Raw genomic sequence first — 226806 nt, forward strand, 5'->3', positions numbered from 1 at the left:
CAACGACGCGATGGCCGACTGGCACCTGGACGCGCTCTCGCGGCTGGGCGAACGAGTCCGAACGGCCGACCGCCCCGTGATCGTGGAGTCGTACGCCGACGTGGCCGACCCGTTGCGGGCGCCGACGTACGACGCCGTCGCCGTCGTAGAGCCCGGTCGGTGTCGGGTGTACGACGGCCGTCGGTGGGAGATCGCCCGCGAGGCCGCCGGTGATCGCGCCGACGGTCGGTTGGAACAACGCGTCGCAGGCGTCACCGACGGGCTCGAACCCCTGTCGACACACGACCTCCGGCCGTTGTCGTCCGAGGCCCGCACGAACCCCGCAGCCGTCGCGGACGCCAACCACGACGCCTACGACGGACTGTTGGCGGCCGTCTGAGTCGCTGCCCGACTACCGCCGGAACGACAACTCGCTGCTCGGCTACCGTCGGAACGACAACTCGCTGCTCGGCTACCGTCGGAACGACAACTCGCTGCTCGGCTACCGTCGGAACGACAACTCGCTGCTCGGCTACCGCCGGAACGACAGCCTGCCGCCCGTCACAGCTTCGCCGCACGCACCGACAGCTCCAGACTCGCGCCGGGCTCCGTCTCGATGGGTGGGCCGTGCCCCGTGTACACCGCCGTCAGATCGTCGCCGACCCACTCCCGCAGTCGTTGGATACTGTCGATCAGCGTCTCCCGGTCACCCTCCGGGAGGTCCGTCCGGCCGAAGGCGCCGTCCGCGAACACCAGGTCGCCGGCGAACAACACGCCGCTGTCGCGGTCGAACAGACACAGGTGGTCGTCCTTGTGGCCGGGCGTGTGCAGCGTCTCGAACGTCGCGGTCCCGGCTTCGACGGTGTCGCCGTCCGGCAGTTCCGCGTCCACCGCGTCGTGGCTCGGGTCGAACCCGACCGTCTCGACGCCGAACGCCTCCCGTAGTTCCGGCAGCGTGCCGACGTGGTCCGGGTGAGTGTGGGTGAGCACGACCCCGTCCAGGTCGTCGACGTGCTCGCGGACGGCCGCGACGGCGTCGTAGTTGGCTCCACAGTCGACGAGGACCCGACGGCCCGTCTCCCCGTCTGCCGTCTCTCGCGCGCGTCCACCCGGCTCGCCAGTCACCAGGAAGGCGTTGCTCGTCATCCCCGCTGCGTCCGTCGCCAAGTTCGTGATCACGGCCTCGCTTCACGGGCGAAGAACTTCCCCGTTCCGTCGTCGGTCTCTCCTCGTCGTCGGACGGCAGATTAACCCTCCTGGGCTCCAACGTTCGGCCATGTCACTGGACGTTCCGCTTCCGGAGCCGCCGTCGCTCGACACCGTCGACCCCAGCGAGTACGAGGACGCCGACGTGGGCGGCGACGAGTACCACCGCGAAGACCTGGAGGAGTCTCTCCGAGAGGGCGCCTGGGAGACGGCGTTCGAGGACTGGGCCGCCGAGACCTCCCTGTCTGCCGACGAGTGGGCGGTCGTGACGGACCTGGAGCTCGTGTCCCACTTCGACTTCTTCTGGGACGACTTCGCCGACCGGGTGGGCTACCACGCCCCCGGGCTGCCGGAAGACTGGCAGGAGCGCGATCTCCACCCGGAGCTGGAGTCGTGGGCCACCGTCTCCGGGATCAACGCCGGGCTGACGGAACTGGGCCAGCGGGTCTGTGAGGTGTTGAAAGAGGAGTACGTCGACTGGGAGTCGGAGTTCGAGGCGCCGGACGACCTGCCGGACCTGTAGCCCGCGGCGCAGACGCGGGGCTGGTGCGTGGTCGTCGCGCTTCGACGGAGCGAAGTGGCTCCCGCCGTTCCCGTCTGTCGTGCTCGACACTGGAACCCAGGCGCCGACGTTCGAGTTGGAGGATCAGGACGGCGAGACGGTCTCGCTGTCGGAGTTCGACGGCCAGCGAGTCGTCGTCTACTTCTATCCCCGTGCCGACACGCCGGGGTGTACGCGGGAGGCACAGGCGTTCGACGAACGGCTCGCCGAGTTCGCCGACCACGACGTGGCCGTCCTCGGCGTCAGCGACGACTCGGTCCCCGACTTGGCCGACTTCGAGCAGAAACACGCACTCGGGGTGACGCTGTTGTCCGACCCGGAGGGGGCCGTCGCCTCCGCGTACGACTCCTACGGCGAACGGAAAATCGGCGACCGACGGATGGAGATCACGAGCCGCAACACGTACCTGATCGGTCCGGACGGGGAGATCGAACGGGCCTACGAGGGTGTCTCGCCGGAGGAACACCCCGAGGAGGTGCTCGCCGACGCCGCCGAACTCGCGGGCGAGGACTGACGCGGCGACCGTCACGGCGCTCGCTCGGCCGGATCGTGCGACTGCCGTCCCACTGGCCCACCTGGACCGACACCGTTTATCCGGCCGGGTGGCAACTGGCTGGCGATGACAATCGGCTTCATCGGTGGGAGCGGTATCTACGACGCGCTCCCGCTGCACGACACGCGGACCGTCTCCGTCGACACGCCGTACGGCGAGCCGTCGACGGACCTGGAGATCGGCGCGTTCGGCGACACCGGCGAGGAGGTGGTGTTCCTCCCTCGCCACGGCCCGGACCACCAGCTGTCGCCCACGCACCTCCCGTACCGGGCGAACATCTACGCGCTGGCCCAGCAGGGGGTCGACTACGTGATCGCCAGCAACGCCGTCGGCTCGCTCCAGGAGGAGCTGGCGCCGGAGACGCTCGTGATCCCGGACCAGATCTACGACGAGACGAAACACCGGGAGCTGTCCTTCTACGGCGACGGCGTCGTCGTCCACCAGTCGTTCGCGGAGCCGTACTCCCCAGAGCTGGCGGCCCACCTCGCGGAGTCGGCCCGCGAGGCGACGGACACCGAGGTGGTGGAGGACGGCACCTACGTCTGTATCGAGGGGCCACAGTACGCCACGCAGGCGGAGTCGGAGTTCTACCACGACCAGGGCTGGGAGCTGATCGGGATGACGACGATCCCGGAGGCGAAGCTGGCCCGCGAGGCCGAGATGGCGTACGCGACGATCGCCGGCGTGACGGACTACGACGTCTGGCGCGGCAAGATGGACGACCGGCTGGGCGAGGTGCTGGAGCACGCGAAACACAACGAACGCGCGATCAAAGCGACCGTCGAGCACGCGATTCGACACTTCCCCGAGGACGTGGAGCCGGACGCACACACGGCGCTGGAGGGGACGATCAACACCCCCGCGGAGGCGATTCCGGCGGAGACCCGCGACCGGGTCGATCCGTTGCTCGGGGAGTACCTCGACGACTGACCCGGACTACCGCTCTCGGCTGTACAGCACCGCCACGACGGCCACGAACAGGATCTGTGCGGTCTTGTCGACGAGCCCGAACGTCGAGAAGTTCGGCGCGTTGACGAGGTACCACAGCACGATCTGACCGAGCGTGAACGGAATCCCGAGGAGGTACAGCTGTGTCCGGCGGTAGTTCGCCAGCACCGCGGCCCCGCCGACGAGGAAGCCGACCCCGGCGACGACGAATCCGATCCCGAGTCCGCCGGGCAACAGCCCGGGGGCGAACGCGAGGTGGAGTAGTCCCGAGATCGCCGCCAGGAGGACGCCGGCCCAGTGGAGTGGTGTCACCGTGTCGAGCGCGAGAAAGCCGCTGTCGTCGACTGTCGCCATACGTCTACAAGGGGCCACACCGACTTATGTGGTGTGGCGGCGGCGAGCCGCGTCCGGCAGCGTCTCCCGGACGACCGCCCGGAACCGGTCGTGGAACCGTTCGTGCCGGAAGCGGTCGCGCGCCCGTCGCGGTCGGTCACCCCGCTCGACAGCCGCTGCCAACAGAGTCGCCCCCTCCGCCGGCGAGCCGTACAGTCGGTCCGGGTCGCCGTCCAACACGTCACGCTGACCGCCGGAGTCGGGCGCGAACGCCACCATCCCTGCGGCGACGTACTCCGCGACGGCCATCCCGAAGTGTTCGCCCGGCTTGGCAGACAGGCCGTACTTGTTCGACGTGAGTAGTCGTTCCAACTCCGCCCGAGAGGCGTCGCGGTGGAGCCGGGCGTGCGGCCGCTCGGCGACCGCCGCCGCCACTCGCTCGGCGTACTCTCGGTACGCCGGCGCCGCCGTCCCGACGACGTGGACGGACAGGTCCGCGCCGCGCTCGCGGGCTCTGTCGACGAGCTCCAACGCCGCGAGCGTCCGTTTGTCCGGCGCGAGCCGACCGAGGATCACGACGCCGTCCTCGCGGTCCGGCCACTCCGCGGCGCCCTCGATAGGGTCGACCGGGGGGTGGAGCACGGACGGCGTCCGACCGTAGCGACGCTCGACGGCCGCAGCCGTGTACGAGGAGTTGGCGAGCAGCCGTGCGTCGTCCGGCAGCCCGTCGGAGACGGCCAGCCGGCTCCAGAGTCGGTTCCCGAGCCCCCCCTCGTCGTCTGCGGCCGCCCGAAACTGCGGGTAGTGGACGTACTGGACGGACGGCCCCGGGACGTCGAACTCGTTTGCGGTGCTGACGACCAGGTCGAACTCCCCGCGCCGACGGGCGAGGAGTCGGTCCAACAGGGCACTCCGGGCGGGCAGTTGCGGGCCGACACGTGGCGCGGCGGCGGCGAGCACCCGCCCGAGCGCCCGGCCCGCGGGCGGTGTCACGACGTCGACGCCGGCCGCGTCCGTGTCGAACAACGCGTCCAGCTCCGACAACGGCGGGTGTGACAGCGTGACGAGCGTCACGTCGTGGTTGCGAGCCAGCGCCTCACAGGCGTGGAGACAGACGGCGTCGGCGCCGCCACGGAGGTCGAGTGTGTTGTGAACGACAGCGACACGAGCCACTGAGGTGTGGATGGGTCCCGGCCGGTTTCAATCCGACGACCGCGTAGTCCGGCGGTTCCCGTCTCTCCGACTTCAATCCGACGACCGCGCAGTCCAGCGGTTCCTCTCCCCCCGGCTTCTTGTTCGTCCGGCCCGTAACTCGTTCGTGAACTGTCTGTTCGTCGGCGCGGGCGCGGCCGCCGAGGCGTACGCCACCGGGCTCTCGGCCACTCGCCTGTCTCTCTCGGCCGTCTGTGATCTCGACGCCGACCGCGCCGAGCGGCTGGCAGCCGAGACGGACGCCGCCGCGTACACCGACGTGGACACGATGCTGGCCGCGGAGTCGGCGCCGTTGGTCGTCGTGTTGACGAGCCACGCCGCCCACGCGGCCGTCACCCGGACTGCCCTCGCCGCGGACCGTCACGTCTTCTGTCAGAAGCCGTTGGCGCTGTCGCCCGACGACGCCTGGAGCCTCGTCGAGCTGGCCCGCGACCGTGGGCTGGCGCTGGGCTGTGCCCCCGTCTCCCCCCGCCACCCGGCACAGCGCCGTGTCGGCGAACTGCTGGCCGACGGCCGACTCGGCCCCGTCCGGCTGGGGTACGTCCACGCCCACGTCGGCCGGGTGACGGAGTGGCACGACAGCCCGGACTCGTTTCTCGACGTCGGCCCGTTGTACGACGGCGCCGTCTACCCGCTCACGTTGTTGACGGCGTGGTTCGGCCGCGTCGACCGGGTCCGGACGGCCGACGCGAGCGACCCCTGGCCGGACGACCGCCGGACGCCGTCGGCGCCCACTCACGTCGAGGCGACGCTGTCGTTCGCCGACGGCCCGCTCGTCCGGCTGACGACCAGTCTGTACGCCCCGCACCGCTCGCGGGAGTTCTCCAGTCTCGAACTCCACGGCGACGGCGGCTCGCTGTACCTCGGCGACTGTGGCGCCGGCACGGACGACCCGGAGACGGTCCAGTTCGGCCGCGAGGGGCGCGCGTACACCGCCGTCCCGCCGACGGCGCCGAGCCGCGAGGGTGGGTTCGCCGACGGCCCGGCGCGACTCGCCGCTCGGGTCGGCGACGGCGCCCGCCCGGTGTCGACGGCCGTCCGGGCCGCACACGTCGTCACCGTGGCCGACGCCGTCGACCGGGCCGCCACGACCGGCGACGCCGTCCCCGTGCCGGACCCGCCGACGGACGCGCCGTTCGCCCTCGACCGCCCGCCCGCCCCGTGCTACGGCGCCACCCCGCCCGCGACCCCGCCCGACGCCGGGGTCCGCCTCCCTCGTGTGGGTGTCGCGCCGCAGCCGGACGCGGGCGCCGACACGGTCGAGACCGCCGTCGACGCCGGCTGTCGGCTGTTCGTCGTCGACGGCGACACGGCCGAGACGGTCGGGGCGGCACTGTCGGGGCGCGGCGCTCCCGACCCGGCGACGGTCCACGTCGCCGCCGTCGTGGACGACCCGGACGCCGACGTGGACCGCGTCCGGTCGGCGCTCGGGCGGGCGGCCGACAGCCTCCTGTTGCGGGTCGACGCCGTCGACCCGCCCGCGCGGCCGGCGGTCTGGCGGGGGCTGACCGACCGCGCGCCGGTCGTCGGAGTCGCCGGGAGCGCCCCGGAGCTCGCGGAGACGGCCGTGGGGGTCGACAACCCGGCGCTCGTCGTCGCCGACGACACGCCGGTGACCCACTCGTCGGTGACACGGGCCCTGACCCACGTCGACGACGCGACGGCGGTGAGCGACGAGATCGACGCCGGCCGAGTGCCGGTGTCGACCGCGAGCGACCCCGAACGCGTCGTCACACACCTCGCCGCCGCCGGGGGTGTGTCGTGACTGCGACCGCGCGGCTCCCCCGGCGGCTCCGGGCGGAGGCGGCCGTCGCCGTCTCCGGCTCCGGGGTGGCGCTGGCCCTCGGCTACCTCCTGTTGACCGGGATCGGCGGGCTCGCCGAGACCTGGCTGGCGGTCGCGGCGCCGGCCGGGTTCGGCGTCGCCGTCTACCTCCGGCGGAACCTCCCGGACAACCACCCGGCCGACGGGACGGTCGCGGGGCTGCGCCGGACGCTGGGCGTCGCCAACGCCGTCACGCTCGCCCGTGGACTGGCGTACGCCGGCGCCGCCGGCTTCCTGTTCGTCCCGCGGACGACCGCCGTCGCCGCGCTGCCGGCGGTGCTGTACGGCGGCGGTGTCCTGCTGGACGCCGTCGACGGTGTCGTCGCCCGCCGTGTCGGCCAGACGACGCGTCTCGGCGAGCGGCTGGACATGGCGTACGACACGCTGGGGTTCGTCGTCGCGCCCGCAGTGGCGGTCGCCTGGGGGCGGCTGCCGGCCGTCTACCTCGCGTTGGCGGCCGCTCGCTACCTCTACCGCGCCGGACTGACGGTCGAGCGGCGGCGTGGTCGCCGGATCCGGCCGTTGCCGCCGGGGCGATTCCGCCGCCCGCTGGCGGGCTGGCAGATGCTGTTTCTGACCGTCGCGCTCTCGCCGGTCGTGCCGGCGACGACGCTGCACGCCGTCGCGCCGGTCGCGTTGGCGCCGTCGTTGCTCGTGTTCGCACGCGACTACCTGGCCGTCACCGGACGCCTCCCACGCCACGGGACCGACCCGTCGGGACGGCCGGCCGACGACTGACACCGAGGCGACAGAGGAAAGTCGGTGTGGCTCCAGGCGTGTACGAGGCGACAGACAGTGAGTGGCACACGACGCGCGCTGGTGTTCACCGGGCCGCGGTCCGTCGCGGTCCACGAGCGACCGGCACCGACGCTCGCGACCGACGAACTCCGGGTCCAGACCACCTGTTCCGGCGTCTCCGCCGGGACGGAGCTGTTGGTGTACCGCGACCAGGTTCCGGGAGAGATGTCCGTCGACGCCACGCTGCCGGCGTTCGACGGCGACCAGTTCGAGTACCCGCTGACGTACGGCTACGCCGCCGTCGGCCGAGTGACGGACACCGGAGCCGACGTGGACGACGACTGGCTCGGTCGGCGCGTGTTCGGCTTCCACCCCCACGCCGAGACGTTCTGTGCGCGCCCGGAGTCGGTCGTCCGACTGCCCGACGGGCTCTCGACGGCCGCCGCGGCGACGTTGCCGACCGTCGAGACCGCGGTGACGCTCGTGTTGGACACTGCACCGCGGCTGGGCGAACGGGTCGCCGTGTTCGGCGCCGGCGTCGTCGGACTGGCGACCGTCGCGCTGCTGTCGGCGTTCCCGTTGTCGGAGTTGGCCGTCGTGGAGCCACAGCCCGAGCGGCGCGACCGAGCGGCCGCGCTCGGCGCCGACACCACGCTCACCCCCTCCGAGGCGGGGACGCTGGCCGAGCGCCGCCGGGCCGACGAGGCGTCCGGGCTGGACGCCGCCGTCGAGATCTCCGGCAACCCCGCCGCGCTGGACGACGCCGTCGCCGCCGTCGGCTACGACGGCCGCGTGACCGTCGGCTCCTGGTACGGCGAGAAACGCGCCGACCTGAACCTGGGCGGCGACTACCACCGCAGCCGGATCGCCATCGAGTCCAGCCAGGTGTCCACCGTCGACCCCGCGCTGCGTGGTCGGTGGAGCACGGATCGCCGGCTCCAGACTGCCGTCGACCGGGCACGGGACCTCCCGTTGTCGGAGTTCGTCACCCACCGCGTCCCGTTCGCCGAGGCGCCCCGAGCGTACGAACTGTTAGACGAGCCCGACGGCGAACGACCGCTCCAGGTCCTCCTGGAGTACGAGGACTGACGAGGCCAGGTGTCGCCCGCGGGACACCGCTCGCGGCCCGTCACCCGTGGTCCGCCGCCAGCGTCCCGAGACGCCCTCGACACCGCCGCTCGCGCGGCCACGCCAGCCCGTAAGTTTCCTGTTCCCGCCGGCCGTGGTGTGAGCGTGTACCGACTCGCCGTCTCGCGGACGTTCGTCGCACAGCACTTCCTCACGGTGCCCAGCCCGCCGCCGGGCGAGGGTGAGCCACACAGCCACACTTACGAGGTGGAGGCGGAGCTTCGCGCCGCCGAACTCGGCGAGTACGGCTACGTCGTCGACATCGACGCCGTCGAGGCGACGTTGGACGACCTGGTCGCCGACTACCGAGACACGTTGCTCAACGACCGCCCGGCGTTCGACGGTAACCCCAGCGTCGAGCGGTTCGCCCGGCTGTTCGGCGACCGGCTCGTCGAGACCGTCGACGACGACACGCTGGCGGGGGTCGACGGGCTGACCGTCCGGATGTGGGAAGACGACGTGGCCCGCGTGGCCCACGACCGCGACCTGTGACGGGGACCGAGGGCCACGACCACGCCGACACGCGCTACCTCGACGCCAAGGCGACCGTCGACGACCGCGCCCTGGACCGTCGGGTCGCCGACCGGCTCCGGGAGGAACTCCCGCCGTCGCCGACGGTGTTCGACGCCGGCTGTGGCACGGGCGTCACGCTCCCCCGGCTCCGCGAGTGGGGTGTCGAGCCCGCGGGCTACCGAGGCGTCGACACCGACGCCGGCCTCGTCGCGGCCGCCCGCGAGCGTCACGCCGCCGACACCGTCTCGTTCGCCGTCGGCGACGCCGTCGCGGCCGCCCGCGAGGCCGCGGACGGCTCGTTCGACCCGGACCTCGCCGTCGCCGGCTCCTTCCTCGATCTCGTCCCGGTCGGCGAGGCCGTCGACACACTCGCGGCCGCCGTCGGTCCCGGTGGGCTCGTGTACGCCCCGTTCACGTTCGACGGGAGGACTACGTTCGCGCCGGCACACCCGGCCGACGACCTCGTCGAACGGATCTACCACGAGACCATCGACGCCCAACCCGGTCGGAACGTCCGCGCTGGCCGCGCGGCCGTCGATCACTGTCGCCGGGCGGACGGCCAACTGCTCGCCGTCGGCGCTTCCGACTGGGTCGTCCGGGCGAACGACGACGGCTACCCGAACGACGAACGTTACTTCCTCTCGTGTATCCTGGGGTTCGTCGCCGACGCGTTGTTCGTAGACGGCGGCGACGGCGAGGGCCCGACGGACAGCGCCGAGGCAGAGAGTGTCGACGCGGACCCGACCGACCGCGCCGGCGGAGCAGTTGCCGACGCGGACCCGACCGACCGCGCCGGCGGAACAGTTGCCGACGCGGACCCGACCGACCGCGCCGGCGGAACAGTTGCCGACGCGGACCCGACCGACCGCGCCGGCGGAACAGTTGCCGACGCGGACCCGACCGACCGCGCCGCCACGGCCCTGACCGACACGGACCACACGGCCGCAGACCTGCGCGACTGGCTCCAGTGTCGTCGACGGCAGGCGGAGGCGGGCGAACTGGTCTACACCGCGAGCCAGTTCGACGTGCTGTACCGGGCGTGAGCTAGTCGGCGACCGCCTCGTCGCCGACCGTCGGCGCCGTCGGGTCCTGCACCCAGAGGTCGCCGAACAGGTCGTCCTGGCGGAGCCGCACCTCGCCGCGGTGCGCCAGGAACAGCAGGGCGAGGTACGTCTGGACGGGCGAGCCGCCGGCGGTCCGCACCTCGCGGAACAACACCTCCCGGCGACCGTTGTCGTACTGCCGGGTCAGCGCCGTCCGCACTTCGCCGATCACCGTCTCGATGTCCTCCTCGTGTGTCGTCTCCGTCACGTCGCCCTCGCCCGGCTCCGGCTCCGGTCGAGAGTCCGAGCCGCCACGGTACTGGAGGGTCTGTGTCCCCGACGGCTCCGTCTCTCCCGAGGTGTCGTACTCGCGTGACTCCTTCCACCGAGAGCCTCGCTCCGCCTCCCGCAGTTCCCGCACGAGCTCGTCCAGCGTCTCCGGGGACCCACGGGTGGAACGGCGCTCCAGCCGACGGTCCATCTCCGCCTCCAGGGCGTCCACCGGGTCGAAGTCGTCGTCGTCGTCCACCGCCTCCGGCCCGGCGCCGTCCCTGAACGCCGTCTCCCACGGCTCCGGCTCCTCGGACTCCGGCTCGTCGGGCTCCAACATCGCGTCCGACTTCATCCGCAACAGGACGCTCGCGTAGAACAACGCCCGTCCGGAGGTCCGGAGGTCGCGTTCCTCCAGCTCTGCCAGGAACGCGTCCGTCACGGCCACGATGTCGGTGTCCCAGGGGTCGATCTCGCCCCGTTTCGCCAACTGGACCAACACCTCCACCGGCTCCGTCTCCTCGTCGTCTGTGGCCGACCCACTGTTCGTACCGTCGTCGCCTGTGCCACCGTCGCCCGGGTCGCTGGCTCCACTGTCGTCGCCCGAGTCGGCGCTCCTGCCGTCGCCCGGGTCGCTGGCTCCACTGTCGTCGCCCGAGTCGGCGCTCCCGTCGTCACCGTCGCCGAACAGCCCCTCGGTGTCACGGTCGCGGTCGCTGCCGTGCCCCAACGGGATGTCCGGCACGTCGTCGTCAGTCATCCGCGGACACCTCCGTGCGGTCGCTCTCGCCGTCCAGTTGGATCCCGGTGACGGCCGAGACGTTGTCCTCCTGCATCGTCACGCCGACCGCCCGCTCGGAGCGGTCCAACAACGCCGACCGGTGGGAGACGACGACGAACTGCGCCTCCTCGGCGAGCTCGTCCACGAGTTCGCCCACTCGCTCGGCGTTGGCGGCGTCCAAGAACGCGTCTACCTCGTCCAGGGCGTAGAACGGCGCCGGGTTGTGCCGTTGGATGGCGAAGATGAACGCGAGCGCCGTCAGCGACTTCTCCCCGCCGCTCATCGCGTCCAGCCGTTGGACCGGCTTGTCCGCCGGCTGCGCTTTCATCGTCAGGCCACCGTCGAACGGCTCCTCGGGGTTCTCTAGGTGGAGCTCACCCGACCCCGAGGAGAGCCGTTGGAAGATCTCCCGGAAGTGGCCGTCGATGGAGTCGAACGCCGCCCGGAACGTCTCCCGCTTCTGGTCCTCGTAGGAGGCGATCCGGTCTTCGATCCCGTCGCGCTCCTCCGCGAGCACGTCTCGGCGTTCCTCGAGCTCTGCCAGCTCCGCCTCCACCTCGTCGTACTCCTCGATCGCCAGCATGTTGACCGGCTCCATCGCCGACATCTCCTGGCTCAACCGCTCGATCTCCGACTCCACCGTGTCGTGGTCCGGGATCTCCTCTGGGTCGTAGTCGCCGACCGACGACGACAGCCGGTCGATCTCCCGTCGGAGCTCGTCTGCCGTCGCCTCTAGGTCGTCCAGCCGACTGCTCGTCTCCTCGACGGCCGACTCCGCCTCGTCGCGTTCCGACTCCGCCGTCTGGAGCCGTTCGCGCAGCGTCGACCGTTCCTCCTTCAACCCGGCCAGCTCCTCTTCCAGTTCCGCGATCTCGTCGCGTTTCGCCGTCAGCTCCGACTCTAACTCCGCGACGCGGTCTTCGAACTCCTCGATCTTCGCCTCGGCGTCGGCCTTCCGTTCCTGGGCCGCCTCCACCGTGTCGTTGAGGTCCTCGACGGCGTCTTCGGCGTACTCCCGTTCCAGTTCCAGTTCGTTGAGTTCGGCGTCCACCTCGGACATCCGACTCTCCACGTCGTCGATCTCCGCCCGGATCTCGTCGGCCCGGTCGGACAGCTGTGGGATCTCCGAGTCGGCCAACTCCGCTTCGATCTCCTCGACGCGAGCCTCCCGCTCGTCGATCTCCGTCGACAGCTCCGCGAGCTCCTCGTCTAGCTCCGTCATCTCCGCGTCGACGGACTCCCGCTCGGACTCCAGTTCCGCCTTCCGCTCGCGGAGCTCCTCGATCCGGGCGTCCGTCTCCTCGATCTCCGTCTCCGCCCGGTCGCGGTCCGCCGTCACCTCGCGGACGGTCTCTTTCGCCGCCGACACCCGTTCGCGGGCGTCCTCGATGTCCCCCTCGACCGCCTGGATCTCCTCGCGCAGCGCCTGTCGGTCGTCCTCCAGGTCGTGGATCTCCTCGGCGATCCGTTCGAGCTTCCCCTCGCCGCTCTTCGAGAAGGCGTACCGAGAGCCGCCGCCCGAGCCCCCGGTCATCGCGCCGCTCGTCTCCACGAGGTCCCCGTCCAGCGTCACCATCCGGTACTGTCCCATCAGGTCCCGGGCCGTCTCCATGTCCTCGACGACCAACGTCTTCCCCAGGACGTACGAGAACACCCCCTCGTACGTCGCGTCGTAGTCGACGAGGCTGCGGGCGAAGTCGACGACCCCCGGGTGCGACGGGAGCGACGGCAGCCTCCGTTCGTCCATCTCCGTCAGCGGGAGGAACGTAGCCTGGCCGGCGTTGCGTTGCTTCAGGTAGTCGATACAGTCACTCCCGACGCCGTCGTCGTCGACGACGACGTTCGCCAGCCGGCCGCCCGCGGCCGTCTCACACGCCGTGGCGTACTCGGAGTCGACCGCGCCCAGCTCGCCGACCGGGCCGTGGACCCCCCCGAACTCCGCGTTCGTCACCGTCGTCACCGCTCGCGGCCAGGAGCTGTCGCCCGTCTGTTCTGCCCGCGCCTCCAACTCGGCGTACTCGTTCTGTCGTTCGCGGATCTCCGACTCCAGCCCGTCTAGCTCCGACTCCAGGTCCGCCTTCTCCTCGCGGAGGTCCTCGACGAGCCCCGCGGCCGTCTCGCGGTTCTTCCGGGCGCTGTCGAGCTCCGACTCCAACTCCGACAGCCGGCGGCGGAGCTCCGGCAGCTCCGTCTCCGCGTCCGCGATCTCCGACTCCACCTCCTCGATCTCCGAGGAACGCCGCCGGGCGTCGTCGAGGAGTCGGTCCCGCTCGCGTTGTCGCTCGTGGCGCTCCTCGCGCAGTTCCTCCAGCCGTCGTTTCTCGTCTTCCAACTCCGCTTTCAGCTCGTCGTAGGCGGTGTCTGCGTTCTCGATCTCCGACTCCACCTCCGCGAGATCCGACTGCTTGGCCGCGAGGGTGGACTTCAGATCCGCCTTCCGGATCTTCGCGTCGCGGATCTCGTCGTCCAGTTCGTCGATCTCCTCGTTCTTGCGGTCGATCTGGACGAACGCCTCCCGCCGGTCCGTCTCCGCGTCGTCGCGCCGTTCCGACTGCGTCTCGATCTTCCCCTCCAAGGTGGCGATCTCGCCTTTGATCTCCTCGATCTCCGATTTGATCTCCAACTGCTCTTCTTCGCCCGTGCGCTCGATCTCGGCGTTCAGGTCGTCCAGCTCCGACTGTCGCTCCTGGACCGTCGCCGTCGCCTCGTCCAGCCGTTCGCGCCGCTCGGCCAACTCCGATCGAGCGGACTCGATCTCCGACTCCACGTCCCCGAGCTCGTCGCGGCGTTCCTCCAGCTCCGCGGCGGTGAGGTACCCCTCGTACTCCTCCTTCTCGTCGCGCAGGTCTTGGTACGCCAGCGCCTGGTCGCGCTCGTCGGAGAGCCGTTCCAGTCGCTCCGTCTTCTCGTCGATCCGGAGCTGTGCCTCCTCGATCCGGTCTTCCACGGTCTCCAACTCCTCGAAGGCGTCCTCCTTCTTGGCGTCGAACTCCGCGACGCCGGCGATCTCGTCGATCACCTCCCGGCGCTCGTGGGGAGTCATGTTGATGATCCCCGTCACGTCACCCTGCATCACGACGTTGTACCCCTCCGGCGTGACGCCCGCCTGCGCGAGCAAATCTCGTACGTCCGAGAGGTTCACCGACCGGCCGTTGAGGTAGTAGTAGGAGTAGTAGTTGTCGTCCGTCTCCTTCACCCGGCGCTTGACGGTGACTCGGTCGACGTCACCCACCTTGTCCGTCCCGGCGGCGTTGACCACCTGTGACCGGTCCAGGGTGCCGTCCTCGTTGTTCAGGATCACCTCGACGGACGCCTCACGGGGCCCGTCCGCCCGCGTTCCGTCCGCGTGACCGGGGTTGTAGATGAGGTCCGTCAGCTTCTCGGCCCTGATCCCGCGGGTGCGGGCCAGTCCCAGGGCGAACAATACGCCGTCGATGATATTCGACTTCCCGGAGCCGTTCGGGCCGGTGACGACGGTGAAGTCCTCGTAGAAGGGGATCTCCGTCTCGCGCCCGAAGCTCTTGAAGTCGTCTAAGACGAGTTTCTCGATGTGCATCTGTCACTCGTGTGTGGCTGTCGTCCGTCGCGGCGACCCCCAGTGTCGTCGACTGTTCGAACGCCCAGCCGTGTGAACGTACCGGACCGCCCGCGAGCCCGGCTCAAGCGACGATGATGTCGTCGCCGTCCTCGTCGTCCGTCGACTCCTCGCTGCCGTCCGTCGTCGACTGGTCGCGCGTGCTGCCGCGGGCCTCCGCCTGTGCGGCGTCCTGTCTCCGCTGTCCGGACTGTTGGGCCGACTGCCCGGACTGGTCCGACTGACCCGACTGTGTCTGCCGGTCGTCGCTCGCGTCCGCGTCTCGCGCTCCGACGTACTCCGTGTGCTCTTCCGGCGACTGGTTGGGGACGAACTCGACGTGTGCCTGCTCCCGCCGGTCGTCGTCGGTCGTCTCCGTCTCCGCGTCGGCGGACGCTTCGAGCTGATTGAGTCGTTCCTTCGTCTCGACGAGCTCCTCGGTCAGTCCGTCGACCGCCGCCCGCAGCTCTGTGACCTGCCGCTCCAGATTCTCCACCCTGTTTCCCATGACAGGTGTGGGACACTCTACAGGGTTAAATGTCCGTCAGACAGAGAGCCGACGGAAGCCAGCGGTGGCGGCGCTTCCCAATGGTAATGAACCTCGACAACTCTGCACGAAGTATGGAAGATCTAGTACGAGTCGCGATCGAACACGTCCGCGAGAACGAGGCGAAGTACGTTGCGATGGGCGAAGTCGGACGGCTCGAAGAGCCCGAAGAGTAGTCTCGTCGCCGGTGTCGGTTCCGGGCGTACGCTAGAACGTCGTCGAGGAACCCCGTTTCGAGTTCGCTTCGCGGTCGCTCGTCGGTCTGGAGCAGATTGTCGCGGAACTACCGCAGCCAGTGGTGGTACAGTTCGTCTCGCTCCCACAGTGTGTCGAACCGTGCGTCACAGTGGTAGCCACGGAGGAGCTTCGACCGCACCACGGCCACGTCGATCCAGTCGAACGGCCGGTCGTCCGTGGGTGTGTGGCCGTTCGCGTCGAGCACGACGTACAGTGACGCCACCGCCGTCCGGTGGTTGGCGTCCGGAGAGAAGTGGAGCCCGACGAGCCCCCGAACCCAGTGAGCACACTGTCGATACAGTGTCTCTGTACGCGGGAACTCTCGGACGAACCGGTCGAGGCGGTAGTCGGGAACGTTCCGGATTCGGCGTGCCGTGAGTTCCCGATCGCCTCTGACGTGGCCGTAGGCGTACGCGCCGTCCTCGAAGAACTCCCGGTTCAGACTCTCGAACAACTCCCGGTTCAGACTCTCGAACAACTCCGGCTCGACGGTCGAGAGATCGTCGATCCGGTGGTGTTCGTCCCGTACCACGGGTGAGATCTCGACGCACTTCGACGAGCCCGACTCCAGGCAGTCCTCGAAGGTCCCCCAAGCGTCGGTTGTCGTTCGCCAGGCGTCGGGCGCGACCGGCGCCAACACGCCGAGCCGTTCGAGATACCGACACTGCAGCCGGATCACGTTCTCTCGGTAGCGACTCTGGGCGATATCACGAAGTCGCGCCGGCCCGTCGTCGGCAAGAGACGCAACTACGTCTCGGTCGGTCAGTGTGTTCGACCGATCGTGCGAGCGCCAGGGACGCAGCTGCGACACTGGTAGCTATCGAGACTATCCTGACTAGATCCTCACGGTCACACGCGACGATCCGAAACCGACGGGGACGGCCGCGCACCACAACGGCCAAACCCCTCCCCGCGCAACCCTCGGTCGATCAACTGTGTCACAGACGGAACGGTCGGACCCGGAGCCGAGCGTGGCGCTGGGCGTCGGGCTGACGGCGGCGGTGTTCCTCGTGGTCCAGGTCGGTGCGCTGGCGCTCGTCCCGGACTTCTCTGCGGCCGGGCTCCAGGCGACGCCGGACCCCTCGGACCCGACGAACGCGCTCGTGTACGTCGGCGCCATCCTCGTCATGACGGCGCTGATGCTGGCGGCGTTCCGCTTCGGCGTGGACGCGCTGGTGAAGGCGGTGATCCTGCTCACCTCCGGGATGCTGTCGTGGTACGTGTTCGCGGTGGTGCTACCGTCGACGGCGGCGTTGGTCGCGGCTGGGCTCGTCCCGTTGCTCCTCTGGCGCTACCCGGAGTGGTACGTCTTGGACGCCACGGGGGCGGTGATCGGCGCCGCCGCGGCCGGCGTGTTCGGCATCAGCTTCGGTCTCCTGCCGGCGATTCTCCTCCTGGTGGCCCTGGCCGTCTACGACGCCATCTCCGTCTACCAGACGGAACACATGCTGGATCTCGCCTCCGGCGTCATGGACCTCAACATCCCGGTCGTGCTCGTGTTCCCGCTCACGCTGGACTACTCCGTGTTCGACGACGGAGGAGCGGCCGACGGCGGCGACGGCGAGCCCGCGGCCGACGGCGACGACCCGAAGGGAGACGCGGCGGTCGCCGACGGCTCCGGGGAGTCGGAGCCGACCGCGGAGACGACCGGCGACGACGGCGCACGGGAGGTGTTCTTCGTCGGGCTGGGTGACGCCGTCATGCCGACGGTGCTCGTCGCCTCGGCGGCGTTCTTCTCGCCGGCGTCGTCGCTGGGCGTCCCCTTCCTGCCCGGGCTCAACCTCCCGGCACTGCTGGGCATGGTCGGCACCTTCGCCGGGCTGGCCGTGCTCCTGCGGTGGGTGTTGGCCGGCCGCGCCCACGCCGGGCTACCGTTGCTCAACGGCGGCACCCTCGCGGGCTACCTGGTCGGGTCGCTGCTGTCCGGCGTCTCGCTCGTGACCGCACTCGGCCTGGGGCCGTACCTGTGAGCACGGCGACGTGGCCGCTGTCGGACCCCCGGGTCCGGGGTGCCGTCGGTACGGGGGCGTTGTTCCTGGCGGTCCAGGCGCTGGCGTTGCTCGTCACGCCCCGACTCGCCGGTCGCGGGGTCCAGTACGGCGACGGCGGCGGGACGGCGCTGATCCCGTTGGTGGCCGGGCTGGCGCTCGGGACCGTCCTCGCGCTCGGGGTGGCTCGCTGGGGCGTCTCCCCCTCGTTGCTGCGCGGGCTGACGACGCTGTCGCTGTCCGTCTCCGTCTGGTTCGTCGGGACGGCGTTCCTCGGCCCGGTCGGGGGGGTCGTCCCGGCGGCGGTCGCGGCTGTCGCCGTCGCCCGGTCGGCCAGTCTCCCCGTCCGCAACCTCGTCGCGGTCGTCGCCGTCGCGGGCGCCGCCGGCGTGTTCGGCGCCAGTCTCGGCCCGCGGTACGCCGCCGTCGCGCTCGTCGTCGTCGCCGGCTACGACGCCTACAGCGTCTACTACTCCGGCCACATGGTGGAGTTGGCCGACACGAGCGCCAGACTGGAGCTACCGACCGCGTTCGTCGTCCCGAGCGACGACGGGTTCGACGCGACGAGCGCGAGTGTCGACTCCTCGACGTCGTCGGCGGCGCCGTCCGCGACACTGCTCGGCGCCGGTGACGCGCTGTTCCCGGCGCTCCTGGCCGCGAGCACCCAGGCACACACGGCGACGATCCAGGTCGTCGGCGGCGGGCCGCCGCTCGGGCTCGCGCCGGCGACCGTCGGCGCCGTCGCCGGCGGCTTCGCGGGCTTCCTCGTGCTCCAGGTGTTCGTCCAGCGCCGTGGCGGCGTCCACGCCGGGCTGCCGCCGATTGTCGCCGGCGCGCTGCTGGGCTGGCTGCTCGCCGGTGGTGCCAGCTTCGTGTAGTTGGCTCAGTCGTCCGCCGGCACGCCCGCCCGCACCCGCACCGCGACGCCGCTGTCGAAGTCCTCCATCCCGGTCGCGGGCAGTTCCGCCCGGCCGACCGCCAACAGTTCGCCACGCTCGTGGACGACGAGCACCTCGTCGCGCTCCCGAATCCCCGGGTCACAGTCCAGGACGAACTTGGCGAAGACGTTCTTCGCCTCGCGGACGAACGGCTCGCTCTCGTCGCCGACGACGACCCGGTTGGCCGGCGGCGACAGCGTCTGGAGCCGGCGGCCGCCGGCGACCCCCAGCGTGAAGCGGCCGTCCGTGCCGTAGCTGACGAGCCGGTCGTCGCCGGTCAACACCTGTCGGGGCCGCCCGCCGGTCGAACGCCGGACGGTGATGTCCTCGGCGTCGGGCGGGAACAACGCCACGCCGGCGCCGGCACCGAACTGGTAGTCCGCGACCGTCCGAAGCTGTGGGAGGGCCGTGTCCCCGGTCGCGGTCGTCGCGTTCTGGCTCACAGTAGGAACGTCTCCTCGCGGTCGCTCATGTCGACGAACGTCGTCGCGGCGTCGACCAGTTCGTCTGCGGTCGACCCGCCGAAGCCGACCACCTCCGTCCGGACCCCCTCGTGGCGGAGGTGACGACACAGTCGCGAGAAGTCTCCGTCGCCGGTCGCCAACACCAACACGTCGACGTGGTCGGCGAGCGTCACCGCGTCCAGGCTCATCCCCACGTCCCAGTCGGCCTTCTGTGAGCCGTCCGGGAACGTCTTGATGTCCTTGATCCGGGTCTCGAAACCGATGTCCCGCAGCGCCTCGAAGAACGACTCCTCCTCGGGGGAGTCCGCCCGGATCACGTAGGCGATGGCTCTGACGAGCGCCCGGTCCTGGACGGCCTTCTGGAGCAGGGCGCTGTAGTCGACGTTCTGGGAGTAGAGACTCTGTGCGGAGTGGTAGAGGTTCTGCGCGTCGGCGATCACGCCGACCCGCTGTGCGTCGTGTACGCTCGTCACGTCCGCAAGGGGTCTCGGACGAGATATATTCCTGTCGGGAGCGTGCGCCCCGTCAGTCGTCGTGCGGGACGGACAACACGGTCGCCTCCCCGGTGAGAACGACCTCCCCGTCGGTGTCGTCTGCGTCTGTCGCCGCCTGGTCGGCGACGCTCTCGGCGACAGTCTCCACACGGAGCCGGTCGCCGCCCAGTTCCTCCAGCACCTCCACCTCGGCGGCCACGGTGTCGCCCGGCCGGACGGGCGCCTCGAAGGAGAACTCCTGGGAGACGTAGACGATGTCACCGTCTAAGGCCGCGAGGGCGGCGCTGACGACGCCTGCGGTGAACATCCCGTGGGCGACGCGGCCGCCGAACAGCCCCTCGGCGGCGTACTCGTCGTCCGTGTGCAACGGGTTGTCGTCGCCGGTGACGGCGGCGTAGTCGTCGACAGTCTCCTCGGTGACGGTCACGGCGTGGCGACGGGTGTCGCCGGCAGATGCGACTGGCACACACCGAGGTGACGCCCGCCAGGCGAAAAGAACGGGGTTAACATGTGAAGCGGGTGGTTGAAGTCGGACGCGGCGGTGGGGAGGCGTGTGCAGACAGTCACGAGAGACGGCGTCGAGATCGCCTACGAGCAACGGGGTCGGTCCGCGAACGACGCGCCGTCGGTCGTTCTGGTCGAGGGGCTCGGCTACGGTCGGTGGATGTGGCGCTGGCAGGCGGACGCTCTGGCTGACGACTACCACGTCGTCTTACCGGACAACCGCGGCACGGGCGAGTCCGACGCCCCCGAGGGACCGTACACGGTCGAACAGATGGCGGCGGACCTGGAGGCCGTGTTGGCCGACACCGGCGTAGAGACCGTCCACGTCGTCGGCGCGAGCATGGGCGGGATGATCGCACAACGGTACGCGCTGTCGTCCGACCGGGCGGCGTCGCTGTCGTTGTTCTGTACCTCGCCGGGCGGCGACGACGCCGTGGCGACGCCCGACGAGACGCTCGCGCGGATGTTCTCCGTTCCCGAGGACGCCGACGAACGGGAGGCGATCCGGTACAAGATGGCGCCGGCGCTGTCGGAGGGGTTCCCGGAGGCGAACCCGGAGCTGATCGAACGGATCGTCGACTGGCGGCTGGCCTCGGACGCCCCACCGGCCGCGCGGGAGGCGCAGGCGGCCGCCGTGGAGGCGTTCGACGCGAGCGACGAACTCGGCGACTTGGACGTGCCGACGCTCGTCCTCCACGGCACCGGCGACCGTGTCCTCCCGGTCGAGAACGGGGAGCTCCTGACCGAACTGCTGACGGACCCGGAGACGACGTTCTACGAGGACGGGTCTCACCTGTTCTTCCTAGAGGAGTCCGAGCGGGTGAACGAGCGACTCCGGGGGTTCCTCGATGCAGCCTGAGCCGGCGGTGCCGGCGGGCGTCCACGCCAACGACTGGGTGGGCGACTGGAGTGCCCGCCGGGCGAGTCTCTCGCCGGACCGTGTCGGCCTCGTCGACGCCGACACGGGCACGGAGTACACCTACGCCGAGTTGGACCGCCGGGCCAACAGGACGGCGCGGCTCTGTCGTGCTCACGGCGTCGAACAGGGCGACCGGGTGGCCGTCCTCTCGCGCAACCGGCCGGCGCTGATCGACCTGTTCTTCGCCACCGGAAAGATCGGTGCGGTGTTGGCACCCGTCTCACACCGCCTCGCACCGCCGGAACTGGCGGCGATGTTCGACGACGTCGACCCGACGCTCGTGGTCGCCGAGGCGCCGTTCGCCGACCTCGCGGCCGACGTACTCGCCGAGCCGGCGTTCGACGGCGACCCGACGGTCGTGGTCGTCGGTGACGACGCAGGCGACGCCGGCGACACGGGCGACGCAGGCGACGCCGGCGACACGGGCGACGACGAGCGAGCCGGCGGTGACGACCCAGCGGGCGACCCACTCCCGGCAGTCGTGGACGCCGCCTGGACCGCGGCGCTCCCGGCAGACGACAGCCCGGTCGACCGGCCGGACGTGTCGCTGACAGATCCGCACCTGTTCCTCCACACCGGCGGGTCGACGGGGATCCCCAAGGAGACCGTGATCCCTCACCGACAGGTGTTGTGGAACTCCTTCAACACGATCACCGCGTGGGGACTGCGCCCGGAAGACACCACGCCGATGACGTTCCCGATGTTCCACACCGGGGGGTGGAACGTCGTCACGGCGCCGTTGTTCCACCTCGGCGGGACGGTCGTGATCGCCAGAGAGTTCGACCCCGGTCAGGTGTTGTCGTTGGTCGAAGAGCGCTCGGCGACCGTACTGATCGCCGTGCCGGCGGTGCTGCGGGCGATGAGCGAACACGACCGGTGGACGGAGACGGACCTCTCGACGCTCCGATTCGCCAAGTCCGGCGGCGGGCCGTGTCGCAACGCCGTCTTGGAGGCGTGGTGGGACCGTGACGTCGACCTCTCGCAGGGGTACGGGCTGACGGAGTGTGGCCCGAACAACTTCGCCATGCCGGACGGCTGGCCCCGGGAGAAGGCCGACTCCGTCGGCGTCCCGGCGCCACACGTCGACGCCCGGATCGTCGACGAGACGGGTGACACGCTCCCGGACGGCGAGGTGGGTGAACTGGAGCTGTCCGGGCCACAGGCCGCCGACCGTTACTGGCAGAATCCCAGAGAGAGCCGGGGGACGTTCGGGGACGGCGACGGCGACCGCTGGGTCGCTACCGGCGACCTCGCTCGTGTCGACGACGACGGCTACTACCACATCGAGGGACGCGTCAAGAACATGTTCGTCTCCGGGGGGGAGAACGTCTACCCGCCCGCAGTGGAAGACGCCGTCGCCGACCACCCGAAGGTGTCGGACGCCGTCGTGATCGCCGTTCCGGACGAGCAGTGGGGAACCGTCGGGCGCGCGGTCGTCGCCGGCGACGACTCACTGACGCTGTCCGAACTGCGGGAGTTCCTGGACGACCGGCTCGCCCGGTTCAAACACCCGCGGTCGCTCCGGTTCGTCGAGGAACTGCCCACCTCCGGGCCGTCGAAGATCGACCGCAGTGCCGTCCGCGAACGGTTCGGCGAGGAGTAGCTGGTCCCCCGGATCCACGTCAGATTTCCGTGCTGTCCGGGTCGTCGTCTGCGTGGGCGTCGTCTGCGTGGTCGCCGTGAGCGTCGTCTGCGTGGTCGTCGTGAGCGTCGTCTGTGTGGTCGTCGTGAGCGTCGTCCGCGTGGGCGTCGTGAGCGTCGTCCGCGTGGGCGTCGTGAGCGTCGTCTGCGTGGTCGTCGTGAGCGTCGTCTGCGTGATTGTCGTGTTCTTCACCGCCGTGTTCGTCGTGGGTGTCGTGTTCCTCGCCGTCGTGGCTGCCCTCGTGGTCCCCCGGCTCGTCTGCGTGTTCGTCCTGCTCGTCGTGGTCGGTCGGTTCGTCGGCGTCGTGCTCGTCCAGTTCGATCGACTCCGGACCGTCGTCGGCTTCGTCCTCGTCGTCTACGTCGACGGTGCTGTCGGACTCCGTCTTCGGGACGTGGACCTGGAGCGTGCCGTTCTCGGCGAGCGTGGCGTCTGCGGCGGTCGGGTCGACGCCGGCGCCCTCCGGCAGTTCGGCGGTGCCGTCCAACGACAGCCCGCGGCCGGGGAACCGCATCTCGAACTCCTCGTGGAACTCCCGGAAGCGGTCTACCTTCACCTCGACGGCCTCGTCGCGGAACTGCACCTGCACGTCGCTGTTCGTCGCGCCCGGGGCGTCGAACACGACGAGGTAGGCGTCGTCGGACTCCAACACGTCGTACGCCAACGGCCGACGCTCCTGGACCTTACTCACGCCGCGACCGACACGGTCCAAGAGCCCCTCGACTGCCGACTCGCCGATCTCGCGGAGCCCCTTGCCCTGAGACTCACCCTCACCGTTCATAGCTGAATCTCGCGGAGGCTGTCCGTCTCCCCACAGTACGGACACGAGAGGTCCCCGACCTCGTGGTCGTCGGGGACGTCGTAGGTGTAGTGGTTCTCGAACATGTCGAGCTCGCAGTCGTCGTTGACACACTCGATTTCCTTTGTCGCGGGCATACCCGAACGTTGGACGGGCGGCGGTATAAACGGCGGGGGGTTCGCGTCGTCGCTGTCGGCCGGTCGGGCCGTTCCCGACCGAGAAGACTTAGCCGACCACCGCCGTACGCTCGGGCGTGACAGACACGAGCGAGACGGACGCGCCGACGGCCGCGGAGCTGGCCGACCGGGTCCGTACCGGCGACCTCCGGCTGTACGAACTCGAAGACCACGCGGACGCGGACACGGCCGCCGCCGCCCGTCGGCGGCTGGTCGGCGCCCACGACGGCTCTGCGTTCGACGACGCGACGACGGCGCTGTCGACCACCGGCGAGTACGGCTTCCCGGCCGCGGCGGCGGACTCCAACGTCGAGAACATGACCGGCGCGGTCCAGATCCCCGCGGGCGTCGTCGGCCCCGTCTCCGTCGACGGCGGCGCGTTGTCGGGCGAGCGGTACGTCCCGATGGCGACGACCGAGGGAGCGTTGCTCGCGTCCGTCAACCGCGGGTGTTCCGTGTTGGACCGCGCCGGCGGCGCGACCGCCCGCGTGCTCGACAACGGGATGGTCCGCGCACCCGTCTTCCGGGTCGACGACGTCGCCGAGGCGGAGGCGCTCGTCGCGTGGGTCCACGACGAAGAAGAACAACTGCGCGAGGCCGCCGAGGCGACGACGAGCCACGGTGAACTCCAGTCGATCACCCCACACGTCGTCGGCAACAACGTGTTCCTCCGATTCACGTACGACACGAAAGACGCGATGGGGATGAACATGGCCACCATCGCCACGGAGGCGGCGTGTGACGTGGTGGAGGCGGAGACTGACGCGACGCTGATCGCGGTGTCGGGCAACCTCTGTACGGACAAGAAGCCGGCCGCGATCAACGCGATCCAGGGGCGAGGCCGGACGGTTGCCGCCGACGCGACGATCCCCCGCGAGGTGGTGACGGACGTGCTCGACACGACGCCGGAGGCGGTCGCGGAGATCAACACCCGGAAGAACCTCGTCGGCAGTGCCAAGGCCGGCAGTCTGGGATTCAACGCCCACGTCGCCAACACGGTCGCGGCCGTCTTCCTCGCTACGGGTCAGGACGCCGCTCAGGTGGTGGAGGGAGCGAACGCGATCACGACCGCTGAGGTCGTCGACGGGGACCTCTACGTCTCGCTGACCATCGCCTCGTTGGAGGTCGGCACCGTCGGCGGCGGGACGAGTCTCCCGACGCAGGCAGAGGGACTGGACGTGTTGGGTGTCCGCGGCGGCGGCGACCCCGCCGGCAGCAACGCCGACGCGCTCGCGGAGGCGACGACCGTCGCCGCCCTCGCCGGCGAACTGTCGTTGCTGTCCGCGCTCGCCTCCCGCAACCTCGCCGGCGCCCACGCGGAGCTCGGGCGGTAACGAGTCCACCGTGTTCGGCTCGGGCCACGCCGGAGACGGTCCGAGCGGTCAGTCCACCTCGGAGACAGAGAGACTCACGTCGCCGGTGGTGCCGACCCGGACGGTCACGGTGTCGGCGCCGAGCCCACCCCCGACCGTCTCGTACAGTCTGATCCGGCCGGTCGCCGTCTCCCGGCGGACCCGCGCCTCCACGACGTAGCTGCCGGGCTGCGGGAAGAAGTTCCGGTTCGTCCGGGTCGTCTCCGCCGGCACCGGGAACGCCCCCTCCACCGTCACCGTGTCCGACAGCGGCGTCGGCTGTCGCTCGCTCGGGGTCTCCCCTTCTAAGAGCGCCCTGACGACCACCCTGACCGGCTCCGGACGCTCGTTGACGAACCGCAGCCCGCCGGGGACGCGGTTGGCGCGGACGCCGCGCCCGCAGCCCGCCAGCGCCGCCGTCGCCGTCACGCCGGCGGCCCGCAGCAGTCGTCGCCGGCCGAGTCCGTCCCCGTTCGACCCGCCCCCGTCTCCGTTTGACACGTCACCGCCTGCGCGGGGCGACGGCAAGAACCCTTCGCGTCCCCGAAAGCTTCTCGCCGGTCGCCGCCCACGTTCCGACGTGACAGACACGGCTGGAACTGGCGTCAGCCTCCGCGACGGCGTCCGGATCGACCTCTCGGACGGCACCCGCGTGGTCGCGGACGCGACCGACCCCGAAGGCGACGCCGTCGTCGTGACCCACGCCCACGGCGACCACCTGCCGGACGACCCGCCCGCGACGGCGGTCTGTTCGGCGGCGACGGCGGATCTCGCGGCCGTCCGCCGGGACGGTCGGCCGACGTCGACGGCGACGATTCCGGGCGACGGCTCGGTCGAACTGCTGGACGCCGGCCACGTCGCCGGCTCGCGCGCCCTGCTCGTGACGGACCCGGACGGCACCCGGTACTGCTACACGGGCGACGTCTCCGTCCGAGACCGGCTGTACCTCGACGGGTTCGAGCCGCCCGAGGCGGACGTGCTCGTCGTGGAGGCCACCTACGGGGAGCCGGGGTTCGTCTTCCCGCCGCAGTCGGAGCTGGAAGGCGAGATCGTCGACTTCTTCGAGGATACGACGGACCGGCCGGTGTTGGCGTTCGGCTACGCGCTCGGCCGCGCCCAGGAGCTCCAACTGCTGGCCGAGCGGGCGGGGCGGTCGGTGACCGTCTCGGACGCGATCGCGGATCTCGACGCGGTCGTCGCCGACCACGTCGACGCGACGTTCTCGGCCGACCGCTACGACGATCTCGACGAGATCGGTCCGGGTGACGTGGTCGTGTTGCCGAGTGGACTCGCCGGGAGCGACTGGGTCGACCGGCTGTGTGACCGGACTGACGCGCTCGCGGCCGGCTTCTCCGGGTGGGCCATCGACGACTCCTTCCAGTACCGCGGCGGCTACGACGAGACGTTCGTGCTCACGGACCACTGCGACTTCCGCGAGTTGGTCGAACTGGTGGAGGCGGTCGACCCCGAGCGGGTGTACACCACACACGGCTCGACGGACACGTTGGCGACGGAGCTGACGACCCGCGGGTTCGACGCTCGGGCGCTCGTCGCCGACCAACACACGCTCGGAGAGTTCGGTTGAGGACAGACGTCTGCGATTCCGGGCGCTACCGAGGACAGATGTCTGCGACTCGGGCGCTACCGACGACAGATCGCAACGAGTTCGTGGAGGTCGGCGACGTCGTACGTCGGGGTGACCGAGAGGTCGAACTCCTCGCGGTGTGGCCGCCTGATGAACGCAGAGTCGACGCCGGCGTTGTCGGCCGCCCGCAGGTCCGACTCGTTGTCGCCGACGAACAGTGCGGTGTCGGCGTCCAGCTCCGACACCACGCGGTCGAGGTAGTGGGAGTTGGGCTTCTTGCGACGGAGGCTCTCCGGGGTCGGGTTGCGCCCGACGGCCGACGCGAACATGTCGCGGACGCCGAAGTGGTCCAACACGTAGTCGACCGTCTGTTGTTGGTTCGAAGAGACGATCCCCAGCGGCGCGTCGACCTCTCGGAGGACGGACACGTCCGGGTAGAGGTCCTTGCGGCCGGCCTCGATCTCGCGGCGCTGACGGCGGTGGGCGTGGAGGTCGCGGGCGGCCCACAGATCCTCTGCGGAGACGCCGTAGCGGTCCGCGACGGACGACAGCTGCTCGGGCGAGACGCCGACGACCATCGACTCCACGTCGTCGGGATCCGGATCGTCGATCGACAGCGTCTCGAACGCGCTCCAGGTCGCCTCCCGCAGAACGTCGTAGCTGGTCCGACCCACGAGCACGCCGTCGTTGTCGAGCACCACCGCGTCGTACACAGTGGTACGACTGGTTCCCGCGGCGTGAAAAGTCTCACCCTCCCCCGGCCTCGACCGGGACCGCTCGGCTCTCCGAACCCGGTCGGCGGACGCACGCACACTCCGTCCGTCGCCGTGAGACCCGGGTGGCCGACCTCGCCGCTGCCGAAACGCACACCACCGTCCGGCCCGGTGTTCCTCCGTGACCGACGGCCACACGCCAGCGCGGGACGCCGTCACCGTGACGGCCGGCGGCCGGCTCCACTTCGGGTTCGGCAACCTGAGTCTCGCCCACGAGCGACTGTACGGCGCCTGCGGCGCGACGGTGGCGGAGCCCCGGGTCCGGCTCACCGCCCGCCCGGCCGAGGAGGCGACTGCCGACACGGAGACGGCCGCCCGCTACACGGAACGGGTGTGTGAGACACTGGCCGTCCCCGGAGCGCGCGTGTCCGTCGCGGAGTCGCTCCCACGACACGCCGGCCTGGGCAGCGGCACCCAGACCGCGTTGGCCGTGCTCACGGCCGTCGCCCGACTGTACGCCCTGGAGCCACGGGTGCGCGAGCGGGCGCCGACGCTGGGCCGTGGCGGGCGTTCCGGCGTCGGCGTCGCCGCCTTCGAACGGGGTGGGTTCGTCCTGGACGCCGGCCACCCGACGGAGCGGTTCACCGCCGCCCGCCCCGCAGACGGCGACTGGACCGTCCCCCCGGTGGCTGCCCGCCACACCCTCCCGGAGGACTGGCGGTTCCTGGTGGTCGTCCCGGACGCAGCGCCCGGTCGTTCCGGCGACGGCGAGGAGGCCTCCATGCGGTCGGTGGTCGAGTCTGCGGACCCGGCCGTCGCCGACAGGGTCGCGGGCGTGATCGCCAGACGACTCCTGCCGGCGGTCGCTGCCGGCGCCGTCGACCGGTTCGGCGCCGCCGTCCGCGAACTCGGCCGACTCAACGGCTCCTGGTTCGCCGACGAACAGGGCGGCGTCTACCGCCCACCCGTCGGCGACGTGGTGTCGGAGCTCGCGGACGCGACCGCCGTCTCCGGCGTCGGCCAGTCCTCTTGGGGGCCGACCGTCTACGCCGTCACGGACACCGCTCGCGCCGACGCCGCCCGAGAGGCCGGCCGCCGGGCGCTCGACGCGGCCGGCGTCGCCGGCGACGTGACTCTCGCCGCCCCCCGCAACGACGGGGCGACCGTGGTAGACGACGCCGTCTGAGCCGTGGGCGTTCGGACCGTCGCCGTCTGACCGGCGTCACTCCACCGGTCGCGCCTTCGCGCCGTAGCGCACGACACCCTCCTGCTCGTACACTCGCCGGATCGCTCGCTCGACCGTGTCGCCCGCCGTGGCGTCGCTCGGGTCCGCGTCACACACCTGGAGCGGCACGTCGACCGTCGCGCCGTCGACGGTGAACCGGACGATTCCGACCGGGAACCCCCCGTCGCGGGTCGCCTGCGGGACGAACTCCGGCGGTGCGCCGTCGGCCGTCACCCCGGTGACCGTGACGATCTCGCCGCGGTCCGGGAGCGTCACCCGTTCGTAGTCGACGAGCGCGCGACAGCCGGTGCAGGCCCCCTCCGGCGGGAACCGGAGCGCCCCACAGTCCGGACACCGACCGGCGACGAGCCGGTACCGAGCCGCCCGTGACTGCCGCCACGTCGGCACGGAGACGGCCGCCCCCCCGCCGGCCGGCGGCGACCCCGCCAGTTCCCCGCGGCGGCGCGTCGCCTCGGCGTACGACAGTTCGCGGTCGCCGTCCAACGCCGTCTCCGTCGGCGCCGTCCCGTCGACGACCGTCGCCGCGGCGCTGCCGGCGCTCCCGACGCCGACGAGCAGCGTCCGGGCGGCGTCGTCGTCGAACGCCCGGGCCAACCCGACGAGCGGGCCGGCGGCGCCGGTGTCGCCCAGGGTCCGGACGGGCGTCGTGATCGCGGACGGCGACGGGGCCGCGTCCGTCGCGGCGAGGGCCCGCGCCGGGAGACTCCCGTCCGGCGCGGTGACGGCGACCGCCTCGGTCCCCTCCGGAGCGGCGTCTCCCGGGAGGGCCGAGACGGCGGCGACGACCGGCTCCCGGAACGCCGCCCGGTCGTAGCTCGTCACCCCCAGCGACTCCGTCTCGGTCTCCCCACGCCGGCGGTAACGAGTCCCGGGGTAGTCTTCCGCGTGACGCCCCCACGCCGAGAGGGTCGCGCCGTCGCCGTCGGCCGTCACCACGACCGCACCGGCCGCGGCGCCGGCGGCGTCCCCCTCCGGACTGTCCGGCTCCCCCTGGGGGGCGTCGGCGGCGACGACGAGCGCCGGCCGGGCGGCTCTGGCGACCGTCGCCGACAGCGCCGCCGTCCCCGCGCGAGTGCCCCCGGCGTGTGTCTCCCGGCTCGCGCCGGCCGGCACACCCAGGAACTCACCGAGCCGGGGCGTCAGCTCCGGTTCCTCGACCGGCGGCGTCGTCGTGGCGAACGCGAGGTGTTCGACCGCGGCGGCGTCGACGCCCGCCGCCGAGAGCGCCCGTCGGCCGGCCGCGGCACCGAGCGTGAGACTGTCCTCGTCTGCCGCCGGCACGGCGACGCTGTCGACGCCACGGGCGCGATCGCCGTCCCAGAAGGCCGCAATCGCGTCTGTCGGGAGTCGAGCCGAGGGGGCGTACGCGCCGGCCCCGGCCACGACCGTCTCGCCGTTGTCCGTCACGCCCCCCGCACCCCCGCGCGCTCGAAGGCGTGGACGACGGCGGCACCGCCGGAGCCGCCGACGTTGTGTGTCAGCCCCCGTTCCGGGTCCGACAGCTGTCGGGCGCCGGCAGCGTCCGTCAGTTGGTGGAACGCCTCTACCGCCTGGCCCGCTCCGGTCGCGCCGATGGGGTGGCCCTTCGACTTGAGCCCGCCGGAGGTGTTCACCGGGAACGCGCCGTCGCGGGCCGTCACCCCCGCCGTCGCCAGCCGCGCCCCTTCGCCGTCGTCCGCCAGTCCGAGATCCTCGTACGCCAGCAGTTCCGCGACTGCGAAACAGTCGTGAACCTCCGCGAAGTCCAGGTCCGCTCGGGGGTCGGTGACGCCGGCGCGGTCGTAGGCGGTCGCGGCCGCCCGGCGCGTCGCCGGGACGGACGTGTACGTCTCGCGGTCGTACAGCCCGACGTGGTCGGAGGCGGCGCCGACGCCCGCCACCCGGACGCTGTCGGTGAAGCTGTCGGCGACCGCGTCGGACGCGACCAGGACGAACGCCGCGCCGTCGCTCGTCGGACAACAGTGGTACAGCGTCAACGGGTCCGCGACCACGTCCGCCGACTCCGCGTCGTCGACGGAACAGTCGAACCCGAGGTGTGCCTTCGGGTTGTCGGCGCCGTTGGCGTGGTTCTTGGCCGCGACCGCCGACAGCGCCCGGCGGTCAGCGTCGTGTTCTCGGAGGTAGGCGTCGGCCATCTGGGCGTACACGCCGGCGAAGGTGGTGCCGGCCATCCGTTCCCACTCCGTCTCGCCGGAGACGCCCAGCCAGTACTTCGTCGCGTCCGCGGAGGTGTCCGTCATCACCTCCACGCCGCCCGCGAGGACGAGGTCGGCGTACCCCGACTCCACCGCCACCACGGCCTGCCGGAGCGCGTAACCGGAGGCGGCACAGGCGTTCTCCACCCGGGTACAGGGGGTGCCGTGGAGGCCGAGGTGTTCCGTCACGGCCGGGCCCGACAGCCCGATCTGTCGCCCGCCGACGCCGAGCGTGCCGAGGTACGCCTCGTCGATCCGATCCGTGTCGAGATCGGCCGGGACGGCCCGTTCGTAGGCCGTCCGGCACAGCGACCGGTACGTCTCGCCGGGAAACGAGCCGAAGGCCGACTGACCCGCGCCGACGACGTGTGCGTCTGTCACGCCCGGAAGGAGGCGTGGCGACCGCCCTAAACCCCCGGGGAGCGATAGACGAGTTTACACCGACCGACCGGGTACGCCCGGTGTGACCGACTTCCGCGACCCCGACGCCCTGCGCCGCCGGGCCGGCGTCCGCGGCGACCCGGACCGCGACCAGCACTTCCTCGTCGACGACCGCGTGCTGGACCGACTCCCCGGACTCCTCCCCGACGGCGCCGACCGCAGCCACCTCCTGGAGATCGGCGGCGGCACCGGCGCGCTCACGGACCGCCTGCTAGCGGCCGGCGACCACGTCACCGTGATCGAGAAGGACGCCGACCTGGCCGGGTTCCTGCGCGAGGAGTTCGCCGACCCCGTCGCCGCAGACCGACTGACCGTGATCGAGGGCGACGCCACGGACACCGACCTGCCGGCGTTCACCGCCAGCGTCTCGAACCTCCCGTACGGCGCCTCCTCGCCGTTGGCGTTCCGGCTGCTCCCGACCGGGCGGCCGCTGGCGCTGATGTTCCAACGGGAGTTCGCCGACCGGATGGTCGCCGACCCCGGCACGGACGACTACGGTCGGCTGTCCGTCAGTACCGCCCACTACGCCGACGCCGAGATCGTCGAGACCGTCCCGCGGACCGCGTTCGACCCCCAGCCCCGGGTGGACAGCGCCGTCGTCCGGTGTCGGCCCCAGAAGCCGCCGTACGAGGTGCCCGACGAGGCGTTCTTCCTCCGGTTCGTGAAGGCGTTGTTCACCCAACGGCGCAAGACCGTCCGCAACGCCGTCCGCAACACCCCCCACATCTCCGGGGTCGCCGACCCGGACGCGGTCGTCGCCGCCGCAGACGAGTCGATCCTGTCACAGCGACCGGAGAACCTCCCGCCCGCGGAGTTCGCTTCGCTCGCCCGGCTGGCGACCGAACACAGCGAGATCGGACCGGGACAGTGAGCGGGGACGACACCCCCGACGGGGAGGGCCCGACCGAGCGCGGCGACGGCACCGACACCCTCGACGACGACGAGAGCAGCCGCGACCGGCTCGCCGACCGCCGCGGGCTCGGCGACCCGGTGTACGAGCCCGCCGAGGACTCCGGGCTGTTGGCCGAGGCTGGCCGCGACCACGCCCAGGGGCTCGCCGTCGAGGTCGGCACCGGCTCCGGCTGGGTCGCGGCGCAACTGCGCGACGTGCCGGCCGTCGACCGCGTCGTCGGCACGGACGTGAACCCCCACGCCTGCCGGACGGCCCGCGAGCGCGGCGTCGAGACCGCCCGGGTCGACCTGGTGGCCGCGCTCGCCGACGGGGCCGTCGACACGCTCCTGTTCAACCCCCCGTACCTCCCCACAGACCCGGACAACGAGTGGGACGACTGGCAGGAGGCCGCGTTGTCGGGCGGGGAGTCCGGCCGCGCCGTGATCGAGCCGTTCCTGGACGCCGCCGGGCGCGTGGTGGGGCCCGACGGGCGCGTCCTCCTGCTCGTCTCCTCGCTCACCGGCTTCGCCGACGTGGTGGAGTACGCCGTCGCCCGCGGGTTCGACGCCGAGACGGTCGCGGAGGAGTCGTACCCCTACGAGACGCTGTCCGTCCTCCGGCTCGACCCCCGGGAGTGACCCGTGGGTGGCCCGCCGTCCGAGTCGAGCCCGCACGGCCGCCGGACTCTTGACCCGACGCCTCGACCCGGGAGCGTGGACCTCCCGGCCGACACGACGGAGACGGACCGCGAACTGCTGTCGACTGCCCGCGACCGGATCCCGTCGCGGTGCCGCGAGCGCCGCGCCGCCGACCGCGGCGACGAACTGTTCGCGCTCGTCCGCGCCGACGACGAGACCGGCTCCGGCGACGCCTACCTCGGCGTCCCGTTCGAGCCGCCGGACGCCCCGAGCGCCGGCTTCTGTGCCGAGCGCCACGCGCTCAACCGGCTCCAGTTGGCCGAGCCGCCGGGGACCCGCCCGACTCACGTCGTCGTCGCCGGCCCCGTCCCCGACGACGACCGACGGCCGACGTTCCCCTGTGGCACCTGTCGTGACGCGATCGCCGCCGTCGGCGGCCCGGACGTGACTGTGCTTGCGACGTGTTTCGTCCGCCAGCCCGACGGCTGGGCGCTGTTCCCGACCGTCGAACGCCGGCGTGTGGAGGAGCTGGTGCCGGATCGGTGGACCGATCCGTGGGGGTAACGCCGAGTTCCGTGCCGACTCCACAGGACTTTTCTAGGTAGCTATATTGTCTAGATATGTGGGCGAGGAGTACCTGCGGCGAACCGCGATCACCCGACCGAAGCTCACGCCGGAGCAGGAGCGACTGCTCGACGAGACGCTGGCCGACTGGAAGAGAGCGTGCAACGTCGCCAGCCGCGTCGGGTGGGCCGCCGACGAGACGCGGCGACGCCGTCTGCAGGAACTCACCTACCACGGGCTGGGTGAGGAGACCCGTCTGGGTAGTGAACACAGAATCCTCGCTGCACACCAGGCTGCGGCGGCGTTGAGCGGGGTCAAACAGACGGAGGCACTGGACGAGCAGTACGAGACCTCCTGTCCGACCTTCACGGCGGACACCATGAAGCACGACGCCCGCACGATGACGCTGTTCGACGACGAGACCGTCTCGCTCGCCACCGTCGACCAGAGAGTTCGGTGTGAACTCGCGCTCCCGGACGACGAGGACGGCTATCAGCGCCAGTATCTCGACGACGACTCCTGGGAGCTGACAGAGTCGACGCTCACGAAACGCGACGGGGACTACTATCTCCACCTGGGTTTTCGAAAGCCGAAACCGACCGGTCTCGCGGAGCGCCGGGACGACACGGAGGACAGGACAGTTCTCGGTGTCGATCTCGGGATCGTGAATCTGGCCGTCACGAGCACAGCCAGATTCGAGTCCGGGAGGGAGCTACGGCACAGACACGAAGAGTTCGAACGGATTCGCGGCAGTCTCCAACAGACCGGTACGGAGTCGGCACACCGGGTGATTCAACGGATCAGTGGCCGGGAGGAACGGTACACTCGGGACGTGCTACATCGGGTTGCGAACGGGATCGTCGACGAGGCAGTCGAACACGACTGTGAGTACATCGCGTTCGAGGATCTGTCGCACATTCAGAACCGTGCCCCGCCGGCGAAACAGTTCCACGAGTGGGCACACCGCCGGCTCGTCGACTACGTCGAGTACCGCGCGGACGCGCTCGGAATCTCCGTCGTGTTCGTCTCGCCCGCCGGAACGAGCCGGCGCTGCCCGGAGTGTGGCCACACGGACGAACGCAACCGCTCGGATCGGTCCACATTCCGGTGTGTCGACTGCGGAACGACTGGGAACGCGGACTACATCGCGGCCAAGAACGTCGGACTGCGGTACGTCCGTCGCGGGCTACAGTCCTCGCGGCGGACGGGCGACGGTCGACTCGCCCTGAAGTCGGGAACTGTAAAGCCGAGTCGGGGATTCACCCCGTCCGACTGATCGTCGGTAGAGGTCGAGTTCACCGACAAGGCCCGCCGCGTGCGGGTCAGTCGACTTCCCTCTCGGCCCTCAAAAATCGTTAGGAGCACCTGTTTGTTTTTATTACAAGCGGGCCGAAAGGGAATTGAACCCCTGACCGACGGATTAAGAGTCCGTCGCTCTGCCTAGCTGAGCTATCGGCCCACGCATTCTGTCGTAACGCCGTCTTGCTAAAAGGCCTTCCGTTTCGGAGTCGACACGACAGTCGGGCGACAGTCTCGGTCGATACGAGAGGCTTGAAGTGAGCGCCAGTCAGACAGCCACCAGAATGAGCGCAGGGATCACGATGTCGTCGATGTCCTCGTACGCCATCTTGGGGTGTGGGAGCGTCGGCCACGCGGTCGCCGACGACCTCACGGACGCGGGCGAAGACGTGGTGATCCTCGACCGCGACGACAACAGGGTCGAGGCGCTACGGGATCAGGATCTGAACGCGCGTCAACAGGACATCACGGAGGCGGACGTAGCGGAGGTCGTGGCCGACCGGGAGGTGGTGTTGATTCTCTCCGGGAACGTCGACGCCAACAAGGCGGCAGTAGAGGCCATCAGAGCAGCCGGCGGGGAGCAGTACATCGTCGTGCGGGCGAACGACCCCGTGAGCAAAGACCAGCTCGTGGAGCTGGGCGCGGACGTGGTCATCAACCCCAGCGAGGTGATCGCCGACAGCGCCCTGCGGTCGTTGGAGGCGGGGGAGTTGGCGTACAAGACCCAGCAGATGGTGGAGATCTTCCGAGAGACGGACGGTCGGCTGGCGATTCTCTCGCACGACAACCCCGATCCGGACTCCATCGCGGCGGCGGTGGCGCTCCAGGCCATCGCCGCGGACCACGACCTGGAGGCGGACATCCTCTACGACGGGGAGATGGGCCACCAGGAGAACAGCGCGTTCGTCAACACGTTGGGGATCGATCTCTCCACCCGTGAGTCGGTCGGGGGGCTGTCGGAGTACGGCGCCGTGGCGCTCGTCAACCACGCCGACGCCGGCGCGGAGGGGGACGTCGAGGACGACGTGGACGTGTACGTCGACCACGACGAGCCGGCGGAGCCGGTGGGCGCGGAGTTCGTGGACGTGCGCCTGAACGTCTCGGCCACGTCGACGATCCTGACCAAGTACCTCCAGGAGCTGGACCTGTCGCCGACGGAGACGGTCGCGACGGCGTTGTTGTACGGCATCCGGGCGGAGACGGTGGACTTCAAACGGGAGACGACGCCGGCGGACCTGACGGCGGCCGCCTACCTCCACCCGTTCGCCAACCACGACACCCTAGAGGAGGTGGAGTCGCCGTCGATGTCGCCGGAGACGCTGGACGTGTTGGCGGAGGCGATCCAGAACCGAGAGGTGCAGGGGAGCCACCTCCTGTCGAACGCCGGGTTCATCACCGACCGGGAGGCGCTGTCGCAGGCGGCCCAACAGCTGCTCAACCTGGAGGGGATCTCGACGACCGCGGTGTTCGGGATCGCGGACGACCACATTCTGCTGGCGGCGCGGTCGAACGACATCCGGCTCAACATCGGGAGCGCCCTGGACGACGCCTTCGGCGACGTCGGGGAGGCTGCGGGCCACGCCAAACAGGGGAGCGCGGAGATCCCACTGGGACTGTTCACCGGGATCGAGATCTCCGACGACAACCGTGACACGCTGTTGCAGTTGTCCGAACAGGCCGTCCGCCGGAAACTGTTCGACGCGATGGGGGTCGAAGAGGGATCGAACGGCTCGTGACTCTCCCGTCCGAGTCTCGTCTCTGATAATCTGATCTCAACAGTGAAGTACCACTGTCGAACAGCCACGAGTGTCGGGGTGACCCGGCGTGTGGAGGGGGGTCACACGCCGCGGCCGTCGACCCGACAGACACACCGTCCGGTCCGCCGGAGCCCACGGCCCGCGGCGACACAGTTCACGTCTGAGTGGGCTGTGTCGTCGACTCCTCTTCGTCCTCGCGGAGCCGTTCGACGAGGTCGTTGACGAGAATCACGTCCCCGACCGCCCGGACCCAGCGGTACGGCACCATCACGCCCTCCGTCGCTCCGACCCGCCCGGCGAACAGTTCCTCGTTCAGTTCACCCAACGCGATGCCGGTGACGACCTCTTCGCCCAAGTCCAGCCGGACGTCCTCGACTTCACCGACGAAGACGCCGTTGTTCGAGTACACTTCACGGCCGACGAGCGACGTAATCTCCTGTGGTGCCCCGTCCGCGGTCATACTCCGACGGACGACACCCCGGCTCTTAAATCCAACCCAGCGCGGTCACGAGTGACGCCGCTCACTCCGCCGTGCGTCGTGGGGGGTGACTCCGGTCGCAGAGCGCAGTTTTCTACACGGCAGTCGGTGGCGTAGCCGACGGGTGTTGCCGAAAGTGGGACCCGTCAGTTGCTACTTCTACGGGGGCGTCCGAACGTCGGGACGTACAATGTTGTCGGTCTCCGGAATCGGGAAGCAGTACGACGGCAGTATCTGGGGGGTTCGGGACGTGACGCTCGATCTCGACGCGGGGATCCACGGGCTGCTCGGACCGAACGGCGCGGGGAAGTCGACGCTCCTCCGGATGCTCACGACCGTGACGGAGCCGACGGAAGGCGACATCACCTGGGACGGGACGGACGTGGTCGACAGTCCGATGCCACTGCGGCGTTCGCTCGGCTACCTCCCGCAGGACTTCGGCGTCTACCCCGACCTGACGCTCGAAGAGTTCCTGGAGTACGTCGGCGCGCTGCGGTCGATGGACGGGGAGAGCGTCGACGCGCGAATCGAGGAACTCCTGGAACTGACGAACCTCGCCGACGTGCGCGACCGGAGACTCGACGGGTTCTCCGGCGGAATGCGCCAGCGCGCCGGCATCGCGCAGGCGTTGCTCAACGACCCGGAGCTGCTCGTGTTAGACGAGCCGACCGTCGGCCTGGACCCGGAAGAACGGGTGCGGTTCCGGAACGTCGTGTCGGAGCTGGCCACGGACCGTGTCGTGATCCTCTCGACACACATCGTCCCGGACATCGAGGCGACCGCGAGCCGGATCGCGTTGCTGAACGGCGGTCGTCTGGTCGACCACACGGACCCGGAGCGCCTGATCGAGCGCGTCGAGGGGAACGTCTACGAGTACAACGTCCCCGCCGACGAGCTGACGCGCGTCCGGTCGGAGTACGCCGTCTCCGGGACGGTCCAACGCTCCGACGGCGTCGAGGTGCGGGTGATCGCGGAGTCACCCCCGGCGGAGGCCGCCACCCCGGCCCGACCGACCCTGGAGGACGCCTACCTCTGGCGGCTCGACGGAGGGGTGCGGTAGATGTCGACTCTCCGCTCGGTCTACCACATCGCTCGCGCAGACTACCTCCAGCGGACGCGGTCACGGCAGTTCCTGGCCGTCCTCGCGTTCGTCGTCTCCCTGGGGTACGTGGTGAGCGTCGGCGGACTGGAACTCGTGTACACGCGGGACCTGGGTGCGTTCGACTACGAGTTCTACTACGGTCGGTCGAACGCCGCCTGGGTCGGGACGGAGGCGGCGCTCGTCGGGACGTTCTTCGTCGCCTTCGGCGGCTTCTACGTGCTGAAGAACACGCTCGCCCGCGAGCGACGGACCGGGATGGACGAACTCCTCCCGTCGATGGCCGTGAGCGACCGGCTGTACCTCCTCGGGAAGTGGCTCAGTAACGTCGCCGTCGTGTGTACGATCCTCGTCGTGTTGGCCGCCGCGACGGTCGTGCTCCACGCGGTCAACGGCGTCGGGCAGACACAGATCGTCCCGCTGACGCTGCCGATCTTCCTGTTGGCCGTTCCGCTGGGCTGTCTCGTCGCCGGGGTGGCGTTGTTGTTCGAGACGATCGACCCGTTGTCCGGCAGCGCCGGCAACGCGGTGTACTTCCTCGGCACCGTCGTCGTCGCCAGTTGGGCGTACAGCGCGCCCGTCGCGGGCGGTGTCGTTCCGCCGGTCGTCGCGTACACGGAGCCGTTCGGCTACACCGCCGTCTACGCTGCGACACACGACACGCTCACCGGTGTCGTGCCGGCGTACGCCGGCGGCCCCCCAGTGTTCGGCCAGGTGTCCGGTGGGGAGGAGTTCACGTTCACCTGGACCGGCGGGGGGTGGCCGGGGTGGGTGTACCTCAAGTGGGCGTTGTTCGCCGTCGGTGGCGCCACGGTCGCCGCGGCCGGGACAGTCACCTTCGACCGGTTCACCGCCGGCGAACGGGGCTCGGTCCTCCGGTCGCTCCTCCCGGTCGGCGACTCGGCGGACACGGAGACGGACGAGTCGTCGGACGCGACCGTTCCTGGGGGTGGGGAGCCGGCCGGAGACACGGACGTGACGACGCTCGTCGAGTCGCTCACGCCCGTCCGGAGCCGGAACGGCGGCGGGCTCGGGCGGCTCCTAGTCGCCGAGGCGCGGATCGCGCTCCTCGGCCGTCGTCGGGTGTGGTACCTCGGCGCCGTGTCGTTGTTCCTGTTCGGTGTTCTGGCCGACGGTCTCCGCGGGCTCGTCGCTCCGGTTGCGATCCTGTGGCCGGTGTTCCTGCTGTCGGAGACGGGGGTCCGGACGCGCCGACACCAGACCCGCGAGTTGGTCGTCTCCTCGTCACACCCGGTCGGACAGCTCGCGGCCGAGTGGGCCGTCGGGGCCGGGGTGTTGGCGTCGTTGCTCGCCCCGGCCAGGCTGCCGGCCGCCGCCGGCGGCGACACGCTCGCGCTGCTCGGGTTCGTCGCCACGGTGGCGTTCGTCCCGTCGTTCGCGCTGGCGCTGGGGTCGTACACCGGCTCGACCCGGGCGTTCGAGGCGTCGTACCTCGCGCTGTGGTACGTGGGCCCGGTCAACGGCGCCACCGCCGTGGACTTCGCCGCGAGCACGGACGGGGTGACGCCGGCGACGCTGCTCGGGTTCACGGCCGTCGGGGTGGCGTTGCTCGGCGCCGCGCTGCTGGGCCGCTCGCGGTTCCTCCGGTGACGGCCGGCCGTAGACTCCACCCGACCCGGTCACTTATTCCGCCCCTCGGCGTTAGGCCTGCGCATGACGACGAACCCACAGTCGGGCCGCGGGGAGGTGCCGGGGGGTGACTCTGGCGCCGCTGGCGACTCTACCGCCGCTGGCGACTCTACCCCCACCGGCGACTCTACCCCCACCGGCGACTCTGGCGCCGCTGGCGACCCTACCGCCGGCGAGGTCGCCCGGCCGGGGCTGTTGAACGACCTCGAGAGTCGCGTCGAGGGGGCCGTCAGGTTCGACACCTACACCCGGTCGTTGTACGCGACGGACGCCTCCGCGTACCACGAGACGCCGGTCGGGGTGGTCCTGCCGGCGTCGACGGCGGACGTGGCCGCGGTCGTCTCCTACTGTGCCGACCGCGGGGTTCCGGTGTTGCCTCGAGGCGGCGGCACCTCGCTGGCGGGCCAGACGGTCAACGAGGCGGTCGTCTTGGACTTCACACGGCACCTCGACGACGTCGTCTCCGTCGACCCGGACGGGCGGACGGCGACGGTCGAGGCCGGCTGTCTCCTGGGGTCGCTGAACGAACGGCTGGAGCCGCACGGGCTGAAGTTCGCCCCCGATCCGGCGTGGGGTGACAAGTCCGCTATCGGCGGCGCCGTCGGCAACAACTCCACCGGCGCCCACTCGCTCGTGTACGGGAAGACGGACCACTACGTGGAGTCGGCGGAGGTCGTCCTCGCGGACGGCAGCGTCACCGAGCTCGGCGAGGTCTCGGTCGCCGAGCTACGCGAGCGGGCGGACCCGGACGGCGGCACGTTGGACCGGGTCGCGGCCGAGGTCGTCGGGGTTCTGGACGACGACCGTGACGCCGTCCGGGAGCGGTTCCCCGCGCTCAAACGGAACGTCTCCGGCTACAACCTGGACCGACTCGTCGCCGAGGCCGACGGGGAGTACGGCGAGCCCGGGACGGTCAACCTCGCCCGGCTGCTGGCCGGCAGCGAGGGGACGCTGGGAGTCGTGACGGCGGTGACGGTGTCGTTGGAGCCGATTCCGGAGACGAAGGCGGTCGGGCTGCTCACGTACGACTCTCTCTCCGAGGCGATGGCCGACGTGGCACCGATCCTCGACCACGACCCCGCGGCGGTGGAGGTGATGGACGACGTGTTGTTGGACCTGGCGCGCGACACCCCGGAGTTCGCGGACGTGGTCGGACTGCTCCCGGACGGGACCGACGCGGTGTTGCTCGTGGAGTTCTACGCCGAAAGCGACGAGGAGGGTCGCCGGAAGGTCGCCGGGCTGCTCTCCGACCGCGTGCCGTCCGTCTCCCCGTCCGCGACACCGCCCGCGGACACCCCCGACGGCGGGGACACGCGGGCGCTGGACGCGTTGGAGGCCCACGACGCCGACCGCCGGGCGACGTTCTGGAAGATGCGCAAGTCCGGGCTGCCGATCCTGCTCGGGCGCACGAGCGACGCCAAACACATCTCCTTCATCGAGGACTGTGCGGTGCCGCCGGAACACCTCCCCCGGTACGTCGAAGGGTTCGAGGAGATCCTAGACGACACCGGGACGTTCGCCTCCTTCTACGCCCACGCCGGTCCGGGCGTGCTCCACGTCCGACCGCTGATCGACACGAAGACGGTCGAGGGAGTCGAGCAACTGCGGGAGATCGCCGACCGAGTGACGGACCTGGTGGTGTCGCTGGGCGGGGCCGTCTCCGGCGAGCACGGCGACGGCCGCGCCCGGACGGCGTGGAACCGGAAGCTGTACGGCGACCGGTTGTTCGAGCGGTTCCGATCGCTCAAGTCGGCGTTCGACCCCGAGTGGCTGTTGAACCCCGGCACCGTCTGTGGCGACCACGACCCGACGGAGAACCTCCGGTTCGACCCCGACTACGAGTTCGACGCCGGGTTCGAGCCGGAGTTGGCCTGGGAGACCGACAACGGGTTCCAGGGGATGGCGGAGCTGTGTCACGGCTGTGGCGGCTGTCGCGGAGAGCAGTCCACCACCGGCGGCGTGATGTGTCCGACGTACCGCGCCGTCGACGAGGAGATCCAGTCCACCCGCGGCCGGGCGAACGCGCTCCGAGAGGCGATGAGCGGCGAACTCCCGGCGGACCCGTTCGGCGAGGAGTTCCGCAGCGAGGTGTTGGACCTCTGTGTCGGCTGCAAGGGCTGTAAGATGGACTGCCCCAGCGGCGTCGACATGGCGAAGATGAAGGCGGAGGTGTTGCACGAACACCACGAGCGCGACGCCGACGACCGCGGGCTCAGGCGGTTCCTGGACCCGAGTGTGCTCCGGGACCTGACGTTCGCCAACGTCAACGGAGTGTCGCGGCTGGGCAGTGCGCTCGCCCCGCTCTCGAATCTCGCCGGCGACCTCCCGGTGGTGTCGAATCTCGGCAAGCGACTGCTGGGCGTGGCGACGGAACGCGACCTCCCGACGTTCCGGCGGGAGACGCTCCGGGACTGGTTCGACGCCCGCGACGGGTCGATCCCCGCCGAAGACGCCGACCGCACCGCGGTGCTCGTCCCGGACACGTACACCAACTACACCCGCCCGGCGGCTGGACGAGCGGCGGTACGGCTGTTGGAGGCCGCCGACGTGCGAGTCGAACTCGCCGAGACGGAAGACACCGGTCGGGCGGCCCACTCGCTTGGGTTCCTCGACCGCGCCCGCGAACGGAGTCGGGCGGCGATCGACGAGCTGTCGCCCGCGATCGCCGACGGGGCGGACGTCGTGGTCGTCGAGCCCAGCGAGGCGGTGATGCTCCAGTCCGACCTGTTGGATCTCCACGGCTCCGGCGGGCAGGCGGGGACCGTCGCGGACAACAGCTACGGGTTGTTGGAGTACGTCGACACGTTCCGGTTGGACGACCGGCTCGCCTTCGACGCCCCCGACGAGTCGCTCGTCTACCACGGCCACTGTCACCAGAAGGCGACCGCGAAGGACCACCACGCCGTCGGCGTCCTCCGCCGAGCGGGCTACGGTGTCGACCCGCTCGACTCGACGTGTTGCGGTATGGCCGGCTCGTTCGGCTACGAGGCGGAACACTACGACCTGAGCCAGGGGGTCGCGGACATCCTGGTGGAACAGGCAGACGACAGCGACGGCGACGTGCTCACCGCGCCCGGCGGCTCCTGTCGGACACAGTTGGGCGACCGCGAGGAGACGGACGCCACCCCGCCCCACCCCGTCGAGAAGGTCGCCGACGCGCTCGCGGAGTAGGTCGTCGGCGCGTTCGTCTGAGTCGTCGCGTCACACCTCGTCGTGTGCCCGTTCGACGGCAGCGACGGCCCGCTCCGCGTCCGGGTAGCCCGCCAGGTGACTGTCACAGTCGCAGTCGGAGGCGCCGAAGCCGGCGACCGGCCCGTCGACGAGCGCGCGGGCGACCGCACACTCCGCGTCGCGGTCTGGGAGCCGTCGGACGGCGTGCAGCTCCGTTGCGGGGTGGCCGCCGAGGTGGTCGACGTGCCAGTGGCGCACGTCGTGCTCGCCGGCCGCGACCCGTTCGTGGCGATCCACCCGCGAGAAGCCGCCGCTCCCCAGCGCGCTGCCGGTGTAGGCGTACGCCCCCGCGGGGAGTCGGTGCTCGCCGAGCGCGCCGACCGCGACCGTCGCCGGCGCCGAGAGTCGGTACACGATGGTGTAGGTGCCGCCGGTCACGGACGCGCTTCGGGCGCTGGCGACACCTTCGTTGCGGTCCGTCGCCCCAGAGTCGACAGGGCTACCCCCGACACGCGCCGAGATGGGTCGTGAACCACGATCGAATCCACTCGCGGCCGCCACAACAGGACCCCGAACGGTGGCGCGAGGGTGTGATCCGCTCGCTCACCGAGCGCGACGGGCACGCGGTGTTCGTCGTCGCGCCGGTGGAGGGCGCTGAAGACGGGGCGGAGGCGGACGATGCGGAGTCGGTGGCGGACGGCGAGCGGGAGACCGTCGAACTGACCGTCACGACCGCGGTGCGGGACCTCGCTGTGGGTCGGCTGGAGATCGACGAGGGGGAGTCGCCGGTGGGTGAACATGTGTGGTTCCGGGAGCGTGGGGGGTGAGGCGGGGCTGCGGGCGTCTCGACACGGACTGACGACAAGGGGCGGATCTGTGCACACAGATTTAACTATATTGTCGAGAAACACCGCCGCATGGCCGGTGAACTCTCCGACCAGATTCGAGAAATCGCCGAAGCGCGCGACGTGCCCGAGTCCGAGGTGTTCGAGCGGGCGCTCGAACGCGGACTGCGGGACCTCTGGGAGGATCTCGTTCTCGGGCAGTACTTCGACGGTGAACTCGACCGCGAGGAGGCTGTCGAACGTGTCGGGTTGTCGAAAGTCGAGCGAGCCGAACGGGAGTGTGCTGCTGTCGAGGCAGATTTCGAGTGGGGGCTGGACGCATGACGCTCTCTCCGACCACTGTCAGGTCGCCCGGGTGGCGAAGCTTCTTGTGTGATACGGGTGTATCACGCAGTGTGAGCACAGACAGCGACACTGGCGGCGACGGGGAGATGGAGAAGATCAACGTACGGGTTCCGCAGGCGCTGCTGGCCGAGATCGACAGCGTGTGGGAGGAACGCGGGTACGCGAACAAATCCGAGTTCATCCGCGACGCGCTCCGTGACGCAGTCGACCCGCCGACGGAACTCTCTGCGGAGGCGCTCCAGCACCTCGCCGAGAGCCGCGAGCAACGCGAAGAGGGTGAGACGGTCTCGCAGGCAGACCTGAAAGGTCGACTGGACTCCGACGACTGAATCGGAAAACTCGGACGACCCACTGCACAGTCCAACCTCGTTACCTCTGCTTGACATTTCACGTCCCCACGACTCAACACTAGTCCACTCCACCGTAACATTTACTAGCCGTAGTCACCTTACCCGAATCACGACGCTGTGGTGCACGCCGTGGAAAACGGCAGGGCGTCCATAGCGCCCTACCACCGCAGTGTCGTGACCGCTCACGACATGTGTCCGAACGATACACCGTCAGTAAAGCCTGACGGAACGACAGACGCAGCGACGCTCGCGGCAGATTACGAGCAGTACCGACTGGATCTGGAGGAGCTTCCACTCCCGAGCTACCGCGCCGAGGAGCTCCGCTCGCGGATCGGCGTGGTGCGGGAGGCGCTCGCGGCGGAGGGGGTGGCTTCGGCGGGCCAGCTCCAACACCTCCTGCGGGTGGTGACGGAGGCGCTGGCGGACGTGCGCGCGGCGCAGGTCGTCGCCGCGCCGGCCGAGCACAGCGCAGCGAACGCTCTCCCCGGGTTCGAGGAGACCGGGAGGGCCTACGAGATCACGGCGACCGAGCGACGGACCGCGACGAACGTCCTGATCGAGCTCCTCTTTACCGTCGTCGAGACGCCCACCTACGCCGACAGACGCGCCGGTCACGCCGACGGCGACGACTCTGCCGCCACAGACGACGGCGTGCCGGCAGCCGAGGACACGTCGGCAGTCGAAGACACGCCGGCAGACGACGCCACCGGCTCCGGCTCCGACCACACCGACGCCGAGCGGGGTGCCAGCGTCGGGAGCCACGCCGGGCCGGAGTAGTCGGCTTCACTGTCTTTTTTCCAGCTTGTGGCTCACTCGACCGTTCGATCACTCGATCACCCGATCACGTCGCGCGCGACGCGCCGAGCGTCGGGTCGGAGGTGAGTTCGACGGTCGGTCGAGGGGTGGGCTCAGTAGTGGCCCATCACGCCGCGTCGTCTGGCGGCACGGACGGCGACGGCGAAGGCGACACCGCCGGCGAGGGGGAAGCCGACAGCCTTGACGACGAGCACACCGAGCGCGACCGGCGGGAGCCCGGCGAGTCCGACACCCTCGCTCATCGCGGTCGTGAGGAGACGGCTCCCGAGGTTCAGTGGGATGGCCCACGTCAACACCGATCCGCGGGCGGCGATTCCGACGAGCAACAGGAACTGGACGAGCAAGAACACCTGACTGATCCGTTTGTACACGAGCGCCAGCCCGCCGAAGGCGAGTCCCATCCCGGCGACCGGGAGCAGCGTGAGGACGACCAACGGAACGACGGTGAGCGGGTCGAAGGCGAGACTGATCCCGGCAGTGAGCGTCATCGCCGCCAACAGGAGGAGGCTCGTGAGAAATCCGAACAGGACGCTGCTGGCAACCTCGACGCCGACGACCCGCCGGAACGGGTGTGGGCTGGCGTACAGCTGTTCGAGCGTTCCCCAGGAGGCTTCGGTGCTGATGGTGTTCGCCGGTCCCTGAAACGCGCTGAACGACAGCGACCAGAGGAAGAAGCCGACGATCAGACCCGCGAGACTCTCGCCGAGCGTCGTCGGCGCGACCGCTCGGCCGCCGAACACGAGCAGGAGGAACATCACGTAGCTGGTCGCAACGTTCGAGACCGTGTTGATCCAGTAGCGTTTGAGCAACACGAGCTGTTTTCCGAAGATCACGCGGACCATCGCGTAGGTCGCGTCGGTCACGCCGGCTCACCCCCGAGGCGGTCGCCCGCGGTGATGTCGAGAAACACGTCCGCGAGATCCGGTTCGACGGTCTCGATCGACTCGACAGTCGCGTCGAGATCTCTCAGTCTCCCGGTGAGTGTGTGGAACGCGTCCGGGTCGTCCAGTTCCACTCGAACGACACTGTCGTGCCACGTCGTCGTCAGCGCCTCGGTTGCGAGCCGACCCCGGACGCGGCTCGGGTCTGCGACCGTGACGCGGTACACCTGTCGTCGGAACAGATCCAACAACGCCGTGACACTGTCGTCGGCGATGACTCGCCCGCCGTCGAGGACGATCACCCGATCACAGACCTCGCGGATCGTGTCCATGTCGTGACTCGACACCACGATAGCCCGGTCGTCCTCGTTCGCGAGCCGCGGGAGTTCGGCCCGGAGATCGCGTTTCGCCTCGACGTCCAGCCCCAGCGTGGGTTCGTCGAGAAAGACCAACGGCGTCTCACGGACGAGCGTGCAGGCGAGACTCAGTTTCTGTTTCATCCCTCTGGAGAGTTCTCTGGCGGGCGTGTCGGCCTTCGCCGTCAGATCCAGTCGCTCCAACAGTCGGTCGTGATGGTCACGTGCGGTGTTCGGGTGGACACCGCCCAAGCCAGTGAAGAATCGCAGATTCTCTCGAACCGTCAGCCGCCAGTACACGTTGCGTGCCCCTTCCAACGTGCCGGCGACCAGTTCGTACGTCGCGGACGACCCAGCCGTCGGGTCGACGTCGCCGACCCGTAACGTGCCGTCCGTCGGCTCGATCAGTCCCATCACACACTTGATCGTCGTCGTCTTCCCTGCGCCGTTCGGGCCGAGCAGTCCGACTATCTCTCCGGAATCGACGGTGAACGACACGTCGTCGACCGCCCGCACCGAGTCGTCGTACTCCTTGACGAGCCCGTCGACGGTCAGAATCGGTGTCTGATCTGACATCGAACTACCGATACACCCGGCGGCGGATAACGTCTCGTAGAACCGCGTTCCAGTAGATTATTTGACACTAGTCCGACGAGGCTTTCGGTCGACGGCACCTGGCGGCCGCATGGTCGACGAGACAGAACGGTTCGAACTGCTCGCAGACGAGACGCGGCTGTCGATCATGCGGGTGTTGGCGGACGAGCGGCGTGTGAACTGGGAGCGGCAGGGGATGGGGTTCACACAGCTCCGTCGGGCAGTGGGTGCCACGGACGGGGGGCGGTTCAACTACCACCTCGACCGGCTGGTGGGGACGTTCGTCGAGCACCGAGACGAGACGTACTACCTGACAGACGCAGGGTTGGAGGTTGTCGACGCGGTGCTCGCCGGCGCGTACGGCCAGGAGGGCGACCAGACGAGTGAGACGGTAGCGATGCAGTGTGACTGTGGACGGCAGCTCACCGTCGTACACGAGGAGATGACGTTCCGACTCCAGTGTCCCGACCACGGGGTCCTGTTCGGAACGACACTTCCGGCGGCGGCGAGCTCCGATCGAGCCGCGGAGACAGTAGCGGTAGTCGGGATAACCGACATGCGACAGGATATGGAGTGGGCACGGATGGGCGTGTGTTTCCGTTGTTGGGGGACGATGGTGGGAGAGCTTGCGGCGACGCTTCCGGAGACGCACCCTGCGACCGGCGACCCGCTGCCCGACTCGCACGAGACCGACGGTCCGGTTACCGTGTTCGGCTGTGATCGGTGTGAGACGGTGTTCTGGACGCCGCCGTCGGGGGCACTGTGGGGACATCCGGCGGTCACCGCGTTCAGTCACGACCACGGGCTGACCGACCCGTTGGACGTTCCTGCCCACGAGACGACGGTCACCTCGACCGATCCGTTCTCGGCCACGGTAACGTTCACGCCCCCCGACGACGCCACGACACTCCAAGTGCAGCTAGACGAGACAGCGAGTATCGTCGATGTCGAGAGAAGTAGTTCTCCACCTCTCGGGAGTGAGTGACCGACGACACGGCCCACAGACGTATTGGCCTCGCCGTCTAAGTTGTCGAGATGGCAACTGGTGACGCGACGGCGGCCGACACCGGCACCGACACCGTGACGGGGGCGCGTGGAACGCGGCTCAGACTCTGGAACGCCGTGATGGCCGTGCTCCACGCGGGCCAGGGCGTAGCGATGGTGGCGCTCGCGGGGAGCGTGCTCTGGCCCGTGACGCGCACGCGGTACGGGTTCGATCCGGCGACGGAGTCGATCGCCCCCGAGACGGTGTCGTTCGTCGACGCCAACCTCCCCCTGCTCGTCGCGGGGTTCCTGTTCGTCTCGGCGATCGCCCACACCGTCGTCTCGACGGTCAGGTACGACAGCTACGTCGACTACCTCGACAGGGGGTTGAACCCGTACCGGTGGTACGAGTACTCAGTCAGCGCGTCGCTGATGATCGTCGTCATCGGGATGTTGGCCGGCGTGTGGGACCTGGGGTCGCTCCTGGCCATGTTCGGACTGGTCGCCGTGATGAACCTCTCTGGGCTCCTGATGGAGCAACGCAACGAGTCGCGGACGGAGACGGACTGGACGCCGTTCTGGGTGGGCTGTCTCGCGGGCGTCGTCCCGTGGCTCGTGATCGGTGTCACGTTCGTCGGCAGCGTCACCGCCAGCGACGGGCAGTTCCCGACGTTCGTGATCTACATCTACGCCTCCATCTTCGCGTTCTTCAACCTCTTCACGTTCAACATGGCGCTGCAGTACCTGGAGGTCGGCCCGTGGCGCGAGTACCTCTTCGGCGAGAAGGTGTACGTCCTGTTGAGCCTCGTCGCCAAGTCCGTGCTCGCGTGGCAGGTGTACTTCGGGACGATCAACTCCCCGATCTGAGCGGGAGACCTTTCTTCTGTGATACGGACGTATCACGCGGCGTGAGTACCGACAGCGACATCGGAAGGGACAGAGAGATGGAGAAGATCGACATCCGGGTTCCGCAGGCGTTGCTGGCCGAGATCGACAGCGTGTGGGAGGAACGCGGGTACGCGAACAAATCCGAGTTCATCCGCGACGCGCTCCGCGACGCAGTCGACCCGCCGACGGAACTCTCTGCGGAGGCGCTCCAGCAGCTCGCCGAGAGCCGCGAGCAACGCGAAGACGGCGAGACGGTCTCGCAGGCAGACGTGAAGGATCGACTCGGTCTCGATGACTGAATCGAAGAGTTCGAGTCACCCACTGCACAGTCCAACCTCGTTACCTCTGTTTGACATTTCACGACTCGCGGCTCAACACTAGTCTGCCTCACCGTAACATTTACTAGCCGTAGTCACCTTACCTCAATCACGACGCTGTGGTGCACGCCGTGGAAAACGGCAGGGCGTCAGGAGCGCCCTACCACCGCAGCGTCGTGGTGGCCCACGACATGTGTTCGAACGATGCACCGTCAGTAAAGCCTGACGGAACGACAGACGCAGCGACGCTCGCGGCAGATTACGAGCAGTACCGACTGGATCTGGAGGAGCTTCCGCTCCCGAGCTACCGTGCCGAGGAGCTCCGCTCGCGGATCGGCGTGGTGCGGGAGGCGCTCGCGGCGGAGGGAGTGGCCTCCGCGGGCCAGCTCCAACACCTCCTGCGGGTGGTGACGGAGGCGCTGGCGGACGTGCGCGCCGCGCAGGTCGTCGCCGCGCCGGTCGACCGGGACGTGGCGAACGCCCTTCCCGGGTTCGAGGAGACCGGCAGAGCCTACGAGATCACGGCGACCGAGCAACGGACGGCGACGAACATCCTGATCGAGCTCCTGTTCACCGTCGTCGAGACGCCCACCTACGCCGACAGGCGCGCCGGTTGCGCCGACGCAGACGCCGACAGACACGCTGGAGTCGACACCGACACCGACACCGACGCAGACGCCAGAGCCGACATCGACGCCGGGAGACACACCGGAGTCGACGCTAACGCCGGACCGGAGTAACGGCCGAGGCTGCGCTCGCTCTTTTTAAATCCCTCGACGGCCCACCGCAGATGTACTTCTCTCGCCGTCTGCGCTGTCAAAATGGCGACTGGTGATGCGACGGCGACCGACACCGCGACGCGGGCATGCGGCACGGCTCAGACTCTGGAACGCCGTCTCCACGCCCGATCTGTCTCGGGAGAGCCGACCGACTCCCCACGCGGATCCATCCGGATCGTGCCCGATGGCACTCTCGCCCGGCTCGGTTCCGGCTCGGTCGCCACTCCTACCCGTGATGGTGCCGAAGTAATCGATCTTCTCTTCGTCTGCCCCACCCCGCGCTATCGTGTCTTCGACGAGCCATCCGACCGACGACTCACCGTGTGGGCGTACAGTTTACGACATTGCTACCATCTCGCCTTGGACGAACGTTCCCTCGGAGCAGTTCGGGCACTCGTCGCCCACTAGTTCGTCCTGTGTCTTCACTCGCTCACTGTTACACTCCGGACACTGGCGCTCGTCGCGCTTTGTATCCAGCTCGAACTGAGAGAGACAGTCGAGACAGACGGAGTAGGAGTTGAAGCCGGTCCGCTTGCTCTGTTTTTGGTCGGATGAATCCTCACCCAAGACCCGCCTGACGGTGTGATGTTCACTGGGATGCGGGCACGTAACTCGCTCGTATCCGTCGGCGTCGACTTCGTCCGTCGGCGTTCCACAACCGACACAGAAGTCTTCGATTTCGTTTACCCTTTCACCGCACTCTGAACAGATCTTCGCTTGTACGTACATGTACCCTCCCCACCCATCGGACATGGTGAAATCACACGTATTGCAGTGGTACTCGTGAATCGCGGGCATACCTACTCTGTACTATTCATGTCATTTAAACCATTGGGGTGTCTCTAAACTAACAGTATGTCTTCTGGGTCGGACTGGCCGACTTTTCAGGCGGACTCCGCGCGCACAGGTCACCACCCTCATCAGCAGGCACCCGAGGAGCCGATCGTGTGTCGGTGGACTCACGAAACTGTCGAAGAATCCGATATTAGTTCTGTGGGAACGGGCATCGGGTACGGCTCCGCATCCGTTGTCGACGGTAAGCTATACTTCTCCAACGGGTCCAGCGAGGTGTACGCACTCGACGCAGAAACTGGAGACGAGAGTTGGCGTTACCGTTCAGACGGTCGTGTGGTCTCGTCTTCGTCGCCGACGGTAACCGACGAAGCAGTTTTCGTCGGGATCGACGACGTTCTTCTGGCTTTGGACCCGGAGACAGGTGACGAGAAGTGGTCGGCAGCCACAGAAGGTGGGTCCATCGAGTGCTCACCGACTCTAATTGACGGAAACGTCGTCGTTCGGGCCGAGAAGGTGTACGCACGAGACACTGTGACGGGGGCTGTCGACTGGAGCGTGGAGATCGGTAACGACAGTCACACGCCACCAGTTGCCGGAGACGAGACCGTATACCTCGCAGGTGATGACTCTATCCACGCGATACGTACGGAAGACGGATCGAGAAGCTGGTCTGTCGATGTAGAGTGCGCTTGGAAGTCGACTCCAACCGTCAGTGAGGATCACGTCTTTGTCGTAGGGGAAGACGAGGAGTTACACGCACTTCGAGCAGATACCGGTTCGGAGACGTGGAGCGTGGAGATCGGAGAGGTGATGCGCACTTCTCCCGCAGTCGCCAACGGGACTATCTTTATTTCCCGGTCGGAGTGGACGAGTAACGAGCTGTACGCCATCGATACTGACAGTGGCGAGGTAGAGTGGAGGTTCAGCGACTCGTCGGAGCCGTTCTCGTCGGCCGCTGTGGTGGGCGAGACGGTTCTGGTCGGTCAGGGTGGACGACTGTACGCAGTCGATGCCGTAACGGGACGAGAAGAGTGGTCGGTCGAACTGCGCGGGTCGGTTTCGTTACCAGCAGTGGCAGATGAAACAGTGTTCGTCGAGAGCAACGACCGGTATCTGTATGCACTCGAGACGGGATCGAGAGCAGAGTCGTAGTCGTTCACGACAACACGTTTCGGGGAGAGCGAAGCGCGGTTCCAGATTGCGCGCCTGGCACTTACCGCGGGAGGATCGACTCCTCGCCCCGAGTGATCCGTGGCTTCCCTCCCGTCCATCTCACCGCGACTCGCGGCGACGCCCGCTCACAGATCGTCCAACGGGCCGAAGTCGTCGACCGGCAGGACGCTGTAGTCGACGGTGAGGGTGTCGCGGGTGGCTCGCACCTTGCCGACGAACGTGGAGATCTCCTCTAAGTCGCCTTCGAGCACGAACAGCTCCATGCAGTGGTGGCCGCCGACGTGGCTGTGGAAGTTCGACACGACGGTGCCCTCGTGATCGTGGCGGAGTCGCATCATCTTCTCCTCGACGGTCGTGGTCTCGTAGTCGAACACGACCGTGACGACGCCCATCAGCTCGCGGTCCTCCAGCCGGCGGTCCTCGAACTCGCCGAGGAGGTTGCGGCCGGCCTCCCGGATCACCTCGCTGCGACCGGTGTAGCCGTGTTCCTCCGAGAACTCGTCGATCCGTTCGAGCAACTCCTCCGGCATCGAGACGCTGACGACGGTCATGTAACAACTCAGACGCCGAGAGTTGTTAAGGATTTACCTCAGCTCGGCGAGACGGGAGCGGAGGTCGTCCCGGGACAGGACGCCTCGGTGGGTGTCGACCACGGCCCCCTCGCTGTCGGCGAACGCCAGGAACGGGAGACCGGTGGCGCCGAAGGTGGTCAAGACCTCGCTACCGGGGTCGAGTCCGAGCGTCCAGCCGCCGTCGTGTTCGGCCCACCAGTCGACGATGTCCGCCCGCGAGAGGCTCCCGCCCGGGCGTTCGTTCGTGACGGAGACGAACGCGGTCTCGGGGAAGTCGTCGCGGACGGCCGCCAGTTCGGCGACCTGTTCGTCACACGGCGCACACCAGGTGGCGAACAGGTCCACCACCGTCGGCTGGCCGGGAACGGGGACGAGCGTCTCGCCGGCCGACGAGCCGGAAGCGTCCAGCGTCTCCACCCGCAGCGGGAGGCCGTCGTCGGTCGCGCCGCCGCGGCGGGCGACCCAGACGGCGCCGCCGGCGAGCCCCAGCCCGCCGACCGCCGCCAGCGCCTGGCGGCGTGTCACCGCTCGGTCGTCGCTCACACCCCGATCACCGTCTCCAGGTCGGCTGCGAGCTCGTCTTCGGCCGGGGACTTCGTCCGGTAGGCTCGTTCGACGTAGCCGTCGGCGTTGACGAGCAGCGTCAGTGCGGCGTGTGCGAACATGTACTGATCCATGTTCTCGGGCTCCGTCCGCTCGAAGGTGACGCCGAACGCGTCGGTGACGACCGTCTCCGCGCGGTCGCGGGAGGCCGGCCGGAGGAACTCCCAGTTACCCGCCGACAGGTCGACGTTCATCTCCGCGGCGTACGCTCGGAGCCGTTCTGCGTCGTCGCGCGCCGGGTCGAACGTCGTCGGGAGGAACGTCACCCGGTCGCCGTAGCCCGACTGCGCGGCGCGCGCCTGGAGGTTCCGGAGCGCCGCCACCAACACCGGACACACTGTCCGACAGTGGCTGTAGAAGAAGGTGACGAACGAGGCCGTCTGTAGCTCGCGGACGGCCACCGGCCCGTCGGCCAGTGCCGCAGACACGCGCACGTCTGGGACGCGTTCCCCCCAGGCGGGGTACGGGAGGTCGGCGCTGTCGTACTCCCGGTCCGGCTCCGAGAGCGTCACGTCCGGGTTGCCGCCGCCGAGGCCGACGGCGCCGAGACAGCCGGACAGCCCGGTCGTCGCCGCCACGCCCGCGCCGCCGAGAAACGTCCGTCGTCGCATGCTCCCAGAGTCGGCCGCGTGACTACTTGACGAGTGTGGTTGGCTCCACGACACCCGGTCACCGGGAGTCGCCGGAAGGACTAACACGGACGTCCGTGACGCTCCGTCGAGATGGAACGACCACTCCTCGTGACCGACTTCCTGGACCGTGCGCGAGACTACTACGCCGACGAGACGGCGGTCGTAGCGACGACGGGCGAGCGGTACACGTACGCCGAGCTCGGCCGGCGCGCAGACCGGTTCGCCGCCGCGTTGTCCGAGCGCGGCGTCACCCCCGGCGACCGAGTGGCGGTGTTGGACCCGAACACCCACTACCACCTGGCGGCGTTGTACGGGACGGTTCAGGCCGGCGGGGTCCACACCCCGCTCAACTACCGACTCACGCCGGAGGACTTCGCGTACACCCTCTCGGACGCCGGCGTGACGGCGATCTACGCCGACCACGAGTACGCCGACCGGATCGAGGCCGTCCGCGACGAGGTGCCGACGGGGGTGTTCTTCACGGACGATCCGGACCGCGTCGACGGGGACTGGGAGTCGTTCGACGACGCGCTCGCCGACGCCGACCCGGCGGCCCACGAACGCCCGTCGATGGCGGAAGACGACGTGGTGACGATCAACTACACCTCCGGGACGACCGGCGACCCGAAGGGGGTGTGTCGTACACACCGCAACGAGACGCTCCACGCGTACCTCTCCGCGTACCACTTGGACGTGCGCGACACGGACACCTACCTCTGGACGCTGCCGATGTTCCACGTCAACGGCTGGGGCCACGTCTACTCCGTGACCGGTGCCGGTGCCACACACGTCTGTACGCGCGGCGTGGACGCGGCGACCGTCTTCGAGACGATCCAGTCGGAGGACGTGTCGTACCTCTGTGCCGCGCCGACGGTCCTGAACGTGCTCCAGGAGTACCACGCGAACCACGACGTGACGACGACCGGCGACGCGCCGGTGCGGGCCGCGACCGCCGGCAGCGCCCCGCCGGAGGCGACACTCCGGACCGTCGAAGAGGAGTTCGGCTGGGACCTCCTCCACGTGTACGGCGCGACGGAGACCGGGCCGTTGATCACCACCTCCGAGGCCGGCCGGTTGTTCGACGACGACAACCGCTACCGACTGAAGAAGCGCCAGGGGATCGGCTTCCTCGGCACGGAGGTGCGGGTGGTAGACGAGGACGGCGAGGACGTGCCCCGGGACGACGCCACGCTGGGGGAGATCGTCGTCAGCGGCAACCAGGTGATGGACGGCTACTGGGAGAAGCCGGAGGCGACCGAGACCGCCTTCCACGACCGCGTCGACGGCTACTACCACACCGGCGACCTCGCGGTCGTCGACGAGAACGGCTTCGTCTCCATCCAGGACCGCAAGAAGGACATCATCGTCTCCGGCGGGGAGAACATCTCCTCCATCGAACTGGAGGACACCCTGTTCGACCACCCCGACGTGACCGACGTCGCGGTGATCCCCTCGCCACACGACCAGTGGGGGGAGACGCCGAAGGCGTTCGTCGTCCCGGACGGCGACCCGGACGACCCGCCGGTGACGGCCGACGACCTCACCGAGTTCACCCGTGACCGACTGGCCTCGTACAAGACCGTCCGGCGCGTGGAGTTCGTCGACGAACTCCCGACCACCGCCACCGGGAAGGTCCAGAAGTACGAGATCCGCGAGACGGAGTGGGCCGACCGGGACTCGATGGTCGGACAGGGGTGAACGGCCGATAACGGCAAGTAAGACTGTATCCTGTGACGGCTCTCGATCGACCCGAATCCGGAGATGCCAGTCAACGGGCGGGAGACGGACTGAGAACGCCGTCTCGGTCACAGAGCGAGATCGACAGCCGTCGTCGGTGACGGCAACGACGGGAGCCGGTGACGGGTTCAAACCCGTCTCGTGCGTAGACTGTAGAGTGACAGAGCAGACGAACGCGGTGCGGCGGCGACAGTTCCTGCGAGCGGGCACAGCGGTGACTGGGGCGACGGCGCTTGGCGGCTGTGTCGGGGGCGGTGGCAGCGGCGGGGAGACCCTCACCCTGGGGACGCTGGACGTGTTCCCGATGATGCAACACTTCGTGATCCAGCGGCAGGGGTGGTACGACGAGTTGGACGCGGACATCAAGGTGGAGACGTTCGGCGGCGGGCCGCCGTTGGTCCAGGCGTACCAGAGCGGGTCACTCGACCTCGCGTACGTCGGGATCAGCCCCGGACTGGTCGGCATCGCCAACGGCGTCGACTCGAAGGTGGTGGCGGCGAACGTGTTGGAGCCGAACGTGATGGTCGCAGGCGAGCGGTTCCGGGGGTACTGGAACGAGCACGGGAGCGACGCCTTCCGTGTGTTCCGCGAGGAGGTCGGTCGGAAGCCGTCGTTCGCGACGCTGCCGGCGGGGTCGACTCCCGACGTGTTCCTCCGATTCTGGCTGGAGGAGGCGCTCGGCCTGTCGACGGACGTGGTCAGCATCAACGGCCAGAGCCCGAGCGCGCTCCAGTCGACGCTGCTGACGGGGAAGGTGGACGGCGGGAGCGTGATCGAGCCGATCGCCACGAAGCTGGCCCGCGACGACGGAGGTGTCGAGCCGTTCCGGTACGCGGCGCCGATCATGCCCGGCCAGCCGGGCGCCGTGCTCCAGCCGAGCCAGGCGTTGATCGACGACCAGCCGGCGCTCGTCCGGTCGCTCGTGGAGACGCACGTCCGGGCGACGGAGTTCGTCCGGGAGAACCGCGACGAGGCGGCGAAGATGGCCAGCGAGGTGATCGGAACGGAGATCCTCCCGGTCGAGACCGCCCGGACGGCGATCCGATCGCCGGCCTCGACGTTCGTCTCGGACCCCAGAGAGATCGTCGACAAGAGTCTGGTGTACAACGACTTCCACCAACAGCTGGGCAACGTCGACACGGACCTGACGGAGTCGGACGTGTTCGACCACAGCTTCCACGACGAGGTGACCAGCAGTGGCGGGTGAGCCGGACACGGCGGCGTACCTCACGGCCGACGACGGCGGGTTCCGGCTGGAGAGCCTGCGGTCGACGGCGCTCCAGATCGGCGCGCTGATGGTGTTCGTCGCCGTCTGGTGGGGCGGCGCGGCCGTCACTCCGGCGAACCTCCTGCCGGCGCCGCCGGCGGTCGCGGCCGTCGTCGCCAGCGACGCCGCCAGCGGGCTCGTCTTCGAGCTGATCTGGCAGAGCCTCCGGCACTACATCCCCGGACTGCTCGTCGGCAGCGCGTTCGGGATGGGCGTCGGCGTGCTCGTCGGCTGGAGCGACACGGCCGCCGAGACTGTCGGCACGGTCGCGCAGTTCCTGCGGCCGGTGCCGCCGTTGGCGTGGATCCCGTTCGCAATCGTCTGGTTCGGCCTCACGGACGCCGGCGCGGCGTTCATCGTCGCCGTCGTCGCCTTCTGGATCAACTACTACAACGCCGAGAGCGGCGTCGCGGGGGTCGACCAGGAGCTGTTGGAGGTGGCCCAGTCGCTCGGCACCGACTCGGACCTGCGGCTCGTCCGGAAGGTGGTGTTGCCGTCTGCGGTGCCGGAGCTGACGACCGGCTTCCGGACCGCCGCCGGCCAGGCGTGGATGGTGATGGTCGCGGCCGAACTCCTGGGGGTGGCCGGCATCGGGAAACACCTCTGGGACGCCGCCAACTTCCTCCAGATGGACGTGGTGGTGGCGTACATGTTCGTCATCGGGACGCTGTTCCTGACGACCGACCGACTGATCGTGTTCGTCCAAGGGAGGGTGTTGTCGTGGCGCTGACGGAGGCGAGCGACGCCGAGGTCCAGGTCCGTCTGGACGACGTCGCCAAGACGTACGACGGGGAGAACGGCCCGGTCAGAGCCGTCGAGAACGCCTCGTTCGACGCCACCCGCGGGGAGTTCGTCTCCGTCGTCGGCCCGTCCGGCTGCGGGAAGTCGACGGTGTTCCGGATCATCGCCGGGCTGGAGACGGCGACGGAGGGTCGAGTGACGGTCGGCGGTGCTCCCGTCGAGGGTCCCGGCCCGGACCGCGGGATGGTGTTCCAGGACGACGCCCTGTTCCCCTGGCGCACCGTCGCCGGCAACGTCCGCTACGGGCTGGAGGAGGTGGGAGCCCCGGAGGGGTTCACCGTCTCCGAGCGGGTCGACTACTGTCTCGATCTGGTCGGACTCGCCGACGCGCGCGACCAGTACCCGCGGGAACTGTCCGGCGGGATGCGCCAACGGGTCGGTATCGCCCGTGCGCTGGCCGTCGACCCGCCCATCCTCCTGATGGACGAGCCGTTCGCCAGCGTGGACGAACGGACGAAGGCGACGCTCCACCGCGAGCTGTTGGAGATCTGGGACGAGACCGGCAAGACGGTCCTGTTCGTCACCCACGACATCGACGAGGCGGTGTACCTCTCGGATCGCGTCGTCGTGTTCTCCGAGGGTCCCGGGACGGTCGCCGACGTGGTGGAGCCGCCGGCGGCGCGGCCCCGCGACCGGACGAGCACGGCGTTCACGGACGCGAAGGCGGCCGTGCTGTCACAGTTCGAGGAGTGAACGCGGAAGGAGGCTACTCCGACTCCGGGGCCCGCGACGGCTCCGGCGACTCTGCGTCTGTGACGGCGGTCGCCGTCGAGTCGGAGTCGTCGACGGCGGGGACGGCTCTCTGTTCGCCGGTGGCGACGGTCGTCGCGGTGCCAGCGGCGGCGTCGAGCCGGCACAGCGCCGTCCCCGGCGGGTCGAACCGCTCGGGGTGGATCGCGGCCGCGAGGTGTTCCAGACTCTCGACGAGCCGCGGCCCCGGACGGTTGAGGTAGTGGTTGCCGTCGACGACGTACGTCCGGTCGGGTGCCGCCGGGAGGTCGTCGTACCCATCGCGGTCGACGAGCGCGTCGGCGTCCGCGAGCGTCCGGGGGACGGCGAACCCGCACGGCCCGCAGACGACGACCGACGGTTCGGCCGCGACGAGTCGCTCGAAGCGGACGGGGCCGGACCGCTCGCCCACGTCGGCGAGCACCGGTTCTCCGCCGGCGATCTCGACCAGCTCCGGCACCCAGTGGCCGGCGACCATTACCGGGTCCAGCCAGTCCAACACGGCCACCGGCGGTCGGCCGGTCTCCTCGACGGCCGTTGTCGCCGTCTCTCGGACGGCCGCGACCCGCGACTCCAACTCCGCTCGGAGCTGGGTCGCTCGCTCCGACCGACCCAGCACCTCGCCCAGCCGTTCGACGTTGTCGAACACGTCCGTCAGCGTGTGCGGGTGGGTGGCGACGAACTCGGCGTCCAGCCCCAGGTCCGCGATCGTCTCGCGGGCGACCGTCTCGTCGACGGCACACACGTCACAGATCCCCTGGGTGACGACCACGTCCGGGTCTAGCTCCCGGAGTCGCTCCCGGTCGAGTTGGTACACGCCGTCGTCTGCCGCCTGGACCGCGTCGTCGACGGCCGCGCTGTCGCCGTCCGTGTCGATCCGGCTGTGGACGACCGTCGGCAGGTCCGTGACCTCCGGCGGGTAGTCGCACTCGTGGGTCACCCCGACCGGCTCCACGCCGAGCGCACACAGCGTCTCCGTCGCCGACGGCAACAACGAGACGACTCGCTGGTCTGTCATGTCGCGTCGTTGGTGCCCCGCCCACAAAACTCCCGTCGTCCGCTCGCCGTCGTCCGTGGGCGCCCACTGATCGCCTGCTCTCGTCCGCAGACGCCCGTTGTTCGCCCGCTCCCGTCCGGGGACGCACGCCGTCGACTCCTCGTCGTCCGCGGCCGTCTGCCGTCGCCCGCCGACGCCCGCTGTCCGCCGACTGTCGCCCACCGGATCGTCGCCGCTCAAAACTGGTCGAGCCCGGTCTGGCGGCGTCTGGTACCCGGAGGGTCGCGGACCCAGGGAGTCCGGGACGCGCGGAGCGCGTCGGCGTCGACGGCCGGCGGGTCCGCGGGCTCGCGGCGCGGACAGTCGTCGCCGCAGTCGCTGCCGGGGGCGACCACCCGGTCGTAGGCCGCACAGTACGGCAGGCCGTTCTCGTCCGGCTCACACCGGGCGCACGCGGGGTACGACGACGGTCGCCACCCTTTGCCGTAGGCACGTTCCGCGACCACGCGACGCCGCGCCGCCTTCTCGTCGGCGGAGACGACGGTCACCGCCGTCCGGCCGTCGTGGGCCTCGCCGGGCTCTACGCCCGGCTCGTCGACCGGGAGCCGGTCGGGCGGCCGAACGACCGTCCGCTCGCCCGTCTCCGGGTCGAACTCCCAGATTCCGACCGACTCGGGAACGCGGTTGCGGTGGGCGCCGGTGACGTGTGTCGCCGTCGCCAACACGACACGGTCGAACAGGCCGAGACTGGCGTCCAGTCGGAGCTGTGCCCGGAGGTCGCCCGGGCGGTCGAGATCCGGCTTGTTCTCGACGGCGACGAGCTCGTCGACCCACCCATCGGGGTAGCGTGTGGTCTGGCGGACCCGCCTCTCCGTGCCGTCGTGTTCGGACGCCAGGAACCCACAGTCGACGGCCGCCTCGACGGCCTCCTCGCGACGCTCCGGGTGACAGTCGAACGCCCGCTCCGGCCGGCGTGCGCGGCCGACGCCCACGTCCGCCGCGACCGCCGCCGGCGGGATCGTCCGGTCCGTGATCGCCGCTCGGTCGTCGAACGCCGGCCCGGGGACGACCCCGACCACGTCCACGATCCGTCCCCCGGGGTCGGCGACCGCGCCGCCGTGCTGGCGGGACACCACCCACTCCGTCTCCCGTTCCAGGGTCGCACACAACGCGAGTTCGAAGCCGTACTCCGTGGCGGCCACACCACGACGTAGGGCTCCACGAGTAAGTGTGACGCGACCGCGCCGCGACCCGGCGGCACGGGGGTGGGCCGGATTTAAGTTCGCTGGCCCCCGAGACAGTACGAACCGATGGCCGGCGACATCTCCGAGGCGCTCGGGTCGACGCTAGAGCGGGACGACGAGGAGCTGTCGGTGACGGAGCGGATTCGTCGCACCCTGGAGATGCTGCGCGGCACGGACCTGGACACACGGCCGTTCCGGCCCGAGGACGGCCCGCTGGCGGACTTCCAGCCGCCCGAGGGCCACGAGGTGGTAGAGCGTTACTGGGTGAACGCGCCGTACGCCTACGTCGTCGTCACCCACGACCCGGAGGCGGCAGAACACTACTACCACGCCGTCGAGCCGGAACTAGACGAGTTCGAACGGGAACTGCTCGCCCGGGTGGTGGAGGACATCCGCGACCCCCTCCTGTTCCGCGAGGGCGTGGGTCGTGCCGGCCAGGAGACGCTCCGCGAGGAGCTCGCGCGGCTGTTAGAACAGTACGGCGCGGACGTCGGGATGAACAGCTTCCACGCGCTGTTGTACTACCTGGCCCGCGACTTCCGGCGGTACGGGAAGGTGGATCCGTTGTTCCACGACCCACACATCGAGGACATCTCCTGTGACGGCTACGACCTCCCGATCTTCGTCTACCACGACCGCTACACGGACATCGAGACGAACGTCGTGTTCGGGAGCCAGGAGCTGGACAACTACGTCACGCGGCTGGCACAGCGGTCCGGCAACCACGTCTCCGTCGGCGAACCGATCGTCGGGACGACGCTGCCGAACGGGGCCCGGGTGGAGCTGACGCTGGGCGAGGAGGTCACGCCCCGCGGGTCGGCGTTCACCATCCGGAAGTACGCAGACGAGCCGTTCACGCCGGTGGACCTGATCGAGTACGGCACCTTCTCCGTCGAGCAGATGGCGTACTTCTGGCTGTGTATCGAGCACAACAAGAGCCTCATCTTCGCCGGCGGCACCGCCTCCGGCAAGACCACCTCGATGAACGCGGTGTCGATGTTCATCCCGCCGCGGGCGAAGGTGCTCACCATCGAGGACACCCGGGAGCTGTCGTTGTACCACGACAACTGGCTGTCGTCGGTCACCCGCGAACAGACGGGCGAGGGGTCGGACATCGACATGTACGACCTGCTGCGGTCGGCACTGCGCCACCGCCCGGAGTACATCATCGTCGGCGAGGTGCGTGGCGACGAGGCGGTGACGCTGTTCCAAGCGATGAACACGGGCCACACGACGTTCTCGACGATGCACGCAGACTCCATCGAGACCGTCATCAACCGCTTGGAGAACGAGCCGATCAACGTCCCGCGGGCGATGGTCCAGAGCCTGGACATGCTGTCGATCCAGACGCTCACCCGGTTCGACGGGGAGCGCGTCCGCCGTGCGAAGACCGTCGGCGAGATCGGCGGCATCGACCAACGGACCGAAGAGCTCAACTACTCGTCGGCGTTCAGCTGGCTGCCGGAGGCCGACGAGTTCCAGCGCAACGACTCCAGCCTGCTGGACGAGATCCAGGAGGAACGGGGCTGGAGCCGGTCGGAACTGCTGTCGGAGATGCGGGACCGCCAGCAGTTCCTCCAACACCTCATGGACCGCGGGGTGACGGACTACCGGACGTTCACGGCGTTGGTCAACGAGTACTACGCCGACGCCGAGGAGACGATGGCCCGGATCGAGGACGAACAGTTGGTCGACAGCGTGCTGGACGACGAGGCCGTCACGGCGGGCGCGGACGCGTCGGAGCCGGACTACGACAGCGGTGACGCCGGCGTCGGCGCCGAGACCGACGGCGGCTTCCAGTGAGATGGTGTTGTGGCTACTCCCGTTGGTGGGCGCCCTCGGGCTGCTCGTCCCGTTGGTGCTCGCGCAGTTCGACGACGACGTGGAGGTGTTCCTCACCCGCGTCGCGGTGACGTTCTTCGGGCAGTACGTCGCCCGGGAGAGCGACCGGAAACGGGACCAACAACGCCGGATGCGGGCGGCACACGTCGGCGACACCCACCGGTCGTTCGCCGCCCAGACGCTGTTGTTCGCGGCGGTGTTGGGGCTGGTCGGGAGCGTGCTCGGGGTGTACGTCATCGCCGGCGGGTTGTTCGCGCTCCAGGTCGGCGGCGAGGCCATCGCCGCCAGACTCCCCCCGGCGCTGTCGTTCGTCGGCGAGTTCGACACCGTCTCCGATCTGGGCGTCGTCCAACTGTTCCCGTTGCTGTTGGTGTCGTCGGCGACGTTCGGGACGTTGTTCGGCGCCGGCACCTACTACGGCCGGTGGCTCCTGGTGGACAACACGGCGTACGCTCGGGCGGGGAAGATCGAGGCCACCCTCCCGCGGACGGTGGCGTTCGTGTACGCCCTCTCGCGGTCCGGGATGGCGTTCCCGAAGGTGATGAACACGCTCGCCGACAACGAGGACGTGTACGGGGAGGCCGCCCGGGAGTTGGGGGTGGCCGTCAGGGAGATGGAGACGCTGGGGGCCGACCCCATCACGGCGATGGACCGGCTGTCCGAGCGCACTCCCTCGGACAACATGTCGGAGTTCGCGGGCAACCTCTCGTCCGTGTTGGGCAGTGGGCGCAACCTCTCGGAGTTTCTCCGCAACCAGTACCAGCGGTACCAGGACGAGGCGGAGTCACAACAGGAGCAGTACTTGGAGATCCTGTCGACGATGGCCGAGGCGTACGTGACGGTCCTGGTGGCCGGCCCGTTGTTCCTCATCACGATCCTGGTCGTGATCGGGCTCGTGCTCGGCCAGAACACGATGGTGGTGTTGCGGTTCGTGGTGTACCTCGGCGTCCCGTTGGCGACGCTGGGGTTCGCCGTCTACATCGACTCCGTCTCACAGCGGACCCGAGGCGCCGGCGCGGCGACGGAGTCGTACACGGACCCCCGGACGACCGCGCTGGGGGGTGGTGACGGGGACGGTGGCGGGCCCGAGCCGTTGGCGACGACGGGGTCGGTCGCCGTCGACGGCGCCGGTCGGCCGGTGGCCACGACCGACGGCGGGGAGGAGGCGGCGGCCGACGGCGGGACGGTGACGGAGGAGACGACGGCGGATCGGTGGGCGGAGAGTCGACAGCGGCTGGCGGCGTACGACGCCGTCGAGTCGTACCTGTCGTTGCTGCGCCGGCCGGGGCGACTCCTCCGCGAACGGCCGTCCGTGACGGCGTGGGTGACGGTTCCGGTGGCGCTCGTCTGGATCCTCGTCCGGGCGGGTGCGGTGCCGGCGGATCCGCTCGCGGCCGCCCGGACGCTCGACAGCCCAGTCGTGGAGGGGCTCGTCTCCGTGATCGGGGTGTACGCGGCCGTCTACGAGTACGAGAGCAGACGCACCAAACGGATCGAGTCGGCGGTGCCGGACTTCCTAGACCGGATGGCGTCCGTCAACGACGCCGGAATGTCCGTCGTGGAGAGCGTGGAGACGCTGTCGCGCGACGACGTGGGGGCGCTCACGCCGGAGCTACGCCGGACCTGGCGCGACGTGGAGTGGGGCGCCGACCTGGCGACGGCGCTCCACCGTCTCCGAGAACGAGTCAACTCCGTGATGATGACCCGGGCAGTCGCCCTGACGACGAACGCCGTGGCCGCCAGCGGCGACGTGGCGCCGGTGATGGAGATCGCGGCCGACGAGGCCCGCTCTACCCAGCAGCTCCGCCGGGAGCGCCGGCAGGTGATGGCGACGTACATGATCGTGATCTACGTCTCCTTCTTCGTGTTCCTGGCCATCGTCGGCGCGCTGACGGCGTCGTTCCTGCCGGCCATCGAGAGCGCGGAGCTGGGCGGCTCGCTGCCCGGCGGCGGCTCCGTCCCCGGGGTCGGCGGCGGCGCCGGGGCGCTGTCGGGGATCCAGAACGTGAACTCGGCGCAGTACGTCGTCCTGTTCTTCCACGCGGCCGTCGTCCAGGGGCTGTCCTCGGGCCTCATCGCCGGGCAACTGGGCGAGGGGAACGTCCGCGACGGAGCGAAACACGTCACACTGATGTTGGCCGTCGCCTACGTGGTGTTCACGTACGTGGTCTGAATGGCAGGGTTCGACGGAGACGAACAGACGGGACAGTCCGGCGGAGACGCGACAGGACGGCGACGCGCGGTCGCGGAGACGTACGACCGAATCGCAGACCACTTCGCCGAGACCCGCCACCACCCGTGGCCGGAGGTGCGGGAGTTCCTGGCGGACCGCGAGGGAACCGTCGGGCTGGATCTGGGCGCCGGCAACGGTCGCCACGCCGAGCTGTTGGCCGAGCGGACGGACCGCGTGGTGGCCCTCGACGCGAGTCGGGCGTTGCTGGCGGTCGCCCGCGAGCGGGCCACGGAGCGGGAGTACGACGACCGGCTCGCGGCCGTCGCGGGCGACGCCGTCCGACTCCCGGTCCGGACGGACAGCGTCGAGTTGGGGGTGTACGTCGCCACGCTCCACCACGTCCCGACGCGGACCGACCGCGTGGCGTCGCTGTCGGAGTTGGCCCGCGTGCTCGCGCCCGACGGCGTCGCGGTCGTCTCCGTCTGGAGCACGGCCCACGACCGATTCGACCGCGAGGAGGGGTTCGACACGACCGTCGACTGGACGCTCCCCGGCGGCGAGACGGTCCCGCGGTACTACCACGTGTACGACCCCGCGGAGTTCCGGGCGGACCTGGCCGACAGCCGGCTGACCGTCCGTTCGACGCGGGTTTCGAGCGGCAACTGCTACGCGGTCGTCACGACGAGCCGGGAGGAAGACACTTGTAGCCGGCCCGCGTAGGATCACGGTATGCGTCAACGCATCACACGGACGGTCGACAGGGCGAAGTACGCGGCGGTCGGCGGCGCCGTCGGCGGTGCGGTCGGGGGACTGTTCGGCCGGAACGCGGCCTCCAGCGGCGCGGCCGCGGGGGCACTCGTGGGCGCGACCGTCGGCGAGAAACGGGCGACCGTGGACGCCGTCGTGGAGCGCAGCGGCGTGGACGGCCTCGTTCGGCGGGCACGCGACACCGCGCGAGAACGGGCGAGCCGACGCGCCGAGTCGGAGTAGCCCCGGCGGGCGGTCGTCACGAACCGACACTCCGAGGGAGACTTTTTGTGTGTTCGACGGACACACAGCAGACGATGTCAGTGACGCCCGGCGGTGATCGACGGTGAACGAACACGTGAGACAGCTGGCCGAGACACTGCGGCGGTCGTTCGTCCCTCTCGACGGAGTCGCGCGGGTCGTGACGGCGCTCGGCGGCGCGTTCGTCGTCGTTCGGGCACTCGTCGCCAGCCTCCAGGTGTGTTCGGCGGGGACGAACTGTCCGCCGGTCGTCACCTCGGAGACGGCGGTGTCCGTGTTGTTCGGCGTGACGCTCCTGTACGTCGCCGCCCGGTTCGACCCGCAGTGAGCCGTCACGGGAGTCGCCGCCGCGAAGGGTGTGTTCGCCCGAACTGTCGGCCTGTCACTCGTTCTCGTCGCCCCCGACTCGGAAGCCACAATACCACCCGGTCGTGAAGGGGGGGTATGAGTGCAGAGCCGTTCGCCTGGGACGGGGGAGAGGTCCGTCCGGGCGAGACGGAACACGTCCGGTTCCCCGTCAGCGAGACGTACCTGGGCGACCCGGTGGAGACGCCCGTGACGGTCGTCTGCGGGGAACGACCCGGACCGACGGCGTTTCTGACCGCGGCCGTCCACGGGGACGAACTGAACGGGGTCGAAGTGGTGCGGGAGGTGGCCCACGACTGGAACCACGCCGACGTCCACGGCACACTCGTCTGTCTGCCGGTCGTCAACACGCAGGGGTTCGTCTCACAGGAGCGGTACCTCCCGGTGCAGGACCGGGATCTGAACCGTGCGTTCCCGGGGAGCCCCGACTCGACGGGTGCGAAACGCATCGCCCACCGGATTTACGAGCAGTTCCTCTCACAGTGTGACTTCGGGGTCGACTTCCACACCTCCACGCGCGGGCGGTCGAACATGTTCCACGTCCGAGCGGACATGAACGACGAGGACGTGGCACGGCTGGCGCGCGCCTTCGGGACGAACATGATCATGGACACGGACGGCTCCGAGGGGATGCTCCGCCGGGAGCTGTCGGAGGCAGGCGTGCCGACGATCACGGTGGAGATGGGTGAGGCCCACCGGTTCGAGCGCCACCTGATCGACCACGCGCTCGCGGGCGTCGAGAGCGTGTTCGGGGAGTACGGCGTGTTCCCGGACCGCGAGGTACGGTGGCCGGGGTGGCGCACCACCGTCTCCGGCTGGGAGGAGAAGACCTGGCTCCGGGCCGACGTCGGCGGCATCGTCGAGGTCCACGCCGACCGCGGCGGGCTCGTCCACGGTGGCGACCGGGTGTGTACGATCACGAACCCGTTCAAGACGGAGAAGACGGTCGTCGAGGCGCCGTTCACCGGCGTCGTCGTCGGCGTGCTGGAGAACCCGGTCGTCTCCCCCGGCAACCCCCTGTGTCACCTCGCCAGCGTCGAGGACGACACCCGACAGGCCATCGAACACGCCCGCAACGGCGACGGCGACCCCGCAGGCGACGTACCCGCCGCCTCCGAGTGACAACGGCGACGAATCCCGCGCCACCGGGCCCGTTCCGGCGGCGACGAATCCCGCGCCACCGGGCCCGTTCCGGCGGCGACGAATCCCGCGCCACCGGGCCCGTTCCGGCGGCGACGAATCCCGCGCCACCGAGACCGTTCCGGTGGCGACGAACCTCCCAACCACGTTTTCTTCTTCGCAAGGTACTTTTTCGCTCACCGTAAATGTCCCTTCATGAGTTCGTCGTCGACGGCCGAGCGCGTCCTCGACGCCCTCGAGGCCGACGCGCAGGCCTCTCACGCCGAGATTGCGGAGCGTGCGGGGGTGTCGAAGCCGACTGTCAGGAAGTACATCGACCAACTGGAGGACGACGGGGTGGTCGTCGGTTACTCCGCCGAGGTCGACCCCAAGAAGCTCTCCGGCCGCACGATCGCGTTCGTCGGGGTCGAAGCCGAGAGCGACCGCTACGTCGAGGCCACCCGGGGGCTCAAGTCCCTCGACGCGATCGAACGACTGTACACCTCCTCGGGCGATCACATGTTCATGGCCGAGGTGCGCGCCGCGGACGGCGAGGACCTCGGCGTGGTGATCGACGAGGAGGTGCTCGCCGTCGAGGGCGTCGAAGCCGCCCACCCGTCCGTTCTCCAGGAGCGTCTGAAGTGAGTGTCGTCGACAGCCTCCCGACGCGTCCGCTGTCGGACGCGACCGTCTCGAGGCTCAACCGTTCGGAGCCGGTGACGCTCGCGGTCGCCGTCGACACCGACGCGGGTGGCTCCGACGACGACCCGACCGACGAAACGAGTGACGACACGGACGACACCCGTGGCCTGCTCGTCGCCACCGACGAGTGGGTGCGCGGGCTGGCGTTCGACGACGGCTGGCGGGTCGTCCACGCCGTCGACTACCGGGCCGGCGACGACGGCGAGGGTCGCTACGAGGCGCTCCGCGAGTGTGAGACTGCCGTCCGGGAGACGCTGTAGCGACGGTCGGCTCCGCCTCTCGTGTTCGCCGGCCGCGTCGTCCGGTCGTGTCGTGCTCGCCGGGGTGACGCCTCCGACGACTCAGTCGTCGTCTTCGTAGGCTCCCTCGGCGCGGAGCCGGCCGGCACGCTCCAACACCGCCGGAGTGCGACAGACGCCCGCCTCGCCGGCGGCCTGCGGGACGACACAGTTGTTACAGTTCTCACAGACGACGGCGGCCCCGTCGTCGTTCAGCAGTCGAGCGGGGAGCCGCGGCTCGGCGTAGAACGGGCGGGCCATCCCGACGGCGTCACAGGCGTCACCCAGCAACGAGTCGATCCGAGGGCGCTCGCGCACACCGCCCTCTAGCAGCACGGGCACGTCCACACGGTCCCGGACCCGCCGACAGAGGTCGGCGTTCCAGGCCGGCTCGAAGTCGAACTGGAACGACTCGACCCAGTTCGCGGCCGCGACTGCGGCGGCCCGCAGCCGCGAGCCGAAGGCGTCCGTGTAGCCGTCGCGGTGACGCTCCGCCCGCCAGGCCGCGTCCGGGAACTCCCCACGGATGACCGACATGTCCCAGAACACGGAGCCGTTCACCGGGACGAGCGCGTCGTAGCCGGCCGCCGCGAGCCGCTGACAGAGTCTGACGGTCTCGGCGACGGAGCGGCGCCGCCGGACGAACGGCGGCGCCTCCGTCTCCGCGGGCACCTTCGTCATCACGGGCACGTCGCCGGCCCGGTCGCGGATCTCGGCGAGCACGACCTCGAAGAACCGCCCGAGGTCGCCGAACTCGTCGTCACGGCGGTTGTAGAACGGGGAGCAGAACTGGTGGACGATGCCCATGTTGGCGCCCGCGAGGTGGATCAGGTCGTAGCCGGCGTCGACGGCCCGGGCGGCTGCCCGGCCGAAGTCCGCCGCCAGCTCGTACACCTCTGCCGTCGACAGGACGTGTGCGTCGTAGGCGACGAACCCCGCCCGTTCGAGCGCCCGCAGCTGCCAGGGCGGTTCCGAGACGGCCAACTGCCGCAGATCCGGGTGTTCGCGGCGGTACTCTCGGTGCCAGGTCTCCATCGAGCGGAGTCCGCCGTGCTCCAACTGGATCGCAATCCGGGCGCCGTGGCGGTGGACGGCGTCCGTCAGCCGCTCCAGTTCGGCGACGAACTCGGGGTCGTGGACGCGGGTCATCCCCGGGGCCGCACAGCCGCCCCGCTCGCGGACGATGGTCGCCCCCTGACAGAGCAGGCCGGCGCCGCTCGCGGCCGCCGGCTCCAGGTCCGCGATCAGTGCGTCGACGGCCTCCGGGCCGTTGCCGGCACACTCCAGCAGTGGCGCACGGTACAGTCGGTTGGGGAGTCGCACGCCGCCGACGGACAACGGGGTCTCCAGCGTGGGGGAAGGCGAGCCGTCAGACATCCGATCTGCCGGGGGTCGGGAGCGCGTGGGCTTGAGGGTTCCGTCGCCTCGACATCCTCCCACGGCTGGAGCCGTGGGATTCCTCCGGTTGGGACGTTGGCTATGCCGCACCCACGGAGGCAAGTTTCCCGTCGCCGGTACTGCGGTTTGTGCGCTTCTCGTCGGGACTTCTCCTCTCGGGAGAGTGTGGTGCCTCCGACCAGTTGTGGTCGTCCCACTCGAGACGCACGGGCCGTGCCACCGACCCGACCTCGGGTCGGCCAGTCTGTCGTTTGAGGAGCGTGCGAGACGCGCACAGGTCCGCGTGGGCTTCGTGACCGCACGGACACCGGAACACGTCGCCGTCCCGACCTGTACTGTCCTGTTCGCCACACGCCGGGCAGGTCCGGGTCGTATCGGCTTCTGAGTGCACCTCGACGGTGGTACCGTATTCTTCAGCGGTATGCGATAGCCGCTCGACAGACGCCCCGAACGCCCAAAACTGGTGGGTCCTTTCGTTCACCTCGGCGCACCAGTGCGTCGAGAGAACGTCCGTGAGGTCGCCCACGTACACGGTAGCGACCCCTCTGCGTAGAGCCGTTCTATCAGGTCCCGAACCAGTGCATACTGTGCGTGGTCGCGCCGTCGCGTCGTTCGTAGCTCGCGGCCATCGTGCTTGTTGCCCCGGTAGCCTGGCGGGGTCGTATCCTCGCCGTTCTCGCGGGCAGCAAAAAGGACTGCCACGTCGATTTGTTCTTCTGAATCACCCGTTGTGCGGTGGCAGAGCCGAGAACGTCGACGTACTGCTTCCGGTAGTCGTCGGTGTCTCACACACTCTCGCCGTCGAAGAGTTGCTGGCGGCGCTCGTAATTCAACTCGTTCCACTGAATAGTCGGGCTGTCGCTCGGACCCACCCGTGAACGGGTGGGCTTCCGCTCGCTACGTGTCACTCCGCGTCGGCCGGGTCGGCGTACCACAGCAGTCGGTCACACTCCGGACACAGCAGCGCCGAGACGGACCGGCGTTCGTCGACGCCGAGCCGGCCGAGCAGCCCCTCCTGTCTGTCCCCCGTCTTCACGTGTGGGTTGTAGGCGTCGGACATTCCGAACTCTACGGGCTCCAGGCGGACGTTACAGTCTGGACAGCGTCGTTCGGTCACAGACGCGTCTGTGTACCCCCGGGAGTTGGCTCTGTCGGGCGGTGGCGCCACGAGAGACACCGTCGTGCGAGCGTGTCGAGGGACGCCGTCGGTGCCTCCCGTCGCGTGACGTATCGCCGAGTCGTCACGAGACACGCCAGCCCCGCCACAAGACACACAGTACACCCGGACGGATCAGCCGTCACAGCATGAAGAAAGTCATCGCCAGCGTCGGTATCGGCAACGCGTCCGTCGACACGGTCCTCCCGTCGGAGACGGTCGTCCCCGGAGAGACAGTCACTGCGGACGTACAGATCGCCGGCGGCGACGTCCAACAGGAGGTGGGTAGCGTCAGGATCGAGATCGAGACCCGGTATCTCACGGAGGAGGGCTACCGCGAGGTGGACTTGGATCGGTTCGTCGTCGCGGAAGACCTCGTGATCGAGCCGGACGAGGAGACCGTCCGAGAGACGACGTTCCAGGTACCGTACCACACCCCGGTGACGATGGGCGACGCCGAGGCGTGGGTGGAGACGGAGCTGGACATCGACCTCGCGGTCGACCCGGACGACACGGACTACCTGGACGTGCGCCCCACCCGACGGCTCCAGGCCGTGTTCGACGCGATGGAGGAGCTGGGCTTCTCGCTGCGGACGGCCGACTGCGAGGCGGACCCGTACGGCCGGTACACGGAGGGAGCCAGCTTCTTCCAGGAGTTCGAGTTCCGCGCGACCGGAGGTCAGTTCCGCGGCGCCGTCGACGAGGTGGAGCTCGTCGCCAGTCCCGGGCCGGACGCGCTGGACCTGTTCGTCGAGGTGGACCGCCGTGGCGGGATGTTGAGCGAGCTCGCAGAGACGGACGAACGACTCGCTCGGACGAGCGTGGCGTCGACGGAGACGGCCGCCGTCCGAGAGGAGCTGGCGACGCTGATCGAGCAGTACAGCTGAGCCACCGAAACCGACACGTTCCCGCAGCCCCTGGATGTCGTCGTGGCCACACAGTACACAGTCGCGTTCGCGGAGCCGAACGAACTGACCGACGACGGCGAGACGACCGTCGTCGTCGACGACTACGACGACTTCGGCAGCTCCTACAGCTTCCACGTCGACGGCACCACCCGTTCGTTCGGGAAACAGCTCGTCGAGTCCGTCGAACCGGTGGCGGGGACGGAGTCCGACGAGACGGCGGAGTAATTGCGTACGGAGGAAACGCCTTTAGCCTGGCGCTCGTATCGGGTTCGTGTCCAACATCCGTCGGTTCGTTGTCAAGAACGCCGGACGGGCCGCCGTTCTCGCGGTCGCGGTCGCGGCGCTGTCGGTGCCGGCGCTCGCACACGTCGACTACGTCACCCAGGGCTCTGGAGGGTACGTCAACCCTATCGCCTTCCTGTTGGAGGTGTTGTCACGGCCGGCCAACGCCACGTTGTTGTTCCTGGGCGGCGGGGGCGCGGCGGTCGCGGCCGGCGGCTACGCCCGGTTCCGGCCGTTCCAGACGGACCTGACGGTCGCGCGTCGGACGCTCCAGTCGTACCGGCCGTACCTCCCGTGGATGTTCCGGCTGAGCGTCGGACTGCCGCTCGTCGGCGCGGGGTTCGCGGGCTACCTGTTCACGCCGGCGGTGCCCACCTCGCTGCGGTTGTTCCAGGTCGCGCTCGGCTTCCTCCTGTTGTTCGGGCTGGCGACGCGGTGGGTCGCCGTCGTCGGCTTGGGGGCGTACTTGTGGGTGTTGGCGACCGGCTGGCCGGAGCCGTTGCTGGCGCTCGAGTACGTCGGGGGCTTCCTCGGCATCCTGTTTCTGGGTAGCGGTCAGCCGAGCGCCGACGGACTGCTCCGTCGGCTCCGGGTGACCGACGGGACGCTACTCCACCGGTTCGGCGTCGGCGGCGACCCGTTGGACCGGCTCGTCGGTCGACTGGACGCCCCGGCCGCGACCGGGCTCGTGCTCCGGGTCGCCGTCGGCGCCCAGTTCGTCTACCTCGGTGTCGTCCAGAAGCTGATGCAGCCCGGCGACGCGCTCCAGGTGGTGTCGAAGTACGATCTGACGGCGGTCGTGCCGGTGGCCCCGGAGCTGTGGGTCGCCGGCGCGGGGCTGACGGAGACCGCGGTGGGGCTGCTCCTGCTCACCGGGACGTTCACTCGCGCCTCGGGCGCCGTCGCGTTCCTCCTGTTCACGACGACGTTGTTCGGACTGCCGGACGATCCCGTGCTCGCGCACGTCTCCCTGTTCGGGCTCACGTCCGCGCTGCTCGTCACCGGCGGCGGCCCCTTCTCCGTCGACGGCTGGCTGTTCGGCGACGACTGAGCGTCGACGGCCGGTTGTTCGGCGACGACTGAGTGTCGACGGCCGGGGTCGTCGCGTCGGCTACCGGCGCGGCGGCGCAGGGTCGTCTGCGGGGCGGTCCAACAGCCGTTCTCGCAGCGTCTCGTTGCCGTACCTCGGGACCAGTCCACGGTCGCGCAGCTCCGGCACGAGCAGGTCGACGACCGCCTCGAGCCCGCCGGGGACGACCGGCGCGGTGACGACGAAGCCGTCGGCACCCGCCTCCCCCCACTGCTCCAGTTCGTCGGCGACGCTCGCGGGTGTGCCGACGAACTCGGCGGTGGGGTACCGGGCGTAGCGGACGGCGGCTTCGCCGACGGTCCACTCGCGGTCGTCGGCGAGGAACGCCCGGAGCGCCCCTCTGATCCCGTCGGCGTCGATCGCCTCGAGCGGTTCGTCCGTGTCGTACTGGGAGTAGTCGTGGTCGAGGTGGTTCGACAGCCGGACGAGCCCGGTCTCCGGCTCGATCACGTCCAAGACCCGGTCGCGCTCCCGCTCGGCGTCGGCGGCCGTCTCGGCGACGTACGGCGTGATCGCGGGGTACAGACGGAGGTCGTTCGGATCACGGCCGGCGTCGGCGGCCCGTTCGCGCACGTCGGCGGCGTAGTCGGCGAACCCCGTCCGCGACAACGAGAAGGAGAACAACGCCTCGGCGTTGCGGGCGGCGAACGCCCGGCCGCGGTCGGACTGGCCGGCCTGGAAGATCACGGGCGTCCGCTGTGGCGTCGGCTGTGTCATGTGCGGGCCGGGGACGTCGAAGTACTCCCCCTCGTGGTCGACGAACGACACCCCCTCCGGGTCGGCGTAGGTGCCGCCCGCGGCGTCGCGCACGACGGCGTCGTCGTCCCAAGAGTCCTCCCAGAGGCTCCGGACGACCGTCAGGAACTCCGCGGCGCGGTCGTACCGCTCGTCGTGGGGGATGCGTCCGTCCAAGACGTTCTCGAACTCCAGTCTGCCGGCGGAGGTGACGACGTTCCAGCCCACCCGGCCGTCCGTGAGGTCGTCCAGCGTGGAGAGCTTCTTCGCCAGGAGGTACGGGGGGTACAGCGACGCGGATGCGGTGGTGACGAGCCCCAGAGACTCCGTCGCGCCCGCCAACGCCGACAGCAACGGCAACGGGTCGTTCTCGGGGAACTGCTCACCGCGTCTGACCGTCGGCGCGACGCTGTCGCGGTAGCGGTCGGCGACGTTGTACGCGTCCGCGAAGAACAGCCCGGCGAAGGCGCCGTCCAGGGTCGTCGCCAGGTCGGTCCAAAAGGAGAGGTTCCGGTAGCCGTCGGCCATCTCGTGGTCCGGCAGCCGCCAGGCGTCCTCGACCGTCGGCGAGTGGCTACAGTTGACGTAGGCGAACAGATCGAACACGGTCGTCGTTGGACCGCGACCGTGGGTAAACTGTCGCTTTCGGCGACTCCTGGGCGGTGATCCCGCGACGGTAACACGACGGCCACCCGGTGACACGAACGTCACCTGGTGACTCTTGTTTCACTTTTACAACTTACTAAAGGAAACTGTATCCGGTATCGAGAGCAGCTTAGACGGTCGTCCCCTAACACTGGTGTGAACCTGAGAGAGGCAGTTCGAACGCGGCGGTCGGTCCACCAGTACAGCGACGAGTCGCTGTCACGAGAGACGATCCGAGAGATCGTCGACGACGCGCGGTTCGCTCCGTCCGGGTACAACCTCCAGCCGTGGGAGTTCCTGGTGCTGGACGAGCAGTCCGACCAGGAGACGCTGCGGGAGGTGGCGTACGAGCAGGAACACGTCACGGAGGCGGGCGCGGCGGTCGTCGTGTTCGGCAACACGGACCCGGCGGCCCACGCCGAGGCCGTCTTCGACGACTGGCTGGACAAGGGGTACCTCCCCGGGGAGGAGGTCAAGCAGGGACTGCTGGAGAACGTCGCCGGAATGGCGGATCTGCCGGAGGCGGAACGGCGGGTGTGGACCACCCGGTCGTCGTCTCTGGCGGCGATGACGCTGATGCTGGCCGCCTGGGACCGCGGGGTCGCCTCCTGTCCGATGGAGGGGTTCGACGCCGACGGGCTCGTCGACGCCTTCGACGTGCCGGACGGCTACGAGCCCGTCATGCTCGTCACGCTGGGCTACCCCGCCGAGGGGGCCGACGACGTGGACAACGACCGCAAGGCGCGCCGGTCCGTCGACGAGATCACTCACTTCGGTTCGTTCGATCCCGTCTCGGAGACGGACGTCGCCGAGACGGAGACGACGGAGGCGGTGGAGGCGGTGAAGGCGGACGATTGACACCACCAGCAGACTGATTACGCGTCGGTTGCGGTAGGCGAACAGTGAGTGACGAGACGGATGGAGCGGCGTCGCCGGACGACGACGGCGTCGACGGCGTCGAACTCGGCGGACGACGGGAGTACGGACGTGCGGCGGTGACGCTGCTGGCGGCGGCGACACTCGTGCTCGTGGCCGCGGCGGTGCCGGCGGTGGTCGGGAGCGGGGCGCCGCCGGCGCTGTCGCTGTCGCCGTTCGGCGGCGGGACGGCGGGGGAGGCGGCCGACGCGGCCGGCGACGCCGGACTCCCGAGCGGTTCGGGCGCCGGCGGAGCCGGTGGACTCGGCGGTGACCTCGCCGGCGGCAGCGGCGGCGGGTTCGGTGCGCTGTCGGCCGCGGAGTCGGCCAGCGTCGGCGGCGCGACCGCGCCGGGCGACGACCGACCGTTGGCGAATCAGAGCGCGGAGGTTCACTTCGTCGTCGAGAGCAGCGCACCGTCGTACTGGCGCACTGGAGCCTACGGCGACTACACCGGCCAGGGGTTCGAGCGCGCCGGCGAGTCCCGGTCGTTCGACGGGACGGTGCCGGCGGGGCCGCTGCGGGGCGACCGGGTGGCCTACGAGGTGACGCTCCGGCAGTCGGCGACGGCGCTGCCGACCGTCTGGCGTCCCGCACGGGTGGACGCGCCGGCGGGGACGCGGCTGGCGCCGGGGGCGTCGTTGGCGCGGTCGGAGCCGGTGCCGGCCGGCCGGAGCTACGAGGGAGTGTCGTACAACCCCGCTCGGGAGCCGGCGGTGTTGCGCGCGGCCGGCCGGGACTACCCGACGGCCGTCACGGAGCGTTACCTCGGGGTCGGGAACGCGCCGGAGACGGAACGGGTCGCGGCGTTCACGAGCGAACTGACGAGCGACGCCGGCACGCCGTACGCGACCGCCGTCCAGATCGAGCGGTGGCTGGAGGCCAACCGGAACTACTCGCTGTCGGCGACCCACGACCCCAGCGACGGGACGGTCGCCTCACAGTTCCTGTTCGAGATGGAGCGGGGCTACTGCGAGTACTTCGCCGCGACGATGACCGTCATGCTGCGCACCCAGGACGTGCCGGCGCGGTACGTCGTCGGCTACTCCACCGGCCAACGCACCGGCCCGGGGGAGTACACCGTCCGGGCGATGAACGCCCACGCCTGGGTAGAGGTGTACTTCCCGGACGTTGGGTGGGTGCGGTTCGACCCCACGCCCGGGAGCCAACGACTCTCGGCGGAGCGACGGGCGTACGCCAACCAGACCGGCGCCTCGGCGGCGTCGTACAGTCCGACGGAGTCCGGCAGTCCCGGCGAGACGTTCGATCCGAACGGAACCACGACGACGGACGACACCCCCGTCACGCCCCCCGCCGACGCCACCGGGACGGAGGCGACCGACGGGTCGCCCTCGACCGACACGACGCCCGGCGAAGGAACCGGGACCACGGGCGGCACCGACGGCGCTGACGGGACTTCCACGGGGGACACACCGGGCGAGCGCGGCACCCCTGGCGACGACGCGACACCGAGCGCGCCGACCGCGACACCCCCCGGCGACGGAACGCCGAGTGGTGACGCGACGGCGACTGGCGGCAGGACCCCAGGCGGTGACGCGACCGCGACCGAGGGCGGAACGCCGAGTGGCGACCCGACCGCGACTGACGGCAGGACCCCGGGTGGTGACGTGACGGCGACCGAGGGTGGAACGCCGGGCGGTGACGCGACCGCGACCCCCGGAGACGACACACCAACTGAGACGGATCCGGCTGGCACGGAGACGGCGGGAGCCACACAGACACCGACGGGCACAGAGACACCAGAAGCCGCAGAGCCACCCGGTAGTGTGGAGACACCGACCGGCACGGAGACACCCAGTAGTGTGGAGACACCGACCGGCACGGAGACACCCAGTAGTGCGGAGACACCGACCGGCACGGAGACACCCAGTAGTACCGAGACACCGACCGGTACGGAGACACCGACCGACACAGAGACGCCCAGTGACGACGAGACGGACAGCCCGCCGCCGCTCGCGGTCGATCTCAACCGGACGGCCGTGCCGGGCGCGACAGTCGCGGTGACGGTGACGCGTGCCGACGAACCGATCCAGGGAGCGGTCGTCCTGTTCAACGGTGCCCGGATCGGCACGACGAACGACACCGGAGTCGTCGTCGCCCGGGTGCCGTACGCACGGGAGCTGAACGTCACCGTCCGGGCGCCGGCGCGGCGGGCGTCGGGGGGGGCCGCGGGCGGGCTGCCGCCGACACGGAACGCGACCGCCGGCGACGGCAACTCCACGACCTACCCGCTCGACACGCGGGTGTCGGTGTCCGTCGTCGGCAACGTGCGGAGCGGGCGCACGGTGACGGTCGTCGCGGCCGTCAGTGACACCCCGGTTCGCGGGGCGGCGGTGCGGCTCGACGGTGAACGGGTCGCCCGCACCGGCCCCCGCGGACGGGCGAGCGTCCGGCTCCCGACGACGCCGGGCGAGTACACGCTGACGGTGCGGCGCGGGCCGGTCGCGGGCAACCGAACGGTGCAGATCCACCGCCTGAACGCGACCAGCGCCGTCGGGTGGCCGGTGGCGCTGCCGTTCGCACCCGTCACCCTCTCGACGACGCTGGACGGGCAGCCGGTGGACGGCGCGACGGTGAGCCGTGGAGGCGCCGGGCTCGCCGAGACCGGCGCGGACGGCACCGCGACGCTGTCGCTCCCGGTCGCGGCGGCGCCGACGTACGTCGTTCGGGCGAACGGCCAGCGCGCGACCACGACCGTCGCCGGCGTCGGCCGGACGACCGCCGGGGTCGGAGTCGTCGCCCTCGGCCTGCTCGTCGGGGCCGTCGCCCTCGTCCGGCGCACCGGCGTCGGTCCGCAGACGGTCGTCGCCCGACTCCGACGCGTCGCCGTCCTCGCCGGGCGGACGGTGTTGTCTGCGGTGCTGCGGGTCGCGGCCGCGGCCGACCGGGCCAGCGACGCGTTGCTGTCACTGTTGGGTGATCTGCTGGCCCGTCGGGTGACGCTCGCCCGACTCCCCGGCCGACTGGCCGCGCTCGCCCGTGGCGCCGGGCTCGCGCTGGTCGCCGGACTCGGAGACCTCCTCGCGGCCGTCCGACGGATCGGGCGCGCCGCCGCCGGCGACGGCACCACGACCGCGACGACGGCGGCCGACTCCGGCGGTGACGGCGAGTCGTCGGCGACCCCGTCCGCGAGACAGACGATCCGGACGACCTGGACGCAGTTCGTCCGACTGCTCACCGTCCGGAGCGTCCGGACGCTGACGCCGGGCGAGTTGGCTCGGTGGGCTATCGAACGCGACGGGCTCCCGGCGGGCCCGGTACGGACGCTGCGCGACGGCTACCGCGCCGTGGAGTACGGCGACGCCGACCCCCGGAACTACGTCGACCGGGTGACGGAGGCGCTCGCGGGGCTGCGGGGCGACGACACCGAAGACGACGGGGGTGAGTCGCCGTGACTCCGCGACGGATCCTGACGGCCGTCGTCGGCTGGCTCGGGGTCGCGGCGCTGGCCGTCGCGGTCGCCGTCGCCGTCGCACCGGCGACGACGGCCGAACTGCTGCCCGCCGTCGGGTCGCTGACGGAGCTGTTGGCCGAGTTCGACGGCCAACTGTTGCTGGTGGCCGCCGCGGCGTTCGCGGGCTCGTTGGCCGTCGTCTTCTCCCGAGTCGGCGTCTCGGCGACCGAGGCGACGGACGCCGCGATGGACGGCCGGGACGGCCAGCCCGCCGAGGCAGTCACGGTGCCGACGGAGACGATCACGGGCTCGGGACTGGACAGAGCGTTCGACCGGGTGCGGGGAGCGTCGCTCGACAGCACGGTCGACCGACTCCGCGGGATGGCCGTCGCCGTCGAGCGGACGACCGCCGGCGTCGATCCGGAGACGGCCCGCGACCGAGTCCGACACGGCGAGTGGACGGACGACGAGCTCGCGGCGGCCGTCCTCGGCGAGGCGGTTCCGGTACCGGTGGTCGCGCGGCTGCGCGCCTGGCTCGACGAGGAGCGCGAGGCGCGCCGCCGGCTCCGCCGGACGGTCGCGGCCGTGGAGACGCGGCTGGACGACGACGGGCCGAGCGGGGGTGGGTCCGCGTGACGGACGAGTCGACGAGCGCCGACGCGACCGAGACGCGGGCGGCGGACACACGCGCGACCGACGCCGAGACGGCCGGCGACTGGGACTGGGTCGACGAGGAGTGGGACGAGCCGACCGGCGGCGGAGGGGGCGGTGACACCGCGGGGAGCAGTGACGACGACATCGGAGCGACCGACGAGAGTGAGACGACCGACGAGAGCGAGACGGCCGACGAGACGGCGACGGTGCTCGGTCGGGAGCGGCTGTGGCGTCGGTGGCGGGTGTGGCTCGGTGGGGCCCTTGGCCTCGTCGGGCTGGGGCTGTTGTACGGCGCACCGTTGGTCGTTGCGAGCGCGGTGGTGCCGCTGACGTACGTCGGCTACGCGGCCGTGTCGGCGCTGCCGGCGACGGCGAGTGTCCGGCTGACCCGCGCGGTGCCCGACCGCCAGACGACACCCGGGGACGCCGTCCCGGTGGAACTCACCGTCGAGAACGACGGCGACGCGGTCCTGACGGATCTGCGGGTGGTCGACGGCGTCCCCGAGGAGCTGGGGGTCGTGGACGGCTCCCCGCGGGCGGCGCTGTCGCTCCGCCCCGGGGAGACGGCGAGCCTGCAGTACGAGGTGGTCGCCCGCAGGGGGAGCTACCAGTTCGACGCCGGTCGCGTCCGGGTCCGGTCGTTGGCCGGCAGCGACGCGGCGACGCTCTCCGTCCCGGTCGGCGGCGACGACGCCGTCGGCTGTACCGCGCCGGCGGCGACGGTCGGCGTCTCGCGTGCGGCGCCGCTGGGCGTCGGGAGCGCGACGGCCGACACCGGCGGCGAGGGGCTGGAGTTCCACAGCACCCGGACGTACCGCCGTGGCGACCCCCGGTCGCGGGTGAACTGGCGGCAGTACGCGAAGCGTCGCCAGCTCGTCACGACGGAGTTCCGAGAGGAGCGCGCCGGCCGGGCGGTGGTGCTGGTGGACGTGCGGCCGTCGACCCGACGGTCGGCGGCCGCGGCCCACCCGACGGGTGCGGAGTACGCCGCCTACGCGGCGGAGGCGGCCGTCGAACGGCTCCGCGCGGACGGGGACGAGGTGTCGCTCGCGGTGTTGGGGCTGTCACCCGAGGCGGTGTCCGTCCCGGTGTCGACCGCCGGAGAGACGGCGTGGGTGCGACGAGCGGACGGCGCCGACGGCCGACGGCGGGCCCGGGAGACGCTGGCGGCCGCGGCCGCGGTCGCGGGCGAGCGGAGCCGGGAGTCGCCCGGGGAGGGAGGGTACGACGGCGACGTGCCGCGCGGGACGGACGCCGCGGCCGCCTCGCTCGTGGCCCGGTGTCCGGACGGGGCGGAGGTGATCGTGGTCTCCCCGTTCCCCGACAGCGTGCCGACGGCGTACGCCCGGCGGTTCGCCGTCGCCGGCCACGCCGTCTCCGTGATCGCGCCGGACAACACCGGCGGCGACAGCCTCGGCGGTCGGACGGCCGCGGTGGCGCGTCGACTCCGGCTCCGGGACGCCCGACCGTTGTGTCGGACCGTCGTCGACTGGCCGAGCGACAGACCGCTAGGGCTGGCGGTCGCGCGGGCACTCGCCGGGGGTGGACGGCGGTGAGCCGGTCGGGAGACGCGGACGGCGCCCCGCCGACGGCCAACTGGCGGTCGCCGCCGGTCGTGACGCTGCTGTCGACGTTGTTGCTCGTGGGCGCCGGCTGGGCGCTGGCGACCGCGGTCGGCGTCGTCGACACGGCCGGCGCGACCGTCGCCGGTGCCGTCGCCGTCGGCGTCTTGACACGGCTCGCGGCCGCCGACAGCTACCGCCCGGCGGCCGTCGCGGCCGCGACCGTCGTGACGCTGCCGGCCGGCGGGCTGGCCGTCGCCGGTACGGCGCTCGTCTTCCTCGCGCAGTTCGCCGGCTCGGCGCCCGTCGGGGCGGTGTTCGTCGTCGCCGGCCTCGGCGTCGCGGCGCTGGGGGCGACCGGGCTCCCGGGCGAGCCCGTGGCGTCGCGTGGACTCTCGGCGGCCGCCGCGGTCGCGCTGACTGCGACCCTGCTCGTCGGGACGGCCGCGTCGCTGCCGGCGCTCCGGGCCGTCGCCGCCGCCGAGGCGGGGGTGACCGTGTCGCTCGCGCCGTTGTCGTCGTTCGTCGACCGACTCGTGACGGTCGTCGTCACCCCGGGAGCGTCGCCGCCGCCGGTCGGCAGCCTCCTCGCGGTCGCCGGGCTGGCGGCGGTGACGCTCGCGGCCGCGTCGCGCCGGCTGCCCGTCGTAGAACTGCTGGACGACGAGACCGAGGAGACTGCCGGTGCCGTCGCCGTCTACGACGCCACGCTCGCGGCCTTGGACCGCGGGTGGGCGGTCGTCTTCCTCGCCGGGCCGGTGTGGGCCGTGAACGCGCTCGCGCCGGAACTGCTGTGGTCGCGGGTGCCGCCGGGCCTGACGGAGTCGTTGGGTGCCGCGACGGCGGCGCCGGGGATCCGGGCGTTCGCGGTCGGGGTCGTCGGCGCCGGGCTGGGCGTCTGGGGAGCCGTCCGGCTCGTTCGAGTCGCCTACCGCACCCGACTGGGCACCCGGACGGTCGCGGTCGGCTACGCCGCCGGGACGGGCGTGCTCGTGTGGCTGGGGTGGAGCCAGGGTGGTCGGCTGGCGACCACGTTGGTCGCTGCCGCGGCCGCAGAGCTGCCGGCGTCGGCCGCGGCGACCCTCCGGACGGAGTTCGACGCCGTCGTCGCCTACTACGGCCTGGGGACGGTCGGGTTGGCGCTGGTCGCGGCGTGTGTCGCCGCGACGGCGACGGTGACGCTCGCGCTGGCCACGGGGGCCGTCGTCGGGCTGGCGCCCGGCTCCGGCGTCGGCCACGGGCTGGCGGCCGCCGGACTGTTCACCGCCGGCGGGGTCGGACTGGCGGTCGGCGCCGGGCCGGCGCCGGCGACGGGAGCGTTGGTCGCGGCCGTCGCCGTCTGGGACCTCGGGACGTACGGCGTCGAGCTCGGGCGAGAGGTGGGTCGTCGCGGCCACGCGCGGGGAGCCGTGTTCGTCCACCTGGGCGGGACGCTGCTCGTCAGCGCCGTCGCCGCGGTCGGCGCCGTGGCCGCCGTCCGGGCGTGGACGGCCGTGCCGTTCGCGCCCGCGGCACCGGCGTCGGTGGTGCTCGTCGTCGTCGTGCTCGCGCTCGTCGTGTTCGTCTCACTCCTCCGGTGAGTCGGGCTCCCGCTCCACCATGAACTTCATGTCACCCTCGAACACGACCTCGTCGTCCTGGTTCGTCATCGTCGAGTCGATCACGACCAGCCCGGCGTCCTCGCGCGAGGACAGCGCCTTCGTCTCGGTGACTTCCATGTCCAGCGAGACGGTGTCGCCCTCGTGGACCGGTGCCGGAATGTCCATGTAGTTCATCCCGAGGAAAGCCATCACGCGCCGTTCCAGGAACCCACACCGGTAGACGAAGCCGGTCGCCAGCGAGAACGTCATCGGTCCGTGAGCGACCCGTTCGCCGAACTGTGAGTCGGCGGCGTACTCCGCGTTGGTGTGTAGCTCCGTCCAGTCGCCCGTGAACGACGAGTGCATCACGAAGTCCGACTCCGTCACCGTCCGGCCGACGCTCTCGAACGTCTGTCCCTCCTCGAACGCCTCGAAGTACTGCGGCTCGTAGCTGTACGGCACGCCCGTGGCCTCTCCCGCTCGCGGTAAAAGTTGCGCGGGTCCGCGAGCGTGGTGTCAGCCGCCCGACACCGGCGGGAACAGGGCGAGTTCGTCGCCCTCGGAGACGGGGGTGTCGAGATCCGCCGGCTCCCCCTCGTGGAGGAGGTTGACGTGTGGGCGGAGCTCTCCGTCGTCGTCGGTGACGCGGGCCGCCAGGTCCGGGTGTGCCGACAGCAGCGCCGACAGCGCCTCGCCGACGGTGTCGCCGTCCGTCTCCACCGTCGGCTCTTCCGTGCCGGCGACCTCCGCGAGGTCGGCGAACAGTTTCCACTGCACGGTCGTCGTCCGGTCGCGGCGCGCTTGAGGGTTGTGTCGCGTGCCGGCTCCGGAAGGCTCACGTCGGCGGCGTCGCCAGACGCCGTATGGGAGATACGGACACGGAGGCGGATCGGCGGTCGGTGCCGCCGGAGACGGAGCGGCGACCGGTGACGGAGACGCTCCACGGTACGGAGATCGTCGACCCCTACCGGTGGCTGGAGGGTGACGACGAGGCGGTCCAGGCGTGGACGGACCGCCAGAACGGGCACGCCGACGCGGTGTTGGACACCCCACAGCGGGCCGCACTCGACAACCGGTACGAGGAGTTGGCCCAGGTGACGGAGTACGGCCGCGTCGACCCCGCCGGCGGGCGGTACTTCCAGACGGTGTGCCGCCCGGACGACGAACAGGACGTGTTGACGGTCGCAGACTCGCTGTCGGCGTTCCGACGGGACGACCGCCGGGTGTTGTACGACCCGAACGGCGGCGACGGGACGACGGCGATCGGCTGGGCCGTCCCCGGCCCCGACGGGGAGTTGGTCGCCTGTGGCGTCGACGAGGGGGGCCGCGAGCAGTACGACGTGGTCGTGTTGGACGCGACGACCGGGGAGACGGTCGAGACGCTGCCGGACGTGGGCCGGACGAACCGGGGGACGTTCGCGTGGGCCGGTGACGCCGTCGGCTTCTACTACTGTGCCACCGGCAGCGCCGAGGCGGGCAGCCAACTGGACAAGGAGGTGCGCTACCACGAACTCGGGGGCGACGCCGACGGCGACGTGGTCGTCGCAGACGAGTTCACCGACCACGAGTGGCCGAGCCTCCACACGGACGGCGACGCCCTGTTCGTCTCTGTCACCGAAGACTGGACCCGGACGGAGCTGTACGGCTACCGCGGGCCGCCGTCCGAGGCGACACTGGAGCCCATCCTGACGGGGTACGACGCGGTCTTCGAGGTCGAGACCGGCGGCGGGCGGTTGTTCGTGTCGACGGACCACGAGGCGCCGCGCTACCGGGTGGTGGCGACGGACGTGGACCGAGCGCTGTCGGACGACCCGCCGGCGCTGTCGGCGTTCGAGACGGTCGTGCCGGAGACGGAGGCGGTGATCCAGTCTGTGTCGGCGGCCGACGACCGACTGTACGTCCACCGTCACCGTGACGCCACCTCGGAGCTGACGGTCGAGCTGGACGGCGAACGCCGCACCGTCCCGCTGGGCGGACTCGTCACCGTCGACGCCGTCGAGGCGGACGAGGAGGGGGTGTTCTTCAGACGGCAGTCGTTCGGCGAGCCGCAGTCCGTCTGTCGGTGGACGACCGGCGGCGGCCGCGAGACGCTGACGACCCGAGACGTCGACGTGCCCTTCGAGGTAGAGACGAGCCAGGAGTGGTTCACCGCCCCCGACGGGACGGAGATCCCGGCGTTCGTTGTCCGGCGGGCCGGGGTGGAGCCGGACGGGACGAACCCGGCCGTGCTCACCGGCTACGGCGGGTTCCGGATCAGCCGGACGCCGTACTTCGACCGGTTCCGGCTGCCGTTCCTCCGCGCCGGCGGCGTGTTCGTCGTCGCCACGCTCCGCGGCGGCGGCGAGTACGGCGAGCCCTGGCACGACGCCGGCTCCGGCGACCAGAAACACCACACGTTCGAGGACGCCGAGGCGGTCGCAGACGGGCTCGTCGACCGCGGCTGGGCCCGACCGGACGGACTGGGCGTGATCGGCGGGTCGAACGGCGGGCTGCTCGTCGGTGCGCTCGTCACCCGCGACCCGGACCGCTTCCGGGCGGCCGTCTGTCTGGTGCCGTTGCTGGACATGTTACGCTTCCACGAGTTCCTGCTCGGGGAGTCGTGGACCGCCGAGTACGGCTCCCCCGAGAACCCGGACGCCTTCGAGACGCTGCGGTCGTACTCCCCGTACCACAACGTCGGGGAGGCGGCGTACCCGGCGACGCTGTTCGAGACGGCGCTGGGCGACACACGGGTCCACCCGGCCCACGCCCGCAAGACCGCCGCGCGGCTCCAGGCCAACAACACCGGCCCCCACCCGGTCGCGCTCCGGGTGGCCGAAGACACCGGCCACGGCGTCGGCAAACCCACCTCGATGGTCGTCCGCGAGCAGAGCGAACGCTGGGGGTTCCTCGCCGACCAGCTCGGGATCGACACGACGGCGCTGACGACGGACGGCTGACAGGAGGCCGTCACCGTGTGAGTATTTCACATGCCCGCACGACGGCGGGCGAACCACTCGGTAGTACTGTAGAGTAATTACGTCGCTCCGGGTCTCTTCGTATCGAGTGTCGGACAAGAGGTGAACTGATTTTCACCGAAGTTTTATCTATGCAGGTCACCGTTTGTCGAATGCGGTGGGAGCAGCGGACACCGTGTGCCTCTGACAAGACCCCCCCCGTCCGCCGGGCTCCCCGCCGGATTCTTTCAGCGCAGTCGTCGCAGCTGGAGTCCGACACCAGCGACTGCCGCCAGCAACAACGCGAGGTTGAACCCGCCGCGGACGACCGGCCGGAACTCGTCGCTCACGAACCGCCGGATCAGCGTGTCGACGGCCGTGTACGTCTGAACCGCCGTCACGAGCGCGACCAACGCCAGGCCGAACAGGAGGAGGTAGTCGACCAGTCGCCGGAGGCGCTCGTACGTCGAGGAGGCGTCGACGGGGTTCGTGGACTCTTCGCCGCTCGTCTCGACGCGTGTGTCGTCTGGCTCTGTCTCTGTCATCGTCGTCTCACCACGACTGTCGCGGCCGCGAGCAACGCGGCCAGTGCGACGACCGGGCCGAAGCCGGGGGCCGACGACGACGTCTGCGCCGGCCCGCGGGTCGCCTCCGGCTCCGGTCTGGCCGTCTGTTCGAAGTCCGCTACGTCGAACTCCACGTCTCGAACGGTCTCCTCGGCGGAGATGCGTTCCTGCGGGTCCAGGTTGGCGACCGACCGAGCGGTGTCGATCACCACGTCGTCGCGGTACAACACCACGTCGACGTAGTAGTTGTAGCCGGTCGGAACGGTCACCTCGGCGGCTGCCTCGCCGGTGCGGCCGGGCCGAATCTGCCCGACCGACTCCGCCGCGCGGGCGGTCTGGACGTTCGACTCCGCCTGCCGGAGTCGGAACGCCACCCGGAGGTCGCCGCTGGGTTCGTCGCCGCCGTTGGCCAGGCTGGCCGTCAGCCGCAGCCGGGTGCGGTTGCCGTCGGCCGACGTCACGGCCACGGAGACGGGCGGCAGCGCGGTCCGGTCTGTGAACGACACCGGCGACGCCGCGTACGGCGGCGTCAGCGCCGCCACGCCGGACACCCGCCGGGAGCGCCGATCCACCGCCCGGCCGTCGTGGAACAGCGTCGTCTCCAGGACGTACCCGCCCTCGCGTGGCACCCGGAGTGTCCCGTTGAGTTGGACGCTCCGGTCGCCGGTGAGCTCTCCGGCCTCGCGGCGTCGTTCCGTGATCAGGAGTCCGGACTCGGCGTCGTACGCCCGGAACCGGACCGTCACGTTCGGCGTCGGCTGCCCCCGGTGGTCGATCCGTGTGAGTAGCCGTAGCTCCGCCGTTCCCCCGCTGATCTCCCCGGGGGTGACGGACACCTCGGACACGTCCACCGGCCCGGGTCTGGTGACCCCCTCGTCGGGGTCGGCGAGAGCGCCGGGGACCGCGAACACTGCGACCGCCGTCACGAGGAGGAGGGCGACGGCCGCCGTCGTCAGACTTCGTTCGAATCGCACGCCGTCGACTTCCCCGGAGGCTGGCAAAGGCTTTGTGTCCCGGTGTCGACCGTGGGGAACACAACCGACTTGACGCACCGCCCCCTGGAGCGTCCATGTCCGGACGGGAGCTCCTGTGTGCGCACGCCGACGACTACGACTTCGACCCCGAGGCCGTTCGGCTGGAGGACACGGACGTGCTCGAACGGCTGGCCCCGTCCGTCCGAGAGTGGTGGGTCGATCAGTTCGGCGAGTTCGTCCCGGAGAACGGCGGCTTCTTCACCCCACCACAGCGGGAGGCGATTCCGCTGATCGACGAGGGGACGAACACGCTCGTCTGCTCGCCCACCGGTAGCGGCAAGACGCTGTCTGCGTTCACGGCCGTCATCGACGACCTCTACCGCCGAGAACGCGAGCAGCCGGACGGGCTCGACAACTCCGTCTACTGTCTGTACGTCTCGCCGCTGAAGTCGCTGGCCAACGACATCCACCGCAACCTGGAACGGCCCCTGTCGGGGATCGCCGAGCGAATGGCCGACCGCGGCCACGAGACGGAGATCAGACACGCGATCAGACACGGGGACACGAGCGACAGCGAACGCCAGCGGATGTTGGAGACCACGCCACACGTCCTCAACACGACGCCGGAGACGCTGGCGATCCTGCTCAACTCCCCGAAGTTCAAAGAGAAGCTTCGAACCGTGGAGTACGTCATCGTCGACGAGATCCACTCGCTGGCAGAGAACAAACGCGGCACCCACCTCTCCGTCTCCCTGGAACGGCTGGAGAACATGACGGAGGGCTCGCCGACCCGGATCGGTTGTTCGGCGACGGTGGAGCCGTTGCCGACGGTGGCGAAGTTCCTCGTCGGCCGGGAGTCCGGCGACCCGCCCGGCGGCGACCCCGGCTTCCGAGACTACGAGATCGTCGACACCAGGTTCCTCCGGGACTACGACCTCCAGCTGGAGTGTCCGACGGACGACCTGATCGACACCCCGCGAGACCGCGTGAACGAGGCGTTCTACGACCGACTCCACGAACTCGTCCGGAGCCACGACAACACGCTCGTGTTCACGAACACCCGATCGGGAGCCGAGCGGGTGTTGGAGAACCTCCGTACGGGGTTCGACGCCTACGACGAGTCCAACTCCGGGTGTCACCACGGCTCGATGTCGAAGGAGCAACGCGAAGGGGTGGAGTCGGACCTGAAGTCCGGCGACGTGGACGTGGTCACCTCCTCCACGTCGCTGGAGCTGGGGATCGACATGCCCCACCTGGATCTGGTGGTCCAGGTGGGCTCGCCGAAGTCCGTCGCCGCGTTGCTCCAACGGGTCGGTCGAGCCGGCCACCAGGTCGGCGAGACGGTCGCCGGGCGGGTGATCGCGTTGGACCGCGACGAACTCGTGGAGTGTGCGGTGATGCTCCAGAAGGCGACGGAGGGGTTCGTCGACCGGGTGTTCGTCCCGGAGGCACCCCAAGACGTGGCCGCACAGCAGGTGTACGGGATGGCGATCAACGAGGTCCGACCGGAGGCGGAGGCGCTGGCGACGCTCCGGCGGGCGTACCCGTACCGAGAGTACACCGACGACGACTGGGAGCAGCTGTGTCGCTACCTCACCGCCGACTACGACGGGCTAGAGGAGAAGAACGTGTACGCAAAGATCTGGCGGGACACGAACGACCCCCCCGACGGCGAACACCACTACGAGGAGTACGACGTCGGCCAGCGGCTGATCGGCAAGCGTGGCCGGATGGCGCGCGTGATCTACATGACCAACATCGGGACGATCCCGGACTCGTTCACCTGTGACGTGTACACCCGCGGGAACGACGAGTGGCTCGGCCAACTGGACGAGGAGTACCTCGACACCCTGGAGAAGGGTGACGTGTTCGTCCTCGGCGGGGGCAACTACGAGTTCCAGTACCGCCGGGGGTCGAAGGTGTACGTCGACCCGACGGGCGCCCGACCGACGGTGCCGTCGTGGTTCTCCGAACGGCTCCCCTTGAGCTACGATCTCGGCCGAGAGATCCTCTCGTTCCAGTCCACGGTCGAGGAGAAGCTGCGCGAGGGCGGACGGTCGGCGCTGCGGTCGTGGCTGCGGTCGCTGCCGGCCGACGAGAACACCGTCCGGTCGCTGGCGCGGACGTTCGACCAACAACGCCGCTACGCCGGGTTGTCGTCCATCTCTACCGCCGAACGGCTCGTCGTCGAAGAGGAACTGGACCGCGACGAGTACCGCCGTCGCTACTACGTCCACTCCAACTACGGCCGGCGGTTCAACGACGGTCTCTCCCGGCTCGTCGCCTACCGGTGTGCGAGACGGACGAACACGAACGTCCAGTTGGCGGTCGCCGACAACGGCTTCACCGTGTCGATGCCGCTCAATCGGAAGGTGGACGTGTCGGACGTGATCGAGAGCATCGCGCCCGAGGAGGCGCTCCCGGATCTGCGGGCGGCACTCGACGGGACGGACCTCCTGAAGCGGTACTTCCGGATCGACGCCACTCGGTCGCTGATGATCCTCAAGCGCTACAAGGGGTACGAGAAGTCCGCGGCCGAACAACAGGTGTCCTCGGAGATGCTGTTGTCGTTCGCCCAGGAGCTAGACGACTTCGCCGTGATCGAGGAGACGTACCGGGAGATCGTCGAGGACGTGCTCGACCTCCGCGGGATCAGAGAGGTGTTGGGGGCGATCCAGGACGGGGACGTGGCCGTCGAGGGGTTCGAGGTGGACTCCCCGTCGCCGCGGGCGTTCGGGCTGGCGACGCTGGCGGCCTCCGACGTGGTGTTGGCGGGCGACGAGTCGGCCGCGCTCCAGGAGTTCCACGCCCGCGTGGTCGAGCAGATCGAAGGGTAGACCGGCGGTGGCCGCGGCACTTAACCCGGGCGCCGTCCACCTGTTCGCGTGCGACTCGTCCAGGTGATGGTGCCGACGGGCCGGCGCGAGGCGGTCGTCGAGGCGTTGGAGGCGGAAGGCGTCGACTACGTGCTCACCGAGGAGGCGAGCGGCCGGGAGTACACCGCCGTCGTCTCGTTCCCGTTGCCGACGGCGGCCGTCGAACCCGTGTTGGAACGGCTGCGCGAGGCCGGACTCGAGCGCGACGCCGCCACGGTCGTCGTCGACGCCGAGACCGTCGTCTCCGACCGGTTCGACCGGCTCGCCGCCGAGTACGAGACGGACGAGGAGACGGACGACGACCGAATCGCCCGAGAGGAGTTGGCGACCCGGGCCGAGGGGATGGCGCCGAAGACCCGGACGTTCGCCGTGCTCGCGGTCGTCAGTGCGGTCGTCGCCACCGCCGGACTCCTGCTCGACTCGCCGGCGGTCGTCGTCGGCTCGATGGTGATCGCGCCGTTGCTCGGCCCGGCGATGGCCGCGGCCGTCGGGACGGTCGTCGACGACGAGGCGTTGTTTCGGCGCGGGGTGACCCTCCAGGTCGGCGGCGGGCTCCTGGCTGTGGTCGCGGCGACGTTGTTCGCCGTCGGCCTGCGGGTCACGGGCGTTGTGCCGACGACTGCCGCCGAGGTGTTCGCCACGTCGGAGGTGGCCGAACGGCTCCGGCCGGACCTGCTCGCGCTCCCGGTGGCGCTCGGCGCCGGCGTCGCCGGCGCGTTGTCGCTGTCGGCCGGCGTCTCCGCGGCGCTCGTGGGCGTGATGATCGCCGCCGCGCTCGTCCCCCCGACGGCCGTCGTCGGGATTGGCATCGCCTGGGGTCGCCCGGCGGCCGTCGCCGGTGCCGGTCTCTTGGTCGTCGTCAACTACCTCTCGATCAACGCGACCGCGCTCGGCACGCTCTGGTACCGTGGGTACCGTCCGGACGACACGTTCGGCTACGAGACCGCGACCGGCACCGGCCGTCGGCTGGCCGTCCTGTCGGTCGCGCTGGCGGCCACGACGGCGTTGCTCGTCGGCGCCACCGTCGCCGGGGGCGGGACGGCCGCCGTCGACACCGCCGCCCGGGAGGAGACTCGCGCGCTGCTGTCGGATCGCCCCGGCCGACTCCACGCCGTCGACACCCGGACGACCGGCGTGCTCGTGCGTCACCCTGCGACGGTGACGGTCACCGTCGCCGTCCCGCCCGAGGCCCCGCTCCCTCGGGTGGCCGCCCCGCTCGCCGATCGGCTGGCCCGGGCCACCGAGCGAGCGTTCGCCGACGTGCCCGCCGTCTCTCCGCCGGCGCCGACCGTTCGAGTGGAGTACGTCCGGACGGACCGAGCACGCCGGTCGTCGGCGATCACGACTCCGAGCCCACCGTCCCGGACGCGAGCAGGAACTGTTGGCCCGACTCGTCCGTCCACACCACCTCGACCCGTTCACCCGCTTGGATCACGTCGTACGACTGTGTAGCGTTGCGTTCCTGGATGACGAGCCTGTCACCGTGGTCGATTCCGTCGCCCCACTGGACGACGACGTTCGAGGAGTTGCCGTCGGGATCACCCGGCGGCCCGGGCCCGGGCTTGTTCAGGTCGTTGAACGCGCCCGGGTCCACCTGAACGACCAACCCCTGGAGTCGGGCACCGACGTCGCCGTCGCCGCCGATGTCCTCGACGACGGAGCTGTTGAACACCTCGTCCGGGCCGATGGTGACGGTGATACGGCCACGACCGAACGTCTCGCCGGCCTGGTGTTCCAACACCACCGCGTCGTTCTTCGCCACGCCGTCGCCGATCCGCTCGGACGTGATCGAGATCGAGGTCGCCGGCGGCCGCTCCGACGGCGAGTCGATCCCGAACACGAATCCGCCGATCACGGCCGCTAACACCACGACGACGGCAACCATCAGGATCGTTCCGACCACCGGCGACACGGCACGGTCGCTCCCTCGACACATCTCGTCGGTACGTCTGCAGACAGTGGCAAAAAACCACCTCTTCCGTCGACACACGAGCGTTTGCGAACAGTTAATTCGATCTCGTCACGAGTACGCCACGTGAGCGGGTCACTCGACCGCGGCGTCTCCCCGGTTGTCGCCACAGTCCTGATGGTCGCGGTCGTCGTCGTGCTCGCGGCGACGGTCGGCGTGCTCTTGATCGGCGTCGACAGTCCTTCGGAGCCCCCACGGGTCGTCGTCTCCGTCGACGAGCGACAGTTCACCGAGGGTGCCGAGCTCGACGACGAGCCCGGCGCCTGTGACGCCAGCTACGAGGTCGGCTTCCTCGTCCAGATCGACCTGTTGGACGCCGCCGACCGGATCTACGTCGTCGTCCGGGCGGAGACCGGGGAGACGCTGAAGACCGTCTGGGACGACCCCGAGGCCGCCGGCGTCGGCTCCGAACGGTTCCTCGCCAACGAACAGGAGGGCAACGCCGGCGTTGACGTCGACATCGGCGAGGACGGCAGCGACGACTGGGCCGTCTGTCCCGACGAGTCCGGGACACTCGCCTTCTACGCGGAGTACGAGGGAGACAACTGGCTGTTGACGGAGTACGAGTACTGAGGGGCGGGTCGCCGGGGGGCCGGAACCTCCGGACGCTCGTCGACCCTACGGGTTGTACGCTGTCGCCGAGGAGGCGACCACCCGATAGTCGTCGAACTGCCCGCCGGTCGTGTAGACGACCCAGTGTTCCCGGTCGAGTCGGTTCGGGTACGCGACGATCTGACCGTCGGCGAACCCGGTCTCCGTGCGTCGTTCCACGAACCGCCGGGCAGCTTCGATCACCTCCTCCCGAGGGCTGTACAGTTCGAAGCTCGGACTGTCGCGGGGGAAATCCAGCGTCTACCGAGCCGCGTTCTGCCCCCGTTCGTTCGAGAGGCGATCGAGTGTCTCCCGCCGAACACCGGTGAGCACGCGCGCGTTCGGGAACTCTACTCTGTGATCTCTCCGACGATGTCGTCCGCTCGCTCACGTCCCCTCCCGGTGACGTGCAGTCCGTTCCCCCCGTCGGACGGGCACAGGACGCTCGTGTCCACGAGAGCGTGTCTCCCGTCTGTTACCCTTCACCCCTCGTCGTCGTCCGTCGGGGACGTCGAGACAGTCACCGGCTCCTCCGGTTCGCGCCGCCAGTACGGCTTCACCTGTCCCGGTGTTCGACCGGCGAGCCGTCCTCCGTGGAGGGGTACTGACGAGAGACAGATCTGTCGTCAGACGTGGAAACCGCCTCCGTGGGCGTGTCTCTGTATGCAGACACGAGCAGTTCGGCGTGAAGACACACACCAGCGAAGTGGAGACGGGTGCAGTCAGTAGACATGGCACGACACACGCGCCGTGCGGTGCTCGGTGGTCTCGCGGCAGTTGGACTGGCAGGCTGTACCGGACGACTCGGCGGTGACGGCGAGCGAACCGCCGAGACGTCCGAACGAACGCTCTCGACGGTGCCGGAGACGCTCTCGGTCACGAACGAGGTCGGGGCAGTCTCCGTGACCGGCGAAGACCGGTCGGACGTGGGGATCGAACTCACCCGGCGGGGGCCACCCGGTCGGATCGAGAAACTGGCGTTCGGCGTCCAGCGTGACGGCTCGTCCGTATCGCTGGTCGGGGAGACGACCAACGAGGGGCTGATCCAGAACGACGCCGGCCTGTCGTTGGAGATCACCGTCCGGGTGCCGACGAGCGTCGCGGTGGAACGAGTCGAGACGACCGTCGGAGACGTGAGACTCACCGGGGTGGGCGGCGATCCGACCGTGGAGTCGACCGTCAGCGAAGTGACTGTCCGTTCTGTGAATGGGTTCGTGTCGGCGCAGACGACGGCCGGCGACGTGACGATCAGAGACGTCGGCGGACTCGACCGCGTGGAGGCGACGACCGGTGACCTCGCGCTGGACGTTCCGTCGCTCCGCTCCGACAGTTCGATCACCACGACGACCGGTGACGTCGACCTCGCGGTCGCCCCCGAACTGGACGCCGCCGTCTCCGTCAGTGCCGAGACGGGTAGCGTGACAGTCTCCGAACTACCGCTCACGGTCACGGAACAGACGACGGGAGCGGAGGTCAACGGGACACTGGGAGGTGGCGACGATCGACTCAGCGTGGAGACGACCGTCGGGACCGTCACACTCCGTCGGCTCCCCGCGTAACCGACACCGCGTCGGCTACCCACTCCCGAGCGGGTGAGCTCGACACTGAGGCGCTGGAGCCGGACGGAGAGAACGGGGAGAGAACTGTCCAGTCTCGACGACACGTCTCGATGCTGCTTGGATGTGTCTAGCGGATGAACGTATCCTCGAACGGCTCGACGAGTTCGGCACGGGGACGGCGTGGGAGATCGCGTTTGATCTTGATCGGCGGGTTGGGCACGTCCGACGGCGGTGTCGCGTGCTCGCCGACGCGGACTTCGTCGGCGTGGTGCGGTCGATCCTGCTGGACTACTCGTGTGGGGAGGAGCAGTGTCACGATCTCTGTGGTCCGATGTCGTCGACGTTGCCCACGACACCGGTCTCTGCTCGCGTGGGTCGCTCCAGCGCAGACTCTCGACGCTCGAAGACGAAGGAGTCGTCCGCACGATTCCGGTCGATCGTGACGGCCCCGGCGGACGACCGAACCGACTCGAGCCGCGTGAGGGTATCTCTGGAGAACTGCCTCCGGCCGTCCTCGACGCACTCTCGTAGTCGGGGGTCTCGATCAGTACCGGTACAGCGAGACAATCGCTGGGAGTTTGCTGTACATCCCGATCGCCAACGGGAGGCCGATGATCGTAACCGAGACGATCCACGCCACTGCCATCCAGAGGCCACTCACCCACCACCCGACGAACACGAAGTACACCGCGCGGATAGGGAGTGAAACCTGTTCCTTCGAGTTCGTGCCGTCGCCGCCGACCTCCATCGTCCGAGACTTCAGCGAGACGATCCACGGGACTTTATTGATCATCTTCAGTCCGAGTGGCGTTCCGATGATCGTCAAGTTCAGGAACCACGCCAGCGAGAGCCAGACCCCACTGAGCCAGCTCCCGATGAACACGAACCAGACCGCCCGTACGATTACCGACGGCGAACTCCCGTCTGACATAATATATTATATCTGACTATACGTTATGATTCTTTTTGTATCCCGCTGTCACAGGTAGATCGATGTCGGAGAACGGCCGGTTCTCCGTCACTCGACGGGGTCAGTTGTCGTTAAGTAGGATCCATCCACCTACGACCAATTCGATGCTCCCCGGGATTGCGGCGACAGCGATCAACCGTGCTACCGGCCCGAGGTTCGGCCCCCAGGGTACGATACTGAGCATCTGGAAGACTACGACTGCGGCGAGGAGGCGACCAACGAGCCAGACGGCGAGTTCTCTCAACATTGTTCCTACAACCCGTACAGTTCCAGCCGATCCAGAGACCGGTTGATCGTCGCGCGACCACAGTCGAGTCGGTCGGCGGCCTTCCGCTTCGAGAGGTTGTCGTTCCGCACCATGCCGAGCACGGCGACGACCTCGTGGTACTCGTCTCCCTCCACCAGACGACCGTCGTCCTTCTGGAACCCGAGCGGAGCTGGTCCGTGACTGTAGTCGTCCTCGCGCATCCGGGCCGCGAGGCCCTCCTTCGTCCGCTGTTGGATCATGTCCGCCTCGTACTCGGCGAAGATGCCGAGCATCCGGTGCATGGCCCGTTGGAACGGGTCGTCCTTCGAGTCTGGATCGAGGACGATCGACTCCGAGACGATATGGAACTCGACCCCGTGGTCCTCGAGTCGGCCTGCCGTCCGCTCAAGGTCCTGGATCGAGCGAGACACGCGGGTGATCGAGTGTGCGACGACCGCGTCGATCTCACCGGCCTCGGCGTCGCCCATCGTGGACTGGAACCCAGACCGGTCGGTGTCAGTCCCCGTGCTCTCGTCACGGTACACCTCGATCTCCGCGAGGTCGGCGTCGACTTCGCGTTCCGCGTGCTCGGTCGTGCTCTCCAACTGCCGGTCGAGGTTCTGGTCGGGCGTGCTCACCCGGACGTAGCAGGCTACCCGGGGCACACTCGTGGACACGGGGGGTGTCTATATAAAAATCAAGCAGTTGTGAACAGACTGTACGAGAACATACGTGCGTAGACAGGGTCAACCGACGAGAGGCTACGGTCGTGCCTCACCGCGGTCGATACGGTTGCACCGATCACACCGCCAGCACTCCGTCGAGGATCGCTGGAGGAACGCGACCGACTCCCTCCACTCGTGTCCGAGCACCAGACAGACCACCGACGAGAGGTTCAATCGACCACCTCGTAGGTCTGGTCGAAGATCTCCGAGTCGCAGGGGTAGAGTTCGTCGTCTACCCCACGGATCAGTACGTCACCGGAGTGACCGACGATCGTCCCCTCGCGGGTCTCGATCCCCCTCTGCTCGTCGAGTCGCCGGGCCTCGACGACTCTGGGGAGCTCGCGTACGGAGACGAACTCGTCCGTAGGGTCGCCCATCGGAGAACACCTCGGACGGCGAGACTCCCTCGGGGAGACAACGTCGCCCCGGTGAACGGGTCGACGAACGGCCGGAGTTCACCGTCGGTGTCGAACAGCGTCTCGACGGAGATCTCGCGAGAGACGGTGACGACTGCCTCGTTGGCCTCCGGACGAACGTCACACTCGACGGAGCGGTCGATACTACTGCTCACGCGGACCACCCCGACGCCGTCGGGTGTTACTTTCGCTGTGGTGTACTGCTTCGACTAAATTCCGAATGGGACCGCCGTGATTCGAACACGGGTCCGACGCACCCCATGCGCCGAGGATACCGCTACCCTACGGTCCCGCACCCCAACAGACAGCAGGAACCGACTTGAGGGTGTCGTTTCCGACACGCCCGCGGCTCACACCCCGTCGCCGGAGTCAGCTTCGCCGTTACCCTCCTCCTCACGTGGTGCGACCAACACCCCGTCGTCGCGGACCGCAGTGCTCGCTACCGCCTGTCCCTCGTAGACGGCGACTCCCTCGCTGTGGCCGATCACGTAGCCGTCGGCGTCGGCGGTCACGGTCTCGCGGACCTCGCCGTGGGGCGACACCACCTCGGCGACGGTGTCGCCCGTCTCGAACGCCTCGCCGGGCGCGAGTTTGTGGCGGACGAGCCCGGCGGTCTCCGTCCGCGGCCCGACGAACCGCCGGACCGGGAAGTCGACGGGTGCGTCCGGGACGGTCGCGCCCGGGGCCGCGACGCCGCCGGGCTGTTCGTCCAACAGGCCGAACTCGACGGCCGCGCCGACGACGGCGGCGACGCCGGCGCGTCTGGCCGCCTCCGAGACGACGCTGTGGCCGCCCAGCTCCAGCGTCACCGCCGGCACGCCCGCGGTGTTGGTCGCGGCGCCGGCCGTCGACCGTTGGAGCGACTGGCCCAGGTACTCCGCGGCGGGGTACTCCCGGAGCGGCGGCAGGCCGACGGCGTCGGTCAGCCGGTCTAACTCCGCCGCGATCGCCTCCGCTTCCGCCTCCGTTCGGACATCGCCGTACAGCACGCGGTCCCGGATGACGAACGGCACGGAGCCGACCTGTGCGGTGTGGCAGTCGACGAGGAGGTCCGCCGAGTCGGCGAACGCCTCGTACAGCGCCGTGTCGATCCGTTCCTGTGTCTCGGGTGGGCGTTCGTCCTCGCGGTCCGTGTCCGGGAAGTAGCGGTTGGGGTCGTCGTCGCCGTAGTAGGTCGTCCGTTCGTTCCGCCGGACGCCCGCGGGGCTGACTATCGGGACGACGACGACCGCGCCCGCGAGGTCGGCGGCGCGGTCGCGGACCAGTGCCGCGGCGTCCTGTGCGACCGCGACGCCCGTCGCTTCGTCCCCGTGGACCCCGCCGGTGACCCACAGCGTCGGCCCGTCGCCGGTGCCGTTGGCGACCGTCACCGGGAGCCGTTCGGTTCCGCCGGTCGGGAGCTCGGTGACCGGGAGCCACCCGTCGTCCGCCTCGCCCGGAGCCGCCGCCGCCGTGCCGACCGCGATGTCGTCTGTCACGTTCTACTGTCCACTCGCCGCGGTGAAAGAGCCACGGACCGCGGAAACGCGGGAGAACGACGGCGCGTCAGACTAGGACCCGCTCCAACGACACCACCTCGCCGCCGTCGGCCTCCGGATCACCCACGAGCGTGCCGAGAGCGACGACGCTCCCGTCGGGGGTCAGACAGGCGACGAGATCACCGTCCGCGGGCGGGCCGGTCGTCGCCTGGTCGCCGACAGTCACGGGCGCCGGCGGCGCGGCGACGGACAGCACACCCGGGGCGTAGACGGGCGCGCCTTCGGCGACCTCGCGGGCGGCGCTGTCGGCGATCACGACCCGCGGGAGGTGCCGGAGGGCGCGTTCCGCCGGGGCGACCGCCGCCGCCAACGGCTCGGGGTCGCCGTCGTCGTCGAACGCCAGCGCGTCCACGAAGTCGTGGAGCGTCACGAGGTCGGTGTCGCCGAACGGGTCCGTCCCGGTCCGCCGGAGGTTCCCCATGTGCGCGCCGGTGCCGAGCGCCAGCCCGAGGTCGTGACACAGCTTCCGGACGTACGTCCCGGACTCACACCGGATCCGGAGGAGGAGTTTGCGTTCCCGGCGGTCCAGCACCTCCAGTTCGTGGACGGTTCGTCTGCGGAGCTGCCGCCGGACGGCAGACTTCCGCGGGGGTTTCTGGTACAGTTCCGTCTCGAACTCCGCGAGGACCGCCTCCGTGTCGGCCGGGGCCGTGCGGTGGAGCTCGAGTACGGCGACGTACTCCTTCGCACCCTCCAAGAACACCTGGGCCAGCCGGGTGGCGTCCCCCAACAGGATCGGGAGACAGCCGGTCACTTTCGGGTCGAGCGTGCCGGCGTGGGCGGCGCGGTCGACACCGGCCGCGTCCCGCACCCACGCCGTCACCTCGTGGGCCGACGGTCCCGGCGGCTTGTCCAGGTTGACGACGCCGAACGACAGCCGGTCGCGGGGGGTCCGTTCGTCGGGAGCCGGGCGCAGTGACATTTCAGAACTCGTAACGGACCCCTTCGACCGGGGTCTGGCCCTCGTCGCTCGCGGGGTCGTGAGCGTCGACGGCGTCGATCAGGAGCTCCGTCACCGCCGACTCGCTCCAGCGACTCGTGTTGACGACCAGATCGTAGATCGACCGGTCGTCGATGTCGATGTCGTAGTACTCCCGGTAGCGCTTCGCCTCGCTGTCCTCGCGGCGACGCGTCTCCTCGCGGGCGACTGCCAGGTCCTTGGCCTCGCGGTCGACGATCCGACCGACACGCACGTCCAAGGGTGCGTCCAGCCAGATCCGCACGTCGGCGTGTTCGGCGGCGAGCCAGCCGGCCAGCCGCGACTCCAACACGAGGTCGTCGCGTTGGATCGCCGTCTCGCGGAGTCGACGGTCCAGGTCACGGTCGATCTGGTCGTCCTCCTCGGCGAGTTCGTTGAACTCCACGGGCGACAGCCCTCGCTCGTCTGCCATCTCGCGGAACGTGTCTCCCCCGGAGACGTGGTCGAGGTCGAACGCCTCCGCGAGCTGTGCCGCGGTCGTGGACTTCCCGCTCCCCGGCGGTCCGGAGATCGTAATCAACATATCACAACTCCACGCGGTCGGTACAAGTGACTGTCCTTTCGGGTGACGCCCGCACCCGTCGGCACCGTTCGTCGGGCCCCGGGGGCGACCGGCCGTGCCGGGCCTGGCGGCACCTATTCGTACCCCCCGTTCGTACGGAAGGTATGAGCCACGAGGCAGAGATTGCCGGAATCGGCGTCGGCGTCGGTCCCGACGGCGACGAGGTTCCGGCGGTCATCCTTCGAGCGCGCGAGCAGCTGCTGCCGATCTTCGTCACCCGCGACCAGGCCAACTCCGTCCGGATGGGTCTGTCCGACCGCGTGTTCGAACGACCGCTCACCCACGACCTCCTCGTCGAGATGGTGACGGAGTTCGGCGGCGCCGTCGACGGGGTCCGGATCGACGACCTCACCGACGGCACCTTCTACGCGAAGATCGACGCCGAGTCGTACGACGCCGGCCAGAGCCGCGAGTTCGTCTTCGACGCCCGGCCCTCGGACGCCATCGCGCTGGCGATCCGGTTCGAGTGCCCGATCACCGTTGCCGACGAGGTGTTGGACGCCGCCGGCCAGCCTCCGGACAGCATCGAGATCGAGTCCCGCAGCGACGGCGTGTTCCCTCACTCCCCGGGCGAGGAGGACCGCGACGAGAGCGACTTCCGGTACCGATAGCGACACCCACTTCTCCCGCGGGCGTCCACCCGAACCCGTGCAGACTGTCACCGACGAGGACGGCGAGCGACTACTCGTGGTGAAACGCGCCGCCGAGGCCACGCTCGTGCGCGACCCCGAGACCGGCGAGGAGTCGTACCGAGAACCCGAGACGCTCACGCCGACTGACGACGCCCCGTTGTCGACGGCTGCCGACGCCGTCGACCCCGCCGTCCGGCGGGCCGTGCTCGCCTGCCCGGACGACCGCGCACTCGGTCTCCTGGTCGAACTCGTCGACCGCGGGCCGACGGCCGCCGAGACGCTGACGACTGCCTACGACCTGTGTGAGTCCGACCTCTTGGGGCTACTCGGGGAGTTCCGCGCCGCCGGTCTGGTCCGCGAGGCGACCGTCGCCGGCCGACCGGGCTACGAGCCGACAGACGACGGAGAACACGCCGTCTCCAGGCTCCGGTGACGACCGAGAACACGCCGTCGCTAGACTGCGGTGACGACGGCGAGAGGAGCCGACGCCGCCGTCAGTCGTCTGCCGTCGGCCGCAGATCCGCCAGCGACGCCGCCTCCAGCCGCTCGACGGACGAGCGGTTCGTCGTCGGGTCCTTCTCCACCCGCACGAGGTCGTCGGCCGCGTCCACCAGTTCGTCGTCGTGTGAGACGATCAGGATCTGGGCGACGCCGAACCCTCGCATCTGTTCGACCAGATCGACCAACCGCGAGACGTGGCCGTCGTCCAAGAACACCGTCGGTTCGTCTAAGATCAGCGGCGGCGTCGGGGCCGCCCCCTCCACCCCCTCGGCCAACAGCCGGTAGATCCCACACCGCAGCGAGAGGTTGAACAACGCCCGTTCCCCGCCCGACAGCTGTTCGGGCGCCAGCGCCTGGCCGTCCTTCTGGTACACCGTCAGCTCGTACTGGTCGTCCAGTTCGATGTGAGAGTACGCGTCGTTGCCGTACACCAGATCGAACGTCTCGTTGAGCCGTTGCTCCAGAATGTCGACGTGACGGCGGCGCAGCTCCCCACGGAGGTCGGCGTACGTCTCCTCCAGTTCGGCCGTCTCCTCGCGCAGCGTCTCCAACGCCTCCACCTCCGCCGCCAGCGTCTCTCGTTCTTCCCGCAGTTCGTCCAGTTCGTCCAGTTCGTTGCGGACGGCGCCGATGCCGTTCGTCACCTCGTCGCGGCGCTCCCGGAGCTCCGTCAGCTTCCGATCCACCTGCTCGATGTACGACTCCGCGTTCGACAGCCGCTCGCGGGCAGTCTCGACGGCCTCGTCGTCGACGGCGGCCGCGAGTTCTTCGCGCCGTTGTCGTTTCTCCGTCAGCCGTTCGCGCCGTTCGTCGTTGCGGCCGGCCAGCCCGTCGCGGCGTTCCTCCAGCCGGTCCACCTCCGCGGCTGCCTCGCGTCTGGCCTCGCGCACGTCGTCGATCCGGTCCAGCCGCTCGGTGGCCGCCTCGAGGCTCTGGAGTCGACGGTTGCAGTCTGCCACCCGTTCGCGGGCCGTCTCGGCGTCGTCTGCGGCCGCCTCCGCGTCTGCCTCGGCGTCGGCCGCCTCCGACTCGAGCCGGTCGGCCGTCTCGCAGTGCTCGTCGATCCGTTCGCGCGTCTCCGTCACCCGTTCGTCCGTCTCGTCGATCTGTTCGTCCAACAACGACAGCGTGTCTTCGACCCCCTCCAGGTCGCGTTCCGTCTCCCGGAGCGCCTCCGCGCGGTCGCGCCGCTCCCGCAGTTCCTCGCGCTCGTCTTGGAGCGCCGACAGCTCCGACTCCAACTGCTCGACCCGGTCGCGTCGCTCGTCTAAGGCGTCGACGTGTGGCGACCCCTCGACCGGCTGACCACACTCCGGACAGTTGCCGGCCGCGAGCAGTTCCTCCCCACGGTCGACGGCACTCCGCGCCTCCTTCAGGTCCGTCCGGGTGTCCTCGATCGACTCGCCCAGCTGGGACAGCTCCGTCTGGATCGACTCCCGGAGCGACGCCGCCTCGCCGACTGCGACGGGGGCGTCGTCGAACTGCGCGCGCAGTTCGTCCCGCCGGTCGGCGGCCGTCTCTCGACGCTCACGCCGTTCCGACAGCGTCTCCTGCAGCTCCGACAGCCGGCCGCGGAGTTCCTCGGCCCGTTCGCGTCGCTCTGTCGCCTGCTCGCGCCGGTCGGCGGCCGTCTCCCGGCGTTCCTCGGCACGGTTCTTCGCCTCGGTGGCGTCGTCACGCGCGTCTAGCAGTTCCTCCCGTAGCTCCGACTCCCGGTCGGACAGCGTCTGGCGGCGGGCCGCGACCGTCTCCGGGTCGCCGTCTTCCACGTCCGCCGCGGCGACCGCCTCCGACAGCTCCGTCGCCCGTTCCTCCCGTCGCTCGCGGGCGTCTGCCAGCTCCGACTCTACCTCGCGGCGTTCCGCCTCCGTCTCGCGGATCGCCGTCTCCAGGTCGTCGATCTCCGTCTCCAACTCCGACAGCTCCGCCCGGCGGTCCTCGTACGCCGCGAGGGTGTCTTCCGCCTCCGACCGTGTCGTCTCGGCCTTCTCGCGCTCGGACTCGAACCGTTCGATCTCCTCGTCGAGCTCGGCCCGTTCCGACTCCAGCGCGTTGAGCCGTTCCGTCAGGTCACGCGACTCCTTACGCTCGATGCGTTCGTCGAGGTTCTCCAGCGCCCCCCGGCGCCCCTCCAACACGTCGCCGACGCCGAGTCTGGCCTCGCCGGCGCGGTCGCGGTACTCCTCCAACCGGCCGAGTTGGAGCAGGTCGTCGACGGTGTCCTGACGGTCGGCCGGGCTCGCCTCGATCAGTTCGTTCACCTCTCCCTGCTTGACGTACGCACAGCTGACGAACGCCTCGGCGTCCATCCGCAGGAGATCCGTCACGAACGCCCGCACGTCCGTCGCCCCCTCGCGGAGGAGTTCCCCGTCGTCCGTCTCCAGGGTACAGGTGGCCGTGCTCGCCCGGTCCCCGTACGTCCGCACTTCGCGGGTGACGTGGAACCTCTGGCCGTCGTGACGGAACCACAGCTCCACGTCCGTCTCCTCCGTGCCGTTCGTGATGACGTCGTCCAAGGTGCCGTCTAGGGCGTTCGACCCGTACAACGCGAAGAAACACGCCTCCAACAACGACGACTTCCCGCTGCCGTTGAGCCCGTGGACCACCGTCACCCCCTCCGACAACGACACGCTCGCGTCGCCGTACGGCTTGAAGTTCCGGAGCCGCAGGCGTTCGAAGATCACGTCAGGTCCTCCATCGTGAGCTGAGCGGTGTCGTCGGCGTCGTCGGTGTCGTCCGTGTCGTCTGTCGTCTCCACAGTGTCGTCAGTGTTGTCAGTGTCGTCCGTGTCGTCTGTCGTCTCCACAGTGTCGTCAGTGTTGTCAGTGTCGTCCGTGTCGTCTGTCGTCTCCACAGTGTCGTCAGTGTTGTCAGTGTCGTCCGTGTCGTCTGTCGTCTCCACAGTGTCGTCAGTGTTGTCAGTGTCGTCCGCGTCGTCTGTCGCCTCCACAGTGTCGTCAGTGTTGTCAGTGTCGTCCGCGTCGTCTGTCGTCTCCACGGCGTCATCGGCGTCTTCCGCGTCGTTCGCGTCGTGTGTCGTCTCTGCGGTGCCGTCGGGGTCGTCTGCCGTCTCCACAGTGTCGGTGTCGATGTCGTCGTCCGTCGTGTCACCGTCCGCCGCCACGTCGTCGTCTACCTCTGCGGGTCCGGTCGTCGCCACGTCGTCGACGAGACTGTCGGCGTCGAGTCGTTCGCGGACCCGGCGGGTGACCCGCTCGCGGACGTTGCTGTCCGTGACCTCGTCGTCGCGGACGAGCTCGTCCACCTCGCGGGCCGGCACGGAGAGGTCCGTCTCCGCCAGCCGTTCGCGGACGGCACGGTCCGGATCGGCGAACTCCACGGACGCCGTCGCCGTCTCCGGGTCGACCTCCCGGCGGTCGTTGACACGGGCGACGAGCGCCCCACGCTCCGTCGCAAACGACTCCACCTCGGCGGGGGTGACGGTCTCGCCGTCGCCCTCGACTTCCACGATCACGACCGCGTCCGTCAGGTCGCGTTCGCGGAGTCGGTCGCGGACGCGGTCGACCCCCTCGCCGGGCCCCAGTTCAACGTCGACGAACACGAACGGCCGGGTCTCGATCGTCCGGCGACGCACGTCGACGGTCGCGCCGTCGGCGTCCGTCTCGAACCGGACGACGTTGTACCCCCGCGGGTCGCGCTCGCTGGCGGAGGCGCGCTCCGTCGACCCGGGGTACGTCACCCAGGTGTCGTCCACCTGGGCCGTGTCGGGCGTGTGGTTGTCGCCCAGCAGGACGGCGTCGAAGTCGACGGTCGACTCCGACAACACCGTCTCCGTCTCCCAGTCGGCGTGCGGGAACGGGGTGAACAACCCGTGGGCGACGAGGGCGGCCGCCGCGGCGTCGTGGTCGGCGAACTCGTAGTCCAGTTCGTCCCGGCGAGCCTCGGGGACGTGATCCAGGCCGTAGAAGGCGGTGTCGCCCACGACCGTCGGCTCGTCGCCCAGCCGGGTCGCCAGCCCCAACGACTCGAACAGGTCGAGCCACTGGCCGCCGCGGGTGGACTCGTGGTTACCGACGACCGCGAGGAACGGCACCGCAGCCGACTCCAACTCCCGGAGCAGAGACAACACACCCAGCAGATCCGGCAACTCCGGCCGACGGTCGTGGAACAGGTCACCCGCGTGGACGACGGCGTCGGCGTCCGTCTCCACCGCGTCCGTGACCACTCGTTCGAAGGCGTCCACGAAGTCCTGCCGGCGCTCCGGCGAGTGGTACTGCCGGTAGCCGACGTGTGTGTCCCCCGTGTGGACGATACGTGTCACGATTCTCGGTAGTCGCGGCGGGAACCTAACCGTTGTGTCGTTCTGTCGTCGTCGTCCCACCCGGTCGCACGAGCCAGCCGCGCGAACGCCCGCAGGGTCGCCGTCGCGCGTGCTCGCACTCGCGGGTCGCCCCCGCCGTCGGCGAGCCGCCGGAGATCGCGGAGCCCGCCGTCGCACCGGAACGCCGCCGCCCGCCGAACGTCCGTCAGCGCCGCCTCGCCGCGGGCCACCGCCCGTTGGACGGAACGGCCGCGGGCCACCGGTCGCTGGGCGGCACGGTCGCAGGCGGTCGACCGCTGGGCGGCGCGGCCGCTCGTGGTCTGTCGTCGCCGGCCGTCCGTCTCGGCGCCCGCGTCACCCGTCTCGGCGTCCATCTCGCTCGTCTCCCGGACGTGTGTCACTCGCACGGGGTCGGTAGCCGCGTCACCCGTCTTCAAAGTTCAGTCGTCGCGTCGGCTCCGACGGCGTCCGCCTCCTCGGGGCGACCCTCCGGCCACGCGACGGCAGCCTGGAGTCCGAACCAGTTCTCGACGGTGCCGTCCGCCCCCGTGACCGGCACCAACGAGACGCGGTTGTCGAACGGGACGCCGTCGGCCCGTTCGTTGCGGATCTCGACGGTGACGGGCTCCCAGGTTCGCAGTGCCTCCACGAAGTCGGCGACCGACTCCCGGTCGGTCGCGTCGGTCTGGAGGAGTCTGGGGTTCTGACCCGCCAGCGCCGCGGCGTCGTACCCCGTCAGCGCCCGGAACCCGGCGTTCGCGTACAGCAGGGGGTTGTCGTGGTACGCCGCGCCGGTGAGGGTCACGCCGATTGGGAGTCGGTCCACCACCCACGCACGCCAGGCCAGCCGGCGCTCGCGGGGGGTGTCGACGGCCTCGGCGAACGCCCCCAGCGAGGCCCCGGCCGGCTCCGTCGACAGTCGGTCGCGGGCCGTCGCCGCTCCCGCGACCGACGCCCCGTCGAGTCGATCGGACAGCCGTTCCCGGAACGCCGCCTGCTCACCGCCGAGTGCCGTCCGGAGCCAGTCTCGCAGCCCCGGCCGCGGCGACGACGCCAGTGTCACAGTCGCGTCAGGTGCGCCCCGGTCGTAAGCGTCTCGGATCGACGCCGGGCGGTCACGACCCGTCGTCGGGCGGATTCCGTCCGTCGGCACGAGCACCCCGTCGTACACGAGCGAGTACAGGTCCGTTACCGCACTGACTCACCTGGCCGTCACAGCCTCGTCGTGACACACGCCGTCAGATGTGCCCTTCGAGGGATTCGGGACAATCGTTTTCAACCCACACACATAGGTAACTATATGGCGGACCCGATACGGGTGCTCCACGTCGACGACGACGCGGGGTTCGCCGACCTGGCGGCGACGCTGCTCGAACGGGTCGACGACGCTGTAACGGTAGAGACGGAGACAACGGCGGAAGACGGGCTCGCTCGCCTCGACGACGGGGAGTCGTTCGACTGTGTCGTCTCCGACTACGACATGCCTGGCCTCGACGGAATCGAGTTCCTCGAACGGGTTCGGGAGCGCGAACCGGACCTGCCGTTCCTCCTGTTCACTGGGAAAGGGTCGGAGTCGATCGCCGGAGAGGCGATCTCCGCGGGGGCGACGGACTACCTCCAGAAGGACAGCGGGACGGAACAGTACGAACTCCTGGCCAACCGAATCGTCAACGCCGTCGAACAGTACCGCGCCAGCCGGCGGGCCTCGGCGTCCCGCCGCCGTTACTCCGCGATGTTCGAGTACGCGACGGACGCCGTCGCCTGGACGGAGTTCGACGGTGACACTCCGGTGATCCAAGAGGCGAACCCGGCGTTCGAGGAGACGTTCGGCGACGGCTCCCCGTTGGTCGGCCGACCGTTAGACGAGATCGTCGCCGACCCACGGCGCCGCGGGGCGGCGCGGGAGGTCAGCCGCGAGGTGACGGACGGGAACGTGATCGAGCGCGAGGTGACACGCGACACCCCCGACGGGCCCCGGGAGTTCCTCCTCCGAGCGGTGCCGGTCGATGCCGCCGCCGCCGAGGTGACCGCCAGCTTCGCGCTGTACACGGACATCTCCGAGCAGAAGCGTCGCGAGCGACAGTTGGAGGCGCTCGGGCGCCAGACGACCGCACTGCTCGACACCACCTCCCCCGTCGAGACCGCTCGGGTCGCCGTCGAGACCAGCGAGACGGTCCTGGGGGCGTCGCTGTGTGGCGTCCACCTCCTGTCTGCCGACGGCCAGACGCTCCGTGGCGTCGCCGCGACCGACTCCGTCTACCGAGAGTTCGGCGAGACGCCCGACTACGACCGCGACGAGGACAGCGTCGCCAGCCGACTGATCTGGAGGGTGTTCGACACCGGAGAGCCGGTCGTGATCGACGACACGACCGCGGACCCGGCGCTGTCGGCGGCGACGGATGTCGGCAGCGCGATCGTCTACCCGTTGGGCGACCACGGCGTGCTCGTCGTTTCGGCGCCCGAGCCCGGCGCGTTCGACGCCACCGACGAGTTCCTGACGGACGTGCTCGCCGCGTCGCTCCGCACCGCCCTAGACCAGGTGTCCGACGAGGCGCGGCTCCGTGCCCGAGAGGCGGAGCTGGCCGCCAGCCGCGACCGGTTCCGCGCACTGTTCGACAACCTCACGCAGCCGACCGTGGAGATAGACTTCGAGACGGGCGAGCCGATCGTCGTCGGCGTCAACGAGGCGTTCGAGTCCGTGTTCGGCTACGACGGCGACCGGCTCGTCGACGAGTCGCTCAACGACCACCTCGTCCCCGACGAGGAGTCGGCCCGCACGGAGGCGACGGCGTTGGACGAGCGGACGATGGCCGGTGAACGGGTCGAGCGCGTGGAGGTGTCCCGCGAGACCGCGACCGGCACCCGGGAGTTCCTGCTCCAGACGGCCACCTACGACGACGGCGCCGGCGGCTTCGCGACGTACGTCGACGTGACGGACGACCGACGCTACGAGCGGAAGCTCACGGCGTTGAACGAGTTCGCGGCCGCGCTCGCCGACGCCGGCTCCGTCGACGAGATCTACGAGCGGACGGTCGCGGCCGCCGCCGACACGCTCGCGTTCGACTGGTGTGTCCTCACCACCGTCGCGGACGGCGCCTTCCGACTCCAGGCCGCCTCCGAGGGCGCACCCCAGAACGTCGACGAGTACCTCCTCGACCCCGATCAGGGGCTGGCGGGCCGGACCGTAGAGACCGGGGACAGCTACATCACGAGCGACACCCAGGGCGACGGTCGGGCCGACCCGGTCACGGAGGCGTTCCGCTCCGGACTGACCGTGCCGGTCGGCGACGACGGCGTGTTCCAGGCCATCTCCGCCGAGCCCGACGCCTTCGACGAGACGGATCTCGAACTGGCGGAGCTGCTGTGTGCCCACGCGGCCGCGGCCGTCAGCCGCCGTAGCCGGGAACGAGAGCTGGAGCGCCAGAACGAACGGCTCGACCGGTTCGCCGACGTAGTGACACACGACCTCCGGAGCCCCCTGAACGCCGCCGCCGGTCGGGTGGAACTCGCCCGAGAGACCGGCGACGACGAGCACCTCGCGGCCGCACAACGCGCGCTCGACCGGAGTGGCGCACTTGTCGACAACGTGCTCGCGCTCGCCCGCGAGGGCACCGCCGTCACGGAGCCCGAACCGGTCGACCTCGCCGACGCCGCCCGCGAAGCCTGGGAGACGACCACCGCGCCCGGCACCAGACTCCGGGTGCAGACTGATCGGGTCGTCCGTGCCGACCGGAGCCGACTGTGTCGGCTGCTGGAGAATCTCCTCCGCAACGCCGCCGAACACGGCGGCGAGACGGTGTGTGTGACGGACACGCCGACCGGCTTCGCGGTCGAAGACGACGGGCCAGGCGTCCCCGCGGCAGAGCGTGACCGCGTGTTCGAGTCCGGCTACTCCACCGACCGCGACGGCACCGGGTTCGGGCTCGCCATCGTCTCCGAGATCGCCGACGCCCACGGCTGGGAGATCAGACTCGCGGAAGGCGGTGGAGGGGGTGCGCGGTTCGAGATCGACGGCGTGGCGTTCGTGGGCTGAGTCTCACTCAGGGTGACGGTGGACGAGCGACGACACCCGTGAACGGAGGGAGCCGCCATCGGCGGCGACCGACGACGTCCAAATCTGACTGCTCGACGACTTTCGCCGGATCGTCGTACAGTCGACACCCGACACGTCGGTACTCCTCTTCGGCACTCCGTTCCTGCAACTCTCCGAGGGGTCCGAACTGCCACTTGTGGTGCTCGAGAAGTCGAACTTGTCCAGATGGCTTGCAGACACGCCCCATCTCGTTCAGAGCCTCGATCGGATCTGGGAACGTGCAGGTCGACAGCGCGGAGACGACGTAGTCGAACGAGCCGGCCTCCAACGAGAGGCGTTGGGCGTCCATCTGTTGGAGCCCCACACGCCCATCGAGTTCGGTCGCTCCGTCACGAGCGACCTCGAGCATGTCCCCGCTGATGTCGACACCGAAGACCTCGGCAGACTCGGGGAAGTGCCGAAAGTTCGTTCCAGTTCCGCAGGCAACGTCGAGAACACGGCCGTCGACGTCGCCGAACTGGTGTCGGCGGGTGCGAGCAGCGATGCGCCGTTTGATCCGAGAGGTCGTCTCGGCTTCGTCGTGGTCGTAGGCGTCTCTGATCTCCGTCGCAGACTTTCCCGACCGACGTCTGAGTTCCTCCGGCGTGTCCGACATCTTCGGCCGGGTAGTAGTACAGTCGTGTCAAAAAGATTATTGAATTAGTCAACGTCTGGTGCGAATATCTGGGTGAACCGAGTGGTCACTCACCGGGCGGCTGGGTCTCTTCCTGCATCGGAACGACCGTCTCGACTTCCTCGCCAGGCTAGCTCGGCGATCTCGTCTCGCGTGGGCGGCTCGACTGCCACACGCTCTCCCTCGGCGGTGGAGAGGGGACCCACCGTGACTCGACGCTCGTGGGACACCGCCCGGACGACGTGGTAGCAGACACGCGACTGCTTGCAGTACTCGGATTCGGCGTGGCGGCGTCGGTCGGTCTCGGAGTTCACGGTGACGGCACGGTCGTGGCAACGTGTTGCCGGACAGGGGTTCGGCGACCGTCTAGAGGGCCGCCTTTCGTCGTTCGAGGGTCCAGACTGCTCGTCCTCGGTGTACTGCCCGGCGAATCTGACCCGAGAGTGGGCGAATGCTGCAGGATTCGAACCTCGGTCGCTCACTCCGTTCGCTCCCTGATTCGAATCCTTCGGCCCAGTTTCGACTCCTCACTCCGTTCGTCGTCGGAAACGTGGGCGCTGCAGGATTCGAACCTCGACTGCACACTCCGTTCGCTCCCTGATTCGAATCCTTCGGCCCAGTTTCGACTCCTCACTCCGTTCGTCGTCGGAAACGTGGGCGCTGCAGGATTCGAACCTCGATCGCACACTCCGTTCGCTCCCTGATTCGAATCCTTCGCGCTACCGTCTGTTCGTCGCTTCGCTCCTCGCAGAACGATGGGCGCTGCAGGATTCGAACCCGCGGCAGCTTGGTCCGAAGCCAAGTACTCTGTCCAGACTGAGCTAAGCGCCCTCACTCCCTCGTAGCGAGTCACCCTTTTTCAATCCCGCGGTTCGAGCCCGCGGCTCGCCCGACACATTCAGGTTTCGCGCCCGCCGAGTGCACAACATCGGTAGACAGAGACCGACCCTCCCTCGGGGAGCCAGCCACCGACGACCCCGGGGTCGTCTATCGCCAAGCAAAAAGAATAATACTGGCTCACAGTATGAATGTGATAGTAGATGAGTTCCCCATCGGCGGTGTGGCGCTCGCACAGCCGGTCGGGAGCGGCGGAACCGTCGGAGGAGAACACGAATGTATGAGGTAGGGCCGCTGGAGACGCAGATCGAACCGGGGTCGAACGTCCTGATCTCTGGGCCGTCGATGACGGGCAAGCGCGACCTCGCCCTGGACATCCTGGGCGAGGGAACGGACGACGGCGAGGGAGCGATCTTCGTCACGACGAAGGACGGTGCAGACAGAGTGTTGGAGCTGTACGAACAACGGACGCCGTACGACGGCAAGCCGGTGGCGGTCGTCGACTGCGTCACCCGACAACAGGGCGGGAACGTGCGCGACGACGACCGTATCAAGTACGCCTCCTCCCCGGTCGACATGACGCGAATCGGGATCCAGCTGTCGGAGTTCCTGGAGGCGTTCTACCAGGAACGGAACATCCGACAGAATCGAGTGGCGCTCCACTCGCTTTCTACGTTGTTGATGTACTCCGACCTCCAGACTGTCTTCCGTTTCCTCCACGTGTTCACCGGTCGGATCCAGAGCGTCGACGGGCTCGGACTGTACGTCATCGACTCCACCGCCCACGACGACCAGACGATGAACACGCTCAAGCAGCTGTTCGACGGCGTCGTCCGCACACACGAGGACGACCCGGTGGAAGTCCGTCTCGCGGAGTGACCCGGGTCCAGCGCGTCCGACACACACCACCCGTTCGTTTACGCCCGTCGAGCGTCTGCGCTCGACTGTGCCAGTGACAGACGACGCCGGACTGCGAGAACTGCTCTCGGCCGACACGGTCGCCGTCGTCGGCTGTTCGACCACGCCCGGCAAGCCGGCACACGACGTGCCGCGGTACCTCCGGGAGCACGGCTACGAGGTGGTTCCGGTCAACCCGTACGCCGACGAGGTCTTCGGCGTTCCCGCGGCCGACGGGCTCGCGGACGTCGACCGCGAGGTCGCCCTCGTGAACGTGTTCCGTCCGAGCGAGGAGGTGCCGGGGATCGTCGACGACGTGCTCGCTCGTCGGGAGCGCGTCGGCGACGCGTGGGGGCTGTGGCTCCAGCTCGGGATCGAAGCCGGCGACGCGCTCGCACGCGCGGAGACCGCCGGGCTCCGGGCCACACAGGACCGGTGTCTGAAGGTGGAACACGGGCGGCTGATCGACTGAGACCGCGACGTACAAGCCGTCGCCGCCCGACGGTCTCGCCGTGCAACGCCAGACACTCGCGGACCGACTGGACGAGGAGCTCGACACGGGGGCGTACGCGGACGTAGACGCCAGCGCGAACGGGCTCCAGATCGCGGAGACGACGGCCACGCGCGAGATCGACCACGTCGCGTTCGCGGTCGACGCCGTGACGGCGACGGCGGAGGCGGCCGCCGACGCGGGCGCGGACCTGCTCGTGACCCACCACGGCGTCGTGTGGGGCGGGCTGGACCGCGTCACCGACCGCACGTACGACCGCGTGGCCGCGTTCACCGACCGGGATCTCGACTTGTACGTCTCACACCTCCCGTTGGACGGTCACCCAGAACACGGCAACGCCGCCGGCGTGGCGGACTGTCTGGGGCTGGAGGATCGCGAGCCGTTCGGGAGCCTCGGGCCGGAGACGATCGGACAGTTGGGTGTCGCGGGAGAGTCGTACACCACGGGGGAACTCACGGCGGTGTTGGAGTCGGAGCTGGACCACGACGGCGAAGGGGTCCAGGTGTTGGACTTCGGTCCCGAGGAGATCGAGACGGTCGCGGTCGTCACGGGCGCGGGCGGCGACTGGCTGGACGAGGCGGTCGTGGCCGGCGCGGACGCGCTCGTCACCGGCGAAGGAGAGGGACGACTGTACCACGAGGCCCGCGAGTCGGGAATCTCCGTGTTCCTCGCCGGCCACTACGCGACGGAGACGTTCGGAGTCGCGGCGCTGGCAGAACTCGTCGCCGACTGGGACCGGGACCTGGAGACGACCGTGCTGTCGCACCCGACCGGGCTGTAGCCGCCGGCCGCATCGTCGCGTTCAAGCCCGCCCCGGACGGACCCGGGAACGTGACAGACGACACGGACGAGGCGGGGTACGAGCCGCCCGAGCGGGAGCTGTTCGAGGACGACCCGGTGGGGCACGCGACGGTCGCCGGCGGGATGACGGTCGCGGAGCTGGTGGCACAGTACGGCGACGCCGGGATCGGCGCCGCAGCCGTCCACGAGGCCACAGACGTGACCGCCGAGATGCTGGGCGACGACGACTGCACCGTCTTCCTCTCGCTCGCGGGTGCGATGGTGCCGACTGGGATGCGCCGGATCGTCGCGGACCTGATCCGCGACGGCTACGTCGACGCGCTCGTCACCACGGGCGCGAATCTCACCCACGACGCCATCGAGGCGATCGGCGGGAAACACCACCACGGAGAGGAAGGGCCGGGCCACGCCGCACAGTACGATCACGAGGGGCACGGACACGCCGGTGGCGAGGGTGGACGCGACCACGGCGAGGGTGAGCACGGCCACGATCACGGCGACAGTGAGCACGATCACGACGAGAGCGGCGAGCACGGGGCGGCCGACGACACGGACGGCGACGGAGACGGGGAGCCGTCGACGCTGCGGGACCACGACGAACAGTTGCGCGCCGAGGAGGTCGACCGGATCTACAACGTCTACCTCCCGCAGGAACACTTCGCGCTGTTCGAAGACCACCTCCGCGAGGAGGTGTTCCCGCCGTTGGCGGAGGAGGGCACCGTCTCCATCGCTCGGCTGTGTGCGGAACTCGGCCGGGCGAACGCCGCGGTGAACGAGCAGGAGGGAATCGACGAGGGGCCGGGCGTCGCGGCTGCGGCCTACGAGGCGGACGTGCCGATCTACTGTCCGGCCGTGCAGGACTCCGTGCTGGGGCTCCAGGCGTGGATGTACACCCAGACGAGCGACATGCGGCTGGACGCGACGGCGGACATGACACCGCTGACGGACCAGGCGTTCGACGCCGACGCCGCGGGCTGTCTGCTCGTCGGCGGGGGCGTCCCGAAGAACTTCACCCTCCAGACGATGCTCGTCACGCCGCGGGCGTACGACTACGCCGTCCAGATCACGATGGATCCGGAGGCGACCGGCGGGCTGTCGGGCGCGACGCTGGACGAAGCTCGCTCCTGGGGGAAACTGGAGGAGAATGCTCGAAACGCCTCCGTCTACGGCGACGCGACCGTGTTCCTCCCGTTGTTGGTGGCGGCCGCGAGAGAACGGATCGAAGGGTGACGCCGGCGGACCGGACCGTGGGGTCGGTGGGTTCACCGCCGTGGACTCGGGTCCGAGGCGTCGTGTACGCACCACGGCCCAGTACACCTAACCGTCCGTGGACGCTACCGACCGACGATGTCGGAGAACGCCGACCGAGACGCCGGGAGACGAGGTGAGACTTCGCCCAGCGACGAGGCTGTCCTGTCGTACTTCGAGACCGGTCGGCCGTTCCGGACGGCACCTGAGGTCGCCGAGCGGTTCGACCTGGATCGGGCGACGGCTTCCGGACGGCTCGCTGAAATGGCGGCAGACGGTCACTTAGAGGAAGTCCGGCTCGGCGAGCAGACTGTCGTCTGGTGGCGACACACAGAGACGGGAGGCAGAGACGGGTTCGACGAGAACGACCCGTTGTTCACTGCCGAGCCGTTCACCGCCGGTGAGTCGGTATCGGAGTCGGAGATCGACGACGTGCTCTACGGAGCCTCGGAGCTGTGAGCGGGCCCGCCAACACACCCCTGTTCGTGGACACTGGCGCTTTCTTCGCACACTTCACCGCCGACGCGGCGAGACACGACTCTGCACGGACGACGATGGAGGCGATCCGAACTGGTGAGTTACGCTACAAGCCACTGTACACCACCGGGTACGTCCTCGGCGAACTGGCGACACTCATCGTCAGAAAGGTCGGCCACGACCAAGCACTCCGGGCGATCCGACGTGTCCGTGGTTCCGACGCCGTTCGCGTCCTCCATCCGGGCCGGGAGACCGTCGACGCCGTCGTGGACGAGTTCGAACGGTTCGACGACCAACAGATCTCTTTCGTAGACCACGTGACAGCCGTCACGGCCGACGAGTACCACGTCGATCACGTGTTCGCGTTCGACGACGACTTTCGGACGCTGGGGTTCACACTGGTCCCGGCCGATGTGCGGGTCCCGGAGTCGTGAACAGTCACTCTCAGAGACAGGTGGCAGCGTGGACGTGCAGGCCCACGTGCGCAGCGGGCTGTGAGCGACAGTGTGCCGACGACACGGATTGTCGACCGGCTCGCTGGCCTGCGTGCTCACAACACCAACAGGAACAACGGGTACGAGCCGACGACGGCCAACGAGGGGGTGACGACCCACAGCACGGCGATCCGCTTTGCGGCCGCGGGGTCGAACAGACTCTCGGCGGCCAGCGTGTCGTCGTCCGGCTCTCCGATGTCGGGCACGGACGGCTCCCCGCCGTCGGGGGTCACCGGCGTCTCTCTCTCTGCCAGTTCGCCGACGGTCGGACTCGTCGGCGCGGCGTCGGGCTCGGCGGCCTTCAGCGACCCCGTCGACCCGGCGACCTCCGGCTTCGGCTCGGGCGAGGGGGTCGCCAGGTCCGTCAGCGTCGCCGCACGACTCGCTCGGCCCCACCCGAGCCCGATGATACAACAGGTGGTCGAGACGGCGAGACTGGCGGGGATGCCCAGCGCCGACAGGACGGTGATGATCGTCCCGCCGACGACGGAGACGATCAGCGCGGCGAGGATCGGTAGTTCGGTGATGTCGTCCCCGACCGTGTCCAGCGTCCGGCGCGCGATGGTGAACCCGCCGACGCCGAAGGCGGCGACGGCCAGCAGGACGCCCACGTCGACGGTCAGGGGGCCGCGGGCACCCACGAGCGGGGCTACGGCGTTCGCGGCGTTGGACGCCCCCGCGGAGAAGCCCATGTAACAGGCGATGGCGACGACCGCGAGCGATCCGGCGAGATCGCGGAGGGAGGCGTTGTTGTTGATCCGCGGGCGCGGGACGGCCCCAGAGCGGTCGAGTTGGACGAGGTGCCTGTCGAGGCGGGTGAACGCCACCTTCCGGTCGAGGTGCGGGTAGACGTACCGACCGATCACGGCGCCGGAGGCGAATCCGATCAACGGCGCGACGATCCACGCCGAGAGGATGGTGAACATCAGCGCCTCGTTCAGTGTCCCCGTGGCGAGCCCCAGGCCGACGATGGCGCCGACGGCCGTCATCGACGTGGACGCCGGGACGCCGTAGAGGTTCGAGATCAACAACGCGAGGCCGGTGAAGAAGAGGACGCCGACGCTGGCGAGCGGCGAGAACTGCGTCGCCGGGACGATGCTACTACTCATCGTGTCGATCACGTTCCGGCCGACCGTCCACGCCCCGACGAGCGCGAACACGGTGAACAACGCCGCCGCGGTGGCCTTCCTGACCAGTCGCCCGCCGACTGCCGGGCCGAAGGCGACGCCCGTCGACGAGCCGCCGATGTTGAACCCCACGAACACCGCGACCGCGATTCCGATCGCCCCCAGTACTGTCAGCATGTGGATATCGTCCGAGAGCGCCTGACAGTCAAAAGTCTGTTTGTCGGGTTGCCGCGGGACGGACGGGGCGGGCGGTTCGACGCGTGCACGGTCGGTCGAGACGCCGACCGGCACCCGGGCACCGGTGCCGGGAGGACGCACTTCGAGGGCACGGTGTGCTCGACAGTTACGCGGGGGACACTCTGGCCGTCGTCTCGGGGGCACTCCTCGGGTCGTGCGGTGTCTCTCCCCAGCGCCAACGACAACACACTTCTCTCCGAAGCCGTACCACACGGACGGCCGATGACGAGGCGCCGGGCCGAACCGGCTGGCACCCGGTGACGACGAGCCCTATGAGTGCCGAGGCCGAACTACCACCGACGCTCCGTCACTGCCGCTCTGTAGAACCCGACGCAGTAGCCTCCCGGAGATCAACCCGAGGATCGCACCGTTCCGTTCCGTCGAGACGGCCCTCACAGCCGTTCGTAACACTGTCACAGCATTTGAGACAATTACACAGGGTTACTTTCGACGAGTGACACGGAGCAGACGTGACGCTCGCTGCCGTTCCGAAGTACGATCCGAGTCGAGCAGACAGGAGATCGCGCGGTCGTCGGCGGCGGGAGTGTGGCCGGGTTGTTGGCGGCCCGGGTTCTCGCGGACGCCTACGAGACGGTCGTAGTGTTGGAGCGTGACCCGTTGCCGGACGAGCGGGTCGCTCGCCGCGGAGTTCCGCAGTCGACACACGCACACGCGATGATGGAGGCTGGGCGTGCGACGCTGGAGGCGTTGTTCCCCGGCTACTGCGAGGAGGTGTCGGAGGCCGGTGCCGTCGTGATCGACATGGGAGTGAGTTCCGACAGTACGAACACGGCGGGAAGATCACCGACACGCCGTCGGAACTGCCGATGTACTGCGGGAGCAGGCTGTGTTCGAGCAGATCGTCCGCCGACGGATGCGAGACGACAACCGGGTGCGGCTCCAGGGTGACACCCACGTCACCGGCTACCTGACTGACGAGGCGGCCGAGACCGTCACCGGCGTGTCCTGCGTCGAGAACGGCGACAGTCGGGAGCTCGCGGCCGATCTCGTCGTGGACGCGACCGGCCGAACGTCTCGAACGCCCGACTGGCTCGACGACCACGGCTACGAGTCACCGTCCGCCGAGGAGGTGTCGGTCGACCTCGCGTACACGACCGCGGTCGTCGAGCGCCCGCCGGAGGCTCACCGCGTCGTCACGCTGGCGCCGGCGGCGCCGGACCCTCGGGGCGGGACGGCCGTCCCGATCGAGGACGATCGCTGGATCGTCACCCTGTTCGGACTCCACGGCGAGCACGCCCCGACGGACCCCGAGGGGTTTGAGGCGTACGCCGACAATCTCTCGGAGCCCGACATCGCGCAGATCCTGTTGAACCACTCTTACGCCACCGACGAGATCCAGAAGTACCCCTTCCCCGCGAGCCTCCGACGGCGGTACGAACAGCTCGATCGGTTCCCCGACGGGCTGGCCTTCACCGGCGACGCCGTCGCCAGTTTCAACCCGATCTACGGGCGGGGGATGTCCGTGGCCGCGCTGGACGCGATGCAGCTCCACAGCGTGCTGGCGGACGGCGAGCGGTCGGGGCTCGCACTCGACTTCTTCGACGGCGTCGCAGAGGTCGTCGACACCGCCTGGCGGATGGCCGTCGGCTCCGACTTCGACTTCGACCGGACGAGTGGCACCAAGCCGACCGGGACGGACCTGTTCAACCGCTACACCGCTGCCGTCATGGAGGCGACACACTCCGACCCCGTCGTCGCAGAGCAGTTCTACCGCGTGATGCGGATGGAACAGCCGCCGACGAAACTGCTCCGACCGCAGATCGCCGCGCGGGTGACCGCGCGGAGTGTGCTCGGGTTGTGAGTTCAGTCGTCCGGGGCGGTGGCGCACTTGCCTGCGGCGTTGCTTCCTACGGACGGCCGATGACGAGGCGTCGGGTTGAGCCGGCCGGTAGCCGGCCGCGACGAGTTCTATGAGTGCTGAGGTCAGTGAACCACCAATGGATTTATAAACTACGGGCCCGAACATTAGGTAAGACACGGTGCTCTGGGAGGAGGGCAAAAGACGGGAACATGGACTCGCAGGTTCGATTCCTGCTGGGGGCATGGTAACAGTGGACTGGAGAGTACCGTTTTACACACCCTCCAAACCATGATAGGAGAAGTTATCTTCGCCTCAGTTACGAGCATTGTGTTCGAAACAGTCGGTGTGGTTCCGACCGCGGTTGCGGCGCTGTTCGTCTTCATCAGCATCGGGCTGTTGAAGATTGCCCTCACACCTCCGTCCACTACCTCTCTAGACCCTTCTCCGCTCCACACCTCCTCCTGTATTATCGAAGCCGATACCCTCGCCGGCAGTCTCAAACCCCCCAGCCACCAAGCGGCGCCGAGAGAATGCAGCCGCACAGACTGCTCGTCGTCGACCCGGACGACGAGACGCGCGCAGAGACCGCCGCGGACCTCCGGGCGGAGCTGCCGGAGTGGGTGACAGTCGAGACGCTGGGGACGGCCGAGGCGGCGACGGCGACGCTGGGGGAGACACCGCCGGTCGCGGCCGTCGTCACGGAGTACGAACTCCCGGACGGGACGGGACTCGACGTGATCGGGGCCGCCGCGGAGGCGGTGCCGGACGCCGGCTGTATCCTGTACACGGACGCGGACCCAGACAGGATCGACACGGCGGCGCTCCAGTGATCGATCACGGAGTATGTCGGCAAAGAGTCACTGTTCGGTGAGGATCGCCTGGCGTGACTCGTCCGGACGACCGTGGAGTCGCGCAGCCAGGCGTCGTACCCGCTGCCGCAGAACGAAGCCGAGCGGGTGGCAGCGCTGCGGGCGTACGATCTGGATGACGAGAAGCTGATCGAGTCGCTAAGCCGGATCACGTCGCTCGCGGCGGCCCACTTCGAGGTGTCGCGCGCGCCCATCAACATCGTCAACGAGCACAGCCAAGCCAAGACTTCCTGGCGTGTCACGGTCCGGCGGGAGAGTGAGAGTCGATGGACCGGGAAGGCTCGATCTGTACGTTCACTATCCTCGAAGACGACGTGATGACGGTGTCGGACGTGACGGCAGACCCGCGCTTCCGGAGCCGGTCGGAGACGCTGATCGACATGGGGGTCAGGTCCTACATGGGCGCGAACATGGTGACGAGCAGCGGGCTCCGCATCGGCTCGGTGTGCGTGTACGACGACGTGCCCCGGGAGTTCGACGCCGACGAGGAAGTGTACCTCGCGGACCTGGCGGAGCTGGCGGTGACCTGATCGAACTCCACGCACGGGCCGACAGCGCCGAGGGTGAACGATGAGCGACGACGACGCGGGCTACGGGTTCCCCGACGAGATTCCGATCGACCCCATCGCGCCGCGGTCGACCGTGTTGGTCGCCAGGCGGGCGGTGAGCCGGGTGGAGGATCTGGTCCTGTCGCTCGTCGCGGCCGGCAGCGGCGCGGCGCCACCGGGGGGATGCTGTATATCTCCACGAGCATGACCTGCGAGAAGCTGTTGAACGCCTGCGAACTCCTCCACCCCGGGCTCGCAGCGGCCGCGCAGGCGTGATCAACCGTTCCAGCCAAGAGGCGGGAGTACCACTCGGACTCGCAAGTGAAGGCCGTCTCGACGCAGAGCGATCTCACGGGGATCGGGATGAAGTTCTCCGCGATGTACGGGTCGCTGTACGGCGCGTTGGAGGGCGGCAGGGTGCGGACGGGCCTCGTGACCCTGTCGTCGCTGTCGATGTACGTGGATATGCGGTCGTTGTTCCAGTTCGCACAGACGCTGTCGGCCCGGATCGACAGCGCCGACGGGCTGGTGTGTTCGCGGTCGATCCCCCCACTCACGACCGCCAGACGGTGAACACGTTCGGTCAGGCCACGGACGGCCGGATCGAGGTAGGAGAGTCAGACGTGGACGCGCCCGACGACGCCGACGGCGAACTCCGGGTGCGGGGGCTGTCGGCGCAGCCGAGCGACTGGCACCCGTTCGAACTGCCCCGAGTAGTCCGTGAGCCGTGGGGCGGTCAGACGCGGAACACGCGACCGGTCGTCCGGCCGTCGACGGTCGCGGCGGTCTCGACGAGATCGAGTCCCTGTGCTTCGAACACCCGCCCCCAGTCTCGGAAGAACAACGGGAGGTCGTCGTCGACGTGTGTCACCTCTCCGGGGCTGCCGTCGGAGTGGTCGCCGTCCCCCTCGTTTTCCGCGGTGACGACGAGTTCGCCGGCGACGCGGGCGATCTCCTCGAAGGCCTCCGTCGACGCCGGCGGGACGTGTTGCAGCGTCTCGACGGCGTACACCACGTCGACATCGTCCGTCGGCCGGTCGGCCAACGCCGACGCCATCCCGTCGACCCGAACGTCCGCGACCGTCGCCAGCTCCGGGAACGCCTCTCCCATCACCGAGACCGCCTCCGGGTTCAGTTCGACGCCGGCGAGGTCGTCGAACCCGGCCCGGCGGAACTGTTCGAGGTGTCGTCCGGAGCTACACCCCACCTCCAGCACGCTCCCCGTCTCTCCCAGGCGAGTCTCTACTGCGCGCGTCACCCACTCGCTCCTCGCGTCCGGGCCGTGGTAGGCGTAGTACGCCGGGGAGTAGGCCCCCGACCGGTCCGCCCAGCCGCGCCGGACCTCGTCAGAATTCACACGTACCCACTCACTGGCGGAGTGAAAGCCGTGTCGGTCGGCGCGACGATCACCCGTCGCTCGTCACGGTACGGCCGTCGCTCGTGACGACACGGCCGTCGCCGGTCCGTGTCGACTCGGGTGTCACTCGTCGGCGAAAAAACGAAGAAACCGAGCGACCGGTCGGCTGCCGCCGACCGCGTCCCGTCGTCTGCCGGCCGTCACGCCGCGTCGTCTTCCTCGCCGTCGCCGCCGTCGGTGAGGATCTCCACGTCGTCGGCCGGCTCGTGATCCGGGTCTGCGGTCGGTTCCGGCTCCTCAGCCTCGTCGTCTGCACGAGTTCGTTCCGTGCGGAAGTCTCGGTGGTGACACATAGTACAGACCTTCGTTAGAGACTCACACACAAGAGGGTTGTTAACGACAAGAGATTGACACTTCACCTCACGCCGTCCGACTGACGTGGAGCAGCCGGAGCCGGCCGGCCAGCAGGCCGACGAGGAACCCGGTGAAGTGGGCGACGAGGGCGGTGCCGGGGCCCGAGAGGGCGACGGCGACGGCGATGGCGACCCCGACGAGCAACGCGGTGGGGGCCCACTCCACGTCGGTGAACACGCCGACGACGTTCGACAGCCAGTCGGCGACGGCGTTGCCGGCCAGTGCGTACCCCATCAGCGCGAACACGGCGCCGGAGGCGCCCAACACTCCTCGTGGAGAGAAGGCGAGCACACTCCCGAGTGTCACCTCGGCGAGAGCGGCGACGGCACCCGTCAGGACGAAGAACAGGTGGTACCGGAAGCGTGTCGTCACCCGTTCGACGGCGAAGCCGAAGAGGAGCAGGGGGAGGAGATTCGACAGGAGGTGGCCGGGGCCGGCGTGGGCGTACGTCGCGGTCAGGAGCGCCCAGGGCTTCAGGAACACTGCCGGGTCCAACACGAGCAGTCCCGTCAGGCCGACGAGACCCAGCGGGATCTGGAGGGCGAACACGAGCAACACGACGGCGACAGTCTCCACGGTCGGGCTGCGACCGCCGCGGGCGTCGCCAGGGACCAGACGTGCGCCGTCTGACATACTGTTCCGTACACGCGCGACGGTCTTCACTCCTCGGGCCGACTACGCGGTCTGACACGCACCTGGATGTCGTCGGTCGACACGTCGACGAGCACCGGACCGACCGGCGGGCAGCCCGGCCAACTGTACGTCTCCGTGAGGTCGTCGCTCTCGACGACGGAGCGGTAGTCGGCCCCCGGCGGCACCGCCCCACGGCGGCGCACCCGGTCGCCGGCCGGCACGCGGAGTGTCCGCTCGACTCCGGCGGCGTTCCGGCCGCCGATCCGGACCCGCACGTCCCGCGGGTCGTCGTCTCGGTTGCGGACCCACAGGTCACGCCACACGCGGTCACAGAGGAACTGGGGTCGCGGGCGGACGACGGCCTCCAGTCGACGGTCGGCGACGACCTGCCAGCGGTGGGCCGCGGTGACGCCACCCACGACGAGTCCGGCGTCGACCGCCGGCCCGCCGGGGTCGACGGGGAGCACCACCCGCGACTGCGCCGGGAGCGACAGTCCGACTCGGCCCCGATCCTCGCCGTCGTCCGACAACGACAGCCGCGCCCGGACGGGGTCGCCGGGGTTGTCGAAGACGAGCCGCCCGCGGCCGTCCAGGTCCGCCGTGGTGTCGACGACGAGTTGGTCGGCGAGCCCGCCGGCGTAGCGGTCGCGGACGGACAGCCCGTCGTCGACGTCCACCACCAGGTCACCGGCGTCGGCCGCGACCCGCCACGCCGCCTCCCGGCGACGGCCGCCGTCGGCCTCGACGGTGACGGTGTACTCTCCCGGCGCGGCGACGGCACGACCGACGCTCCCGCCGTCCGTCGGCGGGAGCGTCACAGTCCGGCGGAACACGGTCGTGTCGCCGTCGCGGACGGTCACCGTCGCCTCGACCCGGCGGAGGAGTCGGTTCTGGAGCCGGAGCCGCCGCGGTCGGGCGAGCGCGTCCGTCGCCGTCGCCCGGTACGGACCCGGAGTGTCCGTCGGTGTCTCCCGGAGCGCCGGGTTGACGGTCGGCGTCTCCGCGTCCGTGCCGCCACAGCCCGCGAGGCCCGCGACGGCGCCGACGGCTGCCAGCCGGACCACCCGTCGCCGCGAGGGAGTCTGCATCTGTCGACGGTTGCACACGGACGGATTTCACTCCTGTGTCGTCGCCGCGTGACGGTCTCACGTGCGGTGGGAACGTTCAGATGGGTCCCGCCGCGAGTGGTGGGCGTGACAGATCCATTCGGACAGGCGTTGTTGGACCACGCCCGCGACGAGCGGACGGCGCCGTTGTGGCAGGTCGACGGGGAGTGGGAACGGGAACACCCGATCGAGAAGTTCTACTTCGAGCCACGGCCGCCGGACGGCGAGGTGACGGCGTTCCTGGAGACGCACCTCCAGGGGCCGTCGGTCGACCTGGGCGCGGGTGTCGGCCGGGACGTTGCGTACTTCGGCGAGCAGTTCGAGACGGTCGGGCTGGAACGGTCGCCGGCGCTCGTGACGGCGATGCACGAGCGGGGACTCGACGCCCGTCGAGGGGACATGTTCGCGCTCCGGGAGACGTTCGACCGCGACCGGTTCGCGTCGGCCCTGTCCGTCGGGACACAGTTGGGGCTCGCCAGGTCGCTCGGGGGTGTCCGGTCGTTCCTGTCGGAGTTGGCGTACGTCACCCAGCCGGGGGCGACGGCGGTCGTGGACGCCTACGACCCGACGACGGACGACGCCCACGAGCTGTTGGGCTACCGCGGGGAGCCGACCCGAGGGCTCGCGAGCCGCGTGATGCACTTCCGTTACGAGGGAGTCCGCGAGGAGACGCTCCTGTTCCGGCTGTTCTCGCCGGAACGGCTCCGGGAGGCGGTCGCGCCGACTCGGTGGCGGGTCGTCGACAGCCTGGCGTCCGACGGCGCACACTACCGCATCGCCCTCCAGAAGGAGTGACACGTTCCGGCCGGGCGAGAACCGATCCGAGGGTGTGACAACCGCCCACAAGGTCTTTGTACTCCCTCGGTGTACAGTGACGTGTATGGCGACGGCACCGAACACGGACGGAGACCCGTTCGACGAGTTCCTCTCGGCACGCGGGCACGAGACGGGACCGACGGACTGGGAGGAGTCGTACAACAAGAAGCAGTGTCCGGAGTGTGGAGGCGTACACGACGCCGACGCCTCCGAGTGTTCGGTGTGCGGCTGGCGACCGGCAGCACAGTGACCGACTCCGGGGGCAGGTCCCCGGTCCGTAGCTCCCCTCTGGGAGAGTCCGAGCTCTGGAGGCGACCGACCGGCTAGTCGAAGGCCGGACCACCAGGCGACCGCAGACGGTCGACAGCGCCTCTGGCGCGAGTCGCCCGCGGCCGACCGCTCTCCCGAGCGGTTACACGGCGCCCGGGTCGCCGGGGGTGTCCGCCGACGTCGCCCCGCCGGCGTCGGTGGGTCACCGTTCTCGCCGACGTTTGGGAAGGCTTATTCGGCGCGCGGCTGGAGCGACGCGCATGGCACGGTTCGAGGTACCGGAAATCGACTACGACCGGTACTCAAACAGACAGCTCGCGGCGGTTCCGCTCGTGGTGCTCGCGGTGGCGCTGGTGATCCTGGCCGTTGCGACGGCCACGACCGGTGCCCCCGTGGCGCTCGGGACGGAGTTCAGCGGCGGCACGGAGTTCCGTGTCGCCGTCAGCGGGGACGCTCCACAGGAGACCATCCGGACGGCGTTCCCGGTGGAGCCGGCGTCGATCCGAGAGATCCCGAGTCAGGGGTCGTTCGTGGTGACGTTCGGCGCCGAACTGGAGAGTCCGACCGCCGCCGAGGAGGCGATTCAGTGTAACGGTATCGAGTCCGTCGACTGTCTCTCCGACGAGCAGGCGGCGGCAGCACAGAAGGTGACGTACCGTTCCAGCGCGGTCATCTCGCCCGCGTTCGGGAGTTCACTCCAGACGACGGCGCTCGCGGGCGTCGTGGCGGCGTTCCTGGGGATGGCTCTGCTCGTGTTCGGGTTGTTCCGGACGTTCGTCCCCTCGCTCGCGGTCGTCGTGTCGGCGTTCTCCGACATCGTCGTGCCGGTGGCGCTGATGAACCTGCTCGGGATCGAGCTGTCGCTGGGGACGGTCGCGGCGCTGCTGATGCTGATCGGGTACTCCGTCGACTCCGACATCCTGCTGAACAACCACGTCCTGCGGCGGTCGGGTGACTTCTACGAGTCCACCTACCGCGCGATGCGGACCGGCGTGACGATGACGCTCACGTCGCTGGCCGCGATGGTCGTCCTGTCGGTCGTCGCCACGCTGTTCGGGATCGACCTGTTGGCCAGCATCGGGACCGTTCTCGTCTTCGGTCTGGTGACCGATCTGCTCAACACGTACATGCTCAACCTCAGTCTACTCCGTTGGTACAAGTTCGAGGGGGTGGCGCGGTGAGCCTCCTCGGCTCCGTCCGCGAGAACTGGCGTGTCGGCCTGCTCGTCGTGATCGTCGCCCTGTCGACGGCGTTCCTGTTCGCGCCGGGGTTCGACTCCGCAGCCTCCGCCGACAACCCCACCAACCTCCAGTACGGGCTGGAGCTCGACGGCGGGACGGAGGTGCGCGCCCCGCTCGTGGGTGTCACCGCCGAGGGCGTGAGCTTGCCCGAGCGCAACGAGTCGTTCGGGAGCGCCGAGGTGGAGGCGGCCGTCGCCGGCGAGATAAGGGACGTCGCGCCGCGTGAGGTGACCGTCCGGTACACCTCCCCCAGCCGCGACGGCGGGCCGGCGACCGGGGTCGTCGAGGTGACCGCAGCGAGCGCGACCCAGACGAACCTGGAGACGGCGCTGTCGACGCTCGACTACGAGTTCGAAACCGTCCGGGAGGGGGTCACCCAACAGACGCTCGACGAGACGGTGAGCGTCCTCAAACAGAAGATCAACGAGGGCGGGCTCTCCGGCGGCACCGTCCGGACCATCGACCTCCCGGGGGCGCGTCCGTTCGTCTCCGTCCAGGTGCCCGGCAGTGACCGCAGCGAGGTGCTGGACATCGTCAACTCCCGTGGTGCGGTGCGGGTCGTCGCATACCAGCCCGTCCGGGAGAACGGGACGACGACGTACGTCAACGAGACCATCTTCACCGACGGGGCCCTGCAGCGGATCGGCAGCCCGCGGGAGGGACAGGGGAACCGGCTCCCGTCCGTCCAGGTGCGGATCGCCGGCAGCGACGCCGCTCGGGTCCAACAGACGTTCGTCGAGACCGGAGTCGCACAGCGGGGTGGCACGCGGTGTAGCTACCCGGACACGGCCGATCCGTGTCTGCTGGTCGTGCGCGACGGTCGGGTGGTCAACTCCTTCGGGATGAGCCCCGGACTGGCACAGGGGATGGTCGACGGGGAGTGGCAGGACGACCCGTCGTTCGTCCTGCGGGTCAACAGCTTCGAGGAGGCCCAACAGGTGTCGATCGACCTCCGGGCCGGTGCGCTGCCGGCGGCGCTGAACGTCGACGAGGGCACCACCCGGACCACCGCGCCCGCACAGGGTGCAGACTTCAAGCGCGACTCGCTGATCGCCGGCATCCTCGCCGTGTTCGCCGTCAGCGGCGTCGTCTTCCTCCGGTACGGTGAAGCGGAGGTGGCGCTGCCGATGATCGTCACGGCGATGGCGGAGGTGTACGCTCTGCTCGGACTGGCGGCACTGATCCAGTACCCCGTGGACCTGTCCGTGATCGGTGGGTTCATCGCCGTCATCGGCACCGGGGTGGACGACCTCATCATCATCGCCAACGAGGTGATGGACGAGGGCGACGTGCAGTCCAGACGCGTGTTCCAGTCGCGGTTCCGGAAGGCGTTCTGGGTGATCGGCGCCGCGGCCGCGACGACCGTGATCGCCATGTCGCCGCTCGCGGTGCTGTCGCTGGGTGACCTCCAAGGGTTCGCCATCTTCACCATCCTCGGCGTGTTCGTCGGCGTGTTCGTCACGCGCCCGGCGTACGGGGACATCCTGCGGAGCCTGCTGACCGACAGGTAAGTCAGCGCAGACTGACACTCGGGCTCTCTGTTCGCCCGGGCGAAGACGCTTTAAGCCGATCGCTCACAGTTGTGCCTACCAGGACGATGACTGTGAGATCAGTCGTTCGTGAGCGTCAGACATCGCTCGTTGCGAGCAGTCTGGCCGTGACTGTCGTGGCGTGGTTCTCGACTGGGTCGGCGGCGGTGTCGACTCGCGTGACGACGGCGGTCCTCACGGCGGTCGTGGCGTTCGGCTTCACCGTCGCCGGGTTCCTCCTGTTCGACGACTGACGACCACCCGGGGTCGTTCCCAGCCGGTAGGAACCCGACCGGGACACAAGCCCGACGCGGCCGTAGCGTCGTGTATGGCTACGGCACGCGAACGAGTGGTCGGCACCGACACGGATCGGCTCTCACTGCGCGTCTCCGTGGGTTCGTTGCTCGCGCTCACGCTGGTGGTCGGCGGGCTCCGCGCGACGGGCCAGACGATCCCGCTGCGGACGCAGGCGACGGCCTACCTCGTCGGGATGGTGGCGCTCAACCTCCCGCACGGCGGCTACGAACACTTCGCCAACCTCCGGCGACGCACCGCGGAGTTCCGGTGGCGATACGTCGGCGGCTACCTCGGGATGGTGGCCGCCGGGATCGGGTTGTTCCTCGTCGCCCCGGTGCTCGGCTTGGTCGTCGCCGTCGGGGTCGTCGTCGCAAAGGGCGGCGGCGGCGACCTCCACGTGCTGGAGGCGACGACCGGGGCGGGACACCTGGAGACGCGGGCCCAACGACTCCTGGCCGCCGCCGCGCGCGGTGGCGCGGCGATGGCGGTTCCGATCGTCGCGTTCCCGGAGACGTTCCACACGTTCAGCGCGATCATCGTCGCGGTGTTCGAGCCGGGCGCACTCGCGCCCTTCTCGGCACACTTCGACGTGACCGGGCCGCTGATCGGCGCCGGCTACGCCGGGGTCGTCCTCGCGCACCTCGGGCTCGGCTTCGCCCGGCGTGACGGCAGCGGCTCGTTCCTCGTGGACGCCGGCGAGACGCTCCTCTTAGTCGCGTACTTCGCGGTCGTCCCGGTCGTCCTGGCTGTCGGTCTGTACTTCCCGCTGTGGTACTCCGCCCGCCAGGTGGCCCGGGAGCTGGCCGTCGACGACGAGCCCGGGCTCGGGCCGGACCTGCTGTCGGGTGGCGACTCCGCGTCGGCCGGCAGCGTCGCGCTGCGGGCGTGGGGGGTCCTGATCGGCGGCGCGATGGCGACCGGACTGGTCGTCGCCGCCGTCTGGCTCGCCGCCCCGAACCCACTGGGCGGCGCCGGCCTCCTCCTCGGCGGCGTCGCCTTCTGGAGTGTCGCCATCAGCATCGTCGCGTTCCCACACGTCGTCGTCGGGGCCGTGCTCGACCGTCGTCGCGGGATCTGGCACGTCCCCTGATCGCGTCAGAACTCCGCCAATCCGGACTGTTCTGCGGCCGCCAACACGTCCGTGGCCGTCTGCCACGTCTCTCGGGCGGCCGGCGGGAGCGTTCCCTCGCGGTCGACGTAGCCGGCCAGGAACGATCGTGTCGTCTGGTCGCTCGGGTAGCCGCTGCCGACCGAGCGGTCGTGGCGCTCGTCGATCGCGGCCATCCGGCGGTCGCGTTCCACCTTCGCGGCCACGCTCGCGGCGGCGACGATCGGGTGAGTCTGGTCGGCGCCGTGTGCCGCCCGGACGGTCACGTCCGACAGGCCGTCTGCGACCCGACGGCCGAACCGTTCCTCGGAGGTGTCGCCGGCGTCTACGACGGCCGTGTCCCCCGGCTGGGCCAACTTCGACAGCGCCCGGACCTGTGCCGCCACGGTGAGTTCGTTCATGTCCGTCGCGGGGTCGTCGATCTCGTCGACGCTCACGGCCGCGACGGCGACTGTGATTCGGTCGTCGTCGGCCATCGTCGCCGCCAGCGTCTCCCGACGGTCGGCCGACAGCCGCTTGGAGTCGTCCACGTCGGCCGGAATCGCCGCCGGCGGCGCTCGGACCGCCCCCGCGATCATCGGCCCCAGAACGGGTCCTTTGCCGGCCTCGTCCGCGCCGAGTCGTGTCTCCGTCACGGCCGTGGAGAGACGGGGGAGTGTAGTGTGGGTTGCGGTCGGGGGGCGGACACCGAACCCGTGGGATTATGTCCGCGCGTCCACTACACGACGGCGATGGGAGTCCTCGAAGACAAGGCGCGAGCGCGCCTGTTCTACAAGTACCTCTCGAAGGTGTACGACACGATCAACCCACTCGTGTGGAACACGGAGATGCGGGCGGAGGCGTTGGAGTGGTTCGACCCCCAGCCGGACGACCGGATTCTGGACGTGGGCGCCGGCACGGGGTTCGCCACGGAGGGGCTTCTGGAGCACGTCGACGAGATTCACGCGCTGGACCAGTCCGTCCACCAGATGGAGCGGGCGTTCGCCAAGTTCGGCCGGCGCGGCCCGGTGAAGTACGTCCGTGGCGACGCCGAGCGGCTCCCGTTCGCCGACGACGCCTTCGACAAGACCTGGTCGTCCGGCTCCATCGAGTACTGGCCCAACCCGGTCACGGCGCTGCGGGAGATCCGGCGGGTCACCAAGCCCGGCGGGACCGTCCTCGTCGTCGGGCCGGACTACCCCCACAACGACCTGTTCCAACGGCTCGCGGACGCAATCATGCTGTTCTACGACACCGAGGAGGCCGACGAGATGTTCGCGGCGGCGGGGTTCGTCGACGTGGAACACCACGTCCAACAGGCCAAGCCCGGCAGCCCACGGGCGATCACCACCGTCGCGCGGGTGCCGCCCGCCGACGACGGCGCCGCCACGACGGCCGCCGACTCGGAGCCGGTCGACACCGCCGCCGACTGACTGGTTCCCCCGAACCACAGTCGACGCGCGGGCCACGCGGTGGGACTCTCTGAACACTGTCACGCGGAGCCGGTCGCCCGGCGACGGCGTCGGACGGTTACTGGCGGCCACCCGCAGACTCGCCGTCTCGCCGACCCGCCACGTCGGGTCGGCGGCGGTGTTGAACGGCCCGGTCGGCCCGCCGCGGAAGCCGTCGGCGGCGAAGAAGGGGACGGGCGGCTGGTGGGCGAGTCGACGGCCGTCGACGGTGATGACGACGCGGAGCGTCCGTACGTCCAGTGGGTCGCCGCCGGCGTGTGTCAGTTCGACTGTCGTTCCCACTGCACGGAGCTCCAGCCGTGTCCGTGTCGGGTCCGACGGCAGTGTGGTCGTCGTCAACAGTCCGCCGACGGCGACCGCCAAGAGGACCGCGACGGCGACGAGCAGGACGACCCCGACCGGGGCGGCGGCGGCACGGTCACACACGAGGGGTGTGGTCCCGGCACCGGATTTGAGGCTTGGGTCGGTGAGGGTTTGGGCGTCCGCCGTCTACGGGCGGACGTGACGCACGGAGACGGTGCCGACGGCGCCGACGGCGCGAACGGCGCAGACGACGCGGACGACGTCGAGGCCGCGCTGCGGGCCGGGTTGGCGTTGTACGCCGACGGGGCGTTCCACGCCGCCCACGAGCCGTGGGAGGCGGTCTGGCTCGACAGCGACGGTGACACGGAGCGGCTGCTCCACGGGCTGATCCAACTGACGGCGGCACTGTACCACACGACGGAGGGCAACTGGGCGGGTGCCCGGGGGCTCGCCGAGAGCGCGCCGACGTACCTGGCCGGGCTGGAACACCCGTACGGTGTCGACCTCGGGGCGGCACGGTCGTTCTGTCGGCGGCTCGCGAGCGATCCGGTCGTGGTCGAACGGACCGGCCCGCCGCCGCTCCCACGGGACGGCGCGCCCGTGGCGTACGCCGACCTCTCGCCGGCGGCGTTGGACCGAGCCGTCGCCGCGGTCGCGGCCGACACGGAGTGGGACACGGAGACGCTCCGCGACGCCGCGACGTTCGCGGACGCCGACGGGACGACGCTCCGCCCGTTGCTCGTCGACTTCCTCGCCCGCCCGGACGACCGTGCGATCGTCTTCCAACGACTGTCGGAACACGTCGGCCGACGGCGAACGGAGGTCGCCGACGTGCGAGGGCTGTTCGACGAGGAGTGACCACGAGGTGCGGGGACGAGAGCGACCGACACCGGCCTCGTCGTCGACGGGCGAGACCCCCGCCGTCTGTCGAATCTCTCGGACGTGGACGGTGAACTCGTCGGGCGACTGTCGTTCGCTGGGTGCCAGAAGTGATGTCGGTTTCGGAGCGATTGTATGAATTACTCTTTTGTTCTTCAATTCTCGGCTCGTAAGTCGTCAACATTAAACCGCTTCCCCGGTTTTCCTCGGATCACATGTCAAGCCAGTACCACGTTGACGACCGGCAGTCGTTGGTCGCCGAGGTTCTCGGCGACTTCGACGGACCGGTTCTCCTCGTCGACCCGGACGTACAGCTGATCGAGGCAGTTGCAGAACACGGCGCGTCGGGGGCGATGCCGACGCTGCGAGTGCTCGCTCGCGAGAACGTGCTGAAGGCGGTTCGGGATGACTTCCTGACTGCGACGCTACTGGGCGACCTGGTGGAGGCGGAGACGGTCGAGCTCCGGGTGCTCCCCTCGGGCACGCCGAACACCTTGTTCCTCACGGAGACGACGCTGTCGGCGGTCGTCTCGACGGTCGGCGGCGCCAGCGCGCTCGGCTCCGACGACAGCGCCTTCGTGGCGGACGCTCACGAGACGTACTCCGAACAGTTCGAGTCGGCCGAGACGTTCGACCTCCGGACCCCCGGCCGGGAGCGGATCCTCGACACGCTGGCCGATCGACTCGGCGAGCCGACGGCAGACACCGTCGGCGAGGCGCTCGAGGTGCTGTCGACCCGCGAGGACGGCGGCGAGGTGGACGGTGTCGCGTTGTCGCTCCTGGTGGTCGCCTACCACGAAGGCCAGCTGTACGAGGTGAGCCGGTGGGGCGAGGACATCGGGATGGCCAGTAAGGCGACGTTCTCCCGGACGAAGACGGACCTCGAGGACCAGGGGTACGTCACCACGGAGAAGGTGCCCGTGGACGTGGGTCGCCCACGCCAACGGCTGTTGCTCACGGACGGCACTGTCGCAGACGACGCGGTGGCGACGCTCGCCGACCTGGCGGTCGAACTGGAGTAACGGCCGACGACTTATCTCCCCGCCGGTCGGAGTGGCGGCCGTGCCTTCCACTGTCGTCCACGTCGCACTGGCCGGTCTGATCGTCGCCGCACTACTGCCGGAGCGGTACTTCGACCGCCGTGCGGTCGCGGTCGCGCTGGCGATGGCGGTGGTACCCGACCTGGACGTGTTCTTGACCCCCGTGATCGTCGGTGCCCACCGCTCGGTGGGCCACACGCTGTTGTTCCCGGCGTCGTTGGCCGTCGCCGCCTGGCTGGATCGCCGCCGCGAGCGACCACTCGTCGGCAGGCTGTTGGGTCCCGGCGGCGGGGCCGTCGTCGGCGCCGGGCTCGTCGGGATGACCCTGGCGGCGATCGGACTGGACTACGCCGCCAACGGGGTGAACCTACTGTGGCCCGTCCACGACCAGTTCTACGCCGCCAACGGGAAGCTCGTCGTCTCGAACCGACGGGGGCTCGTCCAGACGTTCGTCGACCTCTCGCCGGAGCCACCCGGCGACGGGGGTGGGGGTGGCGGCGGCCAGAAGCGAACCACACAGAACACACACTACAGCACCGGGGTCGACCCGTCGAGAGGCGACGAGCCGGAGAACGTCGAACGGTTGTTCCCGGTGGTTCGCAGCGGCTGGCAGCTCCTGGTCGTCGCAACTGGGACGCTGGTCGTCGGTGCTCGGCTGCGGCTGTCCCGTAGCGTCTGACGGACCACGAGAATTTACACCGACGCCGGTGGACGCCTCGGGCGTGCGACGACGTGCCCTCCTCTGTGGCCTGGCGGCGCTGAGTGGCTGTGCGGGCGTCCTCAACGGCGACACCGACCGGGGACGGGAGACGGTCAACCCGGAGCTGGCCGGGACGCCGGAGCCGCCGCCGGGTGTCGCCTGGACCGCCGCCGTCGACGCCGACCGACTGTACCCCGCCGGCGACGCCGTCGTCGCCGTCCGGGAGCGCGACGACCGCGAGCGCCACGTCGCGCTGTCGACGGTCGACGGGACGCGACGGTGGCGGGTCGACTTCGAGGGCCCCCACTCCGTCCGTCCCGGTGACGCGCTCGTCGCGTGGTCGATCCGCGACGAGGGCGCCCCGATCGTCGGGCTCGACCCGGCGACCGGCGAGCGGCGGTGGTCGGTCGCCGTCTCCAGGGCTCCCAGCGAGGTCACCGACGACACGGTCGTCGTCCGGCGGGGTGACCCGACCCGGACGGTCGCGTACGACCGCGTGGACGGGAGCGTCCGGTGGGAGTCCCGGGTCGGCGAGGTGTACCTCGGGCGGACGACCGACCCCGTGCTCACGCTGGAGCGGACGGACCCGGGCGACACCGTCCGACTCCGCGGTCGGACGACGGCCGACGGCACGGTCGTGTGGGCGGTGTCGGCACCCGAACGAGTGCGGTCGACGGACCCCGTCGCCGAGGCCGGCGACCGGGTGTTGCTCGTCGGCGACCGGCGGTTCTACGTCGTCGACACCGCGGCCGAGACGCTCGCCGGCCGGGGGACGGTGTCGCCGCGAGTGGCGACCGACTTCGGGGTCCGGCTGGGCGACGCGGTCGTCTTCGGCGACGGTCTCCCGGGGGCGTCGTCCCAGCCGCCGGCGCTCCTCGCGCGGGTCGACCTCGGGTACCTCGGGGCGACGACCGTCGAGACGGCCGGCGAGTCACTCGTCCCACGGGCGAGGCTCGGGGACCGGGTCGCCGCGGCGGTCCAGACGGGCGACGGCACCCGGACCGTCGGCGTCGACCCGGCGGCGCCGTCGGTCGAGTGGGACGCTCCGGGGGTCCCGCTGGGGGGCGTCTCGGAGTCGGTCGCCGTCGCGACGCGAGAGACCGTACGGGCACACGCCCCGGACGGGTCCGTCCGGTGGCGGGCCGACCGACCCACGGGCGGCCGGGTCGGCGCACTCGGGGCGTTCGACGACGCGAACGCCGACGGGTTCGTCTACGGGCAGCGGGTGCTCGTCGTGGGCGAGAGTGGGGTAGTGTCGTGGGACGCGACGGACGGCGAGGTGCGGACGGCGACGACGGCCGTCGGCGCGAGCGAGACCTGGACGCTCGCGGACGACACCGTGGTCGTCGCGGCAGACGACCGGCTCTCGGCGGTCCGAGTGTGACGCGGGAGTCGGAGCCGGTGCCGGCTTCGGTGCCGGTGGAGTCAACTGTCCGGCGGTCGCAGGCGGGGGCGTGAACGTCAGGAGCTACCAGACGGCGGACGCCGAGGTGCTGTGGGAGATGAAGCAGGCGTTCGAGACGGGGCTCGGCGAGGCCGGCGGCGAGGCGAAGGCGGCCGCGTACGACGAGAAGCTGACCGACAGCTACCGAACGCGGTGGCTGGGCTGGGTGGACGAGTGTGTCGCGGAGAACCCGCGAACGGTGTTGTTGGGCGAGCTGGAGGCGGACGGAGAGCCCGTCGTGGGTGGGTACGTGTTCCTGTTGCCGGAGTCGTTGGCGTTCGTCTGGGACGCCGCGGTGTTGAACGAGATCTACGTGCGGCCGCGGTTCCGCGGCTGCGGGCTCGCGGACGAGCTCGTCGCGGCGGCAACGGCGGTCGCCCGCGAGCAGAGTCTCCCGATCGACCGGCTGGTGTTGGACGTCGACCGCGAGAACGACCGGGCGCGGGCGTTCTACGACAGACACGGGTTCGACCACTGGGGGGAGATGGTCGCGCGACCGTTGGGTGACGACGGAACAGACACGGACGGCGGGGCGAACGCAGACGGTGAGACGAACGTGGACGACGAGGCGAACGCAGACGGTGAGACGAACGTGGACGACGAGGCGAACACAGACGGTGAGACGAGCGTGGACGACGAGGTGAGTGGAGACGGCGCGGCGTGACTCGGGCGAGCCCACTGCCCGTCTGCGTCTCCCTGGGCGAGACAGTGGTGGGTAGTTTATACACGGCCGAGCGTATCCAGTGTGCATGTCAGGCAACGACCTGCCCGAGACCAGCCTTCCGGTTGGACGCGTGGTAGGTGTCGCGGTGTTGATGATCGTCGGCGTCGTCGTCGCCGGCGGAGCGGTGTACACGGTCGACCAGGGGGAACGCGGGGTCGTCACCCGCAACGGCGCGGTGATCGGGAGCGTGGACGAGGGACTCCACTTCAAGGCGCCGGTGATCGACGCGATCCACCGGTACGACGTGCGATCGAACGCGTACACGATGTCGAGTAAGTCCGGCGAGGGGTCGGGCGCCTCCGGCGAACGGGTGTCGCGCGACGACTCCATCGACGCGCTCTCCTCGGAGGGGATGGAGTTGAACATCGACGCGACGGTGCGGTACCACATCGGGTCGGACCAGGTGCGGAGTCTGTACACGAACGTCGCAGTCGACGAGGCGGGGGTCGTCGAGAAGATCGTGCGACCGACGTCGCGGGCGGCGATCCGGGACTGTGCGTCGAACTACAAGGGGCTGGCAGTGTACTCCAGCGAGCGGGAGTCGTTCCAGTCGTGTGTCGACGACAAGATCTCCTCGGAGTTCGCGGAGAACGGCGTGATCCTGGAGACGGTCCAGGTCAGGTCGATCAACCTCCCGCAGTCGGTGATCGACGCGATCAACGAGAAGCAGGCGGCCGAGAAGCGTGTCGAGAAGAAGGAGGCGGAGATCGAGATCGCCCGCAAGGAGAAACAGAAGGCAGAGATCGAGGCGGAGGCGGAAGCCGAGCGGATTCGGATCAAGGGTCGAGCCCTCCAACGCAACCCGCAGGTGTTGCAGCTGCGGTACATCGAGGCGCTCCAGACCGGCAACACCATCTACGTGCCGGCAGACAGCAGTAGCTTCACGCTGACGCGGGAGGTGGCACGCGGCAACACGACGACCGCGAACACGACGACGACGAACACGACCACGAACACGACGGGCTGACACCGAGCGGACGGCGCGACGGGAGCGACAGAGTCTCGTCGTGCGGTCGCGGTGCGGTTGCGGTCTGTACTACGGCAGAGGAGGCGAGCGAGGGCCGACAGTCCGAACGAGCGCTCGCTCGTCACCGGATCGCGGAGCGATCCGGTTAGTGCCTAGATCCCTCCGAGATCCGACGGGGCCGACGTCTCTCGTCGGCTGATCGACCGAGTGGGAGCCACCCGAGGAGTCGAGACAGTCGTTCGTCAGCTACTTTCGGGTCCGGACCCGAGTATCGGGTGATGGAGTTGCTGGTCGTCGGAGCCGGCGAGATGGGGCGTTGGCTCGCGGACACGCTCGCGCCGCGGTTGGACAGTGTGGCGTTCGCCGACCGGACGGCGGGGGCGGCGGAGGCGGCCGCCCGCGAGCAGACGGCCGTCGACAGCCGTGCAGTCGCGTTAGAGACGGGTGACGCGTTCGACGTGGTGGCGTTGGCGGTGCCGATCCCGGCCGTCGGCGGGGCGGTGCGGAGCCACGCGCCGAACGCGACGGGGGCACTCGTGGACGTGACGGGAGCGATGGCGCCGGCGCTGACGGCGATGGAGCGGCACGCCGTCTCCGAGTACGCCAGCTTCCACCCGTTGTTCGCGCCGCCGCGGGCACCGGGGCGGGTGGCGTACGTCCCGGGCGAGGCCGGCGAGACGGTGGGGCGCGTGCGGTCGGGGCTGGGGGCCGCCGGCAACGAGGTGTTCGAGACGACGGCCGCCGACCACGACGAGGCGATGGAGACGGTGCAGGCGAAGGCGCACGCGGCGGTGTTGGCGTACGCCCTCGCGGGGGAGTCGGTCGACGAACGGTTCCACACCCCGGTGTCGTCGTCGCTGTCGGAGTTGGTCGAGACGGTGACCGAGGGTGACGCGCGGGTGTACGAGGACGTACAGGAGACGTTCGGCGGGGCCGACGAGGTGGCGCAGGCGGCGGCGACCGTCGCCGAGACCGTCGGCGACGGGGAGTCGTTCGCGTCGGTGTTCGAGCGGGCGCGCGACCACGTCGGCGGGGTGACCCCGCGGGACGCGACGCTCGACGGTGGGACGGTCGACGGCGACGAGGGGGCGCCCGACGAGACGGTGCCCGACGAGACGGACGGGAACGGGGGTGAGGGGTCGTGAGCGTCGACCGAGAGTCGCTGCGCGACAACGCGCGGTACCTGCGGAACGTGCGGCCGGTGGACCCGGAGGAGGTGTACGAGTACCTCCCGGACCAGCCACACCCGGCGGTCGTCCGGCGGGCGCTGCGGGAGGAGGCGTTCGACCTCGGGCTGCGGGAACGAGACGACGGGACGTTCGTCCCGGTCACGGAGGAGCCGGTGCCGGCGCCAGGGTGGGAGCCGACGGCGTTCCCGGAACAGTACGACCGGGCGGTCGAGTCGGCGCTGATCGAGGCGTTCGGCCGGGAGTGGTACGACGGCGACAGCGGCCACCAGCTGCGGGAACGGATCCGAGAGCTGAAGGAGAACTACTACCGCGGGCAGGCGGTGTCGTACGACGAGGAGGCGGCGCTGGCGTACGCCGTCTACCACGGCGCGGACTTCTACGCGGCGACGGGCTACTGTCTGGACCCGTTGGCGCGGCGAGGGCTGTTGGACCGTCGCCTCCGGGTGTTGGACGTGGGCGCGGGAACCGGCGGGCCGGCGCTGGCGATCCACGACTACCTCCCGGACGACGCCGTCGTGGACTACCACGCCGTCGAGCCGTCGGCGAACGCGGACGTGTTCGAGACGGTCGTCGCCGAGACGGGTCGGAACTTCCGGACGACCGTCCACCGGACGACGGCGGAGGCGCTTGACCCCGCCGAGGTCGGCGGGGTAGACCTGCTCGTGTTCGGGAACGTGTTGTCGGAGTTGGACGCCCCGGCGGCGACGGTACAGCGGTACTGCGAGACACTGACCGACGACGGGACGTGTCTCCTGTTGGCGCCGGCAGACCTGGAGACGGCGACGAACCTCCGGTCGGTGGAGCGGTCGGTCGTCGACGGCAGCGAGTTCGACGTGTACGCGCCCACACTCCGGCTGTGGCCGGACGCGTCGCCGTCGGACGACGGCTGGTCGTTCGACGAACGGACCTCGGTGACGCCGCCGGCGACGCAGGAACAGCTCGCCGGGGCGGCACGGCCGGACGAGTTCCCCGACCGCGAGGACTTCGACGCCGAGCAGTTCCGCAACGGGAGCGTGCGGTTCGCGTACGCGTTGCTGCGTCGGGACGGGGAGCGACGGCTGCCGGTGCGGGCGAGTCCGGACCGCCACGCCCGGCTGGCGGAGGCGGAGACACACGTCACGAACCGGGTGAACTGTCTCGTGGTGAAGCTGTCGCGGAACCTCGCGGACGGCGGCAACCCGGTGTACCGCGTCGGCGACGGGTCACAGACGGTAGACCACTACGCCGTGTCGACGCGGGAGTCGGTGTTGAACGAGGAGCTACGGACGGCACCGTACGGCACGGTGTTGTCCGTCGAGAACGTGCTCGTCCTGTGGAACGACGACGAGGAGGCGTACAACCTGGTGTGTGACGCGGAGACGGTCGTCGACAGCCTGGGGTGATCGGAGTGGAGGAGACGCCGGACGGCACCCCGGTCGGAGTGGACGACCCGTACGATCACGCCGGACGGTGTGACCACCTGACGAACGACGGTCGGTGTCGGTACGCCCTCGACCACGCCGGCGAAGACCGGGCGTTCGCGGCCGAGCGCCGCCGCGAGGAGTACGCCTGTGTCGCCGCGGACGACGGGGCCGACTGGCAGGACTGTCCACACTACCGGTCGACCACGGACGGCCGGGAGTGTCGTCGCTGTGGGCTCTCGGAGGTACGGATGGCACACGACGACAGCCGGCCGTTGGTAGAGGAACACCATCTCTCGTACGGCGGCGGCGACGGGGAGACGGCCCACGAGATCACGGTGGCGCTGTGTCGGTGGTGTCACGCCAAGGTCCACGACGGCTGGGCGCGGGTGGACGACGACGTGGAGCCGGCGGCGGAGGCGGTCGCGGCCCGCGAAGCCCGTCGGAGCGAGGAGTTGGACGAGGCGGGGTTCTCGACGGCGGCAGAGCGGTTCGACACGGACGGAGGGTGACCGGCGGTCCGTGTGGGAGTGTTCTCGCGGCGTGACAAAGCGTGACGACCGTGGGGAATCGTTAAGTGATCGGCACCCTCGTCTCAGTGTACGACGAGAGTCGGACGATCACCCGTGATTCCCACTGATCCCCTCGGCCGGAAGGACGCCACCAGTGGCGTGTATCCGACGGGGGCTGGGTGGGGGATCCGGTTCGGTCGTCTCGACGAACCGTCCGCCTCCGACGCCGCGTGAAGACGGCACGACCGGGCCTCGGCCCGGACGGAGGCGGACACCTTCTCCGAATCCGTTCGGCCACCGGCCCGGTCGTCACACCACTCCCAGGGGTGACGGCCCACAGGTGCGTTCGACTCGCGCCGGGAGCGTATGTCGGTCCACAGACTGACCCTGGCCGACGCCAGCCTGACAGTCGCAGTGTCGCGTGACGGCAGCCAGAGTCTCGCGGACGGCGTGGAGTCACGGCTCCGCCGGATCGAGGCGGTGGAGTCGGTGGAGTCGCTGTCGCTGGACGGCGTCCAGCCGGGGCTGAACGACCTGACGGCAGAGGTGACCGCGACGCTGTGTGTCGACCCCGAGTGTGCGCCGAACGCGAAGGCGCTCGCGGGCCACCTGACGGAGCCGTTCGCCGTCTCGGCGGCGACGGTGACGGCGTTGCGCGACCCGGACTGCGACCCGCCCGACGGGGTGGTCGACGCGGCCTGACGAACGAAAGACCGTTCACCCCGCCCGGCGGAGTGGGTGGCGTGACGGACGACACCGACGCGGACGGCGAGGAGCCTCTGGCCCGGACACGGGCGTTGCTGTCCGGCGGGCCGATCTGTGACCACTGTCTCGGGCGGCCCTTCGCCGACCGCTCGTTCGGACTCGGCAACGACGAGCGTGGCCGCGGGCTCCGCACCGCGGTCGCGCTCGCGGACGACACGGACTACGACCCGCCGGACCCGGGCGACTGCTGGGTGTGTGAGGGGGTGTTCACTCGACTCCCGGAGTTCACCGAGCGCGCCGCGGCGGCGGTCGCGGACTTCGAGTTCGACACCTACCAGGTCGGCACGCGTGTGCCCGGTCTCCTCGCCGAGAACGACCGACTGCTCCGGGAAGACGCCGGGATGGACCCGGAGGCGGGCGAACCGCTCCGGAAGGAGCTGAATCGTGAACTCGGCAAACGGGTCGGCGCCGAGACGGAGACGGAGGTGGACTTCGAACGGCCGGACGTGCAGTTCCTGTTGGATCTAGAGGCCGACGACCTCGGGGCGACGGTCAACTCGGCGTTCGTCTACGGCCGCTACCGGAAGCTGGAACGGGACGTGCCACAGACGGAGTGGCCGTGTTCCGACTGTGCCGGCAGCGGCCGCGACGGCCGAGAGCCGTGTCCAGTCTGTGACGGGACGGGCTACCGCTACCCGGAGAGTGTCGAACAGCTCACGGCGCCGGTCGTCGAGGAGGTGATGGACGGGGTCGACGCGGCGTTCCACGGCGCCGGCCGCGAGGACGTGGACGCCCGGATGCTCGGCACCGGCCGGCCGTTCGTGATCGAGGTGGAAGAGCCCCGCCGCCGGACGGTCGACGCCGCGCGACTCGGCGAAGACATCGACGCCTTCGCCGACGGGACAGTCGAGGTGGACGGCCTGCGGCTGTGTCGCTACGAGATGGTCGAACGGGTCAAGGAGTTGGACGCCAGCAAGCGCTACCGTGCCGAGGTGACGTTCGGCGAACCCGTCACGGCGGCCGCGTTGTCCGAGGCCGCCGAGACGCTCTCGGAGACGACCGTCGAGCAGTACACCCCCAACCGGGTGGACCACCGCCGGGCGTCGCGCACCCGCGAACGGACGGCCTACGACGTGACGACGAGCCTGGACGACGCGGACCCGACGCGGGGCACCGTCGAAATCCACGGCGAGGGCGGGCTGTACGTGAAAGAGCTCGTCTCCGGCGACGACGGCCGGACGGAGCCGAGTCTGGCCGGCGAGCTCGGGGTCGACGCCGAGGTGACCGCCCTGGACGTGGTGGCAGTCGAAGGGGAGTCGGAGCCGTTCGAGCGCGAGGAGCTGTTCCGTGACGACCGCGACGTGACACCGCCGAGCGTCGAGGAGACGACCGGGGGCGACGAGGGCCTCCGAGCGGAAGACTCTTGACTGGAGAGCGATCACGTTAACACGGCACAAGAGCGTGCCGCCACACCCGAGAGTCGCACGACCCGAGGCGGGCACAGACGAGTGGTGCCGTCTGCGTCGGCCGTCGGAGGGCGTGCGCGGGCCGGGTTGTTGGGGTCCGTGGCGGATTCGCCACGGACTGGGTCCGAACCCTACAGCGGCAGGACGACACTCGTCTCGGCGACCTGACCGCCCAACAGGATCAGCGAGAACAGCATCGCGTTCCAGGTGCCGTGGATCAGCGTGGGGACGACGAGGTTGTCGGTGAGCTCGTAGGTGATCCCGAACACGAAGCTCGGGACGAGCAGAACGCCGATCGTCACCGCCCGAGCGCCGGCCCCGCCGGTGAGCGCGGTGACGTGGACCGCCGCGAACAGGACCGCCGTCAGCGTGATCGCCGTCGGCGCCGAGAACTCCTCCCGGAGGCGGTTCTGGACGGTGCCCCGGAACAGGGTCTCCTCGCAGGGGCCGATCACGACGAGCGAGGCGACGACCAACAACAACGCCAGCGAGTCCGACTGCTGGGCCACCTGGCTGGCGTTGTTCTCTGCCGGGGTGACTCCCACCAGTTGGACGACGATACTCATCCCGAGGACGAGCGCGAACACTGAGAACAGCCCCCCGACGACGAACCCGAGCTCCTTCAGACTCGGGACGCGGACGCCGAGGTACGACCGGACGTCCGACCAGGAGAACCCACGGTACACGGAGAGGTAGGCCAGCGGGAACCCCATGAACGGGACGTACTGCCCGAAGACGAGCAACACGACGATCCGGGCCTCCGTCGACACCTGCGCGCCGACCGCCCCGAGCGCGAACATGGCGAGCGCCGCGATCAGTCCGAGAACGAGCGCGAGAAGCGCTCCCCCGATCCCGAGCCCGTACCCGGAGAGAAACGCACGCGATCGAGCCGACAGCGTGACCATACTACGAGTCAGTGTCGCGCCGAACAAGACGCTTGCCCTCGGTCACTGCAGGTGACGACCGGCGGCGTGACGAGGTCGACCGGATTTATGAGCGGCGGGGTCGAACCGTCGAACGCATGGAACTCACTTGGCACGGCCACTCGACCTGGCACGTCACGCTCGACGACACGACGCTGCTGATCGACCCGTTCTTCGACAACCCGCACACGGATCTGGAGCCGGAGGACGTAGAGACGCCGGAGTTCGTCCTCCTGACACACGGCCACGCCGATCACATCGCACACGCCGGGGAGTTCGCCGACGCCACGCTGGTGGCCACGCCGGAGATCGCCGGCTACGCCGAGGCGGAACTCGGGTTCGAAGACACCGTCGGGATGAATCTCGGCGGCACGGTAGCGTGTGGCAACGCCTTCGTCACGATGCACCGCGCCGACCACACGAACGGGCTGAACACCGGGTACGAACACGAGGTCGGGATGCCCGCCGGCTTCGTGATCTCCGAACACCGGCCGACGCTGTCGTCGGACGACGACGCCGGGACGACGTTCTACCACGCCGGCGACACCGGGCTGATGACGGAGATGCGCGACGTGATCGGCGAGTACCTGGAGCCGGACGCCGCCGCCGTCCCGGCCGGCGACCACTTCACCATGGGGCCGACACAGGCCGCCATCGCGGTCGACTGGCTGGACGTCGACCACGCGTTCCCGATGCACTACGACACGTTCCCGCCGGTCGAGATCGACACCGACCGGTTCGTCGACGAGGTCGCCGCGACCGGCAGCGACGCGAACGTCGAGGTGCTGGACGGCGACGAGACGTTCACGCTGGAGTAGCGTCGGCTCGCCGCGACCGCCGACGTACTCTCGCTGGCTGGCCGTCGGGCCTCGAGTGTGCCCGCGGTCGACCCCGACGACCCGCACGAGCGACTACGACACACTGGAGTACAGTCTCGGGCTGAAGCGACTCTGAGGCGGTCACTACCACCCGGACGACGCGGCTGGAGCGTCTATCAGTCGTTGTCGGCGGTGTAGGCCCCACCGCGACGCTCGATCCGGGCGACCACCGTCCGCCGTTCGCCCTGTCGGAACGTCACGGACAGCCAGAACTCGCCGACGCGGACCTCCCTGTGTGGACTGTTCTGCAGTGGTTCACCGTAGTCCGGCGGGTCACGCCACGGCGAACTGACGGTCTCGTCCAGTCTGTCCAGTGTTCGCTCTCGCTCGTGAGCGTCGAGTGCAGCGAGGTCGTCTTCGGCGTTCGACGCCAACTCCCACGTCCAGTCGCCGTCACTCGTCGTCGTCCGCGCCGAACCGCTCGCGGGCCTCGACGGGGCTCGTGGTGCGCCCCCCGCGCATCTCTCCTTTCGGCTCGGAGCAACGCCACGAGTTCGTCGCGGTCGAACGCCGGAAACTCCGTCGCGTCCCGGGATGTGTGCCTGATGAACTCGCTGCGACTGTCGAACTCACGCCCCTGCCAGGCGTCGTCTATCTCGTCGGGAGACGACTGCGTGAGCTCGAAACTCACCGTGACGATCTCGTCGTCGTCGCCGGTCACTCCGGACAGACAGGCGTACTACTACGTCTCACTCGGTCTGTTTCGCCGAGTCGTGGCGACCGCTCGTGTGCGGAGAGGCCGTCGGCTCCGGCCCTCGATAAACCTCGATCCGTCGTCGCCGAACTACCGCTGCTCCCGTTGTTCCACCTTGTTCAGTTCGATCAGGAGTCTGAAGATCGCCTTCACCAGGTTCGAGTCCACCTCGAACTGCTGGGCGTTGTCGCCCGCGCGGTCCATCACGGCCTGTTCCTGTGCCTCGTCCGTCGTCGGGAGGTCGTGGGCGGCCTTCACGTCGGCGATGGTGTCGGCGACGTACGTCCGGCGCGCGATCAGCTCCACGAGTTCCCGGTCGATCGACCGAATCTCCTCTCGGAGTTCGTCGAGTGTCATCTCCTCGGGGTCCGACCCGCCGGCCCCGGCCTGTCCGCCCCAGTCGTCCGTCGTGTCGTCTGTCATCGGTGTCGGTCTCTTCCGCGTTCGCGTGTCTCCGTGTCCGTCTCCCCGTCCGTCGTCGTCACCGCACTCGTGTCCGTCCTTCCGTCCGTCTTCGCGTCGGTGTCCGTCGCGTCGAGTCCCCAGTCCGTCGGCGGGGCCCCGTCGCCGTGCGCGACGACCTCGGCGCCCGTCTCGCGGGTCGTCGTCTCCAGCACCTCGCCGTCGCGGTCGCGCCAGGCGTCCGCGACGGGGTCGAGCCCCTCGCCGACGGCGACGACGCTCGGTCCGGTTCCGGACAGCGACACGCCGGCGCAGTGTGGCATCGCCTCCACCGCCGGCGCCGTCGGGTACGACAGCGCCGCCGAGAACGCCAGCCCGTTGACCGTCATCGCCGTCTCGTACTCGCCCGCCAGCGCCAACTCGACGGCGTGGGACGCGACGGACGCCACCCGCTCGCAGGCGGCGGTGTCCGTCTCGGCGCTGTAGGCGCGTTCCGGCGGCGTCCAGACGACGACGTCGTGGTCGAACGCCGTCCGCGACAGGAGTTCGTCCGCCCGGTTGTCCGTGACGGTGACGCCGCCCAGCATACTCGCGGAGGCGTCGTCGAACGCGCCGGTGACGGTGACGCCCGCGTCGCGGGCCGCCGCGACACCCAGCCGACAGGCGTCCGCGAGCGAGACTGGGGTGTCGCCGTCTCTCTCGTCGCCGCTCTCCCCGTTCCGCTCGGCGACGATCGGCACGTCCAGCGCCGCGAGCGTCGCCAGCACGGTCGCGTTCGCGGCCGCAGACGACGACTTCAGCCCCGCCGCCGTCGGCACCTCGCTGGTCGTCCGAACCGTCCCCCCCTCGCCGTCGCCGTACCGTCCCGTCACGGCGGCGACACACCGCTCGATCAGCGTCGTGTCCCCGTCGGGTGCGCCGGCGATCTCGCCGGTCACCGTCTCTGTCTCCGGCGACAGCCGGACGGACGCAGTCGTCTCGGCGTCGATGGCGAACGCCGACCCGCGGCCCGTCGCCAGTGCGTTCACTACGGTGCCCGCGCCGGGCGCGACTGCACGACCGTACACGTCTCCGTAGGCGGCCCGTGAGCGAATCAAACTGGCGGTCCCGGCGGTCAGAGTTCCCGGTACTCCACGCCGCGGTACTGGAGCGCCAACTCGAACCGGTCGTCCGACTCCCGTCCACTGATCCGAGAGTCCGTCAGCTCGAACGTCTCCACCAGCCGCTCGCTGTCGCCAGGGCCGAACCCGTAGAACCGTCGTCTGACGTAGCCCACGCCCGCGAGGAACTGGTCGCCACCGATCGGGTCGTACCGAACCTCGACGCGGAGGTCGACAGTCCTGAACACCACGTCACCGCGGTTCTGGAGGTCGATGGTCACGTCACACAACGGTCCGCTGGGAGAGAACCGAACGTCGTACTCCCGCAGCTCGACGGCCAACGACCCCGGCGGCGGCGCCTGTGCCCCCTTCGGGGTCGGGCTCTCTGTCGCCGTCGGGGTTGGGCTCTCTGTCGCCGTCGGGGTTGGGCTCTCCGTCGCCGCCGGGGTTGGACTCTCCGTCGCCGCCGGGGTTGGACTCTCCGTCGCCATCGGGGTTGGACTCTCCGTCGGCGTCGGCATCGGGCTCTCCGTCGCCGTCGGGGTCTGCGGCGCAGTCGTGTCGACCGGCACCGGCGTCACCTCGTTGTCGCTGCCGAAGCCGAGACAGCCGCTCCCGACGCCCAACAGCGCGACGAGCAGTCCGCGTCGTGTCCGGTCCACACACGGCCGTTGCCGGGCAGACCGAATAAACCTGGCTCGACGCGCTCGGCTCACTCCCCCGCCAGCCAGGTTCGGTCGTGCGTCTCCCCCCAGCCGACGCGTTCCTCCCACGCGACCTCTGTCGCTCCCGTGACGAGCAGGTGTCGACCGGCCCGCGTGAAGTAGGCGTACGTCACGTCTCCGTCGAACGTGTAGTACACCCTGTTCCAGACGGTGTTGCCGACGAGCGTCGGACTCTCCCCGAACTCGTCGGTTCCGACGCGAGCGCCCGCCAGCGCCGCCCCCCGTCGTGCCGCGGCGACCGAGTCGTACGTCTGGACGTACGCTGTCCGGTCCGTGCCGACCGCCGGACTCTGGGTCCCGAACACCAGGGGCTCGCTCGCCACCTCTCCCGGGCCGCTCGTCTCCCCCTCGGTGAACGCGACGATCGTCTCGCGGCTCCGCCCTCGTCGCACCCGCAGCGGCGCGAACAACCGCAACAGCCCGCGCGTCTCCGCGTCCGACACGGCCGGTCGACCGAGATCGTACGGCGTCGGCGCCTCCGGCCGCGTCTCGTAGGCGTACGCGTCGAACCCCGTGTTCACGTCCCTGACCTGGAACAGCAACGGCGCCGTCGGGACGAACTCGCCACGCCTGGCGTACCGCACGGCCACGTTGTTGATCGGCTGTCTCGGCAGCGACTCCTCGTAGAACCGGTCGCTCGCCACTCCCTCCAGGTACTGAATCAGCCGATCGAGTTCCTCTCGAACCCGGTCGTCGTCACCCCGGCGTGCGAACCGCTCGATCGTCCCGCCGAACCCCTCCATCCGCCGGCGCAACAGGTTGTGGAGTCCGAAGTGGGGGGCGAACGCCGACTCCACTACCGCCACCTGTTCGCGGAGCGTCCGTCGGAGCCGGCGCGTCTCGGCCAGCGAGACCTCCGCTTCCGTTCGCAGCGCGACCCCCGCGTCCCTGGCCTCCCGCAGCGCCGCCTGCGCCCTGTCGACTGCCGCCGGGTACTCCGTGGCCAGCCACGTCACCTCGCCGACGAGCCGCCCGGTGCGGTCGGCGAGCTCCGGGTTCGGCGCCGGCGCCGGGGTCGCCGTCGGTGTCTCCGTCGGCGTCGTCGTCTCCTCTGGACCCACCTCCGTCCGTGCGCCGACGTCCCCGTCCGGCGCCGGCTCCGGCCGTCGGCCGGTGTCTCGGGCCACACAGCCGCCGGTCAGCGCCGTCGCCGCCACCCCCAGACGCAACGCCTCACGGCGATCCAGTCGCATACCGCTCCCTCTCGCGGGCGGGAGACGTAAACCCCGCGTTCGGGGGCTCTCCACGCGACCGGTTCTCTGGCCTCTCGGTCGCCGCTCGTCGCCCCCGACGGCTCCCGCGACGCGTCGGTGGGATTCAAACCCGTCGACCACTACGACCCGGACGATGCGTGCCGACCACGGCGTCACGGAGACGTTTGAGCAGAGGTTCGAGTCGTCGCCGACCGTGCTGTCGCGGGCCCCCGGGCGGGTGAACCTCGTCGGCGGCCACGTCGACTACAACGCCGGGATCGTCCTGCCGGCAGCCATCGACCGCGCCACCGTCGTCGCCGCCGCCCCGCGATCGGACGACACCGTCCGAGTGCACTCGGCACGAATGGACGACACCGTCACCGCGTCGCTGGGCGACGACCGCGACGACTGGGCCGCCTACGTCGTCGGCACCGCGACCGTCCTGGCGGACGACACCGATGTCTCGGCCGGGGTCGACCTGGTCGTCGGCGGCGACGTGATCGTCGGCGCCGGGGTCTCCTCGTCGGCGTCGCTAGAGGTCGCCGTCGCCGGCGCCGTCGACGCCGTCCACGACCTGGATCGGTCGCCCGAGGCGCTCGCGGACGCCTGCTGGCGCGCGGAAAACGAGGAGGTCGGGATGGCCTGCGGGATCATGGACCAGTTCGCCAGCGCGCTCGGCCAGGCGGACCACGCCCTCCGGATCGACTGCCGTTCGCGCGACGTGCGTCCCATCCCGCTCGACACCGACGCGGCCGAGCTGCTCGTCGTCGACACTACCGTCTCGCACGAACTCACCGACTCCGGGTTCAACGAGCGCGTCCGAGAGTGTCACGAGGCCACCGCCCGGCTGGACGAACTGCTGGGCAAGCGCGTCCGCTCGCTGCGCGACGTGACCCCGGACGAGGTGGCCGAACACGCCGAGACGCTCCCGGAGCCGCTCGCGGCTCGCGCCCGCCACGTCACCACGGAGATCCGACGGGTCCGCGCGGCCGCCGACGCCCTCGCAGACGGCGACTTGGCCCGCGTCGGCGACCTCCTCCGCGAGTCACACCGCAGCCTCCGGGACGACTACGAGGTGTCGTGTGCGGAACTCGACGCGGCCGTCGACGCCTTAGACACCGCCGCCGGCACCTTCGGCGCCCGCATGGTCGGCGGCGGCTGGGGTGGCAGCGCAATCGGTCTCGTCGAGCCCGACGCCCGAGAGAGCGTCGTCGACTCCGTGCGTGACGACTACCGCGACGCGACCGGGATCGACTGCGAGATCCACGCCGTGGACTTCGGTGACGGGCTGTCCGTTCGGCGGGTGTGAGTGTCCGTGAGAGGACATCTCTGGTCGCCTCGGCTGTCGGTCACTGCGTGACCGACCCCAGGTTCTATGGCGCGTCGAGTCTCCTCCAGAAGCGCCCCCTCACCCCCCCGCTAGCCTCTCGCCTCTCCTCTGACGGACGAACAGCCACCAATGTGAACGTGCGGAGAGACGACGGGTGCTGGACGATGACGCGATCGTGGTTCAGGCACTGATGGAGATGGAACCGCGTGCTACTGACCAGCGTCCGAGAGAGCTAAGATAGTTCACTCCACAGCTCATCTCTAGACGTGAGTCTAACAACCAAGCGGCGGGCGTTCCTCGCAACCGTGACCACGGGTTTCGCCAGTTCGTTGGCCGGGTGCGGTACACGGACAGCAAGTGATCCGATTGCGACCGCCCCGTCGGGTCACTGGCCCACTCGTGATCACGACTCACACAACACCGGCTACAGCCCGCGAGCAACGCCACCAGAAGAGAAGCCGACGGTCGTCTGGCGGACAACGGAACTTACGCGGTACAGCGACGCCGCCGTGACTGCCGGCCGGTTTTCACGCCCGACGCCGATCGTCATGGACGGCCGTCTGTTCGTCGGCGGTGAGGCGATCACCTGTTACGACGCCACGACGGGCGAGCGACAGTGGCGCTGTAATCGTGACAATCGGTTCGTCGTCGGCTGCGTCCACACGGATAGAGGCCTGTGTGTCGTCGAGCGAGCGAAGACGACACTGTCCGGAAGCTACTGGCCCCGAGGCTCGTTCGGTCTCGTCGACCCGGCGACGGGTACAGTCGAACACACCGTCAGCTGCGGTCTCGGCCCGTCTGCGCCCGTTACCGACGGCCGTCTCGTCGTCGTCCCAACGCAGCACGGACACGTCGGGTTCGCCGCGGACGGCACCCGCCGATGGCGTGTCGTCAACGAGAACGCCACAGAGCCGCCGGCACCGGCGGCAGTCACCGACGACTCCCTGTCGCTCCCGATGCCGACTACCGTCGGATACTACGACCGAACGGACGGCTGGCTGGCACACCTCCTCCCCGAGCCGACACGCCAGTGGAAACGCAGACCGGGACCGAGACGACGGTGGCGCTCACCCGTCGTGACCGGTGACGGAGTCGTCGTTCCGACGGTGCGTCTCGTCAATACGTTCGAACCGGAGAGTTCTGCCATCGCTCCCGGTCTCCACTGTTTCGGTGTCGACGGGGAGCGACGGTGGCACCGCCCGGTGCCGACAAAATGGATGACTGACGGTGGTCCACTGGGGTCGTTCGAGCAGTCGGTGTCGTCACCGGCGGTCGCGGACGGCGTCGGCTACGTCGTCTCTGCGCGTATTCCTCCACGCGACGACGGGTTCCCAGAGCGGACGAACACAACACTCCAAGCGTTCGAGACCGCGACTGGGGCGGAACGCTGGCGCAGGACATTCCCGGGTGAGGGGACTCGCGCGGTCGCGCCACTTGTCGCTGACGACCGAGTGTACGTTGCCCTCCCGCTGGACCGTGAGGGAGGCGGTACCGGACGCGTCGTCGCCTTCGACACACCCGGCGACCGACTGTGGTCGGTCGACGTTCCCGGTGTGCCCGTCCACCTCGCTGCCGTCGGCGATTTGTTGTACGTCACGCTCGCGCGCGGCAGGGTGATTGCGTACGGAGCCGCGTGACCGCCCCGCGGGTGGCATCTCCAACAGTCAGAGTCACACCACAGCCACTGTTCGCGCCTCCTGGCCCGCAACTGTCCCGTTCTCGCGGCTGCGTCCCCCGAACCGGCAGCGTTCTTGATTTCGGCTCGTTCGTCGTCCACTTCGCCCACAACAGAGCCTGGAGGCGACGAAGGGATTCGAACCACGGTCGCTCACTCCGTTCGCTCCCCGCTTCGAACCCCGCCTCTACGACTGTTCGCGGTCGCTCCGCTCGCGGTTCACTCCGTTCACCGCTCACGTCGCTCCCGCAGAACAGCCTGGGGCGGGATTCGAACCCGCGAAGTCTCGATTACAAGTCGAGTGCATGCACCGCCCATGCTCCCCAGGCGCACTCTGCCGTACCGCACCCGGATACGTGAGCGTGTCGCTTTCAGTCGATCAGTCTCGGATCTCCTTCTCCATCTCCACCCGGAACACCTCGTACCCGTTGCGCTCGTAGAACCGCCGTGCGTCCGTGTTTCCGGCCATCGCCTCCAACGAGACGTGCGTCACGTCGTCGGCTGCCAGCCGGTCTTCTGCGGCCGCGAGCAGGCGCCCGCCGACCCCGCGGCCACGGTACTGTTCGTCGACGAACAGGTCGTGGACGAGCCCCCGCCGGCTGTCCACGTCGTAGTCACCCTGTTCTTTGGAGAAGGTGACGAACCCGACCACCTCGTCGTCGTCGCGTGCGACGAGCAGTCCGCCGGTCACGGCGTGTTGGGCTGCGGCGTCCCGGGCGAGCTGCCGGTTCGGCTCCGCCAGGAGGTGTGAGCCGTACGCTCGTTGGTCGGTCGCGAGTCTGACCCACAGCTCCGCGACCGCGTCCACCGCCGAGATGTCGCCCGGCCGCACCCGCACGGGGTCACCGCCGTCCGTCGCCGAGCGCTCGTGTCCGGCCACGCCGCCGTAGACGGCTGCCGCCGGCTTGTGTCTTCCGGGCGGCTACAGCTCCGGCTCCGTCGTCTCCGTCTCCTCCAGGGACCGACTCTGGAGCGTCTCGCCGCTGTCGGCGTCGAACAGGTGGATCGCCGACTCCGGGATGCGCGCGACCGCCGGCTGCCCCTCGTCGACGCGACGCATCCCACCGACCGTGGCGACGAACGTCCGCTCGGAGTCCGCCGAGAACGCCAGGTAGACGTTGTTCTCGTCGCCCATCGGCTCCACCACGTCCACCGTCGTCTCGAAGTCGCGGTTGTGTTCCACCGCGCCGACGACCTCCACCGACTCCGGCCTGATCCCCAGCGTGACGTGGGTCGTGTCGCCCAGCGACTCCCGCGTGTCCGCCGAGACGGGGTAGGTGAACTCCCCCGCGGCCGTGTCGCCGCCGGGCGCGTGGACGAGTTCGTCGCCGCGGGCCTCCATCTCGAAGAAGTTCATCGACGGCTCGCCGATGAACCCCGCGACGAACCGGTTTGCGGGCTGGTGGTACGCCTCCAACGGCGTCGCCACCTGCTGGAGTTCGCCGTCGTTCAGGATGGCGATCCGGTCGCCCATCGTCATCGCCTCCGTCTGGTCGTGGGTGACGTACACCGTCGTCGTGTCCAGGTCCTCCTGGAGCCGTTGGAGCTCCGTCCGCATCTCCGACCGGAGCTTGGCGTCCAGGTTCGACAACGGCTCGTCCATCAGGAACACCTCCGGCTCCCGGACGATCGCCCGCCCGAGCGCCACCCGTTGACGCTGGCCGCCCGACAGCTCCGCCGGCTTCCGCTCCAACAGCTCCGCGATCTCGAGCAGTTCCGCCGTGTCGTCCACGAGCGTCCGGATCTCGTCGTCCGACATCTCCGTCGACTCCTCGAGTCCGAACGACATGTTTCCCCGGACCGTCATGTGGGGGTACAGCGCGTACGACTGGAACACCATGGCGATGTCCCGATCCTGCGGCTTCCGGTTGTCGATCACGCGGTCGCCCAGCCGGATGTGGCCGTCCGTCACCGTCTCCAAGCCGGCGATCATCCGGAGCGTCGTCGACTTCCCGCAGCCCGACGGGCCGACGAGCACCAGGAACTCCCCGTCCGGCACGTCGATCGATACGTCCTCGACGGCGACCACCTGGCCGCCGTCGTCGTCAGTGAACACCTTCGTCAGGTCGTCCAGTTGGAGTCGTGACATGGTTACGTGGCCACCCCCTTGGCGAACTCCTCGCCGAACAGCACGTACACCGCCAGCGTCGGTAGGGCCGCGACGAACGCCCCGGCCATCCGTAGTCCGAAGATCGTCCCGCTCTGTGACGCCCCCAGCCCGGCGAGGATCAGCGTAACCGGGGCCGCCGCCGACGACTCCGCCTGCACCAACACGAGCGCGAACAACAGGTCGTTCCAGATCTGGGTGAACTGGTAGATCAACACGACCGCGAACATCGGCGTCGACAACGGGAACACGATCCGCCGGTACGCCCGCCTGACGGTCGCCCCCTCGAGTCGTGCCGACTCCAGCATCTCCTCGCTCATCCCCTTGTAGTACGACCGGAACAGGATCGTACAGATCGGGATGCCGTACGCAGTGTGTGTGATGATGAGTTCTACGATCCCGGCGTAGGCGCTCTCGATCCCGAGCAGCCCCCAGATCCCCAGCTGTGACAGACCGAGGATCGAGAAGAACCGCGTCAGCGGCACCAGGACCGCCTGGTACGGGATGAAGATCCCGGCGACGAACAGGAGCAACACGCCGACCTGGCCCCGCCAGTCCGTCAGAGTGAGCCCGTAGGCGGCGAAGCTGCCGAACAACGCCGACAGGATCGTCGCCGGCACGGCGTACAGCAGACTGTTCACCATCCCCGGGAGCAGCTCGGACACCGCCGTCGCGTAGTTACCGAGGGTGAACCCCTCCAACGACGGCACGATCGGCGAGGTCGTGCTCACCGCGCTCGGCGTCTTCAGCGAGGTGACGATCCCCGTCTCGATCGGCGTCAGGAAGAACGTCAAGAGGACTCCCAGAGAGAGGTACAGCCCGATGCGGTACGGGTTCAGGTCGAACCCCTCCTCGTTCGCGTCGAGTGTGCTCACGCGACCACCTCCGAGCGGTGCGTCCGTCCGTGTTCGTGTGTGCGTGTCATCGTGTCGGTGTCAGAGGTTGTCGTTCGTGTACTCGTAGTAGAGGTACGGGCCGATCACGCCCAGCGCCATCAGGAACAACAGGATGGCGATGGCGGAGCCGTACGCCCAGTTCTGGTTCTGGAACGCCTCCCGCACCATCTTCGTCGCCAGGATGTCCGCCCCGTTGGGCGGGCGGTACCCCCCGACGAGCGCGAACAGGAAGTCGAACGCCTTCAGCGCGAACACCATCAGGACGACCGACGCCGAGACGGTCGCGCTCTTCAGCTGTGGGACGATCACGCGCCAGTACATCTTCAGGACGGAGGCACCGTCCACCCGAGCAGCCTCGAAGTGTTCCGTCGGAATCGCCCGCAGCGCGGCGAGGTACACCACCATCGTGTAGCCGGAGAACTGCCACACGAGCGCGAGCACCACCGCCGCCAACACGAGCGTCTGGTTGCCGATGAAGGCGAACGGCCCGACGCCGATCACGCCGAAGAGGTTGTTCAACACCCCGTCGTAGTCGTATATCCACAGCCAGAACTGTGCCGTGACTACGAACGACAGACTCATCGGCAGGAGGTAGATCGTCCGGAACGTGTTCTCGAACCTGATGTTACGATCGACGAGGATCGCAATCACGAGCCCGAACGCCAACGACACTACGGTGAACCCGACCAGCAACACGAGCGTGTTCACGCCCGCCGTCACCACCTGCGTGGACGAGAACGCCTGGGCGTACATGTCGAAGTCCAGGTCGGTGTAGTCCGGGTTGGCGAACCCCTCGTAGTCCGTCAGGCTGATGACGACGTTCCAGACGACGGCGCCGTAGACGAACAGCCCGACGAGCGCCGCCGGCGGCAGCCAGAACGGCGCCGACTCCAGGAAGTCCTCCCCCACCCGGTCGGCGAGACGTTCGCGGACGCCACTGTCTGCCGGGACCCCGCCGTCCGTGACCGTCTCCTCCTCGTCGTCGGTACCCACCACACGCTCCAGCACTTGTCGCACGTACGAAAAAGTGGTCATCGTTGGGCTACGTTACGACTGGAGCGTCGAGACGAACGACTCGGTCGCCGAATCGACGTTGTACGGCCCGGTGAAGTCGCTCGTCAGTGCGCTCTTCAGCGAGCTGACCTGCTCCGGCTGGGCCGCCAGCCCGTGTGCCAGCGTCGGCGGCTTCTCGTTCGCCTCGGCGAAGTCCTGGATCGTCTCCTGGAGGTACGGGCCGAACTCGCTCTCGTCGACGTCCGTCCGAGTCGGGATGGACCCCTTGAACTTGTTGAACGCCACCTGGGCGTCCTTGGAGCCGACGAACCGCATCCACGTCTCCGACGCCTCCGGAGACGGATTGTTCGACGGGTAGAGGAACGCGTCCGTGTGGAAGGTGTACATCCCCTCCGTCCCGGGGAACGTCTTGAAGCCCCAGTCTTCGTCGTACGCGAAGTCCTCTCTGTTCCGGAAGGCACCGGCCGCCCAGTTACCCTGGTGGATGAACGCGGCGTCGCCGTCCATGATCATCTGGTTGGCGCCCGTGAAGCCGGTGGAGGCGGCACCGTTCTCGATGTACTCGTCCAGCATGGTCTTCGTGACCGAGAAGGCCTCCCGGACGGCTCCCTTCGAGCCACCGTTGTTGACGAAGTCCATGTAGGAGTCGACGCCGCCGGTCGACAGCATCACCGCCGCCCACAGCTGGAGTGTCGTCCACGGCGCCTTCATGCCGTGTGCCAGCGGCACCGCGTCCGTCTCCGAGGCGACGGTGTCCATCGCGTCCATCAGCTTCGACGCCGAGTCCAGCGAGTCGGGATCGACGCCGGCGTCCTCCAGGACGCTCACGTTGTAGAACAGGCAGTTGAGCCGGTGAGAGCCGATGGGCACCGCGTGGTAGGTGCCGTCCTGTCGGCACAGCTCGGCCGCCTCTTCGACGTGTGCCTCCGCGAGGCCGTCGTCACCCTCCCAGACGCTGGAGATGTCCCCGAGGACACCCTCGTACCGTGCGAAGTTCTTGCCCGGCCAGTCCTGGAAGGCGCTCGGTGGGTCGTCGTTCGAGAACCGCGTGTTGAGCACGCTCTTGAGGTTCTGGTTGGCCCCTCCACCGATGGCCTTGAAGTTCGACGCCACGTCGGAGTGTTGCTCGTTCCAGACGGAGATCAGGTTCTCGACCGCCTTCTTCCCGTCACCCCCCGTCCAGGCGTGCAACACCTCTAGTTCGTTCGATGCACCGTCACCGCCGCCGCTCGCACAGCCGGCGGCTGCCAGTGTCGCTCCGACGCCTGCGGCACCTTTCAGGTACCGTCTCCGTGTGATTTCGTCTGTCATAGTGAGTCCTCGGTGGCACGGCGCTCCACGCGGACACAGTGCACACCACTGTGAGCCGTCCCCGTGAAACGTAGCCACACTGTCCACCTGGTGGGTAACACTTACTACATAAATTGTTTACGTTCGAAAATTCTCGGTCACCACAACAGCTGTTGTGGCAACTGCAGCACAGGCCGTGACGCCGTTCACGTCGCTCACGTCTCCCGGACACAGTCGTCGAGGTACCGGCGGATCGCCCGGCGCGTGCGGGCCACCGTCTCCGGGTCGTCGAGTGTCACCGCGCGTTCCAGTCCGCCGTAGGCGGTCGCGTAGAGGAACTCCGCCGTCTCCTCCGGGTCGACCGGCCGGAACACCCCCGTCTCCGTGCCCGCCCGGAGTGCGTCCGCCAGCAGTCCCAGGATCACCTCGTCGGATCGGCTGAACCGCTCGTGGAACGTCTCCGAGTGGGGCGCGTTCGCCCGAATCTCCAACAACGCCCGCCGGAAGCGCATCCCTTCTTCGTCCAACTCCGGCGGCAACAGCCTGTCGAGCACCGCCCACAGTCGTTCCTCGGGGTCGCCGTCCGCGGTCGCCGTCAGGTCCGACTCCAGTCTGTCCAGCATGAATCGGAGGAAGTCCTCCAGAAGCGCCTCCTTGTCGTCGTAGTGGTAGTACAGCAGCGACTTGCTCTTCTCGAACTCCGCCGCGATGGCGGAGATGGTCGTGTCGGCGTAGCCGTTCGCACACAGCGCCCGGTAGGCTGCCTCGACGATCGCCGCCTCCGTGTCGTCGGACACCTCCGACTCTGTCATTGTCGGACGTTACGAGAGCCCGGACATAACCCCGGCGCTCACCGTTCGAGCCCACCGTCGACCGACCACTCCGACGCCGGCCCCGCGAGCCACCCCAGCCGAGTCGCTCGCTCGCGCTCGCGGTTTTCCCGCGCGTTCGCAGTCGACGGGCAGCCGCGGCGTGCGCCGCCAGTCTGGCGTCCGGGGTGCCGACGCCCGTCACACTCCTGCGGGACGCCGCCGCAGTCTGTCGTACGAGCGACACAGACAGAGTCGTCGCAACGACGGTGCTACGGGAGGTACCGCACGGAGACGACCCCCTCCTCCGATCGCACCTCGACGTGCGACGCCCCGGCGCGGGCGGCCTGGAGCAGCCGCGTCTCCCGGTCGTTCACCACGTCGTCGACGGCGACCTCCGTCCGGTCGTCCGGCACCGTCAGGACGTGCAACTCCCCGTCGCCGGCGCGCTCCTGCCGTGTCACCTCGCCGACGGACTGCTCGGCGGCGATCTCGCGGGCCTGCGTCGTCGGCGTCTCCCCGCTCGCGCGCACGGCCACCTCGCGGCGCTCGGCCACCTCCCGGACGTCGTACGTCACCCCCATCGGCGGCTCCGGCGTCACCGTCGCCTCGATCACCGTCTCCGCGTCCAGACCCGGGTTCTCCGACAGCGTGTGGACCTGCCCGGTGTCGGCGTCCCGCAACACTGCCGACTCTTCGTCTGCGTGGGTCACGAGGAACGTCCCCGTGACGGCCTCGTCGTCCGTGTCCGCCTGCTCGTCTGACGCGTCCGACTCGTCGATCTCGGCGGCCAACTCCGCCGCGAGTTCGGCGGGGTCGACCGCCTCGCCCGGCGTGTCGTCTGTCACGGGTCGCAGTAGACGCTGCGTGGGTTTCGGGGTTTCGTCACGCGGGCGTCGATCAGCAGTTCGTGTACTCGTCGTCTCGTTCCGAGTAGTTGATCTGGGTGAATCCCATTTCGTCCTTGTGGCCCTGGTTGCAGTAAGAGAGGGTCATCTCTCCCTCGAAGCCCGTAGAGAAGCCGCAGACTTCCAGAGTCTCGTACGTGTGGACGTACTTACCGCCGAAAGTGGTCGACCCACTCCACCCGCTCTCCTTGGTGACAGAGCAGCCACCGTAGCCGGCAGCCGACCCACCCGATCCCAGGTTCGCGTAGTCGTCGAACTTGAAGCTCACTCCGTTCAGGGCGTTGTCGCGGCTGTAGAACGAGACGTTTCCGGACGTCTCTGCGGAGTCCTCGGCGTACTGGAAGGCGTCGGCCGGCCACGCGAACGAGAAGAGGTCCTCTTCCGGTTCGCCGGCCCCACTGCTCGCGTCCCAGTCGAAGTAGTACTCCACGTAGATGTCGTACGGATCTGGATTACAGTTGATGTGGTAAGCGATGATGTTCAGGCTGACACTCAGCTCACTGTCGCTCAACTGCTGTGTCGATGCTCCGTCGGTCGAGTTGGACTGGTGGTACAGTGTGTCCGTCGTCCCCTTCGACGTGGTGGCGTAGCCCCGTCGTTCGAGATACTGGAGGAACTTGTCGTTGTCTCCCGTGGCCTCACGAACCTCGCGCGCTTGCTCGATTACGTCGTCGAGTGTCTGATCTGCAGTGGCCGGACTGGACGCCAGCGAGAGCGAGACGCCAGCACCGAGTGTCTTGAGCACTGTTCTTCGACGTGGGCTCGTGGTATTCTCGTTCGCCACACCAAGAGACAATCTGAATCTAACTTAGTTGTTTCTAGCTCACTTTGCGACTTTCTCACTCTAGTGGTTTTTTATTCCTGGAAAGAACAGAATCCGGCGTGGACAGACGTACTTACGCTTCGACCCTGATTGCAGCTACTGCCGGGCTAGCCGGCTGTGCCACACTAGAGACGGAGTCTCGGTCCTCCACTGTCGCAGCCGACGACAGAGTAACACTCCGAGCTGTCAGGGTAAAAAACCATTCTGATCGTGAGTCGAAAGTCAACGTAACTGTCGTCCGAAACGGGTCGAACCAGTTCTGGTCGCAGTTGGACGTGCCAGCGGACGGCCAGAGGACACCTAACACGAACTGGCCGACATCGGGTGAGTCGTTCGTTGTCGTGTGCCAGTGTTCGACGTACACCAGCACGGAGATCGCGTCGATGGAGCACGAGAACAACGACAGGGGGGTCCCGTACGAGATGCTGTTCGTGATCGAGGAGGCGGGAGACATCGAACAGAGGTTGCTCACAGTCGAGGGGATCTGAACCTCACCGCCGGAGGTAGTGGACGACGGCGATCACGGCCGCGCCGGCGGCGGGAATCGCCAGCGCGTACACGGACGGCAGGTCGTAGAGGAACGACACGAGCGGCGCGAGCGGGCCGCTGGGGGTCTGTTGGAACTGTGCCGGCGCGCTGGCGACGACGAGTCCGTACAGCGAGACGACGAAGGTGTAGCCCGCCAGCGCCAGCCCGGCCTCGTAGCCGCGGCGGCGGTCGGCGCCACGCCGGCGGCTCCGCGCCACCAACAACACGGGCGTGACGGTCGGGGCGACCGCCGCCAGCCCGACCAGGATCACGAACGCCCGGGCGATAGAGAAGCGGGCCCCGGCGGTCGCGCCCAGCTGTTGGACCAGCGCCAGCGTGAACACGACGGCGAGGAACACCGCGACGAGCGCGCTGACGACGGCGTACGACCGGAACAGCCACGACTCCGACCGCCGGGCGGCGTACGGGAACGCGCCGAGGAGTCCACCGTACGCGCGTTCCCGGTCGTCGCCCGTCTCCGTCTCTGTCATCGACCGAGCTACGACGGCGGCCCGGAAAAGCGCCGCGTCTCGGACGGGCGGGCTCCCGGGCGCCCGCGACGAACGACCGAGTCCGACGAACGACCGAGTCCGACGAACCGATTACGACGACCGGTACGCGACGACGGGCTGCGGTAGCCACGGTTTTTGTCCCTCCCCGTCCCGGCTCCGGTATGGAAGTCGACATCGGGAACGCTCTCGACGGCGCGCTGGGGCTGACGGAGACCGACCTGGAGACGCTAGACGAGTCGGTGGCGACGGCACACGAACGGATCGAGCGGGGCCGCCGCGACCGAGACCACGGCTACGCCGCGCTCGCGCTGCCGGAGACGGTCGACACGACGGCGATCCGCGAGACGGCGCGGGCCGCCCGCGAGCGTGCAGTGGGCGACGGCGAACTGGACGCCGTCGTGACGGTCGGAATCGGGGGGAGCGCACTCGGCGCGGTGACGCTCACGGACGCGCTCGCGGCGGGGGACACGGCCGCGTTCGCGCTCGACAACGTAGATCCGGCGTGGGTCGACCGTCGGCTGGCCGAGGTCGACCTCTCGCGGACGGTCGTGAACGTCGTCTCCCGCTCGGGCACGACCGCGGAGACGCTGGCGAACTTCCTCGTCGTCCGGGAGGCGATGGCCGACGCCGGCGTCGACTGGACGGACCACACCGTCGTGACGACCGGCGACTCCGGCAACCTCGCCGCGGCGGCCGAGACGCACGACCTCCCGCGGCTGGCCGTCCCGGAGGGTGTCCCCGGGCGCTTCTCGGCGCTGTCGGCGGTCGGGCTGCTCGTCCCGGCGCTCGTCGGCGTGGACGTCGACGCCGTCGTCGCCGGCGGCGCTCGGGCTGCCGACTCGCTCGCGCCGTCGTTGTTCGACTGCCCGGCGTACGCCTACGGGGCGACGGCGTACGCGCTGGCCGAACGCGGCGCGGCGGTGAACGCCGTGCTGCCGTACGCGGAGTCGTTGGAGCGGTACGCGGAGTGGTTCGCACAGCTGTGGGCGGAGTCGCTCGGCAAGGACGGTCGCGGCCAGACCCCAGCCCGAGCGTTGGGTGTCACCGACCAGCACTCACAGCTCCAACTGTACCGCGCCGGCCCGGCCGACAAGCTCGTCACGCTCGTCCGGGTCGCAGACGGCCCGGACCGACCGATTCCGGCGACGGACCTGGACGGGCTGTCGTACCTCGCGGACGGTAGCCTCCGGGAGCTCCTGGACGCCGAACTGCGGGCGACGGAGGCCAGTCTGGCGGCCGCCGGTCGGGAGAACGTCCGGATCCAACTGGAGCGGGCCGACGCCGCGGCCGTCGGCGAACTGCTGTACGCCAGCGAGGCGGCGTGTGTCCTGTTCGGCGAACTCGCGGACGTGGCGACGTTCACGCAGCCGGCCGTCGAGTGGGGGAAAGCCGCCGCTCGCGGACTCCTCGGCGAGCCGACCGACGAGTCCGAGCAGGTGCGGGAGAAGCGCGAACTGATCGTCGACTGATCGGTCGCCCTCCCGCCGGCGGCTCCGACACGCTTTGGTGTGGCCCGCCCCACGCTCCGGACGTGACAGCAGACACGGACGAGAGCGTCGACGCCGACGTGACCGACCTCTGGGAGTCGCACGGGGACGAACGGCTGCCGCCCGGCCAGCGCCAGACGGACCGGTTCCCGGTGCTCTCGAAGTCCGGTACGCCGGACCAGAACCGCGAGGACTGGACGTTCGAGGTGTGGGGTGCGGTCTCCGAGCCGCTCGAACTCGACTGGGAGGCGTTCCAAGACCTACCGGCCGTCACCCAGCGCCAGGACTTCCACTGTGTGACCGGCTGGTCGAAGTTCGACTGTGCGTTCACGGGCGTGCCGTTCGGGGAGATCGCCGAGCGGGCGGGGGTCCACCACGACGCCGTCCACGTCATGTTCCACGCCGCCGACGGCTACACGACGGATCTCCCGTTGGCGGAGTGTGACCGCGAGGAGGTGTTGTTCGTCTACGGCTACGACGACGACAGCCTCCCGCGGGACCACGGCGGCCCGCTCCGGGTCGTCACGCCCCACAAGTACGCCTACAAGGGCGCGAAGTGGGTGACGGGCGTCGAGTTCCTCACGGAGCCCGAACGGGGGTACTGGGAGAAACGAGGCTACTCCGACACGGCCGACCCCTGGGCGGAGGACCGTTACAGCTGATCGAGCGTCGGAACCGGGTGACTTTACGTCGTGGGTCGACTCCACCCGGTCATGTTCGGTCTACGCCCGTCGGTCGTGCCGGCACAGCTCCTGCCCGAGGGGTTCGCGCTGCCGCCGACGCCGTACGTCGTCGGCTCGTTGCTCGCGGTCGCCGGGGTCGCCTGGGGGCTCTCCCGGCGTGACCTCGCCTTCGGTGAGGAACACGTTCTCGCAGCCGTGCCGTGGATGGTCGTCGGCGCCGCCGGCCACGTCCTGTTCGTCGTGGAGGCCGTCCCCGCGGTCGCGGCGCCGTTGTTCGGCACGCCGGCGGTGTACGTCACCGCCGCAGTCGTCGGCGGAGCCGTCTGGCTCGCCGCCGACGTCGTCGGTGTCTCGGTCGTACGGACGCTGGCGGTCGTCGGGAGCGTCACCGCCGTCGCTGCCGTGGGTGCCGTCCTCGTCACGGCCGAGACGGTCGCGGCGACGCTGCCGGCCGGCGGGCTCCTCTCCGGCGTCGGACTCGGCTGGCTCGCCGCGCGACTGCTCGCCCGGCTCCGGCCGGAGACTCGGGTCGCCGGCGCCGCCGGCACGCTCGCGGTCGTCGCCCACGGCGTCGACGGCGTCACGACCGCCGTCGGCGTCGACCTCCTGGGGTTCGGCGAGCGGACGCCGTTGTCGGCGTTGATCCTGGAGGCTTCGGCGGCGCTGCCGACTGCGGCGACGCTCGGCACCGGCTGGCTGTTCGTCCTCGTCAAGCTACTGGTCGCGGCCGTCGCGGTCGCGCTCGTCGCGCCGACCGTCGCCGAGACGGACCGCGAGGGGTACGCCCTGTTGGCCGTCGTCGCCGCCGTCGGTCTCGGGCCAGGCGTCCACAACGCGCTCCTGTTCACCGTCGCCGCCTGACCCGCCGGCGTGTGGAAAGCCTGATTGCCGTTCGGACCAAGGAGACATGTGACCGAACGACGACGCTTTCTCGGAGTCACCGGTGTGACAGTTGCGGCGCTCCTGACCGGCTGTGCCGGCCGTAGCACGGGCGGTGCAGAGGGGACAGAGACGGACACGGCGACCGTCACGGACAGCCCGACTGCGACCGCCTCGCCGACCGCGACCGACAGCCCGACCGCGACGGAGTCGGGTGACGGCTACGGCGACGGCTACGGCTCCGGCGGCGACGACTACGACACCGCGACCCCGACGGAGGAACCGACACCGACGGCGACGGCCGAGCCAACCGCGACTGCGACCGACGAGCCGACTGCGACCGCGACACCCCGCAGCGTGAACGTGGTCCTGAACAACGTCGGCGCGCGAGCCTGGCGGTTCGGCGACAGCGGCGTCGCCGGCGACGGGGAGAATCCGACACTCACCCTGGAGCCCGGGACGCGCTACGTCGTCGAGAATCGTGGCTACGGCGTCCACCCGTTCGCACTGTTGGACGGCAGCGGCAGCCCGTTGCTGTCACAGGACGCGACCGGCGGGTTCGAGGACGACCCCGCCGTCGCCTGGCGCGACGACGGCTCGGAGTTCGCGTTCACCGTCACCTCGGAGCTGGCCGCGGCCGCCGAGTCGTACGTCTGCACCGTCCACGGTGCGATGCGCGGGACAGTCGAGACGGCCTGACGCCGCGATCTGCTCGTCGCGCGCGGGAGTGGAGTCGCCGAGCGAGCGCGAGAGTGAAGTAGCCGGCGGGCGAGTCGGCGGACGTGAACACGGACCGTCTCCTGCCCGTGGCTACGCTGGCCGGCTACGCCGCCGCGACCGCACTCCTCTTGACCGGGCGTCGGACCCTGTCGCTCGTCGCGCTCGGCGCCGCGACTCTCCTCGGCGCGGCCGTCGCCTACCGCACGCTGGAGGAGCGTGACGGCCGACTCCCCTGAGGGTCGGTGGAGAAGTGGAATTACCACCCTGCCGCTACCCCGTCCACACGGCCGTCTCGGAGACGTTCACCCACAACGTCCCCTCGGCCATCTCCTCGTAGTCGAACGACACGCCGACGACGGCGTCGACTCCCGACTCCTCGGCGTCCGTCTGGGGGTCCTTCGGCGCCTCCTCGCGGGCGATTGCGACCATCTCCTCGTAGGGGCCGGAGCGTCCACGATCACGCCGCGGATGCCCGCCGCGGGGCCGCTCGGGACGTTCGCGTCGATCACGGCTTCGCCGGAGATCACACCGAGGTGCTCCGTCACCGTCTCGCCGTCGATACCGTCCGTCGTCGTTACGCAGAGACCCGAGATCCACTCGTCGATACGCCGCCTCGGAAGACGAGTGTACACGCCGACTCTCGGGGGCTGGCGACGGCGAGTGAGAACGCTCTTGTCGGTCCGTCGACAGTGAATCGGCGTGAGAGACAGTCGCCGTCGCGTCGCACTGGTCGCCGTCGCCGCCCTGGCGATCGGCGCCGCGGGCACCTACCAGTTCGTCTGGTCGTCGATCCGGCTCCCGCTCGGGAGCGCGCTCGGGACGGGGGAGACGCAGTTGGGCACCGTCTACACCGTCTTCCTGGTGTTCCAAGCCGGCTCGCAGTTCCCCGTCGGCTGGGTGCGGGACCGCTACGGTCCGCGGGTGCCCCTGCTCGTCGGCGCACCGTTGCTCGCGGCCGGCTACGCCGGCACCGCCGTCGCCGACGGGCTGTTCGCCGTCTACGCCGCCTACGCGCTCGGGGGCGTCGGCTGTGGCGCCGTCTACACGGTCGCCGTCAACACGCCCGTCAAGTGGTTCACGGAGCGACGAGGGCTGGCGACCGGGGTCGTCACGATGTCGTACAGTGGCGTGAGCTTCCTCCTGATCCCGGTGGTCCGCCGAGGGGTCGCCGCGGATCTGGCCGCCACGTTGCTCGCGCTGGGCGGCGGCGTCGGCGTCGTCGGACTCGCGGCCGCGGCCGTCCTCCGCGACCCGCCGGAGGGGGTCGCCGAGGGTGACGGGGACGGGCAGGGTGAGACTGACGGAGACGGCGAGCGAGCGGAGCCGGACGGCGGTCTCCCGGCCGGCACCTACGAGTGGCGCGACACCGTCCGGACGTGGCAGTTCTGGCTGCTGTACGCGGTGATGATCGTCGTCAACGGCGTCGGGCTGATGCTGATCGGGAAGGTGGTGACGTACGCCGACGCCGTCGGGCTGCCGGCGGCGGTCGCCACCGCCGGTGCCTCCGTCGTCGCGTTCGCGGACGCCGCCGGGATCGTCACCGTCGGCGGGCTCTCGGACCGGTTCGGCCGCGTCCGGACCGTCGCCGCGTCGCTCGTCTGTGCCGGACTCGCCTTACTGGGCGCGACCGTCGCGGGCGCCGCCGGCGCCGCCTGGCCGTTCGCCGCGCTCGTCGGGCTGGCGGCACTGTTCCGCTCGCCCGCCTTCTCCGTGTTCCCCAGTCTCGTCGGGGAGTACTACGGCGCCGCCAGGTCGTCGGAGAACTACGCGCTGCTGTACACCGGGAAGGTGTGGGGTTCGGTGTTCGGCGGCACCGTCGCCAGCCTGCTGGTCGTCTCCGTCGGCTGGACAACGTCTTTCCGCGCGGCTGCGGTCGTGTTGTGCGTCGCCGGGGCCGCGACGGCGCTGTTGCGACCGCCGGCGGAGAACGTGTCGTGAGACGCGACAGAGTACATAAGTCGGTCTGGCGAGACGAGCGAGCGTGAGCGAACGAGAACGGATCGAGTCGGTGGTCTTCCACCCGATCACGCTGATCCTCGTCGTCACGGCCGTCCTTCTGAAGCCAGCGGCCGTGTTCGTCACCCGGATGGGGTGGTCGATGCGCCCCGGGAACTTCGTCCTGCTCGTCTTACTCGTCGTCTCGTTGCCGTACATCCTCTGGGCGCACTCCAGAGCGGGGTGAGTCCGGTCGCCCGCCCGCGTTACGCCCGGGCGACGCAGTCGGTCAGTTCCCGACCTCGGCCGCTCGCTCGACCACGTCCTCGCCGTACGTGTCGGCCAACTCCGCGTGCTGGTCCTGCCGGTGCTCGTACACGTCCTGGAACAGCAGGATCGGCGTCTGGGCGGCCTGGTAGGTGGCCTCGTCCCACATCCGATCCGTGCTGATCTCGACGGTGACGCCGTCGATCTCCAGCGTCGCGGCGCGGGTCATGGCGATGGCACCCTTCCCGGCCTCCTTGGCGGCCTCGAACTCCTCCATCGAGTCGACCACGTCGTCGAGACTCGGGACGTACTCCGTCATGCCGACGAGCCGCTCGCGGAGTTCGTCGGCGTCCAGCGTCTCCGTCCGCCCGTCGACCGTCAGCTCGAAGCCGTCGGCCGTCTCTGTCAGGCCGACGGCGTCCCCGTGGTACACCTCGCGGCCGTCGACGCGGTCCAGTTCGACCGACTCGCCGCCGGCCTCCAACAGCCACGACCCCTCCTCCGGCGGGAGCGGGGCGGTGTTGGCGGTCGCCACCTGGCCGGGCGTGAGCGACCAGATCCCGGTCATCCCCATCGCACGATTCTCCCGCATCCGTTCGCGGTAGCCCGCCACGTCGCGGATGTCGTCGTACGGGCCGTCGACGGCGACCAGACCCGCAGCGCTGGCCCCGCGGGAGGTGTTGTGACGCAGCGTCTGCCACTCCGGCAGCCCGCCGGTGGGCGTCATCGCTCGCATGTCCTTCGTGTAGTCCACCTCGCCGTCCACGAGGAGGAACAGCCGTTCGAGGTTGTTGGAGGGCTTGCCCACCTCCTCTCGCAGGCGGTTGAGACCGATCTCGGCGGCCGCGCTCTCCACGATCACGGACATCGAGAGGCTCCCCTCCGGGAGGCCGTGTTCCGTCTCGACGATGGTGAGGAACTCGTCGGCCTTCTTCCAGTCGTCGAGGTCGCCCACCTCCGGGACGACGAACCCGTCGATCTGCTCGCCGGCGCCGTCTTCGGGGTCGGCGATGGCCATCATGTGCTCGAACCCGGTGTGTCGGGTCGTCGGGTCGTCGCGGTGCCAGACGATCCGCGGGTGTATCTCGCCGGGGAACTCGTCGCCGTGTTCGCCGACGACACTGATGATGTTCTCGACACCCTCCTCGCGCATCGAGGGGGCGGTTGCGTCCTCGTTGTCCGGCACCCACACGTCCGGTGCCTGCATCCCCCGCAGCCCCGCCGCACTCTCCAGCATCTTCGCGGAGTCGTCTTCACCCTCGACTGCCGTCGGCGACGTGAAGAACGTCCGCACGAACTCCCGGTCGTAGTTGCGCTCGACTGTCATCGTGTCGTGTCGATCCACCGCTCGTACCTTCATAAATATTTGTGATGGAACAGCAGTGTGGCGTGTGGTCACACCACACGACGGCGCGGGGGTCAGGCCGGCTCGATCTCGTCGAACAACGCGGCGACGCGGTCGGCGACCGTCTCGCGGATCGCCCGGACCGTCTCCGGGTCGGCGCCGTCCGGGTCCGGGAGGTCCCAATCCCGGATATCGACCGCGTCGTCGACGGTGCCCACGTCGAGCGTGGAACAACCCATCGTCGCCACCACGTCACAGTCGTTCAGTTCCGCGACGGTCACCTCGCGTGGTGTGCGGTCGGCGAGGTCGATTCCGGTCTCTCGCATCGTCTCGATCACGCTCTCGTGGACGGCGTCGGCCGGGTGGGTGCCGCCGGTGACGATCTCGACGCCGTCCAGTCCGCGGCGGTCTCGTTCTCGCTCGGCGAAGCCGGTCGCCATCTGCGAGCGGCCGGCGTTCTGCACGCAGACGAACCCGATTCTGTCGACCGTCGTCTCCTCGGTAGTGTCTCCTGGCATGGCTGTCGGCACCCGTGGCTCGTCCGTCCGTTCGGTGGACCGAGTGATAAGTGACGCCGTCGCGGCCGTCGTGTCACCGTCGGTGGAGTGTCGTGGAGCCGACTACTCCGTCACCGCCCCGCAGAGCGTCTCGGTGGCGGCGTCGCCGTCCTCGTTGTCGACGCGGACGACCGGCACCTCGGCGGTCGTCGCGTACTCGAAGGCGGCGGTGCGGTGGAGGTCCCGTTCGAAGTCGATCGCCCGCAGCGAGCCGTCGGGGTACGACCGGTCGGCGTCGGTGCGGCGCTCGCGGATCGTCTCCGGTGTCGCCTCGACGACGACGATCTGCTCGGGGTCGACGTCGGCCAACACCCCGTCCGGGAGCCCGGGGAGGAACCCGGCGTCCGTCTCCACGACGAGGTGTGTCGTGAGTAACACTTCGGCGGAGTCGCCGCGGTCGGCGACGAACTCTCCGGCACGACGCTGGAGTCGTCGGGTCTCTCGCTGTGAGAGGTCGCTCAGGTCCGACCGCGTCCGCGCGAGGTCGCGGACGGCCGCCCGTTCCAACATCACGTCGCCGAAGTTGATCACCTCGAACCCTTCGCCGAGTTCCGGCCGGACACGCTCTACGAGCGTCGACAGCCCGACGCCCGGGACGCCGGCGACGACGGTGACGCTCAAAACGACACCCCCTCCGTCTCCTCGCCGGGCTGTGCGCCCCGGTCGTCGTAGAACTTCCGCCCGATGTAGGCGTCGCCGACGAACGTGAGCAGGGCGTCGTACAGTTCGTCGGCGGACCGGAACTCCTCTTCCTGGCACCGACCCAACACGGTCCCGATCGTCTCCGACCCCCCGTTGGGGGCGTCTAACTCCTCGTCGCCGATCCGGTCGACGACCGTCTCACACGCCACCGGGAAGGTGAACTCCCGGGCGAACAGGTCGCGGGTCTCTGGCAGACGCATACGGCACGATAGACCGTGATGGACTGTATGTCTGCCGGTCCGCGCGACCCTCGCCGGCACGGGGGGACAGACGACGCCACCAGACTGAATACACTGCCGTCACACGGCCGAATCGATGTTGCTCGTCCGTCAGTGATCGGTGTCGGCCGGCCGGCGCGTCTCCCGCGCCCACCAGCCACGCGTCTCGCTCGGTCCACGCGCACCGTACGCTCACCACTCCGACGACAGACACAGACGATGACGGACACGGCAGACACCGACGGACTCGCACCGTACACGACCGACGCCGCGCCGACCCCGGACGCCGACGGCGGTCTCCCGGCGTTCGACGACGCGGCCGCCGACGCGGCGGTCGTCGGCCTCGGCGAGGCCAGCCACGGCGCCCGGACCTGTTTCCGGGCCAAACACCGACTGCTCCGGCGGCTCGTGACCGACCACGGCTGTCGCGTGTTCGCGCTCGAAGCGTCCGGCCCGGCGGTCCGGGCGCTGGACGCCGCCGCGAGCGGCGAGCGCGACCCCGCAGACGCCCTCGCCGAGCTCCAAATCTGGCCCTGGAAGACGGCGGCCGTCCGCGATCTCCTGGCGTGGCTCCGGTCGTACAACCGCGAACACCCCGAGGACCGCGTCCGCGTTCGCGGGGTCGACTGCCAGTACACGACCGGCGCGGTCGCGTCGATTCGACGATTTTGCGAGACACACCTCGGTGGCGTCCCGACGGGGTTGGCCGACGACCTCGCAGTCGGCGACGACGGCGGCAGTCCGCCGTCGCGCGACGACGACCCCGGAGCCACGGCGGCGGCCGCAGCCCGCGTCGCCGAGACCGTCCGCGGACTGCTGGCCGACACGGAGGCGCCGTCGACGGCCGTCGACCGCGTCCGCGCGGACTGTCGGACGCTCGAACGGGCCGCGGCGTTCCGCCGACCGTTCGCCCGAGCGGACGACGGCCTTCCGGACGGCGTCAGCGAGGTGCGCGACCGCGGGATGGCAGCCGAGGTGAGCCGGCTCGCCGGCGACGCCGACGGCCCGGTCGCGTTCTGGGCTCACGACAGCCACCTCGACCGACGACACAGACGCCCGACGACCGACGACACCGACCGGTCGCCGTCGGCCGGCTCCGTTCTCGTCGAGGAGTTCGGTGACGACTACGTCGTCGTCCGGTTCTCGCTGGGCGGGGGGGCCGTCACCGCCGTCACGGGCGACGGCGACGACCGCCGGCTGGACGCCGTCGACCTGGACGGACCCGTCCCCGGTACCGCGGAGGCGGCGCTGGCGCGTGCGGTCGACGGCCCTGCACTCGTGGACCTCCGGGCCGCGGCGGCCGCCGGTGTCGGCTGGGCGACGACGGAGCGCGACCACTTCGCCGTCGGCGCGACGTTCGACGGCGACCCGACGGAGCGGCTGACCCGTCTCGTCCCCGCTCGGGCGGCCGATCTGTGGTGGCACCTCCCGGAGACGGCCGCGACGGAGCGACTGGACGCGGAGTAGAGAGGGCGCGGCGCCACCCCGGTGTCTCACTTCCGGCGTCAGAGGCGTCGCGTTCGACGGCTCCACCGCCTCACTCTCGACGGCGAAGCCGCCGCACCCGTCTCCAGTACGCCACCCGCCGTCTGAAGTAACGTGCCGTCGCCGCGACCGCCGGCGTGGTCGTCACCAGGACGGCCGCGAGCCGCGGCACCGGCGTCACCCGGCCGACGAACGACCCGAGGTAGACTGCGACGACGACGAGCGCCGCCAGCCCGGCGACCACCAGGACGTCACCGGCCGCCTGGAGAACGCCACCGGGCCGCGGCTCGGGATCCGTCGTCACGCTCGTTCTCTCGACAGCGGCCGGCAAGAGGCTGTCGACGGTGGCTACCCGCTGTCGCGAGCGAACCGCTCTAACCCGACGGTAACTGCCGCCACCACGAGCAAGACGAGCACCGCGACGACCAACAACGTCGAGGTGACGCTCACGAGCGGGTCCAAGGAGTTCCGCAGCGAGTTCCACGCCTTCACGGGCACCGTCCGAGTGCCCTGGCCGGAGAGGAACAACGTCATCACGAACTCCTGGAGGCTGACGACGAACGCGACGATGCTGGCCGCCAACAGCCCGGCCCGCACGTTCGGGACGACCACCTCGAAGAACGCCCGCGGACGGCTCGCCCCCAGGTCCAGGGCGGCGTCCCGGACGGACCAGTCGTACCGCGAGAACGTCGCCCGCATGATCGAGAACGTCAGCGGCGTCGCCCACAGCGAGTGTGCCAGGACGATCGTCGACAGTCGCTGCTGGAGCCCGAACTGACTGAAGAAGACGAGCAGCGTCACCCCCAAGACGACCCCCGGGACGAGCAACGGCACCACCGCGAGCCCGGTGACGGCCGCCGCGACTCCGCCCTCCAGTCTGTCGACCCCCAGCGCCCCGAGGACGCCCAGCGTCGTCGCGAACAACGTCGTTCCGCCGGCGACGAGCAGACTGTTGCCGACGGCCTGGGTCCACTCCGGCGACGCGACCAACGCTCCGTACCACCGGAGCGACAGCCCCGGCGGCGGGAACGCGACCGCACTCGTCGACGACAGCGACGTGCCGACGACCACGACGACCGGCCCCAGGAGGAACAGGAAGACGGCGGCGTACGCCGCCCGGAACGCCCAGTCGCCGGCGGCGCCGACGAGCCGCGACCGGGCCGACCGGGAGCTGGATCGAGAGTCGGGAGTGGAGTTAGACACCGGCGTCCACCTCCAGTCTGGTGAGGACGACCCGCGTGACCACCAGCACCAGGAACACCGTCAGAGTGACGAGCACCGCCAGCGCCGCGGCCGCCGACCAGTCGAACCGGTTCAACAACAGGTCCGACACCGCCATCCCGGCCGTCCGCTCGGAGCTGGAGCCGACGAGCAACGGCGCGGCGTACGCCCCGACGCTCCAAGTGAAGCTGATGACGCCCGCAACGAGCATCCCCGGCACGGTGTGGGGCAACACGACCGCTCGGAACGTCCGGAGCCGACCGGCGCCCAGGTCCCGGGCCGCCTCCAGCAGCGACTCGTCTACCGTCGCCAGCACGGAGTACACCGCCAACACGGAGTACGGGACCACGACGTACAACTGCCCCAAGAGCGCGCCGATCACGTTGTTGACGAGCAACGGCGGCTTCGCGAACAGGCCCGTCGCCGTCAGGACACCCGCGAGCACGCCGTTCGGGGCGAACACGAGGATCGCCGCGAACAGCTTCACGACGATCGCGGTGAACATCGACACGAGCACGCCAGCCGTCAAGACGAGCCGGCGTACCCCCTCTGCCCGCCACATAGCGTAGGCGTACAACACGGCGATTCCGACGGAGACGACCGTGGCGACGGCCGCGAACCCCAGCGTGAACAGGTACGTCTCCCGGAGCGTCGCCGTCTCCAAGACGTACTGGAACCCATCCAGCGACCACGTCCCCTCCCCGTAGGCGGTCGCGGTGGTCCGTTCCGTCAGGCTGATCCGGAGGAGGTAGCCGAACGGCACCACGAACACCAACAGGTCGAACAACAGCAACGGCACGACCAACAGGGAACTGCTGCGGCCACCCAGCGCCCGGGCGAGCCCGGCCGGTCGCACCTGGTCTGCCAGACTCACCGCAGCCGCACCCCCTCGGCGTCGAAGTAGGTGATCGCGTCTGCCGCACAGCCGACGCCGACCGTGTCACCCTCGCTGACACCGACGCTGTCGTCCAGTCGGCGCTCCGTGACGAGCGTCGCCTCGCCGACGGTCAGCTCGTACCGGATGCGCGAGCCGCGGTGGAGCCGGCTCTCCACGACGCCGGTCGCCGACAGCCCGGTCTCGGCGGCCGACTGACCGGCGCCGTCCGCGACGGCCTCCTCCGTCGACAGCGACAGCCGCTCCGGACGAATCGACGCCGTGACCCGCTCGTCCGTCGACGGCCGACGACCCTCCGTCGGTGCGAACAACGGCTCGCCCAACGGCGTCGACAGCCGGGTGTAGCCCCCCGGCGCCGCCCCGTCGGCAACCGTACACTCCAGGAAGTTGGTCGTGCCGAGGAACGACTCCACGAACCGCTCGTTGGGGTCCGTGTACACCTCCGAGGGCGCCCCGACCTGGACGAGCTGCCCTCCGTCGACGATGCCGATTCGGTCGGCGAGCGTGAACGCCTCGTCCTGGTCGTGGGTGACGTACAGCATCGTCGTCCCCAGTTCGCGTTGGATCTCCTTGATCTCCAGCTGCATCGCCTCCCGCAGCTTCCGGTCCAGGTTCGACAACGGCTCGTCCAGCAACAACAGGTCCGGGTCCAGGGCCAACGACCGCGCCAGCGCTACGCGCTGTTGTTGGCCGCCGGACAGTTGATCCGGCCGGGCGTCCGCCTGACTCGTCATCTCGACCAGTTCCAGCATCTCGGTGGCCCGATCACGCCGAGTCTCGCGGTCGACGCCATCCACCTTCGGCCCGAATGCGACGTTCTCCAGGACGGTCTTGTTCGGGAACAACGCCCAGTCTTGGAACACCATCGAACAGTTCCGTTCGTTGGGCGGCACGTCTGTCACGTCCCGACCTCGGATCCGGATCGTCCCGGTGTCGGGCGTCTCGAACCCCGCGACCGTCCGTAGCGTCGTCGACTTCCCGCAGCCGGACGGACCGAGCAGACAGACGAGTTCCCCCTCCTCGACGCTCAGGGAGACGTCGTCGACGGCTGTCAGCCCGCCGAACGTCTTCTCGACACTGTCGAGCTCCAAGACGCTCACGGCGCCACCCCCGCCGCAGCCGGACGCACGCTCATACGTTGCTCTTCAGCTCGTTGAACCGCTCCGACAGCGTCTCGGAGTACTGTGCCACGTCGGCCCACTCCAGGAACGAGATGCTCTGGAGCGCTTCGTTGTCCAACGGGACGTTCTCCAGGGTGGCGTCCGGGTAGTCCGCCTCCGGGTTCGCCATCCCCATATTGAAGTTCTGGGCGTAGGTCGTCTGCATCTCCGGCGTCAGCATGAAGTCCAGGAAGTCGTGCGCCATGTCGCGCCGGTCGGTGCCGCGGACGAGGTGGTAGTCGTCGATGTACCCCGTCGTCTCGTCCGGGACGTGGAGTCCGATGTCCATCGACTCCGTGTTCTGTGACTTCTTCAGCGAGTAGGCGAAGAAGTACTGCCCGAGGTTGGCGATCCCCTGGTCGATCGACGTCCACATGTCCTGGGCACCGGTGTAGAACGTCGATGTGTCGATCTCCTTCAGCGTCTGGAAGATCGCGTCGTGCCCGTCCGGGCTGTACAGCTCCTGGTCGAACTCCATCTCCTGGGAGACGATCGAGGCCATCTGGAGCGAGTTCGTGAAGAACGAGCCCGGTAGCGCCGCGTCTTCGGCCTTCGAGGTGAGATCCGACCACGGCCCGGGGTCGAAGCCGATCGTCTCCTCGTCGTAGGCGTAACACATCACGCCGTACGCCAACGGAACGGACACCGGATCTTCCCGCAGGAGGTTGTCCTTGATCGCGCCGGCGTTGTCGAGTTGGTCGAAGTCGATCTGGGCCCAGAGATCCGACTGGAGCCCGACGTAGTGTTGTCGGTCACCCGTCACCGTGAGGTCGTACGGCGGACTGTCGGCCGGCGCCGACCGGATCTTCGCCAGGATCTCCGACCAGCCCGGGACGATCTCCAGAGTGCCGCCGGTCTTCTCCTCGTACTTCGGCTTGATCTCCTCGCGGAACACCGTCGCGTTGGTGCCGCTCCACGTGGAGAACCGCAGTGTCTTGTTCCTGAACGGCGCCGACGACTCCACGGTGCCGGTGGTGGTGCCCTCACTGCCGCTCGTCCCCCCACCGCCGAGACAGCCGCTCAGTCCCGCGACCGTGCCCGCGCCCGTCGCGAGCAGCGCCCGCCGTGTCGCCTGACGACCGTTGTCGGTGTCTGACATCAGAGTGATTCAAGGGCGGGAACGGTTAGTATCTGGCGGTGGCTCGATCGCCGATTTTTCCGGTCTCGAGCCGTTCTTCGCTTGGTTCCGTGTGAACGATGGACACCCCGAGAGCGACGGTGTCGTCGGGCTCGCTCGACGACTCGAATCCGGACCGCGGCGGCGTTCGTACTTTCGTTTTTCTCGTCAAAATGCTCTGCCTCCGAGGTCGATTTCGAAACTACGCACAGGGAGGAACTACGTGAGCGTGTACAGCTACTCACCGGCGGGGCGAGCGGTCGGCTCTCCAGGGGCGTGCGTGCGACTGTCGCCGGTCTGTCGGGAGTTGTCGTCGTTCGAGCCAGAGTAGTCGTCGCGTACACCCCTCCCGTGTGCCGCTCTTAGAGAACGTGACAGTCTACACGTCCTCCGGCGCCGGTTCGCGCTCGTAGCCGGAGTTCGTCCCAATCCACGCCTTCGTGTCCCGACGCGGGTCGTCCTCGTCGCCACCCATCTGGCGTCTACTTCGCCGACCGGCAGCGTCGATGGCTTCCCGCGCCTGTTCACTCACCCTGCGTCCGCAGGTAGTAGAACACGTACGTCTGTGCGTACCCCGCGAACTCGCCGCCGAACTGCTCGCGGATGGCCCGCGACGTGTCGGCGTAGTTCCCGCGGTCACAGTCCGGGAAGTAATCGCCGATGGCGGTCTGGATCCAGGTGTCCAACGGCACGGCTTCCAGGAACGACAACGAGAACAACAGGACACAGTCGGCCACCTTGTCGCCGACGCCGACGAACTGGGTGAGGTACTCGCGGGCGGCCTCGTACTCCAGGTCCGCGGCGGCGGCGGGGGTGGCCTCCCCGTCGGCGACGAGTTCGGCCGTGCGCTGGACGTACGGGGCCCGGTAGCCCAACGAGAGGTCCCGCAGTTCCGCCTCCGTCCGAGCGGCCAACTGCTCGGGCGTCGGGAAGGCGTGGTACGTCTCCCCGTCGAACTCGACGGGGTCGCCGAACGCCTCGGCCATCCGGATCTGCATCCCGTGGATCCGGGACACCCGCATCTGGGCAGAGCAGATGAACGAGATCAGACAGGCGAAGGGGGGGTCGCGGACCAGCCGCATCCCACGGAAGGCGTCGTAGGCGTCGGCCAGCAGGTCGACGTCCGGGGTCGCCCCCAAAATCTCGTCTAGATCGTCGTCCAGCCGGAGGAGGTGTGTCAGCAGTCGCTCGGCGTCGACGTTCGACTCCCACTCCAGTCTGGCGTCCGGGTCGTCGGCGTCGCCGACCTGGCGGACGCGGACGACCGCCGGCTCGGGGACGAGCGGGTCGGCGTCCGGGTCGCCGGGCGGTCGGAACGGTCGAACGACCGTCTCGTACCAGTGGTCGCCGCCGTGGGCGACCGGTGTCTCGTACATCCCGTCGTCGGCACGGTCCCACAGGTACGTCTGCCCGCTCTCGACGGTCGCCTGGAGGTCGAACGGCCCGTCGACCGTCGAGAGCGGGACGACTCCGGTCTCCATCGTCCGTCCTGTGGGCGGCGGTCGGTTGTCGGTTTCGGTCCGGTGTGGGCCACGGTGACGACCCGGAAACGGAAGCACGGGTGGGGAACTGAACGCTTTTCGGCCGGTCGGTCGTAGCGAGAGACGCATGACGGATGTCTCTGAGATCGAACTCGAGTCTGTCCCGCTGGGGGACACGGGGATTCGGACGAGCGAACTCCAGTTCGGCACCTGGCGGTTCGGCCGCGAGACCGCCGAGGGGAACCTGGAGATCGGCGAGGACCGCGCACACGAACTGCTGGACGCGTACGCCGAGGCCGGGGGCCGGTACATCGACACGGCGGACATCTACGGCGGCGGCGACAGCGAGCGGTGGATCGGCGACTGGCTGTCCGACCGCAACCGCGACCGGTTCACGATCGCCTCGAAGATCTTCTGGCAGATTCGGGAGGGCGACGCCAACAGCCGCGGGACGAACCGGAAGACCGTCCGCGAACGGATCGACGCCCTGTTGGAGCGGCTGGGGACCGACCACGTGGACGTGTTGTACATCCACCGCTGGGACGACGAGACCCCGACGTACGAGCTGATGAAGACTCTGAACGGGCTCGTCGACGACGGCAAGGTCCACTACCTCGGCACGTCCACGCTCCGGCCGAACGCCTGGAAGGTTGCGAAGGCGAACGAGCTCGCGCGCCGACACGGCTGGGAGCCGTTCACCGTCTCACAGCCGCGGTACAACCTCGTCGACCGGGAGATCGAGGGGGACTACCTGGAGATGTGCAACGAGTACGGGGTCGCCGTCTGCCCGTGGAGCCCGCTGGGACAGGGCTTCCTCACCGGAAAGTACGACCGCGAGGACGGCCTCACCGGGGAGTCGCTGGCCTCCGAGTCGCCACACTTCGCCGACAACTACCTCACCGAGTCGGCGTTCGACACCCACGACGTGCTGGACGCCGTCGCCGACGAGGTCGACGCGACGCCCGCACAGGTCGCGCTCGCCTGGCAGGTCCACCACGACGACGTCGCGGCGCCGATTGTCGGCGCTCGCACGGTAGAGCAGTTGGAGGAGAATCTCGGTGCCGCGACGGTCGATCTGACCGACGACCAGGTCGAACGGCTCACGGAGGCCCACGACGGGCCGTACGCCGAGCTGTAGCCCGGGTCCGGCGCGTCACCGGATCACCGTTCCGACGCGCTCGCCCGCGAGGAAGCCGGCGAGCGCGTCCGGGCCGAAGATCGACGCCGGCGCGTCGAGCGCCAGCAGTTCCCGCACCTTCGCCGCCATCCCGCCGCTCACGTCGGTCGCGTCGCTCTCGCCCAACACCGGCGCGACCGTCTCGAACGACGACACCTCCGGGATCACCTCGTCGTCGTCGTCCAGGACGCCCGGGACGGTCGAACAGAGCCCGACCCGATCCGTCTCGACCTGGCGGGCCAGCGTCGTGACGATCTCGTCGCCCGACAACACCGTCACCCCCTCGCCGGCGTGGGCGACCCCGTCGCCGTGGAGCACGGGGACGAACCCCTCCGCCAGCAGCGTGGTGACCTGCTCCGTCGGGAGGGTGAGTTCTCCGTCGGCGTCGCGGCTGGCCGCCGAGAGAGGGTGAACCGGCACCGCCGGCACGTCTCGCTCGTGGAGTCGCGCCCGGACGAACCGTTCGAGCGTCGCCATCGCGCCGTGAACGTCCGTGACGGCGGCGTGGTCGTGTGTCCCGTCGGTCGTCGACACGCCGTGTTCGGCGGCGTGGTGGTGGCCGAAGGAACCGCCGCCGTGGACGACGACCAGTTCCGTCACGTCGTCGGCCGCGAGCGCGTCTGCGACTGCGTCGGCCGCGGCGTCCAGCGTTGGGCCGTCCAGTGTCTCCGCCCGATCCTTCTCCGTGATTACCGAGCCGCCGAGTTTGAGTACAGTCGTCATCTGTGGTGTTCTCCTGTCTGCGTGTCCACACCGGTCGAACGCTGCCGTCGTCGGCACAGACGCGACCGTTCGGGTTGAGAGTGGCGCTTTCGCCGGCTCCGTCCAAGACCGTCTCACAGGTAACGTCGTCTCCATGCGCGTTCTGTTTGACACTATTCGAGATGCGGCCAGAAGATATAATCCACATCACCCAGATACTTATCGGCCGTGGCAAGAGAGACCGAGATCTACACGATTGGGTTCACAAAGAAAGGTGCAGCGGAGTTCTTTGGACTCCTCGAACGAGCGAGCGTCGAACGCCTGATCGACGTTCGAGTCAGGAACCGGTCACAGCTGTCGGGGTTTGCAAAACGAGACGACCTGAAATTCTTCCTCGAGGAGCTGCTGGGAGCAGCCTACGAGCACCGGACGGAGCTGGCACCCACAGAGGAACTGCTCGACGCCTGGCGGGACGACGAGATCTCGTGGGCCGAGTACGAGCGACGGTTCTACGAACTGCTGGCGGACCGAGCCGTTGAGGACGAACTGAACCGGTCGAGGTTCGAAGCCCCGACGGTCCTGTTGTGTAGCGAACACGAACCAGACCACTGCCACCGTCGTATCGTCGTCGAGTACCTGGACGACCACTGGGGGGCGACGCAGGCGAGACACCTCGTTGAGTGACATGACCCGGGAGATGGAACTCCTCGTCTTGGCGAGTTCACACAAGTACGAGGGCGTGTGTGTCGCCGGCGTCTGGCCAGACGAGTCACGGTGGGTACGACCCGTCTCCAACCAAGAGAAAGGGCAGATTCCCGAACACAAGTGTCTCACCAGTCGTGGGAAGGACCCAGAACCGCTCGACAGAGTGCGTGTCTTCCTAGAGTCGCGCTCTGCCGAACCGCACCAGCCGGAGAACTGGACTGTGGCCGACCGCACCTGGGAGATGGTCGAGAAAGGATGGACAGACACCGCTGTCGACTGTCTCGGCAACGTACTCCAGAACGGTCCCGAACTGTTCGGTAGCACTCATCGGAGCGTATCCAGTCAGCGAGCCCGAGAGGAGGTCGACAGTTCGCTCGCGCTCGTGATGCCGAGTGAGATTGTGTTCGTGGACGGTGAGAGGAACAGTCCCCGGGTGGGATTCACCCTTGATGGTGCCGACTACGAGCTCCCTGTCACGGATCGTCGGTGGAGCAGTCGTATCAACAACCACGAACTAGACCACCTCCCGCCGTCGGCAGTCGTCGGAGAAGAGACGGAACTGCTGTTCACGATCAGTTTGGCGATGGAGAAGAACGGGAGTCACCACAAGCTCGTCGCAGGAGTGATCGAACTGTCGCCAGGGCAGTTCCGGCGTGTTCGAGAGAGCCAATCGGACCGCTAATCACTCGTCGTCGACATCGAGTTCCCCACGCAGGTACGCGAGAATCACATCACCGTGACACGCCTTCGGCTTACACCAACACCCGAGCGTCTCGCCGCGAAGTTCCTCGACCGCCTCCCTGAACGCCGGGTCGTCATCCACCTGCCCCAGGAACCACTCTCGGTACGCCTCGACGCTGCCTTCGCGGGTGTAGTCGCCGCCGTCCTTCTCCAGTCTGAACGGGTTTCCGAACTGTGTGCTCCGGTCGATCATCCGAACCCCGTCACGGCCGTGGCGACTGACGTTGACCAGTTTCGTCTGCTCGTGGCCGGTGAGTGTCGACTGATACGCCACAACTCACTGTACGCCTACCACCACTTATCTGCGTCGGTCAAGGCGGCAATCGAACGCCCGAGCAGCTCGACCCGTCGACTTCTCTAGTCGGCCGGATTGCGGTTGTGCCGTCGTCAGCTACCACACACTCACTCGGACTCGATCCGCACGCCCTCCGTCGCCAACTCCGCCCGGAAGGCGTGTTCACACGCCGGTGCGAGCGACAGCGCGGTCTCCGTCGCGTCCGTCGGGTCCAAGGCGACGACACAGCCGCCGCCGCCGGCGCCGGTCAGCTTCGCCCCGGTCGCGCCCGCCTCCCGAGCGGTCCACACCATCTCGTCCAACGAGCGGGCGGAGACGCCGAGCGCCGACAGGAGTCCGTGGTCGACGTCCATCAGCTCCCCCAGCGCGTCCAGGTGGTCGTCGTCCAGTCCCTCCGCGTCCGCCTCCGCCAGCAGTGACTCCCCCGTCCGGGTGAGGTCGCCGATGGCGGCGACGGTGTCGGCGGCGAACCCGTGACGCTCCCGAAGGTCGCGGACGCCGGCGACGAGCTCACCGGTGTCGCCGGCGCCGCCGTCGTAGCCGATCACGAACGGGAGGCTCGGCGCCGACAGCCGTCGGGTGTCGTCACCTTCCACCCGGACGGCGCCGCCGACGGCCGAACAGAACGTGTCCGCTCGCGACGCCTGGCCGTCCTGGGCCTCGTACTCCGCCCGGAAGGCGCGGTCCGCGACCGCCTCCGGCGGTAAGTCGACGCCGACGGCGCTCGTGGCGGCCTTGATCGCCGCGACGACGACTGCGGCCGACGACCCCAGTCCGGCGCCCAACGGGATGTCCGACTCCACCGTGATGTCGAACCCTTGGTCGGGGTCGCCGACGGCGTCGCGGGTCTGTGCGACCGCCTCGTCGACGTACCGCATCGCCGCCTCGACGAGTCCCGGAGGGGCGTCCACGTCCGGCCGGTCGTCGACGGAGCCGCCCCAGGTGACGGTGAACCCGTCCAACGAGAGGTCACGCGCGTCCACCTGGACGCGGTCGTCCGACCGAGGCTCGGCGGTGACTCGTGCGCGACGCTCGACGGCACACGGCACCGCCGGCTCCCCGTAGACGACGGCGTGTTCGCCGAAGAGGTACACCTTCCCCGGGGCGCTACAGGTCGTCATACTCGGAGGAATCGGACGGAGGCTAACAGGCTTTCCGATGCGACGACGGACGGGCGGGGGACGGCGCCGTCACCGCCGCCGCGCGTCACCCCCCGGTTTCGTAGGCTTCTAAACCGCCGGCGCAAAAGTTGCGAGCGATGGAGACACTCCTGCTCGACAGCGACGACGTACACGAGAACGCCGACATGTCGGAGCTCGTGCCGGCGATCGAAGACGCCTTCGCCGCCTACGAGCATGGCGACGCACAGATGCCGGCCAAGTCCTACGTCGACCTCCCGCAGTACAACGGCGACTTCCGTTCGATGCCCGCCTACCTCGACGCCGGCGACTGGGACGCCGCCGGCGTGAAGTGGGTGAACGTCCACCCGGACAACGAGGACCGGTTCGACCTCCCGACGGTCATGGGGACGATGATCTACTCCGACCCGGAGACGGCGTTCCCGCTCGCGATCCTGGACGGGACGGAGCTGACGATGAAACGCACCGGCGCGGCCGCGGCCGTCGCCACCGACCACCTCGCGGTCCCGGACGCCCGGTCGCTGGGGATCGTCGGCGCGGGCGTCCAGTCGTACACGCAGTTGGAGGCCATCGCCGCGATCCGCCCGATCGAGGAGGTCGTCGTCAGCGACGTGGACGAGGAGGCCGTCGCGGCGTTCGTCGACGCCTACGACGACCAGTTCGACGTGCGGCCCGGCTCCGTCGCCGAGGCGGCCGGCTGTGACGTACTGTCGACGGTGACGCCCGTCCGGGATCCGATCGTCCCGCGGGACGCCGTCGCCGACCACACTCACGTCAACGCGATGGGTGCCGACGCCGAGGGGAAACACGAACTGGCAGACGGTGTCCTGACGGACGCCAAGCTCGTCATCGACGACTACGACCAGACCACCCACTCCGGGGAGATCAACGTCCCGTTCACCGAGGGGACGCTCACCGACGAAGACATCCACGCCAGCGTCGGCGAGATCGTCGTCGGCGACTCCGAGGGCCGCACGGAGGGAGACGGACTCACCGTGTTCGACTCCACCGGGCTGGCGATCCAGGACGTGGCGGCCGCACACGTCGTCTTCGAACACGCCGACGAACGCGACAACGGGACGAGATTCGACCTCCTGGGCGTTGCCTGACGCCTCGGAGCGCCTCGTCTCGGATCACTCCCCGCCGCGCGGGCCCGACGCCGAGAGGACTCGGCGCGTCGGCCACACCAGCGCCAGGAGCGGCAGGAACGGCACGGAGACGATCACCATCCCGAGCACGTACGTCGGCCCGACGGCGTCCGTCTCCGCGTTCGGCCGGCCGACGTACGGTGGCGTCACCGTGTCGAGCACCGTCTCCGCCGACGGCAGCGTGCCGTCTGTCCGACTCGTACCCGGGGCAGACACGGGCCGCAGTGGAGGTTCTTCTCCGGTGTCCCCCCTCGCCCCGGCGAGCGCCGTCGGCCCGGTCGTCGGTCGAGAGACACCACCACCGATACCAGAGTGAAATTCTATCCTGAGAGAGGTAATTCAGCTATTACTCCCAAAATATAAGTTGGTGTAGTAGAAACGGTCTGTCGATGTCACGAGATGGTGACAAGCCAGACGTCGACTTGGACGTAGAGATCGACCGTCGGAAGGTGCTGTCGGCGGCGACGACGGCGGCCGGCGGGGCGGCGGGCCTCTCCTCGGTCGTCGCGGCACAGGAGGACGGCGACGGAGAGATCACCGAGGCGGAAGTCGAGCGGGCGCTGGCGCAGTCGGAGATCCTGGCCGGCGACGTGTCGAAGGTGGACGCCGAAGAGAACGCCGACGAGGTCGACCTGACCGCCGACGACATCCCGGACGACTCGGACGTGTACGTCGGGAAGTACAGCAACGCAGAGGTCCCCGGTGAGCAGGCCTACAAGGTCCAGAGCTTCGACGAGTGGCGGCGCCAGGACGCTCCGACCGGGTTCGAGGTGCCGCAGACGCAGCTGCTCGACCAGCTCTACTTCCAGGAGAGTCTCGGCACGATCTCCGTGGCGGGTTACTCAATCACCGTCGGCGTCGGCGCGGGACTCAACATCAGCACGGCCAGCGACTCGTTCCTGAGCGCGACGCTCTCCCTGGAGCTGTTCGTCAACGGTGTGTCGTTCACCCTCATCGAGTACGGGGTCGGCTACGGTGACGACGGCCTCTGTGTCGACGTCCCGATCAAGTACGGCCCGATCCCCGGGCTGACGGTCGAGGGCTGCATCGCCTTCAGCCTCTACGAGCAGTTCGGCGACATCTGTCTCGACGCGAGCGTCGACCTCTCGCTGTGTGCGGACCCGTGCCCGCTCATCAGCTGTGAGGCCTGCGCCGGAGCGAGTTCACCGTCCGTCGGGGGTTGTGCGGACGTGCCGTTCTGACGCGCCCGCGTCAGATCGGCACGGACAGCTCCGGCACGCACCGACACCCGACCGCACTGATTCCTCCCGAGAGGGAGTCTCCTTCCGACGTAGCGTCCCGCTCGACTCACTCGATGTGGATCGCCGGCCGGAACGGCACCGCCTGCCCGGCCTCGTCCGCGGGGTCGACCGTCTCGGGGTCGTCTTCCACGTACACCTCGACGGTCGCGTCGAACTCTCGGGCCAGGAACTCGGCCGCGTCCTCGTAGGCGGCCTGCTCGTCTAACGCCGCCAGCCCGGCCAGCCGGTCGTCGTCGGCGCCGCGGACGAACTCGACGAGCTCCCCGACCAGGTCGTTGACCGCGTCGCCGCGCTCCCGCAGGTCCGGATCCGACATCGCCTCCGACATCGCCGCGCCCACGTCTGCGCCGGCCTCGCGGACGGCGTCGAACACGTCTCGCTTCCAGTCGGCGGCGACGTACACTCGGACGACCTCCGGGTCGATCTCCGTCACGTCGATCACGTCGTGGACGTCCTCCGTCAGCGCCTCGACGCGTTCCTCGCGTAGCTCTGCCCCCGGCGCGTCCAACTCGGCGACCGGCTCTGGCCACCCGGCCTCCTCGGCCGGGACACCCGTCAGCTCCTCGTGGAGTTCGTTCGTCAGGAACGGGACGAACGGCGCCAGGACCCGCAGGCGCGTCTCCAACACGGCCAACAGCGTACGGACGGCCCCCTCGCGGTCCGTGTCTGCCCGCCGGCGGTACCACCGCAGCTCCGTCTCGAAGTCGTAGAAGGCGGCCTGCGAGGCCGTCCGGGTCTCCGCTCGGTCCAGCGCGCTCGTCACCGTCTCGACGGTGTCGTTGAGCCGGGACAACAGCCACTCGTCGACCGGCTCGAGGTCGGCGTCCGTCAGCCGCGCCGTCGGGCTGTCCGGGAGCGGCCCACCGTCGGTGGCGTGGTCCGCGACCCCCGCCTCGCGGGCGGTCTGGATCGTCTCCCGGGCGCGGTCGTAGAACCGCGTCAGCTGGTCGTTGACCGAGGAGACGGCGTCGTCACGCCAGTCGTAGTCTTCCCACGGCTCCGCGGCGTTCAGCAGGAAAAATCGCACCGTATCGGCGCCGTACTCCGAGACGGCCTCGTCCGGTAGGACGACGTGGCCCTTCGAGGAGGACATCTTCTTCCCCTCCAACAGCCCCATGCCCATGATGACGACTCCCTGTGGCCACTCGGCCTCGTCGAACAGCTCGGCGTGGTGGTACTGGAAGAACGTGAGGTGGTTCTCGATCAGGTCGTTGCCGGAGAACCGGTAGTCGACGGGGTACCAGTACTGCCACTCCTGGCGCAGCGCCAGCGCCGTCTCCAGTTTCGCTGCGCGGTCGACCGTCTCGTCGCCGTCGGCCTCGTTGCTGGCCCGGCTCGCTGCGACCGCCGTGTCCGCGTCGGCGGCACCGTCCGTCGCCGCGCCCGCCAGGACCGCGCTCGGATCGTCCGTGTCGACCCCCTCCGGCAGTTCCGCGACCGCGTCCGTGCCGTAGAACAGGGCGTCGAAGAACTCACGATCCAGGCCGCCGACGGGAATCTCCCGAATCCGGTGGGCGACCGTGTAGTAGGCCATGTAGATCGTGGAGTCCGACAACGGCTCGATCACGAACTCCGGGTCCCAGGGCAGTCGCGTCCCCAGCCCGTAGTTGCGGATACACGGCCACTCGTTCAGCCAGTCGACCGTGTCCGTGTACTGCCCGCGGGTGTTCTCCGGGATGGCGTCGAGTCCTTCGATCACCCGCTTCGTCTCTGCCTTCCAGTCGTCGTCGTTGTACCGCAGGAACCAGGTGTCCTGTTTGGCCACCTCCACGTCGCCGCCACACCGGCAGACGACCTCCTCGGAGAACTCCTGCATCGTCCCGAACTGGCCGGCGGCGACCCCCTCGGCCTTGAAGTCGTCGCGGACGGCCTCGACCAGGCCGTTCGCGTACTGACCGTACGAGTCGTGGAGTCGCCCCTGGTGGAACTCCGCGTTGTACAGGTCTGCCGTCACCGACTCCAGTTCCGGGTCGTCGCTCGACTCGATGCCGGCCTCTTCGACGGCGCTGCGGGCCGGCACCTCGCCGTACCCCTCGATCGAGAGGATCGGCTCCGGTTCGACCGCCAGAACCGCCTCCGGGTCCAGCCCGTAGTCGGCGAACCGCTCTGGGTTCTCCCGCGCGTCCGCCTTCGCCTCCTGGAGCGCGACGTAGTCGTCCGGCGAGTGGGCGGGGACCGACATCACGACGCCGGTCGCGTTGTCGGCGTCGACGAATCCCGCGGGCAGGATCGGTACCTCGTCGCCCGTGACGGGGTTGGTGACGTTCGTCCCGACCAGCGTCTCGCCGGACAACGTCGACTCGACGGTCACGTCGCGTTCCTGCAGCCGGAACTTCTCTGCGGCCGCCTCCGAGACGACCCACTGCTCGCCGTCGACCGTCGCCGACACGTACGTCGCCTGCGGGTCGACGTAGGCGTTCGTCACCCCGCGGACCGTCTCCGGCCGCAGCGTCGCCATCGGCGCGATCACGTCCGTGCCGTCGACGGTCGCCTCAAACCGGACGAGCGTGTACTCCTGGAACTCCGCCTCCTCACCCTCCAACAGGTCGTGGGTGGTGACGGGCTGTTCCTCGTTCGTACAGTACTTCACGGGGTGGAGCCCGCGCTCCAACAGTCCGCGTTCCTTCAGCGTCTCGTACTGCCAGGTGACGAACTTGGAGTACCGGGCGTCCTCCGTGGTGAACTCCCGGCGCCAGTCGACGGACAGTCCCAGCTGCTGCATCCCGGACTTGTAGTGTTCCTCGATGAAGTGGCCCGCGAACCCCATCGGCGTCTCCATCTCCGGCAGCGTCTCCTCCGGAACCCCGTAGGTGTCACGCAGGACGGACAGTTGGTCCTCTTCCCTCTTCTCCAGGCGCTCTACGGCGCCGATGATCGGCGTCCCGGTGACGTGCCACGCCATCGGGTACAACACGTTGTCGCCCTGCTGGCGTCGGTACCGGGCGTACACGTCCGGCACGGTGTAGGTGCGACTGTGACCGATGTGCATCCCGCCGCTGGGGTACGGGTACGGAACGGTGACGAACGTGGCGTCCTGGTCGCCGTCCGCGTCCGGCTCCGGGTCGGGACGGTAGGCGCCCTCCTCGGCCCACCGCTCCCGCCAGCGCGACTCGATCGCCTGGGGATCGTACTCCGCTGTCATGGACGGACCGTCGGCCCCCGTCTAAAAAGGCGTGTTCATCCCCCCGCGGTCCCGCCGGCGTGTCAGTGCTCCAACGAGTCGGCGTACTCGTGGTCGACCGCGGTCGCGGTCTCGACGGCGCCGTCCAGCTCGATCTGCCACCCCTCCAGTACGGTCGGGTCCGACAGCGCCGCCTCCGTCGTCTGGCGCACGTCGGCCACGTCGACGCCGTAGAAGTCCCCAGGGAGCCCCGTCAGGTAGCCCAGCGCCGTGTCGAACAACGACCGCATCCCGGCGTCGTCCTCGAAGTCGAAGTGTTTGTACGCACCCGCGGCCACCTGGACCATCCCGTGGAGGAACGCGCTCTCCTGTGAGCCGCGCCCGTAGTTGTACCACTCGTCTTCGAAACAGTCGTGTGACTCGTGGAACTCCTCGCTGTTGTACAGCCGGACGCCGTGGACCGTCGCCCGCCGGAGCGTGCCGTGTTCCCAGCCGTTCGAGGTCGGTCGATTCGCCCGCCAGCCCGTCGGGTCCCCGCTGTGCGGCGGCGCGACGGCGCCCGTCCGGGTGTGTTCGTCCACGGGTGCGTATTCGTGTGGGGTGTGGTAACTCCGTCGCTATCGGGCACCACCGCGAGATGATGTTAGAATTTTATCAGAAACACATAACTAACTTGCAGAGTAGTCTGATCCCATGGGATCTAGTTGGGTGGCTTCCGACGCAACGAGTCACACGCTCGACGACAAACCGTTCAGTCCGACCAGTATCGTCTCGGTCGCGGTCGCGGTTGAAGACAGAGAGGAGTTCGGGTCTGAGTACAGGGAGATCGTCTCGTCGGTGTGTGACGAATACGACATACCCTACGAGAGGCCGGTAATAAAGAACGGTGAGATAAACACCCACATCGGAGAGTGGAGTCGACGAGCCGTTCGAAAAGAACTCGTTGAGGATCTACTGGGAATAGGGGTTCTCAAGAACGTTCATGTCACTGAAACAACACTCGGCCAGCCTGGCGATCAAGTAGTGCCGATATTCCAGACAGATGATAGCTCACGTCGTCTCGCGTCTCCGCAGGAAGTCAGAGACAAGATACAGCCGTACTACAACCTCGTCTCTATTTGGGACTACTTCGAGGAAATTGACAAAAGGTTCCAACACCGAAACGTACTCGTAGATGACTTCAGCGGGAACGACTCCCTGGTGTGGCGAAAGGTCGGTGAAGAATCAGATCAACTCAATGTCGTGCCGAAGGGGGACCGCGTTTACCCTCTCCTCTCGCTCGCCGACCTCACGATGGAGTACGTGAAACAGCAGGTCGACGACTGGTCTGACGATGAGATTCTGAATCTACTGGTAGAGGTCACTCCAGATGACTCAGCTTTCGTTCAGGCCAACTCACTCGACACTGTCGAGGATCTCAGGAAGATGGTTCCGCTGTCAGAGAAACCGGCAGACACGGAGGCGCACTATCCACATCCAATCGTGTTCATCCACGCTGGGGGGTGGCACAGACGCGAAGTGGAGTCACTCGACTTCTACGATCTCGCCTGTGAGTGGGCCTGCGAGCAAGATGGCTGCGTGAAGTTTCTGAACAAGGAGAACGACCGAGAGTACATGAAGGGAGGAGACTTGATCGTAGATGTCGACAAGACGGGAGACATCAACCACTACTCCGAATTCAATCACGAGCGGCAGGTGGAGATCCTCAAATTAGAGGAAGCTATGGAACGATTCACCGGGGACTGATTGGTGAATTGGAGTTACTGGTCCCGCTTAGGGACCAGAAAGTGGCGCGACTCCTCCTAGGGGCCACGCCTTCAGCTGATAGTTCGTCACGATCCTTATTATACTTTGTGTATCATAGGAGCTACACCTACCGCACATGCTGCCACGCCTCCAAGGCCACAATCCCACCGAGAACGCCGACCCCAGTAGCGAACCCGAAGACGACACCGGCGGCGACGGACGACTCCCGGAGGCCGCCGACGACCGCGCCCAGGGCCGCGGCGGCGAGCGCGTACGCCAGGGCCCGCAGGACAGTTCGTCTCACGAGAGCGGCCTCCAGGCCGTCGGCTCGGCCACGACCGCGCGGGTGTCCGGCGGCGGCGTCTCGAACCAGTCGGCCGCGAGCACGCGCTCGTCGTCGTCCAGCCGCTCCGGTGAGACCCCGGCTTGGCCGCCGACCCGGCGGCCCTCGAACACGACCGACAGGAGGTACCCACGGCGTTCGGGGGTCTCGCGGTCGACGTACCGCCGGCGCGCGGCCGCCCAGACGCCGGTGAGCTCCGTCTCGACACCGGCCTCCTCGAACGCCTCGCGGCGGGCCGTCTCCGCCAGCGTCTCGGCGGGCTCGTTGCCGCCGCCAGGGAGGCCCCAGCCGTCGCGGCCCCCCTCACGGATCAGGAGGACGCGCCCGTCGTCGTCTTCGACGCGGACCCGCGCAGCGCCGCGGAATCCGGCGCGGAACTGCTCTACCCCGCGGCGGAATCGCTCGGGGTCGTCGCGGAACGTGACCTGGATCGTCGGGAAGGCGCCGTACCGCGCCCGGAGCGTGTTCACTCGCTCGTCTGCGGCGCGGCGGCTCTCGACCGCGATTGGCTCCGTCACGCTCGGCACGGCGAGCGCGACGGAGGAGAATCCTGGGGTCGTGTCACGCGGGTGGAGACGGGGACGAGCGAGCGCCGTGGAATCACAGGATATTCAAGTGGCTCACGCGAACCGATAGACGCGTGCGAGGGTAGCCAAGCTAGGAAACGGCGGCGGACTCAAGATCCGCTCCTGTAGAGGTCCGTGGGTTCAAATCCCTCCCCTCGCACTGCACGCAGGGCCGCCACACCCTGCCCGTGGGGTCGCCACGCCCCACACAGTGCGGAAGACCGCCTCTCGGGGCGATCTTCCCTCGCAAAATCCTGTCGACGCGAGAGAGTGAGCGACGGCGCCGCCGAACGGCGGCGCTACGAGACACTACCGCGACTCCAGAAGGCGAGACACCGTCAGTCGTCGACACGACCGCCGTCGGCGGCGACGCCGACGACCCGGTCGGCGACGCGTTCTGCCGTGGCGGGGTTCGGCCGGGAGCCGGCGCGAATCTCCGCGCCCAGCTCCGTCGCCAACTCCGTCACGTCCGCCTCCGGGTGGTCGGCGACGCGGTCGAAGACGGGCCGGTAGCCGGCCGCACAGCGGCGACCGCCGTCGTCGGTCTCGGCGTCCACGACGTGTGCAATCTGTCGAACTGCCTCCTCCGGGTCCATACACGCACCCTACCGTCCCGACCACTTGAAACTACTCTGAGTCGAAACCGAGTTACATATCCTCGCGGTCGTCGTTCGAGCCGTCCCCGTCGGGGTCGTCCGCGTCCGCGTCGTCGCGAGACGCTTCGCCGTCGTCCCCGTCCCGCGCGGGGCTGTCGACGGTCGGGTCACCGTCCGTCGCGGCCGCGAGCCGCCGGTCGGCCGCGCGGACGTACTCGGCCGCGACGGCCGGCTCCTCCTCGACGGTCGCCAGTGCGCGGTCGTAGCCGTGGACGAGTCGGTCGCGCAGCGGCCCCGTCGGGAGCTTGTTGCGTGCGACCGTCTCGGCGGTCTCGATCGCCGCCGTGAACTCCGTCGCTGGGGTGGTGTCGCCGTCACTCGCCGGGGTGCCGGCCGCCTCGTCGCCGCCGGGCAGCTCGCCGGGTGACACTGTGTCGTCGGGCGACGCCGGGTCGTCGGCGTCGTCCCGCCGGTCGCTCTCCGGGGCGGGGTCGTGGCGCGCCGGCGCGTCCGACTGCGTCCCCACTGCGCCGACGGCGGCGGCGTGCAGTTGGGCGAGCACGTCCTGAACGTCCGCGGGAACCTCGCCGCTCACGGTCGAGTGACGGCCGGACGGTTGAAGTGTGTTCTCCACGAGCACGGCGACGAGTGGCCACGACGGCGGCCCCGTCGCGTCAGGTCTATGTCGCCGGAGTGTCACAGGCTGACAGTGACACTCGGAGATGTCGTGTCGGGGTGGCAGCGAGAGCGCACGGTCGTCGCCTGTGCGGCTGGCGTCGCGTCGTTGATCGCGGCCGGCACGGTCGTCGGGTTCGGTCGCCCGTGGGCCGTGTTCGCCGCGACGCGGGCCGCGTTCGCGGTCACGCCGGACGCGCTCGTCAGGGTCGGCATCACGGAGGTCGGCGGCGCCGCACAGCCGGTGTTCGCCGCTGCCGTCGCCGCCGGGCTCGTCGCCGGGCTCGCCGGGGCCGTCCCCCTCGGGCGCCGACTCGCCGACCGCGTCGGTGACCGACTGGCCCCCGCCGCCGTCGGACTGACACAGGCGACGCTCCTGTTGGCGGTCTCCGGCCGGCTCGTCTCGGCGGCCGTCGGCGGTGTCGCCGGCGGCGCGGTGGTGTTCGCGGCTGCGCCGACCGCCGACGCCGACGACGCCGGACGGCGTGGACTGCTCCGGAGCGTCGGCACCGCAGCGGCCGCGGTGGGGCTGGGCGTCCCCTTGGGACTCCGGGGGAGCGGCGGCGGGACGGACGGCCGAGCGAGCGAGGGGAGCACGGCAGACGGCAGCGACACCGACGGCCGGTCCGTCCGCGGCCAGCTGTTCCAGGCGGCAGAACGGCGCTCACTCGCGGTGCCGGGCGTGGACGGGCTCGTGTCGCGCGACTTCTACGAGGTGGACATCAACGCGGCGAACCCCCGCGAGCGGCGCTCGGAGTGGGAACTGAGGGTGACCGGCGCCGTCGAGACGGAACAGACGCTCGACTTCGAGGCGCTGTCGTCGCTACGGACGGAACACCGATTCGTCACGCTGCGGTGTGTCGGCGACCCTCTGAACGGGGAGAAGCTGGACACGGCGCTGTGGACTGGGGTGCCGGCCTCGGCAGTGTTGTCGGACGTGACGCTGGAGTCGGAGGCGACCCGAGTGATGGTCCGCGCGGACGACGGCTACTACATGGAGTTTCCAATCGAGGCGCTGGAGGACGCCTTCCTCGCGTTCGGGATGAACGGCGGGCCACTTCCGCGAGCCCACGGCGCTCCCGTCAGGCTGCTCGTCCCCGGCCACTGGGGGGAGATCAACGTGAAGTGGCTCGCCGAGTTCGAGTTCACGACGGAGGACAGACAGGGCTACTGGGAGAAACGCGGCTGGCACGGCACCGGGCCGGTCCACACCGTCGCCAAGCTCCACGGCGTGGAGACGACGGACGGGCGGGTCGTCGTCGGCGGCCACGCCTACGCCGGCACCCGAGGGCTGTCGGCCGTCGAGGTGTCGACGGACGGCGGCGAGACGTGGACGGAGGCGACGCTGTCGGAGCCGTTGCCCGGCCGGGTGCCCGCCGACGGCGACCCCCCAGAGGAGGTCGTCGCCGGGACGGCGACGGACGCCGCTCGACTCTGGCGTCACGAGTACGAGGCGACGGCAGACCACGAGGTAGTCGTCCGGGCGGTAGAGGCGGACGGCACCGTCCAGCCACGACGACAGGGTGACGGGGAACCGTTCCCCTCCGGCGCGACCGGCTGGGTGTCCGAGACCGTCGACCCGACCGGCTGAGCGTCCACGGCGGTGTCGTCGACTGCGTCACTGTCTGCGAGGGTACCACCGCCTGCGTCACCGTCCACGACGGTGTTACTAACGGCTGGGCCCGTCGTTCGGTAGCCTTATTAACGCCAGTCGTTCAGATAACAACGTGAGCACACAGACGGCGGAGACGGCGCGGGACGGAGACACGGCGGGTGCCGTCGGCGGCGTCGTCGCGACGGTGGCGTTGGTGGGCGTGTCGGCGGTCGCGGTGTACCTGGAGGCGGGCGACGGCCTGGCGCCGTTCGCGGGCGACACGCCGGTGAAGCTGCTGTGGATCGGGTGGATCGCGTTCGTCTCGATGGGGCTGTCCGCCTGGATCGGGGGTCGGGTGTCGCGGGAACGGGCCCGGACGCTCGTGTGGGGGTACGGGCTCGCCAGCGGTGCGATGGTGACGAGCGCGTCCGTGTTCCTGCTGCCACAGGCGATCGCACAGTCGAAGTCGTTCGGCGGCTTCGGCATCGCGCTGGGGCTGCTCGTTGGCTACTCCGCACACGCGCTGGGGCACCGGCTGAGCCACGCCGACCTCCCGGGCGACCGGGCGATCCTGGAGCTGAGCGCCCACGCGACCACCGCGGGGCTCATCGTCGGCGTGATCTACGGCAACGTCCCGGACCTGGGGCTGTTGCTCGGCGTCTCGATCGTCTCGCACAAGGGACCGGCGGGGTACGCCGCCGCCAACCGCTACGTCGCCCGCGGCGGCGACTGGCGCGCGGTGTTGATCCCCGCCGCCGGCGTCGGCGTCGCCAGCCTGGCGGCGTCGTACCTGGCGCTCCCGACGGACGCGGCCGTCCGCGGGATCGTCTTCGGGTTCGCGGCCGGCGTGTTCGTCCACGTCGCCACGGACTTCCTCCCACGGTGCGAGTTGGGTTCGGAGATCCACGAGGCGTTGTCCGTCGAGGGTGACGCCCACGAACTGCTCGACCGCCTCCGCGTCCACGCCGTCGCGTCGACGAGCCTCGGCGCCTTCGCCGTCTTCCTCGCCTGGCTCGTCGTCGCCTGAGCCGTCGCGTTCGTCGCCTTCGTTCGCGAGTTGTCCGTCGCGTTCGTCGCCTTCGTTCGCGAGTTGTCCGTCGCGTTCGTCGCCTTCGTTCGCGAGTTGTCCGTCGCGTTCGTCGCCTTCGTCGTCCAGCCCTCTCTGCTACGGTCCGGGGTACTCCCGTTCGAGGTCGAGGTCGTCCGTCGACAGTTCGTCGTCCGTCTCGCCGGACTGCTCGTCGCCCGGTTCGCCGTCCCCGTCGTCCTCGTCGGTCCGAGTGCCGACCTTCCTGACGCCGTCCCCTTCGAACTCCGGGCGGATGTCCGACAGCAGTTCCTCCTCGCGTTCGTACACCTCCTCCGGCTCCGGCGGCTCCGGCAGCGCTCCGGGCGCCTCGGCGACGTGTTCGATCCCCTCGTAGCCGTCGGGCGCCCGGCCGCCGTCGTCGAACCACTCGTGGAAGGCGTCTCGGAACGTCTCCTCGCCGGCGATCGACTCCCCGCCACGCTCCCGGAACCAGAACAGGAAGTCCGTCTCGTGGTCCGTACAGAGGACGACCTCCTCCATCGGCTCGCCGTACACCACCTCGGCGGCGTTGCACGCTTCCTTGTTCGTCTCCCCGTGGATCAGGTAACAGGCGTCACACGGCTTGCCGATCACCGTCTGGAGCCGGAGCAGTCGCTTGCGGGTGTCCGGCGTCATCGCGTCCAACGACCGCCAGTCGTCGTCTTCGTCGAACAGTTCCGACTCGTCGAACCGCCAGCCGTACAGCCCGATGCTGACCTTCCCCATCGGCCGGCCGTTGGCGGTCGAGACACATGAACGACCCGACACCACGACGTGACACTCTTGTCGGTGGGGTCGTCACGTTCGGACGTGGAGTCGGAACAGACAGAGACGGCCGACGGGGAGCCGGCGGGCGACGAAGGACGGCTGGCGGCGGACGCCGCAGAGTCGTCGTCTCCCCGACGAGGGGCCGTCGAGCCCGCTACGACGACGGACGTGGCCGAGCCACGGACGACGCGGGCAGAGACGGACGACGACGGCCGGCGGGCGAGTCGTCGCGCTGCGAACCTGTTGTCGTCGGTGGCCTGGACGGTGATGTCGTTGTTCTCGCTGGCGCTGGCTGCGGGGGCGGCGGTGCTGGCGCTCCAGCGTGGCGGGCTCGTCGCCGTCGGGCTCGCCGTCGCGGCGGTCGCGGTGGCGATGTCGGCGGCGTACTTCCTCTACCACCTCTGGGGTGGGGTGGACGTCGACGCACAAGAGTTTTGACTGCCAGCCGTCGTACGTTCTGTCGATGGCACTCACCGCGTCCGCAGCCGCCTCGCGGAGCCTCGTCGTTCGTCGCGTAGGGGCGTGACGCCCCACCTCACTCTCCCGACGGGACCCGCCCGTCACGGTCGACAGAACCGAGCAGTGACGACACCACCACGGACGACGATGCCAGAGACACGACAGCCACGACGGACGACCGGGGCGAACCGCCAGACAAAACACACCCACACGCGAACGGACGAACAGCGATGAGTACACCGGAACACCCGACAGAGGAGACTGACGGGGCGGACGCTCCCGACCCCGACCTCACCGGGGAGTACGACCCGGAGACGGCAGAGACGAAGTGGCGCGATCACTGGGTCGAGACGGGGACGTACCAGTTCGGCGACGGGGACGTCGACCCAGACACGGCGTACACGGTCGACACACCGCCGCCGACGGTGTCCGGGAGCCTCCACATGGGCCACCTGTACGGCCACACGCTCCAGGACTTCGCCGCCCGCTTCCACCGGATGTTCGACGGGGACGCCCTGTTCCCGTTCGGCTACGACGACAACGGGATCGCCTCCGAGCTGTTGACGGAACAGGAGCTGGACATCCACCACTCCGACTACACCCGCCGGGAGTTCCAGGAGAAGACCCGCGAGGTGTGTCGGGAGTACGAACAGAGCTTCACCGAGGAGCTCCAGTCGCTGGGGGTGTCCGTCGACTGGTCGCGGACGTACAAGACGATCGAGCCGCGGGTCCAACGCACCTCACAGCTGTCGTTCCTCGACCTCTACGAGAAGGGGCGAGAGTACCGCGAACGGGCGCCGACGATCTGGTGTCCGGACTGTGAGACGGCCATCTCCCAGGTGGAGATGGAAGAGGAGAAGCGCGACTCGGAGTTCGTCGACGTCGCGTTCAGCCTCGCGGAACTGGGGTCGGAGGCGCCCGAGAACCCGGAACGGGAGGAGAGCGACTACGCGGTGCCGACGGCGCCGGGCGACGAGATCGTCATCTCGACGACGCGACCGGAGCTCCTGCCGGCGTGTGTCGCCATGTTCGTCCACCCAGAAGACGACGCCAACGCACACCTCGTCGGCGGTACCGCCGAGGTCCCCCTGTTCGGCCACGAGGTGCCGATCTACGCCGACGACCGCGTCGAGGCCGACACCGGCACCGGGATCGTCATGTGCTGTACGTTCGGCGACCAGACGGACATCGAGTGGTACCAGGCCCACGACCTGGATCTGCGGGTCGCCATCGACGAGTCCGCGACGATGACGGACCTGGCGGGCGACTACGAGGGGTTGTCGACGGAGGCGGCTCGTGCGGAGATCAAGACCGACCTGGAGGACACTGGCGCACTGTTGGCCCACGACCCGATCGAGCACGTCGTCCAGGTCCACGAGCGGTCCTGTGACGCCCCCGTCGAGTACCTCGTCACGGAGCAGTGGTACGTCGAACTGCTCGATCACAAGGAGAAGTACCTGGAGGCCGGTCGGCAGATGGACTGGTACCCGGAGAAGATGTTCTCCCGGTACGAACACTGGATCGACGGGCTGGAGTGGGACTGGTGTATCTCCCGGCAGCGCGACTCCGGTATCCCGTTCCCGGTGTGGTACTGTGCGGACTGCGACGAGGAGATCCTCGCGGATCCGGACCGGCTCCCGGTCGACCCGTTGGTCGACGAGCCGGAGGTCGACGCCTGCCCGGCCTGTGGCGGAGAGACGTTCGAGCCCGAAGAGGACGTGTTCGACACCTGGGCCACCTCCTCGCTCACCCCGCTGATCAACGCCGGCTGGGACTACGACGACGACGCTGGCGAGATTCGGTTCGACGAGCCGGGGCTGTACCCGATGGACCTCCGGCCGCAGGGCCACGACATCGTCTCGTTCTGGCTGTTCCACACGGTCGTCAAGTGTGTCGAACACACCGGGGAGGTGCCGTTCGACGCGGTCCTGATCAACGGCTGGGTGTTGGACGAGAACCGCGAGAAGATGTCTTCCTCGCGGGGCAACGTCGTCCTCCCGTCGAACGTGATGGACCAGTACCCGACGGACGCCATCCGTTACTGGGCGTCCGGTTACTCCGTCGGCGACGACTTCCCGTACAAGACCAACGAACTCCGGCAGGGCGAGAAGCTGATCCAGAAGCTCTGGAACGCCTCGAAGCTCGTCTCGGAGTTGGCGGCCACAGAGCCGTCGGAGCCGGAGACGCTGGAGCCGGTCGACGAGTGGCTGTTGTCGAAGCTGGACGACGTGATCGAGACCTCCGCCGCCCACTTCCGCGAACACGAGTACGCCAAAGCCCGGACGGAGCTGCGGACGTTCTTCTGGGACACGTTCTGTGACAACTACCTCGAACTGGCGAAGCAACGCGACGGCGCGGCGGCGTCCACGAGCTTCACGCTCCGGACGGTCCACGAGACGGTGTTGCGGCTGTTCGCGCCGATCCTCCCGTTCGTCACGGAGGAGGTGTGGACCGCAGCCTACGGTGACGGCGGCGAGAGCGTCCACCGCCAGTCCTGGCCGGAACCGCGGGGGTACGACGCCCCGCTGGCCCCCGGCGAGCGGGCGATGGCCGTCGTGTCGGCGCTGCGGTCGTTCAAGAGCGACAACGGGCTGGCGCTGAACGCCGACTTGGCGGCCGTCGACGTGTACGGTGACGTGGCCGGGTTCGAGGACACCGTCGCCAGCGTCATGCACGTCGAGGAGTTGTCGGCGTACCCGGACGAGACCGCCCCACAGGCCACCGCGGAGATCACCGGGATCGACCTCGACTACGCGACCGTCGGCCCGAAGTACGGCGACACGGTCGGTGACATCGAGGGCGCCATCGGCACAGAGGAGTACGAGCTCGACGACGGCCGACTCCACGCCGCCGGCGAGACGCTGGCGCCCGAGGAGTTCGAGGTCGTCGAGACGCACAGCTACGACGGGGAGGGTGAACTGGTCGAGACGGACGAAGTCGTGATGGTCGTCCGGGTCGACGAGTAAGACGGCCTGCGGTCTCGTTCCGGCCGTCTCGTCGCCCGCCTACTCGATCACGTCCAGCAGCCGCTGGGGGGTGAGCGCGGCCCGCGCGCCGAGCGCCCGGGAGGCGACGGCGCCACAGGCGTTGGCGACCGCCAGCGCCGCTCGGACGCCGACGCCGTCGTCGCCGGCGGCCGTGTCTCCCGGGAGCCTCGGCCCCGGGTCGTCGACGTTCTCGCGGGCGGCCGCGAGAACGGCGTCCGGGAGGCTGCCGCCGCGAGCGGCGAGGTAGCCCGCGGCGAAGGCGTCGCCCGCGCCGGTCGTGTCCAACGGCGTCGCCTCGAACCCGGGGTGTTCGACGGTTCGGTCGCGGGTGTGGACCGCCGCCCCGTCGTCGCCGAGTGTGACGACCAGCGCCGCGTCCGGGCGGAGGCCGTCGCCCCACGGCTCCGTCCCGAGCGCCGCCGCCTCCCGTTCGTTGACGAAGACGAGAGCCGCCCGCGACAGTGCCGCCGAGAAGTCCCGGTCGGCGATCCGACGCCCCGGGGCCAGACTCACCGTCGCGCCGTGGTCCCGCGCCCGCTCGGTCAGCCCCGCCGCCACCGACGGCGCCTGGCTCGTCAGGTGACACACGTCGGTCTCCAACGCCGCCGGCGGGAGGTCGGCCGCCCGGAACGCCTCGTTCTCGCCGTCGCCGGACAACACCATCACCTCGCCGTTCCCGTCGACGATCAGGTACTTCACCGCCGTCTCCCCGTCGGCACGGACGAGGTGTGTCTCCACGCCGGAGGCGACGAGTTCGCGGCGCGCCCGCTCGCCCGTCTCGTCGTCGCCGGTCGAGCCGAAGACGGCCGCCGTCGCTCCCAGCCCCGCGAGGTTCACCGCGACGTTGGCGGCGCTGCCGCCGCCCGCCTCCGCCGTCCCGCGCAGCTGCACCTCGCCGTCCGGCGCCGGCAGCTCCGCCACTCTGAGGGTCACGTCCCAGTTGACGTGGCCCGCACACAGTACGTCGGTCACTCCGTTCGTGTTGGCGGCTGTGGGTGAAAGAGTTTGTCGTGGTGGTGCTGGGAGTGTCCCTCACCATCGGGCCCGCCACGCCGGGCGTGACTAAATTCCCACCATCGTTTAGTATGTCCGGTACATACGACGCGGTATGACTGCGAGTTCACGGAGTCCCGGAGCGGGAGACAGCACAGCCACGGAGCCAGACCGGATCGAGGTACCGCTGGAGCGGGTCTGTGACGCGGAGTTCATGCGTGTCAACACTGAGTTCGATAGCTTCGACGAGTTCCTCGACCAGAGCCCGTGGACAGTCGAGACGCACGTCGACTTCGAGGCCGTTCCGACCGCGCGTCTCGACGACTACGTCGCCGAGTACACGACGTTCGACAGTTGGGAGGAGATGCTGTTGACCGCCGGTCGTCGGTGGGCGACCGAGCGCTACGAGTCGTGAGACTCGTCTGACTCGCTCTCGTCTCCCTCGCGGGTCCGGGCCGACATGAAGATCACTGTCGACTCGTCGCCCGTCTCGACCTCCAGTTCGGAGAAACCCACGCGGTCTAGACGGAGGTCAGACCCTCTCCGTTCGTCCGTCTCGTCGTCCATCGTATACGAGTACACCGAGAGGCCGAACGACCCGAGCGATGCCGCCGCTAGCGTCCCCCGCCAGACTGCCGCTAACTGTGGTGTGACGTTTCCCCAGTCCGGCCGCAGAACGACGACTCGAAACTCGACGAGCGACAACGCACCGAACGACACTGCACAACACAGTCCGACAGCGAGACCAACGGCCGGAGAGAGGTCGGTGACGCCCGAGGGAGCCATCTTTGCGACTACTCAGACAATATAGCTACTAATAAATCCACGTAGTTCGGGTCGGCGAGAACCGACAGTGAGACCGTTACTCCTCGCGCTCCTCCCACGGCCGCGCGGCAGACTCCCCGAACAGCTCTCGCATCAGTGTGACGATGGTCTCGGGCGGGAACTGGCCGCTCTCGGTGACGATGGCGTCGACGTACCGCGGCGGGGTCACGTCGAAGGCGGGGTTGTCGACGGTGAGCTCGCCGATCTCCTCGCGGGTCTCCCGGTCGATCACCTCCGACTCCTCGCGCATCTCGATCTCGACGGTCTGGCCCGTCAGCGTCTCCGGGTGGAGCTTGATCGTCTGGGCCGCGACCACGATCGGGACCCCTCGTTCGCGGGCGTTGACCGCCAGTCCGGAGGTGCCGATCTTGTTGATGACCGAGCCGTCGGCGGCGATGGAGTCGGCGCCGACGAGGACGTGGTCGACGTCGTCCAGGTAGCGTCTGGCGGCGGAGTCGACGATCAACGTCACGTCGACGCCCAGCTCACGGAGTCGTTCGGCGGTGATGTGGCCCTGCCGACGCGGGCGAGTCTCCTTGACGACCGCAGACAGCTCCTTCCCCTGGTCGACGGCGGCTTCGACACACGCCAGCGCGTCGGTGGAGTGACAGTGCGTCATCACCGTGTCCCCGTCGCGGAGTCGGTTGGCACCGATCTCACCCAGGTCCGACTGGGCCCGGGAGAGTCGCTCGGTGAACTCGCCGGCCGCGGAGACGACCGACTCCCGCAGCGCCGCGACGCTGTCGCCGTCCATCCGATCCAACACGTACCGGAGCGCGTTCGGGAGCGACACCGCCGTCGGACGGGTGTCGTACAGGTGTCGCCCGGCGCGACGTTGTTGCCGCCGGAACGCAGTCGGGTCGTCGACCGCCGACTCGCGGGCCTGTGTGGCCAACGCCTCTACCGCGGCGCCGGCGATGGTCGCCGCGCCGCGGATCTCCATCTCGGCGATCCGGTCGGCCGTCTCCCGCAGCTCCGGGTGGAGTGCCGTCTCGTCGCTCATACGGGGCTTCAGCCGACCGGGGGATTTAGCTCCCGCGGCCCGCGGTTCCGAGGGTCGCCCGCGCCGCCGCTCACTCCGCCAGCGTCCGTTCGAGCGCGGTCGCCGTCTCCTCCGAGCGGCGGAGAGTCAGCGTCTCGGCGGTGACGAACACCCCCTCGTCGTCGCCCGTCACGCGGACGAGACTACCCTGGTCGAACACACGGACGCTGTAGGCGTACGCCCCCAGCTCCGAGTCACCGTACGCCGCCGTCGTCTGGAACCCCTGGCGTGCCATCTCCACGAACCCGCTGAGGTCGGCGTCCGGCTCCAGGTCAGACCGGAGGTACACCTGTTCGAACGCTCCCGGGGTGAAGTACGTCAGACTGCGGAGCCTGTCGCCGAGCCCGGTGCGGGCGGCGGCCGTCAGCGTCGTCGCGCGCTCGGGGTCGAGCAGTTCCCTGTCTCTCTGCATGCGTACTGGTGACACGTACCACAGACACACCAGGTTTCCGGTGGTGACGGCCGTATCCTGTCACGTCGCTGCCAATTTCACGCCACGAGGCTCGCCACAGAACGTATATCGCTGCGCGAACAGGATTGGAGTATGGACGACAGTGTCCCCACGACTGACCGCTCCACCCCGCTGGGTGTCACGGTGTTGGCACTGCTGGGGATCGGTGCCGGCGTCCTCCAACTGCTGGGCGGGCTGGGCTCGTTCGGGTTCGGCCCCGTCGGCCTGCTCGGCGGCACGCTCGGTGTCGCGTTCGCGCTCGGACAGATCGCCACGCTCGTCGCTCTCCTCCGGCTCCGGCGGTGGGCGCTCGTCGTCACGCTGGTCGTGGTCGGGCTGAGCGCCGTCGCCTCACTCCTCTCCGTCCAACTACTGGCGCTGTTGTTCGACGGGATCGTCGCCGCCTACCTCCTGTCCGTCGCCGACCGGTTCGACTGACGCCGTCGGCGTGGGTCAGTCGTCGGCGTGGGCCAGTCGTCGGCGTCGGGCCCGCTGGAACCCAGTTCGCACCGTCTCTGGAGTCGTGACACGCCGGAAAGTTGAACAGCGCCGCCGCACATCCCGTGAGAACATGGGACGAGCGCTCGACTCGTTCAGAGCCGGGGTCGACCGGCTGGACCACTGGACTGGTGGTAACGGCGACACTGTGGTGTTCGCCACGCTGGGGCTCCTCCTGTACGTGGCCGAGGTCGTGACCGGCTCGGACCCGGCGTGGTACTTCGCGGCGCCGTTCGTCGCCCTCCTCGTGGCCGCGTTCGAACGCCCGCTCCTGCGACGCTACCGGTCGTGGTCACAGCCGAGCGAACGTCGTCACGAAGGTGGTTGATGCGACGAGACCGGGAGAGACCGAGACCGCCCGACGGAGCCGCCGGCGTCAGTCGGCCGTCGGCGTCGGCGTCGCCACGTCGATCTCGCCCGCGTCGAGCCGTTCCTCGACGTTCCGGGCAGCCTCTACGAGGTTCTCCATCTTCCCGTAGGCGATCTCCCGCGGGAGCAGCTTCAGCCCGCAGTCCGGCGAGACGGTGAGCTTCTCCGGCGGGACGATCTCGAAGCCGTGTTCGATGTTGGCTTCGATCTCCGCGACGGACTCCACCTCGGCCGTGTGGGCGTCCACGACGCCGAGCGCGAGGTCCGGCGCGAAGTTCCCGTCGGCGAACACCTCGACCTGTTCGTAGTCCCCGTTACACAGCTCCACGTCGAACTCGTCGACCGGGAACTCGTTGATCTCCGGGTAGATCCGCGAGTAGTCCCCGTAACAGACGTGGAGGCCGATCCGAACCTCCTCGGGGATGCCGTCGACGATCCGTTCCAGCGCCTCGCCGACGATAGCGTGGTCGTCGACGTGTTGGGCCAGCGCCGGCTCGTCGATCTGGACGTAGCGAGCGCCCGCCTCGACGAGTCGTTCGACTTCGTGGTTGACGAGGTCGGCGAGCTCGTAGGTCAGCTCCGCAGTGCTGTCGTACTGTTCGTCGAAGGCCCACCGGGCGAGCGTGTACGGGCCCGTGATCGGCACCTTCACGGGGCGCTGGGCCACCTCGTCGACGAACTCGAACTCGTCGACGAGCCACGGCTCCGCGTACCCCACCTCGTCGACGACGGACGGCTTCCGGAAGGTGTTGTGTCCCCACACCTTCACGGGTCCGTTGAACTCGTAGCCGTCGATCCGTTCGGCGAAGTACTCCACCATCTCGTTGCGCCGCACCTCGCCGTCGACGACCACGTCCAAGCCGGCGCGTTCGTGTTCGTTCGTGACGATCCGCGCGGCGTCGTCTTTCGCCTCCGCCCAGTCGGACTCGCCGAACCGGGTCTCGTCGTCCTCGAACTGGTCGCGGGCGCGATTCAGCCACGTCGGCTTCTTGTACGACCCCACGACGGTGGTCATGAGGAAGTGGTCGTTCGGGTGGTTCGTCGGGCGGAACTGTTCGCGGTTCTCGGGGTTGCGGCTCATGCTGTCACCTCCGTCTCCAGGCGCTCGCGCGCCAGTTCGACGCCGTCTGCCAGCGCCGTCAGCTTCTCCCGGTGACGGTTCACCGGGAGGTAGAACGTCTCCGTGTTCTGTGAGACGTACGTCGTCTCGAAGTCGGCCTGTGGCGTCTGGTCGTGGACCCAGGCGACCCGGTCGGCGACGGTCTCCGAGTCCTCGACGAGCGTGTTCTGGCCGTCGACCAGCCCCAGCGCCACGTCGTCAGTCGCGCCGTACTCGTTGATACAGTACCGGTTCGCCTCGCGGTCGGCGGCGACGAAGTCGAAGCCGACGGCGTCGATGTCCGCGTCCAGGAGGTGGGCGTACGGTTTCTCCTCGAACGCCGCCCAGTAGCTGTCGACCACTACGTCGGCGTCCGTGGCCGACGCGACCGTGTCGATGGCCGCGCTGGCGCGCTCGTCGACCCCGTCGCCGGGCGGGTTCACGACGTAGCTCGGCTCCGCCAGGAACAACGTCCCGTGGGCCGGGAACGACGCGATCTCGTCGGCCAGAAGCTCCGCGACCGCCGCCAGCAACTCCGCGTCGTCGTCGTAGTACTCGTCCGTCGCCAGGTCGGCCAGCGTGTACGGCCCCGGGAGCACGGCCTGGAGGCTGGCTGCGGTGTCGCCGTCGAACGCCGGCACCTGGCCGTCGGGCGTGTCGAACGCCGTCTCCTCGTCCAACAGCTCCGTCGCGGCCGTCAACTCCGCGCCCACGTCGCCCGACGCCGACAGTTCGTCGACGATCCGTGGGTCGCGGTAGAAGTTGTTGTTGTCGTAGTACCGGACGATGCCACCCGTCTCCACCCCGTCGGCGAGGACGAGTGGGTGCGCGAGCATGTCGTCCCAGCGGAGCTGTCCCTCCACGATCCGATCCAACCCGGCTGCGACCTGGTCGGCGATCACCGTCTCGCGTGCCGTCTCGTAGGCGGCCGCGACCGCCTCCCCCTCGTCGCCGGAGATCAGGTCACCCTTCTGGTGGCCCTTCAGCTCCGACAGCTCTCGTTTCGCAGGATCCGGAAGCGGGTACAGTCCCGCCGTCGTCGCGACGATGTTCGTCATCGACAGTCGCTTCGGCATGCCCGTTCATAATACTGGCGAGTCTGTTTTATGCACTTGGGTTATCAATCTCCGTCGGCCCCCTGATCGGTCGGGGACGCCCACTCTCGCGTTCCCGAGAGCGACCATGGTCAAAAACGACTTTCTCTGTGTTAGTGTTTTGCACAGAAAGAGTTGTCTGAGTTTTATAAGATAAACTTTGAAAATACGCAACCACACGTCTGATCTGCGTCCAATCATGGAGCGAGACACAGAGCACAACACGGAGTAGAGCGCATCAAGACGGAAGGTACTGGCAGCTTCGTCGAGTGTCGGCGCGGCCATGTTCGGCTACGGCGGCGTCGTCGGGACGGCCGCCGCGGACGACGGCACGGCCCGCGGGAGCCACCCGACGCCGGAGGAGTTCGCACAGAGCCTCCGAGAGTTGGACCACATCGGTATCAGACGGCAGTACGACGGCCGTCTCAATCGGGACGCGATCTCGTCGGTCAGCGAGCTCGACACGTCCGTCACACCCGGTCGCGGCCACCCGGACGTCTACTTCGGCGAGTTCAAGAACGCACAGACGCCGTCGGGCGACTACTTCAGCGTGTCCGACAACGCCTTCGAGGCCGACTCGAACACGGTGCCCGTCAGCGTCAACGAGGACGATGTCAGCAGCGACTTCGTCAGCTTCGGGCAGAAGATCGGCTGTGCAACCCTGGACCTCGGATGGATCACCGAGCGACTGTGTGTGTCCATCCAGGTCGGTGTCAACCTGGAGTTCCTGGGTGACGACAAGATCGGCGGGAAGCTGTACGCCGACTTCGTCTTCAAGCACCCGAGCAGCGGTGCCCAGGTGACGGTCTCGCCCGCCGGGTTCGGTATCTACGCCGACCTCGACAATCCGCTGGGGATCTGTCTCAGTCCGACGTTCCGGGCACCCGGTCCGATCCCGGGCAAGATCGACTCGGAGATCTGCTTCGACTACACGTTCACCGTCCAAGGCGACGACCTCAAGATGGGGTTCGAGTTCAGCAAGCTCGAGGTGTGTGTCGAGGACGACACCTTCTGTGTCGACATCCTCACGTTCAGCTTCGGCTTCCAGTTCAAGGTCGCCGACGTGAGCGACGTGCCGTTCCTGACGCGCGGCGGCGTGTCACCCGAGACTCCGCCAGGGTTAGACACCTGACTGCCACACCGGTCGCGGCGTAACGACCCACAGGCACGCTTTTTTGCTCGCGGACACACCCGGAGCCGCTCGCTCACTCGACGTCGACGCGCGTCTGCGGGACACCCTGCCGCCACATCCACCTGAACACGACGAGCGACAACGGCGACCCGAACGCGACGAGAAACACCGCGGCCGACGGCGCTCGTGTGAGCGTCCAGCCCGCGGCGGTGACGACACCGACGGCGAGCCCGACCGTCGCCCCGACCGCGCGCCAGTCGAGCCGTCCGAGGCTCGCCGCTGCAACCGGAAGCTCGAACGCCTCGACGGCCCGTTCGTACTCTTCGACGTGCGTAATCTCGTGGTCGTACTCCGCGCCGAGCGGTCTGATCGTGAACGTCCGAGTGTCGAACAGTCGGTCGGCGAGGTGTCGACTGCGCAGTTCCACGCGCTGGAGTTCATCGACAGGCACCGACCACTGTGGCGTCTCCGTGAGTTCGTCGTACGCGATGATCGTGTCGCCGCGTCGCTGGTACGCCAGCGTCCCGTGGGTGAGCCAGTACTCGACGGCTCTCAGCCCGACCACGAGCGCCGGACCGAGACCGAAACAGGCCAGCGCGACGAGCGGGCCGGCCGCGGACGCACGGGTGAGCGCGCCCCAGACGAGAGCGAACCCCGGGAGGAACTTTATTGCCGGCTCCACCCCTCGCCAGAGCGCGGCAGCGACGACGGCACGGCCGTTCGGTCGGACCACGGCTGTCGGCACCGTCTTCGGCACCGACACCGGCGGAAGCTCGCCCGGCTCTCGGTCGTCGCCGGTGAGCGACTCGCCACGGTAGCTCAGCCACTCGCCGTACAGCTTCACCGCCGCGAACACGACCACCGCACCGGTCGGACCGACACCGCTTGCGACCAGGAACACCGCCGCAGCCACGCCCGCCTCACCCGTCGCCGCTTCGACCACATCCTGGGGCGTGACTGTCTCGTACTGGCGCTCGCGGAAGTACTGCCGTTCGATCACGGCGACGTGCGAGACGACCAGCGAGACGGTGCTCGCGGCGACGGTCGGCTCGGTCAGCGTCGCCAACACGTCGACGGACTGCCCGAGCACGGCGACGAACACGGCCGACAGTGTCACTACAGTCCCGAACCACCCCGTCACGAACGAGGCGTTCCGGGGGTACACCGGCGGGAGCCAGTCGACGACCCCCACGCTCCCGCGCCGACGATTCAGCTCGCTCGGCCCGACGGAGGTGCCCTCCCGGTCGTCCGACTTGAACCGGCCCGGCTCTTTGGGTCGGGTCAGCTCCTCGTAGTCCGGGGGCTGTGCGGCGAACAACGCCTTCAGGCCGGCGAACGGGACGGCGACGAGCAGTTCGACCACGTACACGACAGCGAGCATCTCCGCGTCCCACCCGAGCGCGAACACCGCGGCCACCGGGAAGACGTTCGTCACGACGGTGACGAGAAACGGGACGGACGAACTCTCCGAACTCCCAGCCATCAGTATACACGCACAGCACACGAATCAAAACAACGTCGATATTCGTCCGGCCGCCGTCACACGACCGGCTCGATCTGTCCCGCCACCGTCACACGACCGGCTCGATCCCGCTCCGGCGACCGTCCAGGACGGCGAACCGCTCGCCACGGCGCTCCTCCAGGTGTGCCAACAGCCGCTCGGCCCAGCGCAGTTTCCGGCGTTTCTCCGCGGTGACGCTCTCGTCGTCGAAGTCCCACCCGAGGAACTGGAGTCGTGTGGCCCCGAGTTCGTCCGCGAGGTACGCCGCCCGGTCGCCGTCCGTGAACCCCCCGGGGTTACAGACGGCGTCGGCGGGTGCGGCCTGTGTCGTCGCCAGGACGTGGTCGGCGTCGATCCGGGGGAGCCACTCCGCGAGCAGATCCCGGTTGTCGCCGTGGGCGTGGACGGCGACCGGCTCCCCCCGGCCCGTCCGGTCGGCGACCGTCTCCGGGTTCTTGTCCAGGTCCGTCACCATCAGGTCGACCGTCACGCCGGCGTCGGCGAGCCGGTCGGTCGCCGTCGAGGCCGCGAACACCCAGTCGGCCTCCCGGGCGACGGCGACTTCCGACTCCAACGAGGGCCCGGCACCGGCGACGGCGACCGTCTCCCCCTCGCAGGCGAGTCGGTCACGGTCGAACGGCTCCGCGACCGCCGCGAGCTCGTCGCGGGCGGTCTCGTCGCCGCCGCGACCGTAGCCGAAGTCGTCGAGGATCGACTCGTAGACGGGTTCCCAGTCGGCGTACTCCATCGTCCGTCACTCGGTCGGGCGAGACAAGAGCCTCCCGGTGTCGCCACTGGCGGTGTTCTGTACGGTACGGTGGCCGGAGTGGCACCCAAGTACCCCTACCCGTGGTGCCGTTCCGGCTTCACCGAGATAGTGTACCCGATTCGGTATAAGTTTTCCCTACTCTACCTCCCCGTCGAGACGCGAGGCGGCGACGGCGAGAGGGTCGTCACCCTCGACCCCCGCCGACAGTGCCGCGAGCCCGGCCGGCGAGCCGACGACGAGCGCCGCACCACCGTCGCCGGCGGGCGCGACCGTCGCGTCCGTCCCCGCGGCCGCCGCCCGGAGCCGGCCGACCGCCGTCGGCGACAGCCCGTCGAACTCGTACACTCGGGTCGCCGCCTCCTCGAGGGTCAGCGTGGCGTCGAGCCGGTCGGCGTGACGCCCCGCCTCCGCCGGCGCCGTCGCGTCCAGCTCCTCGACGGTGATCTCCCCGGTCGCTCGGGTGCGGTCGCGGGCGAACTCCGCGCCCACGAGCGCCGCGTCCCGGGTCTCTGCCACGTCGTGGGTCCGGATCACGTGTGCGCCCCGCTCTACTGCCATCGAGGTGGCCGCCAGCGACACCGGCAGTGCTCCCTCCGTGTCCCGGCCGGCGATGGTCTTCAGGAAGCTCTTGCGGTTGATCGACACGAGCATCGGCCGGGCGTACCCCCGGAACTCCCGGAGCCGGCGGAACGTCTCCCGGTCGTCGGCGTGGGTCTTGGCCTCGCTCCAGCCGCCGAACGCCGGGTCGACGATCGTCTTGTCGGTGAACCCGTTCTGTGCGAGGGCGTCGTAGATCTCGTCGACGTCCTCGATGGCGCCCGGGCGCTCCAGATTCGGCGGCGACGCCATCTTCGACACCGCGGCGTCGTGGTCCCGGCACACCCGGGGCATCTCCGGGTCCGCGAACCCACAGATGTCGTTGACCATGTCGAACCCTCGCGAGAGTGCCTCGTCTGCCACCTCGTGGTAACGAGTCTCGATAGAGAACACGGCGTCGCCGGAGACGGACTCGATGGTCTGGATGGCCGTGTCCAGCCGTTCGAGCTCCTCGTCGGGGCCGAGCACGTCCAAGTCCTTGTTGGCGGACTCTAGCCCGATGTCCACGATGTCTGCCCCCTCGTCGATCAGTTCCTCGTCGACGTACTGCGCCGCCTCCCCCGGGTCGTCGTAGACGCTCGGGTCGTACGGCGACTCCTCCGAGACGTTCAACACGCCCATGATCCGGGGCGGGTGGTCGTCGCCGATCGACAGTCCTGCCGCGTCGACTGTTCGCATACGGTGTGAGTCGACCCGAGCGGACATATGCACCCCGGTATCGACCGCGACCCTTAAGTTCTGTTTCGCCGATACAGTATCGAAACCGTGGACGAACGACAGAGTCGAGAGACCCGTGCCGTCTCCCCCGTGATCGGCGTGATCCTGCTGGTGGCGATCGTCGTGATCCTCGCGGCGGTCCTGGGCGCCGCCGTGTTCGGCCTCGCCGACACCACACAGCCGACGCCGACGGTGATCGCGGAGGCGTCGTTCGAGGCCCGGGAGAGCGTCGACCCACACTGGGTGTTCCGGCTGGAACACGTCGGCGGCGACGGCATCTCGGCCGGCGAACTCACCGTCCGGCTCGTCGGCGAGCCGGGGGGTGGAACGGCCGAGGCGACGTACCCGATGTCGTTCGGGGTCGGTGACACGCTCCAGGTGGGACTGTGGGGGAGCCCCTCGCGGGCGAGCAACGTCGACTGCACGGCGGAGCCGGGCGACGGCCCCCCGGGCGCCGGCAACAACCAACTCGACGGCTACAGGGACCCCGCCCACGACGAGACCGTCCGGATCGTCCTGATCCACGAGCCCTCGCGGGCGGTGGTGGAGCGACTCACTGTCGACTTGGGGGCGGAAGACCGGCGGTTCACCGGCGACGAGCGCCACTTCCTCGTCGACGGCGCCGTCCCCTCGTTCGGCTGTGACGACTACGACTGGGACGGGTAGTGTCTCGTGTCGCCGGCGGCCAAGAACCACGTCGCCAGCCGACGCTGTGCCCGGCGGAACGTCGTGCTCACCGAGGAGGGGTCCGCGTCCAACGCCCCCGCGAGCTCCGCGAGCGTACACTCCCGCGGAACGTCGAGGTAGCCGTGTCGCAGCGCCGCCGACAACACCTCCCGTTGGCGGGCCGTCAGGAGGCCGCTCCGATCCGACGCCGTCAGCTTCGACAGCAGTTCGTACTCCGTCCCGTGCTCCTGAAGTGTGGCGACGAACCGGTCGAACACGGCCTGTGAGACGGTCACGTCGAGTTCGTAGTCGCCGTCGCGGACGACCACCGGGAACTCCGGGGGCAGCTCCGACGACTCCAGGAAGCCGTACAGCGACACGTCCGTCGTCTCGTACCGCCCCAGCAGTCGGTTGTCTGTCTCCCCCAACGCCTCGTAGTTGGACACCGCCGGGTGGTCGCGGATCGTCGCCTCGACGGCGGCCGGCTGGGTCGTCTGCACCTCGCCCAGTTCTTGGGCGGTGTCACCGCTGCGGACGCCCGCCAACAGCCGGAACGTCGCGTCCGGGAACGCCTCCGAGGCCGCACACACCCACGTCTCCGGCGGCAGCGCGATGCGGAACCGGGCGTACACCACGTTCGTGTCGGCCACACCCCAAGCTATTGGGGGAACGAGCAAGACGGTGTCGGCCGTCGGTAACCCCGTGACGTCGAACACACACGGGGCGCGGACGCTCGCGTCGCCGACGACTGTCGTGACGGAACTGTGGAACCGCGACCGCACCCTGGCCGGTACTGCCGCCGTCCAAACCGTACTGCTGGGGCTGTTCGTGGTGGGACTGCTGGTCGACCCGCGGACGGTCGGCGGGGAGCCGGTCTGGCTCAAGCCCGCGAAGTTCGCGGCCTCCCTCGCGTTGTTGACGGGCACGCTCGCCTGGCTCGCTCCGTCGCTGCCGGTGGCCGCGAGGCGCCGGCGCCGGCTGGCGGGCGTGATCGCCGTCGGCGCGGTCGTCGAGATCGCGCTGATCGGCGGCCAGGCGTTCCGGGGTGTCGAGTCACACTTCAACACTACGACGGCCCTGGGCACAGCTATCTACGGCGCGATGGGGCTGTTCGTGGTCGCGGTGACCGGCGCCGTCGCCCTGTTGACCGTCGAGGCCGTCCGCGGCGACGCGGACACACACCCGGCGTTCGCGCTCGGGATCCAGTCGGGGCTCGTCGTCTTCCTCGTCGGCTCCGTCGAGGGGGCGCTGATGTCGGCCCTGTGGACGAGCACGCTCGACGCGTCGACGACCTGGCTCACCGTCCCGGTGTTCGGGTGGGTGCTGCCGGGTGACCTGCGTGCGGCCCACTTCGTCGGGATGCACGGGCTCCAGGCGCTCCCGGTCGTCGGGTTCCTGGCGGCGCGGCGGGCGCAGGCCGGGCAACTCGCCCGGCCGCGGGCGGTCGTCTGGACCGTCGCCGTCGCGTGGACGCTCGTGTTCACCGCCGGGCTGGCGGCCGCCGTCGCGCCGGCCGTCGGTCTCGGCTGACGGGAGGAACCCGCAGCCTTACCTTCGCGGCGGCCGTGCTCCCGACGAATGGGCTCGGCGGAGATCGTCCGGACGCCGGACGTGCTCGACGGCGAACCACGAATCGCAGAGACGGGCGTGTCGGTGTTGGAGGTGTGGTCGTACGTGCGGGAGCTGGGGTGGTCGCGCGAGGAGACCGCAGCACAGCTGTCCCTGACGGACACGGAGATCCAGGCGGCGCTGGACTACTGTGCGGCCAACCCCGAGGAGATCGAAGCGCTGCGCGCGGCCCGCGAGGACCGCGAGACGGCGATGGCCGCCGACCTCGACCTGTAGCTACTCCGGGAACAGCTCCGTCTCGCGGTCGATCTCGTCGATCCGGCGGCGTTGCTCGGCCGACAGCGACAGGTCGGCGGCCACAAGGTTGACACGACGGTGGGCCGGCGACGACGCCTTCGGGATCGCCACGACGCCGTCGTGTGACACCACCCACGCCAGCGCGGTCGCCGCCGGGCTGGCGTCCAGTTCTCCGGCCACCTCACGGATCACGGGGTCGTCGAGGACGCGCCCCCCGGCCAGGGGGGCGTACGCCACGAGCGGGTAGCCGTGCTCGTGGGCGTCCGCGAGCGCCCCCGGCTCTCGGTAGTACGGGTGGAACTCGACCTGGTGGGCGGCCACGTCGACGTAGTCGTGGGCGGCCGCCAGTTGGTCGGGCTCGAAGTTGCTGACGGCGACGGCGTCCGTCAGCCCGGCCTCGCGGACACGGGCCAGCGCCGGCAGTGTCTCCGCGGAGTCGTAGCCGCCACGCGGGCGGTGGACGTACAGGAGGTCGACGCGGTCGACGTCGAGCCGGTCGAGCGAGCCGGCCGTCGACGCCCGAACGTCGTCGGCGGCGAGCCCGTCCACCCAGAGCTTGGTCGCCAGCGTCACGGCCTCGCGGGGGACGGCGGCGGCCGCCAGCCCCTTGCCGACGGCGGCCTCGTTGTCGTAGATCTGTGCGGTGTCGAGGTGGCGGTAGCCGGCCGCGAGCGCGTCCGTCACCGCCGCGGGGTCGTCGACACCCATCGTCCCGAAGCCGACGGGCGGCAGGTCCATACGCAGCCGTCGGCCGAGACGGGCAAGGGTCTGCTGGTGTCGACCGGGGGTCGGAACACTCCCGACGCCCCGCGGCTACGACAGTTCTCGGAACAGGAGGACGCCCCGCGGCTACGACAGTTCTCGGAACAGGAGGACGCCGTACGCGGCGACGAACGCACCGACGGGCGCCGTGACGGCGACGGCGACGAACACACCCGGGAGGCCGCCCCGGATCAACACGGAGACCGGGAGCGAGACGGCGGCGCCGGCGAGGACGTGTGCGACCGCGAACCGGAGGTAGACGCCGCCGTCGCGCGCGATCACTAGCGTGCGCGACAGCGCCGGTCGGAACGCCCGTTCTTCGACGACGATCACGAACGGGAGCCCGTACAGCGCGTAGCTGGCCAGCAACAACAGCGGGACGATCACGACCCCCAGCAACGGAGCGGCGAGTACGAACGGCGCGGCCAACAGGATCAGGCTAGCCCGCAGCAGTCGGGCGAGCGTGACGGGGACGACGTGTCGCCGGGCGGCGGCGAGCAACGACGGCGACCGTCCGGCCGCGAGGTCGTCGAGCGTCCCGACGAGCCCCGCCTCCAGCGCACCCCCGAGGACGGTGCCGACGAGGAACGCGGCCAGCCCGGGGACGAGCCCCAGCCCGCCGGCGGCCACCGGAACGCTGCCGCTCGTCGGGAGCGAGGCGTACGTCCAGACGGTCGGGAGCCCGCCCGGGAGCGGGAACGTCACCCCCCCGCCGGGACCGGCCGCGAGCGCCCGGGCGAGACTCGACAACGAGAGCAGGGACGCGAGCGCGGGCAGAGCTACCAGCCCCGGGCGGCCGGCGAGCAGTGTGCGTGCACGGGCAGTACGACTCTGGTCGGCTGCCGGGGACTCGCTCCCGGCGGGCGGTGTGGAGGGCACACGACGGACCGTCGCCGGCAGCCACTTCTGTCCGGCGGTTCGCGGTGGATCGCGTGGGCGGCAGTACGAGAACGACCGGGAGGGAGACGCCACGAGAGACGCTACACACGCGGCGCATCGAGAGGGACGCGGCGCGGCGAGACGCACGCGGCGCGGCGAGACGCACGCAGCGCAGCGAGACGCATGCAGCGCAGCGAGACGAGCGCCACAGGTGGACGGCGCGTTCAGTCCTGTGAGGTCGTCAGCTCCTCTTCTTCGCGGTCGTCGGTGGAGATGGGGTCCTGTTGATCCTCGGCGAAGCCGGCGGAGTTCTCGATGCGTTCTGCGGCCTCCGGGTCGAACTCCCGTTCGATCTCCTGGAACCGGTCGACGAACGACAGCGCGTGGTGGCTCTCCGTCTCGTGGCCGACGTAGCGGCTCTCTAGGTCGAACTGCGCCTCCTCGTCGCCCTCGGCGGCCGCGGACATGTCCTCGTAGACGGCGTGGGCGCCGGAGTGGAGCGCGAACAGAGTGACGAAGATGTACTTGTAGCCCAGGTCGCCCAGCTCCTCGAACGTGAGCGGGTCGTCCTCGGCGGACCACTCGAACGACGAGGAGTAGTTGAACGCGAGGTCGATCTCCGGGTGAGTCTCGTGGAGCGTCTCGGCGTACTCCACGGCGTCCTCGCGCGAAGGGTCGGGCATCTCCGGCCAGACGAGGTCGACGCCGGCGTCGGCGTACAGCCGGCCCCGTTCGAGGTGTTCCTCCCAGTCGCCGTTGGCGGAGCCGTAGGCGTCCGTCCGGGCGATGACGACGGTGTCGTCGGACTGGCGGGCGTCGACGGCCGCCTCGAACCTGGCGACCGCCTCCTCGCGGTCGACGATCTGCTTGCCGGCGACGTGGCCACACCGCTTCGGCGTCGTCTGGTCTTCGATGTGGACGGCGGCGACGCCGGCCTTCTCGTACTCGCGGACGGCCCGCCGGACGTTGTGGACGCCGCCGTAGCCGGTGTCACAGTCGGCGACGACCGGGAGGTTCGTCGCCTCCGCGATCCGCTTTGCGTTCTCCACCATCTCCGTCATCGTCACCATCTCCAGGTCCGGGAAGCCGAACTGCCCCAGCACCGTGGAGTAGCCGGACATGTAGACGGCGTCTAGCCCGGCCATCTCCGCCATTCGGGCGTCTAGGGCGTGGTACAGCCCGGGCGCGAACACGAACTGGTCTTCCTCCAACAGCCGCCGGAACTCGCGTCCCTGCGGGTTGTCCACGTCGCGGTCGAACACTTCCTGGTCCAGCTCGGACGGGTTCATTCTGCGTCCTCCATCAGCGCCAGCTCCAACGGGTTCCGCCCGACACGCTCCGTGTCGGTCTCGGGCTTGCCGCTCAGGTCCGGGACCAGCGGGGCGTCCCTCTCGGCGTCCGGGCCGAACGGCGTCTCCGTCGTCTGCCACCGGGCCACGCCGCCGTCCGTCGCGGTCGTCGGTCGGTCGCCGTCGCGCTCCGTGTGAGTCGCCTGGGTGTCTCGCATCACATCACCAGGCAGTGACGGGAGCCACATAACTGTAATGATCTATAATGATAGTATTCTGGAAGGCGCGCAGGGGGCGTCCCCAGTGTATTGATGTGATTTAGTAACGTGGTAAACGGTCACACGACACACGGTAAGAGCTTTGCGCGCGGCCGTCGAACGACGACCGTGACCGGCGACGAGACGGAGGCAGTCGGCGAAGCGTCGTCGGCGGAGGGGACGGAGTCGTCCGAAGTGTCGGCGGAGGGGACGGAGTCGTCCGAAGTGTCGGCGGAGGGGACGGAGTCGTCCGAAGTGTCGGCGGAGGGGATGGAGTCGTCCGAAGTGTCGGCGGAGGGGATGGAGTCGTCCGAGATCCCAGAATCGCCCGAAGCGCTGGCGGGGACACCCGCCGCCGAGCGGACGGGGGTCTGGCCCCGTCGGCTCCGGCTGATCGAACTGCTCGCGGTCGGCTGTGTCGCCGGCGGCGTCGGCTTCGCGTTCCTCGACGGGCAGCCGCCGTTGGCGGCGGTGTTGGGCGGCGGGACGCTCGGCGGGCTCGTGTTCCTGTTGGCGACCGCGGCGTTGCTCGTCTACTGGAGCGTCGTGGAGACGGTGGCGGGGTAGCCGTCTACGCCTCGTCCGGTAGCGTCGCCGCGACGCCGACGTACGTCTCCGGCTCCAACGCCGCCAGTTCCTCCCGAACGGACTCGGACACGTCCAGCTCCGCGAACAGTTCGCGGAACGCCGACAGCGTCACCTCCTCGCCGCGGGTGAGCGCCTTCACCCGTTCGTACGCCTCCGTGTCACCCTCGCGCCGGAGGATCGTCTGGACCGCCTCGCCGATCACCGCCGGCTCGTCTGCCAGCGCCGCCCGCATCACCGGCTCGTTCGGCACCACCTTCGACAGCCCGGCGGCCGTCTTCGTGTAGCCGATCAGACAGTGGGCCAACGCCGCGCCGACGTTGCGCTTGACTGTCGAGTCCGAGAGGTCCCGTTGGAGCCGCGAGCTGGTGACGTAGTCGGCGAGGAACCCGAGGTCGCTGTTGGCCTTCGAGAGGTTCCCCTCACTGTTCTCGAAGTCGATGGGGTTCACCTTGTGTGGCATCGTCGAGGAACCGGTCTCGTCGTCTGTGGCCTCCTGGCCCAGGTAACGGTCGGAGACGTACTGCCAGCAGTCACGATCCAGGTCGAGCAACACGTCGTTGGCCCCCTGTAGGGCGTCGAACAGCCGCGCGAGGTCGTCACACGGGTTGATCTGTGTCGCCGGGCCGACGTGTTCCAGTCCGAGGTCGTCCACGAACCCGGCCGCGAACGCCGGCCAGTCCACCGCCGGGTAGGCGGCGTGGTGAGCGGCGTAACTGCCGGACGCGCCCGCGAGCTTGCCCGCGAGTCCGTCCGTCGCCCGCTCCAGCCGGCCCAACGCTCGGCCGAGCCGCGCCGCGAACACCGCCATCTCCTTGCCGAACGTCGTCGGCGTCGCCGGCTGGCCGTGCGTCCGGGCCAACATCGGCAGGTCGCGGTGGTCGTGGGCCAGCTCCGTCAGCGACTCGCGGACCGCTCGCAGCTCCGGGAGCAACACCTCCCGGACGGCCGGCCCGAGCAACAGCCGTCGAGCGAGGTTGTTCACGTCCTCGCTCGTCAGGCCGAAGTGGATCCAGGGGTGGAGCCGCTCCGGCGTCCGGGTGCGCAGGAAGTACTCGACGGCCTTCACGTCGTGGTTCGTCGCCGCGTACCCCGCCGCCCCCTCCGTCTCCAGTCGCTTGACGAGTCGGGCGTCCTCGTCGTCGAACCCCGTCACGACCCCGTCCAGCGTCGCCCGCTCGTCGCCCGACAGCGACAGGTCTACCCCGGGCTCGTCTGCCAGCGCCTCCAGGTACCGCACCTCCACCCGGACCCGCGCCCGGATCAGCGCGGCCTCGCTCGCGTACTCCGACAACGGCGCGGTGCGTCCGGCGTAACGGCCGTCCAACGGCGAGACGGCGTGTAGCGTGTCGGTCACGACTGGCAGTTGTGCCCCCCTCGGTGATATCTCTGGCCGTTCGACCCGACGGTGTGTACACGCTCGTGTGTACGTTCGAGGTGTCTGTGCCCCGTCGGAGCACTTTCGTGCACAACCACCGACGCCGGACCACAACGGTTTATACGGCGGCCCACGCCTGCACGGGTATGCAAGTCGCCGGGATGGCGAGCAACAGGGGTCGAAACCTGAGACGAATCGCCGACCTCGCGCCGGGTGGGGCGGAGCTGTCGGTCGTGGTCACGAACGACGCGGACGCGCCGGTGCTGGAGGCGGCCGCGGAGCGGGGGATTCCGACGGAGGTGGTCGAACGACCGGAGGGCCAAGACCGCGAGGAACACGAGCGTCGAATCCTGTCGGCGCTGTCCGACTACGACTTCGAGTTGGTCTGTCTCGACGGCTACGACCGAGTGTTCACGCCGGTGTTCTTGGACGCGGCGCCGACGACGCTGAACGTCCACCCGTCGTTGCTGCCGGCGTTCCCCGGAACGGACGCCCACGAGCAGGCGCTGGCGGCCGGCGTCCGCGTGTCCGGCTGTACCGTCCACGTCGCCACCGAGGACGTGGACGCCGGTCCCATCGTCACCCAGGAGGCGGTGCCGGTGTACGCCGACGACGACGCGGACCGGCTGAAGCGTCGGGTGCTGGAGGAGGGTGAGTACGCCGCCTACCCCCGGGCCGTGCGGTGGTTCGCCGAGGGGCGCGTCGAGGTGGACTACGACGTCGGCGAGGTGCGGGTCGCGGGCGACACTGACAACGCCGCTGGCGACACAGACGGCTCCGGCGGGGACGGCACCGGCTTCCCCAGCCGCCGGCTCACCGCCAGCGAACACGTCGGCGACCTGCGGTACGGGGAGAACCCCCACCAGGACGCCGCGTTGTACAGCGACGGCCGCGAGGTGGGGCCGACGGTGGTCCACGCCGACCAACTGAACGAGGGGGCGAAGGCGCTGTCGTACAACAACTACAACGACACGGACGCGGCGGTCGGGCTGGTCCGAGAGTTCGACGACCCCGCCGCGGTCGTGGTCAAACACACCAACCCCGCGGGGTGTGCCGTCGCCGACACGCTCGCGGACGCGTACGCCGACGCGCTGGCGACGGACCCCAAGTCGGCCTTCGGCGGTATCGTCGCGCTGAACCGGGAGTGTGACGCCGCGACCGCGGAACTCGTGACGGAGTCGTTCAAGGAGGTCGTCGCCGCGCCGGGGTACACGGACGACGCGCTGGCGGTCCTCCGGGAGTCCGACAACCTCCGCGTGCTGGATCTGGGGGCGACGGAGCCGTTCGGCGCCGACGCCGCCCAGGACACGACGGAGGTGAAACTCGCCGGCGGGCGACTCGTCCAGGACCGCGACCGACAGGCCCCGACGGCCGAAGACCTGGAGGTCGTGACGGAACGGGAGCCGACCGACGACGAGATCGAGTCGCTGTCGTTCGCCTGGCAGACGGTGAAACACGCCAAGTCCAACGCAATCTTGTTCGCCGACGGGACGGAGACGGTCGGGCTCGGCGCCGGCCAGGTGTCCCGGGTGGACGCCGTGGAGATCGCCGCCGACAAGGCCGCCGCCGACGCCGAGGGGAAGTCCGCCGAGGGGGCCGTCATGGCCTCCGACGCCTTCTTCCCGTTCCCGGACGGGATTGAGGCCGCCGCCGACGCCGGGATCGAGGCCGTGATCCAGCCCGGCGGGAGTGTCAACGACGACGACGTGATCGACGCCGCCGACGACCACGGGATCGCGATGGTGTTCACCGGGACGCGAGCGTTCCGGCACGACTGACGGGATCGGCTCCCGGCTCTCGTCGCCCGTCCCGCACGCTCCGCCGCCCGACCGAAACCCGTTTGCGGGTCGAACCGGTCGGGCGTGGTATGACCGGCGACAGCGAAGATCCGAACGACGACAGTCAGTACCACCTCGACGTGACGAGCGAGGACGTGGCCGACACCGTTCTCCTGCCGGGGGATCCGGACCGTGTCGACAAGATCACGCAGTTCTGGGAGACCGCCGACGACCGGGCGCGTCACCGCGAGTACCACACCGTCACCGGGAGGTACGAGGGGACGCCGATCTCCGTCACGTCGACCGGGATCGGCAGCCCGTCGGCGGCGATCGCCGTAGAGGAGTTGGCCCGCGTCGGCGCCGACACCTTCCTCCGAGTGGGCTCGTGTGGCGCGATACAGCCGGAGATGGACGTGGGTGATCTCGTCGTCACCACCGGCGGCGTACGCCAGGAGGGGACGAGCGACGCATACGTCCGCGAGGACTACCCCGCTGTCGCCGACTTCGAGGTGGTGACGGCGCTCGTCGCCGCCGCCGAGCGGCTGGGGTACGACTACCACACCGGACCGACGATGTCGGCCGACTCCTTCTACACCGGGCAGGGTCGTCCGGGGTTCGACGACTACGAGGCGCCCGACGCCGAGGGGCTCGTGGAGGAGCTGAAGGCCGCGAACGTGAAGAACATCGAGATGGAGGCCAGCGCGATCATCACGCTGGCGAACGTGTTCGGGCTCCGGGCCGGCGCCGTCTGCACGGTCTACGCCAACCGCGAGACCGGGGAGTTCCAGACCGCCGGCGAGAATCGCGCCGCCGAGACCGCCAGCCTCGCCGTCCACCTGCTCGCGCGGATGGACGAGGTGAAAGCCGAAGCCGGCGCGGATCGGTGGCACGCCGGGCTGTCGCTGGACGGCTGACGCCACAGCCGGCAGTGTCCGGCGCGGGGAGTCGACTCACCCGCCCGTTCCACTCGACGATCGACTCACCCGCCCGCCCCACTTGCAGCCGCACTCGTCTCCTCCTCGTCGGAGAGGTCCGTCTCGGCGTCGATAGCGTCTCTGATCCCGTCGCCGAGCGCGTTGAACCCGGTGACGACCAACACGACGAGCAGGCCGGGGATCACTGCGACGTGCCAGGAGGCGGTCGTGAGGTACGGCTGGCCCACGTCGACGATCCGGCCCCACTCCGGGGTCGGCGGAGAGATTCCGAGCCCCAGGAACGACAGCCCGGCGATCCCGATCACGATCCCCCCGAAGTTCATCGAGGCGTACACCATCACGTAGCCCGCGACGTACGGGAGAACGTGTTTCCGCATCGTGGTCCGAGGCCGTTGACCGAAGCTGTCTGCGGCGTCGACCCAGTCTCGCTCGGACACCTGGAGTGCCGGTCCACGGATCGCCCGCCACAGCGACGGCCACCCCGTGAGCGCGAAGATCAGCGCCAGCAACACCCCGCCGTTGTACAGCTGGGCGATCCACGTCTCCGACATCACCACCGACAACAGGATCACCACCAGCAACTGCGGCAACGCCTGTGTGGCGTCACTCACCAACACGACCAACAGGTCGACCACGCCGCCGTAGTAGGCGCTGACCATCGCCAGCCCGACCGCCACCAGTGCGCTGACGGTGATCGCGAGCAGGCCGACGAACAACGACACCCGCGAGCCCGCGGCGACGGTGGTGAACAGGTCCTGTCCGGAGGGGAGCGTCCCGAACGGGTGGTAGCGTCCGAAGGTGTCGTAGCTGAACGGCGGGACGTTCCGGTTGGCCGTCCCCTGTGAGATCGACTCCAGGTTGGCCTGGCCGACGCTGACGGTCACCACCTCGCCGGCGTCGGCGTCGTACGTCTCCACCTCGTAGCTGTAGGGGTCGTACACGTTCCGTTCCATCGTCGTCGGGCCCAGCGCGGGCGCGAACAGCGCCAGCGTCAGGAACAACACGACCACGACCAGCCCGAACTGCCCCCAGCGGTGACGGCGGAACCGCCGGAGCACGTCGTCGCGGGGCGTCCACGCCCGCCGACGGTAGTGACGCCGGTAGATGCCGTACCCGCGCCACAGCCACGCTGCCCAGACCGCGGCGTAGAGGTACGCCAGTCCGACCCGGAGCGCCCACGCCACCGCCGGTGACAGGCCGAGGAACGTCCCACGCCACTCCCCACCGGGGAGCTGTGCGCCCTGGTTCGGGATCGTCTCCCGACTGATCAGCGTCGGCACCGCGTTGGCGACGGCGACGACCGCGTCGACACCGACCAGATTCCCGAGGAGACCGATCAGTGCGCCGATCTCCGGGGCGAGCAACAGTGTCGCGCCGGCGAGCCACCCGACGCCGGGCGCGAACCGCCCGTCGTGTTCCGCGCTCGTCCCGGGTGTCGACCGAGCGCCGGCCTGGGGAGTGGAGTCACCGCTCATCTCACCGCCCCTCGAAGCCGACGCGTGGGTCGATCACAGTGTACAACAGGTCCTGGAGCACGTTGATACCGACGGTGATGAGGATGAACACGAACATGAGTGAGCCGGCCAGTGGGAGGTCGCCGGTCGTCATCGCCTCGTAGAACAGGGTCCCGATCCCGTTGATCCCGAACACCACCTCGACGAGCACGCTCCCGCCGACCAACAGGTACGCCTCGCTGGTCACGACGGGGATCAACGGGATGGCGGCGTTCCGGAGCACGTGTTTGAACACGATCCGACGGTCGGAGACGCCGACGGCCTCGGCGGTCTCGATGTAGTCTTCCGTGATGATCTCCAGAACGGCCGTCCGGGAGAGCCGGAGCTCGTTCCCCATCGACGCCGAGCCGAGGACGAACGACGCCGGCAACACCTGTTTCGTCGCCGTCAGGAACCCCTCGGGGGTGTGGAGCGAGGAGAGGTTCGGCGCGCCGACCAGGTCGGTCTCCACGAGGAACGTCTGCCACCCGCCGCCGGGGAGGAACTCGTTGGACAACGACAGCCCCGCCAGGAGGACGACCGCCAGCCAGAAGTTCGGCGTCGCTCGCCAGACGATCCCGCCGATCGAGGCGGCGTAGTCCCGGCGCGTGTTGGGGTTGAGTCCGGCGTAGATGCCCAACGGAATTCCGAGGAAGATCGGGATCAGAACGGCCCACGCCCCCAGCCACAGCGTTCGCGGGCCGAACGCCGCCAGCAACGCGACCGTGTCCTGGCCGGGGTAGACGACCCACGACTGACCCAGGTCGAACGTGACGAGATTCAGCATGTACTCCGTGTACTGTTCCAGCAACGGGTCGTTCAACCCCAGTCGTTCGTTGATCCGAGCGAGGCGTTGACGAGCCTCGGCACTGCTGACCGGGCCGACGATGGCCGCCGCGGGGTTGAGCGGGCCCAGTCGGACGATGGCGAACGTGACGGTCGTCCCCAGCCACACCACCGGGATGGACAGGGCGAGCCGGCGAAACAGGTACGCGAGTCGGTTCACGGACTACAACGACACGTCGTCGTACAGTCGGTCGTGGAACCCAGTCGGGTGGACCGGCACGTCCACGTCGTCGTACCAGAACTGTTGACCGCGCGGGTGGTAGTTCGTGAGGTAGATGGCGTCCTCCCAGATCGCCTCCTCCATCTCCAGGAACGCGTCCGCGCGGGCCTCCTCTGCCGCCTCGCTCGGCCCGAGGTTCGACTGGATCGTCTCCCAGGCCGACGCCGCCCGCTCGGAGGCGTCGGAGGGGTCCTCACGCCACCGCACCAAGTTCCCCTCGTACGGCCGCCCGAACTTCAGCATGTCCGTCGGCGACGGGTACTCCAGCCCGTTGCCCAGCGTGTACATGTCGAGGTTGCCGCTGATCGCCTCGTCGATGATCGTCCCGAACGGCGCCGTCTCGACGGTCAGCTCCAGGTTGATCGCGGACGCCTTCGTCCGGATCAGGTCCGCGATCCGAGCGTACGCGTCCGGATTCCGGTCGTTGTAGACGGTCAGGGTCAACTCGGCGGGGCTGTCGGCCGTGTAGCCCGCCTCCTCCATCACGCTGCGGGCCTCGTCCACTCGGGCCTCGCGGTAGCCGTACGGGAAGTTCTCCTCTGCGTGTCGGTCGTACGCCTCCTTCCCGCCGGGGTACACCGACGGCGGCGACTGGTGGTACGCCGGCTCGCCGACTCCCTTGAACCCTTGCTCGACGAAGTTCTCCTGGTTGACGGCGTAGTTGAGGGCCCGCCGGATCGGCCGCTCGACCCGCGAGCAGTCGAAGATGAAGTACGCCGTGTACGCTTCGTCCCACGTGGAGTAGTTGACCGTCTCCCCGTTCGACAACGGGCCGTAGGTGCCGACCTCCTGGCCCAGGCTCCGGGTCTCGTCGATCGACACCTTCGTCGGGTCGAACCTGGAGTTGGGGAGCTGGAAGATGTCGACGTTCCGCTCGGCCGCCCGTCGGTAGCGCGTGTCGGCGTTCTGCACCACTTGGAGTTGGATTCGGTCGGGACCCGGCGGCTCGCCGTGGTAGTCGTCGACCGCAGCGAGTGAGACCTGTGTTCCGGTTCTGATATCGTCGACCCGGTAGGGGCCGGTGCCGACCGGGGCCTGCGAGGAGAACTCCGCGTAGTCCATCTCCCCGTCGTAGCCTGCGATGTCGCCGACGATCCCCTCCGGGATCGGGCTCAGGGAGCCGTAGGCGAACCAGAACAGGGCGTCGAAGAACGGTGACTCCAGCGTCACCTCCAACGTGTAGTCGTCGACGGCCTCCACCTGGAGCGTGCCGGGGTCGTACACCTCCTGGTCTTCCCCGTCGACCGTCTCGGTCGTCGTCTCGTGGGCGATCCGGAACCCGCCCTCCAGGATCACCGGCGACTCCTGGCTGTTGTCGGAGGCGGCCAGTCGCTCCCACGAGTAGACGAAGTCCTGGGCCGTCAGCCCCGTCCCGTCGTGGAACGTCACGTCCTCGCGGAGCGTGAACGTGTACGTCCGGCCGTCGTCGGAGAGTTCGTAGTCCGTCGCCAGTTGCGCCTCCGGTGTCAACCCCTGCGGGTCCTCCCCACGGGGCAGCGCCATCAGCTCCGAGAAGACCTGATCCGAGACACGCTGAGAGCCGTCACCCTTGATCTGCACCGGATCGAAGTTCGACGCCTCCGGAATCGACAGCGAGAGCGTCCCGTCCGTGCTCGTCGCGGCAGAGTCGTCGCCACCGCTCGTCTCCGTCGCGCTCGACATCTCGTCGCCGTCGTCCCCCTCGGTCGCTGTGCTGTCCGTCTGTCCGCTACATCCGGCGAGGGCTGCCGCCGCCGTGACCCCCGTCGCCGTCAGAAATCCGCGCCGCGTCCGCCCTGTCTGTGACTCGTCGGACACACTCGTTCGCTCGGTCTTCACCCTGTTAACCCGGCTGGAACCGGCCAGAAGCGTTTCCGTGAGTGGATTTACACAGGCAGTCGAACCGACTACTTAAACGCTGCGCCGAACTATCGAGTGATACGTAGTCAGGGGGTGACCAACACGCCGTCTACTACTTAGTTGTGTGTCACGTTCCGAGTGTCGTTACAGTCCGACGGCGCTCGCAACGTAGTCGAAGGAGTCGTTGCGGTCGCGGGCGAGATCACAGCAGTAGTCGTCGAAGATCCGGTCGACGAACCGCTCCATGCTGCCGAACGTCGACTCCTCGAACGCCGCGGTGAACTCGGGCTTGCCGACGTGATCCGTCGAACTCGGGACCGGGACCCGGCCCTCGGAGGCGACCGCGTCGGACACGCCCGCGAGGAGCCACCCTTCGACCGCGTCGACGGCGACGAGCACGTCGAAGGGGTCGAGGATGTCGTACCGTTGTTGTTCGTACGTCTCGCGTTCGTCACAGTTCTGACAGTTCCCGCGTGCGTCGACCTCCCGGTCGAGATCCGTGACGTAGTAGTGTTCGGCACAGGTGCCCGCGAACGCGCTCACGAGACTGTTCACGTCGGACGCGCTCTTCTGGGCGTACTTCACGACATCCGGCTTCCCTTCGATCCGGGGCCTCAACACTGTCTCGACGAACCGTTTGTCGTCCGGTCCCTCCACGAGGAACACCACGTCGTCCATCTGTCACTCCCCCAGCAGATTCTCCGTGTACATGTCGTCGATCCGGACGCCTTCGTCCAAGAACGTCTGGACGCGCTCGCTCTCGGCGGGCTTCTCGACTTGGGTGAAGCCGTCGTCGTCGCGGGAGACGAGCCGAATGCTCTCCAACGGCGCGTACTTCACGACTTCGACGTTGTGGGTCGTGAGGAAGATCTGCTTGTCCGTGTTCTCCGCGGCGTCTTTCACCTTCATCATCAGATTGGCGATCAGCGAGGGGTGGATGTTGCGGCCCGGCTCCTCGATGAAGACCTTCTCGTGGTCGCTGAAGTAGAGGATGTAGATCAGCGCGAGGACGCGCAGGGTGCCGTCCGACAGCATCTCGGCGGGGATGTACTGGTCCTCATCTGGGTCGAAGTTCTCCAGAATCTGGAGGAACAACGACTGGTCTGGCATCGCATCAACCTTGGTGTCGGAAATAAACGGCAACACATCCGAGACGAGGCTGAGGAACTTGCGTTTCCGTTCTTTATCCTCAAGTAGCTTCTTGATGACGAGCGCAAGGTTGGAACCGTCCGGTTGGAGGTCGGTCCTGGCAGCAAGACTATTGTCAGTTGTAATCTTCCGAGGATCGATATCAAAAGTTTTACCAATCTGATGATACCGTCTGGCATCAGGATCGTATCCATCTATTACTTCTATCGCGCTTGGGCCTTCAGCCGCAGATTCTGTGCTGTTTTGTGCAATTCTTTCTATGCTATAATTATTCATTTCTACAGAAGACTGGGCTATATCGCCTTCGCTACTGGGCGGGTAGTCGATATCGTACTTAAAATCGTATGTGTCCTCGTCAAATTGTAATTCAGCTTTTATGTTACTGGTCTCCTTTTCAGGAGATTCATGCGAACCACCGCTTTCGACCTCGACAGCCATCTTCAGTCCGATACACAAGTTTCGTTGAATCCCGATCCGCGTGTTTCTGAGGTATTCAACCCCCCCTTGAAGCTGAATTGCGTCCTCAATTCCTTCGCTACGCGCGTCCCGCAGGAACTGAAACACCTCAAACAGATTCGACTTCCCGGCGGCGTTGCGGCCGACGAAGACGTTCAGGTTCGAAAACTCCACGTCGAGTTCTCGAATGCTCTTGAAGTTCTCGACGTGGAGGCTCTCGATGTTCACACGCACACTGGCGCGTTCCAGTACAAAAACCTTGAGTCGAAAACGAATACAGGCCCTGGCGCGCGCAGCGCTCGCGGCTCTGCGAGCGCAAGCGGCGCGCGAGGGACGAGCAGCGCAGCCGAGCGGAGCGAGGCGAGCAGCGCAGTCGGCTGGGGAGGATTGTGGTTGTGGTGCGGGGTGGGACTGAAAGGGGCGTCGGGTTGCGGGTCGCTGACGACACAAGCATGGCGAGACCTTCGGTCTCGTCGGCCGTGCAGGCGACTCGTGGGTCGCCCACACGACACCGCAGCGGAGCGAGAAGCGCAGCGAGTGTCACGCGAGCGCCAGCGAGCGTGACCGTGGGAGTCGCAGCCCGCGCAGCGAGCGAAGCGAGTGAGCAGGACCGTCTCCCGGTGCAGCGACCCGCAGCCCGGCGGGGCTTTCAGCCTGTTCGTAGTCCCACGCCCGACGCAACGGACAACACTACCAGATAAAAGAGAAAACAGATAGACTCCGCTTCAGACCCGAACGTCACGCAGCAACGCCAACAGCTCGCTCGCCTCGGTCCGAGCAGCCGCCAACGTCGCGGCGTCGACCTCGCCGGCCTCGACGGCCGCCGCGAGCGTCGAAGTCGTCTCACTCACGCCGTCGGCGTGACTCGTGAGCGCGGCAACGAGATCGTCGCCCACGAGGTCGTCGGCGGCCGCCTCACCCTCGCCAGACAGCGGCACCTCGGGCAGCCCGACGGGCGTCGTGTCGCCATCGTTCGATGTGTCGGTACACTCTTCCGTATCGCCAGTGGATCCGTCCATGCTGTGTCTCCACACAGCGCCTGGTAGGGTGCCCACACACCCTGCCGCTTTTCGACACCGCATCGAAGAGCGACGGGAGCGCTGTGTACACACTGCTCGTGGTTAGAGACTGAAAAAAGTTCCTGTGAAATAGCTAATAGGACAACAACACTCGTACAATCAAAAATTCACGCTAGACTCGTCGTATCACTCTCCGAATCGTCGGTGGCGTCGGCGTCGTCACAGCCACCGAACACCGTCAGGGATCGCCGAACACCGCCAGAAGAACGGGCCCGAACCCTACCCCCACCGCACCGAGTAGTCAGAACTTCTCGTGAATGTCGCGTCGGTACAGGTCCAACTCCGCGACCGTCCCGGGCGACTCCTGTCCCACACACGTCGCTACGGCGTCCGCAACGTCCTCGGCGGACACGACCTCCTCGGAGTCCAGCCGTTCGGCGTTCGTCTCCCCACGGGTGTCGCGCCCGAACGACGTGTCCACGCCGGAGGGGTTGACGAGCGACACCGCCACACCCTCCTGGCCGGCACGCCCCGCCACGGAGTGGGCGAACCCGCGGAGCCACCACTTCGAGGCGGCGTACACCGGCGTCTTCGTGCTGGGGAACTTCCCGAGGTAGCTCCCGACGAACACGAGCGTGCCCTCGGTCTCCCGGAGTGCCGGGAGCGCCGCTCGGGCGGTGTAGAACGCGCCGTCGACGTTCGTCCGGGTGACAGTGTCGTACGTCTCCAGCGACAGCTCCTCCAATGGGACGTTCTGGGGCTCGCCCACGCCGGCGTTGACGACGGCGACGTCGAGTCGACCACACCGCTCGCGTGTGGTATCGACGAGCGCCCGGACCGCCTCGGGGTCGGTCACGTCCGTCGGGACGGCGTGGGCTGGGACGCCGTACTCCGTCTCCACCTCGTCGGCGACCCGCTCCAGATCCGCGGCGGTTCGAGACGCGAGCACGACTCGGTGGCCGTCGGCAGCGAGCCGACGCGCCGTCGCAGCGCCGATGCCACGCCCTGCACCGGTAATCACCGCCACCGGTGTGTCGTCGTCCACTTGCGGCGTGTCGCCTCCACCGTCTGCCCGCGCCACACCGTCGTCTCCACCGTCTACCCGCGTCGAGTCACCGTCGTCGTCTGCCCGTGGTGTGTCGCTGCCACCCGTTGTCTCGGGTTCGTCTGTCACGGTCACACGTCCGCTCGGGAGCCGACTGAGTGTTGCGGTCCGGGTCGTTCGAGAGCAGAGCCCTCACTCGGCGACCGACCGGTCCGGGACGGTCAGGGTGACGACGCTCCCGACGCCGTCGCGCTCGGCGAACGACAGTTCGCCGCCGAGTCGTCGCACGGCCAGCCAGACGAACCACAGCCCGAGCCCGCTGCCGTGTCGCAGCGGTTCCTCGCCCGCGACGAGCACTTCCCGTTCGCGGGCCGGGATCCCCGGCCCCTCGTCGTGGACGGCGACCGCGACGCCCGACGCCGTGGCCGCCACGACCACCTCGACCGTCGGTGTCGGGTCGTCGGCGTGCTCCAGCCCGTTCTCGACGAGCTCCGCCAACGCGGTCGACAGCAGCTCCGGGTCGGTCACCAGTTCGTCCGGCGAGCCGGCGGCCCGGACCCGGACCGTGCCGGCGTGGTCGTCGAACCGCGCCGCGACGCCGTCGGCGACCGCGACCGGCTCCGCCGGCTCGCGCACGGACGGCCGAGAGAACAGTCGCTCCATCTCCGCGACGGTCGCGCCGGTGTCGGCCAGCCCGGCCGCGAGGTCCCGAATCCGTCGGCGGTGTGTGGCCGCTCGGTCCGGCGGGTCGTCTCCCGCCCGCGAACCCCCTCGCTCCCCGGGTTCGCCGTCGAACTCGTCGTCGTCGAACTCGTCGTCGTCGAACTCGTCGTCGTCGAGCGCCTCGGCGAACGCCTGGACCGCGTCCAGGTCGTTGCGGAGGTTGTGTCTGAGCACCCGGCCGAGCACGGCGAGTCGTCGTTCGGCGGTCACCCGCTCGGTCACGTCGCCGAAGAGGTACGTCCGGCCGACGACCGTCTCGCGGTCGTCTCGCACGCGGGTTGCAGAGACCGCCAGCTCCCGACGACCGTCCGGCGTGTCGACCACGACCGTCTCTCGGTCGGGGTTGTCGGGGTCCGGGAGTGGGGCGTCGACCACGGCCGCCACCGAGCGACCGAAGGCGTCGTCGCCCAGATCGAAGACGCGACGCGCGGCGGCGTTGGCGTCCGACAGTCGACCGGCGCGGTCCGCGACGATTGCGGCCTCGTCCATCGCGGCCAACAGCCGTTCGCGGGCGAGGTGATCCGTCCCCGGCGCACGGTCGAGCGCCCCGTCGACGACGGCGACCGCGAGACAGCCGGCGGTCGCCAGACTCAGTCCCGCGCTGGCGACCGCTCCCCCGTCTGGTATCAACACGGCGGCGAACAGGGCGACGCTCGTCCCACAGGCCCCGAGCAGCCCGGCCGCGCGGCGGCGCGAGAGGCCGCCGTCGTCCGTGGCCCGCCACAACAACAGCGCGCTGTAGGCGGTGGCGACGAACAACAACACCCACCCCAGTTCCAGAAACAACCGGACCAAGCCGGTCAGCTCGAACAGGACTCCGGGGAGCTGCCAGCCGACGGCGACAACGGCGAGTAGGGCGGTCCACCGCGGTCCGAGCGCCGGCCCGCGGCCGGTGTACGCCGCCGCGAAGCCGAGCCAGAGCGGCGGGAGCGCTCGCCACACCACCGCGAACAGCCGAACACTCGCCGGCGAGACGTCGGAGGCGACGAGGACGACGACTTGGAGCGACGGCTGTGCGGCAGTCAGGAAGGCGATGGCCGACAGCGCG

At 69.3% G+C, this 226806-nt stretch carries 232 protein-coding genes, 5 tRNA genes and 6 pseudogenes (2 of these 243 cut by a window edge); 123 read left to right on the forward strand and 120 right to left on the reverse strand.

What is annotated here, in order from left to right:
* Window positions 1–379, forward strand: partial view of an ATPase gene (locus tag RYH79_RS06675; protein WP_370897455.1) — the end only. Its footprint begins 422 nt before the window's first position; 379 of the gene's 801 nt are visible here — the last part of the coding sequence; the start codon falls outside the window, past its left edge; it ends in the stop codon at window positions 377–379.
* Between the two features lie 161 nt (window positions 380–540).
* Here RYH79_RS06675 and RYH79_RS06680 read toward each other — a convergent pair whose 3' ends face one another.
* Window positions 541–1158, reverse strand: coding sequence for an MBL fold metallo-hydrolase (locus RYH79_RS06680; RefSeq protein WP_370897457.1), 618 nt, complete (start codon window positions 1156–1158; stop codon window positions 541–543).
* Between the two features lie 97 nt (window positions 1159–1255).
* On the opposite strand from RYH79_RS06680, the gene RYH79_RS06685 reads away from it, so the two are divergent.
* The 3 genes from RYH79_RS06685 to RYH79_RS06695 all read left to right on the forward strand — a co-directional run bounded on the left by RYH79_RS06685 (window position 1256) and on the right by RYH79_RS06695 (window position 3230).
* Window positions 1256–1708 carry a DUF7992 family protein gene (locus tag RYH79_RS06685; RefSeq protein WP_370897459.1) on the forward strand — a complete coding sequence of 151 codons (453 nt, stop codon included), beginning with the start codon at window positions 1256–1258 and terminating at the stop codon, window positions 1706–1708.
* Window positions 1709–1787: 79 nt separating this feature from the next.
* Window positions 1788–2261 (forward strand): peroxiredoxin, encoded by a 474-nt coding sequence (locus RYH79_RS06690; protein WP_370897461.1) that lies wholly within the window; start codon window positions 1788–1790, stop codon window positions 2259–2261.
* A 105-nt stretch (window positions 2262–2366) separates the two neighbouring features.
* Window positions 2367–3230 (forward strand): MTAP family purine nucleoside phosphorylase, encoded by an 864-nt coding sequence (locus tag RYH79_RS06695; RefSeq protein ID WP_370897463.1) that lies wholly within the window; start codon window positions 2367–2369, stop codon window positions 3228–3230.
* A 6-nt stretch (window positions 3231–3236) separates the two neighbouring features.
* Here RYH79_RS06695 and RYH79_RS06700 read toward each other — a convergent pair whose 3' ends face one another.
* Together RYH79_RS06700 and RYH79_RS06705 are read right to left on the reverse strand one after the other, a co-directional pair.
* Window positions 3237–3602: a DUF7475 family protein gene (locus RYH79_RS06700; RefSeq protein ID WP_370897464.1), complete on the reverse strand. Its 366-nt coding sequence runs from the start codon at window positions 3600–3602 to the stop codon at window positions 3237–3239.
* A gap of 24 nt (window positions 3603–3626) precedes the next feature.
* Entirely contained in the window at window positions 3627–4754 is a 1128-nt protein-coding gene (locus RYH79_RS06705) for a glycosyltransferase (protein ID WP_370897465.1), read from the reverse strand.
* 145 nt (window positions 4755–4899) lie between these two features.
* Between RYH79_RS06705 and RYH79_RS06710 the strand changes: the two genes are divergently transcribed.
* The 5 genes from RYH79_RS06710 to RYH79_RS06730 all read left to right on the forward strand — a co-directional run bounded on the left by RYH79_RS06710 (window position 4900) and on the right by RYH79_RS06730 (window position 10039).
* A complete protein-coding gene (locus RYH79_RS06710) occupies window positions 4900–6558 on the forward strand; it encodes a Gfo/Idh/MocA family oxidoreductase (RefSeq protein WP_370897466.1) in 1659 nt (552 codons plus the stop codon).
* Entirely contained in the window at window positions 6555–7355 is an 801-nt protein-coding gene (locus tag RYH79_RS06715) for a CDP-alcohol phosphatidyltransferase family protein (RefSeq protein WP_370897468.1), read from the forward strand. The genes RYH79_RS06710 and RYH79_RS06715 overlap by 4 nt, the downstream gene beginning before the upstream one ends.
* 57 nt (window positions 7356–7412) lie before the next feature.
* Entirely contained in the window at window positions 7413–8444 is a 1032-nt protein-coding gene (locus tag RYH79_RS06720; RefSeq protein WP_370897470.1) for a zinc-dependent alcohol dehydrogenase, read from the forward strand.
* A gap of 144 nt (window positions 8445–8588) precedes the next feature.
* A complete protein-coding gene (locus RYH79_RS06725) occupies window positions 8589–8975 on the forward strand; it encodes a 6-pyruvoyl trahydropterin synthase family protein (protein ID WP_370900797.1) in 387 nt (128 codons plus the stop codon).
* Window positions 8972–10039: a class I SAM-dependent methyltransferase gene (locus RYH79_RS06730; protein ID WP_370897472.1), complete on the forward strand. Its 1068-nt coding sequence runs from the start codon at window positions 8972–8974 to the stop codon at window positions 10037–10039. The genes RYH79_RS06725 and RYH79_RS06730 overlap by 4 nt, the downstream gene beginning before the upstream one ends.
* A 1-nt stretch (window position 10040) precedes the next feature.
* Here the strand turns inward: RYH79_RS06730 and RYH79_RS06735 are convergent, their stop codons facing one another.
* From RYH79_RS06735 to RYH79_RS06750, 4 genes are all read right to left on the reverse strand, one after another.
* Window positions 10041–11069 (reverse strand): segregation/condensation protein A, encoded by a 1029-nt coding sequence (locus tag RYH79_RS06735; protein ID WP_370897474.1) that lies wholly within the window; start codon window positions 11067–11069, stop codon window positions 10041–10043.
* The gene (gene smc / locus RYH79_RS06740; protein ID WP_370897476.1) at window positions 11062–14646 is read right to left on the reverse strand and encodes a chromosome segregation protein SMC; all 3585 of its coding nucleotides are present in this window, start codon (window positions 14644–14646) and stop codon (window positions 11062–11064) included. The genes RYH79_RS06735 and smc overlap by 8 nt, the downstream gene beginning before the upstream one ends.
* 103 nt (window positions 14647–14749) lie before the next feature.
* Window positions 14750–15172, reverse strand: a complete 423-nt coding sequence (locus RYH79_RS06745; protein WP_370897478.1) for a DUF7518 family protein — start codon at window positions 15170–15172, stop codon at window positions 14750–14752.
* A 322-nt stretch (window positions 15173–15494) separates the two neighbouring features.
* Window positions 15495–16127, reverse strand: coding sequence for a hypothetical protein (locus RYH79_RS06750; RefSeq protein ID WP_370897480.1), 633 nt, complete (start codon window positions 16125–16127; stop codon window positions 15495–15497).
* 256 nt (window positions 16128–16383) lie between these two features.
* On the opposite strand from RYH79_RS06750, the gene RYH79_RS06755 reads away from it, so the two are divergent.
* Both RYH79_RS06755 and RYH79_RS06760 read left to right on the forward strand, forming a co-directional pair.
* The gene (locus tag RYH79_RS06755) at window positions 16384–17418 is read left to right on the forward strand and encodes a presenilin family intramembrane aspartyl protease PSH (protein WP_370897482.1); all 1035 of its coding nucleotides are present in this window, start codon (window positions 16384–16386) and stop codon (window positions 17416–17418) included.
* Window positions 17415–18314, forward strand: coding sequence for a presenilin family intramembrane aspartyl protease PSH (locus tag RYH79_RS06760; RefSeq protein WP_370897484.1), 900 nt, complete (start codon window positions 17415–17417; stop codon window positions 18312–18314). The genes RYH79_RS06755 and RYH79_RS06760 overlap by 4 nt, the downstream gene beginning before the upstream one ends.
* A gap of 5 nt (window positions 18315–18319) precedes the next feature.
* On the opposite strand, the gene RYH79_RS06765 is transcribed toward RYH79_RS06760, so the two are convergent.
* From RYH79_RS06765 to RYH79_RS06775, 3 genes are read right to left on the reverse strand one after another with little or no spacing between them, the layout of a single operon-like run.
* Window positions 18320–18817 (reverse strand): PUA domain-containing protein, encoded by a 498-nt coding sequence (locus tag RYH79_RS06765; protein ID WP_370897486.1) that lies wholly within the window; start codon window positions 18815–18817, stop codon window positions 18320–18322.
* Window positions 18814–19311 (reverse strand): LabA-like NYN domain-containing protein, encoded by a 498-nt coding sequence (locus RYH79_RS06770; RefSeq protein ID WP_370897488.1) that lies wholly within the window; start codon window positions 19309–19311, stop codon window positions 18814–18816. Before RYH79_RS06770 ends, RYH79_RS06765 begins: the two co-directional genes overlap by 4 nt.
* A gap of 52 nt (window positions 19312–19363) precedes the next feature.
* The gene (locus RYH79_RS06775; RefSeq protein WP_370897490.1) at window positions 19364–19798 is read right to left on the reverse strand and encodes a MaoC family dehydratase; all 435 of its coding nucleotides are present in this window, start codon (window positions 19796–19798) and stop codon (window positions 19364–19366) included.
* A gap of 87 nt (window positions 19799–19885) precedes the next feature.
* On the opposite strand from RYH79_RS06775, the gene RYH79_RS06780 reads away from it, so the two are divergent.
* Window positions 19886–20695: an alpha/beta fold hydrolase gene (locus RYH79_RS06780; RefSeq protein ID WP_370897492.1), complete on the forward strand. Its 810-nt coding sequence runs from the start codon at window positions 19886–19888 to the stop codon at window positions 20693–20695.
* Window positions 20685–22358 carry an AMP-binding protein gene (locus RYH79_RS06785; RefSeq protein ID WP_370897494.1) on the forward strand — a complete coding sequence of 558 codons (1674 nt, stop codon included), beginning with the start codon at window positions 20685–20687 and terminating at the stop codon, window positions 22356–22358. Before RYH79_RS06780 ends, RYH79_RS06785 begins: the two co-directional genes overlap by 11 nt.
* A gap of 316 nt (window positions 22359–22674) precedes the next feature.
* Here RYH79_RS06785 and RYH79_RS06790 read toward each other — a convergent pair.
* A pseudogene (locus RYH79_RS06790) lies at window positions 22675–23178 on the reverse strand (Hsp20/alpha crystallin family protein); the annotation flags it as partial.
* Window positions 23175–23333: a DUF7559 family protein gene (locus RYH79_RS06795; RefSeq protein WP_370897496.1), complete on the reverse strand. Its 159-nt coding sequence runs from the start codon at window positions 23331–23333 to the stop codon at window positions 23175–23177. The gene RYH79_RS06795 and the pseudogene RYH79_RS06790, both read right to left, overlap by 4 nt.
* A 116-nt stretch (window positions 23334–23449) precedes the next feature.
* Here RYH79_RS06795 and hmgA point away from each other — a divergent pair, with 116 nt between their 5' ends.
* On the forward strand, window positions 23450–24706 hold the full coding sequence (gene hmgA / locus RYH79_RS06800) for a hydroxymethylglutaryl-CoA reductase (NADPH) (protein WP_370897498.1): 1257 nt from the start codon (window positions 23450–23452) through the stop codon (window positions 24704–24706).
* Window positions 24707–24754: 48 nt separating this feature from the next.
* Here hmgA and RYH79_RS06805 read toward each other — a convergent pair whose 3' ends face one another.
* A complete protein-coding gene (locus RYH79_RS06805) occupies window positions 24755–25225 on the reverse strand; it encodes a hypothetical protein (RefSeq protein WP_370897500.1) in 471 nt (156 codons plus the stop codon).
* Window positions 25226–25304: 79 nt separating this feature from the next.
* Between RYH79_RS06805 and RYH79_RS06810 the strand changes: the two genes are divergently transcribed.
* Complete coding sequence (locus RYH79_RS06810) at window positions 25305–26309, forward strand: MBL fold metallo-hydrolase (protein ID WP_370897502.1); 1005 nt, start codon at window positions 25305–25307, stop codon at window positions 26307–26309.
* A 56-nt stretch (window positions 26310–26365) separates the two neighbouring features.
* Here the strand turns inward: RYH79_RS06810 and RYH79_RS06815 are convergent, their stop codons facing one another.
* Window positions 26366–27022, reverse strand: coding sequence for an HAD family hydrolase (locus tag RYH79_RS06815; protein WP_370897504.1), 657 nt, complete (start codon window positions 27020–27022; stop codon window positions 26366–26368).
* Window positions 27023–27203: 181 nt separating this feature from the next.
* Here RYH79_RS06815 and RYH79_RS06820 point away from each other — a divergent pair, with 181 nt between their 5' ends.
* Complete coding sequence (locus RYH79_RS06820) at window positions 27204–28208, forward strand: beta-ribofuranosylaminobenzene 5'-phosphate synthase family protein (RefSeq protein ID WP_370897506.1); 1005 nt, start codon at window positions 27204–27206, stop codon at window positions 28206–28208.
* 36 nt (window positions 28209–28244) lie between these two features.
* On the opposite strand, the gene RYH79_RS06825 is transcribed toward RYH79_RS06820, so the two are convergent.
* Both RYH79_RS06825 and RYH79_RS06830 read right to left on the reverse strand, forming a co-directional pair.
* Entirely contained in the window at window positions 28245–29675 is a 1431-nt protein-coding gene (locus RYH79_RS06825; protein WP_370897508.1) for a zinc ribbon domain-containing protein, read from the reverse strand.
* On the reverse strand, window positions 29672–30844 hold the full coding sequence (locus RYH79_RS06830; protein ID WP_370897510.1) for a thiolase C-terminal domain-containing protein: 1173 nt from the start codon (window positions 30842–30844) through the stop codon (window positions 29672–29674). The genes RYH79_RS06825 and RYH79_RS06830 overlap by 4 nt, the downstream gene beginning before the upstream one ends.
* An 82-nt stretch (window positions 30845–30926) precedes the next feature.
* Between RYH79_RS06830 and RYH79_RS06835 the strand changes: the two genes are divergently transcribed.
* The 4 genes from RYH79_RS06835 to RYH79_RS06850 all read left to right on the forward strand — a co-directional run bounded on the left by RYH79_RS06835 (window position 30927) and on the right by RYH79_RS06850 (window position 34274).
* Complete coding sequence (locus tag RYH79_RS06835; RefSeq protein ID WP_370897512.1) at window positions 30927–31775, forward strand: 16S ribosomal RNA methyltransferase A; 849 nt, start codon at window positions 30927–30929, stop codon at window positions 31773–31775.
* Window positions 31772–32434 carry a HemK2/MTQ2 family protein methyltransferase gene (locus RYH79_RS06840; protein WP_370897513.1) on the forward strand — a complete coding sequence of 221 codons (663 nt, stop codon included), beginning with the start codon at window positions 31772–31774 and terminating at the stop codon, window positions 32432–32434. Before RYH79_RS06835 ends, RYH79_RS06840 begins: the two co-directional genes overlap by 4 nt.
* 75 nt (window positions 32435–32509) lie before the next feature.
* The gene (locus RYH79_RS06845) at window positions 32510–32998 is read left to right on the forward strand and encodes a hypothetical protein (RefSeq protein ID WP_370897514.1); all 489 of its coding nucleotides are present in this window, start codon (window positions 32510–32512) and stop codon (window positions 32996–32998) included.
* Between the two features lie 58 nt (window positions 32999–33056).
* Window positions 33057–34274, forward strand: coding sequence for an RNA-guided endonuclease InsQ/TnpB family protein (locus RYH79_RS06850; protein WP_370897516.1), 1218 nt, complete (start codon window positions 33057–33059; stop codon window positions 34272–34274).
* A 109-nt stretch (window positions 34275–34383) separates the two neighbouring features.
* Here RYH79_RS06850 and RYH79_RS06855 read toward each other — a convergent pair.
* Window positions 34384–34457: transfer RNA gene (locus tag RYH79_RS06855), tRNA-Lys, on the reverse strand.
* 124 nt (window positions 34458–34581) lie between these two features.
* Between RYH79_RS06855 and RYH79_RS06860 the strand changes: the two genes are divergently transcribed.
* On the forward strand, window positions 34582–36033 hold the full coding sequence (locus RYH79_RS06860) for a DHH family phosphoesterase (protein WP_370897518.1): 1452 nt from the start codon (window positions 34582–34584) through the stop codon (window positions 36031–36033).
* Between the two features lie 175 nt (window positions 36034–36208).
* On the opposite strand, the gene RYH79_RS06865 is transcribed toward RYH79_RS06860, so the two are convergent.
* Entirely contained in the window at window positions 36209–36514 is a 306-nt protein-coding gene (locus RYH79_RS06865; protein ID WP_370897520.1) for a PRC-barrel domain-containing protein, read from the reverse strand.
* 208 nt (window positions 36515–36722) lie between these two features.
* On the opposite strand from RYH79_RS06865, the gene RYH79_RS06870 reads away from it, so the two are divergent.
* From RYH79_RS06870 to RYH79_RS06880, 3 genes are all read left to right on the forward strand, one after another.
* Entirely contained in the window at window positions 36723–37592 is an 870-nt protein-coding gene (locus RYH79_RS06870) for an ABC transporter ATP-binding protein (RefSeq protein WP_370897522.1), read from the forward strand.
* Window positions 37593–39242 (forward strand): ABC transporter permease, encoded by a 1650-nt coding sequence (locus RYH79_RS06875; protein WP_370897524.1) that lies wholly within the window; start codon window positions 37593–37595, stop codon window positions 39240–39242.
* A 63-nt stretch (window positions 39243–39305) separates the two neighbouring features.
* Window positions 39306–42452, forward strand: coding sequence for an FAD-binding and (Fe-S)-binding domain-containing protein (locus RYH79_RS06880; protein WP_370897526.1), 3147 nt, complete (start codon window positions 39306–39308; stop codon window positions 42450–42452).
* Window positions 42453–42482: 30 nt separating this feature from the next.
* On the opposite strand, the gene RYH79_RS06885 is transcribed toward RYH79_RS06880, so the two are convergent.
* Complete coding sequence (locus RYH79_RS06885; protein WP_370897528.1) at window positions 42483–42890, reverse strand: GIY-YIG nuclease family protein; 408 nt, start codon at window positions 42888–42890, stop codon at window positions 42483–42485.
* Window positions 42891–42979: 89 nt separating this feature from the next.
* Here RYH79_RS06885 and RYH79_RS06890 point away from each other — a divergent pair, with 89 nt between their 5' ends.
* From RYH79_RS06890 to RYH79_RS06905, 4 genes are all read left to right on the forward strand, one after another.
* On the forward strand, window positions 42980–43279 hold the full coding sequence (locus RYH79_RS06890; protein ID WP_370897530.1) for a DUF7861 family protein: 300 nt from the start codon (window positions 42980–42982) through the stop codon (window positions 43277–43279).
* Window positions 43280–43369: 90 nt separating this feature from the next.
* Complete coding sequence (locus RYH79_RS06895; protein ID WP_370897532.1) at window positions 43370–43621, forward strand: hypothetical protein; 252 nt, start codon at window positions 43370–43372, stop codon at window positions 43619–43621.
* 71 nt (window positions 43622–43692) lie between these two features.
* Complete coding sequence (locus RYH79_RS06900) at window positions 43693–43971, forward strand: ribbon-helix-helix domain-containing protein (protein WP_370897534.1); 279 nt, start codon at window positions 43693–43695, stop codon at window positions 43969–43971.
* Between the two features lie 210 nt (window positions 43972–44181).
* Window positions 44182–44769 carry a hypothetical protein gene (locus RYH79_RS06905; RefSeq protein ID WP_370897536.1) on the forward strand — a complete coding sequence of 196 codons (588 nt, stop codon included), beginning with the start codon at window positions 44182–44184 and terminating at the stop codon, window positions 44767–44769.
* Window positions 44770–44900: 131 nt separating this feature from the next.
* Here RYH79_RS06905 and RYH79_RS06910 read toward each other — a convergent pair whose 3' ends face one another.
* Window positions 44901–45671 (reverse strand): ABC transporter permease, encoded by a 771-nt coding sequence (locus RYH79_RS06910; RefSeq protein WP_370897538.1) that lies wholly within the window; start codon window positions 45669–45671, stop codon window positions 44901–44903.
* Entirely contained in the window at window positions 45668–46621 is a 954-nt protein-coding gene (locus RYH79_RS06915) for an ABC transporter ATP-binding protein (protein WP_370897540.1), read from the reverse strand. The genes RYH79_RS06910 and RYH79_RS06915 overlap by 4 nt, the downstream gene beginning before the upstream one ends.
* 109 nt (window positions 46622–46730) lie before the next feature.
* Between RYH79_RS06915 and RYH79_RS06920 the strand changes: the two genes are divergently transcribed.
* The 4 genes from RYH79_RS06920 (at window position 46731) to RYH79_RS06935 (ending at window position 49568) form a co-directional block, all read left to right on the forward strand.
* Window positions 46731–47624 (forward strand): winged helix-turn-helix domain-containing protein, encoded by an 894-nt coding sequence (locus RYH79_RS06920; RefSeq protein WP_370897542.1) that lies wholly within the window; start codon window positions 46731–46733, stop codon window positions 47622–47624.
* A gap of 50 nt (window positions 47625–47674) precedes the next feature.
* On the forward strand, window positions 47675–48490 hold the full coding sequence (heR, locus tag RYH79_RS06925; protein WP_370897544.1) for a heliorhodopsin HeR: 816 nt from the start codon (window positions 47675–47677) through the stop codon (window positions 48488–48490).
* A 41-nt stretch (window positions 48491–48531) separates the two neighbouring features.
* Window positions 48532–48810, forward strand: coding sequence for a CopG family ribbon-helix-helix protein (locus RYH79_RS06930; protein ID WP_370897546.1), 279 nt, complete (start codon window positions 48532–48534; stop codon window positions 48808–48810).
* Between the two features lie 209 nt (window positions 48811–49019).
* The gene (locus RYH79_RS06935; RefSeq protein ID WP_370897548.1) at window positions 49020–49568 is read left to right on the forward strand and encodes a hypothetical protein; all 549 of its coding nucleotides are present in this window, start codon (window positions 49020–49022) and stop codon (window positions 49566–49568) included.
* A 375-nt stretch (window positions 49569–49943) separates the two neighbouring features.
* Here RYH79_RS06935 and RYH79_RS06940 read toward each other — a convergent pair whose 3' ends face one another.
* Complete coding sequence (locus RYH79_RS06940; protein WP_370897550.1) at window positions 49944–50405, reverse strand: hypothetical protein; 462 nt, start codon at window positions 50403–50405, stop codon at window positions 49944–49946.
* A gap of 57 nt (window positions 50406–50462) precedes the next feature.
* Between RYH79_RS06940 and RYH79_RS06945 the strand changes: the two genes are divergently transcribed.
* On the forward strand, window positions 50463–51554 hold the full coding sequence (locus RYH79_RS06945) for an outer membrane protein assembly factor BamB family protein (protein ID WP_489753349.1): 1092 nt from the start codon (window positions 50463–50465) through the stop codon (window positions 51552–51554).
* Window positions 51555–51700: 146 nt separating this feature from the next.
* Here the strand turns inward: RYH79_RS06945 and nikR are convergent, their stop codons facing one another.
* Genes nikR through RYH79_RS06960 form a run of 3 tightly spaced genes read right to left on the reverse strand, consistent with a single transcriptional unit; the run spans window position 51701 to window position 53361 of the window.
* Window positions 51701–52126 (reverse strand): nickel-responsive transcriptional regulator NikR, encoded by a 426-nt coding sequence (gene nikR / locus RYH79_RS06950; protein ID WP_370897554.1) that lies wholly within the window; start codon window positions 52124–52126, stop codon window positions 51701–51703.
* A 33-nt stretch (window positions 52127–52159) separates the two neighbouring features.
* Window positions 52160–52672, reverse strand: coding sequence for a TlpA family protein disulfide reductase (locus tag RYH79_RS06955; RefSeq protein WP_370900799.1), 513 nt, complete (start codon window positions 52670–52672; stop codon window positions 52160–52162).
* 14 nt (window positions 52673–52686) lie between these two features.
* Window positions 52687–53361, reverse strand: coding sequence for an SCO family protein (locus tag RYH79_RS06960; protein WP_370897556.1), 675 nt, complete (start codon window positions 53359–53361; stop codon window positions 52687–52689).
* 111 nt (window positions 53362–53472) lie between these two features.
* On the opposite strand from RYH79_RS06960, the gene RYH79_RS06965 reads away from it, so the two are divergent.
* The 4 genes from RYH79_RS06965 (at window position 53473) to RYH79_RS06980 (ending at window position 57880) form a co-directional block, all read left to right on the forward strand.
* A complete protein-coding gene (locus RYH79_RS06965; protein WP_370897558.1) occupies window positions 53473–55080 on the forward strand; it encodes a long-chain-fatty-acid--CoA ligase in 1608 nt (535 codons plus the stop codon).
* A gap of 196 nt (window positions 55081–55276) precedes the next feature.
* On the forward strand, window positions 55277–56326 hold the full coding sequence (locus RYH79_RS06970; protein WP_370897560.1) for an ABC transporter substrate-binding protein: 1050 nt from the start codon (window positions 55277–55279) through the stop codon (window positions 56324–56326).
* Window positions 56316–57116, forward strand: coding sequence for an ABC transporter permease (locus RYH79_RS06975; RefSeq protein ID WP_370897562.1), 801 nt, complete (start codon window positions 56316–56318; stop codon window positions 57114–57116). The genes RYH79_RS06970 and RYH79_RS06975 overlap by 11 nt, the downstream gene beginning before the upstream one ends.
* Complete coding sequence (locus RYH79_RS06980; RefSeq protein WP_370897564.1) at window positions 57107–57880, forward strand: ABC transporter ATP-binding protein; 774 nt, start codon at window positions 57107–57109, stop codon at window positions 57878–57880. Before RYH79_RS06975 ends, RYH79_RS06980 begins: the two co-directional genes overlap by 10 nt.
* A 13-nt stretch (window positions 57881–57893) precedes the next feature.
* On the opposite strand, the gene RYH79_RS06985 is transcribed toward RYH79_RS06980, so the two are convergent.
* Both RYH79_RS06985 and RYH79_RS06990 read right to left on the reverse strand, forming a co-directional pair.
* The gene (locus tag RYH79_RS06985) at window positions 57894–58934 is read right to left on the reverse strand and encodes an ABC transporter substrate-binding protein (RefSeq protein WP_370897566.1); all 1041 of its coding nucleotides are present in this window, start codon (window positions 58932–58934) and stop codon (window positions 57894–57896) included.
* A 215-nt stretch (window positions 58935–59149) separates the two neighbouring features.
* Complete coding sequence (locus RYH79_RS06990) at window positions 59150–60115, reverse strand: DUF5787 family protein (protein WP_370897568.1); 966 nt, start codon at window positions 60113–60115, stop codon at window positions 59150–59152.
* Between the two features lie 108 nt (window positions 60116–60223).
* Here RYH79_RS06990 and RYH79_RS06995 point away from each other — a divergent pair, with 108 nt between their 5' ends.
* The 8 genes from RYH79_RS06995 (at window position 60224) to RYH79_RS07030 (ending at window position 67627) form a co-directional block, all read left to right on the forward strand.
* The gene (locus RYH79_RS06995; protein WP_370897570.1) at window positions 60224–61960 is read left to right on the forward strand and encodes a type II/IV secretion system ATPase subunit; all 1737 of its coding nucleotides are present in this window, start codon (window positions 60224–60226) and stop codon (window positions 61958–61960) included.
* A 1-nt stretch (window position 61961) separates the two neighbouring features.
* Entirely contained in the window at window positions 61962–64172 is a 2211-nt protein-coding gene (locus RYH79_RS07000) for a type II secretion system F family protein (protein ID WP_370897572.1), read from the forward strand.
* The gene (locus RYH79_RS07005; RefSeq protein ID WP_370897574.1) at window positions 64173–64892 is read left to right on the forward strand and encodes a class I SAM-dependent methyltransferase; all 720 of its coding nucleotides are present in this window, start codon (window positions 64173–64175) and stop codon (window positions 64890–64892) included.
* A 9-nt stretch (window positions 64893–64901) separates the two neighbouring features.
* Window positions 64902–65162, forward strand: coding sequence for a hypothetical protein (locus RYH79_RS07010; RefSeq protein ID WP_370897576.1), 261 nt, complete (start codon window positions 64902–64904; stop codon window positions 65160–65162).
* A 103-nt stretch (window positions 65163–65265) separates the two neighbouring features.
* Window positions 65266–65508, forward strand: a complete 243-nt coding sequence (locus tag RYH79_RS07015; protein ID WP_370897578.1) for a hypothetical protein — start codon at window positions 65266–65268, stop codon at window positions 65506–65508.
* A gap of 116 nt (window positions 65509–65624) precedes the next feature.
* Window positions 65625–66668, forward strand: coding sequence for a succinylglutamate desuccinylase/aspartoacylase family protein (locus RYH79_RS07020; RefSeq protein WP_370897580.1), 1044 nt, complete (start codon window positions 65625–65627; stop codon window positions 66666–66668).
* Window positions 66669–66881: 213 nt separating this feature from the next.
* Entirely contained in the window at window positions 66882–67310 is a 429-nt protein-coding gene (locus RYH79_RS07025; RefSeq protein WP_370897582.1) for a winged helix-turn-helix transcriptional regulator, read from the forward strand.
* On the forward strand, window positions 67307–67627 hold the full coding sequence (locus RYH79_RS07030) for a DUF7964 domain-containing protein (protein ID WP_370897583.1): 321 nt from the start codon (window positions 67307–67309) through the stop codon (window positions 67625–67627). Before RYH79_RS07025 ends, RYH79_RS07030 begins: the two co-directional genes overlap by 4 nt.
* 81 nt (window positions 67628–67708) lie before the next feature.
* Here the strand turns inward: RYH79_RS07030 and RYH79_RS07035 are convergent, their stop codons facing one another.
* From RYH79_RS07035 to RYH79_RS07045, 3 genes and pseudogenes are all read right to left on the reverse strand, one after another.
* Window positions 67709–69022 carry an oxidoreductase gene (locus RYH79_RS07035; protein WP_370897585.1) on the reverse strand — a complete coding sequence of 438 codons (1314 nt, stop codon included), beginning with the start codon at window positions 69020–69022 and terminating at the stop codon, window positions 67709–67711.
* A 100-nt stretch (window positions 69023–69122) separates the two neighbouring features.
* Window positions 69123–69951, reverse strand: a pseudogene (locus RYH79_RS07040) (zinc ribbon domain-containing protein).
* Entirely contained in the window at window positions 69948–70160 is a 213-nt protein-coding gene (locus tag RYH79_RS07045; RefSeq protein ID WP_370897587.1) for a hypothetical protein, read from the reverse strand. Before RYH79_RS07045 ends, RYH79_RS07040 begins: the two are co-directional and overlap by 4 nt.
* Before the next feature lie 188 nt (window positions 70161–70348).
* Here RYH79_RS07045 and RYH79_RS07050 point away from each other — a divergent pair, with 188 nt between their 5' ends.
* Genes RYH79_RS07050 through RYH79_RS07060 form a run of 3 tightly spaced genes read left to right on the forward strand, consistent with a single transcriptional unit; the run spans window position 70349 to window position 72440 of the window.
* Complete coding sequence (locus RYH79_RS07050) at window positions 70349–71086, forward strand: sporulation protein (RefSeq protein ID WP_370897589.1); 738 nt, start codon at window positions 70349–70351, stop codon at window positions 71084–71086.
* A gap of 42 nt (window positions 71087–71128) precedes the next feature.
* On the forward strand, window positions 71129–71332 hold the full coding sequence (locus tag RYH79_RS07055; protein WP_370897591.1) for a hypothetical protein: 204 nt from the start codon (window positions 71129–71131) through the stop codon (window positions 71330–71332).
* 55 nt (window positions 71333–71387) lie between these two features.
* On the forward strand, window positions 71388–72440 hold the full coding sequence (locus RYH79_RS07060; protein WP_370900801.1) for a DoxX family protein: 1053 nt from the start codon (window positions 71388–71390) through the stop codon (window positions 72438–72440).
* 60 nt (window positions 72441–72500) lie between these two features.
* On the opposite strand, the gene RYH79_RS07065 is transcribed toward RYH79_RS07060, so the two are convergent.
* Window positions 72501–73820, reverse strand: coding sequence for an NtaA/DmoA family FMN-dependent monooxygenase (locus tag RYH79_RS07065; protein ID WP_370897593.1), 1320 nt, complete (start codon window positions 73818–73820; stop codon window positions 72501–72503).
* A gap of 195 nt (window positions 73821–74015) precedes the next feature.
* On the opposite strand from RYH79_RS07065, the gene RYH79_RS07070 reads away from it, so the two are divergent.
* The 5 genes from RYH79_RS07070 to RYH79_RS07090 are packed head-to-tail and all read left to right on the forward strand — an operon-like array spanning window position 74016 to window position 81985.
* Window positions 74016–74717: a nitroreductase family protein gene (locus tag RYH79_RS07070; protein WP_370897595.1), complete on the forward strand. Its 702-nt coding sequence runs from the start codon at window positions 74016–74018 to the stop codon at window positions 74715–74717.
* A 44-nt stretch (window positions 74718–74761) separates the two neighbouring features.
* Entirely contained in the window at window positions 74762–78190 is a 3429-nt protein-coding gene (locus RYH79_RS07075; protein WP_370897597.1) for a transglutaminase domain-containing protein, read from the forward strand.
* Window positions 78187–78825: a DUF7269 family protein gene (locus tag RYH79_RS07080; protein WP_370897599.1), complete on the forward strand. Its 639-nt coding sequence runs from the start codon at window positions 78187–78189 to the stop codon at window positions 78823–78825. The genes RYH79_RS07075 and RYH79_RS07080 overlap by 4 nt, the downstream gene beginning before the upstream one ends.
* Window positions 78822–80399: a DUF58 domain-containing protein gene (locus tag RYH79_RS07085; RefSeq protein ID WP_370897601.1), complete on the forward strand. Its 1578-nt coding sequence runs from the start codon at window positions 78822–78824 to the stop codon at window positions 80397–80399. Before RYH79_RS07080 ends, RYH79_RS07085 begins: the two co-directional genes overlap by 4 nt.
* Window positions 80396–81985, forward strand: a complete 1590-nt coding sequence (locus RYH79_RS07090) for a hypothetical protein (RefSeq protein WP_370897603.1) — start codon at window positions 80396–80398, stop codon at window positions 81983–81985. Before RYH79_RS07085 ends, RYH79_RS07090 begins: the two co-directional genes overlap by 4 nt.
* Here the strand turns inward: RYH79_RS07090 and RYH79_RS07095 are convergent.
* Both RYH79_RS07095 and RYH79_RS07100 read right to left on the reverse strand, forming a co-directional pair.
* A complete protein-coding gene (locus RYH79_RS07095) occupies window positions 81971–82447 on the reverse strand; it encodes a MaoC/PaaZ C-terminal domain-containing protein (protein WP_370897605.1) in 477 nt (158 codons plus the stop codon). The genes RYH79_RS07090 and RYH79_RS07095 overlap by 15 nt on opposite strands.
* A gap of 54 nt (window positions 82448–82501) precedes the next feature.
* On the reverse strand, window positions 82502–82762 hold the full coding sequence (locus RYH79_RS07100) for a ubiquitin-like small modifier protein 1 (protein ID WP_370897607.1): 261 nt from the start codon (window positions 82760–82762) through the stop codon (window positions 82502–82504).
* Window positions 82763–82848: 86 nt separating this feature from the next.
* On the opposite strand from RYH79_RS07100, the gene RYH79_RS07105 reads away from it, so the two are divergent.
* The gene (locus tag RYH79_RS07105) at window positions 82849–84924 is read left to right on the forward strand and encodes a prolyl oligopeptidase family serine peptidase (protein WP_370897609.1); all 2076 of its coding nucleotides are present in this window, start codon (window positions 82849–82851) and stop codon (window positions 84922–84924) included.
* 245 nt (window positions 84925–85169) lie between these two features.
* Here the strand turns inward: RYH79_RS07105 and RYH79_RS07110 are convergent, their stop codons facing one another.
* A complete protein-coding gene (locus tag RYH79_RS07110) occupies window positions 85170–85466 on the reverse strand; it encodes a DUF8060 family membrane protein (protein WP_370897611.1) in 297 nt (98 codons plus the stop codon).
* On the reverse strand, window positions 85463–86461 hold the full coding sequence (locus RYH79_RS07115) for a DUF7490 domain-containing protein (RefSeq protein WP_370897613.1): 999 nt from the start codon (window positions 86459–86461) through the stop codon (window positions 85463–85465). The genes RYH79_RS07110 and RYH79_RS07115 overlap by 4 nt, the downstream gene beginning before the upstream one ends.
* A 95-nt stretch (window positions 86462–86556) precedes the next feature.
* Here RYH79_RS07115 and RYH79_RS07120 point away from each other — a divergent pair, with 95 nt between their 5' ends.
* Together RYH79_RS07120 and RYH79_RS07125 are read left to right on the forward strand one after the other, a co-directional pair.
* A complete protein-coding gene (locus tag RYH79_RS07120) occupies window positions 86557–89298 on the forward strand; it encodes an ATP-dependent helicase (RefSeq protein WP_370897615.1) in 2742 nt (913 codons plus the stop codon).
* Window positions 89299–89346: 48 nt separating this feature from the next.
* Window positions 89347–90789: a TIGR00341 family protein gene (locus RYH79_RS07125; RefSeq protein ID WP_370897617.1), complete on the forward strand. Its 1443-nt coding sequence runs from the start codon at window positions 89347–89349 to the stop codon at window positions 90787–90789.
* Here RYH79_RS07125 and RYH79_RS07130 read toward each other — a convergent pair.
* The gene (locus RYH79_RS07130) at window positions 90677–91273 is read right to left on the reverse strand and encodes a type IV pilin N-terminal domain-containing protein (RefSeq protein ID WP_370897619.1); all 597 of its coding nucleotides are present in this window, start codon (window positions 91271–91273) and stop codon (window positions 90677–90679) included. The two genes, RYH79_RS07125 and RYH79_RS07130, sit on opposite strands and share 113 nt — an antisense overlap.
* Before the next feature lie 99 nt (window positions 91274–91372).
* Between RYH79_RS07130 and RYH79_RS07135 the strand changes: the two genes are divergently transcribed.
* Window positions 91373–91879, forward strand: a complete 507-nt coding sequence (locus RYH79_RS07135; protein ID WP_370897621.1) for an archaellin/type IV pilin N-terminal domain-containing protein — start codon at window positions 91373–91375, stop codon at window positions 91877–91879.
* Between the two features lie 45 nt (window positions 91880–91924).
* Here the strand turns inward: RYH79_RS07135 and RYH79_RS07140 are convergent, their stop codons facing one another.
* On the reverse strand, window positions 91925–92101 hold the full coding sequence (locus tag RYH79_RS07140) for a hypothetical protein (protein ID WP_370897623.1): 177 nt from the start codon (window positions 92099–92101) through the stop codon (window positions 91925–91927).
* 527 nt (window positions 92102–92628) lie between these two features.
* On the opposite strand from RYH79_RS07140, the gene RYH79_RS07145 reads away from it, so the two are divergent.
* Window positions 92629–93456 (forward strand): DUF4097 family beta strand repeat-containing protein, encoded by an 828-nt coding sequence (locus RYH79_RS07145; protein ID WP_370897625.1) that lies wholly within the window; start codon window positions 92629–92631, stop codon window positions 93454–93456.
* A gap of 127 nt (window positions 93457–93583) precedes the next feature.
* Here the strand turns inward: RYH79_RS07145 and RYH79_RS07150 are convergent, their stop codons facing one another.
* From RYH79_RS07150 to cmk, 8 genes are all read right to left on the reverse strand, one after another.
* A complete protein-coding gene (locus RYH79_RS07150) occupies window positions 93584–93772 on the reverse strand; it encodes a hypothetical protein (RefSeq protein WP_370897627.1) in 189 nt (62 codons plus the stop codon).
* A gap of 228 nt (window positions 93773–94000) precedes the next feature.
* Window positions 94001–94387 carry a YccF domain-containing protein gene (locus RYH79_RS07155; protein ID WP_370897629.1) on the reverse strand — a complete coding sequence of 129 codons (387 nt, stop codon included), beginning with the start codon at window positions 94385–94387 and terminating at the stop codon, window positions 94001–94003.
* 291 nt (window positions 94388–94678) lie between these two features.
* Complete coding sequence (locus RYH79_RS07160; protein ID WP_370897631.1) at window positions 94679–95338, reverse strand: recombinase family protein; 660 nt, start codon at window positions 95336–95338, stop codon at window positions 94679–94681.
* A gap of 230 nt (window positions 95339–95568) precedes the next feature.
* A complete protein-coding gene (locus RYH79_RS07165; RefSeq protein WP_370897632.1) occupies window positions 95569–95775 on the reverse strand; it encodes a polysaccharide transporter in 207 nt (68 codons plus the stop codon).
* Window positions 95776–96035: 260 nt separating this feature from the next.
* Window positions 96036–96106, reverse strand: a tRNA-Pro gene (locus RYH79_RS07170).
* A 58-nt stretch (window positions 96107–96164) separates the two neighbouring features.
* Window positions 96165–97292, reverse strand: a complete 1128-nt coding sequence (locus RYH79_RS07175; RefSeq protein ID WP_370897634.1) for a succinylglutamate desuccinylase/aspartoacylase family protein — start codon at window positions 97290–97292, stop codon at window positions 96165–96167.
* Window positions 97293–97359: 67 nt separating this feature from the next.
* Window positions 97360–98274 carry an RNA-guided pseudouridylation complex pseudouridine synthase subunit Cbf5 gene (locus RYH79_RS07180; protein ID WP_370897636.1) on the reverse strand — a complete coding sequence of 305 codons (915 nt, stop codon included), beginning with the start codon at window positions 98272–98274 and terminating at the stop codon, window positions 97360–97362.
* A gap of 1 nt (window position 98275) precedes the next feature.
* Entirely contained in the window at window positions 98276–98854 is a 579-nt protein-coding gene (gene cmk / locus RYH79_RS07185) for a (d)CMP kinase (RefSeq protein WP_370897638.1), read from the reverse strand.
* Window positions 98855–98997: 143 nt separating this feature from the next.
* Between cmk and RYH79_RS07190 the strand changes: the two genes are divergently transcribed.
* On the forward strand, window positions 98998–99504 hold the full coding sequence (locus tag RYH79_RS07190) for a bifunctional nuclease family protein (RefSeq protein WP_370897640.1): 507 nt from the start codon (window positions 98998–99000) through the stop codon (window positions 99502–99504).
* 37 nt (window positions 99505–99541) lie between these two features.
* On the forward strand, window positions 99542–99958 hold the full coding sequence (locus RYH79_RS07195; RefSeq protein WP_370897642.1) for a DUF7346 family protein: 417 nt from the start codon (window positions 99542–99544) through the stop codon (window positions 99956–99958).
* A gap of 61 nt (window positions 99959–100019) precedes the next feature.
* On the opposite strand, the gene rad50 is transcribed toward RYH79_RS07195, so the two are convergent.
* From rad50 to RYH79_RS07215, 4 genes are read right to left on the reverse strand one after another with little or no spacing between them, the layout of a single operon-like run.
* The gene (rad50, locus tag RYH79_RS07200) at window positions 100020–102710 is read right to left on the reverse strand and encodes a DNA double-strand break repair ATPase Rad50 (protein ID WP_370897644.1); all 2691 of its coding nucleotides are present in this window, start codon (window positions 102708–102710) and stop codon (window positions 100020–100022) included.
* The gene (gene mre11, locus RYH79_RS07205) at window positions 102707–104308 is read right to left on the reverse strand and encodes a DNA double-strand break repair protein Mre11 (RefSeq protein WP_370897646.1); all 1602 of its coding nucleotides are present in this window, start codon (window positions 104306–104308) and stop codon (window positions 102707–102709) included. Before mre11 ends, rad50 begins: the two co-directional genes overlap by 4 nt.
* A complete protein-coding gene (locus tag RYH79_RS07210; protein ID WP_370897648.1) occupies window positions 104305–104715 on the reverse strand; it encodes a DUF7966 family protein in 411 nt (136 codons plus the stop codon). Before RYH79_RS07210 ends, mre11 begins: the two co-directional genes overlap by 4 nt.
* 26 nt (window positions 104716–104741) lie before the next feature.
* Window positions 104742–105371: a PAS domain-containing protein gene (locus tag RYH79_RS07215; RefSeq protein ID WP_370897650.1), complete on the reverse strand. Its 630-nt coding sequence runs from the start codon at window positions 105369–105371 to the stop codon at window positions 104742–104744.
* A 237-nt stretch (window positions 105372–105608) separates the two neighbouring features.
* Between RYH79_RS07215 and RYH79_RS07220 the strand changes: the two genes are divergently transcribed.
* The gene (locus tag RYH79_RS07220; protein WP_370897652.1) at window positions 105609–108341 is read left to right on the forward strand and encodes a GAF domain-containing protein; all 2733 of its coding nucleotides are present in this window, start codon (window positions 105609–105611) and stop codon (window positions 108339–108341) included.
* A gap of 7 nt (window positions 108342–108348) precedes the next feature.
* Here RYH79_RS07220 and RYH79_RS07225 read toward each other — a convergent pair whose 3' ends face one another.
* Both RYH79_RS07225 and RYH79_RS07230 read right to left on the reverse strand, forming a co-directional pair.
* The gene (locus tag RYH79_RS07225) at window positions 108349–108996 is read right to left on the reverse strand and encodes a class I SAM-dependent methyltransferase (RefSeq protein WP_370897654.1); all 648 of its coding nucleotides are present in this window, start codon (window positions 108994–108996) and stop codon (window positions 108349–108351) included.
* A gap of 774 nt (window positions 108997–109770) precedes the next feature.
* Window positions 109771–109845 (reverse strand) — tRNA-Arg (locus RYH79_RS07230).
* Between the two features lie 282 nt (window positions 109846–110127).
* Here RYH79_RS07230 and RYH79_RS07235 point away from each other — a divergent pair.
* The 6 genes from RYH79_RS07235 (at window position 110128) to RYH79_RS07260 (ending at window position 114219) form a co-directional block, all read left to right on the forward strand.
* Window positions 110128–110730 carry an RAD55 family ATPase gene (locus RYH79_RS07235; protein ID WP_370897656.1) on the forward strand — a complete coding sequence of 201 codons (603 nt, stop codon included), beginning with the start codon at window positions 110128–110130 and terminating at the stop codon, window positions 110728–110730.
* Between the two features lie 67 nt (window positions 110731–110797).
* Complete coding sequence (locus RYH79_RS07240; protein WP_370897658.1) at window positions 110798–111220, forward strand: CoA-binding protein; 423 nt, start codon at window positions 110798–110800, stop codon at window positions 111218–111220.
* A gap of 40 nt (window positions 111221–111260) precedes the next feature.
* A complete protein-coding gene (locus RYH79_RS07245) occupies window positions 111261–112040 on the forward strand; it encodes a Nif3-like dinuclear metal center hexameric protein (RefSeq protein WP_370897660.1) in 780 nt (259 codons plus the stop codon).
* Between the two features lie 50 nt (window positions 112041–112090).
* Window positions 112091–113290, forward strand: coding sequence for a deoxyhypusine synthase (locus RYH79_RS07250; protein WP_370897662.1), 1200 nt, complete (start codon window positions 112091–112093; stop codon window positions 113288–113290).
* Between the two features lie 117 nt (window positions 113291–113407).
* The gene (locus RYH79_RS07255) at window positions 113408–113767 is read left to right on the forward strand and encodes a hypothetical protein (protein WP_370897664.1); all 360 of its coding nucleotides are present in this window, start codon (window positions 113408–113410) and stop codon (window positions 113765–113767) included.
* The gene (locus RYH79_RS07260) at window positions 113764–114219 is read left to right on the forward strand and encodes a type II toxin-antitoxin system VapC family toxin (protein ID WP_370897666.1); all 456 of its coding nucleotides are present in this window, start codon (window positions 113764–113766) and stop codon (window positions 114217–114219) included. The genes RYH79_RS07255 and RYH79_RS07260 overlap by 4 nt, the downstream gene beginning before the upstream one ends.
* A 116-nt stretch (window positions 114220–114335) precedes the next feature.
* Here the strand turns inward: RYH79_RS07260 and RYH79_RS07265 are convergent, their stop codons facing one another.
* Window positions 114336–115583, reverse strand: coding sequence for an inorganic phosphate transporter (locus RYH79_RS07265; protein ID WP_370897668.1), 1248 nt, complete (start codon window positions 115581–115583; stop codon window positions 114336–114338).
* Window positions 115584–116189: 606 nt separating this feature from the next.
* Here RYH79_RS07265 and RYH79_RS07270 point away from each other — a divergent pair.
* The 6 genes from RYH79_RS07270 to RYH79_RS07295 all read left to right on the forward strand — a co-directional run bounded on the left by RYH79_RS07270 (window position 116190) and on the right by RYH79_RS07295 (window position 119455).
* On the forward strand, window positions 116190–116552 hold the full coding sequence (locus tag RYH79_RS07270) for a hypothetical protein (protein ID WP_370897670.1): 363 nt from the start codon (window positions 116190–116192) through the stop codon (window positions 116550–116552).
* A complete protein-coding gene (locus RYH79_RS07275; protein ID WP_370897672.1) occupies window positions 116491–117465 on the forward strand; it encodes an NAD(P)/FAD-dependent oxidoreductase in 975 nt (324 codons plus the stop codon). Before RYH79_RS07270 ends, RYH79_RS07275 begins: the two co-directional genes overlap by 62 nt.
* 530 nt (window positions 117466–117995) lie before the next feature.
* Window positions 117996–118295 carry a response regulator gene (locus RYH79_RS07280; protein ID WP_370897674.1) on the forward strand — a complete coding sequence of 100 codons (300 nt, stop codon included), beginning with the start codon at window positions 117996–117998 and terminating at the stop codon, window positions 118293–118295.
* A gap of 305 nt (window positions 118296–118600) precedes the next feature.
* Entirely contained in the window at window positions 118601–118864 is a 264-nt protein-coding gene (locus RYH79_RS07285) for a GAF domain-containing protein (RefSeq protein ID WP_370897676.1), read from the forward strand.
* 40 nt (window positions 118865–118904) lie between these two features.
* Window positions 118905–119090, forward strand: a complete 186-nt coding sequence (locus RYH79_RS07290; RefSeq protein WP_370897678.1) for a hypothetical protein — start codon at window positions 118905–118907, stop codon at window positions 119088–119090.
* Between the two features lie 113 nt (window positions 119091–119203).
* Entirely contained in the window at window positions 119204–119455 is a 252-nt protein-coding gene (locus tag RYH79_RS07295) for a DUF7504 family protein (RefSeq protein ID WP_370897680.1), read from the forward strand.
* A 163-nt stretch (window positions 119456–119618) separates the two neighbouring features.
* On the opposite strand, the gene RYH79_RS07300 is transcribed toward RYH79_RS07295, so the two are convergent.
* The 4 genes from RYH79_RS07300 to RYH79_RS07315 all read right to left on the reverse strand — a co-directional run bounded on the left by RYH79_RS07300 (window position 119619) and on the right by RYH79_RS07315 (window position 122374).
* On the reverse strand, window positions 119619–120239 hold the full coding sequence (locus RYH79_RS07300; RefSeq protein ID WP_370897682.1) for a class I SAM-dependent methyltransferase: 621 nt from the start codon (window positions 120237–120239) through the stop codon (window positions 119619–119621).
* 200 nt (window positions 120240–120439) lie between these two features.
* Complete coding sequence (locus tag RYH79_RS07305; protein ID WP_370897684.1) at window positions 120440–120592, reverse strand: hypothetical protein; 153 nt, start codon at window positions 120590–120592, stop codon at window positions 120440–120442.
* Window positions 120593–120659: 67 nt separating this feature from the next.
* Window positions 120660–121286, reverse strand: a complete 627-nt coding sequence (locus tag RYH79_RS07310; protein ID WP_370897686.1) for a rhomboid family intramembrane serine protease — start codon at window positions 121284–121286, stop codon at window positions 120660–120662.
* A 26-nt stretch (window positions 121287–121312) separates the two neighbouring features.
* Window positions 121313–122374 (reverse strand): Ig-like domain-containing protein, encoded by a 1062-nt coding sequence (locus tag RYH79_RS07315; RefSeq protein ID WP_370897689.1) that lies wholly within the window; start codon window positions 122372–122374, stop codon window positions 121313–121315.
* Window positions 122375–122479: 105 nt separating this feature from the next.
* Here RYH79_RS07315 and RYH79_RS07320 point away from each other — a divergent pair, with 105 nt between their 5' ends.
* From RYH79_RS07320 to RYH79_RS07345, 6 genes are all read left to right on the forward strand, one after another.
* Window positions 122480–123187 (forward strand): methyltransferase domain-containing protein, encoded by a 708-nt coding sequence (locus RYH79_RS07320; protein WP_370897691.1) that lies wholly within the window; start codon window positions 122480–122482, stop codon window positions 123185–123187.
* Between the two features lie 85 nt (window positions 123188–123272).
* A complete protein-coding gene (locus tag RYH79_RS07325; protein ID WP_370897693.1) occupies window positions 123273–123458 on the forward strand; it encodes an HVO_0416 family zinc finger protein in 186 nt (61 codons plus the stop codon).
* 280 nt (window positions 123459–123738) lie between these two features.
* Complete coding sequence (secF, locus tag RYH79_RS07330; protein WP_370897695.1) at window positions 123739–124659, forward strand: protein translocase subunit SecF; 921 nt, start codon at window positions 123739–123741, stop codon at window positions 124657–124659.
* Window positions 124656–126230: a preprotein translocase subunit SecD gene (locus RYH79_RS07335; RefSeq protein ID WP_370897697.1), complete on the forward strand. Its 1575-nt coding sequence runs from the start codon at window positions 124656–124658 to the stop codon at window positions 126228–126230. The genes secF and RYH79_RS07335 overlap by 4 nt, the downstream gene beginning before the upstream one ends.
* Window positions 126231–126322: 92 nt before the next feature.
* Complete coding sequence (locus RYH79_RS07340; RefSeq protein WP_370897699.1) at window positions 126323–126502, forward strand: hypothetical protein; 180 nt, start codon at window positions 126323–126325, stop codon at window positions 126500–126502.
* A 74-nt stretch (window positions 126503–126576) separates the two neighbouring features.
* A complete protein-coding gene (locus tag RYH79_RS07345) occupies window positions 126577–127635 on the forward strand; it encodes a Brp/Blh family beta-carotene 15,15'-dioxygenase (RefSeq protein WP_370897701.1) in 1059 nt (352 codons plus the stop codon).
* A gap of 5 nt (window positions 127636–127640) precedes the next feature.
* Here the strand turns inward: RYH79_RS07345 and rnhB are convergent, their stop codons facing one another.
* A complete protein-coding gene (gene rnhB, locus RYH79_RS07350; RefSeq protein ID WP_370897703.1) occupies window positions 127641–128288 on the reverse strand; it encodes a ribonuclease HII in 648 nt (215 codons plus the stop codon).
* Between the two features lie 96 nt (window positions 128289–128384).
* Between rnhB and RYH79_RS07355 the strand changes: the two genes are divergently transcribed.
* From RYH79_RS07355 to RYH79_RS07415, 12 genes and pseudogenes are all read left to right on the forward strand, one after another.
* A complete protein-coding gene (locus tag RYH79_RS07355; RefSeq protein WP_370897705.1) occupies window positions 128385–129065 on the forward strand; it encodes a methyltransferase domain-containing protein in 681 nt (226 codons plus the stop codon).
* Between the two features lie 222 nt (window positions 129066–129287).
* A complete protein-coding gene (locus RYH79_RS07365) occupies window positions 129288–130265 on the forward strand; it encodes a DUF309 domain-containing protein (protein ID WP_489753350.1) in 978 nt (325 codons plus the stop codon).
* A 236-nt stretch (window positions 130266–130501) separates the two neighbouring features.
* Window positions 130502–131308 carry a transcriptional regulator TbsP domain-containing protein gene (locus tag RYH79_RS07370; protein ID WP_370897707.1) on the forward strand — a complete coding sequence of 269 codons (807 nt, stop codon included), beginning with the start codon at window positions 130502–130504 and terminating at the stop codon, window positions 131306–131308.
* Between the two features lie 40 nt (window positions 131309–131348).
* Window positions 131349–132005: a metal-dependent hydrolase gene (locus tag RYH79_RS07375; protein ID WP_370897709.1), complete on the forward strand. Its 657-nt coding sequence runs from the start codon at window positions 131349–131351 to the stop codon at window positions 132003–132005.
* A gap of 43 nt (window positions 132006–132048) precedes the next feature.
* Window positions 132049–133410, forward strand: a complete 1362-nt coding sequence (locus RYH79_RS07380) for an outer membrane protein assembly factor BamB family protein (RefSeq protein WP_370897711.1) — start codon at window positions 132049–132051, stop codon at window positions 133408–133410.
* 118 nt (window positions 133411–133528) lie between these two features.
* Window positions 133529–133972: pseudogene (locus RYH79_RS07385) on the forward strand (GNAT family N-acetyltransferase); the annotation flags it as partial.
* Between the two features lie 247 nt (window positions 133973–134219).
* Window positions 134220–135161, forward strand: a complete 942-nt coding sequence (locus tag RYH79_RS07390) for a prohibitin family protein (protein WP_370897713.1) — start codon at window positions 134220–134222, stop codon at window positions 135159–135161.
* 278 nt (window positions 135162–135439) lie between these two features.
* Complete coding sequence (locus RYH79_RS07395; RefSeq protein WP_370897715.1) at window positions 135440–136306, forward strand: prephenate dehydrogenase; 867 nt, start codon at window positions 135440–135442, stop codon at window positions 136304–136306.
* On the forward strand, window positions 136303–137733 hold the full coding sequence (locus RYH79_RS07400) for a DUF8157 domain-containing protein (RefSeq protein WP_370897716.1): 1431 nt from the start codon (window positions 136303–136305) through the stop codon (window positions 137731–137733). Before RYH79_RS07395 ends, RYH79_RS07400 begins: the two co-directional genes overlap by 4 nt.
* Window positions 137734–137738: 5 nt before the next feature.
* Window positions 137739–138263 carry a DUF7097 family protein gene (locus RYH79_RS07405; RefSeq protein WP_370897718.1) on the forward strand — a complete coding sequence of 175 codons (525 nt, stop codon included), beginning with the start codon at window positions 137739–137741 and terminating at the stop codon, window positions 138261–138263.
* A 366-nt stretch (window positions 138264–138629) separates the two neighbouring features.
* The gene (locus tag RYH79_RS07410) at window positions 138630–138965 is read left to right on the forward strand and encodes a hypothetical protein (RefSeq protein WP_370897720.1); all 336 of its coding nucleotides are present in this window, start codon (window positions 138630–138632) and stop codon (window positions 138963–138965) included.
* A gap of 77 nt (window positions 138966–139042) precedes the next feature.
* Window positions 139043–140395, forward strand: a complete 1353-nt coding sequence (locus tag RYH79_RS07415; protein WP_370900805.1) for a tRNA pseudouridine(54/55) synthase Pus10 — start codon at window positions 139043–139045, stop codon at window positions 140393–140395.
* 170 nt (window positions 140396–140565) lie between these two features.
* Here the strand turns inward: RYH79_RS07415 and RYH79_RS07420 are convergent, their stop codons facing one another.
* Window positions 140566–141339, reverse strand: a complete 774-nt coding sequence (locus RYH79_RS07420; RefSeq protein ID WP_370897722.1) for a CPBP family glutamic-type intramembrane protease — start codon at window positions 141337–141339, stop codon at window positions 140566–140568.
* A gap of 116 nt (window positions 141340–141455) precedes the next feature.
* Between RYH79_RS07420 and RYH79_RS07425 the strand changes: the two genes are divergently transcribed.
* The gene (locus tag RYH79_RS07425; protein ID WP_370897724.1) at window positions 141456–142175 is read left to right on the forward strand and encodes a metal-dependent hydrolase; all 720 of its coding nucleotides are present in this window, start codon (window positions 141456–141458) and stop codon (window positions 142173–142175) included.
* 176 nt (window positions 142176–142351) lie between these two features.
* Here the strand turns inward: RYH79_RS07425 and RYH79_RS07430 are convergent, their stop codons facing one another.
* The 6 genes and pseudogenes from RYH79_RS07430 to RYH79_RS07455 all read right to left on the reverse strand — a co-directional run bounded on the left by RYH79_RS07430 (window position 142352) and on the right by RYH79_RS07455 (window position 146349).
* Window positions 142352–142609 carry a type II toxin-antitoxin system RelE family toxin gene (locus tag RYH79_RS07430; protein ID WP_370897726.1) on the reverse strand — a complete coding sequence of 86 codons (258 nt, stop codon included), beginning with the start codon at window positions 142607–142609 and terminating at the stop codon, window positions 142352–142354.
* Window positions 142610–142628: 19 nt separating this feature from the next.
* Window positions 142629–142905: pseudogene (locus tag RYH79_RS07435) on the reverse strand (ribbon-helix-helix domain-containing protein).
* Between the two features lie 114 nt (window positions 142906–143019).
* Window positions 143020–143352 (reverse strand): chorismate mutase, encoded by a 333-nt coding sequence (locus RYH79_RS07440; RefSeq protein ID WP_370897728.1) that lies wholly within the window; start codon window positions 143350–143352, stop codon window positions 143020–143022.
* A gap of 152 nt (window positions 143353–143504) precedes the next feature.
* Window positions 143505–144398 (reverse strand): annotated as a pseudogene (locus tag RYH79_RS07445) (shikimate kinase); the annotation flags it as partial.
* Between the two features lie 47 nt (window positions 144399–144445).
* Window positions 144446–145093 (reverse strand): RodZ family helix-turn-helix domain-containing protein, encoded by a 648-nt coding sequence (locus RYH79_RS07450; RefSeq protein ID WP_370897730.1) that lies wholly within the window; start codon window positions 145091–145093, stop codon window positions 144446–144448.
* A gap of 50 nt (window positions 145094–145143) precedes the next feature.
* Window positions 145144–146349: a hypothetical protein gene (locus RYH79_RS07455; protein WP_370897732.1), complete on the reverse strand. Its 1206-nt coding sequence runs from the start codon at window positions 146347–146349 to the stop codon at window positions 145144–145146.
* A 154-nt stretch (window positions 146350–146503) separates the two neighbouring features.
* Here RYH79_RS07455 and galK point away from each other — a divergent pair, with 154 nt between their 5' ends.
* Window positions 146504–147658 carry a galactokinase gene (gene galK, locus RYH79_RS07460; RefSeq protein WP_370897734.1) on the forward strand — a complete coding sequence of 385 codons (1155 nt, stop codon included), beginning with the start codon at window positions 146504–146506 and terminating at the stop codon, window positions 147656–147658.
* A 326-nt stretch (window positions 147659–147984) separates the two neighbouring features.
* The gene (locus RYH79_RS07465; RefSeq protein ID WP_370900807.1) at window positions 147985–149316 is read left to right on the forward strand and encodes an outer membrane protein assembly factor BamB family protein; all 1332 of its coding nucleotides are present in this window, start codon (window positions 147985–147987) and stop codon (window positions 149314–149316) included.
* A gap of 293 nt (window positions 149317–149609) precedes the next feature.
* On the opposite strand, the gene RYH79_RS07470 is transcribed toward RYH79_RS07465, so the two are convergent.
* From RYH79_RS07470 to RYH79_RS07515, 10 genes are all read right to left on the reverse strand, one after another.
* A tRNA-Thr gene (locus tag RYH79_RS07470) sits at window positions 149610–149683 on the reverse strand.
* Window positions 149684–149733: 50 nt separating this feature from the next.
* A complete protein-coding gene (locus tag RYH79_RS07475) occupies window positions 149734–150234 on the reverse strand; it encodes a GNAT family N-acetyltransferase (RefSeq protein ID WP_370897736.1) in 501 nt (166 codons plus the stop codon).
* Between the two features lie 42 nt (window positions 150235–150276).
* Window positions 150277–151443, reverse strand: a complete 1167-nt coding sequence (locus RYH79_RS07480) for an ABC transporter ATP-binding protein (RefSeq protein WP_370897738.1) — start codon at window positions 151441–151443, stop codon at window positions 150277–150279.
* A 2-nt stretch (window positions 151444–151445) separates the two neighbouring features.
* The gene (locus RYH79_RS07485; RefSeq protein ID WP_370897740.1) at window positions 151446–152336 is read right to left on the reverse strand and encodes a carbohydrate ABC transporter permease; all 891 of its coding nucleotides are present in this window, start codon (window positions 152334–152336) and stop codon (window positions 151446–151448) included.
* 60 nt (window positions 152337–152396) lie between these two features.
* A complete protein-coding gene (locus RYH79_RS07490) occupies window positions 152397–153392 on the reverse strand; it encodes a carbohydrate ABC transporter permease (protein ID WP_370897742.1) in 996 nt (331 codons plus the stop codon).
* 12 nt (window positions 153393–153404) lie between these two features.
* A complete protein-coding gene (locus RYH79_RS07495) occupies window positions 153405–154682 on the reverse strand; it encodes an ABC transporter substrate-binding protein (protein ID WP_370897744.1) in 1278 nt (425 codons plus the stop codon).
* 194 nt (window positions 154683–154876) lie between these two features.
* Window positions 154877–155473, reverse strand: a complete 597-nt coding sequence (locus RYH79_RS07500) for a TetR/AcrR family transcriptional regulator (protein ID WP_370897746.1) — start codon at window positions 155471–155473, stop codon at window positions 154877–154879.
* Between the two features lie 269 nt (window positions 155474–155742).
* Entirely contained in the window at window positions 155743–156252 is a 510-nt protein-coding gene (locus RYH79_RS07505; protein ID WP_370900809.1) for a DUF5812 family protein, read from the reverse strand.
* Between the two features lie 118 nt (window positions 156253–156370).
* Window positions 156371–157123 (reverse strand): hypothetical protein, encoded by a 753-nt coding sequence (locus tag RYH79_RS07510; RefSeq protein ID WP_370897748.1) that lies wholly within the window; start codon window positions 157121–157123, stop codon window positions 156371–156373.
* Between the two features lie 569 nt (window positions 157124–157692).
* Window positions 157693–158220: a DUF8056 family protein gene (locus RYH79_RS07515; RefSeq protein ID WP_370897750.1), complete on the reverse strand. Its 528-nt coding sequence runs from the start codon at window positions 158218–158220 to the stop codon at window positions 157693–157695.
* A 182-nt stretch (window positions 158221–158402) separates the two neighbouring features.
* Here RYH79_RS07515 and RYH79_RS07520 point away from each other — a divergent pair, with 182 nt between their 5' ends.
* From RYH79_RS07520 to RYH79_RS07540, 5 genes are all read left to right on the forward strand, one after another.
* On the forward strand, window positions 158403–159710 hold the full coding sequence (locus RYH79_RS07520; RefSeq protein WP_370897752.1) for a glucose-6-phosphate isomerase: 1308 nt from the start codon (window positions 158403–158405) through the stop codon (window positions 159708–159710).
* A 62-nt stretch (window positions 159711–159772) separates the two neighbouring features.
* Entirely contained in the window at window positions 159773–160390 is a 618-nt protein-coding gene (locus tag RYH79_RS07525) for a molybdopterin-dependent oxidoreductase (protein ID WP_370897754.1), read from the forward strand.
* Between the two features lie 51 nt (window positions 160391–160441).
* Window positions 160442–161272 (forward strand): DUF63 family protein, encoded by an 831-nt coding sequence (locus RYH79_RS07530; RefSeq protein ID WP_370897756.1) that lies wholly within the window; start codon window positions 160442–160444, stop codon window positions 161270–161272.
* 84 nt (window positions 161273–161356) lie between these two features.
* On the forward strand, window positions 161357–161989 hold the full coding sequence (locus RYH79_RS07535; RefSeq protein ID WP_370897758.1) for a hypothetical protein: 633 nt from the start codon (window positions 161357–161359) through the stop codon (window positions 161987–161989).
* 83 nt (window positions 161990–162072) lie between these two features.
* Window positions 162073–162246 carry a hypothetical protein gene (locus tag RYH79_RS07540; RefSeq protein ID WP_370897760.1) on the forward strand — a complete coding sequence of 58 codons (174 nt, stop codon included), beginning with the start codon at window positions 162073–162075 and terminating at the stop codon, window positions 162244–162246.
* 34 nt (window positions 162247–162280) lie between these two features.
* On the opposite strand, the pseudogene RYH79_RS07545 reads toward RYH79_RS07540, so the two are convergent.
* Window positions 162281–162603: pseudogene (locus RYH79_RS07545) on the reverse strand (YbjQ family protein).
* Window positions 162604–162709: 106 nt separating this feature from the next.
* Between RYH79_RS07545 and RYH79_RS07550 the strand changes: the two are divergent.
* Both RYH79_RS07550 and RYH79_RS07555 read left to right on the forward strand, forming a co-directional pair.
* Window positions 162710–163948: an MFS transporter gene (locus RYH79_RS07550; RefSeq protein ID WP_370897761.1), complete on the forward strand. Its 1239-nt coding sequence runs from the start codon at window positions 162710–162712 to the stop codon at window positions 163946–163948.
* Between the two features lie 43 nt (window positions 163949–163991).
* The gene (locus tag RYH79_RS07555) at window positions 163992–164192 is read left to right on the forward strand and encodes a hypothetical protein (RefSeq protein WP_370897763.1); all 201 of its coding nucleotides are present in this window, start codon (window positions 163992–163994) and stop codon (window positions 164190–164192) included.
* Window positions 164193–164234: 42 nt separating this feature from the next.
* On the opposite strand, the gene aceB is transcribed toward RYH79_RS07555, so the two are convergent.
* The 4 genes from aceB to RYH79_RS07575 form a co-directional block, all read right to left on the reverse strand.
* Entirely contained in the window at window positions 164235–165539 is a 1305-nt protein-coding gene (gene aceB / locus RYH79_RS07560; protein WP_370897765.1) for a malate synthase AceB, read from the reverse strand.
* A gap of 92 nt (window positions 165540–165631) precedes the next feature.
* Window positions 165632–166075: an arsenate-mycothiol transferase ArsC gene (locus RYH79_RS07565; protein WP_370897767.1), complete on the reverse strand. Its 444-nt coding sequence runs from the start codon at window positions 166073–166075 to the stop codon at window positions 165632–165634.
* A 102-nt stretch (window positions 166076–166177) separates the two neighbouring features.
* Window positions 166178–166735 carry an adenylate kinase gene (locus RYH79_RS07570; RefSeq protein WP_370897769.1) on the reverse strand — a complete coding sequence of 186 codons (558 nt, stop codon included), beginning with the start codon at window positions 166733–166735 and terminating at the stop codon, window positions 166178–166180.
* Window positions 166732–167016 carry a DUF5789 family protein gene (locus tag RYH79_RS07575; protein ID WP_370897771.1) on the reverse strand — a complete coding sequence of 95 codons (285 nt, stop codon included), beginning with the start codon at window positions 167014–167016 and terminating at the stop codon, window positions 166732–166734. Before RYH79_RS07575 ends, RYH79_RS07570 begins: the two co-directional genes overlap by 4 nt.
* 237 nt (window positions 167017–167253) lie before the next feature.
* Here RYH79_RS07575 and RYH79_RS07580 point away from each other — a divergent pair, with 237 nt between their 5' ends.
* Window positions 167254–168501, forward strand: coding sequence for an erythromycin esterase family protein (locus tag RYH79_RS07580; protein ID WP_370897773.1), 1248 nt, complete (start codon window positions 167254–167256; stop codon window positions 168499–168501).
* Window positions 168502–168571: 70 nt separating this feature from the next.
* Here the strand turns inward: RYH79_RS07580 and RYH79_RS07585 are convergent, their stop codons facing one another.
* The 7 genes from RYH79_RS07585 to RYH79_RS07615 form a co-directional block, all read right to left on the reverse strand.
* Complete coding sequence (locus RYH79_RS07585) at window positions 168572–168823, reverse strand: hypothetical protein (protein ID WP_370897775.1); 252 nt, start codon at window positions 168821–168823, stop codon at window positions 168572–168574.
* Window positions 168824–168867: 44 nt separating this feature from the next.
* A complete protein-coding gene (locus RYH79_RS07590; RefSeq protein ID WP_370897777.1) occupies window positions 168868–169722 on the reverse strand; it encodes an ABC transporter permease in 855 nt (284 codons plus the stop codon).
* A complete protein-coding gene (locus tag RYH79_RS07595) occupies window positions 169715–170614 on the reverse strand; it encodes an ABC transporter permease (RefSeq protein WP_370897779.1) in 900 nt (299 codons plus the stop codon). Before RYH79_RS07595 ends, RYH79_RS07590 begins: the two co-directional genes overlap by 8 nt.
* Entirely contained in the window at window positions 170611–171735 is a 1125-nt protein-coding gene (locus tag RYH79_RS07600) for an ABC transporter ATP-binding protein (protein WP_370897781.1), read from the reverse strand. Before RYH79_RS07600 ends, RYH79_RS07595 begins: the two co-directional genes overlap by 4 nt.
* Window positions 171736–171766: 31 nt before the next feature.
* Window positions 171767–172894, reverse strand: coding sequence for an ABC transporter substrate-binding protein (locus tag RYH79_RS07605; RefSeq protein WP_370897783.1), 1128 nt, complete (start codon window positions 172892–172894; stop codon window positions 171767–171769).
* Between the two features lie 397 nt (window positions 172895–173291).
* Window positions 173292–173444: a hypothetical protein gene (locus RYH79_RS07610; RefSeq protein WP_370897785.1), complete on the reverse strand. Its 153-nt coding sequence runs from the start codon at window positions 173442–173444 to the stop codon at window positions 173292–173294.
* Window positions 173437–174393, reverse strand: coding sequence for a DNA-3-methyladenine glycosylase family protein (locus RYH79_RS07615; RefSeq protein ID WP_370897787.1), 957 nt, complete (start codon window positions 174391–174393; stop codon window positions 173437–173439). The genes RYH79_RS07610 and RYH79_RS07615 overlap by 8 nt, the downstream gene beginning before the upstream one ends.
* Window positions 174394–174520: 127 nt before the next feature.
* Here RYH79_RS07615 and RYH79_RS07620 point away from each other — a divergent pair, with 127 nt between their 5' ends.
* Window positions 174521–175531, forward strand: coding sequence for an aldo/keto reductase (locus RYH79_RS07620; protein ID WP_370897789.1), 1011 nt, complete (start codon window positions 174521–174523; stop codon window positions 175529–175531).
* A gap of 15 nt (window positions 175532–175546) precedes the next feature.
* Here the strand turns inward: RYH79_RS07620 and RYH79_RS07625 are convergent, their stop codons facing one another.
* On the reverse strand, window positions 175547–176293 hold the full coding sequence (locus RYH79_RS07625; RefSeq protein WP_370897791.1) for an isopentenyl phosphate kinase: 747 nt from the start codon (window positions 176291–176293) through the stop codon (window positions 175547–175549).
* 207 nt (window positions 176294–176500) lie between these two features.
* On the opposite strand from RYH79_RS07625, the gene RYH79_RS07630 reads away from it, so the two are divergent.
* A complete protein-coding gene (locus RYH79_RS07630; RefSeq protein ID WP_370897793.1) occupies window positions 176501–176956 on the forward strand; it encodes a DUF488 domain-containing protein in 456 nt (151 codons plus the stop codon).
* A 13-nt stretch (window positions 176957–176969) separates the two neighbouring features.
* Complete coding sequence (locus RYH79_RS07635; RefSeq protein ID WP_370900811.1) at window positions 176970–177659, forward strand: dual OB domain-containing protein; 690 nt, start codon at window positions 176970–176972, stop codon at window positions 177657–177659.
* On the opposite strand, the gene RYH79_RS07640 is transcribed toward RYH79_RS07635, so the two are convergent.
* Window positions 177660–177992 (reverse strand): DUF4326 domain-containing protein, encoded by a 333-nt coding sequence (locus tag RYH79_RS07640; RefSeq protein WP_370897795.1) that lies wholly within the window; start codon window positions 177990–177992, stop codon window positions 177660–177662.
* A gap of 128 nt (window positions 177993–178120) precedes the next feature.
* Window positions 178121–179134, reverse strand: coding sequence for a mevalonate kinase (gene mvk, locus RYH79_RS07645; RefSeq protein WP_370897798.1), 1014 nt, complete (start codon window positions 179132–179134; stop codon window positions 178121–178123).
* A 137-nt stretch (window positions 179135–179271) separates the two neighbouring features.
* Between mvk and RYH79_RS07650 the strand changes: the two genes are divergently transcribed.
* Window positions 179272–180261 carry an ornithine cyclodeaminase family protein gene (locus tag RYH79_RS07650; protein WP_370897800.1) on the forward strand — a complete coding sequence of 330 codons (990 nt, stop codon included), beginning with the start codon at window positions 179272–179274 and terminating at the stop codon, window positions 180259–180261.
* Between the two features lie 24 nt (window positions 180262–180285).
* On the opposite strand, the gene RYH79_RS07655 is transcribed toward RYH79_RS07650, so the two are convergent.
* Window positions 180286–180516 (reverse strand): DUF7535 family protein, encoded by a 231-nt coding sequence (locus tag RYH79_RS07655; RefSeq protein WP_370897802.1) that lies wholly within the window; start codon window positions 180514–180516, stop codon window positions 180286–180288.
* A gap of 173 nt (window positions 180517–180689) precedes the next feature.
* On the opposite strand from RYH79_RS07655, the gene RYH79_RS07660 reads away from it, so the two are divergent.
* A complete protein-coding gene (locus RYH79_RS07660) occupies window positions 180690–181502 on the forward strand; it encodes a hypothetical protein (protein ID WP_370897804.1) in 813 nt (270 codons plus the stop codon).
* Window positions 181503–181608: 106 nt separating this feature from the next.
* Here RYH79_RS07660 and RYH79_RS07665 read toward each other — a convergent pair whose 3' ends face one another.
* Entirely contained in the window at window positions 181609–184704 is a 3096-nt protein-coding gene (locus RYH79_RS07665) for a leucine--tRNA ligase (RefSeq protein WP_370897806.1), read from the reverse strand.
* Window positions 184705–184766: 62 nt separating this feature from the next.
* Window positions 184767–185264 carry a DUF309 domain-containing protein gene (locus RYH79_RS07670; RefSeq protein ID WP_370897808.1) on the reverse strand — a complete coding sequence of 166 codons (498 nt, stop codon included), beginning with the start codon at window positions 185262–185264 and terminating at the stop codon, window positions 184767–184769.
* Between the two features lie 112 nt (window positions 185265–185376).
* Here RYH79_RS07670 and RYH79_RS07675 point away from each other — a divergent pair, with 112 nt between their 5' ends.
* The gene (locus RYH79_RS07675) at window positions 185377–186429 is read left to right on the forward strand and encodes a DUF8203 domain-containing protein (RefSeq protein ID WP_370897810.1); all 1053 of its coding nucleotides are present in this window, start codon (window positions 185377–185379) and stop codon (window positions 186427–186429) included.
* A 127-nt stretch (window positions 186430–186556) separates the two neighbouring features.
* Here the strand turns inward: RYH79_RS07675 and RYH79_RS07680 are convergent, their stop codons facing one another.
* Together RYH79_RS07680 and RYH79_RS07685 are read right to left on the reverse strand one after the other, a co-directional pair.
* A complete protein-coding gene (locus RYH79_RS07680; protein ID WP_370897812.1) occupies window positions 186557–186733 on the reverse strand; it encodes a hypothetical protein in 177 nt (58 codons plus the stop codon).
* Window positions 186730–187290 (reverse strand): NUDIX hydrolase, encoded by a 561-nt coding sequence (locus RYH79_RS07685; protein ID WP_370897814.1) that lies wholly within the window; start codon window positions 187288–187290, stop codon window positions 186730–186732. The genes RYH79_RS07680 and RYH79_RS07685 overlap by 4 nt, the downstream gene beginning before the upstream one ends.
* A gap of 124 nt (window positions 187291–187414) precedes the next feature.
* On the opposite strand from RYH79_RS07685, the gene RYH79_RS07690 reads away from it, so the two are divergent.
* Window positions 187415–187498: transfer RNA gene (locus tag RYH79_RS07690), tRNA-Leu, on the forward strand.
* A 178-nt stretch (window positions 187499–187676) separates the two neighbouring features.
* Here the strand turns inward: RYH79_RS07690 and RYH79_RS07695 are convergent.
* Both RYH79_RS07695 and RYH79_RS07700 read right to left on the reverse strand, forming a co-directional pair.
* Window positions 187677–187934, reverse strand: a complete 258-nt coding sequence (locus tag RYH79_RS07695; protein ID WP_370897816.1) for a hypothetical protein — start codon at window positions 187932–187934, stop codon at window positions 187677–187679.
* A gap of 52 nt (window positions 187935–187986) precedes the next feature.
* Entirely contained in the window at window positions 187987–188529 is a 543-nt protein-coding gene (locus tag RYH79_RS07700; RefSeq protein WP_370897818.1) for a DUF8101 family protein, read from the reverse strand.
* A gap of 114 nt (window positions 188530–188643) precedes the next feature.
* Here RYH79_RS07700 and RYH79_RS07705 point away from each other — a divergent pair, with 114 nt between their 5' ends.
* Both RYH79_RS07705 and RYH79_RS07710 read left to right on the forward strand, forming a co-directional pair.
* On the forward strand, window positions 188644–190200 hold the full coding sequence (locus RYH79_RS07705; protein ID WP_370897820.1) for a molybdopterin-dependent oxidoreductase: 1557 nt from the start codon (window positions 188644–188646) through the stop codon (window positions 190198–190200).
* A 136-nt stretch (window positions 190201–190336) separates the two neighbouring features.
* Entirely contained in the window at window positions 190337–191230 is an 894-nt protein-coding gene (locus RYH79_RS07710; protein WP_370897822.1) for a ZIP family metal transporter, read from the forward strand.
* A 138-nt stretch (window positions 191231–191368) separates the two neighbouring features.
* Here the strand turns inward: RYH79_RS07710 and RYH79_RS07715 are convergent, their stop codons facing one another.
* On the reverse strand, window positions 191369–191998 hold the full coding sequence (locus RYH79_RS07715) for a DUF8114 family protein (RefSeq protein ID WP_370897824.1): 630 nt from the start codon (window positions 191996–191998) through the stop codon (window positions 191369–191371).
* Window positions 191999–192082: 84 nt separating this feature from the next.
* On the opposite strand from RYH79_RS07715, the gene RYH79_RS07720 reads away from it, so the two are divergent.
* On the forward strand, window positions 192083–192478 hold the full coding sequence (locus tag RYH79_RS07720) for a hypothetical protein (protein WP_370897826.1): 396 nt from the start codon (window positions 192083–192085) through the stop codon (window positions 192476–192478).
* A gap of 251 nt (window positions 192479–192729) precedes the next feature.
* The gene (locus tag RYH79_RS07725) at window positions 192730–195465 is read left to right on the forward strand and encodes a valine--tRNA ligase (protein ID WP_370897828.1); all 2736 of its coding nucleotides are present in this window, start codon (window positions 192730–192732) and stop codon (window positions 195463–195465) included.
* Window positions 195466–195504: 39 nt separating this feature from the next.
* Here RYH79_RS07725 and RYH79_RS07730 read toward each other — a convergent pair whose 3' ends face one another.
* Window positions 195505–196458: a carbohydrate kinase family protein gene (locus RYH79_RS07730; protein WP_370897830.1), complete on the reverse strand. Its 954-nt coding sequence runs from the start codon at window positions 196456–196458 to the stop codon at window positions 195505–195507.
* 136 nt (window positions 196459–196594) lie between these two features.
* Between RYH79_RS07730 and RYH79_RS07735 the strand changes: the two genes are divergently transcribed.
* Window positions 196595–196894: a hypothetical protein gene (locus RYH79_RS07735; protein WP_370897832.1), complete on the forward strand. Its 300-nt coding sequence runs from the start codon at window positions 196595–196597 to the stop codon at window positions 196892–196894.
* On the opposite strand, the gene RYH79_RS07740 is transcribed toward RYH79_RS07735, so the two are convergent.
* The 3 genes from RYH79_RS07740 to RYH79_RS07750 form a co-directional block, all read right to left on the reverse strand.
* Window positions 196882–197046: a hypothetical protein gene (locus tag RYH79_RS07740; RefSeq protein ID WP_370897834.1), complete on the reverse strand. Its 165-nt coding sequence runs from the start codon at window positions 197044–197046 to the stop codon at window positions 196882–196884. The two genes, RYH79_RS07735 and RYH79_RS07740, sit on opposite strands and share 13 nt — an antisense overlap.
* Window positions 197047–197341: 295 nt before the next feature.
* Window positions 197342–198307, reverse strand: a complete 966-nt coding sequence (locus tag RYH79_RS07745) for a ribose 1,5-bisphosphate isomerase (RefSeq protein ID WP_370897836.1) — start codon at window positions 198305–198307, stop codon at window positions 197342–197344.
* 70 nt (window positions 198308–198377) lie between these two features.
* Window positions 198378–198758 carry a DUF7522 family protein gene (locus RYH79_RS07750; RefSeq protein WP_370897838.1) on the reverse strand — a complete coding sequence of 127 codons (381 nt, stop codon included), beginning with the start codon at window positions 198756–198758 and terminating at the stop codon, window positions 198378–198380.
* Window positions 198759–198890: 132 nt separating this feature from the next.
* On the opposite strand from RYH79_RS07750, the gene RYH79_RS07755 reads away from it, so the two are divergent.
* Complete coding sequence (locus RYH79_RS07755; RefSeq protein WP_370897840.1) at window positions 198891–199235, forward strand: hypothetical protein; 345 nt, start codon at window positions 198891–198893, stop codon at window positions 199233–199235.
* Between the two features lie 133 nt (window positions 199236–199368).
* Entirely contained in the window at window positions 199369–199623 is a 255-nt protein-coding gene (locus RYH79_RS07760) for a hypothetical protein (RefSeq protein WP_370897842.1), read from the forward strand.
* Between the two features lie 48 nt (window positions 199624–199671).
* On the opposite strand, the gene RYH79_RS07765 is transcribed toward RYH79_RS07760, so the two are convergent.
* Both RYH79_RS07765 and RYH79_RS07770 read right to left on the reverse strand, forming a co-directional pair.
* Complete coding sequence (locus tag RYH79_RS07765; RefSeq protein ID WP_370897844.1) at window positions 199672–200745, reverse strand: methionine synthase; 1074 nt, start codon at window positions 200743–200745, stop codon at window positions 199672–199674.
* Window positions 200742–201821 carry a 5-methyltetrahydropteroyltriglutamate--homocysteine methyltransferase gene (locus RYH79_RS07770; RefSeq protein ID WP_370897846.1) on the reverse strand — a complete coding sequence of 360 codons (1080 nt, stop codon included), beginning with the start codon at window positions 201819–201821 and terminating at the stop codon, window positions 200742–200744. Before RYH79_RS07770 ends, RYH79_RS07765 begins: the two co-directional genes overlap by 4 nt.
* Before the next feature lie 319 nt (window positions 201822–202140).
* Between RYH79_RS07770 and RYH79_RS07775 the strand changes: the two genes are divergently transcribed.
* Window positions 202141–202989: a hypothetical protein gene (locus RYH79_RS07775; RefSeq protein ID WP_370897848.1), complete on the forward strand. Its 849-nt coding sequence runs from the start codon at window positions 202141–202143 to the stop codon at window positions 202987–202989.
* Between the two features lie 73 nt (window positions 202990–203062).
* On the opposite strand, the gene RYH79_RS07780 is transcribed toward RYH79_RS07775, so the two are convergent.
* From RYH79_RS07780 to RYH79_RS07790, 3 genes are all read right to left on the reverse strand, one after another.
* On the reverse strand, window positions 203063–204472 hold the full coding sequence (locus RYH79_RS07780; RefSeq protein WP_370897850.1) for a DUF6498-containing protein: 1410 nt from the start codon (window positions 204470–204472) through the stop codon (window positions 203063–203065).
* 88 nt (window positions 204473–204560) lie between these two features.
* Window positions 204561–205238, reverse strand: coding sequence for a 6-hydroxymethylpterin diphosphokinase MptE-like protein (locus tag RYH79_RS07785; RefSeq protein ID WP_370897852.1), 678 nt, complete (start codon window positions 205236–205238; stop codon window positions 204561–204563).
* Window positions 205239–205394: 156 nt separating this feature from the next.
* Window positions 205395–206534, reverse strand: coding sequence for a dihydropteroate synthase (locus RYH79_RS07790; protein WP_370897854.1), 1140 nt, complete (start codon window positions 206532–206534; stop codon window positions 205395–205397).
* Window positions 206535–206621: 87 nt separating this feature from the next.
* Between RYH79_RS07790 and RYH79_RS07795 the strand changes: the two genes are divergently transcribed.
* Window positions 206622–207239 carry a type IV pilin domain-containing protein gene (locus tag RYH79_RS07795; protein ID WP_370897856.1) on the forward strand — a complete coding sequence of 206 codons (618 nt, stop codon included), beginning with the start codon at window positions 206622–206624 and terminating at the stop codon, window positions 207237–207239.
* Here RYH79_RS07795 and RYH79_RS07800 read toward each other — a convergent pair.
* A complete protein-coding gene (locus tag RYH79_RS07800) occupies window positions 207221–207889 on the reverse strand; it encodes a helix-turn-helix domain-containing protein (protein WP_370897858.1) in 669 nt (222 codons plus the stop codon). The genes RYH79_RS07795 and RYH79_RS07800 overlap by 19 nt on opposite strands.
* Window positions 207890–207941: 52 nt before the next feature.
* Between RYH79_RS07800 and RYH79_RS07805 the strand changes: the two genes are divergently transcribed.
* Complete coding sequence (locus tag RYH79_RS07805) at window positions 207942–208769, forward strand: hypothetical protein (protein ID WP_370897860.1); 828 nt, start codon at window positions 207942–207944, stop codon at window positions 208767–208769.
* A gap of 48 nt (window positions 208770–208817) precedes the next feature.
* Window positions 208818–209084 (forward strand): DUF433 domain-containing protein, encoded by a 267-nt coding sequence (locus tag RYH79_RS07810; RefSeq protein WP_370897862.1) that lies wholly within the window; start codon window positions 208818–208820, stop codon window positions 209082–209084.
* Here the strand turns inward: RYH79_RS07810 and RYH79_RS07815 are convergent, their stop codons facing one another.
* The 4 genes from RYH79_RS07815 to RYH79_RS07830 form a co-directional block, all read right to left on the reverse strand.
* A complete protein-coding gene (locus RYH79_RS07815) occupies window positions 209085–209843 on the reverse strand; it encodes an aldo/keto reductase (protein WP_370897864.1) in 759 nt (252 codons plus the stop codon).
* Between the two features lie 111 nt (window positions 209844–209954).
* Window positions 209955–210746, reverse strand: coding sequence for a hypothetical protein (locus RYH79_RS07820; RefSeq protein ID WP_370897866.1), 792 nt, complete (start codon window positions 210744–210746; stop codon window positions 209955–209957).
* Between the two features lie 224 nt (window positions 210747–210970).
* Window positions 210971–212035, reverse strand: a complete 1065-nt coding sequence (locus tag RYH79_RS07825) for an isocitrate lyase/PEP mutase family protein (RefSeq protein WP_370897868.1) — start codon at window positions 212033–212035, stop codon at window positions 210971–210973.
* On the reverse strand, window positions 212032–212256 hold the full coding sequence (locus RYH79_RS07830) for a hypothetical protein (protein ID WP_370897870.1): 225 nt from the start codon (window positions 212254–212256) through the stop codon (window positions 212032–212034). The genes RYH79_RS07825 and RYH79_RS07830 overlap by 4 nt, the downstream gene beginning before the upstream one ends.
* A gap of 165 nt (window positions 212257–212421) precedes the next feature.
* On the opposite strand from RYH79_RS07830, the gene RYH79_RS07835 reads away from it, so the two are divergent.
* Window positions 212422–212859 carry a hypothetical protein gene (locus RYH79_RS07835; RefSeq protein WP_370897872.1) on the forward strand — a complete coding sequence of 146 codons (438 nt, stop codon included), beginning with the start codon at window positions 212422–212424 and terminating at the stop codon, window positions 212857–212859.
* A gap of 4 nt (window positions 212860–212863) precedes the next feature.
* On the opposite strand, the gene purB is transcribed toward RYH79_RS07835, so the two are convergent.
* Window positions 212864–214234, reverse strand: a complete 1371-nt coding sequence (purB, locus tag RYH79_RS07840; protein ID WP_370897874.1) for an adenylosuccinate lyase — start codon at window positions 214232–214234, stop codon at window positions 212864–212866.
* A 167-nt stretch (window positions 214235–214401) separates the two neighbouring features.
* Here purB and purH point away from each other — a divergent pair, with 167 nt between their 5' ends.
* Entirely contained in the window at window positions 214402–216033 is a 1632-nt protein-coding gene (gene purH / locus RYH79_RS07845) for a bifunctional phosphoribosylaminoimidazolecarboxamide formyltransferase/IMP cyclohydrolase (protein WP_370897876.1), read from the forward strand.
* Window positions 216034–216122: 89 nt separating this feature from the next.
* Complete coding sequence (locus tag RYH79_RS07850) at window positions 216123–216947, forward strand: nucleoside phosphorylase (RefSeq protein ID WP_370897878.1); 825 nt, start codon at window positions 216123–216125, stop codon at window positions 216945–216947.
* A 65-nt stretch (window positions 216948–217012) separates the two neighbouring features.
* On the opposite strand, the gene RYH79_RS07855 is transcribed toward RYH79_RS07850, so the two are convergent.
* From RYH79_RS07855 to RYH79_RS07890, 8 genes are all read right to left on the reverse strand, one after another.
* Window positions 217013–218443 carry an ABC transporter permease gene (locus RYH79_RS07855; RefSeq protein ID WP_370897880.1) on the reverse strand — a complete coding sequence of 477 codons (1431 nt, stop codon included), beginning with the start codon at window positions 218441–218443 and terminating at the stop codon, window positions 217013–217015.
* A gap of 1 nt (window position 218444) precedes the next feature.
* On the reverse strand, window positions 218445–219467 hold the full coding sequence (locus RYH79_RS07860; RefSeq protein ID WP_370897882.1) for an ABC transporter permease: 1023 nt from the start codon (window positions 219465–219467) through the stop codon (window positions 218445–218447).
* 3 nt (window positions 219468–219470) lie between these two features.
* Window positions 219471–221324: an ABC transporter substrate-binding protein gene (locus RYH79_RS07865; protein ID WP_370897884.1), complete on the reverse strand. Its 1854-nt coding sequence runs from the start codon at window positions 221322–221324 to the stop codon at window positions 219471–219473.
* Between the two features lie 186 nt (window positions 221325–221510).
* Window positions 221511–222044 carry a hypothetical protein gene (locus RYH79_RS07870; RefSeq protein ID WP_370897886.1) on the reverse strand — a complete coding sequence of 178 codons (534 nt, stop codon included), beginning with the start codon at window positions 222042–222044 and terminating at the stop codon, window positions 221511–221513.
* A 3-nt stretch (window positions 222045–222047) separates the two neighbouring features.
* On the reverse strand, window positions 222048–223199 hold the full coding sequence (locus tag RYH79_RS07875; protein WP_370897888.1) for an AAA family ATPase: 1152 nt from the start codon (window positions 223197–223199) through the stop codon (window positions 222048–222050).
* 497 nt (window positions 223200–223696) lie between these two features.
* Entirely contained in the window at window positions 223697–223990 is a 294-nt protein-coding gene (locus tag RYH79_RS07880; protein ID WP_370897890.1) for a hypothetical protein, read from the reverse strand.
* Window positions 223991–224291: 301 nt separating this feature from the next.
* Window positions 224292–225035 (reverse strand): SDR family oxidoreductase, encoded by a 744-nt coding sequence (locus RYH79_RS07885; RefSeq protein WP_370900813.1) that lies wholly within the window; start codon window positions 225033–225035, stop codon window positions 224292–224294.
* A gap of 192 nt (window positions 225036–225227) precedes the next feature.
* Window positions 225228–226806: the 3' portion of an ATP-binding protein gene (locus RYH79_RS07890; protein ID WP_370897892.1), read on the reverse strand. It continues 104 nt past the right edge of the window; only the last 1579 of its 1683 coding nucleotides appear in the window; its start codon lies beyond the right edge, outside the window; the stop codon is at window positions 225228–225230.

It is taken from the genome of Halobaculum sp. MBLA0143 (assembly GCF_041361465.1).
In the GTDB taxonomy this organism is placed as follows: Archaea; Halobacteriota; Halobacteria; order Halobacteriales; family Haloferacaceae; genus JAHENP01.

Bases quoted from the DNA above. Each gene is read 5' to 3' on its own strand.
- RYH79_RS06685 (WP_370897459.1), top strand. From the start codon at position 1,256: ATGTCACTGGACGTTCCGCTTCCGGAGCCGCCGTCGCTCGACACCGTC.
- RYH79_RS06695 (WP_370897463.1), top strand. From the start codon at position 2,367: ATGACAATCGGCTTCATCGGTGGGAGCGGTATCTACGACGCGCTCCCG.
- RYH79_RS06700 (WP_370897464.1), bottom strand. From the start codon at position 3,602: ATGGCGACAGTCGACGACAGCGGCTTTCTCGCGCTCGACACGGTGACA.
- RYH79_RS06735 (WP_370897474.1), bottom strand. From the start codon at position 11,069: ATGACTGACGACGACGTGCCGGACATCCCGTTGGGGCACGGCAGCGAC.
- smc (WP_370897476.1), bottom strand. From the start codon at position 14,646: ATGCACATCGAGAAACTCGTCTTAGACGACTTCAAGAGCTTCGGGCGC.
- RYH79_RS06745 (WP_370897478.1), bottom strand. From the start codon at position 15,172: ATGGGAAACAGGGTGGAGAATCTGGAGCGGCAGGTCACAGAGCTGCGG.
- RYH79_RS06785 (WP_370897494.1), top strand. From the start codon at position 20,685: ATGCAGCCTGAGCCGGCGGTGCCGGCGGGCGTCCACGCCAACGACTGG.
- RYH79_RS06795 (WP_370897496.1), bottom strand. From the start codon at position 23,333: ATGCCCGCGACAAAGGAAATCGAGTGTGTCAACGACGACTGCGAGCTC.
- RYH79_RS06860 (WP_370897518.1), top strand. From the start codon at position 34,582: ATGAGCGCAGGGATCACGATGTCGTCGATGTCCTCGTACGCCATCTTG.
- RYH79_RS06865 (WP_370897520.1), bottom strand. From the start codon at position 36,514: ATGACCGCGGACGGGGCACCACAGGAGATTACGTCGCTCGTCGGCCGT.
- RYH79_RS06870 (WP_370897522.1), top strand. From the start codon at position 36,723: ATGTTGTCGGTCTCCGGAATCGGGAAGCAGTACGACGGCAGTATCTGG.
- RYH79_RS06875 (WP_370897524.1), top strand. From the start codon at position 37,593: ATGTCGACTCTCCGCTCGGTCTACCACATCGCTCGCGCAGACTACCTC.
- RYH79_RS06880 (WP_370897526.1), top strand. From the start codon at position 39,306: ATGACGACGAACCCACAGTCGGGCCGCGGGGAGGTGCCGGGGGGTGAC.
- RYH79_RS06895 (WP_370897532.1), top strand. From the start codon at position 43,370: ATGGCCGGTGAACTCTCCGACCAGATTCGAGAAATCGCCGAAGCGCGC.
- RYH79_RS06905 (WP_370897536.1), top strand. From the start codon at position 44,182: ATGTGTCCGAACGATACACCGTCAGTAAAGCCTGACGGAACGACAGAC.
- RYH79_RS06915 (WP_370897540.1), bottom strand. From the start codon at position 46,621: ATGTCAGATCAGACACCGATTCTGACCGTCGACGGGCTCGTCAAGGAG.
- RYH79_RS06920 (WP_370897542.1), top strand. From the start codon at position 46,731: ATGGTCGACGAGACAGAACGGTTCGAACTGCTCGCAGACGAGACGCGG.
- heR (WP_370897544.1), top strand. From the start codon at position 47,675: ATGGCAACTGGTGACGCGACGGCGGCCGACACCGGCACCGACACCGTG.
- RYH79_RS06935 (WP_370897548.1), top strand. From the start codon at position 49,020: ATGTGTTCGAACGATGCACCGTCAGTAAAGCCTGACGGAACGACAGAC.
- RYH79_RS06940 (WP_370897550.1), bottom strand. From the start codon at position 50,405: ATGCCCGCGATTCACGAGTACCACTGCAATACGTGTGATTTCACCATG.
- RYH79_RS06945 (WP_489753349.1), top strand. From the start codon at position 50,463: ATGTCTTCTGGGTCGGACTGGCCGACTTTTCAGGCGGACTCCGCGCGC.
- nikR (WP_370897554.1), bottom strand. From the start codon at position 52,126: ATGACCGTCGTCAGCGTCTCGATGCCGGAGGAGTTGCTCGAACGGATC.
- RYH79_RS06960 (WP_370897556.1), bottom strand. From the start codon at position 53,361: ATGCGACGACGGACGTTTCTCGGCGGCGCGGGCGTGGCGGCGACGACC.
- RYH79_RS06965 (WP_370897558.1), top strand. From the start codon at position 53,473: ATGGAACGACCACTCCTCGTGACCGACTTCCTGGACCGTGCGCGAGAC.
- RYH79_RS06985 (WP_370897566.1), bottom strand. From the start codon at position 58,934: ATGACAGACCAGCGAGTCGTCTCGTTGTTGCCGTCGGCGACGGAGACG.
- RYH79_RS06995 (WP_370897570.1), top strand. From the start codon at position 60,224: ATGGCCGGCGACATCTCCGAGGCGCTCGGGTCGACGCTAGAGCGGGAC.
- RYH79_RS07000 (WP_370897572.1), top strand. From the start codon at position 61,962: ATGGTGTTGTGGCTACTCCCGTTGGTGGGCGCCCTCGGGCTGCTCGTC.
- RYH79_RS07005 (WP_370897574.1), top strand. From the start codon at position 64,173: ATGGCAGGGTTCGACGGAGACGAACAGACGGGACAGTCCGGCGGAGAC.
- RYH79_RS07010 (WP_370897576.1), top strand. From the start codon at position 64,902: ATGCGTCAACGCATCACACGGACGGTCGACAGGGCGAAGTACGCGGCG.
- RYH79_RS07020 (WP_370897580.1), top strand. From the start codon at position 65,625: ATGAGTGCAGAGCCGTTCGCCTGGGACGGGGGAGAGGTCCGTCCGGGC.
- RYH79_RS07025 (WP_370897582.1), top strand. From the start codon at position 66,882: ATGAGTTCGTCGTCGACGGCCGAGCGCGTCCTCGACGCCCTCGAGGCC.
- RYH79_RS07035 (WP_370897585.1), bottom strand. From the start codon at position 69,022: ATGTCTGACGGCTCGCCTTCCCCCACGCTGGAGACCCCGTTGTCCGTC.
- RYH79_RS07050 (WP_370897589.1), top strand. From the start codon at position 70,349: ATGAAGAAAGTCATCGCCAGCGTCGGTATCGGCAACGCGTCCGTCGAC.
- RYH79_RS07105 (WP_370897609.1), top strand. From the start codon at position 82,849: ATGGGAGATACGGACACGGAGGCGGATCGGCGGTCGGTGCCGCCGGAG.
- RYH79_RS07110 (WP_370897611.1), bottom strand. From the start codon at position 85,466: ATGACAGAGACAGAGCCAGACGACACACGCGTCGAGACGAGCGGCGAA.
- RYH79_RS07120 (WP_370897615.1), top strand. From the start codon at position 86,557: ATGTCCGGACGGGAGCTCCTGTGTGCGCACGCCGACGACTACGACTTC.
- RYH79_RS07130 (WP_370897619.1), bottom strand. From the start codon at position 91,273: ATGTGTCGAGGGAGCGACCGTGCCGTGTCGCCGGTGGTCGGAACGATC.
- RYH79_RS07145 (WP_370897625.1), top strand. From the start codon at position 92,629: ATGGCACGACACACGCGCCGTGCGGTGCTCGGTGGTCTCGCGGCAGTT.
- RYH79_RS07155 (WP_370897629.1), bottom strand. From the start codon at position 94,387: ATGTCAGACGGGAGTTCGCCGTCGGTAATCGTACGGGCGGTCTGGTTC.
- RYH79_RS07165 (WP_370897632.1), bottom strand. From the start codon at position 95,775: ATGGGCGACCCTACGGACGAGTTCGTCTCCGTACGCGAGCTCCCCAGA.
- RYH79_RS07180 (WP_370897636.1), bottom strand. From the start codon at position 98,274: ATGTCACTGCGCCCGGCTCCCGACGAACGGACCCCCCGCGACCGGCTG.
- cmk (WP_370897638.1), bottom strand. From the start codon at position 98,854: ATGTTGATTACGATCTCCGGACCGCCGGGGAGCGGGAAGTCCACGACC.
- RYH79_RS07190 (WP_370897640.1), top strand. From the start codon at position 98,998: ATGAGCCACGAGGCAGAGATTGCCGGAATCGGCGTCGGCGTCGGTCCC.
- RYH79_RS07220 (WP_370897652.1), top strand. From the start codon at position 105,609: ATGGCGGACCCGATACGGGTGCTCCACGTCGACGACGACGCGGGGTTC.
- RYH79_RS07225 (WP_370897654.1), bottom strand. From the start codon at position 108,996: ATGTCGGACACGCCGGAGGAACTCAGACGTCGGTCGGGAAAGTCTGCG.
- RYH79_RS07235 (WP_370897656.1), top strand. From the start codon at position 110,128: ATGTATGAGGTAGGGCCGCTGGAGACGCAGATCGAACCGGGGTCGAAC.
- RYH79_RS07255 (WP_370897664.1), top strand. From the start codon at position 113,408: ATGTCGGAGAACGCCGACCGAGACGCCGGGAGACGAGGTGAGACTTCG.
- RYH79_RS07265 (WP_370897668.1), bottom strand. From the start codon at position 115,583: ATGCTGACAGTACTGGGGGCGATCGGAATCGCGGTCGCGGTGTTCGTG.
- RYH79_RS07280 (WP_370897674.1), top strand. From the start codon at position 117,996: ATGCAGCCGCACAGACTGCTCGTCGTCGACCCGGACGACGAGACGCGC.
- RYH79_RS07285 (WP_370897676.1), top strand. From the start codon at position 118,601: ATGGACCGGGAAGGCTCGATCTGTACGTTCACTATCCTCGAAGACGAC.
- RYH79_RS07290 (WP_370897678.1), top strand. From the start codon at position 118,905: ATGAGCGACGACGACGCGGGCTACGGGTTCCCCGACGAGATTCCGATC.
- RYH79_RS07305 (WP_370897684.1), bottom strand. From the start codon at position 120,592: ATGTGTCACCACCGAGACTTCCGCACGGAACGAACTCGTGCAGACGAC.
- RYH79_RS07310 (WP_370897686.1), bottom strand. From the start codon at position 121,286: ATGTCAGACGGCGCACGTCTGGTCCCTGGCGACGCCCGCGGCGGTCGC.
- RYH79_RS07315 (WP_370897689.1), bottom strand. From the start codon at position 122,374: ATGCAGACTCCCTCGCGGCGACGGGTGGTCCGGCTGGCAGCCGTCGGC.
- RYH79_RS07325 (WP_370897693.1), top strand. From the start codon at position 123,273: ATGGCGACGGCACCGAACACGGACGGAGACCCGTTCGACGAGTTCCTC.
- secF (WP_370897695.1), top strand. From the start codon at position 123,739: ATGGCACGGTTCGAGGTACCGGAAATCGACTACGACCGGTACTCAAAC.
- RYH79_RS07345 (WP_370897701.1), top strand. From the start codon at position 126,577: ATGGCTACGGCACGCGAACGAGTGGTCGGCACCGACACGGATCGGCTC.
- RYH79_RS07355 (WP_370897705.1), top strand. From the start codon at position 128,385: ATGGGAGTCCTCGAAGACAAGGCGCGAGCGCGCCTGTTCTACAAGTAC.
- RYH79_RS07370 (WP_370897707.1), top strand. From the start codon at position 130,502: ATGTCAAGCCAGTACCACGTTGACGACCGGCAGTCGTTGGTCGCCGAG.
- RYH79_RS07390 (WP_370897713.1), top strand. From the start codon at position 134,220: ATGTCAGGCAACGACCTGCCCGAGACCAGCCTTCCGGTTGGACGCGTG.
- RYH79_RS07395 (WP_370897715.1), top strand. From the start codon at position 135,440: ATGGAGTTGCTGGTCGTCGGAGCCGGCGAGATGGGGCGTTGGCTCGCG.
- RYH79_RS07410 (WP_370897720.1), top strand. From the start codon at position 138,630: ATGTCGGTCCACAGACTGACCCTGGCCGACGCCAGCCTGACAGTCGCA.
- RYH79_RS07420 (WP_370897722.1), bottom strand. From the start codon at position 141,339: ATGGTCACGCTGTCGGCTCGATCGCGTGCGTTTCTCTCCGGGTACGGG.
- RYH79_RS07425 (WP_370897724.1), top strand. From the start codon at position 141,456: ATGGAACTCACTTGGCACGGCCACTCGACCTGGCACGTCACGCTCGAC.
- RYH79_RS07440 (WP_370897728.1), bottom strand. From the start codon at position 143,352: ATGACAGACGACACGACGGACGACTGGGGCGGACAGGCCGGGGCCGGC.
- RYH79_RS07455 (WP_370897732.1), bottom strand. From the start codon at position 146,349: ATGCGACTGGATCGCCGTGAGGCGTTGCGTCTGGGGGTGGCGGCGACG.
- galK (WP_370897734.1), top strand. From the start codon at position 146,504: ATGCGTGCCGACCACGGCGTCACGGAGACGTTTGAGCAGAGGTTCGAG.
- RYH79_RS07480 (WP_370897738.1), bottom strand. From the start codon at position 151,443: ATGTCACGACTCCAACTGGACGACCTGACGAAGGTGTTCACTGACGAC.
- RYH79_RS07490 (WP_370897742.1), bottom strand. From the start codon at position 153,392: ATGACCACTTTTTCGTACGTGCGACAAGTGCTGGAGCGTGTGGTGGGT.
- RYH79_RS07495 (WP_370897744.1), bottom strand. From the start codon at position 154,682: ATGACAGACGAAATCACACGGAGACGGTACCTGAAAGGTGCCGCAGGC.
- RYH79_RS07500 (WP_370897746.1), bottom strand. From the start codon at position 155,473: ATGACAGAGTCGGAGGTGTCCGACGACACGGAGGCGGCGATCGTCGAG.
- RYH79_RS07515 (WP_370897750.1), bottom strand. From the start codon at position 158,220: ATGACAGAGACGGAGACGGGCGACGACCGGGAACGCGCGTACGGTGGA.
- RYH79_RS07520 (WP_370897752.1), top strand. From the start codon at position 158,403: ATGGAAGTCGACATCGGGAACGCTCTCGACGGCGCGCTGGGGCTGACG.
- RYH79_RS07530 (WP_370897756.1), top strand. From the start codon at position 160,442: ATGTTCGGTCTACGCCCGTCGGTCGTGCCGGCACAGCTCCTGCCCGAG.
- aceB (WP_370897765.1), bottom strand. From the start codon at position 165,539: ATGACAGTCGAGCGCAACTACGACCGGGAGTTCGTGCGGACGTTCTTC.
- RYH79_RS07565 (WP_370897767.1), bottom strand. From the start codon at position 166,075: ATGCCAGGAGACACTACCGAGGAGACGACGGTCGACAGAATCGGGTTC.
- RYH79_RS07575 (WP_370897771.1), bottom strand. From the start codon at position 167,016: ATGCGTCTGCCAGAGACCCGCGACCTGTTCGCCCGGGAGTTCACCTTC.
- RYH79_RS07580 (WP_370897773.1), top strand. From the start codon at position 167,254: ATGACGGACACGGCAGACACCGACGGACTCGCACCGTACACGACCGAC.
- RYH79_RS07605 (WP_370897783.1), bottom strand. From the start codon at position 172,894: ATGTCAGACACCGACAACGGTCGTCAGGCGACACGGCGGGCGCTGCTC.
- RYH79_RS07615 (WP_370897787.1), bottom strand. From the start codon at position 174,393: ATGGAGACCGGAGTCGTCCCGCTCTCGACGGTCGACGGGCCGTTCGAC.
- RYH79_RS07620 (WP_370897789.1), top strand. From the start codon at position 174,521: ATGACGGATGTCTCTGAGATCGAACTCGAGTCTGTCCCGCTGGGGGAC.
- RYH79_RS07625 (WP_370897791.1), bottom strand. From the start codon at position 176,293: ATGACGACTGTACTCAAACTCGGCGGCTCGGTAATCACGGAGAAGGAT.
- RYH79_RS07635 (WP_370900811.1), top strand. From the start codon at position 176,970: ATGGAACTCCTCGTCTTGGCGAGTTCACACAAGTACGAGGGCGTGTGT.
- mvk (WP_370897798.1), bottom strand. From the start codon at position 179,134: ATGACGACCTGTAGCGCCCCGGGGAAGGTGTACCTCTTCGGCGAACAC.
- RYH79_RS07650 (WP_370897800.1), top strand. From the start codon at position 179,272: ATGGAGACACTCCTGCTCGACAGCGACGACGTACACGAGAACGCCGAC.
- RYH79_RS07660 (WP_370897804.1), top strand. From the start codon at position 180,690: ATGTCACGAGATGGTGACAAGCCAGACGTCGACTTGGACGTAGAGATC.
- RYH79_RS07665 (WP_370897806.1), bottom strand. From the start codon at position 184,704: ATGACAGCGGAGTACGATCCCCAGGCGATCGAGTCGCGCTGGCGGGAG.
- RYH79_RS07675 (WP_370897810.1), top strand. From the start codon at position 185,377: ATGGGATCTAGTTGGGTGGCTTCCGACGCAACGAGTCACACGCTCGAC.
- RYH79_RS07695 (WP_370897816.1), bottom strand. From the start codon at position 187,934: ATGGACCCGGAGGAGGCAGTTCGACAGATTGCACACGTCGTGGACGCC.
- RYH79_RS07715 (WP_370897824.1), bottom strand. From the start codon at position 191,998: ATGGGGAAGGTCAGCATCGGGCTGTACGGCTGGCGGTTCGACGAGTCG.
- RYH79_RS07725 (WP_370897828.1), top strand. From the start codon at position 192,730: ATGAGTACACCGGAACACCCGACAGAGGAGACTGACGGGGCGGACGCT.
- RYH79_RS07735 (WP_370897832.1), top strand. From the start codon at position 196,595: ATGACTGCGAGTTCACGGAGTCCCGGAGCGGGAGACAGCACAGCCACG.
- RYH79_RS07740 (WP_370897834.1), bottom strand. From the start codon at position 197,046: ATGGACGACGAGACGGACGAACGGAGAGGGTCTGACCTCCGTCTAGAC.
- RYH79_RS07745 (WP_370897836.1), bottom strand. From the start codon at position 198,307: ATGAGCGACGAGACGGCACTCCACCCGGAGCTGCGGGAGACGGCCGAC.
- RYH79_RS07750 (WP_370897838.1), bottom strand. From the start codon at position 198,758: ATGCAGAGAGACAGGGAACTGCTCGACCCCGAGCGCGCGACGACGCTG.
- RYH79_RS07755 (WP_370897840.1), top strand. From the start codon at position 198,891: ATGGACGACAGTGTCCCCACGACTGACCGCTCCACCCCGCTGGGTGTC.
- RYH79_RS07760 (WP_370897842.1), top strand. From the start codon at position 199,369: ATGGGACGAGCGCTCGACTCGTTCAGAGCCGGGGTCGACCGGCTGGAC.
- RYH79_RS07765 (WP_370897844.1), bottom strand. From the start codon at position 200,745: ATGAGCCGCAACCCCGAGAACCGCGAACAGTTCCGCCCGACGAACCAC.
- RYH79_RS07770 (WP_370897846.1), bottom strand. From the start codon at position 201,821: ATGACGAACATCGTCGCGACGACGGCGGGACTGTACCCGCTTCCGGAT.
- RYH79_RS07775 (WP_370897848.1), top strand. From the start codon at position 202,141: ATGTTCGGCTACGGCGGCGTCGTCGGGACGGCCGCCGCGGACGACGGC.
- RYH79_RS07780 (WP_370897850.1), bottom strand. From the start codon at position 204,472: ATGGCTGGGAGTTCGGAGAGTTCGTCCGTCCCGTTTCTCGTCACCGTC.
- RYH79_RS07785 (WP_370897852.1), bottom strand. From the start codon at position 205,238: ATGGAGTACGCCGACTGGGAACCCGTCTACGAGTCGATCCTCGACGAC.
- RYH79_RS07790 (WP_370897854.1), bottom strand. From the start codon at position 206,534: ATGCGAACAGTCGACGCGGCAGGACTGTCGATCGGCGACGACCACCCG.
- RYH79_RS07810 (WP_370897862.1), top strand. From the start codon at position 208,818: ATGGGCTCGGCGGAGATCGTCCGGACGCCGGACGTGCTCGACGGCGAA.
- RYH79_RS07815 (WP_370897864.1), bottom strand. From the start codon at position 209,843: ATGGACCTGCCGCCCGTCGGCTTCGGGACGATGGGTGTCGACGACCCC.
- RYH79_RS07825 (WP_370897868.1), bottom strand. From the start codon at position 212,035: ATGAACCCGTCCGAGCTGGACCAGGAAGTGTTCGACCGCGACGTGGAC.
- purH (WP_370897876.1), top strand. From the start codon at position 214,402: ATGCAAGTCGCCGGGATGGCGAGCAACAGGGGTCGAAACCTGAGACGA.
- RYH79_RS07850 (WP_370897878.1), top strand. From the start codon at position 216,123: ATGACCGGCGACAGCGAAGATCCGAACGACGACAGTCAGTACCACCTC.
- RYH79_RS07855 (WP_370897880.1), bottom strand. From the start codon at position 218,443: ATGAGCGGTGACTCCACTCCCCAGGCCGGCGCTCGGTCGACACCCGGG.
- RYH79_RS07870 (WP_370897886.1), bottom strand. From the start codon at position 222,044: ATGGACGACGTGGTGTTCCTCGTGGAGGGACCGGACGACAAACGGTTC.
- RYH79_RS07880 (WP_370897890.1), bottom strand. From the start codon at position 223,990: ATGGACGGATCCACTGGCGATACGGAAGAGTGTACCGACACATCGAAC.